Raw genomic sequence first — 230,686 nt, forward strand, 5'->3', positions numbered from 1 at the left:
TTGATATTTAATTTTAGCAAACAAAAAATCGGCTCCTTCATCAGAATTCCACTGACCAAAATCTAAGACCTCTACCTTATTACCTTTAGTATCCTTAAAATCAAAAGTTTTAAAGATTTTAAAATTCCAAAGATATTGCAGTAGTTGCTCAGTCATACAAAGAGTAAAGTTAGCTTTTAAAAGATTCTATTGTTTCACGATACATTTGCTCGTATTGTGGAAGAATATTTTTTAAATCAAAACGCAGGGCTACTTCTTTTGCTTTTTCTTTCATTTTTTGAAGCAAAGCATCGTCTTGCAAGAGATTGATGGTCTTTTTAGCCATAGTTTCCACATCGCCCACTTCCGTCAAAAAGCCTGTTTCTCCTTGTATATTTACCTCTGGTATCCCTCCTGCATTACTACTAATCACCGCATTCCCTGCCGCCATTGCTTCCAACGCTGCCAAACCAAAACTCTCCTGCTCAGAAGGAAGCAAAAACACATCAGTACATTTTAAAATTTGGTACAAATCATTAGTTTTACCTAAAATCCTTATTTTGTCTATAAGGTGTGGGTGAGCCATAAGAAAATCGTTAACCAGCTCCATATCAGGACCTTCACCAATAATAACCAGTTTACTTGGCACTTTTTCCTGCACTCTTTTAAATACCTCTAACACATCAGGAATTCTCTTAACTTTTCTTAAATTAGAAACATGAATCAGTAGTTTTTCGTCATCTTCTGCAAACTGTCTTCTACAACAGCCTACAAAACTGTTATATAAATCGTTATCAATAAAATTTGGAATAACTTGTATTTCTTTTTTAATAGTAAAGGCTTTTAAAGTATCTTTTTTAAGACTTTCCGAAACGGAAGTTACCGCATCTGAATGATTGATAGAAAACTGAACCGCTGCCTTATAACTAGGATGTTGCCCCACCAAAGTAATATCGGTGCCGTGTAGTGTGGTAACTACAGGAATCAAAACACCTTCATCTTTCAGCATCTGCTTTGCCACAAAGGCTGCATAAGCATACGGAATAGCATAATGAGCATGTATGAGGTCTAATTTATAAAGTTTAACTACCTGATAAATAGCCGAAGACAATGCAATATCATACGGCTGATATTTAAACAATGGATAGGTTTCAACATTTACTTTATGGAAAAAAATGTTAGGGTTGGTCATATCCAACCGTGCGGGAAGGTTAGAACTAATGAAGTGTACCTCATAACCTTTTTGAGCTAAACTCATTCCTAACTCGGTAGCCACAATACCGCTCCCCCCATAAGTAGGATAACATAAAATACCTATTTTCATTTGCTTTTTAATATTAGTTTTTAACTTTAATACTACACTCAATCCCGCTATTCACTGCTTCCACATCTATTCCCTCTCCTTCTTTTAAATCTTGATTTACCACCACAGGAAGCCGCCCATGTATTTTAGTTTTACCTAAAAGTCCTTTGGCAGTAGCTTTCATAGACAATTCATTATTTTCATAAGCCACAAGTACCGTTGGATAATTCTTTATATTTATATCTCTCAAAGCGTAAGGACTACCAAACACTACTAATATCAACTGATGCTTAGCTGCTACTCTATCCAAAATTGCCTTAGATTTAGCAGATATTTTATAAGGCTTATATGCTGTGCTGTTATCCTTATAAAGCCCTACAATAATTGAAGTATTTTGAGGTAAAGTATTTAGTTTATCTTCTGTAATAAGCTCCACTTCTCGTTCATTTTGAAGCTCTTTAATAAAGTCTTGATAAGGAGCTTCCTCCAAAGGTAAATAATAGTATTCTGATGATTTTAAAGGTAGAGCCTTTGCCTCATCTTTTATCAATGTTAAAGCGTTGGCGTATAACTTTTCCGTTAATTTTTGATGAGTATCATTATTTAAATCTCTTTCTATGTTATTGGCATCAATAGGTTTAAAATCTTGTAAACCTAGTAGATACTTTGCTTCTAGAATTTTCATTACCGATTCTTTTAGTCTATCTTGAGAAATCTCACCAGACTGCAAAGCTTTCTTAATTAACCTTTTACCAGAAGGTACATCTTGAGAGAACAGCATAATATCATTACCAGCTTTAAAAGCTCTTAAATCTAACTCTCCTGGATTGAACCTTTTTGCAACCGCATTCATATTAAGAGCATCGGTAATAATAAGCCCTTGATAACCGTACTTATTTTTCAACAAATTAGTTACAATATTATGCGAAATAGAAGCAGGAATTCCCTTTTGGTTTTCCAAAGACGGAACATAGAGATGAGCCACCATAACACCGCCTATTTTTTTATCCATAAGTGCTTTAAATGGGGCTAACTCCACTTTATTAAGTCTGTGTAATGAATGATTAACCACAGGTAAATCTAAATGAGAATCGGTATCGGTATCCCCATGACCTGGGAAATGTTTAATACTTGCCAAAACTCCATTATCCTGCAAACCATAACTGTAAGCCAACCCTTTCTCTATCACTTTTTTCACATTAGACCCAAAAGAACGATTACCTATAATGGGATTGATAGGATTGGTATTAACATCTACCACAGGAGCAAAATCCCAATAAATCCCCATTCTTTTACAATCTTCAGCTATTTTAGCCGCCATTTCATAAATAAGCGTATTATCCTGAACCGCCCCAAGCGTCATTGCCCAAGGGAACTTATGTGCGATTGGAAGTCTTTGGTAAAGTCCCCACTCTGCATCCATACCTATCATCAAAGGTATTTTAGATTTACCTTGAAGTTCGTTTACTAGACTTATATGCCTACGTGTATCATCTTGCATCAGTATAAGCCCCCCTATATTTTCCTTATCTACCAATGTCTTGACTTGATTGATGAAAGATTCCCCTTTATTAGTATATAATGCGACTATAAAAAGCTGCCCTATTTTCTCGTCTTCAGAAAGCTGTTGATAAGTTTTTTCAGCATAAACTTTGGCTTCTTTTTTTAGGATTTCAGCGTTATTTTTAGGTATATATTGTGCTTTATTATTTCCAAAAATAAAAAATAACATCGCACAAACTAAGACTGTTCTAACATTTATATTCATTATACTCAAAGAAATTAGTTGTAACCACAACAAATATACAATTTTATTATAAGCCTACTATTAAAAAAAACAAGAGCATCTTTTTAGTAAAAAAGAGCTCTTTAACCTTATATAATTGAACCCGTTGTGCATTATGAAATGAAAAAAACAAGAGTTGTTTATTAGACTGAAAATCAGTATATTGTTTTTGCTATAAAACGATATAAATGAACAACATAGAGCAAATATATGAAAGAATTTTGGAAGTTTTAGGACTTTTTTCAGAAAATCAACTGATTAGTTATCAGAGAAGAACACCTAAAATGAGCGATTTAGAAGTCATAAGTCTTAATATTACTGCTGAATACTTGAGTATTGATAGCGAATTACAGTTATTTAGAAAATTGCCAAACTCTCTGATAAACAAAATTGAAAGAAGTGTTTACAATAAGCGAAAACGAAGACTATCCCTACAAACAGAGCAAATTAGACAGCGTATTTCGATGGAGTTCAATGAGTTTGAAGATATTTTTATCGTTGATAGCATGCCAATGAAAGTTTGTGAAAACGCTCGTTCTACTCGTTCAAAAATTTGTAAAGAGCAATCCTATTCTTCACCAACATATGGTTATTGTGCTTCACAGAAATTATATTTCTATGGCTATAAACTACACGCAGTATGTTCTTTAAATGGTGTGATTAAGAATTTTGATATAAGCCCTGCATCCGTTCACGACATCCACTATTTAAAAGATAGTGGTGAGCAAATGCGAAACTGTACTTTAATTGGAGATAGAGGCTATTTATCAGCAAAAGTTCAAATAGATTTATTTAACTATGCTAATATTAAATTAGATACACCAATGAGAAGTAATCAGAAAGATTATATTCCTCAATTTTCATTGTACAAGAAAAAGCGAAAACGAATTGAGACATTTTTCTCTCAACTTTGCGACCAATTTATGATTAAAAGAAACTATGCTAAAACTTTTGAAGGCTTTAAAACAAGGATAATCAGTAAAATAACCGCCGCAACGGTTATTCAATATATCAATAAATTTATCTTCCAAAGAAAATTAAATCATCTAAAAATCAGTATTATTTAAAATGCACAACGAGTTAAATACATATAAATTCTCTTTTAGAATTTTGTCGTCATTAGTATCAGTCAGGGTTGTTACTTGTCTTTTGGTTTCAATAAAACCTGCCTCTTTTGCTTTCTTTTTATAGTTGTTTGCAGTGCTATTACTCACTTTTAGACTTTTAGCTAAACGTTTCAATGGTATTGGCTGAAACCCTTTAGATGACTTTGAACGGCTCGTACTGGTATATGCCATTTTCGATACCGACCGCTTCCTGTTCATCCAGCGTATTAGTCTGAAAATTTTTGTAACTGCAACTCCACAACAAAATTTACTAAATCCTGAAAAATCATCAGGCTCGTAGATAATTGCAGATTTCCCTTTTAATCTAAGTTTTCTTTTTAACTGTCCATAACTTATTATTCTTAGTGTATTTCTCTTATTATTTACTGTAATCCATTTCTTCTTAATTAACCATTTTATACAACTTCTAATTGTCTTTTCACTTACACCCAAATCAGTAGCCCAATACTTGTATAATGAAGTATCAAAGCGAACGTGTCCGCTTGAAATATGCTTCAAATACACAAACAGCAATAAATGATTAATCTTTCGACTAACCAAAGCATATTCGCATAAATCTACTGGAATTGTGGTGTAAATTGGCTTCATACACTTGTCCTTTGTAGTTGATTATTAATCGGAATAGGGTACAATCCTGCATCCTCTAATACAGGCTTTAAGTCGTAGAATTTCTTGAAATCAAGGTAGATTTGGTTCGTAAGTACTCCTGCTTGTGCTACTAAAAACACTCCTTTTTCGAGGAGTGTTTTTTTATTATCCTATATTCAAACTCTATATATATTCAAAGCCTAATTTTTCTTATTTTTGTGCCGTGCATATTACTAAAGACAGTTTACAAGAATTAGAGTTTCCGCAACTATTAGCGGAAATTGCTCCATACGCCTATTCCTCAAAAATAGCTCAAAAAATTTCGGATTTAAAACCGCTAAAAAAAGAGGAGGCTTTAGTTTCATTAAAAAAAACTTCTGAATTTTTAAGCAGCTTTGAAAGTGAAAATATTATTCCTTTCAATGAATATGAAGATGTGGAAACAGAGCTAAAACTAATGCTTATTGAAAATTTCCGATTGGAAAATAGGGCTTTTATAAAGATTAAAAATATCACTTCGCAAATCGGAAAACTCCAAAAGTTCTTTCCACAATATTCGGAGATTTTTCCTGAATTATTGAAAGGTATAGAAACTCTTGATTTCAAAAAAGAAATTATTGAGAAAATAGATCACGTCTTTAACCGATTTGAAGAGGTTAAAAGTGATGCCTCTCCTATTTTAAAAGAACTCCGAGATGAAATACAAAAAGCTAAAAAAGCCATAGATGAAAATTTCAATAGGGCTTTAGGAGTCTATTCTCAAAGTGATTTTTTAGACGAAATCCGAGAAACCATTATAGAGGATCAAAGGGTGTTAGCTGTAAAATCGGGCTTCAAAAAAAGGGTGCAAGGTAGAGTTTTAGGCGTTTCAAAGACAGGTTCCATAACCTACATTCAACCAGAAACTGTAGTAAAACATTATTTTAAACTAAAAGAAAGTTTAGAAGAAGAAAAAAAAGAAATAGACCGTATTTTAAGAAAGCTAACCGCTGAAATAGCTGTATTTCAACCTGAAATAGCGTCTTATCAAAACTATATTTTTGACCTAGACCTTACAAGAGCTAAGACTAAGTTTGCAGAAAAAGTAAATGCGATGCTTCCTAAAATTAATGACCACCAAACACTAAAACTAAGAGATGCCTATCATCCTCTATTATGGTTACAAAACAAGGCGGAGAACAAAGAAATTTTCCCACAAACCCTTGCTCTTACCGAACATAATAGAATCATTTGTATTTCTGGTCCAAATGCTGGTGGTAAATCAATTACATTAAAAACAGTAGGGTTGTTACAGCTTATGCTCCAATCGGGGATTTTAGTTCCTGTACATCCGAAATCCGAAATGTTTTTCTTTGATAAAGTAATGACGGACATTGGTGATAATCAATCTATTGAAAACCATCTTTCTACCTATTCGTCTAGACTTAAGAAAATGTCGCACATTATCAGAAAAGCGGATAAAAATACATTACTACTCATAGACGAATTTGGAACTGGCTCCGACCCCGAACTTGGTGGTGCGTTGGCGGAAAGTTTTTTGGAGTTTTTCTACGAAAAAAAATCCTTTGCTATTATTACTACTCACTATACCAACATTAAGCTGGTAGTGGAGCAACTCCCTAACGCTCAAAATGCAGCAATGCTTTTTGATGAAAACAGTCTAGAGCCTCTTTATAAATTAGAGATAGGACAGGCAGGAAGTTCGTTTACTTTTGAAGTGGCAGAAAAAAATAAAATTCCACCTTTCATCATTCGCTCGGCAAAAAGAAAAGTAGAGAAAGATGTCGTTAATTTAGATAAAACCATCGTAAAACTTCAGCAAGAAAAATTTGAGGTTGAAAAACTAAAAACAGATTTATCTCAGAAAAAAGAATCGGTAGAAGATAAACGAGACAATCTGCAAAAGCTTAACGAGCAACTACAGCAGAAACTTTTTAACTTCCAAAAACTTTATGAAGAAGAACATAGAAAATTACAATTTGGGAACAAAGTAGAAAACTTTATTAAAGACTACATCAATGGGCGTTCTAGAAAGGAACTTGTCAAAGATTTTGTAAAAATATTAGAACAGGAGAAATACCGAAAGTTAGGCTCTGATAAAGATGAGTCTAAGAAATTACAAGTGATAAAACGCAAAATCACTCAACAGCTCAAAAGGAAAGAAGTCAAAGAGAAAATAGAAGAAACCAATCAAAAATTGGAAGAAAAAAAACAAAAAGAAAGAGCTGTTTGGTTAAAAGTGGGACAACGAGTGAGAATTATAGGAAGTACCAGCGTAGGCACTATTGAGAGTATTTCTAAAAATAAAGTAACCGTAAATTATGGGTTATTTAAAACTCAAATTAATCCTGACGAACTAGAACGCGTATAAAGTTCTATCTTTATTTCAACCAAATAATTGATTCGGTTGAACATCAATTCAAAAAACATAAAAAAATAATGACTCTAGTACAATATATACAGTCTCTATCACAACTGCAACCCAAATCTATAGAAACCACACTAACTCTTCTTGCCGAAGGTGGTACTATTCCCTTTATTTCTCGCTACCGAAAAGATGCAACAGGTAATTTAGACGAAGTTGCCATAGAACAAATTCAGAAACTTCAAAAACAATACGAGGAAATCGTCAAGAGAAAAGAAAGTATTTTAAAATCAATAGAAGAACAGAATAGCCTTACGCCCGAACTTCAACAGAAGATTGAACAATCATTTAGTCTACAAGAATTAGAAGATTTATATCTACCTTACAAAAAGCGAAGAAAAACTAAAGCGGATACCGCTAGAGAAAACGGATTAGAGCCTTTGGCTAAAATCATTATGGCTCAAAATGCTAATCACTTAGAGCACTCTGCACAGAAGTATACTTCTGATAAAATATCTACTGTCCAAGAAGCCTTAGATGGAGCTTGTGATATTATCGCAGAATGGATTAACGAAAATCTATTCATAAGAAAACGCCTAAGACAACTGTTTCAACGACAGGCTAAAGTCACCAGTAAAATCACAAAAAAAGCCAAAGAAAACGAAGAGGAAGCTCAGAAATATCAACAATATTTTGATTGGAGCGAAGTTTTACTCAAAGCTCCTTCCCATAGATTGTTAGCTCTATTAAGAGCAGAAAACGAAGGCTTCATCAAACTTAAAATTGAAATAGATAATGATGAGGCAATTAACTTCATAGAAAAAAGCATCATTAAAAATAATAACGAAACTGCTCACTACATCAGCATCGCTATAAAAGATGCCTATAAACGCCTTTTAGAACCTTCTATCTCTAACGAAATTTTACAAGAAGCTAAAAGCAAAGCAGATGATAAGGCCATTAGTATATTTTCGGAAAACCTTAAACAACTGCTACTTGCCGCTCCACTCGGTGAAAAAAGAATTCTAGCCATAGACCCTGGTTATCGTACAGGTTGTAAAGTGGTGTGTTTAGATGAAAAGGGTGACTTGCTTTACAACGAAACTATTTACCCTCACACTCCTCAAAATGAGACAGGAGTTGCAATGAAAAAAATCCGTAGTATGGTTAATGCTTACCAAGTAGAAGCCATCGCCATAGGAAATGGAACTGCGAGTAGAGAAACAGAAGCATTCATCAAAAAAATAGCCTTTGATAAAGATTTACAGGTGTTTGTAGTATCAGAAGCAGGTGCTTCAGTCTATTCGGCAAGCAAAATTGCTAGAGAAGAGTTTCCTAACTATGATATTACCGTTCGTGGGGCTGTATCCATCGGAAGACGACTTTCTGACCCATTAGCAGAACTTGTAAAAATAGACCCCAAAAGTATCGGAGTTGGGCAGTATCAGCACGATGTGGATAGCACCAAACTTAAAGAAGAGCTAGACAACACGGTAATCCACTGTGTAAATGCCGTAGGCGTTAACCTGAACACCGCTAGCCAATCTCTACTGAGCTGTGTGTCTGGCATTGGAGAAAAAATAGCAGAGAATATCGTAAAATATCGCTCGGAAAACGGGGCTTTTAGAACAAGAGCAGAACTGAAAAAAGTCCCTCGTTTGGGAGAAAAAGCATTCCAACAAGCGGCAGCTTTTGTACGCATTAAAGACTCAGAAAACCCGTTAGACAATTCGGCTGTACACCCAGAATCTTACGTTACTGTAGAAAAAATGGCTAAAGATTTAGGACTAAAAACCAAGGAGCTCATTGCCAACAAAGAGCAAATCCAAAAAATAATCCCAGAGAAATATACGACTCCAGAAGTGGGAATTTTAGGAATTAAAGATATTTTAAAAGAATTAGAAAAACCAGGGTTAGACCCTCGCCAACAAGCTAAAGTATTTGAATTTAATCCTAATATTAAAACAATTGCCGATATAAAAGTAGGTCTGTCTCTACCTGGAATTGTAAACAATATTACGGCGTTTGGTTGCTTTGTTGATATTGGTATTAAGGAAAGTGGACTTATACATATCTCCCAACTTACCGATGGTTTTGTATCTGATGTTAATGAGGTAGTAAAACTTCACCAAACTGTAGAAGTACAAGTTTTAGAAATAGACGAAGTACGAAAAAGGATTGGGCTAAAACTTATTAAGTAGATAATGTTTACAAAAATTTCCTTATCAAATAAAAATAACTATTTTTGCATATCAATACTTAAAGACAATGAAAGAATATACATTTAGAGAAGTCATCGCACAAGCTATGAGCGAGGAGATGCGTAAAGATGAATCTATCTACCTTATAGGAGAAGAAGTAGCAGAATACAACGGAGCTTATAAAGCATCTAAAGGAATGCTAGATGAGTTTGGTCCTAAAAGAGTAATAGATGCACCTATTGCAGAAGGTGGTTTTGCGGGGATTTCTGTGGGTGCAGCGATGAATGGTAACCGCCCTATTGTAGAATTTATGACTTTCAATTTCTCTTTAGTAGCTATAGACCAAATCATTAGTAACGCTGCTAAAATGTATCAAATGAGTGGTGGACAATGGAATATACCAATCGTGTTTAGAGGTCCTACAGGTTCTGCGGGACAGCTAGGAGCTACACACTCACAAGCATTTGAAAGCTGGTATGCTAACTGCCCTGGTCTAAAGGTGGTAGTACCATCTAACCCTTATGATGCTAAAGGATTACTTAAAACCGCTATACAAGATAACGACCCTGTAATTTTTATGGAGTCTGAACAAATGTATGGTGATAAAATGGAGATTCCAGAGGAAGAATACTATATTCCAATAGGTAAAGCTGACATTAAAAAAGAAGGTAAAGATGTTACTTTAGTTTCTTTCGGTAAAATTATGAAATTGGCTTTACAAGCAGCTGAAGAACTAGAAAAAGAAGGTATTTCTGTAGAAGTGATAGACTTAAGAACGGTTCGTCCTTTAGATTATGATACTGTTTTAGCATCCGTTAAAAAGACCAATCGTTTGGTAGTACTAGAAGAGGCTTGGCCATTTGGTTCAGTAGCTTCAGAAATCACTTATATGGTTCAGCAAAAAGCGTTTGACTACCTGGATGCTCCTATCAAGAGAATTACAACTCCTGATGCTCCTGCACCATATTCGGCAGCGTTATTCGCGGAGTGGTTCCCTAAATTAGAAAAAGTAAAAGAGGAAATTAAAAAGGCTCTTTACATTAAGAACTAAAATATATAATTTAGATACAAAAAAGAGAGGTAGTTTTAAAAATCACCTCTCTTTTTTTATTATTAAAAAGTAAAACTTAAGCCTTTCTTACAAACTCTGACTTTAAGCCCATAGCTCCAAATCCGTCTATTTTACAACTGATGTTATGATCGCTATCATAATTTAGTCTAATATTCTTCACCTTAGTCCCCGCCTTTACTGGTTTTGGTGCTCCTTTTACTGGTAAGTCTTTTATTACTACCACAGTATCACCATCTTGCAACTCATTACCATTAGAATCTAATATTTTCTCTCCATCAGAAGCAGAAACCTCCGCTGGATTCCACTCGTGAAAACATTGTGAACACACCATTAAATCATCTTGTGGATAAGTAAACTCTGAACCACATTTAGGACATAAAACTACTTCACTCATAACTCTTTATTTATTTTACTGCAAAGATAATCATTTTTATCTGTTAGAAAATTTAATTCCATTTACAAAAAAACAAAGAGAGACTCAATTAAAGTCTCTCTTATTAAATAATTTACTGTCAATAAGTTCTTCTATATTGGCTTAAATGAAAACCCTTTCTCTTCCAAAAGTTGTTTTTCCTGCTCCTTATAGTAACCTTTTACCAGCTTATCGTGTATAGCTTCAAACGCTGCAATAGTTTCGTTAATTTCAGCATCTGTATGAGAAGCCGTAGGGATAAGTCTTAGTAAAATCATACCTTTAGGAATCACAGGATAAACTACTACGGAAGTAAAGATGCCATAGTTCTCTCTTAAATCTTTTACCAACAAGGTAGCTTCCACAGGGCTTCCCTCTATAAATACAGGTGTTACGCAAGTATTGGTATCTCCTAGATTGAAGCCTCTTTCTTTAAGACCGTTTTGTAATTTGTTTACATTTTCCCAAAGTTTAGCTTTAATTTCTGGACGACTTCTGAGTAGCTCTAATCTCTTCAAACCTCCTATAACCATAGGCATAGTAAGAGATTTTGCAAAAATTTGAGAACGCATATTGTACTTTAAATAGCGGATAATATCCTTATCTCCCGCTACAAACGCTCCAAAACCTGCCATAGATTTAGCAAAAGTAGAGAAATAAACATCTATCTCATCTTGGCACCCTTGCTCCTCTCCTGCTCCTGCTCCTGTTTTACCTAATGTACCGAAACCGTGAGCATCGTCCACCAACATTCTAAATTTGTATTTCTTTTTAAGAGCAGCTATTTCTTTCAGTTTACCCTGTTGCCCTCTCATACCGAAAACACCTTCCGTAATCAACAAAATACCACCCCTTGTTTCTTCTGCTACTTTTGTGGCTCTTTGTAGATTTTTCTCTACACTTTCTATATCATTATGACGATAAGTAAATCTCTTACCCATATGAAGACGAACTCCGTCTATAATACAAGCGTGAGAATCTACATCGTAAACAATAACATCATTTTTTGATACCAAAGCATCTATAATGGATACCATACCTTGATAGCCAAAGTTTAGCAAATAAGAAGCTTCTTTACCTACAAACTCTGCTAACTCTTGCTCTAACTGCTGATGATAAGGCGTTTCGCCAGACATAGCTCTAGCTCCCATAGGATAAAACATACCATATTCCTCTGCTGCTTTAGCATCAGCTTCTTTCACTTCTGGGTGATTACAAAGCCCTAAATAGTCGTTTGCACTCCAGAAAATAACTTCTTTACCCTGAAATTTCATTCTAGGACCTATGGGACCTTCTAATTTAGGGAACACAAAATAACCTTCTCCGTAATCAGCAAACTGACCAAGTGGACCAGGATTTTGTTTTATTCTATCAAAAATATCCATTGATTTGTTTTTATTAAAAAATTAAGGTACAAATTTAGCTAAAAAATAAAAAACCTCCATAATACAGAAGGTTTTTATTAGTATTTTAACACTTAAATACTCCATTATCTTGTAATCGAAAAAAACTAGATTTTTTTAATTCGTTTTTCATATAAACTAATTTTTCATATAAAGTAGAGTATAAAAGCTATACAAACTCGTTGTGCATTTTAAATAATACTGATTTTTAGATGATTTAATTTTCTTTGGAAGATAAATTTATTGATATATTGAATAACCGTTGCGGCGGTTATTTTACTGATTATCCTTGTTTTAAAGCCTTCAAAAGTTTTAGCATAGTTTCTTTAATCATAAATTGGTCGCAAAGTTGAGAGAAAAATGTCTCAATTCGTTTTCGCTTTTTCTTGTACAATGAAAATTGAGGAATATAATCTTTCTGATTACTTCTCATTGGTGTATCTAATTTAATATTAGCATAGTTAAATAAATCTATTTGAACTTTTGCTGATAAATAGCCTCTATCTCCAATTAAAGTACAGTTTCGCATTTGCTCACCAATATCTTTTAAATAGTGGATGTCGTGAACGGATGCAGGGCTTATATCAAAATTCTTAATCACACCATTTAAAGAACATACTGCGTGTAGTTTATAGCCATAGAAATATAATTTCTGTGAAGCACAATAACCATATGTTGGTGAAGAATAGGATTGCTCTTTACAAATTTTTGAACGAGTAGAACGAGCATTTTCACAAACTTTCATTGGCATGCTATCAACGATAAAAATATCTTCAAACTCATTGAACTCCATCGAAATACGCTGTCTAATTTGCTCTGTTTGTAGGGATAGTCTTCGTTTTCGCTTATTGTAAACACTTCTTTCAATTTTGTTTATCAGAGAGTTTGGCAATTTTCTAAATAACTGTAATTCGCTATCAATACTCAAGTATTCAGCAGTAATATTAAGACTTATGACTTCTAAATCGCTCATTTTAGGTGTTCTTCTCTGATAACTAATCAGTTGATTTTCTGAAAAAAGTCCTAAAACTTCCAAAATTCTTTCATATATTTGCTCTATGTTGTTCATTTATATCGTTTTATAGCAAAAACAATATACTGATTTTCAGTCTAATAAACAACTCTTGTTTTTTTCATTTCATAATGCACAACGGGTTATACAAATAAATTCAAGGATATTACAAATAGAAGTTTGTCCCATAGGGTACTATGAGTAAGAATTTTCTAATTCTTTTATCAATTCATAATTATACTTAAATTTCCGTTTCTTTTCAGAATTAAGTAATTGATATTTATACTTATCAACCAAATAGTCTTCAATTTCTAATCGACCGAAGTTAACTTCCATAAACGATACATATAAGTCATTATCAAAATAGTTATCTAATAAAGCTTCTACATTATCATCAAATTTCCCGCTTAATATAGTACCACTAAATCTTTTTTCACCTAGTTGTTTTCTAAATGTATGATTAAAAGTCCTAGTAATATCACTCATCCTCTTAATCAGATTTCCTGTCTCTCCAATGTAAATTAAATCATCCTTTTCAAATAAAGCATAAATTCCAGCAGAATCTATTAAATAATTTTTTCGCCAAGCAATGTCTCTTTCAAATTTAATTTTAGGTAAAGAAAAAAGTGTTTGCTCAGCATCAATTAAAATTCTATAAAGTTCTACTTCAGACAAATTAAACTTCATATTTACACTCCTAAATATATTCCGCTTTAAATTATTTTATTAAAACATTCTTCAATAGCTAAAAATACCTTTCATTTGCCTTCCAACACGCATAGATGTATAAACTGCTTTTTATATTAAAACTTCCGTTCTATAACATAGTCTAGCATCAGATTAAGCGAAGTCTTGGCTTCAGAATCTGGAAAATCCTCTAGTATATCTTTCGCCTTTTGCTGAAAATCTTTCATAACACCTATGGCATAATCTAACCCTCCCGAATGTTTCACAAAATCAATCAGTTCTTTAACCCTCTTTGGATTATGATTGTAGCGTTTTATGGTATCAAAGTAGTATTTACGGTCTTTTTCGTTGGCATTTTTCAAAGTATAGATAAGAGGGAGTGTCATTTTCTGTTCCTTTATATCTATCCCTACAGGTTTTCCTATGATATTTTTAGACAAATAATCAAACAAATCATCTTTAATCTGAAACGCCATTCCTGTATAAGTTCCAAAGTCTCGCATCTTTTTAGCCATAGTTTCATCTACACCATTGGACAAAACTCCTATCTCGCAACAAGCCGCTATCAGAGTAGCCGTTTTTTGTCTGATGATTTCATAGTAAACATCCTCCGTAATATCTAACTTTCTAGCTTTTTCTAGCTGAAGTAACTCCCCTTCGGACATTTCTCTAATGGTGGTGGATATTACGGATAGTAAATCAAAGTCTTTATTGTCAGTAGATAACAACACCGATTTAGACAAAAGGTAATCTCCCACCAAAACGGCTATTTTATTCTTCCATAAAGCATTGATTGAAAAGAAGTTTCGTCTTTTAAAGCTTTCGTCTACCACATCATCATGCACCAGCGTTGCGGTATGGATAAGCTCTATCATAGAAGCTCCTCGATAAGTTTTCTCATTAACATCACCCACGAGTTTAGCACACAGAAACACAAACATCGGACGCATCTGCTTCCCTTTAGTAGTTACAATAAAACGAGTTACCTTATCTAACAAAGGTACTTTACTCTGCATAGACTCGTAAAACTTTTGTTCAAAAAGTTTCATTTCCGCACCAATCGGTCGCTTTATTTCCTCTACTATATTTGCCACGGGTAATTAATTTATGCTACAAATATAAGCTATTTCAGTTTATTGTAAGGCACAAAATATAGAGGTTGTTTTACATCTTTTATTTTAGTTTTAAAACGCTCTCCAGAAATATAAAGTCCTTCTTCTGTGGCAGTAATACCCTCTATTTGACCAATACTAAAACTCATACCTAAATAATATTTCTGTGGCTTAGCCTCAAAAAATCTGTTGGGAGCTGTTTCTTGAAATACCGTAAGATAGACCTCCGCCTTTTTGGTATAGCCTACGATATAGAGTTTACCGTTTTTATAGGTAGCATCAGTTGCCAAATAACCTAATGGATACTCCTCTAAAAGAACCGCAGGTTGTCTTTCTTCCGTATCGGTTTTTATTTCGTAATGTCTTGTATTATAACTAGCCCACTCTTTAGAGAAGATTTGAATGTTTCCTTGATGATAAATCATGGACTCGGCATCAAAATCAGTTTTTCTATTAAGCGGTACAAATTCTTCTTGGTTAGGATAATAGAATTTCAATATTTTCTCATATTTAAGAGGTTGTTCTGCTTCTTGAAACGGAACTTTATATACAGTTAGATTATTTCTAGTCCCTAAATTATTTCCAAAATCGCCAATGTAAAGGTTTTTACCATCGGTGCTAATAGCTTCCCAATCAAAATTGGTGGCATTAGTGGCTATTTTTTTTACATCACCACTCTCTCTGTCAATTTCGTAAATATCCGCAGAGTTCCCGCTATCATTAAAAGATAATAACTTTCCTCCTATTTCTGTAAGCCCCGAAGTTTCGTTAAGTTGTTTGTCTAGAGTAGCTACTTTATATTTTTTAAGTTTTAGAAATTTAAGGTCTTGTGCATTGGCATTGTAAAAACCTAAAAATACTAGAATGATAAGAATGATTTGTTTTTTGAACATCTATGAAATAATTTAACTTTGTGATACAAAATTAAGAAAAAAGCTCCCTAATGAAAATAAACAAAATAAATATTCGAGTTTATGGTATCTATCTGAATGACAAATCCGAAATTTTAGCTTTAGAAGAAAAATATGCTGGAGAAGACCTTACCAAACTCCCTGGCGGCGGACTAGAATACGGAGAAGGACTGCTAGATTGCCTCCGAAGAGAATTTTGGGAAGAACTAAATTTAACAGTAGAATCAGCCCAACATTTCTACACACAGGAAGATTTTTTAGTTTCTAAATTTAGAGATAACGAACAATTACTTACAGTCTATTATTTAGTAGAAATAGAAGGTTTAACATCGCTAAAAATAAAAGAGCCTAGTATAGAAAACATCAAATGGGTAGCTCTAAAAGACCAATGCCCTTTTAAGCTACCCATTGATAAAAGAGTTTTTGAAAAACTAAAAGTTATTTATTCTTAAACATTTTACTCTTTCATTGCTTTATTTAGTTTTTTAAGTATTGATAGTCCCAACAATGTTGCTAGTAAAAGCAATACAAAATTTACCAAAAAGAAGTTGGCTTTGTTATCATAGCTATACCACATACTAGATAGTACTCCTGAAAGTTTGTTACCTATGGCTGTGGATAAGAAAAACCCGCCCATCATTAGAGCTGTAATTCTAGGAGGTGATAGCTTGGATACTAAAGATAACCCCATAGGAGATAAACATAATTCACCAATCGTAATTACACCGTAAGCTGCTACGAGCCACATAGCAGAAACTTTTACTAAACCATTATCTCCTGCATATACTGCACCTACCATAACTAAACAACTAAGAGCAGAGATGAATAATCCTAAAACTATTTTAGCTGGAGTTGTAGGTTCTTTTCCTTTCTTTCTAAGCATTACAAAAAAGCCTACTACTACTGGGGTAAGCAAAATTACCCAAAATGGATTGATAGACTGAAATAGCTCTGTATTATAAAGGTAAACCTTATCATTAGGGTTAGCCTCTAATTTTTGTTTTTGTACCTCATCTATATTTCTAAAATAGATATCCTTCCCTTGTTCTTTAATAGGGTTACCATCTGCATCTTTTACTGCCTGATATTGCTCGTCATACACAGGTACTTCTTGAGTTTTATAGTCTTTAGTATCTACTAAATAGATGTCAGCTAAAGGTTTTTCTACAACAGAAGGCACACTTCTATCAGTGTAGTATTTTGCCCATCTCGTAAGTGCAGTTCCGTTTTGTTTAAACACAGCCCAAAACATTAGACTTACCGCAAATATCGCTAACAGCGCACCAATAGGAGCTTTATCCTCCTTATTAGCTTTCACATAAAGAGAAACATAGAATATAATTACAGGAATACACGCAAAAATAAATGCATCTGTACTATCTGCTCCAAAGATATTACCTGGAATAAACCAACCTAACACTCCTACTAAAATCGCAGGTAAAAATACTTTTGTGAGTATGGCACTAATCTTAGTATCACCTTCCTGAACAGGTTTAAGAATATTAGCATTTAAAATATGCTTTCTACCCAGACTAAAGATAATAAGTCCCAAAAACATTCCTACTCCTGCGGTAATAAAGGCCTCTCCCCAACCAAATTTATTCCTCATAAACGCCGCAATAATATTACAGACAAAAGCACCAATGTTTATTCCCATATAGAAAATATTGTATCCCGCATCTTTATTAGCTTTATAAGGTTCTTCCGAGTACAAATTACCAAGTAATGTAGAAATACTAGGTTTAAAAAAACCATTCCCAACAATAATAAGCCCCAATGAGGTATAAAACATGGGCATATCTTTAAAAACTCCTAAACCTATATAACCTAACCCCATAAATAATCCTCCTATATAAACCGCCTTAATGTAACCTAGCAATCTATCCGCTAAAAAACCTCCAAGAAATGGTGTGAGATAGGTAAGAGCGATAAAAGTTCCAAATATATCATCAGCATTTTTATCATCAAAAGCGAGACCTCCTGTCTCCGTAGGGTCAATCATATAAAGCACGAAAATACCCAAAATAAGATAATAACCAAACCTTTCCCACATTTCGGTGAAGAATAAAAAAGGTAGCCCTTTAGGATGTTTTGTTTTCATAAAATTATCGTTTTGTTTAATGGGTAACAAATATAGTTATTTTCTATAATAAAGTTCAACCTAATAGAAACGATAAAATAAATGCGATGTAGAAGAATCTACACCGCACATACTTACTTTAAAATTAAACTCTAACTTTTACTCTCCTAACGGAATGTTATAAGAGAATCCTGCTCCTATACTTCCTGTATCGAAAGCTTGATTACCAATCTTACCGTTATCTCCTGTAAATACCTTAGTATATTGGATAAAGAAGTTCCAATCTCTATTATGGTAACCAATTTCTGGTCTTAAGTAGAAACCACCATCAGGCATTGCTGTTGTATAGTTAGAAGCTACTTTATCATTACCTACGATAAATCCATAACCTAAATCAGCACCTCCATAAAAACCAGTTTTTTGTGGATACACTCTAAATAGTGCTGCAACAGGAACTACACCAAAATCATTATTTTTGATATCTCCGTTGTCTTTAGCAAAAAAGTGGTTGTACCCTGTAGCTAAACCTAATCCAAACCCTGGAGTTACCAAGTGCTGATAAGAAAGGTTACCACCCAAGTTAGCAGAAGTGTTATCTCCTGTAGCTACACCTGCGTTAATACCTACTTTAATCATGTTCTTCATACTTTTAGTCTGAGCACCTGCCACTCCCGCTGCTAAAATACCAGCTAAAAGAAGTGTTTGTTTAATCATTTTCATTGTAAAAAATTTATTTTTGATTTCATGGGTCTGTATGTCAAAAGTGTGCCAAACTTTTTTCACCAAATACACCTAAAATTAACATTTCAACAATAAAACAAAGCAAAAATATATTATTTATCACCCGTTGTGCATTATGAAATGAAAAAAACAAGAGTTGTTTATTAGACTGAAAATCAGTATATTGTTTTTGCTATAAAACGATATAAATGAACAACTTAGAGCAAATATATGAAAGAATTTTGGAAGTTTTAGGACTTTTTTCAGAAAATCAACTGATTAGTTATCAGAGAAGAACACCTAAAATGAGCGATTTAGAAGTCATAAGTCTTAATATTACTGCTGAATACTTGAGTATTGATAGCGAATTACAGTTATTTAGAAAATTGCCAAACTCTCTGATAAACAAAATTGAAAGAAGTGTTTACAATAAGCGAAAACGAAGACTATCCCTACAAACAGAGCAAATTAGACAGCGTATTTCGATGGAGTTCAATGAGTTTGAAGATATTTTTATCGTTGATAGCATGCCAATGAAAGTTTGTGAAAACGCTCGTTCTACTCGTTCAAAAATTTGTAAAGAGCAATCCTATTCTTCACCAACATATGGTTATTGTGCTTCACAGAAATTATATTTCTATGGCTATAAACTACACGCAGTATGTTCTTTAAATGGTGTGATTAAGAATTTTGATATAAGCCCTGCATCCGTTCACGACATCCACTATTTAAAAGATATTGGTGAGCAAATGCGAAACTGTACTTTAATTGGAGATAGAGGCTATTTATCAGCAAAAGTTCAAATAGATTTATTTAACTATGCTAATATTAAATTAGATACACCAATGAGAAGTAATCAGAAAGATTATATTCCTCAATTTTCATTGTACAAGAAAAAGCGAAAACGAATTGAGATATTTTTCTCTCAACTTTGCGACCAATTTATGATTAAAAGAAACTATGCTAAAACTTTTGAAGGCTTTAAAACAAGGATAATCAGTAAAATAACCGCCGCAACGGTTATTCAATATATCAATAAATTTATCTTCCAAAGAAAATTAAATCATCTAAAAATCAGTATTATTTAAAATGCACAACGAGTTATTTATCATTTTTAATAACCTTTTTTTGAAATAACAAAATCAAACAATCGTTTAATAACCTAAAATAATTAATTTTATTTTTTTCAACTATTCGTCCAAATGCACCAAAATAACAGGTTGCTTTTTTATTGAGTTTTTGTTCTTTATATTTGTACGATATTTTCAGTACTGTGGAAGACAAGTTTTTATTAGACCTCATCGAAAAAGCAAAGAATAAGGATCAAAAATCCCAAACAAAACTTATCAATAAGTTTTGGGTAAGTGTTTTTTCTTTTGTGATGAAAAAGGTAAAAAATGAGACAGAAGCAGACGAAATCACAGTAAATGTATTCTCTAAAGTACTATCAAAAATAGACCTTTACGACCCTAATTTCCAATTTAAAACTTGGGTGCTTACCATAGCCCAAAATACTATAATAGACTATTGGAGAAAAAAAAACAGGGATAGTGAAACATCAATAGAATACATGGAGGAGTTTAGAAACACTTTAGTAAAATCTCCTGAAGAGTTACTAATTTCCGAAGAAGAGGACAAAGAAATCATCAAAGTTATAGAATCTTTAGAGGCTAATTATCAAGAAATTATCAATCTAAGATTTTTTGAAGAAAAAAGTATTAAAGAAATTTCGGATATATTGAATATTTCGGTTTCTAATGCTAAAGTAAGAATAATGAGAGCTAAAAAAGTATTAAAAGAACTACTCAAAAACAACATCAATGGAAAATAATATACAAGAAAACAATACCGTAATACAAAAACCAAAATGGATAAGAGTAAAGCTTCCCACAGGTAAAAACTACCGCGAGTTAAGAACCCTTGTGGACAAATACAAACTCAATACTATCTGCCAAAGTGGTTCTTGCCCTAATATGGGCGAATGTTGGGGAGAAGGTACTGCCACTTTTATGATTTTAGGCAATATTTGTACTAGAAGCTGTGGTTTTTGTGGAGTAAAAACAGGAAAACCACTAGATGTTAATTGGGACGAGCCAGAGAAAGTGGCTCGTTCTATCAAACTAATGAAAATAAAACACGCCGTGCTTACTTCAGTCGACAGAGATGATTTGAAAGACATAGGTTCTATTTTATGGGCTGAGACGGTAAATGCCGTTCGTAGGATTTCGCCAACTACTACAATGGAAACTCTTATCCCAGATTTCCAAGGGATTACGAAGCATATCGACCGTATAGTAGAGGTAGCTCCAGAAGTAGTTTCACACAATATGGAAACGGTAAAAAGACTTACCAGAGAAGTAAGGATACAGGCAAAATATGAAAGAAGCCTAGAAGTTTTAAGATATCTGAAAGAAGCAGGACAACGCCGTACCAAAACAGGGATAATGCTAGGTTTAGGGGAAGAGAAAGATGAAGTTTTCCAAACTATTGAGGATATTAGAAATGCCAATGTAGATGTTATCACACTTGGACAGTATTTACAACCCACAAAAAAACATTTACCTGTAAAAAGATTTATCACTCCAGAAGAATTTGAAGAGTATGGGGCATTTGCAAAAAGCCTAGGATTTCGCCATGTTGAAAGTTCTCCGCTTGTAAGAAGCTCTTACCATGCAGAAAAGCATATCCATTAAGATTAAAAAAGGCTGACATTTTAATAATGTCAGCCCTTTTATTTTATCTCTTTTTATCCTTTAATTCTTATAAAGAAGCAGAGTGTACTAATAAGTCTGTTAATTTATTAGAATAACCTGTTTCGTTATCGTACCAAGATACTAATTTAACAAAGTTAGGAGAAAGCATAATACCTGCATCTTTATCAAAGATAGAAGTTCTCTTATCTCCAATAAAGTCTTGAGACACTACTAAGTCTTCTGTATAACCAAGGATACCTTTAAGCTCTCCTTCTGAAGCTGCTTTAATAGCTGCACAAATTTCATCATAAGAAGCACCTTTCTCTAGTCTCACTGTTAAATCCACTACAGAAACATCAGCCGTTGGTACACGGAAAGACATACCTGTAAGTTTACCATTAAGCGAAGGAATTACCTTACCTACCGCTTTAGCAGCACCTGTAGAAGACGGGATAATGTTAAGAAGTGCTGAACGACCACCTCTCCAATCTTTCATAGAAGGACCATCTACCGTTCTTTGCGTTGCAGTAGTAGCGTGTACCGTAGTCATTAACCCTTCTACGATACCAAAGTTATCGTGAACTACCTTTGCTAAAGGAGCAAGACAGTTAGTAGTACAAGAAGCGTTAGAGAATATTTGCTGGTCAGCAGTTAAATCTTTATGGTTAACTCCCATTACAAACATTGGAGTGTCATCTTTAGAAGGAGCAGATAGAACTACTTTTTTAGCACCTGCATTGATGTGAGCCTGAGCTGTTTCTTTAGTTAAGAACAATCCTGTAGATTCCACGATATAGTCCGCACCTACTTCATTCCATTTTAGATTGTTTGGGTCTTTTTCTGCAGTTACTCTTATTCTTTTACCATTTACCACTAAACCATTCCCTTCTACAGAAACTTCTCCATCAAATTTCCCGTGAACAGAGTCGTATTTCAACATATACGCCATATATTCCGCATTGATAAGGTCATTGATACCCACCACTTCGATGTTATCTCTCTCCATCATTGCGTTGAACACTAAACTTCCGATTCTTCCGAAACCGTTAATTCCTACTTTGATTGTTGACATTGTTTTTTATTTTTTAAAATTAAATTTTCGTATTTACTTCTTTAATAAATTTTTTGGGCATAAAGGTACATTTTTTTAGCCGTATCCCAAAAACTACACCGCCAAAATTTCTGATATCTTCAGTAAATCTTGATTGATTTCATTATGTTTTCTAATAGCATCTTCTATTGGAGTAAAAACGAGCTGATTGGCTCTTATCCCCGCCATCACATTAGTAAGACCTTTTCTAAGTCCTTCTACTGCACCATAACCCAATCTACTTGCCAATACCCTATCAGCACAACTAGGCATCCCTCCTCTTTGGATATGCCCCAAAATAGTTACTCTAATATCGTAGTCAGGGAACTCTTTTTGAGTTTTCTCGGCTAATTCATAGGTAGAAGCCAACTGCTCCCCTTCTGCCACCACTACAATAGACGATGTTTTACCTCGTTTTTGAGCATTATGGAAATTCTCAAACATTTCCTCTAGACTATCCTTTCTCTCTGGTATCAAAATATCTATAGCTCCTGAAGCAATACCGCTATTAAGTGCTATAAAACCTGCATCTCTCCCCATCACTTCCACAAAAAACACTCTGTTATGAGAGGTTGCCGTATCTCTTATTTTGTCTATAGCTTCCACCGCGGTGTTAAGAGCTGTGTCATATCCTATCGTAAAATCAGTACCGAAGATATCATTATCAATAGTTCCAGGTACACCCACCACCTTGATACCATACTCTTCGCTGAAAACTTTTGCTCCTGTAAAAGTACCATCTCCACCAATACAAACCAAAGCTCCTATTTCATTCTTTTGGCATTGTTCAAAAGCCTTTAATCTCCCCTCTACTGTTCTAAACTCTTTAGACCTTGCTGATTTTAGAATTGTACCACCTTGGTTAATAATATTCTTAACAGATCTAGGTCCCATTTTAATCATGTTCCCTTCTATAAGCCCATTGTACCCTTCTCTAATCCCCATACATTCTATACCATAATAATGAGCTGTTCTTACCACTGCCCTTATCGCCGCATTCATACCTGGAGAATCCCCTCCAGAAGTAAGAACCCCTATCCTTTTCAACTTTGATTCTGACATAATTAAATACTTTTTAGCCTAGCAAATATAAGAAATTTTAACTACATTATTTTAAGATTTATATCATATTATTACTTCTACATCTATTCATTACAGTTGATTTATACCCTAACTAAATAAAAGTTTTTTTTACCTTTGCAAAATGTTTTCAGGGAAGCCTTTTTTTAGAAAAGTTACAAGTGTAAGCCTTGCATGGGTTTACGCATTGGCTTTACTGATGGCTAGTGTATTCCACTCGCATCAAGAAACTTTTAATAGTAATTATAATTCTTCCCAAAAACAGCATCATAAAATAATCAATTTAAAGGGAGATGATTGTTCTATCTGTCATTTTTTTATTTCAGGACATTCTCTACTTCCCGAAAAGGTAAACTTTGAAGTTTTAGTATCAGTAGCTACTACACTTATAACAAGCTACAAGACACTGGGCATCCTTCAGAATCAAATTGTTTATTTCTTACTTAGAGGACCGCCTTCCATTTAATAGAAATAATATCATTTTCACTAGGTGTTCTACCATTTGGTTAGGACACGGTTTTAACCTTTTAATTTTCATATCTTTAAATGAAATCAATTTGGATTGGAATGATGTTGTTTTTCAGCACCGTTCTAAATGCACAGCTTTACTTCATAGAAGGACAGATAAGAGATTTGCACGACAATACGCCTTTGGCTAACGCTAAAATAAGCATTAACGGAAAACTCATTATTACTTCTGATACTCAAGGAAATTTTAATTTTTCTTACAAAAAAGGCACTCATCATCTTTTGATAACCCACTTAGATTGTGAACCTTTTACTAAGAAGATAACGCTTGATAGAAACATTAAAATCAATATTTTCCTTGAACATCATACTAATGAAATAGAAACTGTAGTAGTACACGGCATTCATAAAAAGTCGGGAACGGCGGTTATCAAAACATTAGAACAGTCTTTTTTAGAACAAAAAACTACCGAAAATTTAGGCAACATATTGTCTGAAATTTCTGGAGTAAATAATATTAAAACAGGGAATAACATTTCTAAACCTGTTATACAAGGGCTTTACGGTAGTAGAGTATTAGTGATGAACAACGGCATCAAAATGGCAGAACAAGAATGGGGCATAGAACACGCTCCTAGCGTGGACCCCAACGCTTTTGACCATATAGATGTTGTAAAGGGAGCGTCTGCACTAAAGTATGGTGGAGATGCCATAGGTGGCGTTATACTATTAGAAAGCCCTAAATATTCTAAAAAAGACACCCTTATGGGTAAAGTAGCTTTATCAGGTATCAGCAATGGTAAAGGCTTGGCTCTGAATACGGATATTACAAAGACTTGGCAAAACGGTTGGGCTTTGCGTACGCAAGGTTCTGCCAAAAAGCTAGGAGATTTGGAAACGCCCAATTATAGTTTACAAAATACAGGTGCAGATGAAAACGCCTTCCACTTTTCCCTACAAAAAAGAGAATACGAATACGGAATCACAGCTAAATATTCTTTCATCAACCAAAATTTTGGAATTTATAAAGGGGCTCATATCAGTAATGCAAGAAACTTTGCCGATGCCATCAACAACGGACAATCCTACTTTACAGGTAATTTTGGTTATAAAATAGAGAATCCTAAACAAGAAGTTAGCCATCACATTGCTAAATTGGAGGCTTACAAAAGGTTAGGAAAGCTAGGGAAATTTACTTTAGAGTATGCCTTTCAGCAAAATCATAGATTTGAATACGATATTCGTAGAGGAGCGTACAATGATAAACCTGCTACCGATCTACTACTAACTACCCAAAGTTTGGCTCTTTATCATCTATTAGAAAGACCCAACTGGCAGTGGGAAACAGGTCTATCAGGAAATTATCAGGTTAATTTTCCCGACCCAAAAACGGAGCGTTCTCGTTTAATACCAGATTACCACAGGTATGATACTGGTGCTTTTTCTATTTTCAAATATCAAAAAAATCTTTGGAAATGGGAAGCAGCTTTAAGGTATGATATGAATTTCTACGACGTGTATAAATATTACCTTAATAAAGATTGGGTAGCTTACAACCAAGCATTTCAGCAGTTTGTAATTGAAAGCAAAGGCGTGAAAACATTGGTACGTCCAAAACTTTATTATCATAATATATCAGCATCGTTGGGTATGGAATATCAGCCCACTCGCTTTCTTACTACCAAATTTAATTTGATAAGAAACAGCCGAAGTCCTAATATCGCAGAATTATTCGCTGATGGACTACACCACGCTGCCGCCATCATTGAAAAGGGAAGTATGAGCATCAAAAACGAGGAAACCTACCAAGCCCACCTAAGCATTGGTATAAAAACCTCCGTTCTTAATGGCTTTAAACTTAATGTTAATCCGTATTATTTCATTTCCGATAGTTTTATTAACCAAACACCTAACGGAGTGGAAAGTACCATTCGTGGGAACTTTCCTGTATGGCAATATCAACAGATTAAAGCCAAAATGTATGGGATAGACATAGATTCGGAGCTTAACATTACCCCAAAATTACAATGGAATGGAGCAATGAGCTATGTATACGGACAAGATTTAACCCATAATGAACCTCTGATACTTATGCCTCCAATGCAGATTAAAAACGCACTAAGGTATGATAACAAAGGTAAAAAACCGTGGCATATACAAATAGAAAACCTAGTGGTATTTAAGCAGAAAAGGTTTCCTATGAGACTTTTATCCTACGATGTATATGAGAACAATACAATAGCCAAAGAGTGGCTAGACATTAGTACACCACCCGCAGGTTATCAAATTTGGAACCTCAATGCTGGAGCAAAGCTCACTAGAAACATTCAGCTTAATTTAAGTGTTAATAATATATTCAACACAACTTATAGAGAATATCTTAACCGTTTAAGATTTTTCTCTGATGCTTTGGGACGAAATATTATTTTTACTTGTCAATTTAATTTTTAACTATTAACATTTTTAATTTAAACAATTTTAAAACATTATGAAACATTCATTTTTAAAAACCGTAGTATTATCCGCAGTAAGTATTTTAGCCCTCAACTCTTGTAGAGACAATGATGAAGCACCTGCCGATGTACACAACCACGACGAAGTACAATACCTTACCGTTACACTTACCAATACTGCTGATAACAGCACCCAAACCGCTACATTCAGTGCTGAAGGAGCGGATAAAGAGTTAGTTTTAAAAGAAAACAACACTTATGATGTTCAGCTATCATTAGTAGCACCTCATGACGACCATACCCACGATGTTACTGATGAAATCATAGAACTAAAAGAGGAACATTTTTTCACTTACAATTTCTCTAATGTAGCTGTTAAAGTTACTAGAAAAGATGAGGCTGAAAGCACCAGAAAAGATGGTTCTAAAATAGGTCTAAAAACACAATGGCAAGTAACATCTGCTCCAAAAACAGGAGCTAAAGCCAACATTAGACTTTACCACCTCCCAACCTCTGTGAAAATGAGCGGTGCTAATGGAGATGAAGCAGGAACTGTAGTAGGAGGAGAAGAGGATATTGATGCTACTTTTAATATTAAAAAATGAAATATATTTATATATTTGCATTAATATTAAGATGTAATGTTTAACTCAAAAAAATCAAACAAAATGAAAAAAGTATTTTTACTAGGAGCATTAGCTCTGTACAGCGTTACAAATGCACAACTTAAATTTGGTGGAAAAGCAGGATACGCCTTATCCGAAGTCGGAGATACAGGAGCTGTACGCTCTCTAAGTATAGGTGGCACTAGCATTTCTTCTTCTAGCTCATCTACATTTTATGCAGGTTTTCTTGCAGAATACAAATTTACTAACAAATGGGCAGTTCAAGGAGAAATACTATACTCTCCCTTAAAAGGAGTAGAAGAATTCAACAGTAAAACAGGTAGTATCTATACCGATAAAAAACTAACTTACACCTTGAATAATTTGCTGGTTCCTGTATCTGCTAAATACTATGTAATAAAGAATTTAGCTTTATCTGGAGGCTTTAATCTTGGAGTTATTTTATCGGCGAAGGTTAAAGAAAATTCTGAAACCAATATATCTGGTACTGTAGAAAAAACAAACAACACAACTAACATTAAAAAAAACATCAACTCGTTTGATTTTTCACCGTTTATAGGAGCTGAATATAATTTCAGTAATGGGTTGTTCTTAGATACAAGGTACAACATTGGAGTTACCGATTTAGCTAAATCTAAAGATGATAATATCAAAAGTAGACTTTGGCAAATAGGGTTTGGCTACAAGTTTTAGCATTATCTTCCGCAAAAAGAGGCTATTTCAAAAAAAATGAAATAGCCTCTTTATTTATTCATAGCAACCCGTTGTGCATTATGAAATGAAAAAAACAAGAGTTGTTTATTAGACTGAAAATCAGTATATTGTTTTTGCTATAAAACGATATAAATGAACAACATAGAGCAAATATATGAAAGAATTTTGGAAGTTTTAGGACTTTTTTCAGAAAATCAACTGATTAGTTATCAGAGAAGAACACCTAAAATGAGCGATTTAGAAGTCATAAGTCTTAATATTACTGCTGAATACTTGAGTATTGATAGCGAATTACAGTTCTTTAGAAAATTGCCAAACTCTCTGATAAACAAAATTGAAAGAAGTGTTTACAATAAGCGAAAACGAAGACTATCCCTACAAACAGAGCAAATTAGACAGCGTATTTCGATGGAGTTCAATGAGTTTGAAGATATTTTTATCGTTGATAGCATGCCAATGAAAGTTTGTGAAAACGCTCGTTCTACTCGTTCAAAAATTTGTAAAGAGCAATCCTATTCTTCACCAACATATGGTTATTGTGCTTCACAGAAATTATATTTCTATGGCTATAAACTACACGCAGTATGTTCTTTAAATGGTGTGATTAAGAATTTTGATATAAGCCCTGCATCCGTTCACGACATCCACTATTTAAAAGATATTGGTGAGCAAATGCGAAACTGTACTTTAATTGGAGATAGAGGCTATTTATCAGCAAAAGTTCAAATAGATTTATTTAACTATGCTAATATTAAATTAGATACACCAATGAGAAGTAATCAGAAAGATTATATTCCTCAATTTTCATTGTACAAGAAAAAGCGAAAACGAATTGAGACATTTTTCTCTCAACTTTGCGACCAATTTATGATTAAAAGAAACTATGCTAAAACTTTTGAAGGCTTTAAAACAAGGATAATCAGTAAAATAACCGCCGCAACGGTTATTCAATATATCAATAAATTTATCTTCCAAAGAAAATTAAATCATCTAAAAATCAGTATTATTTAAAATGCACAACGAGTTCATAGCATTACTTTCACAATCATTCTAGAGCGAAATATTTTACACCTATTTTTTCATAATATTGCCCAAAAGCCAGTTATTTTTATTATTTTTGCCACTATAAAAATTTCAATTAATGAAGGTTACGAGTAAAAATCACGATGAAGTAAGCGCTTTGCTTACAGTAACTTTGGGTAAAAAAGATTACAAAGACAAAGTTGAAAAACAGTTAATTAACTACGCTAAAAACGCTACTATTCCTGGTTTTAGAAAAGGTAAAGCTCCACTAGGAATGATTAAAAGACAGTACGAAGCTGGATTAACTTACGAAGAAATCAACAAGCAAGTTTCAGAAGGTCTTAATAACTATATCAACGAAAATAAATTAAGACTATTAGGACAACCTGTACCAGTTCCAGTAGAAGAGCTAGACACTAATCAAGAGCAGTTAGAACTTTCTTTTGAAGTAGGTTTTGAGCCAGATTTCAACATTGATTTAGCAAAATATGAAGCTCCTCACTACAAGATAGAGGCTTCTGATAAAGAAGTAGGACAAAGCATAGAGAATATGCAAAAGAGATTTGCAGAGAGAGAAGCTCAAGAAAAAATAACTAAAGATTCTTATATTTCTCTAGAAGTTTCCCAAGTAGTGGAAGAAGATGCAGGAGGAGAACACAACCACGCTCCTAAGCATGTTATCATCAATGCTGAAAACAAAGTAGCTTTTGAATTAGTTAAAAAACTTAAAAAAGACGAATCTGTAAAAGTTTCTAAAGAAGACCTCACTAAAGACGAGGATTTAGCTAAGTTTTTAGGATTTGCTAAAGAAGAAGCAGAACAACTACATCACAATAAAGTTGAAGTAACTGTGAAAGATATTTACAAACTGAACTTAGCTGAACTAAGCCAAGAGTTATTTGATTCTGTTTACGGTAAAGACACTGTAAAGTCTGAAGAAGAGCTTAAAGCTAAAGTAAAATCTGAATTAGACGAATATTTCCAACAGAATGCAGATGTACACTTTGTAAATAAGGTATTAGAGCAAATTACCGAGAAAGAAGAAGTAAAACTTCCAGAGGCTTTCTTAATTAAGTGGTTGATGTTCTCTAATCCAAATATTGCAACAGAGGAACAAGCTAAAGAAATATTTGAAGCAGAAAAGAACCAAATTAAATATCAAGTTATTGAAGGTAAGCTAATGTCTGACAATGATGTTAAGATAGATTATGCTGATGTTTTAGCACAAGCTGAACAATTAGTGAGAAATCAATTAGCTATTTATGGTATCCACCATCTTTCTGATGAGGAAATCCAAAAATATGCCGTAGAAATGCTTAAAAATCAAGAGCAAGTAAGACAAATATCTTCAGAAGTAGCTATGGCTAAACTAAAAGATGTTATCTTAGAAAAAGCTTCTAAAAAGGAAAGCAAAATCTCTCACGATGATTTCTTAAAAGAAATCCAGGGTTAGTATTACCCTTGAATTTGATATAATTTTCAAAACCTCACTTTATATAAAGTAAGGTTTTTTTATTTCTCATAATCAACTACTTAAACAAATACAATATAAATTCTATTCGATGCATTATTAAAATAATTAACATTGAATACTCTTTTTTAACATTTTTTAACAATCTTTCAAAATTGCTTTAAATAAAGGTTTTTGAAAATAATTTAACATTTTATTAATATATAGTTAACTATTATTAACATATAAATATGGTGAGTAGGGAGACTAAGTATAAATTTGCCCCCGTAAAACAAATAAAAATTCAAAATGATGAAAAGAACAATTCTCGTAATCATAATGATTATTTCTTTTGTAGGAGTTTATTCGTTTAAAAGTAATAATGATGAAACAGGCAGTAGCTACGCTTCTTATTACCACGATAAATTTAATGGAAGAAAAACAGCAAGTGGTGAAATTTTTAACAATAATGAACTCACTGCCGCTCATAAGAGATTACCATTCGGAACATTGGTAGAAATAACTAACCTTAGAACTGGTAAAAGTGTAGTAGTTAGGGTAAATGATAGAGGGCCTTATGTTAAAGGACGCTCTTTTGACCTCAGCAAAGCCGCTTATAACGCCATAGGAGATCACAGAAGAGGTACAATGCCTATTACTTATAAAGTTCTAAGTGAAGACGAAATTTAATCAAAACAACTAAAAGAAAAAGCTCATCTTACTAAACATAAGATGAGTTTTTTTGTTTTAATAAAATCCTTGCCGTTTTTCTATAGAGAAAAGGCAAGGATTGACTAATTTTAGAATACAGTAGCTGCTAACTGTACCCTAGCATGCTTTAATGAAGGATTCCACATACTAGTTACAGATACTGGGATACTGTAGCTTTCTGACAGATTGAAAGTCTTTTTAGTAGTGAAACCTACATTTACTAAATCAAACTTATTTTTCCCATAAATATGAGTTTCCCCATTAAGAGAAAATCCTACCCCTACAAATGGAGACACCGTAACCTCTCTACCTGCATCTATATCATAAGCCGCTTGCACATAAGTTGAGTAACGCTGTTTGGTATTATCATTTTCTCTATCTACCATACCAAACAAGAAAACATCTGCTTCCAAAGTTAGTGGTAATTCTTTACCTAAATAATAGGAAGTTCTCAAATCTAATATATGCCCAGACTGCCTTGCATTATAGTTCCAAATTCCTTTGCCATAACGGTCATTAACATCATTAAATAAATCCCACAAAGCAACCGTTAGCCCATTCTTAGAATACTGTACAAAATAATCTATCTCCTTATACTGGGTCTGTCCGCCTTCTCTATTTGTCATTGCCATTCCGCCCCAAGTACCTACTTTAAACACACCTTCTTTATCCAAATTAATTGCTGTATAAACTGCTGTAATTGGCTTATCAGAAATTACCAACCCTCTCCACAAATGGTTAGTTTGAAGGTTAGCTGTAAAATCAACTCTTGGTTTTTCTTTCTCTTGTGCTGACATACCTAAAGAAAGAAAAGAGGTAAGTATTAATACTATCTTTTTCATCTTAATTTAAAATTTAAGTATTTTTACGATAATGCTGTATAACACAATGCTGCCAATGCACAACCAATAATAGGTCCTAACACTGGTATCCACGCATAGCCCCAATCACTACTTCCCTTAATAGGTAATATTGCGTGCATGATACGAGGTCCTAAATCACGAGCTGGATTTATTGCATATCCTGTAGTTCCTCCTAAAGAAAGACCTATCACCCAAACAATAATAGAAACCGGCAATGCACCTATTGAGCCTAGACCAATAGTAGCACTTCCCATAGTATCAGAATTAAAAGTAGGGTTTGCTAAGTAAAATATTAAAAATATCAATAAGAAAGTTCCTATAATTTCAGATAATAGATTACTTAAAGGCTTTCTAATCGCTGGTCCTGTGCTAAAGCAAGCCAACTTACCACCCTCATCTTCTGTAATATCAAAATGATCTTTGTAGAATACCCAAACCAAAAATGCTCCCAACATAGCACCTAACATTTCTCCAGCTATATAAGTAGGTACCTCTTGCCAAGCGAATTTACCCGCAATAGCCAACCCTAATGTTACCGCTGGATTAAGGTGAGCTCCACTTATGGGACCTGCAATAGTTACTCCTGCAAACACAGCAAATGCCCATGCCGTAGTAATAACTATCCAACCTGAATTATTACCTTTAGTTCCGTTAAGAACTACATTTGCTACTACGCCGTTTCCTAATAAAATTAGAACGGCTGTTCCTATAACTTCAGCTATAAATGGTGTCATAATTTTAAAGTTTTAAAGATTAATCTTCTTCCCAGTTTTGAACTCTTTTTACTGCTTTATGCCAATAGTGAAGCATTTTATCAGCTTTTTCTCTTTCCATTTTTGGTTCAAATTCTCTATCTACAATCCATTGAGATTTAATATCATCTATACTATCCCAATAACCTACCGCTAATCCAGCCAAATAAGCCGCTCCCAGAGCCGTAGTTTCTAAAGTTTTAGGACGAATGATTTTAAACCCAAATAGGTCAGCCTGTATTTGCATCAACAAATTACTCGCTGTAGCACCACCATCTACTCTTAATTCTTTTGATTTTTCACCTGCATCTGCTTCCATTGCCTTTACAATATCATATACTTGGTAAGCAATACCTTCAAGTGTTGCTCTAGCAATATGCCCATCAGTAGTACCTCTAGTAATTCCTAAGATACCTCCTCTAGCATACTGATCCCAGTACGGTGCACCTAAACCTGTAAGTGCTGGTACGAAGTAAACACCACCATTATCCTCCACTGTTTCTGCTAAACTATTGATAGCAGGAGCTGTACGCACCAGCATCAATCCATCACGAATCCACTGTATTGCAGCACCACCTACAAACACACTACCCTCTAAGGCATAAGTTGTTTGCCCGTTAATCTTCCAAGCAACCGTAGTAAGTAAGTTGTTTTTAGACATTACGGCTTTATCTCCTGTATTCATTAACAAGAAACACCCTGTACCATAAGTATTTTTTACCATACCAGGTTCTGTACACATCTGCCCAAATAGAGCCGCCTGTTGATCTCCTGCAATACCTGCAATAGGTATTTTAGTAGAGAATAGCGTAGTAGATGTTTCGCCGTATACCTCACTACTTTGTTTTACTTCTGGAAGGATTTCTTTAGGAATATCAAATAATGCCAATAATTCATCATCCCATTTCATATCTCGGATATTGAACAGAAGCGTTCTACTAGCATTAGATACATCGGTAATGAACATTTTGCCTCTAGTCAGTTTAAACACTAACCATGTATCTACTGTACCAAAACAAAGTTTACCTTGCTTTGCTTTTTCTCTCGCACCTTCTACATTATCTAATATCCATTTCAGCTTTGTTCCAGAGAAATAAGCATCTAGCACCAGCCCTGTTTTTTCTTTTATCATTTCTGCATGACCTTGCTCTTTAAGTTGGTCGCAGTATTTAGAAGTTCTTCTATCTTGCCAAACAATAGCATTGTAGATAGGCTCTCCTGTTTCTCTATCCCAAACGATGGTAGTTTCTCTTTGGTTTGTAATTCCTATAGCAGCTACTTCTCACCCAGTAATACCTGCTTGAGCAATAACTTCTGCTGCTACAGAAATCTGCGAAGACCATATCTCGTTAGCGTTGTGCTCTACCCAACCTGGTTTTGGGAAAATCTGTTCAAATGGTTTCTGAGAAATCTTTACAATTTCTCCATTGTGATTGAATAAAATCGCTCTCGAAGAGGTTGTCCCTTGGTCAAGAGCTAAAATTAACTTGTCTTTCATAATTCACTTAATATTTGGATTACACTTTTTATTAAATTCTTTATTAAGAAGGTATTTTATTTTTGAGCCGTATACGGAACTAATAGATATCCCTCCGCTAAAGTTACAAAATTTTTCACTTGGTCATCTATCCATTGTTGATTTTTTCCTAACTCTTGTGCCATAAACTGTGCTACTTTCTCAGCTACATCTATCGCTGCACGAGCGTCTAAGAATAGTAATCTTACTCTTCTTGCAAGTACATCTTCTACCGTTTGTGCCATTTCTTGATGCACAGCCCAATAGACCTCAGCTAAAGTATAAGGGTAGTCTTTGTGTAATTTTTCAGAAAGTCTTCCATCTTCATTCATTAGCTTTTGAATATGAGGAATATCCGAACCATAAACATAAAGGTGATTAGACATATCTACCTTTTCTGCAGGAATATTACCATGTATAGAAAGATGTTCTGTATTACAAGGTTTCTTTTCTATATTGCTATGTACCTTAAGAGCTTCGTCTATGGTATCTTCTGCCATTTTTCTATAAGTAGTCCATTTACCTCCCGTAATGGTAACAAGCCCTGTTTCTGATACTATTACTTTATGACTTCTAGAGACTTCTTTTGTGCTTCCGCCTTCTTTGTCTGGAGCAGCAAGAGGACGAAGCCCTGCAAATACAGATTTTACATCTTCACGAGTAGGTTTTTTCACTAAGAATCTTCTGGCTGTTTCTAGCACAAATTCTATTTCTTTCTCCAAAGCCTTTGGTTCAAAACTAGGTTCTTCTATAAGTGTGTCTGTAGTACCTACCACTACCTTATCATGCCAAGGTACAGCAAATAACACTCTACCATCTGAAGTTTTAGGTATCATTAACGCATCATTTGAAGGTAAGAAAGATTTATCTAAAACCAAATGAATACCCTGACTAGGCACTACAAATTTTTTGTGTTTAGGGTTATTCATATTAAGAATGTCATTGGTAAATACCCCTGTTGCGTTTACCACAACTTTAGCCGAAAGTTCATACTCTTCTCCTGAGAGTTCATCTCGCATTTTTACACCAGAGATTTTACCTTTCTCATCTTTAAGCAAGTCTATCACTCTAGCATAGTTTAATACAGCTCCTCCTTTTTCAACGATTGTCTGTGCTATATTAAGGGCTAACCTCGCATCATCAAACTGTCCATCTTGATAAACTACCCCACTAGATAAACTTTTAGGCTCTACCGTAGGCAACTTTTTAATGGTTTCGTTTTTATTGATATACCTTGTTTTACCTAAACTTAAACTTCCTGCTAGAAAATCATAGACAGAAAGTCCTATCTTGTAGTAAGGTCCTCCCCACCAAGTATAATTAGGAATAACAAAAGACTGATTTTTAAATAAATGAGCCGCATTTTTCGCTAAAAGCCCTCTTTCTCTAAGAGCCTCTTTTACTAGACCCACATCTCCCTGCGCTAAATATCTAACACCACCATGCACTAGCTTTGTACTCCTACTAGAAGTCCCTTTAGAAAAATCGTGAGATTCTAGCAATAGCGTTTTATACCCTCTACTAGTGGCATCAAGTGCTGCACCTAGACCACTTGCTCCTCCACCAATCACAATAAAGTCCCACTGAGAAACTTTGTTTAACTCTAAGATAAAACTATTTCGATTCATTTTGAAAGTATTTTTGTTTAACTTCACTTTAATTCACTAACAAATATAAAAGAAAAAAAATCGAAACTAAAAGAAATAAATTTTAAAAACTGTTAAATATCATCATCTTAAAAAAAGAAATACATACTTACACAAAGTAAACAAACTATACTTTTAAAAACTCAATAAAACATTCAAACCACAAAAAAGCCGAAAGGCAAATGCACTTTCGGCTTTCAATTAACCATTAAAATCTTATTATGAAAACTTTGTTACAATAATCTAGAGCTGTACCATTTCGGTAACTTCTACATCATAACCTGAAATCACAGGTTTCTGATCTGGATTTTGAGTAATTACTCTAAATTTAGTTATCCCTAAATGTTTTAAAATTTGTGTACCTACCCCATACTCCATATAGTTAGCAGAAAGTGTAGGACGCTGTACTTGACCATCTTGATAATCTAAAAACTGCTGGAGTTTTCTCATCGTATTTTCTGCATTAGAGACATTATTGATAAATATAATAGCTCCCTTACCTTCCTCATTTATCATTTTGGTAACCTTTTCCAAAAGATTTTGCTCTCCAGAAATAAACCTGCTCAATACATCAAAATAGGAACTAGAGCTCTGTACTCTTACTAAAATTGGTTCATCTTCCGTCCACTCTCCTTTTGTGAATGCAAAATGGATTTGCTCAGTATGTTTTTCTTGAAACGCATGGAATTTAAACTCTCCGTAAAGTGTCTTTACCGTTCTTTCTTCTATTTTATTTACTAAATCTCCTTTTCTAAGACGGTATTCTATCAAATCCTCTATAGAAACTATTTTAAGGTCGTGTTTTTTTGCCAACTCTACCAATTGTGGCAATCTTGCCATCGTCCCATCATCATTCATAATTTCGCAGATAACGCCACCTTCTTTCAGTCCTGCTAGTTTGGTAAGGTCTATTGCAGCTTCGGTGTGCCCTGCTCTTTTTAGAACCCCTCCTTTTTTAGCTCTAAGCGGAAATATATGTCCTGGACGCATAAAGTCGGTTGGTTTAGTAGAGCTATCCATAAGTGCTAGAATAGTCTTTGCTCTATCACTCGCCGAAATACCTGTAGAGACACCCTCCCCTAACAAATCTATAGATACGGTAAAAGCCGTTTCTTTAGGGTCGCTGGTGCGGGATACCATAATATCTAGCCCTAGCTCATCACACCTTTCCTCTGGAAGTGGTGTACATATAAGCCCACGACCATAGATAGTCATAAAATTGATGATTTCTGGTGTTGTAAGCTCCGCTGCAGAAAGAAAATCACCCTCGTTTTCTCTGTTTTCGTCATCTACAACAATGATGATTTTTCCGTTTCTAAGATCCTCCAATGCTTCTGGAATGGTATTGAGTTTTATATCTGACATCTCGTAATTTTATATTGGAAACAAAGATAATAGGATTAAAGGGTTCTGGCAAATTTTTGGAACAGATACTGAATGTATGTAATAACTACTATATTTCCAAGGCATTGCGTGAGGACGAAGGGCATTGTTGGAGCTCATAATAAAACCCCAAGAAGCTTTTCTCTTGGGGTTTTATTATAGCGACTGCCCGAAGACCGACCCTAGCAGAGGGACTAAGCCTAGGCAAGGGGCACGCCCACATAAAAACTATAATTGGTCTATTTTTTCAGAATTGTGTAATTCTACTGGTTTACCTTTTTTACGAAGTTTCATATTGATGAATTCTACCGCTAATGAGAAGAAAATAGCAAAATACAAATACCCTTTAGGAATTACACCCACCTCTTGGTCAAACAAGGAGAAATGCCCTAAGTGAGAAGCCTCGGCAAGTAACATCACCCCTATCAAAATAAGGAATGAAAGCCCCAAAATCTGAATAGTAGGATGCTGATTAACAAAATTACTTACAGGTCCTGCAAATACCATCATAATCACTACGGAAATCACTACCGCCAAAATCATTATCGTTAATGCTCCAGCCTCCCCATACTGATTGAAACTTACCAAACCTACCGCTGTAAGGATACTATCAAAAGAAAACACCAAGTTAAGTGCAGCTATCTGTGCGATAGCAGAACCTAAAGAGGTTTTACCTGTGCCTGAAACTTTAAGTTCTTCCTCCCCTTCTAGTTTATGGTGAATTTCTGATACGGATTTGTAAAGCAAAAACAATCCTCCTATAAATATAATTAAACTCTGCCCCGTAACGCTACCGTGAAACCAAGACAAATGCACTCCAAATAACTCATTATTAAGACTTACTACCCACTTAATCCCAAATAACAATACTACCCTAAATACCATAGCCAAAAGCAACCCTATATTTCTTGCTTTTTTCTGGTCTTTGGGCTCTATTTTATTGGATACTATAGAGATAAAAACAATGTTATCTATCCCCAATACTATTTCTAAAAAAGTCAGCGTTAAGAGTGCTATCCAAGCATCGGCTGATGAAAATACTTCTAAAAATTCCATTATTTATTTCATTTGAATTAAGGGCGTAAAATTAGAAAAGTTTTTGAGACCAAAGAAAAAAATTTCATTATAGGAAAATTATTGTTTAAATTGCGATTCATACAAGAAATACAATATACAAGTATATGCATCCATATAACGCTATAAGCGCTTCGGCAGGTTCGGGAAAAACCTATACCCTAGTTATCAGAATACTGTCTCTGTGCCTTAGAACACCAGACGAAAAAGCCATACGCTACATTCTCGCTCTTACCTTTACCAACAAAGCTGCCAACGAAATGAAAGAGCGTATCTTGCAATGGCTAGAAGCATTTACTAGAGAAGATTATCTGCAAAATAACGAGCTAAAAGCCATACAATCTTACCTGGAGACACAAGGGATAAAACTCACTATAGAAGACCTTCACTACCGTTCTAAAAAGGTTTTGGATTATATTCTGCATCACTATTCTATTTTAAACATTGGGACAATAGATAAATTTAATGCAAAACTGGTAAGGAGTTTTTCCTACGAATTGGGATTGGCACAGAATTTCAACCTAGAAATCAATAACGAGCCCTACCTCATAGAAGCAGTTGACCAACTATTAGATAAAATAGGAGAAGACCCAAAAGTTTCGGAAGCGTTTATGGATTTCGTTAATTACAACCTAGAAAATGAGGAACGAATCAATGTAAATAAAACACTGTACGACCGAGCCAAAACCTTCGTAAACGATGTACACTACGAAGAATTGCAAAAAAATGAAGCCTTTGATTGGGAGGCTTATGATAACCTTAAACTAAAACTTAGAACGCAGCTTACACAACACCACAACGAGGCCTTGCAATATGCCAAAAAGGCTTTAGCACTCATTAGCGAAAATAATTTAGAAATTAAAGATTTCCAAGGTGGAGCGAGTTCTGGGCTAGGAAAGTTTTTTGAAGAAGCTCTAAAGTTTTATACTGGGCAGAGAGATAAATTCCCCTTTCCGTCTGATGAAGAAAAAGCTTTAGAACGCTTCCGAAAAGGTACAGCATCTAAGGACAACACCATTATAAATGCTATATTTTCCATTTTAGATACCCTTATAGAATGGAGAGCAATCATCATCACAAACTATGTAACTTCGGAAAAGAAAGCCAAAATTCTTAAAGAATTGCTACCACTCAAAATCAATAAAGAAATCCGTGAGCAATTGGAAATCATAGAAAACGAAGACGATTTAGTACTTCTTTCCAAATTTAATATTCTAATCAAAGAAAATTTACGAGAGGAGCCTTCGGCTTTTATTTATGAGAAAATAGGCACTAGATATCAGCATTATTTTTTTGATGAATTCCAAGACACTTCCAAACTACAATGGGAAAATATTATCCCACTTAGAGACCACACCATCAGCTCCGAAGACCACAGCTTTACCCTCGTAGGCGACCCTAAACAAAGTATCTACAGATTTAGAGGTGGTGATGCAGAGCAGATGCTAGATATCATCAACGGTAAAGAAGCGACAGGTGTAAACATCAACCTTGAAAATCTTGAAAATAACTGGAGAAGCGCCCAAAATATTGTTCGTTTTAATAATGAACTTTATGCCTTTATGGCAAAAGATTTGGAACAGGAAGAACACAGACATCTTTTTGCAGAACAGGGGCAACAAATAGCTAAAAGAGAAGGTCTACTAGGGCGAGTAAGAGTAAATCTAGTAGAATACGACCGAAAAGATGAAGTTTTCTTCGACGAGGTAGCCAACCAAATGTTTGAAGATATTAAAATTTGCCTAAACAACGGCTTCCAATTTTCGGACATCTGCATTATGTGCCGAACAAAAGGAGAAATAAAACAGCTATCTCAAAGACTAGGATTACTAAAAGTCAATTATAAAAATACCGAAACCTACATTAAAACCATTTCTGAAAAAGGCTTAAGTTTAGATTTATCCAAAACCCTTTTGGCAACCATAGAATACCTTAAATGGGAAAACGATACTGCTAACTACGACAGCCTTATGAGAGCTTTGTATCACCTCAATAGTTTAGGAAGAATTAACATAAATTTGTTCTCCGAAGAAATGACAAACCTTCTTGAACTCAAAACTTCCGATGCGATTTTGGAAGAATTAAATAAACGATACGGCATTGAACTTAATCATCAGCATTACCTACATCTCAATCTTTATAATAGGATAGAGTATTTGGTAAAACAATTTGCTATACCTCAACAAGAGACCGATTTCATACTAAACTTCTTAGAGGAAGTCTATGCCTTTACCCAAAATCCAGGAAAAACTTTAAAAGATTTTATTAAATATTGGGACGAAGAAGCCTCGGAAAAATCCATACAATCCTCCGAAAATATAGATGCCATCAAAATGATGACCATACACGCTACCAAAGGTTTAGAGTATCCTGTGGTATTTCTCCCAATGAAAAACAGCCATAAAGATAGTTCTTTTAATGATTGGCTATCGGTAGATTTAGAAACTTTAAAATCGGTTAATCTTAGTCAATTTAAAAAAGAACTTTTGGTGTATGACGATACTTTGAAATCATTTTCAGACGAAAACACCTATAAAAATAAAATAGACCGCTATTGCGTGCAATATGTTGCCACGACCCGACCTGTGGAGCAACTTTTCCTATATCTCCAAAAGCCTAGTCAGTCAGGAGAAAACAAACTAGAAATATTGGACTTTGTACAGCAATTTAACGCTACCGAGCATCAGTTCGACCTTTATCCAGAGGAAAACAATTCTTATCAAAAACAAACCCACAAGAAAAAATCAACCGAAATAAACAAACAAAGTGTAGAAATTACACCTAACACTTGTATTTCTAGCAATATCCAAATCGCAACGCCTTCTAAAAACTATCAAGAGCGAAACGAAAAAGTGCGTACAGGGATTTTCACTCACGAAATTCTATCCAAAATCAAGACTAAAAATGACATTACACCCGTCCTATCCAGCTATCTGATAGACGGCATTATAACCGAACAAGAAAAAGCGGAGATAGAAAAAACCATTCTTTCGGTAGTGGAGCATCACTCCTATTCCTTTTATTTTGAAGATATTGAAGAAGTTTACAACGAAAGAGATTTTATGCTAAACGGAGAGATTTTTCGCCCAGATAGAGTGGTAAAGAAAAACGGTGGCTATTACATTTTAGATTTTAAAACAGGAGCTCCTAACGATAAACATCAAAATCAAATATTGGCATATAAAACAGCTTTGGAGCAATTAGACTTTAATGTACTAGGGACAGAGATTGTTTACATCTAACCTCTAAACCTAAATATAAGCATAATTCAACCACGAAAATAACCTTGTTTTTTAGCCGTTGTTGATGAGAAAATATTATCTTTGCCCAAAAGTTTTAATTATAGAATTATGTTTAAATCACTTTTCCATTGGAAAGTAGGTCTTAATGCTGTTGCAGCAATAGGCGTGTTGGTAGGATTAGTATGGCTTACCTTCCGTTGGCTAGAACTACACACCAATCACGGTAAAGAAATCCCTGTACCCAATGTCGTAAATATGAGTATGCACGAAGCCATAAAAGCACTAGATGATGCAGGACTTGAATACGAAATAGACAGCGGAAAATACGACCCAAAATACAAATCTTTTCAAGTATTACAAATCTACCCATCTCCAGGTTCTAGAGTGAAAGAAAGTAGAGCCATTCGTCTAAGAGTAAACCCTAGAACTTGGGCTAAAGTAACTGTACCTGATGTTCTTAACCGATACAAAAACACCGTATTCACTCAATTAGAAAGAATCGGACTAAAAGTTGGAGATACCATCTACGAACCTAGCATTCAGCCAGATGCTGTTATAGGAATGAGATACAACGGTACTACCCTAGCTCCAGGTACTTTATTACCTAGATTTTCTACGATTGATTTAATCATTGGTAGTGGTCCTAGAAGAAACATTGCTGTACCTAATGTCGTGGGAATGACGGTAAAACAAGCTAAAATGATTATAGAGCAAAGTTATTTTACTCTAGGATTAGCAGAATATGAAGACGGAAGAAGCGACGACAGCGATATTGTTTATTACCAAGACCCTGCACCAGGAAGCCTTAGAGATCAAGGTATGCAAATAGATATTTGGGCAAGTAAGAAAACTTTAGCTGAAATGCAAGGTAAAATCAATGCTTTAGACCAAGTGTATAGAGTAAGAGTAGACCCTGTAACTACACCTGATTTTGGGGAAGACATAACCTACGAGCCTGAACCTGTAAGACCAGAGTCCGCTCCTCAGCCCAAACCAAAACCCGAGGTAAAAACAGAAGTAAAACCTACTCCTAAACCTGAGGCGGCTAAACCAAAACCAACAGAGCAAAAAAAGCCAGAGCCTAAACCTACTCCAAAACCAGTAGAGGAAAAACCAAAGGTTAAAAAAGTAGTAATAGAATAACTTTACAATAAAAACACAAAAGGCTTTGGCAATATGCTAAAGCCTTTGTTTATAATATGATAATGGAAGACTATACAGATTTTGAAGAAGAACATCTACAAAAGCCTCAACAAGATATAGATGAAACTGAAGAACTCTATGAGCATCTCAATTTAGTAGTAGATAAAAATCAAGAGCCTTTAAGAATTGATAAATATTTACTCATATTTAGACAAAATTCATCAAGAAACAAAATCTCTCAAACTTGTAGAGCAGGGAATGTAGTTGTAAACGGTACTCCTGTAAAGCAAAATTATAGAGTAAAGCCTGGCGATAAAGTTTCGGTACTCCTCACCCACCCTCCTAGAGAGAATGTAATTGTACCTCAAGATATTCCTATCAACATCGTTTATGAAGATGATGACTTATTAGTTGTGGATAAAGAAGCAGGAATGGTAGTACACCCTGGTTTCGGAAATTGGGACGGCACATTGGTAAATGCTTTAGCCTATCACTTTGAGAAAAACGAACTCAAAACCGATTTAGACCGTGTAGGTTTAGTTCATCGTATTGATAAAGACACTTCTGGGCTTTTAGTAATTGCTAAAAATGAGTATGCGATGAGTTTTCTCGCCAAACAATTCTTTGAGAGGACTACCAAAAGGCTTTACTGGGCGTTTGTATGGGGCAATTTAGCGGAAGACGCTGGCACTATTAAGGGACACATCGGTCGTGATTTAAAAAACAGAATGCAAATGGCTGTTTATGAAGACGGTAGTCTAGGAAAACACGCCGTTACCCACTACAAAGTTTTAGAGCGCTTTAGATATATGACTTGGGTAGAATGCAAACTAGAAACAGGCAGAACCCACCAAATAAGGGCTCATTTCAGGCATATTGGGCATACTTTATTTAATGATGAACGCTACGAGGGACATCAAATTTTGAGAGGGATTAACCTGCCAAAATACAAACAGTTTGTAAAAAATGTATTTGAAGTTTTGCCTAGACACGCCTTACACGCTCATACCCTAGGTTTTACCCACCCTACCACAAAAGAAGAAATGTATTTTGAAAGTCCAATGCCACAAGATATGCAACAGGCGGTAGAAAAATGGAGAAATTATTTGAGTGCTAATTAAGTGATATAAATAATTTATCAAAAGAATGGAAAATGTTATAACTACTTTGATTTTTCAAAAAAAGATAGCTTAGGTGAAAAATCATTTTTGTTTTTTTCCAAAAATCCAGCAGATTCTTATAGAATTATCAAGAAGATTTCAACTCCAAATCTTGAACCTCCACCTATTTACGTTGATAATAGAGGGAGACAATTTGAATACTTTGATGATAGTATCGTTTTTAAAAAAGTGGGAGAATTAAATCTTATGTATATTAAAGATAACAATTTGGGGAAAGTAAAAGGAGAAAAATATTATTATGACGATGAATTTAGGATTAAAAGGATTGTTGAAAATTGGCTTGAAACAAAGATAGTTTACGAATAAAATTGCTCATAACATAATTAAAACTCAGTATTTTAAACGGAGAACCCATAAGAGTAGGGGGGGGGGGGTAATCTACCAATAAAATACAAGCTAATTAATTTTAATAAAAACAGGTCATCTTTTTCGGACGACCTGTTTTATTTTTGATTTTTATTCTGATATTACAATTCTGGGTTTTTCAGCCTTGCTTCCTTAGGGAAAGGAACGGTATATCTCGCATCGCCTTGCTCTAATTTAAAGGTTTCGCTACCAAAAATGTGTGTAATTTCAGGTTGATTGGTTCGTCTTAAATCTTGCCAACGCAAACCTTCAAACGAAAGCTCTCTCGCTCTTTCATTAAGTAATTCCGTGTAATAATCGGTATCAGACAAACCGTTTATTTTGTTTTTAAAATTAGCCAACCCCACAGCGTTGTACCTTTTTTCGGCTAATGAAGTAAGCGTTGCTTTAGACTCGGATACTTTACCTAGCATCGCCTGTGCTTCTGCCTTTATCAAAAGAACTTCTGCCACACGGAATGTACATTTATACGCACTAGAACCTGCATTATATTTTAAAGTTTGCCAATTGCTTCCGTTTTGTTTAAAATACTTAGAAAAACGAAGGTCATTAGTTTTATCAAATAAAGCAATATGCTCATCACTCGCTCTAGAGAAAGAGTAGGTACTCGGCACTACTGGCAAATCAAGGTTCATAATAGATTCCGTAGAAGTATAACCGCTAGGTAAAACGCTAAAATTATTAAAATCCTCCAAGTTAGAATTCAAAGCCAGTGCTTGGTTTGCTTCCTTTAAAGCATTAGCCCAATCTTTTCTGTACTGATACACTCTAGCTTTAAATGCGTGTAAAGCCGTAGTTGTGAATCTGTAATTAAGCCCAGCAGAAAACTTATCTTGATTTAGTAACTGTTCCGAAGTGGCTATATCCGAAAATATTTGATTATAAACCGCATCTAAAGTAGCTTTAGGAAAACTGCCTTCCAAATTAACTTCCGTTACCAAAGGAACGGCTAATGTAGAACCATTGCTTCCGTTATAAGCTGGAGCATAAATCCCAATGAGTTCAAAGTAAACATAAGCTCTTAAAGCATAAGCCTCTCCTAATATTTGGTTGGTATTTTCATTTTTACCAACATATTTATAAGCATTTTCTATAATATAATTGGTGTAGAAAATAGTTTCGTATAAAGATGCGTAAGGCACTTCGGTAGAACCTGGCGTCGCATTCGCTTCTCCCCATGTGAATATCGCTTTTAGATACTCGGAAGAGTTGGCTGCCTTTACCTCATCAGATTTAAGATTGAGTAATGCCTTGTGTTGAGGGTAAATTTGATACGCTCTTGTAAGCAAAGCTCTAAAATCTTCCTCCGTCTGTGGTACTACTTTCCCCGTAGGTACTATATCTAAATATCTTTCGCAAGAAACTACACCCAAAGATAGTGAGGTTGCGATGAATAAAGTTTTTATTGTTGATTTCATTTTTTGTTAAATTATTAAGTTAAATTAAAACCCTACATTAAGACCAAACACGAGGGCTTTCTGTATAGGTTGTGCATAGATGTTACCGTAGGTTTCTGGGTCAAAGAAGTTTTTGTGTCCATTACTGAAGACCAATAAATTTCTTCCTTCCAAAGATAATCTCATAGATTTTATCCCTGCACTTTTCAATAAGTCCGCTGGAAGGTTGTACCCTAATCTTATATTATTGATTCTGATGAAGCTCATCTCTTTAGCCCATAAATCAAAATAGTTGTAAGAATTTGTTGGGTCCCAATTAGCAAACCAACCATAAACCACCTCTTGCCCAGGTACAGTATCCACCCCTATAATTCTTGGCAAAGTAGATGAAGTGTTGTTAGGCGTCCAAGCATTTAGGATATCCGCAGAAGCATTAAGCCCTCTGTCTATAGCCGTAAAGTTATACGGAGCTCTACCTAATACCGTTTGTTTGATGTTGAAAGATACCGCAATATTCAAATCCCAATTGCCTATATTGAAAGTATTGGTAATCCCTCCAAAGTATTTAGGGTCTCTATCTCCTAGATAACTAAACCAATTTTTCATTTGGTCTTGAGAATATTCGCTCGTCACATAGCCTATTCCCCAAGGGTCTGATATTTTGTAAAAGTCCACAGCAGACACTACATTTCCGCTCTTATCGTAGAACAATGGAAGTCCGTTAGCATCAAGACCTGCTGTTTTAATGCCAAAAACTGCATTCACAGGATAGCCTTTTCCTGAAGGTAAGAAAGTATATCTACCATCATTTACCTCATCAATATTACTTCTATTCGCAGAAATATTGAAGGTGGTCGTCCATCTAAATTTATCGGTATTGATGTTATTAGTTATGAGTGAAAATTCAAAACCTCTATTCGTTAGACTTGCCCAATTGACATTAGACAAAGAGAAACCTGTTTCTAACGGAAGTTCTTTAACTCCCATAATATCAGTCCCTTTTCTCTCGTATAAATCTAAAGTGAAATTAACTCGGTTGTTCCATAATCCAAAGTCTAATCCCACATCTTTAGTGGCTGTTCTTTCCCATCTCAAAAGTGGGTTCGGAGCTCCATCGTGTACTATGGTAGTTTCCGCAGTATTTAAAATTCTAGTGTTACCATAAGTACCTCTGAAATAAGGCGAAGTACCTCTATCAATATTTCCTTGAAGACCATACGACCCTCTTAGCTTAAACATACTAATCGTAGCGTTGTCTTTTAGGAAATTTTCATTCTTAACATTCCACGCCACCGAAGCTGCCCAGATAGGGTTCCATCTCTTGTTGGTTTCTGCACCAAAGAAGTTAGTTCCGTCATATCTCACACTACCAAAGAAGGTATATTTTTTAGCATAAGTGTATGATAAAGTCCCAAAGAAAGAGGCGAAAGAGTTTTCTACTTCGGTATCTCTATTAGGAATATAGATTGGCGAAGTAGCTTGGCTATCTGGTAAATTTACAGGAACCGATGTTTTAGTCCTTGGATTGTAGCCATACATTTGGCTCATCATATCATAATATCTAGTTCTTCTGATTTCAGACCCTGCCAATACATTCAAATCGTGATTGCCAAATCTAGGGCTGTATTCTAATATGTTTCTGAAGTTATATTCAAAATCATTAGAGTTGGTTCTTTGGAAATAATCTCCATTCGGTAAAAACGAAGTATTGGTAGACGACTGGATACTTTCTGCTATTCGTCTTCTCATAAGGTAAGTTTCTGCAGAAGCATAGCGTTCAGTTTCGCCTGCCCCTATCAATAATCCAAATTGAGAGCGGTATTCTAAACCTTTAATGATTTTATAATTAACATCTAAAATGGTTCTTAACGATTTATTCGCTAATGAATATCTGGTATTTTCTCTTTCCTCTATATAGTTGTACGGAATTCTAGTATCGTTACCCAAAAAGCTTTCCACATAGTTTATATCTCGGTCGTAGATATAATTTCCGTTAGCATCTCTAGGTGCTAAGTAAGGATTAGCCGTTCTAGAGTAATAAGTCGGCGTAGTGTAGCTTCCCGAGTCCGACAAAAATGAAGTCTGTTTAGTGGAAGTTCCGAATATAGATAAGCCTAAATTAAGTTTATCGCTTACCTTATAATTATTTTTTAGGGTAAGGTTAAATCTGTTAAATCCTGAACCTATCACGGTAGATTTTTCGTCGTAATATCCAAAAGAAGCATAGTAGCTGTAATTATCTAAACCACCTGTGATACTCACGGCTTGTTGCTGATTAACCACATTTCTGTAAAGCAAGTTGCCCCAATTGGTATTGGTATTTCTAAGCTCATTGATTTGCTTTTGCGAAAGAGGACTAAGTGCCGAAAAACCTCCATTTCTAAAAGAATCCCAATCATTATTAGCCGTTAAAATTCTAGACACCGCCCCATTATCTTTTCTATAATTGTCTAGGTCGGCTCTTTCTGCCATCATCAATTCCATATCTACTTTTTGGGAAGCATTCATCAGATTAAGTCTAGAGAAATCTGGTCTTAAGCTCACAAAAGTATTTGATGAAAAATTGATGCTCATTCTTCCTTTTTTACCACTTTTAGTAGTTACCAGAATAACCCCATTGGCTGCCCTAGCACCATAAATAGCGGTTGCTGACGCATCTTTAAGCACCGTAATATCTTCTATATCTTCTGGGTTGAACCCTGCGATAGAATAGTTTTTAAGCTCATTGATATCTTGTCCTACATTGTAGGCAGGAGCTTGGTTTCCTTCTAGGGGCATTCCGTCCACCACCCAAAGTGGGTCTGTAGAACCCGAAAGCGATGCCGTACCTCTCACACGCACAGGAGCTATCTGCCCAGGTGTTCCAGAGGCCGGTGTAATCATTACCCCTGCTACTTTACCTTGTAGCATCTGATCTACAGAGGCGGTGGCTTTTTGTTCAATAGACTTCATTTTTACCACACCTACAGAAGAAGTCAGTTTACTTTTTTCAATCTTCTGAAAACCCGTTAAAACCACTTCTTCTATCTTTCTCTCTTTGTTTTGAACCGTATCGGTTATGGTATTCTGTGCAAAGAATACCCCTGGCAAAAGAGTTAATAGTAATTTCGTTTTCATATCTCTTATTTTTTATCAATTTCAGTTATTACCCAATGCTTTATTTAATCTTACCATCATATCTTGATAATGACTTTGCGTATCGTTATCGGCTTTGTTCATTGCTTTTGAGATGATTGTTCGTACCTTTATCAACTCCGCTCTCTTGGCAGAACCCACTTCCGACAATCGTTTCATTCCATCAAAATAAAATTCTAGATGTTGTTCGCCTACTTTATCCAAATGAGTGTGGCTACAAGCATAGTCGCACATCATTGGCATTGGGCTAAAGATGCCCTTTTCCGTTTTCTCGTACATTCTCTGCGTGTCTATAATGAGGGCATCTATGTAGTTTTTTTGCGTCATTCTTTCAGCGATGTTCAAAGGCTGTTTTTTAATTGATTTACTAAAAATAAATCCTCTTAAATCGTTGAACAGTTCGGCTACTGTCATTACTTTTTGATGATTAAGAAACTCAAATTCTAATATTCTTAGGAGTTTATTATCATTCATAAGCCCGTACAAAATAGCGGCTTGTTTCTCTCTAAATACATTGTACGGCGACTGCTCCACCAACCCTTTAGGTGTGTTTTTAGCTGGACGGATTTTTTGGTTCAATGGAGATAAAAATAACCACTCTGGCAAAGTTAGTATGTGCTTTTTTATAAACGCCAAAGCCTCTTTTTGTGTTTCGTATGGTACAGGTATATAAGAACTCTGCTGGTCGCCCTTAACGGTAGGATTAAGGTAAATCCCCCCAATGTTAGCCAACACGTGATTATTATAAACATACCATTGGTTAATCACTTGGTTGTAAAAAGACTTCGCTTCGTTGTAGTTTTCTCCATTTTTGGTACTCCATTCTATGAGGTTTGGTAGCGTTTTCTTTAGATTGATGATGCCATACTCCCCTGCTTTCATCGCATTATCGCCCAAATCTTCTGCTTGCGAGCGAGGATCTACCGTCTCCTCTTGTTGTGCTCCGTAGAAATAGAGTGGGTCTCCTTGATGTTTCTCTATCCATTTTTGCGTGATTGGTAATTCTTCTTGAGGCGTCTTTTTACCCGTCCAACGGTAACCCCAGTTAATGGCAAACTCATCATAAACTCCTATTTTTGGAGTGATTTGTTTCACACCATCACCTTCTTGTGCTACATAGTTAAATCTAGCATAGTCCATAATAGAAGGAGCTGTACCACCCATTTTCTCTGTAAATTCAGGCGAACGCAAAGACTCTACTGGGAACGCAAACGAAGACCCCATATTATGTTTAAGCCCGAAGGTATGCCCTACCTCGTGGGAGGACACAAACCGAATGGCATTCGCCATTTTATCGTCTGGGAATTTATTTCCTCTTACCTGTGGGTCTATAATTCCTGTTTGAACTCTCATCCAAGACTGGAGCAAAGTCATCACATTGTGCCACCATATAATATCAGACTCCAAGATTTCTCCCGTTCTAGGGTCCACTACCGATGGTCCCATAGCATTCGCCATAGAAGAGGCTGCATAAGTGATTACAGAGTAGCGAACATCATCTACATCAAACTCTGTATCGTTAGGGTCTGGCAATTTCGCTGAAATTACATTTTTGAACCCTGCCTTTTCAAATGCTTTATTCCAATCGTGCACTCCGTCTATAATGGCTTGTTGCCATTGTTTCGGTGTAGCCGGGTCTATATAGTAAACAATCGGCTTTTTAGGTTCTACCAACTCGCCTCTAAGGTATCTTACTTCGTCTTCCGCTTTAGGTTCTAATCGCCACCTTGTGATGAGTTCTCTCTGCTCTACCTTTTGCTGACTATCCGTAAAGTACATCTTAGGCATCGTAAAATACCCTACTCTATCGTCCGAAAAACGCCCTACCATAGGCTCTGGCAATAGCACGATATTAGTAGTAGTTCCCACCGTTAAATCGGCTTTTTCGGCAGAAGTTTTCCCCTCTGAAATTTGGGTACTGAAATAAGACTTTACCACCACATTATTAGGGAAAGCCTTTACCTCGTCTATGTAAGAATCTTTGGTTCTTACGCTTCCCCCCATACCGATATTATCAAACAGATTGTTAAAACTTTTAGCGTTTCCGTCAAAGACATTATTTACCTGAATTACCGCTGTGGAGTCTTTCCCTAGAGTTTTAATTTCAAAACCTTCCACTATAGACTCTCCGTAATTATCCTTTACCGAAGCCGAGATATTATCTTTCGAATTAACGGTAATTTGTGGGTCAAAAGTTTTTACCCACACCTTTTTATTGGTAGTGTCTTTATAAAATCTGATAATTTTATTCTCATAGTTCATCCCCTTGTTAATCCCAGCATTATTGATAGGAGCAGGCACAGACGATATTTTATTTACGATGAGTAGGTCTTTCCTCAGTACTTCGTTAGGAATTTCAAAATAAATCTTATCCTTTACTCTATGTATTTTGAGTAACCCTTGTTTGGTTTCCGCTCCTTTCAATAACTTTTCGTAAGGCTCAAAGTCCTCATTTTTTTTAGAATCTTCTTTCTCTGTTTTCACAGAATCTTTTGGAGAGACTTTGCTTTGAGCAAAAGCTATATTTGGATACAAAAACAACCACGCAGAACAACCTAAAATCTTTAAATTCATAAACCAATATTCTATTTTCATTAAAAAAGGGGGACAAAGTTAGCTTTTTATATTCTTTTTAGAATGGTTTTCCCACAAACAGATGCCAAAAACAGACAAAAATCATATACTGCTAATACAGATAAAAAGAACTCAAAAAAATATTGATAAAATAAAAAAGCAACTGGTTATGTATAACCAGTTGCTCTCTATAAATCCGTAGACCCACAGGGACTCGAACCCCGAATAACAGAACCAAAATCTGCTGTGTTGCCAATTACACCATGGGTCTATAGGTGTTTTGTTTTTTTTAGTGGTGCAAATTTACAACTTTTTTCATTTCATGCAAAAAAAATATACAAAAATTCATTGATACACATTTAAAACATTGGTTTTCAGATTTATTTTTTATTATTATTTTCTTCTTTGGTGTTTATAATATCAAGTTGTATCTTTGATACCTCAAAATTAAGAGCTATGAATCATCAGCCAGTAGAAGGATTTTCTAAATTAAATAAACAAAATAAAATAGAATGGATTGTTAATGAGTATTTGGGAGGTAATGAAGAATACATCAAAATACTTCAACAATATTGGAACGACAATCAAGACCTACAAAAACTCCATGATGAGTTTTCAGAGAACACTATTTCCAACTTTTATATGCCTTATGGTATTGCTCCGAATTTTTTAATAGATGGAAAGTTATTAGCACTTCCCATGGCGGTAGAAGAGAGTTCGGTGGTAGCCGCGGCTTCAAAAGCGGCTAAGTTTTGGCTTAATAAAGGAGGCTTCAAAACCACTATTATTGACACTAAAAAACTAGGGCATACTCATTTTATACTAAAAGCAGAATCTCATAAGATTAGACATTTTTTCAACTTTAATCTTAGACAAAAATTATTTGAAGCAACACAAGATATCACCAAAAATATGAGAAATAGAGGTGGTGGTATTTTAGACATAGAGTTAGTGGATAAGACTTCTGAAATGAATGATTATTACCAACTCAAAGCTAGTTTTGATACTAAAGACTCTATGGGAGCTAACTTTATCAACTCTTGTTTAGAGCAATTTGGTAAAACGCTTAAAGAGGAAATTAACCTTTCTGCTGATTTCACAGAGGAAGAAAAACAATCTCTTCAAGTGGTAATGAATATCTTATCCAACTTTACGCCTGACTGTATTGTTAGAGCGGAGGTTTCTTGTAAGATAGAGGATTTGAAAGATGATAGCGGTATTTCTCCTGAAGAATTTGCATGGAAGTTTAAACAAGCCGTTGCTATTGCTGAAATAGAGCCGTACAGAGCGACCACTCACAATAAAGGGATTATGAATGGTGTAGATGCCGTAGTTATAGCTACAGGAAACGATTTTAGAGCTACGGAAGCTTGTGCTCATGCTTACGCTGCCCGTAACGGAAAATATAGTTCACTCACGCACTGTACTACCAATAACGGAATATTCAGGTTTTGGATAGATTTGCCTATTTCAGTAGGCGTTGTGGGAGGACTTACAAATCTGCACCCATTGGTTAAATTCTCGTTAGCGTTATTAGGTAAACCTTCTGCTCAAGAACTCATGAGTATTTTGGCTGTATCTGGGCTAGCTCAGAACTTCGCCGCTCTTCGCTCGTTGGTAACAACAGGAATACAAAAAGGACATATGAAGATGCATTTGTTTAATATCCTTAATCAGTTTGGGGCAACCGAAGAAGAAAAATCTTATTTTGTAAACTATTTTAAAGATAAGACGGTAAGCCACCACGAAGTAATCACAGAGCTCAATAAGCTAAGAGGAAAATAAGAAAAGTATGAAAACATTTACACTCATTGTAGGAGGAATTTATGGACTAATGTCTGTGATTTTAGGAGCTTTTGGAGCTCATGCGTTTAAAAAGATTTTAAGCGTAGAAAAATTGGCAAGTTTTGAAACAGGAGTAAAGTATCAAATGTACTCTGCTCTATTTCTTTTAGTAATTGGTTTTTTTCTAAAATTCGATAATGGATTAGAAAAGTGGACATCATTGCTAATGATAATAGGGACTTTTTTATTCTCTGTGAGTATTTATTTCTTGGCTTTTCAAGAAGTTTGGGGCGTTAGTTTAAGATTTTTGGGACCTATTACCCCATTAGGAGGGCTGTGTATGATTATCAGTTGGGCAATGCTCATTACGCTAGTAGCAAGGGCTAAAGTAGGGTAAACAAAAAAGATTTCTATCTTCCAAAGATTTTCTTTAAATTTGTAACTGTTTATAAAATCGTAAAATTTAATACAAAAATATATTTATGAATCTTCACGAGTATCAATCAAAAGAGATTTTAGCGAAATACGGCGTTAGAGTACAAAGAGGTATAGTAGCTAGCACCGTAGAGGAAGCAAAAAAAGCGGCAGAACAGCTTTCTGCAGAAACAGGAACTAAAGCGTGGGTAGTAAAAGCTCAAGTACACGCAGGTGGTAGAGGTAAAGGTGGAGGTGTTAAGTTTTCTCCTAACATGGAAAAGTTAGAAGAAAACGCAAGAAACATCATCGGAATGCAGTTAGTAACGCCTCAAACTTCTGCTGAAGGTAAAAAAGTACACTCTGTACTTGTTGCAGAAGATATGTATTACCCTGGGGATTCTGAACCAAAAGAATACTATGTTTCTGTACTTTTAGATAGAGCTAAAGGGAAGAATATGATTGTATATTCTACAGAAGGTGGTATGGATATAGAGCAAGTGGCAGAAGAAACTCCGCACCTTATCCATAACGAAGAGGTAGATCCTGCTTTAGGACTACAACCTTTCCAAGCTAGAAAGATTGCATTTAATCTAGGTTTAGAAGGAGAAGCGTTTAAGGATTTTGTAAAATTCATTACAGCTCTTTACAATGCTTATGTGGGTATTGATGCTTCTTTATTTGAAATCAACCCTGTTCTTAAAACTTCAGATAATAAAATTGCTGCAGTAGATGCTAAAGTAACTTTAGATAATAATGCACTTTTCCGTCATAAAGATTTAGCTGAATTAAGAGATAAAAGAGAGGAAGACCCTACAGAAGTTGAAGCTGGTGAAGCTGGATTAAACTTCGTTAAACTAGACGGTAATGTAGGTTGTATGGTAAACGGTGCTGGTTTGGCAATGGCTACTATGGATATTATTAAGCTTTCTGGAGGTAACCCTGCTAACTTCCTAGATGTAGGTGGTACTGCAGATGCTGAAAGAGTGGAAAAGGCATTTGGTATTATCCTTAAAGACCCTAATGTAAAAGCAATTCTTATCAACATCTTTGGTGGTATTGTAAGATGTGATAGAGTAGCACAAGGTGTAGTAGATGCTTACAAGAGCTTCGGAGAACTTCCTGTACCTCTTATCGTAAGATTACAGGGAACTAATGCTGAAGAAGCTAAGAGATTAATTGATGAGTCTGGATTACCAGTACATTCTGCAATTACTCTAGAAGAAGCGGCAAATAAAGTAAAAGAGGTATTAGCTTAATTAAAAAAGTAATACTTTTAAAATATAAAAGACCAGTTCGTTAGAGCTGGTCTTTTTGGTTTATTATTATATTAAATCACTATTTATTGTAATGAATCGCTTGAAGATGAAGGAAGAGCATTCGGTACATTTGGCATCATCTCCTTTTTTAGAGTTTCTGTTTCCAACGGAAAATCATCAAACAAACCAGATAAAGCAACCGCCGAATAGACTCTTCTAGAAAATTTATTACCTATCGCAATAATACTTACCTTAGAATCTAAAAGATGTACAAATACGGAATTAGAGCCGTGCCACCAACCATTGTGATAAGTCAGTTTTTTATTATTATCAAAAATTTTCATTCTAAACCCTAAGCCGTAATTGTTAATCCCTTTTTTCTCATTACTATAAGGTGTGAATATCTTTTCTTTCAAATCCGAAGGTAAAAACTCTTTAGAGAACATCGCTTGTGAAAACTTTAGTAAATCTCTAGGAGTGGTATAAATATTTTTATCCCCATAGATGAGGTCTAAATTATTAAGAGGATACAGCTTGTTATTTTTATAATAGAACGATTGTGCCGCCGTGGCAATATCCTTTTGCTGAAATACAAAAGTGTGTTTCATTTCAAGAGGTGCAAACAGCATTTCCTTCATTGCAGTAGGATAATCTTTTTGGGTAACCTTCTCTATAATTAGGGCTAGTAAAGCGTAGTTGGTATTACAGTACATAAACCCTGTGCTAGTAGGTCTAGCTAGCTCTGGCTTATATCTAATAAGTAGATTTAGAACATCTTGATTGGTTAAAAAAGACTGTGATAACTCTTTAGGTTTAGGTTCTAGAGTTTCAATAAAATGTTCATACTTTGGAAGTCCACTTCTATGGCTAAGTAAATCTATAACTCTGATATTAGCATACGGAAACTTTGGAAAAAAAGTGGTAATATCTTGGTCTAGTTTTATTTTTTTTGCTTCTATCAGCTTCATAATTGCCATTGCCGTCATCGTCTTAGAAATAGAAGCAATGTGTAAAGGCGTATTTTGATTGATGGGCATCTGTTGGTTCTCTCTGCCATAGCCCCTGTATTTTTCAAAAATAATATTATCGCCTTTAGCGATTAAGATTCCTCCACTTAAATCACCTCCTACCCAAGTGTTTTGGTAATATTCTTTCAAAAGGTGTTTTAGAGAATCCTCATTAGCTACCGAATTATCCTCTTTTGTAAAAATATCCTCCGCATCTACCTTAGAAAAATGAGGCAAATTGGTTTTAACCTCCTCACTACTTTCTTGTTTTTTAGAACAAGAGAATGTTAGCAATCCACACGCAATAATCCACCACCATTTCATATTTTAATCTATTATTTTTTAAACTTTGCTAAAATCTTATCTACAATCACTTGGGCTAATTTTATCTTACTTTCGTGCGTCCAACCTGCAATATGAGGCGTAACAATCACTTTATCCGAGTTTAAAAGAAAAGCTAAATCTTCATTCTGAATTTCTAAGTTTTCAAAAGAGCTTTTTTCATATTCTAAAACATCTAGACAAGCCCCTTTTATCTTACCGCTTTTAAGTGCCGAAACCACATCTGAAGTTACCACATTCTTCCCTCTAGCTGTATTGATGAGATAAAAATTCTTCTTCATTTTTTGAATAGAATCAGCATTAAGCCAGCCTATGGTATCCTCTGCTAGAGGTAAATGAAGACTTAGAATATCCGCTTTTTCTTGTAACACTTCTAACGGAACTTGTTGGGCGTATTGGTCTGACAAGTTAGGTTTAATATCGTGAAATATCACCTCGCACCCAAAACCTGATAGCCTTTGAGCTAAGGCTTTTCCCATATTACCATATCCTATAATACCTACCGTCTTATCTTTAATTTCTTCCCCTCGGTTTTCCTCTCGCTTCCAAATACCTTTTTTGATCTCTTCCGATGAAATGAACAAACGATTCATCAGTACCAAAAGACAGCCTAAACTGTGTTCTGCCACCGCATCTCGGTTGCCTTCTGGAGAATTAAAAAGACAAATCCCAAGTTCTTCTGCCTTTTCGGTATCTATATTTTCCATTCCTGCCCCTACTCTCGCAATCCATTTTAGATTTTTGGCTTGAGTTAAAAAACGAGCGTCTAGCGGAATTCTACTCCTAATAATAATACCCTCGTAAGGTTCTATTTTGTCTAAAATTTCTTCGTAAGAAGAAGTAATATCCTCATCTATTGTAAACCCATTAGCTGTGAGCTGCTCCGTAATAAGAGGGTGATTTTTATCTAGTTGTAAAACCTTCATAAATGATTAAATGAATAGTTTTTTTAGCTCCACAGAATCTTGTGCCTTCATTCTTCCAGACAGAATAAGGGAAAGTTCTTTTCTTCTAAGAGCTGCCATATAACGCTCTTTTTCTATATCCGTTTCTGGTTCTAACTCTGGGATAGGCACAGGCTTATTAAACGAATCCACCGCTACAAAGGTGTATATTCCTTCGTTGGTATGTACTTTTTTCTGTGTAATAGGGTCGTCCATCCATACATCTACATAAACCTCCATAGAGGTAGAAAATGCACGCGTTACTTTAGACTCCAAAACCACCACACCTCCCTCTGGAATAGGATGATTAAAGGAAACATGATTTACCGAAGCCGTTACCACCCTTCTTCCGCAATGTCTAGAGGCTGATATAGAAGCACATCTGTCCATTTTAGAGAGGAGCTCTCCTCCAAACAAATTTCCCAAATGATTGGTTTCGTTTGGGAGTACAATATTAGTCATTACCGTAAGGCTATCTTTAGGCGTTTTTTTCGTCATATTATTTTAAATTGTTAGCTGGTAAAGAATCTTGCTTTAAACTATCTATTACCAAAGTATCATTAGTCTTAGTTGCTTTTACAGGTTGAAGTGTAGTGGTCTTTGGGGCTTTATCCTTTTCAAAACTTTTCACACCGAATAAAATTTCAGGGTGATAGAAATTCAAATATCCCAATATCCCCGCTGGAATAATAAAAATAAGTAGCCAAAGTACCACTTTCCAAGCATTAGATTTCTTAGGTTGAGAAGGTTGAGTTTCTTTTTGGGAACTCATTTCAGAAAGATTGATTGCCTCTAGCCCATAGACATCAGGCGAATCTAAGTAAATCCGTTGCCCTACAAAAGAAAAACCTTGAGTGTCTGAATTAAATGCCCCTAGAGCTTCTACCTCAAAAGATTCTCCTGCTTCTATTTTTTTCTTCCAATAGTCTGTTTGTGTTTTTATTTCAAAGTCAGCTGTTTGGGAACTGATGCCTTTAATTTGAGCTACAAAATTGACAAAACTACTCTCTTTTAAAAGATAGTTCTTTTCTAGTACAATCTGCTTAGCAGGAGGCAGTATATGACCTTCCTCGTTACTGATAATTGCACCAGAGTACTTTAAAGAAAAAACACCAAAGTGAGGCACAGCTACACTGCCATGAGTTTTAAGAGCCTCTAAAATACAACTTGCTATATTCATTATGGAGGCAAAGTTATACTTTTTTTGGCAAAAAATGGGCGTAATCCCTTAGGAATTAACCAAAACTATTGCCCTATAAATAGGTTTAAGCATTAAGATATGAGCCATTTTCAATAGAGCGTCTGTCCTTACCGTAACAGGCTATCTGTTAGCCTAAGGACAGACACCCTGTTACGGTAAGTACGGATACTCTGTTCCGTAGCATTCGGCAAAAGGCAACAAAATAGGCTACTCTTTAAATGAGTAGCCTTTGTTTTAAAATTAAAATACTTTATTAAGCAATAACCACAGGATTGGGCAGCCGCTCCGTTCTTGGTTCTTTTAGTAAGACGGAACCCGTGCTGCTTTGCGTGGTAATGCTTAGCTCATAATTACCTGCTTCTAAATCCGAAGGCACAAGAATGAGTAACCTTGATGGCTCATTAAGCACAATATGCTCTGCTGAGAGTTTTACCTCATTTTGGTTGTCTAGATTTTTAAAGACGATACCATTTTTAGGATTATCGCCGTCTATTTTAATGTAAGTGCCTTTGATTTCGGCATTTTTGCCTTTGGTAAGCGTACCGTCTGTTTTGCCTGTAGCTTTGTCGGTAATGCTGAACACACTCATTGGGCTAGACTGCTCGCCTAGGATTTCTACTTTGGTATCATTAGCAGCTTTTCTTAGGTCGGTGCCTTGATTGACATTGACATATACGGAATGTTTCTCCTTATCCCAAGTTTTGTCGTAAAACACGCCCTTAATGGCAGGACGCATATACACCAGCCCTGTATTTACGCTATAACCATTAAGTACCAACTCTGAGGCTTTGCGATTAAAACGAGTGATAATATCTACCGCAGTTTCAGTCTGTATCTCCATACCCTCTTTTTTAAGGGCTTCTATGATTTCTGTAATGCCAAGGCTACCACCTAGAAGTGGCACGGCTACAAAATCGTTAGGGTCATCTTTCGTGAGTAGGTTGGGACGCAACCACGCTTTTAGTGTATTCATAATGTATAAATTTTTAAGGTTAAGCTTTTGTATACTTTGTTCTGATTTGAAATATAAAAATCCCCATTGTGATACTATCGCAATGGGGAAAGGTTAAACTATTTTACTAATAAGGCTTCTAGCTTCTGTAAACGAGCTTCTAATTCTGCTATTTTAGCATCTTTAGCTTTTAGAACCTTGTCTTGCTCTATGCTGTGTAGATAAAGTTCCTCTATCTTTTCCACATTGGTCAGTTGAGTAGCCATAAGGTCTATATAACCTTGTTTTTTGATAGCTTCCGCATATTGGTAACCTGGTAAATGCCCATTAGTTTTTACAAAATCTTCTACTTGGCTAAGGGTTTTAAAGCTATAATCTGATTTAATGCTAGAAGTACCTGTATAATACTTTTGGAACACATAGTCTGGGAAGATAGCGGCATTAGTACCTATAAAACCCGTGGCTTTTACATTACCCGCAACCTCTAATTTTTCTGCTGGAGATTCAACGCCAATACCTACCGCACCATCAGCAGATATTCTCATTTTTTCTGTAGGTAAAGTTAAGTTAGGATTAGTACCAAGCGTAGGACTTTGTGTTCTAAATATCAAGTTAGAGCCACCATCTCCTCGTCCATTCATTTGATCTACAATCTGAGTGGTTGCATTTACTTTCTTAGTTCCATCAACAGATGTTCCATTTATAAATTGAAATATAGTCTCTTGATTTGAAGTCCAATTATGATTTCTTATTGTTACTTTATCTCCAAATGAATTCTCTCCAGCATTAGTATAGATAGCATAGTTTTTATTAACCCCTCTATCTACATTTGCGACTACCAAACCATACATTTCATCAATACTATTTATAGTAGTTGGAATATTAAAGTAAGTGCTATTACCTACTAATCTACCTATCTTACCAGTCCAAGTATCGGTTATAATTGCTTGATTATAGTTAAGAGCCACTGCATTTAATGTCCCTTTTGAATATTTATTTAGATGAATTCTATTTTCAGTACCAAATAACTGATTAACTTCTCCCGTTCCTCTCGGTGTCAAATAGTTAAAAGCAGCTGTCATATAAGGAGTCTGATTAGCCGTATAAGAAGAGGCTTGACTATAAGCACCTACTACCCTATCAGCACTACCATCATATAGTGTAGCAATAGAATAATCTCCTATCATTAGATTTATCTTCCCTTTACCATAATGTTCAGAGGCGTTAACATTAGCGTATAAAGCACTATAATTACTCGCTGTAGTAGCTGTAGTAGCAATGGTATTTCTTTGCCCAAAAATTCGGTTATATACACCTGCATCATTTTTTTCATCTACCAATAAATAATTGTGTATTAACTGTTTTTCCTTATAAAGAGGATCTACATAAGATACAGGAATTTTATCTGCATAGCCTAAATTTATATTTAATGAATTACCTAAGTTCATTGATGACAAATCTATACTTCCTGTTTCTATTTGCTGAGTTGAAGGATTGTGTTTACTATAATTTCTCAAAACCTTCGGCACATTCTTAAAAGCCCCTACAGATGAATAAGAAATATTACTTTCAATATTACCATCTATCAATTTAATATCATTATTGCTCTGTTTTTGCCAAATATCATCATTATTTCCTGCTCTTCTTACCCATTCTGTACCATTATAGTAGTAATAGCCTTTCTCTGTGATTTTAGCTACTTTGATATCATTACCTATATAGTCACTTATAGCACCTTTAGTTTTACTAGTATCATCTATTACATAGACCAAAGTTCCCTCCACAGGTGTTGCAATGCTTGCCACACGAGTTTTACTTAACTTAGGTGCTAAAATACCTTCATTAGTGGTTGCTGTAACATCTCCATTCTTTGCTGTAGGCTGAATATCCAAAGTAGCTTGAGGTGATGATGTATTAACCCCCACTTTCCCACTTTGTCCGTAAACTACTAAGCCTAAGCCTAAAAAGGCGAATACACTTAATTTTGTAGTCTTTGTTTTCATAACATTTAATTTAAAATTGTTCATATTTGATTATTTAAGGTTATAGATATTGGATTGTAGAAGTTGGGTGTTGGACTTAAGGGTTGATGAGACTATACTGAGCTCTAATATCTCATCTCTAAGTTCTAACCTAAAAAAACGCCTTCCCCCTCTAAACACACACAAAATGAGAGGAAAGGCTAAAACAGAAAGAGCAGAACACTCCTCCTGAACACTAGAAGCACTAAACAAGAACGACCATGTTGTTTTAAAAAACAAAAATGCTTCTAGTAGATGGTTATGTAAATAATATAAACATGAAAAACCTCCAATAAATATTAGTGGAGTTGTATTTTTTCTAAATGATAAAAGTTGAAATAATTTTCTAGATAATACGACGCATACGCAGGTAATTATCTGTGTGTGTGTGTGTGTGTGTGTGTGTGTGTGTGTGTGTGTTTACACAATTATTTGGAACTACCAAATTTTTGTGTAAGTTTTTTTCACTTTTTTGTATGTTGCTGATAGTGTATCGCATAAATATAGAGCAAACTTATAACCTTTTAAGCAAGTATGCAAGTTTTTAGAATCAATTCTCTTATTTTTTCTCAAAATAAGAGAAACAAAAATCACCCTCTCGTACTGGAGAAGGTGATTGTATTTTTTAGTTTGAGAAACTTGCTAACTCTTGTTTTTGGCTATTGTAAACCCTATATTCTAAATATTTGAAAGAGTCTCTCGGGATAATAGTTACCCACTTTTTGTACTTTAAGTACCATTTGGTCTGTATACTCATAAGACCTTTGGTAAGGTAAGCCTCCACAAACGGATGGGTGTGTAGATAAAGCCTTCCTTTTTCTTTTTGCATAAGTCCTTTTAGGACTTCTGTCATTTTCTCTACAATGACCACCGGTGCTAAAATTTCACCGTCTTTATTTGGGTTTTCTTCCTTAGTTTCTATCACCGTTTCAGAACGAACCCTTTGCCTTGTAATTTGTATCAGTCCAAATTTACTAGGTGGCAAAATCTTATGTTTTGCCTTATCTCGTTTCATTTCATTTTTAAGATGCTCGTAAAGTTCTCTACGATGCTCGGCATCTCTCATATCTATGAAATCTACTACTATAATGCCTCCCATATCTCTAAGCCTTAGCTGTCTTGCAATCTCTGTAGCTGCCATTCTGTTTACGTTAAAGGCATGCTCTTTATTAGCTTGGCTTCCTGCGGTTATATTGTTTCCAGAATTTACATCTATCACATGCAGTGCTTCTGTATGCTCTATAACCAAATAAGCACCTTTGGAGCTGGGGATATTAACATGCTTACCAAAGCTTTGCTTAAGCTGTTTTTCTACATTATAGTATTCTAATAGTGGGATATGATGGTCATAAAATTCCACTATATTTTTTCTCTCTGGTGCAATTACCTCTAGGTAATTTTTCATTTCTTGCACCATATCTTCATCATCACAGATGATGCTTACAAAATCTGCATTAAAATTATCCCTTAGGATAGCAGACGCTTTTTCTTCCTCACTTAGGATTTTAGAAGGCACTTTGCCTCGTTGTATGTTCTTAAAACAAGTCTCCCACTTCTGAACCAACTGGTTCATATCATTATGAAGCTCAGCTACTTTTTTACCTTCTGCTACGGTTCTTATAATTACCCCAAAACCTTCTGGTTTGATGCTTTCTATAAGCGCTCTCAGGCGTTCTCTCTCCGCCGAGTCTTTAATTTTCTTTGATACCGAAACTTTTTGGTCAAATGGTATCAATACTAAAAAACGCCCCGTAAGAGAAACTTGGGTAGAAATTCTAGCTCCTTTAGTAGAGATAGGCTCTTTGGTAACTTGTAGCAAAACTACATCGTCCTTAGCCAAAACGCTATCTACCATACCGTTTTTATCCAACGCTTTTTCTATGGGAAAATTCTTTAGACCTGAGTCGTTTTTCCGTTTAGATAAAGTCTCGTTGAGAAATTTACGATAGGTAAGATACTGAGGCCCTAAATCCTGATAATGCAAAAAGGCATCTTTATCATAGCCTATATTTACAAAAGCAGCATTAAGGTTAGGTGCTAGCTTTTTAATCTTTCCGAGGAAAATATCTCCTACAACAAAATCACTCTCTTGTTCTTGTTCGTGTAGCTCAAATAAGCGTCCGTCTTCTATCAATGCAATCTTAGAAGCACCGCCTTCATTAGATATTAGCAGTTCTTTTTTCATTCTAAAATTATCTTAGATAGTTAAACAAAAATATAGTTGATGTATTTTACCTTGATAAAACATCAACTATATTATATTTAATAAGAGATTATGACTTATTTCTTCTTCTTGTGTCTGTTTTGTCTTCTTCTCTTCTTTCTCTTGTGAGTTGCTACCTTGTGTCTTTTTCTTTTCTTTCCGCTAGGCATAGTTTATATTTTTTATGTTAATAAATAAATTGAATTAATCCTTTACTGGAACTTTAGTTTTTACTCTTTCTGCAAAAGATTTAGATGGTTTAAACGCTGGAATGTTATGTGCAGGAATTTCTATAGCTGTATTTTTAGAGATATTTCTTCCTGTTTTAGCAGCACGAGTCTTAATAATGAAAGATCCAAAACCTCTTAAGTAAACATTATTACCTTCATAAAGAGAACCTCTTATCTCCTGCATAAAAGCCTCTATTACTTTCTGCGTATCATTCTTCTCAATACCCAACTTGTTCGATATGGTATTTACCAATTCTGCTTTTGTCATTTCCTTTTTTGTTTTTATTTTTGGTGTGCAAATATATAACTTATTTTTGAAAATAAACAAACAAAACCCTGATTTTCTAAACATTGGCTTTAGAATACTCCAATGGTACAAACAAAACGCTAGAGACCTACCTTGGAGAGCTACTACAAACCCTTATAATATATGGATTTGTGAGATTATTTTACAACAAACCCAAGTACAGCAAGGTCTTCAGCATTACCTTAATTTTGTAGCTAGATTTCCTGATGTAAAATCTTTAGCAGAAGCCGATACAGACGAGGTACTCCTCTACTGGAAAGGCTTAGGTTATTACTCTAGAGCCATCAATCTACAATATGCTGCTAGGCAAATCATGCAAGATTTTGGAGGAACATTCCCTACCAATCACAAAGACATTCTAAAACTAAAAGGTATAGGAAAATACACCGCCGCTGCCATTTGCAGTATATCATACCAGTTGCCCTACCCTGCCATAGATGGTAATTTTTACCGTGTGTTCTCTAGATTTTTTGCTGATGATTTTGACATTTCAAAATCTAATGCGTTTGATTATTTTTCAGAACTCACCAAAGACCTCGTCCCTAAAGATAACCCTGGCGATTTCAACCAAGCAATTATGGATTTAGGTTCTGGCATTTGCAAACCTAAACAGCCTTCGTGTGAGCTGTGTCCTTTAAGTAAAGATTGTGTCGCTTTTAATACAGGGACAATAGATAAATTTCCTGTCAAAATAAAAAAGGTAAAAACCGAAGACATAAAACTAAAATACTACTTTATCCATCACAATGATTCTTTTGTAGTAAAGAAACGCGACCGCTCTTCTATTTGGAAAAATCTTTATGATTTCCCAGAGTTTTTACCTGAACATTTAGAAGAGTACATCTCCAACCACAGTACTATTAAACACAAACTCACACACAAAAACTTAGAAATAGAGTTTGTTACTGTTACCTTACCTAGTGCTAAGCTATTAGAACAATTTGCTCACGACCATAACTTCAATTTTATAGATTATGAAAGTTCGCAACAAAAATCGTTTCCGAAGCCTTTAGAAAACTACATTGATAAAACTTTCAACAAATAGCATTTTTACCACCTTAATTGGTAAGTATTTTTTATTTTTGCACAATGTTTAAAGTTATCACACTTTCCATTATCCTAGTCTTTACTCTCATCGGATGTAAAGGCGAAACCTTACCCAAACCTAAAGGAGAGCTCCGCTTAGAGTATCCCAAAGTACATTACCAGCCCTTTAACAATACTTGTAATTATACTTTTGAGTTCTCAGATTTTGCTAAGGTAACACCAGCTAAACAGAGAGAATGTTGGTTTAACCTCAGCTATCCTAAAATGAAAGCTAATGTGTTTTTAACCTACTTCCCTATAAAAAACGACTTTCAACTACACGTAAAGGAAGCTGAAAAAATGGTTTACGAACACACCATAAAAGCCAGTGCCATAGAAACCAAATCTTTTAGCTATCCCGAGAAAAGAGTATTTGGTAACTTTTACGAACTAAAGGGCGAGTCTGCATCTAACATTCAGTTTTTTATCACAGACAGCACTCATCATTTTATAACGGGAAATTTATATTTTAACTCTCGTCCCAAACCAGACTCTCTTGCCCCTGCGGTAGAATACATAAAAACAGATATACTCCACTTGATAGAAACCTTCCAGTGGAAGAAATAATTATAAAAATTCAAACAGAAAAACAATGAAACTTTTAGCTGTAGGAACTGTTGCTTTTGATGCCATAGAAACCCCTTTTGGAAAAACCGACAAAACACTAGGTGGTGCTGCTACTTATATAGGGTTAGCCGCTTCTGTAATGGAAGCTAGTGTAGGGCTTGTTTCTGTGGTAGGAGGAGATTTCCCTCAAGAAGAATTAGATATGATGCTGCGTAAAAACATCAATATTGATGGGGTAGAAATTATCCCTAACGGAAAAACTTTCTTTTGGTCAGGGAAATACCATAGCGACTTAAATGTTAGAGATACCGTATCTACAGAACTGAATGTTCTTGAAAACTTTGACCCAAAAATCCCAGAAAAAGCTCAAGAGGCAGAGGTATTACTATTAGGAAACTTGCACCCTGCGGTACAAATGTCGGTTCTTAACAAAATGAAAAACCGCCCCAAGCTCGTTATCCTAGACACTATGAATTTTTGGATGAAGCATACTTGGGATTTATTATTAGACATTATTTCTAAAATAGACATCATTTGCATTAACGACGAAGAGGCTAGACAACTTTCTGGAGAATATTCATTAGTAAAAGCCGCTCAAAAAATCCGAAAGATGGGACCTCAATTTATCATCATTAAAAAAGGAGAACACGGAGCTTTACTCTTTGATAAAAACCAAATCTTTGCAATTCCTGCTTTACCTTTAGAAGATGTGTTTGACCCTACAGGTGCGGGAGACTCTTTTGCTGGAGGTTTTGCAGCCCACCTTGCTAAAACCCAAGATTACAGCTTTGAAAATATGAAAACTGCTCTAATGATGGGGTCTGCTATTGCTTCTTTTACGGTAGAAAAATTCGGTACAGAAAGACTTGCCAATATATCAGAAACTATGCTTAAAGAAAGAATACAAGAATTTAAAAAGTTAACTGCCTTTGAAGTAAAACTTTAAACAGCTACAAATTTTAAGAAATAATTATAATAAAATATTAAGAGTTATTGTTTAATAATTCTATTTTTGCAACTTAGGTTTTAAATTTAATTAAATATGAACTATAAACATAAAATTACCTTCCTACTGAGTTTTTTTATCACATTACTTTCGTTTAACGCTCATGCACAGCTTAAACCTGGGGACTTAGTGGACGGAATAGCCGCAGTAGTAGGCAACGAAATAGTTTTAGAATCAGATATAGAACAGCAAGAGAATTACGCTCGTCAGCAAGGGGCACAAACGGCTAATAGATGTGAGTTCTTGGAAAAAGTATTAAGCAATAAGTTACTCATCTACGAAGCAAAGAAAGACACCTTAATAGAAAATCATTCTGAAGCTATTAAGCAACAGGCAGAAGCCAAGTATAACGAACTTTTAGCACAATTCCCATCAGAAAAGGAGCTTCTAGCCGCTTACAAATTCAGAAATTCATTTGAGATGAAATCTGCAATAGAGCAAATCGATACTGACCAATATTACGGACAAGCTAAATATCAAAGAATTACTAGCGGTGTTAACATTACACCAAACGAAGTTACCGACTTCTACAATACCTATAAGGGACAACTTCCTATGGTGAAAGACGAAATTTCGTTAGCAAAGATTACCCTTTATCCTAAATTAACAAAGGAGCATCAGCAAAAATTAATTGATAAACTTAACCAAATCAAGAAAGACATAGAAGGCGGTGAAAGTTTTGAAAAAATGGCAAGGATATATTCCGAAGACCCAGGGTCTGCTGCTACTGGAGGACTATACAAAAACATCGCAAAGGGAGCTATGGTAAAAGCTTTTGAAGCTGCTGCCCTCAATTTACAGGAAGGCGAACTTTCTAAACCTATAGAATCTGAGTTTGGATATCATCTTATACAGCTTATTAAGAAAAGTGGTAAATTCTACGATGCTAGACATATACTACTAAAAGCAGAACCTAACACGGAAGAAATAGCTGCAGCTAAGAAAGAACTAAATGAAATAAGAAAGCAAATAGAAGACGGTAAAATTACCTTTAAAGAAGCGGCTTACAAATACTCTGATGACAAAGCTACCAAATTTAACGCTGGAGTTATTTCTACACCTGGAGGTTCTGACAGACTAGAAAAACTGCACCTTCCTGCAAATTACAGCTACCAGATTGTGGGATTAAAGGTAGGAGACATTACAGAGGCGTTTGAAGATGTAGCAGATAGAGATAAAAAAGTGGTAAGCATCGTTAAAGTTTTAGAGGAAATTCCTGCACACTCACTTGACTTAACTTCTGACTATGAGAGAATCAAGAACTACGCTCTAGAACAAAAAAAGGGTAAAGTTATGGAGAAATGGATTGTTGAAAAACTACCAGATACTTTTATATCTATTGATGGGCGTTACAAATCTTGTCAGTTTGATGTAGATTGGAACAAACAAGCTCTTATCAAATAAGATAAAACACAAAAAACAGCTAATTAGTTTTAGCTGTTTTTTTAGACCTATAATTAAAAAAGGATTGTTCTCTAAGAACAATCCTTTTAGTTTTTTATAAACTTTGAGCTTTTTCGTAAGCCTTTGGTAAACCTTCTAGATTTTTACCACCTGCTGTAGCAAATCCTGGGTTACCACCACCACCGCCTTGTATTTCTTTAGCCAACTCTTTCACTATAGCTCCAGCATTATAGCTATCGCCTAAATCGTCAGAAACACCTACGCTTATCATAGGCTTATCGTTAGCATCGGAAAGGATAACTATTACCGAAGTCGGCACCTCTTTTTTAAGCTGAAACACAATATCTTTAACCGATGCTGCATCTAGAGAAGTCATTTTCACTAATAGATTCTTACCTTCCTTGGAAACAAACTGATTTTTCCAATCTGCCGTTTCATTTTTGGCTAACTCTTTTTTGATAGTTTCTAATTCTGATTTCAACTTCTGATTTTCCTCCAACAACTTCTCTACTGATTTCTGAACATCTTTAGTTTTTAATACAAGAGACAGTTGAACCATTTGTTCCTCCAACTCTTTAAAATAAGCATTCGCTTTTTCGGAAGAGATGGCCTCTATCCTACGAATACCTGCCGCAGTAGAACTTTCGGAAACAATTTTGAACAAACCTATCTCACTTGTAGATTTAGCGTGAGTACCACCACACAATTCTTTAGAACTTCCGAACTGAATCATTCTAACATTATCCCCATACTTTTCTCCAAAAAGAGCCATTGCTCCTTTATCTAGAGCTTCCTGTATTGGGATATTTCTGTACTCTTGTAAGCTAATATTCTCTTTAATTTTAGCGTTTACTTTTTCTTCCACTAAAGCAATCTCCTCATCAGACATTTTACTAAAGTGAGAGAAGTCAAATCTTAAATAATCTGCTCCCACGAAAGAACCTTTCTGCTCCACATGAGTTCCTAGAACTTCTCTTAGAGCCTCGTGTAAAAGGTGTGTTGCAGAGTGGTTAGCTTGTGTATTTCTACGCAACCTGCTATCCACAACCGCTGTAAACTCTTTCTCTGGAGCCTGTGGCAAATCTTTAATAAGAGAAATATTAAGGTTATTCTCCTTTTTGGTGTCTAGTACTTCAAACTGACCTTCCTCGCTTTCTATATAACCTTTATCTCCTACTTGTCCCCCACCTTCTGCATAGAAAGGGGTTTGGTTAAACACTACTTGGTAGAATACACCGTCTTTATTTTCTAATTTTCGGTATTTCGTGATGAACACCTTATGTTCTAACTGGTCATAACCTACAAAAGACTCCGTTTCGTCTTTTAAAGTAACCCAATCATAGACTTTCTGAGCCGAAGACTTTTTAGAACGCTGTTTTTGTTTCTCCATCTCCTCATCAAAACCCTTTTCGTCCACGGTAAGCCCTTTTTCCTCTGCTATAATCCTAGACAAATCTGCAGGAAAACCATAAGTATCATACAACTCAAAAACTTCTGCTCCAGGTAAAGTCTTTTCACCTTTTTTAAGCGTTTCTTGAATAATATTTTCTAACCTTACTAAGCCGTGCTCTATGGTTTTAAGGAATGAGTTTTCCTCCTCCTTAATCACCTCTGTAACCAATTTCTCTTGCTTTTCTATCTCTGGGAAAAATGCCCCCATCTGATTTTTAAGCACCGCTACAAGTTCGTACAAGAACGCCTCTTTCATATCTAAGAAACGGTACGAGTAAGAAATGGCACGGCGTAAAATTCTTCTGATAACATAACCTGCCCCCGTGTTAGATGGTAACTGACCGTCAGCAATGGCAAAAGACACCGCACGGATATGGTCTACCACTACTCTTATTGCAATATCTTTCTCATTATCTAATAAGCCTTCGTACTTTTTATGCGAAAGTTGCTCTACCTTAGCAATCAAAGGCGTGAAGACATCTGTATCATAATTAGAAGTTTTACCTTGTAGTGCCATACATAACCTTTCGAAGCCCATACCTGTATCCACATGTTGAGCAGGAAGTTTCTCTAAGCTACCATCAGCTTTGCGGTTAAACTCCATAAATACAAGATTCCATACTTCTATAACCTGCGGGTGGTCTTGGTTTACCAAATCTTTACCTGAAACTTTGGACTTTTCCTCCTCGCTTCTTAAATCAATATGAATTTCCGAGCAAGGTCCACAAGGTCCAGATTCGCCCATTTCCCAGAAGTTATCCTTTTTATTTCCGTTAAGAATTCTATCTTCAGCAATGTAAGACTTCCAGCAGTTGTATGCCTCTTGGTCTCTCTCTAGATTTTCGGTAGCATCACCTTCAAAAATGGTAACATATAAATTCTCCTTTGGGATTTTATAAACCTCTGTAAGTAATTCCCACGCAAAAGCAATTGCCTCCCTTTTAAAGTAGTTTCCAAAAGACCAGTTGCCTAGCATCTCAAACATTGTATGGTGGTAGGTATCTCTCCCCACATCGTCTAAGTCGTTATGTTTCCCAGACACACGCAAACATTTCTGTGTATCTGCAATTCTAGGAGCTTTAGGTGTTTTGTAGCCTAAAAAGTAATCCTTAAACTGTGTCATTCCCGAGTTAGAAAACATCAGTGTAGGGTCGTCTTTCAATACTATTGGTGCGGAAGGCACTATAAGGTGTTCTTTACTTTTAAAAAAATCTAAAAAAGCCTGTCTTATCTGCTGTGAAGTCATTATATATACTATCTAAATTACAATTGGTGGCAAATTTACACAAAAATCATATAAAACAGCACTATTACCCCAACTTACAATACTGAAAATTAGCTCTCTTACTTTTATTTTCATAAAACAAAATATTCTGTTATATTTGAAACCTCACTTAAAAATATTTGATATGCCTTTTCAAAATAAATTTCCACTCCATTTACCTGGAGAAAAATCAACTGAAAACCAAAACATAAGCCTCGTTGCTGCTGATGTAAAACAGAAGGATACTACCCTAGGTTACTATGTTTCTGAGAACGGAAAATTAGAATTAAAAGCAAAAAAAGAATACAATACCCAAGATTTTGGGCTTTTCAGTGATATTCTCAACCTTTTCTTAGAAGAGCATAGCTTAAGTAAACCCTCTAGAATTTCTATAGCAGTACCAGGACCTGTTTTAAATGGCAAATGCACTACCGAAAACCTTCCTTTTGATTTAGATATAGAACTCATTAGAAGCAGAACCGAGGTAGAACACATTACCCTTATCAACGACTTAGAAGCAATGGCTTATGGGCTTAAAGGCACGGAAGATAAAGACTTCTGCACTCTGCACAAAAACAGCAGCACTACTAAAGGCAATGTAGCTATTTTAGCTCCAGGGAGAGGTTTAGGTGAAGCAGGAATGTTTTGGGACGGAGAATGCTTACGCCCTTTTGCAACCGAAGGTGGACACTCCGAATTTTCTCCTAGAGCAGAAGACGAGCTAGAGCTTTACCGTTTTTTAAAAGCAATACACGGCATTGTAAGTTGGGAGTCAGTGTTATCTCATGAGGGGTTATTTAATGTGTACCGTTTTGTAAGAGATATGAGACGCCAAGAAGAACCAGAATGGCTTACACAAAAACTAGAAAAAGGAGACTCCCACGAGGTCATCATAGATGCGGCACTCAACGGCGAAAACAGAGCTTGTGCTTTAACCGTAGAGGCGTATGTTGATTTCATTGCAAGAGAAGCGAGTAACCTAGTCCTAAAACTAAAAGCAACGGGAGGGCTTATTTTAGCGGGAAGCCTTGCAGTAAAGATAGAGGCACTACTCAAAATGCCAAGTTTCTACCAAACTTTTGTGATTAGCGACAAAATGGAAAACATCTTAAAGAGTACCCCTATCTATCTTCTAAAGAATGAGAATGCCATTCTTACAGGAGCGGCTTACTACGGTGCTTTTGGGAGACACTAGAACAGATAATAACATCAAGCAATATAAAACACAGAACTTTCGTTTTGTGCTTTTTTGTTTTAGCGATGAGCCATATTAACCACAATAGAAGTTTTGAAAAAAAATAATTAACTTTAGGCAACTAAATAAATAACTATGGAAAAACCTTTACCACCGAATGTTTACACACTGAAACACAAGTTCTTTTGGGGAGCCTTCCTTAACATTGCAAGGCATAATGCTTTTATCACCATTTGCCATATCAACGAACAGTTGGGGCTTAAGATCCCTTCAAATGATGACAAAATCGCAGATGTTGTCTGTGGGACATGGAATAACATACTCAACAACGACCACGATTTACTCAAAAAGAGCCAACTAACGGAGCTTATCCTAAAACATTTCCCGTTCCTTGCGGCAATGTGCTACCACCCTCCTAAAAAAGAGGGAAAAAAGAAAGGTAGCCAAAAAGAGCAGCAGAAAGAGAAAGAAAATGAAGCCCAATCCCAAGCGGAGGCTCTTAATCCAAGCGAATTGATTAAGGCATTAGAAACCCTTGTAAATCAACTCCACAATCTTAGGAACTACTATAGCCACTACAAACACAAAAAACCCGATGCAGAAAAAGATATTTTTAAACATCTTTACAAAGCCTTTGACGCTTCTTTACGAATGGTAAAAGAGGATTACAAAGCCCACTTTACCGTCAACCTCACTCGGGACTTTGCCCATCTAAACAGAAAAGGTAAGAACAAGCAAGACAACCCTAAATTCGATCGTTACCGCTTCGAAAAAGACGGCTTTTTTACAGAATCAGGGCTATTGTTTTTCACTAATCTGTTCTTGGATAAACGCGATGCCTACTGGATGCTGAAAAAAGTCAGTGGTTTTAAAGCCAGTCATAAACAAAGCGAAAAAATGACTACCGAAGTGTTTTGCAGAAGCCGTATACTCCTTCCTAAACTAAGGTTAGAGAGCCGATACGACCATAACCAAATGCTCTTGGATATGCTTTCTGAACTGAGCCGTTGCCCTAAACTGCTCTATGAAAAACTCTCCGAAGAGAATAAAAAACATTTTCAGGTAGAAGCTGATGGCTTTTTGGACGAAATTGAGGAGGAGCAAAACCCTTTTAAAGATGCCTTAATCAGACATCAAGACCGTTTCCCTTATTTTGCTCTACGCTATCTAGACCTCAATGAGTCTTTTAAGTCTATAAACTCGTTGTGCATTTTAAATAATACTGATTTTTAGATGATTTAATTTTCTTTGGAAGATAAATTTATTGATATATTGAATAACCGTTGCGGCGGTTATTTTACTGATTATCCTTGTTTTAAAGCCTTCAAAAGTTTTAGCATTGTTTCTTTTAATCATAAATTGGTCGCAAAGTTGAGAGAAAAATGTCTCAATTCGTTTTCGCTTTTTCTTGTACAATGAAAATTGAGGAATATAATCTTTCTGATTACTTCTCATTGGTGTATCTAATTTAATATTAGCATAGTTAAATAAACCCGTTGTGCATTATGAAATGAAAAAAACAAGAGTTGTTTATTAGACTGAAAATCAGTATATTGTTTTTGCTATAAAACGATATAAATGAACAACTTAGAGCAAATATATGAAAGAATTTTGGAAGTTTTAGGACTTTTTTCAGAAAATCAACTGATTAGTTATCAGAGAAGAACACCTAAAATGAGCGATTTAGAAGTCATAAGTCTTAATATTACTGCTGAATACTTGAGTATTGATAGCGAATTACAGTTATTTAGAAAATTGCCAAACTCTCTGATAAACAAAATTGAAAGAAGTGTTTACAATAAGCGAAAACGAAGACTATCCCTACAAACAGAGCAAATTAGACAGCGTATTTCGATGGAGTTCAATGAGTTTGAAGATATTTTTATCGTTGATAGCATGCCAATGAAAGTTTGTGAAAACGCTCGTTCTACTCGTTCAAAAATTTGTAAAGAGCAATCCTATTCTTCACCAACATATGGTTATTGTGCTTCACAGAAATTATATTTCTATGGCTATAAACTACACGCAGTATGTTCTTTAAATGGTGTGATTAAGAATTTTGATATAAGCCCTGCATCCGTTCACGACATCCACTATTTAAAAGATATTGGTGAGCAAATGCGAAACTGTACTTTAATTGGAGATAGAGGCTATTTATCAGCAAAAGTTCAAATAGATTTATTTAACTATGCTAATATTAAATTAGATACACCAATGAGAAGTAATCAGAAAGATTATATTCCTCAATTTTCATTGTACAAGAAAAAGCGAAAACGAATTGAGACATTTTTCTCTCAACTTTGCGACCAATTTATGATTAAAAGAAACTATGCTAAAACTTTTGAAGGCTTTAAAACAAGGATAATCAGTAAAATAACCGCCGCAACGGTTATTCAATATATCAATAAATTTATCTTCCAAAGAAAATTAAATCATCTAAAAATCAGTATTATTTAAAATGCACAACGAGTTTAAATAAATCTATTTGAACTTTTGCTGATAAATAGCCTCTATCTCCAATTAAAGTACAGTTTCGCATTTGCTCACCAATATCTTTTAAATAGTGGATGTCGTGAACGGATGCAGGGCTTATATCAAAATTCTTAATCACACCATTTAAAGAACATACTGCGTGTAGTTTATAGCCATAGAAATATAATTTCTGTGAAGCACAATAACCATATGTTGGTGAAGAATAGGATTGCTCTTTACAAATTTTTGAACGAGTAGAACGAGCATTTTCACAAACTTTCATTGGCATGCTATCAACGATAAAAATATCTTCAAACTCATTGAACTCCATCGAAATACGCTGTCTAATTTGCTCTGTTTGTAGGGATAGTCTTCGTTTTCGCTTATTGTAAACACTTCTTTCAATTTTGTTTATCAGAGAGTTTGGCAATTTTCTAAATAACTGTAATTCGCTATCAATACTCAAGTATTCAGCAGTAATATTAAGACTTATGACTTCTAAATCGCTCATTTTAGGTGTTCTTCTCTGATAACTAATCAGTTGATTTTCTGAAAAAAGTCCTAAAACTTCCAAAATTCTTTCATATATTTGCTCTATGTTGTTCATTTATATCGTTTTATAGCAAAAACAATATACTGATTTTCAGTCTAATAAACAACTCTTGTTTTTTTCATTTCATAATGCACAACGGGTTCTATAAGGTTTCAAGTGGATTTGGGCACTTACCATTACTGTATTTACGATAAGAAAATAGGCGATGAACAAGAGAAACGCCACCTGACCCGAACCCTATTGAGCTTCGGTAGGCTACAAGATTTCACAGAGATAAACCGTCCCCAAGAATGGAAGGCTCTTACCAAAGACCTCGACTATAAAGAAACTTCCAAACAGCCATTTATTAGTAAAACCACTCCGCACTACCACATTACCGATAACAAAATAGGCTTCCGCTTAGGAACTTCTAAAGAGTTGTATCCTTCGTTGGAGGTAAAAGACGGTGCCAACCGTATAGCCAAATATCCCTATAATTCCGATTTTGTGGCTCATGCTTTTATCAGTGTCCACGAATTGTTACCTCTGATGTTCTACCAGCATTTAACTGGTAAATCGGAAGACTTGTTGAAGGAAACCGTTAGACATATCCAAAGGATTTACAAAGACTTTGAAGAAGAACGCATCAACACGATTGAAGATTTAGAAAAAGCCAACCAAGGTCGCCTTCCTTTAGGCGCCTTTCCAAAACAAATGTTGGGCTTACTGCAAAATAAACAACCCGACCTTTCGGAAAAAGCCAAAATCAAAATAGAAAAACTAATAGCCGAAACCAAGCTGCTCTCCCACCGCCTCAACACCAAACTAAAAAGCTCTCCAAAGCTCGGAAAGAGACGAGAAAAGCTCATCAAGACAGGCGTATTGGCTGATTGGCTGGTGAAAGACTTTATGCGATTTCAACCTGTGGCTTACGATGTTCAAAATCAACCTATAGAGAGCAGTAAAGCCAACAGCACAGAATTTCAGCTTATCCAAAGAGCATTAGCCTTGTACGGAGGCGAAAAGAACCGACTGGAAGGCTACTTTAAACAAACCAACCTCATCGGAAATACCAACCCGCACCCGTTCCTGAATAAATTTAATTGGAAAGCGTGCAGGAATCTGGTCGACTTTTACCAACAGTATCTGGAACAAAGAGAAAAATTCTTAGAAGCTATCAAAAACCAACCTTGGGAACCATACCAGTACTGCCTACTTCTTAAAATACCGAAAGAGAATAGAAAAAATCTGGTTAAAGGTTGGGAACAAGGAGGCATTAGCCTGCCAAGAGGGCTGTTTACCGAAGCGATTAGAGAGACCCTTTCGGAAGACCTCACGCTATCCAAACCTATTAGAAAGGAGATTAAAAAACACGGTAGAGTGGGCTTTATCTCCAGAGCCATTACACTGTACTTTAGGGAAAGATACCAAGACGACCACCAGAGTTTTTACAACCTTCCGTACGAGCTAGAAGCCAAGGCTTCTACGCCCAAACCACCACTACCGAAGAAAAGAGAATATGTCCTCAGAGCAGAACACTACGAATATTGGCAACAGAACAAACCCCAAAGCCCTACGGAATTGCAGAGGCTGGAGTTGCATACCTCTGACCGATGGAAAGACTACCTCCTCTACAAACGCTGGCAACATTTGGAGAAGAAACTTAGGCTCTACAGAAACCAAGATGTTATGCTTTGGCTGATGACCTTAGAGCTGACAAAAAATCACTTTAAAGAACTGAAACTGAACTACCACCAGCTCAAATTAGAGAACTTGGCGGTCAATGTTCAGGAAGCAGACGCCAAGCTCAATCCGCTGAACCAAACCTTGCCTATGGTGTTACCTGTAAAAGTCTATCCTGCCACTGCATTTGGGGAAGTACAATACCAAGAAACACCGATAAGAACCGTCTATATCCGAGAAGAGCAGACCAAAGCCCTTAAAATGGGGAACTTTAAAGCCTTGGTAAAAGACCGCCGTCTTAACGGTTTGTTTAGTTTTATCAAAGAGGAGAACGACACCCAAAAGCACCCGATTAGTCAGCTCAGATTAAGGCGGGAGTTGGAGATTTACCAGTCGCTAAGGGTAGATGCCTTTAAAGAAACCTTGAGCTTGGAAGAGAAACTACTGAATAAACACGCCAGCCTCTCCAGTTTAGAGAATGAGTTTCGTACATTGTTGGAAGAATGGAAAAAGAAGTATGCTGCTTCCTCCATGGTTACGGACGAGCATATCGCCTTTATCGCCTCGGTACGCAATGCCTTCTGCCATAACCAATACCCTTTTTACAAGGAAACCCTCCACGCTCCTATTCTGCTCTTTACGGTTGCCCAGCCAACCACCGAAGAAAAAGACGGCTTAGGTATTGCCGAAGCGTTGCTAAGAGTCTTGCGTGAATATTGCGAAATTGTTAAATCTCAAATTTAGAATAGTATGTATTGGATATCAGAAGTTTTAAAAATAGTAACCCCCACCATTGCCGTCATTGTGTCTGCCATTGTATCTACCATTGTGTTGTCCCGTAAGATTAGGCAAGAGCTTAAGGGCAACATTGAACGCCAAAAGTACGAGGCCATACTCCATGCCCATAAGCAGATGTACCGTCTGCTGGCGTATATGACCGACCAAGACAACCCCAAAAACCTCTTAAAATGGGAAGTTCCCAAAGGGCAAAAGGATAAAATTCATTATATTAACCGAGCCAATGCCCAAGCCTTTCTAAGGGAACTCCCAGAACTATTTTATGGGGAGGGCTGTGGGCTCTTCTTATCTGAGGAAGTCACCAAAAAGTTTTTTGAGTACCGTAGTATCGTTCATAAGCTCCTACTTGCAGAACAAAACAGCACCGAGGCGGAGTTCCGACTAAAAAACGAAGAGGCGGCTACCAGAATGAAGCAGCTGCATCAGATGTTGAGCCAAAGCATTAGGCAATGCCTAAAAATAGAACAACGCGATTTAAAAGCGATGTAAAGAAAAGCGTTCTTTGAAACACCGAGATAAAACAAGCACCCAAAAAAGACAATACCCTATCATAACGATAATGCACAGCATTTGAAGGGTATTCACAACGAACAAAGTTAAGATTACCACTTTCATCTAGTTGGGATTGCTCTCTTTTTGAAGGGTATTCACAACATCTGCAATATCAATATATGGCTTCATTGCGTTGGGACTGCTCTCAGTTTAGCTCACAAGCTTTGTTGTTGTTTCAACGGAGTTCGTGAATGCTTAAGCATTTGAAGGGGATTCACAACATCTTTTTGTCCCTTTTGCTGGTGTAAACTGTTGGGACTGCTCTCAGTTTAGCTCACGGCTTCGTTGTAGTTTTCAGCAGAGTTCGTGAATGCACAGCATTTGAAGGGTATTCACAACCCACCAATGAAGATTTATAATCTTTGTACCGTTGGGACTGCTCTCATTTTGAAGGGTATTCACAACCACTCGTATTCAATTGTATCAAAAGTAAGTGTTGGGACTACTCTCATTTTGAAGGGTATTCACAACATTGAAGCAGAAGAAAATTATAAAGGGAACGTTGGGACTACTCTCATTTTGAAGGGTATTCACAACCTAATTCTTGCGAGTTTAATTCTCTACTGCGTTGGGACTGCTCTCATTTTAGCTCACAGCTTTGTTGTGTTTTCAGCGGAGTTCGTGAATGCGTAACATTTGAAGGGTATTCACAACACCGCTCTTAGCAAACCGAAAATTCTATCAGTTGGGACTGCTCTCAGTTTAGCTCACGCTTCGTTATATTTTCAGCGGAGTTCGTGAATGCATAGCATTTGAAGGGTATTCACAACTCGCTTTCCTTTTTCCTGAAATACAGCGATGTTGGGACTGCTCTCATTCTGAAGGGTATTCACAACACCTGAGGGCAAAAAAAATCCCTGCTCTGTACGGTACAGAGCAGGGATTTTTGCTTTCTATTGATTCTATTACAGAAAATACCTCACTTCCTTAGTACAGACGAAGTCGGTTCCCTCGTACGAGGGAAGGCTCTTCTCCTTACCGAGAGAAGAGCCTTCGCCTTAGGCAGTGAAGTAGCTTCCTCTTATAAAGCGACCGCCCTTCCTTAGTACTAAGGAAGGGCGGTCTTTATTTAGAAGTACCAAAAACACACTACACAATAGTAATAGGTGTGCTTAGTGTTTCGGTGCGGGGTTCTTTCAATAAGGTAGTGCCTTTACTGCTTTGCGTGGTGATGCTGAGTTCATAGTTCCCTGCTTCTAAATCTGTAGGAACGAGAATGAGTAACCTTGACGGCTCATTAAGCACAATATGCTCTGCTGAGAGCTTTACCTCATTTTGATTGTCTAAGTTTTTAAAGACGATACCATTTTTAGGGTTGTCGCCATCTATTTTAATGTAAGTGCCTTTGATTTCAGCGTTCTTACCTTTAGTAAGGGTGCCGTCTGCTTTACCTGTGGCTTTGTCGGTAATGCTGAACACACTCATTGGGCTGGACTGCTCGCCTAGGATTTCTACCTTGGTATCATTAGCAGCTTTTCTTAGGTCGGTGCCTTGATTGACATTGACATACACCGAATGTTTCTCCTTATCCCAAGTTTTATCGTAAAACACGCCCTTAATGGCAGGACGCATATACACCAGCCCTGTATTTACGCTATAGCCGTTGAGTACCAACTCCGAGGCTTTACGGTTAAAACGAGTGATAATATCTACCGCTGTTTCGGTTTTTATCTCCATACCCTCTTTTTTAAGGGCATCTATGATTTCTGTAATGCCGAGGCTACCGCCCAAAAGTGGCACAGCTACAAAATCGTTAGGGTCGTCTTTGGTGAGTAGGTTGGGACGCAACCACGCTTTTAGTGTATTCATAGTTTTAAAATTTAAGTGTTAGATAATTTTTTATTGTTGCTATTTGTAAAGTAAAAGGATATACATATTATAAGAATAAAAGTCCACTAACTCCTATACTGCAGTTAGTGGACGAGTGTACTAATCTTTAATGCAACGAATGTTAAGAGCTTCTGAGCGATTATTACCATTTGCTGCATAACTATTAACACTATTGAACCATAAACTCCATGCATAGTCTTCGTTTCTATCACTACTCCAAAAATAGCCACTGAAACTTGGATCAGTAAAACTATTGTAATAACGATTGCCACTTGCGGTTAGGTGTAGCGATGTTTCTTGCCATATTTTATTAGAGCCTGATGGGTTTTCACCCAAATTAATTCCTACAATTGCATCATGTAAATCCATCTGTTCTTGGTGTGTAGGTACATGATAACCCAAAGGACATGGATTATTAGATTTACCTGATTGCCATAAATCGTAAGGTCCATTACCTGAATCAATAACCCAGCTATAAGATGATGTATCAGTGTAAGGAATAAATAGATTGGTATTAGGATTAGTCCAAGAATGAGAAATAGAACTTGTACCTGCATGTTTAGGAGCAGCAGAAGTAGAGCTTGACCAATTAATCAACTCATGACCATCAGGATTTCTTTGCCATTGGAAAAGAGAGCCATAAGCCTTCCAATCATTTTTACCGGTAGCCTGTTGTGCCGGATTAAAATGTGTAGAGTTCACATTGGCATACTCTGCTCCAAGGTTATTATTGAGCCAAATTTTTCCGTCGGGTCCTTGAATAGGAAGGTAGATAAACTCATGTTCTTTTTCATCTGCTCCATATCCTACACATTGTTTGGTGGTTTTACCGAAGCAACGGTCAAGAATACCACTAATCCCCACTATCTTTAGAGTATAAGTTAAAGTTCCTAAATTGAATTGTATGTTTGCCACCTCTAATTTTTTAGATTCAAAGTCTGTTGTAGAAGTAGGTAAGTTTTGTTTTTTGACATTCAAAACACCATCACCTAGTACTTCTATAGTTCCCGAAATACTACCTCCATCGGACGAGAAAGTACCAGAGTTAATAGTCAGTTTAAGTTCATTCACGTCATCATCCTCTCCTGCGTTAGTATTAGAGGTAACTGTGGCAACTACGCTATTATAATCCTGATTATTACCACTGGTATAGGGAATAGTAAAATTAATTTTATTAGTGTCATTGTTAACCACTCCTTGCTGGTCTATATTTCCATCTTTAATGGACGTAATGTAGATAGTTTGAGAAGTATCCATAACGGCGTAGCCACTGCCATTTGGATACGATGAACCTGAGCCTCCAGAAGAATCACCGCCTGAGCCATCTCCATTTCCTGAACCGCCAGAAGAATCTCCACCTGAGTCAGAACCGTCTCCTGTGGTTATAAAGCTACTTAAGGGAACACGGTGAACTACACCATACTGATCTATAGTGAGTACACAAGGGCAATCGGTAAATCTATTAACAGAAGAAGAAGGTAATGACATTGATTTAACATCTTGCAAACGGGCATCTCCATTAACATCCAAAGTCGCTCTTGGTTCTTGTGTATTGATGCCTACGGCTCCTTGCTGACGTACAGATGGCTCGGTTTGAGCTTTTAAAGTAAAGGCACTCAGTACGGCGACTGATAATAAAACTTTTTTCATTGGTTCTAATTTGATTAATTAACTCGTTGTGCATTTTAAATAATACTGATTTTTAGATGATTTAATTTTCTTTGGAAGATAAATTTATTGATATATTGAATAACCGTTGCGGCGGTTATTTTACTGATTATCCTTGTTTTAAAGCCTTCAAAAGTTTTAGCATTGTTTCTTTTAATCATAAATTGGTCGCAAAGTTGAGAGAAAAATGTCTCAATTCGTTTTCGCTTTTTCTTGTACAATGAAAATTGAGGAATATAATCTTTCTGATTACTTCTCATTGGTGTATCTAATTTAATATTAGCATAGTTAAATAAATCTATTTGAACTTTTGCTGATAAATAGCCTCTATCTCCAATTAAAGTACAGTTTCGCATTTGCTCACCAATATCTTTTAAATAGTGGATGTCGTGAACGGATGCAGGGCTTATATCAAAATTCTTAATCACACCATTTAAAGAACATACTGCGTGTAGTTTATAGCCATAGAAATATAATTTCTGTGAAGCACAATAACCATATGTTGGTGAAGAATAGGATTGCTCTTTACAAATTTTTGAACGAGTAGAACGAGCGTTTTCACAAACTTTCATTGGCATGCTATCAACGATAAAAATATCTTCAAACTCATTGAACTCCATCGAAATACGCTGTCTAATTTGCTCTGTTTGTAGGGATAGTCTTCGTTTTCGCTTATTGTAAACACTTCTTTCAATTTTGTTTATCAGAGAGTTTGGCAATTTTCTAAAGAACTGTAATTCGCTATCAATACTCAAGTATTCAGCAGTAATATTAAGACTTATGACTTCTAAATCGCTCATTTTAGGTGTTCTTCTCTGATAACTAATCAGTTGATTTTCTGAAAAAAGTCCTAAAACTTCCAAAATTCTTTCATATATTTGCTCTATGTTGTTCATTTATATCGTTTTATAGCAAAAACAATATACTGATTTTCAGTCTAATAAACAACTCTTGTTTTTTTCATTTCATAATGCACAACGGGTTTTATAATAAAGAAGATAAGTTGTTATATTCTTTTTGGTATATCCGTTGGAATATGTATTGGAGGAGTATTCTACTTACAGCTTTAATGAAAGAATATCCTGAATACAGAAGATTACAACTGGCATTAAGGAGGTTTTATTACTTATACTGGATCGCAGGAAAAACTTTAACCCAGATAAAACAAACTTCTTTTAATCTAATAAAATGGGTAAAAGATGGTTCTCCCATTGAAGAGATTGAGGATAATCTTAATAAAAAATTGGAAGAAGACAGAATTGTACAACAAGCATTGAGTAATTTAAAAGAAGATATTTACCAAGAATACTGGTGTAAACCACTATTGATATTAATGGAATATAATAACTCAGACAATAGTAATCCTTCCTTTATAGAACTTAATCAATATTTACACGTGGAGCATATTTTACCAAAAGAATACTCAAAATTGCCGAATGGCAACATATTGAACCAAATATTGCAAAGCAATGGATGAACACAGGAGGGAATATCACGTTGTTAAGTGGAGCTAAAAATATTGAAGCAAGCAATAATCCTTTTGATGTAAAAATGTCTGTTTATAAAGGAAAAGGAAAATATGATGATAAGGATACGAAAATAACGGCTTTTAAGATTACTCAAAATGTGGTTTCAGATTATGAGAAAGGGACTTATGATAGAATGTGGAATGAAAAAGCCATAAAAGACCGATGGAATTGGTTTTGCAAGGAAGTAGCTCAAATTTTGGATGTTGATACAAGAGAAATCCTTATTTAAAGTAATTTTACCTCAAATTACATAAATGATATTTAAAAATTAATTTTATTACATTGATGTAATATTTTATCTTTGCAACAAGATATTAATATTACTTTCTATGGGACTGAATTTTGAAAAATTAAAAAAAGAGAGACAGAGAATACACGAGGAATTAAAACAAGACCGTTTTAGCGAGTTACCTGTCGAGGTTATACATTTACTCAACAACGAGGTAATTAACCACGTTTTGCATCATATAAAAGTCTCCAAGAGCGAGGATATTCCTGCGCGTGTCCTCAATAATTGGATAGAGAAAGAGGCTATCGTAATTGATGAACAGGACAAAGGCAAAGTAAAACGGTTTAATAAAATTCATTGCATTTGGCTCAATATCATAGCAGAGGCAAGAAAATTAGGGCTACACTTGGAAGATTTGGAAGCCGCCCATCAAAAAGAAATGATCAGTGAAATTCCTAATTTCAGTTACGTAAAATTAGGAATAATAAATACAATTCTTAACAAACCTCACATTATAGAACTTTCACAAGGTGGAATATTCGAGATAATGTACCAAGAAGAGTATAGAACTTTTTTCAATAAAGGAAATATGTACTACCCTCATTCTATACTGCCTTTAACTTCACTTGTGCAACAAGAGTTTCCGAAATCAAATTTTGAACTTCCTTTGGAGATTGAGAATGTAACCTCCGATGAAGAAAAAATGCTACTGCTTTTTCTTTTGAAGAGTGGAGCATACGGCTATATGAAAGTGTATTTATCCGAAACCGACATCAGATTGATAGAGGGTTCGGATGCCGTTATTGCAAACGAAGAAATAAAAAAAGCCATATCTACGTGGAAATTCCACAAAATAGAGATAATGCTTGAAGATGAAACAATGACTATAATTGAGGGCAATCTGTAAAATCTTGGGCTATGTTTACGGTAGAAGAATGTAAAAAGGTATTGTGTAGCAAAGGTGCGAAGTACACAGACGAGGAAGTAGAGAAAATCCGAGAAGCTTTGCATAGCCACGTAAAAATGGCAAATGAGGCTTACACGGCTCAAAATTCACAAAATGATCCAACTCAAAAAAAGAAAAGAAAATGAAAAAGTATAGACACGCTGTTGGATATTTACGGATAAGTTCAGACAGCCAAAAAGACAATACCTCCATTGAAAACCAAAAGGACAGTATAAAATACTTCTGTATGCAAAGAGGAATTTACATAGAGAAATTCTTCGTAGAAACTTATACAGGGACGAAACTCAACCGACCTCAATTTGACAAGGCTATCAAATATCTGAAAGAAAATAAAGGGAATATAGATTTATTCCTGACCAAGAAAGCCGACCGATTTACAAGAGGACAGCGAGTAGGACTAACGGCATTTGATGAGATTAAAAACTTAGGTGTCGAAGTTAATTTTGTAGATGAATGGATTGAAGACATTAATTCCCCACAGGGACAAATGCTGATGCAATTAAAATTCTCTTTTGCAGAGTATGAAAGGGCTGTTATTTATGAACGAACAAGAGCAGAAGAAATAAAGGCACTACTAAGCGGAAGATACACAAAAACGCCACCTTTGGGTTACAGCAGAGGAGTATTACCAATAGGCAATATACACGCAGGAAAAAAAGGAATTTTTCCCAATGATAAAGCTCCGTTAGTAAAAGAACTTTTTGAAGATTACGCAACCAACCTCTACACGCAGGAAGCATTGGTAAAAAAGTATAAATTAAAAGGTTTAAAACTTTCCAAGAGTTCAGTAAGTGTAATTTTAGACAATATTTTATATACAGGCATCATTGACCTTAAAAAACACAAAATTGCTCCCTACAACCAAATAGAGGGATGCCACGAGCCAATCATATCCGCTGAACTTTTTAACAAAGTACAGATGTTGAAGAATGGGAGAAACAGAGCCATTAAAGAAATCCGCACCCAAAACCCTGACTTTCCACTAAACCGATTTTTATATTGCAGTTGTTGTGGCAGTCCGATGAGAGGAAGTACAGGGAATAATGGCTCAAAGAAAAAAGTTACTCGGTATTATTCCTATTACAGATGTGCCAATAATTGTGGAGAAAAATACAAGCCCGAAGAGATACACCCAATATTTCTAAATGCTTTGCAAATGGCAAAGCCATCGGAGGAAGTTGTGGAACTGTTCAGAATGATGCTCATAGATGACTATGAGAAAAATATGTCCGAACATACAACCCTTTTATCAGCAATAGAGAGCAAAATTAAGACCCTAAAAGACGAACAGCAAAACGCATCAAGATTAGTTGTGAGAGGAACACTCACAGAGAGTGCTTACCTTGATTTGGTGGAGGTACACAATCGGGAATTAATGGAATTGGAGTCGGAAAAAGACAAGTATGGAGAGTTTCAGAAAGACTTGGACAAATACGTTTCGTTTGGTCTTACACTACTTACAAACATTGATGTATTCTACAAAAACGCACCGATTGGGGTAAAAACGAAACTCATCGGTTCGTACTTCAATGATAAACTTTATTTTGAGAAAAATAAATTCCGAACCCTGCCATTTAATGATACGATTGCTCTACTTTGTAGATATAATAAAGGTTTCAAAGGATTGGAAAATAAAAAAGGAGGCGATTTTAAAAACACCTCCTGTTTAGTAGCGAAGACGGGAATTGAACCCGTGACCTCAGGGTTATGAATCCTGCGCTCTAACCATCTGAGCTACCTCGCCATTAGAGTGGTGCAAATATAGAAATAATTACAATAACTACAAAATTATTTTAAATTATTTTCATGTAAAAATGCACCAAAACTGTTCGGTTTACTCAATATTTTATTATTGCTATCTAATAGGAAATAAGACGGTGTCGCATTGATATTGTAAGTATCTGTATAGCTAGAGTTCCAACCTTTTAGTTCAGAATCGTTAATCCATGGGAGATTTTTTACAGTCTCCTGATAAGACTCTGCGTTGGTATCCAATGATAGACCTATGACTTCTATATTATTGCTTTTCAATTTGTTGTAATTTTCTAAAATTAGAGGCAATTCTGCAACGCAGTGAGGACACTCTGAAGACCAAAACAAGATGAGTTTTTTGTTTGATTTAATATCGCTTAGTTTCTTTGATTTAGTATTTATTACACTTTTGGAGAAGATATAATCTTTAAAGCTACTCCCTACCATAGTGCTTTTCATTGCCTCTAGTCTGCCCTCTAAATTTTTGTTTATAGAACATTTTAAATTAGAGGCTTGTTGGTAATACTTATCCTTTTCAGCGTCTAGACCATAGGCATCAAATATATTTAATAGCTCAGATAAAATAGTTTGCCCTCTAGGGGATTCTATATTTACTTTATCTAACAGAGCATCTGTTTGAGAAATAACTTGATTTCTAGGGACGGAAGAAATAAAGTTAATTAATGTAGATTTTAGTAAAGAGGAGGTTTCTAACAACTCTCCCGTATTAGCTAAGAAGTTGATATAATCATCAGTAGTTTTAGGGATTTCTCGATTGGTGTACTTTACATTATCCCAATAGTAGCTTATAAAAGGGTGATTAGAGTAGTCCTTAAGATTACTTTGTTCTAGCTTTTTTATTTCTAACTTTAGAGCTTCATTAAATGGTGAGTTATCATTGTAAATATCTCTAATTTGTACCAATACAGGTAATACTTTCTCTTTTTTTTGCTTTTCTTTAATGAGATTCTGCATGGTACTATTGGCTTCATCTAAGAAATTGATTTTGTTGATAGTACTATTATCGGTATCCAGTTTTACATTTACATCTTTGTTTTCAGAGATGAAACTGAATGATTTACCATTCTCAGGAAAATAGGCACGCATCATACCTATATAACTATTAGGAATAGTATAACTCCATTTACCATTAGATTTCTTAGTCTTTCCTGCTATGTAATCTTTTGAACCGTTGAGGGTGTACAAAATAACCTCTTGATTACTGAAAGTATCAGATGCTTCTATATTTACTTTAAATTGAGCAGAGGTTATTCCATACAGAAATATACCTCCTAATAAAATTGTTTTTTTCATAGGAACAAAAATAAAAAAACTCATAGAATTTTCTATGAGTTTTTTACTATAATTATCAGTACTATATCCCTTGAGTTCTAATTCTTCTTGTGTAGAAATGATAGCCAAATATCATTAAAACAGCTATCACAGAAAGTATTAAAACATATATATCTATCGGTGTAGCAGGAGCACCTGTTCCTACAGCACCCACACCTCCTCCTGGAGGAGCTGTTGGAGGAGTGGGTTGAGCGTTAACCCAAACACCAGCTAAGAAAAGCATGAGATAAGTAAGCTTACCTATATAATTTTGAAGATTTAACTTTATTTTCATTTTTTTATTTTTTACTTGATTATTTTTTGTGAAAATTTAACACCTTTTTCAGATACAGCAGTTACCAAATAAGTAGCCTGTCCTGCAGGTAATTTGATTTCAAAAGCAGTAGATGCATCTACATCCTTTTGAGAAGCGATAGTTCTTCCACTCATATCATAAACAACAACATCTGCTTTAGCCCATGTTTGATCAAATAAAACTCTGTGTGTGTTAGAACTAGAGTCAAATACAACTACTGTAGATGATGGTTTTTGTACTTCTACAGAACTTAGTACTTCATTTGCTGGCTTACCATAGTATAATCCGAAATAAGCTGATTGAGATGAAGGTGTTACTGGTAGAGTAGCCCCTTGTCTAAGTTCTGTAAACTTATCCCCCACTTTAATATAGAAAGACTCGTTAGATGTTAATTTGCTAGCTCCTTCCTCTATAGGTTTTGCATTTTCTTTAATATCTACTTTGAAAGAGTGAATTTTATCACTAAAAGTGTACATTGGTATTTCTTTACCCTTGTAAGTTACTTCATTGGCTTCGTTTATATATAACCAATAAGTGGATGATAAGCTCTCATCAATTCCTCCAGTAGGAATTTCTTCAAATGTACCCATAAGGTTTCCCGACGCAGCTACTTGGGTGCTAGCACTAGAAGGTTGTCCCGTCTGTGCATCACCATAAACTACATAATAAGTTCTGTCTAACTCTACCCCGTTAGCATCCAAAGCTATTAGTCCTAATTGTTTTACAGTTGAAGAAGATGAAACAGTAAAATTGTTAGCAGTCCTATTTGAAGAAAGTGTGGTCAACTCTCCTCCTAAGTTTCCTTTCTTAGCCTGAGCAGTTACAGAATAGTTTGTTCCCAAAGCTCTCTGTGTGTAAGCAAACCTTCTAAGATTATCAAAATTTAAAGTTTGTGAAGTGTTATCTTTTAGCTTGATAACAAAAGTTTGCATAGGCTTAATGATAGCTGGAGTATCTCCTACAGCAATTCCCCCTGCAAATGTTACAAACTTATACCCTGTAGAATATGTAGCTCCTTGTCCCGATGAAACAACACCAGAAGGCTCTATTCTAACACCTCTAATGTTAGGAATAGAGGATACTAACTGCCCTAAATCTAAGTTCGTCAAGAATGGATTTCCATACTGATATATATTCTTACCAAAATCACCAGTCCAGGCGGTTATACCATCTGTTATGGCAAAAGCATCCTGCCAATAAGAGTTGTATCTTTCTCTGTATTTGTTAGTGGCAGAACCATTTGCTCCGAAGTTAACTCCAGCTGCAGCACCTGTTAATGTTTCTGTAATATCCTTAGCATAAGGAACCCCTTTTACAGTATATACTTGATTAGCCATTGTAGATAGAGAAGGATCAAAGCCCTTTGCTCCAACCATAAAATAGCCTGTGTTCTTTGGCGTTTTTTCTGTAATAGCAATAAAATCAGATACAACAGTTGCATTGTTGAAAACTAAGATTTCGTTTTGAGACCATCTAGTTTGTCCAAAAGTTTTACCTAACTCAGAATTCAAGCTAGAAAGTTGCTTCTGATAAAAAGGAAGAGCCATTTGCTGGTATGTACCATGTTTTGCATCAAGATATTGTTTATCCACAATACCGGTTATGTTACCTTGACTAAGCCCATTAATGTACAGTTGTCCATATCTTAATGAGCCTACAGTTTTGTTTGTCATACGAAGGATAAAGTTGCCTCCGTCTAACTTGTTGCTTCCATCGGTTGCCACAGTTGCAAACTTAGAGCTTGCATCTCCAACCACCATTATATTACCTGAATTATCTATAACTCCAGTGCCTACCACTTTCACTCCGCCTCCACTATAAACTAGGGCGTTCTCTTTAACATAAACACCAGCTTTATCACCAACATAGGTTATAAACTGTGCTTTTAGGGAAGATACCAATGATAGAGCTCCCAGTAAGAATAAATTTCTTTTCATTATTTTTTATGTTTTTCTTTTCAATATTATGTGGATATAATCGCCGCAAATTTACAAAAAAAACTTAATGCATATGTTTGCTAGTGTTAATTTATTGTAATTTTATTTTTGGATATTATATCTATATCAAACATGTAATCTTCTAAAACCTTTTCTGTAGTGCCTCTAAGTCCTCTTGCACCTAATCCTTTTTCAAAAGTTTCATCTACAATTTTCTCTAAGGCTTCGTCTGTGAACTCTAAATCTATACCGTCTATTTTGAAAAGAGCTTTGAATTGATTAACAATAGAGTTTTTTGGCTCTTTCATTATTCTTACCATGGTCTCTTTGGTTAGTTGGTCTAAATAAGTAATTACAGGGAATCTACCTAAAAGTTCTGGAATTAATCCGAACTTTCTCAAATCCGTTGAGTTTACTTGTGGCAATATCTGTGCCAAATCTTTTTCGGAATCTAGTTTTTCTTTACTAAAGCCTATGGCTTGTTTGTTTAGTCTCCTTTCTATAATTTCTTTTATACCATCAAAAGCCCCTCCAGCAATGAATAGGATATTTTGTGTGTTTACTTGTATGTATTTTTGGTCAGGGTGTTTTCTTCCTCCTTGAGGCGGTACATTTACAATGCTTCCTTCCAATAACTTTAATAATCCTTGTTGTACACCTTCTCCTGATACATCTCTTGTGATGCTTGGATTATCTGATTTTCTCGCTATTTTATCTATTTCATCTATGAATACAATGCCTTTTTCGGCTTTCTCTACATCGTAATCAGCGACCATAAGAAGTCTAGATAAAATACTCTCTACATCTTCGCCTACATAACCAGCTTCGGTAAGTATAGTAGCGTCTACAATACAAAAAGGGACATTAAGTTCTCTTGCAATGGTTTTCGCTAAAAGGGTTTTTCCTGTGCCTGTTTCACCTATCATAATGATGTTAGATTTTTCTATTTCAACATCATTGTCTTTTTTTGTTGAAGAGTGAAGAAGTCTTTTATAATGGTTATAGACTGCGATGGAAAGTTGTTTTTTAGCTTGGTCTTGTCCGATGACATATTCGTCTAGAGTTTTTTTAATTTCTCTAGGTTTCTTTAGTTCGGAGAGGGTACTTATAGGAGAGAATTCTTCTTTCTGAATATTGTCTTTAACAAATGCGTGAGCTTGTTCTATACAATGTTCGCAGATAAGTCCGTTTTGTCCCGAAACTAACATTTGAACTTCTTTACGATGTCTTCCGCAAAAAGAACACTGGTTATTATTCATATTTTAGTGTTGAATGAGTAGGTGAATGAGTGATAATTTATTTTAAAATTTTTTGCTGTATTTCTTTGAAATCTTCTGCTGAAGATTTCACTCTCTCTTTCTTAAAATTAAGGTCTTCTATCTTGTTGATAGGTACTAAGTGAATATGAGCGTGAGGTACTTCTAGTCCGATAACTGCTATACTTACTCTTTCACAAGGAATGTTTTTCTCAATTTTTTTAGCTACTTGTTGTGCAAATGCCCAAAGATTTTTAAATTCTTCCGTGTCTAAATCAAAAATAAGGTCAACTTCCTTTTTAGGAATTACCAAGGTATGTCCTTCTGCTAAAGGCATCACGTCTAGAAAGGCTAAATGGTTTTCGTCCTCTGCTATTTTATATGCAGGGATTTCTCCGTTGATGATTTTGGTGAAAATAGAAGCCATAACTATTAAATTTTAAAATTATAGAGAAATATCTAACACTTCAAATGTTAGTTGGTTGCCATTAGGTAATGTGATTTCTGCTGTTTCGCCTACTTTTTTACCTAATAAACCTTTAGCGATAGGCGTGTTTACAGAGATTTTACCTGATTTTAAATCACTCTCGTTATCTGGAACTAGTGTGAATACTTGCTCTTTTTTCGTTACTTTATTAAATAGCTTTACAGTAGTCAATATAGAAACTTTAGAAATGTCTAGTTGACTTTCATCTATAACTTTAGAAGTAGCTATTAAATCTTTTAGTTTAGAAATTTTCATTTCTAAAAGCCCTTGAGCCTCCTTCGCAGCATCGTATTCAGCATTTTCAGAAAGGTCGCCTTTATCTCTAGCTTCGGCTATTTGTTGAGTTATTTTTGGTCTTTCCACGCTTTCTAGTTGCTCTAGCTCGGCTTTCATTTTCTCTAAGCCTTCTTTCGTTACATATGCCATAATTTCGTTAATTTAGCGTTAGTATAAAAAAATAATCCGACATTTGCCGGACAATGTTTTGTGTTTAATAATTTGATGCAAATATATAAATTTTATTTTAAATGAAAAGAACTTTTTGGGGGTTATTAGTTTTAAAAATATTAGTAATCAGTAGTTTAGTTTTTACTAATTCGTGTAAAAATAGAGAAGAGACGGTATCTTGTTTTCCTAATACAATGATTAATGTTACTCTTAACCTAAATTTACCTTTGTATCAAAAGTTGATGAATGTTGGCGGTTGGATTTATGTAAATGAGCAAAACTCGGGTACTAGAGGATTGATTGTGGTAAGAACAGGAACTGCTACATTTAAGGCGTATGATAGAAATGCTCCACATATTTGCCCAGCATCTGATACTACATTAGAAGTTAAAGATGATATTAAAATAGTTTGCCCTAAAGATGGAGCAGAATGGTATCTTTTAGCTTCCTTATCTGGACAACCTACTAAAGTTTCGCAAGTTCCGCCTAAGACTTATTTCACTTATTATGATACTGTATCTAATGTTTTAACTATAACTCGTTGTGCATTTTAAATAATACTGATTTTTAGATGATTTAATTTTCTTTGGAAGATAAATTTATTGATATATTGAATAACCGTTGCGGCGGTTATTTTACTGATTATCCTTGTTTTAAAGCCTTCAAAAGTTTTAGCATTGTTTCTTTTAATCATAAATTGGTCGCAAAGTTGAGAGAAAAATGTCTCAATTCGTTTTCGCTTTTTCTTGTACAATGAAAATTGAGGAATATAATCTTTCTGATTACTTCTCATTGGTGTATCTAATTTAATATTAGCATAGTTAAATAAATCTATTTGAACTTTTGCTGATAAATAGCCTCTATCTCCAATTAAAGTACAGTTTCGCATTTGCTCACCAATATCTTTTAAATAGTGGATGTCGTGAACGGATGCAGGGCTTATATCAAAATTCTTAATCACACCATTTAAAGAACATACTGCGTGTAGTTTATAGCCATAGAAATATAATTTCTGTGAAGCACAATAACCATATGTTGGTGAAGAATAGGATTGCTCTTTACAAATTTTTGAACGAGTAGAACGAGCGTTTTCACAAACTTTCATTGGCATGCTATCAACGATAAAAATATCTTCAAACTCATTGAACTCCATCGAAATACGCTGTCTAATTTGCTCTGTTTGTAGGGATAGTCTTCGTTTTCGCTTATTGTAAACACTTCTTTCAATTTTGTTTATCAGAGAGTTTGGCAATTTTCTAAATAACTGTAATTCGCTATCAATACTCAAGTATTCAGCAGTAATATTAAGACTTATGACTTCTAAATCGCTCATTTTAGGTGTTCTTCTCTGATAACTAATCAGTTGATTTTCTGAAAAAAGTCCTAAAACTTCCAAAATTCTTTCATATATTTGCTCTATGTTGTTCATTTATATCGTTTTATAGCAAAAACAATATACTGATTTTCAGTCTAATAAACAACTCTTGTTTTTTTCATTTCATAATGCACAACGGGTGTAAAATGAATTTGTCTATAAAAGAAGTTGATGGAGAAGTGCTTTGTGTGAGTCAGTTTACACTTATGGCGGACTATAAAAAAGGGAATAGACCTTCTTTTATAACTGCAGCTAGACCAGATTTGGCGGTTCCTATGTTTGAATATTTTAAATCCGAAATGGCTAAATATGGTATTAGGTATTTTTGGGGCGGATATGAAAGTGAGCTTAACTAATGATGGTCCAGTAACTATAATTATGGACTCTAAAATAAGATAGTGGTTTCTAGAAATAATGAAAAACGAGCGGATACATTTATGTATTTCGCTCGTTTTTGTTATATATTGATGTTATTAGTTTTTTAGAAAGTTATTTTTACTGGGGACTGCATCATTACTTTAGAATTATTTTTCTTGAAGTTGTTGATGGTTTCATAAATATAGTATTGCTCGCTTTCCATTTTTTGTTTCATAAAATAAGTAGAGATGCTTTCTTCGTCCATACCTTTAAAAAACTCTTCTAAAGGATTTATTTCCGAAGGATAAGAAATGATATTATAATTTTTCACCTTTGATTGTTTAGCAGCAAAGTTAATGGCATCATTGAGGCTTCCTAGTTCATCTACTAGTCCTAGTTCTTTCGCTTTTTTACCAGACCAAACTCTACCACCTGCGATTTCGTCTACTTGCTCAAAAGTTTTATTTCTGTTTTTAGTTACGAAATAGACGAATCTCTTGTAAGTTTGTTCCACACTATTTTGAAGCATGTTTTTGGTGCCATCGGTAATACCGCTTATAGGAGACATCATTTGTGAGTTGGCGTTTGTGGAAACCACATCAGAGCGAATTCCGTTTTTGTTAGCCAAATTTTTAAAGTCAGGTATCACACCAAATACACCAATAGAACCCGTAATAGTGTTAGGTTCTGAATAGATTTTATCTCCAGCCATTGCAATATAATAACCTCCAGAGGCAGCATAATCTCCAAAGGAAACAATTAACGGTTTTTTAAGTTTAAGCTGTTGTAGTTCAAATAATATTTGGTCAGAAGCATTGGCACTTCCTCCAGGAGAGTTGATTCTTAAAACTACTGCCTTGACGTCATCATCATCTTTTAAATCTCTGATGTATTCTATGTATTTTTCGTCAGAAATATTGGTAACTTCATCACCATTGATGATGTTTCCTGAAGCATATAAAACTGCGATTTTTTCACTAGACTTGCTTTCGTCTTTGATGGATTTAATGTATTTTCTTATGGATACCTTATTAAGTTTTTTATCTGTATCTATACCTATTTTTTGTTTTAATAATAGCTCATATTCTCCTTTTTGCATCAGTTTATCTACTAAACCATATTTCAAACTAAAATCAGGTATCATTCCATAAAGTCTATCTGTAATAGATTGGAAGTTTTCTATGCTAATTTTTCTAGATGAAGCAATTTTGTTAGAAACTCTACCCCATAAATCGGAAAGTAGAGTGCTTAGTTGTTCTTTATTTTCAGGAGAAATGTCATTTCTTAAAAAAGGTTCTACGGCAGCTTTATACTTGCCGTGTCTTATAACATTGATGCCAATACCGTATTGGTCAGCAAAATCTTTTAAAAATACCACTTCTGATGCCATACCCTTAAGTTCTATTCCTCCTGCAGGGTTGAGGTAGAACTTATCCGCAACAGAACCTAAAAAATAGGATGGCTGAGAAACTGAATTACCGTAAGAATACACGAATTTTCCGCTTTTTTTGAAATCTTCTATAGCGTTTCTTATGCTTTCAATTTGAGTGATGCCTGCGTTGATGTTGTCATTTTCTATGCTAATACCTTTAATATTGTCGTCCGTTTTAGCTTTCTCTATAGCTCTGATAACATCGTATAGAGCAACATCTCGTACTTGGTTTTTAAAATCAAAAACATTTAGATCCTTTTCAGTTTCGCTTTCGATAACTCTGAATTTAGAATCTAGTGTTAATATTGAATTTCTTTTAATTTTTACACTATCTTTGTCTCCAATAGCATTGCCAATCATAGCAATAATAATAAAACCAAAGAAAATAAAAAAAACGATGGTTATAGCCGTGATATTGGCTAATACACTTTTAATAAAACTACGCATACTGTAAATAATTTTGTTAATATGTCGCAAAGAAAGGTTATTTTGTTACTAGGAAGCAATATAAAAAATCCTAAAAAAAATATAGAAGAGGCTATTTCGTTGATAGAGAAAAGACTAGGGAAGGTAATAAAAAAGAGTCAAATGTTAGAAACAGAACCTGTAGAGTTTGCTAGTTCTAATATATTTTGTAATATTGCAGTCTTATTAGAAGCACAAATTTCACCTATTCGAATTTTAGATGAAGTAAAAAGTATAGAAAAGGCTATGGGGAGGATTAGTGATTCTAAAGAGCTAGGAGGATATGAAGATAGAGTAATAGATATTGATGTGGTGAGTATTGGTAATATTACCTACAAGTCAAGAAGACTGGATATACCTCATTATAAACATGTTCACGAACGTGACTTTTCTCAAGTGCTGTTGAGAGAAATAGGAATCACAAAGTGAAACAAAAAGAGAAAATATATATATATGAAAATTAACTTATTAACGCTATTGGCTCTTCCTGCGATAGTATATTCACAAGATGCAGAGAAGTACCCAAATACTTTTTCATCGGGATCAACCTATGTGAAAAAGTTTGATAATAGATCTCGTTTGTTTAACGATTGGTCTATCTCTGTTGGAGGTGGAGGAGCGTTTATGCAATCTGCGGATTTAACTTCCTTTTATGGGAAAGGAGTTAATGCTGGTTGGAATGCCTATGTGAGTTTGGATAAACAAATTTCCCACGCTTTTGGATTAAGTTTACAATATCAGCAAGGGCAAACTAATCAGCAGGGAATGGTTAATCCTGCTTATGGTGTAGCTAATGCTAATACTAAGTACAAGCAAGTTTCTTTAATTGGAGATATTAACTTCTCCAATATTCTGAGAAGGGTAGATAATAACTCTTCATACAGATGGACGTTGCATGGTTATGCAGGGCTTGGGTTGCAAGGCTATAAGACTTATTTGCAGGACAAATCTACTTTATGGAATGGCAAAAATGTTTTAGAGGTAAATCAAGATTTAGATATTGCATCGTTTTTCTATCAAGCGGGTGCTGGTGTTAAATATAAAATTTCTAAGTTGCTAGACATAGAAGCTAGGCTAATGTATATTATGTCGGGTGATGATGAGTTTGATGGTGGTGGCTGGGATAATACATCAGACCAATATCCGTACAATAGAATTAAAAATACTAATTCTGACAATATGTTCACAGCTAATGTAGGTCTTACATTTAAGTTGGGTAAACATCTTTCTCATTTAGCATGGCATGATCCGTTAGAGGCTTTAGAAAGTAGAGTGAGTAAATTAGGGAAGCCTATTGATTTTGTTGTTTGCGAAAAAGGAGATAAAGACAATGATGGCGTATGTGATGATTGGGATAGACAGCTAGATACTCCAGAAGGTGCAAGAGTAGATGGAGCTGGAGTAGCTCTTGATGTGGATTTAGATGGAGTGATTGACTTGTACGACAAATGTGTAACCGTTCCTGGTCCAACTTCAAATAATGGATGCCCAGAAGTACTCAAGATAAATATAAATAAGATAGATGTAAAGCAATCGGTTATAGAAATCAACAAAAACTTTGAGGGAATAGAATTTGATTTGAATAGTGATGTGATTAGACCAACATCTTTTGATAGATTAGATAAAGCGGCGACAATTATAAAAAGTTTAGATTCTAAAACACAATATTTGGTTATAGGTGCTACGGATACTAGAGGTTCAGCAGCTTATAATAAGAAATTATCTCAAAGGAGGGCAGATGCTGTGGTTAAGTATTTAGTTGATAAGGGAGTAGACTCTTATATGCTATTGGCAGAGGGCAGAGGTAAAGATGATTTGAAATATCCGGAGTGTAATCCTTATACTAAGTGTCCTGAGTGGAAAAATGAAGCTAACAGAAGAGTGTATTTCTCAGAAAAGTAAGAATAAAAAATAAAAGAATATTATGAAATTAAATTTAGCAAGTATAGCATTGGTATTATCGTTTCCTGCTGTTTTAGATGCTCAAGTGGCGGTTGATACAATAGGAAATAAGTATCCAAATACTTTTTCTTCGTGGTCATCAAATGTTGTTCCTTTTACGAGAAATGTTAAAAGGTTTAATGATTGGTCTGTATCGGCAGGTATAGGGATTCCTTTTATTCAATCGGCTGATGTTACCTCAATTAAGAATGGTAATGGTAAGAATTTGTATGGTTACTCAATGTATCTTAGTGTAGATAGGGCTTTAACTCACGCTTTTGGATTAAATCTTCAGTACGATAGAGGAGAAACAAGGCAGGGGGCATACAGAACAGGAACAGGAGGAAAAGGATACGCTGCTAGAACTCAGTATGATGCTATATCCTTGTTAGGAGATATTAATTTTTCTAACTTGTTTAGAAGAATAGATAACCACTCTAATTATAGATGGGCTATACATGGTTATGCAGGAGTTGGTACATTGGCTTATAGAGCTTATGCTGAGGTTAATGGTGGAGAGCAAACTTTGAAGACTGAGATTAAGCCGTTTAAAATTACATCTTTATTCGGGCAAGCTGGAGCAGGAGTTAAGTTTAAGGTTTCTAGGAGAGTGGATCTTGAAAGTAGGCTAATGTATGTAGTAACGGGAGATGATGAATTTGATGGAGGAGGAGCGCAGTATAGCGAAAGAAATAGAAGAGAGGATCAAGTGTCTGATAATTTCTTCAATGCAACATTAGGAGTTTCTTATAAGATTGGAAAACACATTTCTCATGTAATGTGGCACGATCCTTATCAAGAGCTTTACGATAAAATAGAGTTAGCATCAGTACCTCCAGTTGTTGAAGTATGTAAGAGTGGAGATGCTGATAATGATGGCGTTTGTGATGATTGGGATAGACAATTAGATACTCCAGCTGGGGCTAGAGTAGATGGTGCAGGTGTTGCTTTGGATACAGATTTAGATGGTGTGATAGACTTACATGATAAGTGTGTAACCGTTCCAGGTCCAGTTTCTAATAATGGTTGTCCGGAAGAAAAGCAAATTGTCCAGCAAAAATTAGAGCAAGAAGATGAGCAAATTGTAGCAATTAACAAAAACTTTGAGGGGATAGAATTTGACCTTAATAGTGATGTAATTAGAACTATATCTTTTGATAAGCTAGATAACGCTGTGGCTATAATGAAGACTTTAAGAACTGATAGACAGTACTTAGTAATTGGTGCTACAGATACTAGAGGATCTGATGCTTATAACCAAAAACTATCTCAAAGAAGAGCTGAGTCTGTTGTGAGATATCTTGTTGGAAAAGGAGTTCCTAGCTATATGTTAACTGCTGAGGGTAGAGGTAAAAAGGATTTAAAATATCCAGAATGTAATCCTTATACTAAGTGTCCAGAATGGAAAAATGAAGCTAACAGAAGAGTTTACTTTAAAGCAAAATAATAGCTGAATTTGCTAATATTAGAAAGCTGTTTCACGATTGTGGAGCAGTTTTTCTTTTTTAATTGTAACTTTGTAAGAATAGAATTAATTATATAAAAATGAATCCACTTTTAAAAGAATTTAATACAAACTACAAATCGATACCTTTTGATTTAATAAAAGAAGCTGACTTTCTACCAGCATTTATTGAGTTGATAAAATCTACTGAAGAAGAAATAAAAAATATCGCTGACAATAGTGAAGCTCCTAGCTTTGAAAATACTATAGAAGCTATGTCTTATTCTGGAAAACAGTTAGATGTGGTATCTAATTTATTTTTCAATCTTAATTCAGCTGAGACTAATGATGAGCTACAAAAAATAGCACAAGAGATCTCTCCACTTCTTACAGAATTTGCCTCTAAGATTTATCAGAATGACACTCTTTTCCTAAGAGTGAAATCTGTATATGATTCTAGACAAAATTTGGATTTGAAAGAGGAACAAACTATGTTGCTAGAACAAACCTATAAGGGGTTTGTTCGTAATGGAGCATTGTTAAATGAGGAGAATAAAAAGAAGTTAGAAGCCATCAATAAAGATTTGGCTATAAAATCTTTGAAGTTTGGACAAAATGTACTAGCGGCTACTAATACTTATTTTAAACATATTACAGATGTAAATAAGCTGAAAGGAATTCCTAATGATGTTTTAAATCAATATAAAGAAGAGGCTAAAAGTAGAGGGTTAGAAGGCTATGTAATTACACTGCAATACCCTAGTTATTTACTGTTGATGACCTATGCAGAAGATAGAGCGTTAAGAAAAGAATTGGCACTAGCTAACGGTAAAAAATCTTTTGATGGAGGAGAATTTGATAATCAAAAACTGATTGAAAAAATTGTCCTTCTAAGACAGAAAAAAGCAGAGCTGTTAGGCTATGAAAACTATGCGACCTATATTTTAGAAGAGAGAATGGCTAAGTCTCCAGCAGAGGTTTTTTCTTTTTTAAATGAGCTTTTAGAAAAGGCAAAACCTTATGCTTTAAAAGAAATAGAAGAATTAAAAGCTTTAGCCGAAAAAGATAACATCACTGATATTCAAAGCTATGACCACGCTTTCTATGCTGAAAAATTAAGGAAGCAAAAATTTGATTTGAGCGATGAGGAACTCAAGCCTTACTTTCAGCTAGATAAAGTGGAACAAGCAGTGTTTGATTTATCAAAAAAAATATTTGGATTAGAGTTTGAAGAAATTACCGATATTTCAAAGTATCACCCTGAAGTAAAGACTTACAAAGTTACAGAACAAGGCGAATACAAAGCACTCCTTTATGTGGATTATCACCCAAGAAAAGGCAAGCGAGCGGGAGCGTGGATGACGAGTTATAGAAATCAGTATAAAGAGGGAGGTGTTAATCATCGTCCGCATATTTCGGTGGTGTGTAACTTTACTAAACCTACGGTTGATACGCCTAGTTTGCTTACTTTTCAAGAGGTTACTACTTTATTCCATGAGTTTGGACACGCTTTGCACGGCATTTTAGCTAATACACAATATCCTAATTTGTCTGGAACTTCCGTGAAATGGGATTTTGTAGAGCTACCTTCTCAGTTTTTAGAAAATTATTGTTACGAGGCAGAGTTTCTTAAGACTTTTGCTAGGCATTATAAAACAGGAGAGGTTTTATCTAACGAAAAGATTGAAAAAATAGCTCAATCTAAAAACTTTATGGAAGGTTATCAGACGCTTAGGCAGTTAGGTTTTGGATTGTTGGATATGCATTATCATACAACTCATTTTTCGGACGAGGAAAAGTTGAAAATAAAAGACTTTGAAGATAAAGTAATGGCGGTTACTCAGCTTTATCCAATTCATTCCGAAACAGTAGTAAGCCCTAGCTTCTCTCATATTTTTCAAGGAGGTTATGCAGCGGGTTATTATTCTTACAAATGGGCAGAAGTTTTAGATGCAGATGCGTTTCAGTATTTTAAAGAGAATGGGATTTTTAATCAAGAGATAGCTGAAAAATACAAACAACTTTTATCCAGTGGAGGTACTATAGACCCTATGGTTCTATATAAAAACTTTAGAGGAAGGGAACCTAAAGTTGAAAGTTTACTAACACGGGCTTTTGGATAAAAATAAGATAAAAAGAGGCTGCCAAAATTTTAGGGCAGCCTCTCTTACTATGAAAAAACTATTTTTTTAATTAAAAATCTAGTGTGATAGAGAATCTAGCTAAAGCACCTACAATAGATCTTGCAAAGATAATATCACCATCTTTTTTATTACCGAAAGTACCATCACCTTCTGTAAGTCCTATATTGTTAGTTATATTAGTAGCGTCTAGAGCAAATCTAATATTCTTAATTTGATAGGAAGCACCAGCATCAAGAACTCCGAATCCTTTCAATACAAATGTATTTCCTTCGTCGTTATATTTTGTTCCGTAGCGAGAATATCTAGCGTAAACATTAAGCCCTTTAGTAATATCATAAGAAGGTCTTATAGAGAAGAATGTTTTAGGGATTCTTCTAGCCTGATTTCCTACATAAGACGCATTAGATGCGAATTTAGTATATTCTGGTTTTTGAAATGTAGCATTGGCAGAAACCGAAAAATTATGATATCTGTATTGAGCTTCTAGTTCTAGCCCTAAGTTTCTAACATCAGCAAGTAACGCTTCAGATTTACCCCCAGCTACAATGTCTCCGTAGAAAATGTTTTTCAAATTCATTAGGAATGCACTACCATATAGGGCAAAGTTATGGCTAATTTGTCCAGTGTATCCTAGTTCACTTTGGTTAACGGTAGTAGGCTTTATTAGAGAAAGGTTTTTATTAGCGTTATCATAGAAAGCCTCTTCAATAGGAGCTCTAAACCCATGGCTTTGTCTAAAATATACAGCCATCTTATTATTGATTTTGTAATTCAAGGCGGCAGTGTAGCCTACTTTATTTAAATTATATGACCAATAAGTAAACGGAGCTCCTTGTATAGTAGTTACTTTATCATCAGCTGTGCTATTTGGTAATACACCTAAGTTTTCTGATGAAAATCTAGCGTTGTCTCTATAGCCCTTGTACTTATTGATGTCATATCTAACACCTACATTGACATTGAACTTATCGGTATTGTTAAATTATTATATTCAATTCATTATTTAGTTTCAAGAACAAAAGTTTTAAAGAATTTTCCAACATTGTTTTTGACTTAGAGTAACACTTTGTTTTTCTTTTAAATCTCGCCAAATAATGCCTTATTCTACTGTTATATCCCTCCACTGTAAAGGTTTCTGCTTTGGAGGTTACGTGTCTTTCACTGGGTATCAGCTCTGAATAACTTTTCCAATAATCACTACAAAAAACATTTATATTTCTGTTTTTCAATTGCTCCCAAAGTTTTAAGAAGGTTTTTGTGTCCCGTTTGTCACTAATAAAACTGATGAACCTTTTTCTAAGTCTATCAACAGCAATCCAGCTCCAACAGTAGTTTTTTTATGCTGTACATAGCTGTGAATCTCATCTAATTCCACTATTTCAATAGGAACTTCATTTTTTGGAAGCTCTACAGATTCTCCCCATTTCTTAACCCATTGATAAACTGTTCCATAGCTAATATTTAATAGCCTCCCAATGGCTCGAAAGCCTAACCCTTCTAGATACATTTCTAAAGCAAGACGCTTTTGTTCTAGTGTTTTTACATCTGATTTTTTCTCAACACTGAAAAAATAGCCACAATCTTTACATTTATATCGCTGTCGCTCTCTGGCAAAGCCTGCTTTAATCTTATTGGATGATTGACATTTGGTACATTTCATTAGGCTAAATTATAAAAAATATATCAGATTAACAATGCCAACTTATCGTTTATCTCTATATCAGCATTAGCAAAAAAAGCATTTACGTTTCCTGTAAGTCCAGCTTGTCTTTCTAACCAAGTGATTTGGGAAACACCGTTGTAAGTATAGTTGGTGCCTGTGGAAGTGTCTTGTAAGTTAACTAGCCTTGGCTTATCTGAAGCTGTAACAAGGAAGCTATTCCAATTCCAGTAGTGGTCAGATGACCAGTTGGAGTAATAATGTCCTACATTTAATTTTACCTTATCTAAATCTATATTGAAATTAAGATTATTGGCTAAATTTTGCATGTTTTTTCTTATAAACCAAAGGTCAGCTCTTTTAAGCTTTTCGTTAGGATCTAGAACACCTCCACCATTTACATAAGTAAAGAAAGCGTTTGCTCTGTCAATATTTAAGTTATCAGAGTATTCATTTTGAGAAACAATAGAGCCCATCCAAGAAGGTGCAAAAATAGCATTGTAATCCTGATTAATTGATGTGAACTTCATGTTATTATGAACAGTAACAACATCGGATAATTTATATTTGAGCTCTGTACCTATAGCGTGAGAGACAGGGTGTACTCCATTTCTTAAATCAGTTTCAAAAAAGCCTCCACCATACTGGGGTACTCTAATTTGTGCCATTTCCATAGAAGCGAAAGTACCGTAGTTAGGATCGAAGCCAGGGTAAGCTTTTACACTGTTTCCATTTTTAATAAAGGGAGTTACTTGGTAGAACATTGCTCTGTCATTAAGATATTTGTAATATACTCTAGCGTAACCTTTATCAAATTTGTAAGTAAGGTTTAGTTTAATTTGTCCACCTCTGTTGGCTTTAAATCTAGGAGACCTCATCCCGTTATCCTCCCTATAAAAACCTCCAGCGTTAAAGAATAATTTATCTTGAACTAAAGCACCACCAATATTAAAATCAGTTCTGAATAATCCAAATGTACTTGTAGATAATTTTAAGGTTCCTTTAGTATCATTTTGTCCTGTTTTGGAAATGAAGTTAACAATACCACCAGGAGCACCTGATGCGAATACAGACGCTGTACCACCTCTAACAGCTTCTACACCTTGTAGGGTAAGGTCTAACCTTTGAAAGTTATCAATATTGGCAAATTGTAATGCCCCGTCTTCAAATATAGGAAGCCCGTCTTCTTGAATTTGAACATATTCATAAGCTCCTGCGGAAGGGATACCTCTTGCGAAAAGGTTGTTTCCAACCTCACCCCCTGAGTTTTCGGCTAAAAACCCTGGCACATATTGTAATATGTCTGCTGTAGATTGAGGAGCTTTCTGTTGAATGTCTTTTGCTTTCATTGTTGTGATAGCAATACTAGACTCAATTCTTTTCTTAGGGTTGGCACTCCCTGTAATAATTACTTCTTCAACATTATTTACTTTAACAGAATCTTTCTGTGTAGTTTGAGCAAAGGTATTGTTGAAGTAAAAAGTAGCAACACCTGCTAGTAGTAAAAAGGATTTTCTTTTCATATCAAAAAAATTATAGGTTAAATATTTTTTTCATTTTAATATAAATGGCATTAGTCCAACCAAAACCATCTTGATTTGGATACTCTCCGCCTGTAGCTATATTTTCGGTATTTATAGCATCGTATTTTTCCATTAGTTTTCCAGTTTTTTTATAAGTACTCTCTACATTAGAGCACCACTTTTGGGCTATTTCTTTAGCTGTTTGGTGATAACCGTAGTTCATTAAGCCTTTGCAAGCTATCCATTGTAGAGGAGCCCAAGCGTTTGGGGAATCCCATTGTTGACCGCTATTGTTGGTAGTGGTAACTAGCCCTCCTTTGTATAAAAATTTATTTTCTATAACTCGTTGTGCATTTTAAATAATACTGATTTTTAGATGATTTAATTTTCTTTGGAAGATAAATTTATTGATATATTGAATAACCGTTGCGGCGGTTATTTTACTGATTATCCTTGTTTTAAAGCCTTCAAAAGTTTTAGCATAGTTTCTTTTAATCATAAATTGGTCGCAAAGTTGAGAGAAAAATGTCTCAATTCGTTTTCGCTTTTTCTTGTACAATGAAAATTGAGGAATATAATCTTTCTGATTACTTCTCATTGGTGTATCTAATTTAATATTAGCATAGTTAAATAAATCTATTTGAACTTTTGCTGATAAATAGCCTCTATCTCCAATTAAAGTACAGTTTCGCATTTGCTCACCAATATCTTTTAAATAGTGGATGTCGTGAACGGATGCAGGGCTTATATCAAAATTCTTAATCACACCATTTAAAGAACATACTGCGTGTAGTTTATAGCCATAGAAATATAATTTCTGTGAAGCACAATAACCATATGTTGGTGAAGAATAGGATTGCTCTTTACAAATTTTTGAACGAGTAGAACGAGCATTTTCACAAACTTTCATTGGCATGCTATCAACGATAAAAATATCTTCAAACTCATTGAACTCCATCGAAATACGCTGTCTAATTTGCTCTGTTTGTAGGGATAGTCTTCGTTTTCGCTTATTGTAAACACTTCTTTCAATTTTGTTTATCAGAGAGTTTGGCAATTTTCTAAATAACTGTAATTCGCTATCAATACTCAAGTATTCAGCAGTAATATTAAGACTTATGACTTCTAAATCGCTCATTTTAGGTGTTCTTCTCTGATAACTAATCAGTTGATTTTCTGAAAAAAGTCCTAAAACTTCCAAAATTCTTTCATATATTTGCTCTAAGTTGTTCATTTATATCGTTTTATAGCAAAAACAATATACTGATTTTCAGTCTAATAAACAACTCTTGTTTTTTTCATTTCATAATGCACAACGGGTTTATAAATTTCATTTTTGTAAATATTTATAAATTTTTTGAAGTCAGCTATAATTTCATTTGCATCTCCATCTTTAAATTTTTCTTGCAATTCATCCACCAAAGATAGTTTTGGATTGGAAGCCAAAAGCATATATTCATAAATAATAAACATATCGTTAAGACTTGTTCCTTCCAAATCTTTTATGGTTTGCTCGCAATAACGCCAATCTGCCATAAATTGCTTTTCTTTTTCGTCTCTTAATTCCTTATCTGCATCTTCTTCTCCAGCGTATTTTTTTAGAATTTTTTCTAATAAATAACTCTTGATGAGGTCGGCAGAAGTTAAATCCATTCCTCTATCATTGAGAATTTGGAACAATTTAATTGCAAATTCTCTTGTAGAGCAATCAATGCGAATAAGTATCACTTGATTGAAAATATAGTTTAGAAAATCTCCTGCTTCCTGTTCAGAAATATTTTTAATTTTTTCCTTAAAAATCAAATATGTGTTGATGAACTTAAATTTTGGCTCTTCATCATTTTTTATATCCTTTTTAAAGGGTTTTTTCTTTGCATCTATGTTTTCCTTATTGTGAATGATTAGGCTCTCAAAATCACTTCTATGCTGTTCGTGAGTGAATAATTTCAAGCGTTCAGATTTCCTGTTGTAAAAAATAGAATTTTCTAAAACGGTTATATCTACATTGTTTAAATCTTCATCAGAACCATTTCCATTTATCTTAGGATATGTATTTCTAAATGCACAAAATAAAATCATCAAGGTTGTAAGCCTTTGTTGTCCATCTACCACATCATGATACGATGATTTTTCTCTTGGCAATGCGGTAATAATAGAGCCTAAAAAATAATTTTTTTCTCCATTTTCAAAGGCTTCCCACATATCTTGCCAAAGTTTCTCTACTTGCTCATCCTCCCACTTGTAAGGACGTTGATAGGTTGGGATTTTATAGAGTGATTTTACGTCTCCAAATAATTCTTTTATTGATAGGCTAAGAGGTTTAAATGTTTCCATATTTTTTTATTTAATTTCCCAGTCAATATTTAATGGCGTTTCTTTCGAGATTTCTTTAAAATCATTTAAAATTTCTTTCCATTCTTTTACTCGATTCTCATCTTCTCTCATGCCATCATAAGTTATTGCTACATTTATAAAATGCGCAATAGCCCTTTTGACATTGTTGTATTCGTTAGGATAGTTTTCTATGCCATCATTTTCTACAAATGATTTTAAGTGTTTTTAAATAATTGATAAAATAATCAACTATATTTTTGTTCAAGCCGGATTCATTATATTTTTTAATTGAATGAATACCTATTCTACAAAAATCAGGAAAAGTTCCAAAGTCATAATTACTATGTAATTTTTTGTTTTTTAAAGCTTCAAATAAATAGTTCCCTAAATTTTTCAGAATAACTCTTATGTCTTCTTCTTTCAAAGATTCTTTTTCAATAATTCTTTCAATCAAATGCTTATGAACTTTATAACAATCAAGAGTATCTTTATACAACCCTTTTTCTAAGGCAATAGACGAATAATAACTCGTTGTGCATTTTAAATAATACTGATTTTTAGATGATTTAATTTTCTTTGGAAGATAAATTTATTGATATATTGAATAACCGTTGCGGCGGTTATTTTACTGATTATCCTTGTTTTAAAGCCTTCAAAAGTTTTAGCATTGTTTCTTTTAATCATAAATTGGTCGCAAAGTTGAGAGAAAAATGTCTCAATTCGTTTTCGCTTTTTCTTGTACAATGAAAATTGAGGAATATAATCTTTCTGATTACTTCTCATTGGTGTATCTAATTTAATATTAGCATAGTTAAATAAATCTATTTGAACTTTTGCTGATAAATAGCCTCTATCTCCAATTAAAGTACAGTTTCGCATTTGCTCACCAATATCTTTTAAATAGTGGATGTCGTGAACGGATGCAGGGCTTATATCAAAATTCTTAATCACACCATTTAAAGAACATACTGCGTGTAGTTTATAGCCATAGAAATATAATTTCTGTGAAGCACAATAACCATATGTTGGTGAAGAATAGGATTGCTCTTTACAAATTTTTGAACGAGTAGAACGAGCGTTTTCACAAACTTTCATTGGCATGCTATCAACGATAAAAATATCTTCAAACTCATTGAACTCCATCGAAATACGCTGTCTAATTTGCTCTGTTTGTAGGGATAGTCTTCGTTTTCGCTTATTGTAAACACTTCTTTCAATTTTGTTTATCAGAGAGTTTGGCAATTTTCTAAAGAACTGTAATTCGCTATCAATACTCAAGTATTCAGCAGTAATATTAAGACTTATGACTTCTAAATCGCTCATTTTAGGTGTTCTTCTCTGATAACTAATCAGTTGATTTTCTGAAAAAAGTCCTAAAACTTCCAAAATTCTTTCATATATTTGCTCTATGTTGTTCATTTATATCGTTTTATAGCAAAAACAATATACTGATTTTCAGTCTAATAAACAACTCTTGTTTTTTTCATTTCATAATGCACAACGGGTTATTAGAATATTATTCTACTCAAAATGGTTTGTCTTTGACAGATAATCAATTGTTTAATAATGATAATCACGCTACTATTAAGGGAAGCGGTTCTATACGTGGATATATAGGAAACAGAAATTATACAACTATAAATGATACAGATATTACAATACATTCTTTGTCTTTAAATACAAATCAGTTAATGACAAATTTTTTTAGTGGCCAAATAAATAACATATATGGCTCAATATCATATATGAATAAAAGTAGTAATAGTACAGGAAGCATAGTAAATGCCTATGCATTTTATGCATCAGACATTACTTTAGCGAATAATAATTATGCAATTTATACCAACAAGGGGATAAATCGTTTTGGAGATGATATAAAATTAAGTATTTATGCTAATGATGATTATTATGCAACGATAGGTAGGGGATTTACTAATGGAGCAGGATTAAGCTTTAAGGCACATTCTCAGAAGTCGGTGGCAGATTTGCCTACAAATTATATTGATTTTGATTTTAAAAATGAAGTAGATCCAACCCAAAATGGTATTGTTAGGTTTTTTCGCGGAACAAATCTTCAAGGGAGAAAATATATTGATTTTTACAAGGGAGATGGTACGGTATCAACTGTTGCAAGGATATCATCAGGGGAGCACTTATATATTTCTGTAGAATCAGGAGTTAATTTTGGTGTAGGTACGATATCTCCAACCGAAAAACTAGAAGTTGCAGGTAGTGTTAAGGCAACAGGCTTTATCGGTGCTAATGCCGCTATCTTCCCAGACTATGTGTTCCAAAAATATTATACAGGTACTTCTAGCATTAAATCAGATTATAGCTTTAAAACCCTTAGCCAAGTGGAAGACTTTGTAAAAGCTAATGGGCATTTACCAGGGTATCAGTCTGCAGAAGCTATCAAAAAACAAGGTTATATAGACCTTATGGCAACTCAACTCACCAATGTGGAGAAGATAGAGGAACTCTATCTTCATAGCATAGAGCAAGACAAGGCTCTAAAAGCTAAAGATACTATTATTAAAGAACTGAAATCAGAAGTTTCTAACTTAGAAGCTCGTTTACAGAAGCTAGAAGCTTTATTAGTAAAATAGTTTAACCTTTCCCCCATTGTGATGAGGTGTCGCAATGGGGCTTTTTTATAGTTCACAAAGTATTATAAACATCTAACACTAACATCAAAAATTTATACATTATGAACACTTTAAAAGCGTGGTTGCGTCCCAACCTATTGACTAAAGATGACCCTAACGATTTTGTAGCGGTGCCACTTCTAGGCGGTAGCCTTGGCATTACAGAAATCATAGAAGCCCTCAAAAAAGAGGGTATGGAGATACAAACCGAAACCGCAATAGATATTATCACTCGCTTTAACCGCAAAGCCTCAGAATTGGTACTCAACGGGTATAGTGTGAATACTGGACTGGTGTATATGCGTCCTGCGATTAAGGGCGTATTTTACGATAAGACTTGGGATAAAGAGAAACACTCCGTTTATGTCAATGTGAACCAAGGCACCGACCTAAGAAAAGCCGCTAATGATACTAAAGTGGAAATCCTAGGCGAACAGTCCAGCCCTATGAGCGTGTTCAGCATCACCGACAAGGTTACAGGCAAAGCAGACGGCACCCTTACCAAAGGCAAGAATGCGGAAATCAAAGGTACTTACATTAAAATAGATGGCGACAACCCTAAAAATGGTATCGTCTTTAAAAACTTAGACAATCAAAATGAGGTAAAGTTGGCTAAAGATAGTATTGTGCTTAACGAGCCGTCAAGGTTACTCATTCTTGTGCCTTCGGATTTAGAGGCGGGTAACTATGAGCTAAGCATCACTACACAAAGCAGCACGGGTTCCGTCTTACTAAAAGAACCAAGAACGGAGCGACTCCCCAATCCTGTGGTTATTGTCTAATTAAGGTATTTTAATTTTAAAACTAAGGCTACTCATTTAACGAGTAGCCTATTTTATTACCTTTTACCGAATGCTACGGAACAGAGTATCCGTCCTTACCGTAACGGGGTGTCTGTCCTTAGGCTAACGGAGGGTCTGTTACGGTAAGGACAGCCTTTCTGTTGAGAAACACGCCCTATTTTAACTCTACTAAAACGGGACAATGGTCCGAGTGATAAGCCTCACTAAGAATAAGCCCTCTAGACAAACGGCTTTCTAGAGAGTCTGACACAAAATGATAGTCTAACCTCCAACCCTTATTATTAGCTCGTGCATTTTGTCTATAACTCCACCACGAGTATTGGTTGGGTTCGGTATTAAAATAACGGAAGCTATCTATTAACCCACATTCTTTTATAAACTCTGTCATCCATTCTCGTTCTATAGGAAGAAAGCCAGATACATTTTTTAATCTTACAGGATCGTGGATATCTATTGCTTGATGACAGATATTAAAATCTCCCGAAATAATTAAATTAGGAATGGTTTTTCTTAGCTCTTTTATATAAGCTAAAAAATCATAGCAAAACTGCATTTTAAAATCCAACCTATCTATATTGGTAGCGGAAGGCACATATACAGATATTACCGAAAAATCTTCAAAATCAGCTCTTATTACTCGTCCTTCTTTATCGTATAGCTCCATATCACAACCATATTCTACGTGCTTAGGCTGAATTTTAGTAGCGATACCTACCCCGCTATACCCTTTCTTTTCCGCAGAAAACCAATAGGTATGGTAGCCCTCTTTCTCGAAACTTGCTATATCTATTTGGTCTTTTTGAGCCTTGCTTTCCTGAAAACAAATAACATCGGGAGCAGCATGTCCTAACCAACCGATTAAATCCTTATTAAAAGCTGCCCGAATACCATTGACATTATAAGATATTATCTTCATTATTTTGTTTTAGCTTTAATTATTTGCCTCTATGATTTGACTGATGAGGCTATCCATCTCTTCCAAAGTAAGTATTTCTAAAAACCTTTTTCTATACTCCTTAAAATGTGGTACCCCACGGAAATAATTACTGTAATGTTGCCTCATTTCTATCAATCCAAGGCGTTCACCTTTCCATTCAGCACTCCATTCGGCGTGTTGCCTTACTGCGGTTAAACGGTCTTGCAAAGTAGGTTCTGGAAGTAACTCTCCTGTTTGGAAAAAATGTTTTACTTCATTAAAAATCCAAGGATAACCAATGGCAGCTCTACCAATCATAACTCCATCACAAGCATATTTGTTTCTATAATCTAAGGCTTTTTGAGGAGAATCTATATCTCCGTTCCCAAAAATAGGAATCTCAATATTAGGGTTTTGTTTAATGCGAGAAATATGCTCCCAGTCGGCTTCCCCTTTATACATTTGGGCCCTCGTTCTTGCGTGTATGGTAAGAGCTTTAATACCTGCCTCTTGCAGTCGCTCCGCTACTTCATCTATATTGATACTGCTAGTATCCCAGCCCAACCTTGTCTTAACTGTTACAGGTAAATGGGTAGAATTTACTACGGCTTTGGTAAGCCTTACCATTAGGTCTATATCTTTCAAAACCCCTGCTCCTGCCCCTTTGCAAACTACTTTCTTCACAGGACACCCAAAGTTAATATCTACCAAATCGGGTTGTACCGTTTCTACTATTTTGGCAGACATCGCCATAGCTTCCTCATCTCCCCCAAAAATTTGGATACCAATAGGTCTTTCGTAATCAAAAATATCTAACTTCTTTTTAGACTTTATAGCATCTCTGATAAGCCCTTCCGAAGAGATAAACTCCGAATACATTAAATCTGCACCGTGCATTTTACAAAGCCTACGAAACGGAGGGTCGCTCACATCTTCCATAGGAGCCAGCAATAAAGGAAAATCTGGCAATTCTATATTCCCTATTTTTACCATTCTGCAAAAGTAAGTGTTTTTTTATTATTTCGTATTAACCGACCTCTCCCTAGAAAGGTTTTTGAATACACTAGGGAAAACTTATAATTAACCATATAAGATTTAACTTAAACTTAATATCCCTTTCTAGATTTAATTAAAAGTATAGTTCTACTTTCGTGTCCTAATAACTTTTATTCACATATAAAACCATATATTATGCAAAAAATCATTATATCATTCATCTTTGTATTGTGTTTCGCTAATCTATTTTCACAAGACACCTGCCAAATTAGAACCTCTCCTCATTACCAAAATCTAAAAATAATAAATGCTGAAAAAGTGAAATGTATAGCTCAAAACCGCCCAAGACCATCACTATTTTTTACCTTCGGTATTTGGTGTTACCCTTGTAGATTACACGCAAAAGGAGCTTATGACTTTGCTAAAGGACACAATCTTAACTTTTATGTAGTACTTATTGAAAATGACAAAGAAAAAAATTACAGAATACTAAAAGCAATTGACTTTTGGGAAAATATAGACAAAAACATCAATATACTATTAGTCAGCAATGAGTACAGTTCTAGACCTAGAGCCAAGAACAAAAAATTCCTTACCGAAATTACACCTCCAGAATTTGAAAATATAGACGATATGTCAAAATATATCCTAGTTAATAATTTAGGAAAAGTAGAAATGGTAACTAGCTACAAAGACTTTGGAAAAGATGATTGGAGAGATGACTCTGGTATTCTTGCCAGAAAGATTTTACCACTAATTAAATAACAAAAAATCGGAGGGAAGGCTCTCCGATTTTTTTATGATACTGTGCTAAAACACTACTTAGTAACAGTTTTGTACTCTATCTTAGAGGTTTTGTATTTCTTATCATCTACGCTATTCTCAAACTCTGTAGGAAAGTTTTTGTCATTATAAGTATACCTATAGGCTTCTGTATGCGTATAAGTCCTCGTATTGTCTACCCCTTCCTTTCTATTTTTAGTCAATACATTATTGAAACTACCAAACGGAGCGTTTAATATAAATTGAGAATACCCCAACTTATCAAAACCACCGACATTCTTAAAAATTGAATTTTTATCGTCATAAGTGTAATTTTCTTCCTTAGTCGTATCATAAGTATAAGAGTAGCCAGAGTCATAATAATCGGTTGAAGTCTTCTTTCCTACACCCCTTATTACCTGCTTATTAGGCGTAAGTGTGTAGGTATACGCTCCCACAGCTTCTGACCGCAATTTTTCCCCTGCTACATTTTTCTTGCTATAAGTTACGCTCACACTGTTGCCATTAAGTGTATAAGTATAGACATGGGTAATAGTAGCACTATTGTAACTTTCCACCAAAGTTTCTTTACTTAAGTTACCTTTGCTATCATATTCAAAAATTCTTTCTTCTTCATTACTCTTTATTTTAGTAATAAGGTCATCTTGATAAGTAAAGGCAGTGTTCCCCTCTCCATCACGACTAACCAATTTAGTAAGTTTAGTCCCATCATAAGTAAAATCATAAACTGATGTTCTCTTTGGGTTACCATTTTTATCATAGTAAATTTCCTCTGCCTTAGAAGGCAATAGCAATTCCTCCTTAGGCGTAGGCGTAGACTCATCATCATTTCGGTTACAAGACACCGCTAAAAAAGCAGGCAAAATTGCCATAGACAATAAATAAAATACCTTTTTCATAGAAATAAATTTTAAATTGTACGAAATTTTGATACTGCAAAGATAACTATTTTTTAATAAAATTTTGAAGAAAAACTACTATATTTACTCCATAGGAATACAAAAATAGATGTGAGGAACATAAGAACCTCCGTGAGGAATACAAAAACAGCTTTGAGGAACAGAAAAACAATCGTGAGGAATAGAAGAACAGCAATGAGGAACCCAATATTTTGATGGGGAACTAAAGAATAACATTGAGGAATAGAAGAATGAACAGTTTTTATCCATAAAATTGAAAATAAACTAACCCAATTAAAATATATTACGATGAACAAGCTAAGAACAACCGAACTTCAGTGCCTAGAAAACTACCGACTACTATTCGCCAACCTAGACGAAGTTCAAGACCTCAAAACCGAACTTGAAGCCTATGGCTACAACGATACTAAAATCCAACAAGGTAAAGCTCTCTTTAGCAAAACACAGCAACTCTACGACCAAAACAAGCAAGAAACTGCCGAAGAAAAAGAAGCCTATGCCCATTTTGCCAACGCCTACAACGAGCTCAAGAAAAACTACAACAAGCACCGCAAAATAGCAAAAGTAGCCCTAATGAAAAAGCCCGAACTCTGGAAAACCCTCGCCATAGATGGTAGTGCCTCTGCCGCTTACCTCAAAAATATGGAAGAGATGAAAACCTTCTACACCCAAGCCCAGAGCCACAGCGAAGCAAAGCCACTCTTAGAGCAGTTTAAACTCACCAAAACCCTCGTAGATGAACAAAAGGCTGCACTACAACAAGTAGAACACCTAAGAGCTAATTACGAAAAAGAAAAAGGCGAAAGCCAAGACGCCACCAAACAAAAAAACAAAGCCTTTACCGAACTTTCTGACTGGGTACAAGACTTTTATGCCGTTGCTCGTATTGCCTTAGAAGACCGCCTGCAACTGTTAGAAAGCATTGGCAAATTTGTACGCAGTTAGGAAAGAATTTCACCCACAATCAAAAACAGTTCTTCCAAAAAGAGGAACTGTTTTTTGTCCCCACCCTCTTATTTACCCTTTAAAAATCAAATTTTTAATAAATTTATCTCACTATAAATTCACAAAATACTCTAAAACCCTGCCCTCACTTGTACACTTCCTATGTGTATGGTTCTGTCCCCAGAATTTCGTCCCTCATAGTTGAGGTTAAGTTTTATAAATGAATTTATAGACTGCTGCAAAAACACCGTCCATACCTGATTTTTGCCCACTTTAAGTCCTTCTAGCATTTGGTTGCCTACCAAACTAAAACTATTACCTTTAAAATCATTATTGATGAACGAAAAACTTCCCCTAACCGAAGTCTTAGAACACTCCCATTGTAAACTTCCTGTAAGTTCAAAAGTTTTTAAATACTCTTCTCCGTCTAGCCTTTGTTTTTGCTTTAGAGCAGAAGATAGCTCTGCTTGTATAGCCTCTGTAAGTTTATAGGTTAATTTTGGGCGTGTTTCTAGATGAATTAAATGATAATCTCTAGATTTAAACATCTCCGAAGCATTAGTTAAACTCTGATACTGATTTTCCCAATCCGCTCTAAGATTTTTATTGAACCAATAGCCAATATTCACAAAGTGAGAAGACTGCTTTTTAGACTCTAAACTGAAATTAGCATTTATTATGTTATCATTTAATATCAATCGGTAAGTGCCATTCCACCCCGAAACTTCATTAGGTAAAAATTGTGCCGTTGCCAAGAAGCTTTGATTTTTTAGAATTTGATTTTGTTGTTTTTCAAACGGATTCCAAACCAAAACACGGTCTTTTTTATAAAAAGAATTTTGAGATAAAAGCGAAAGATTAAAATTCCACCTTTTCACAAAACGACTTTGAGAGTTAAATATCTGTGCTGGACTGATGAATAACGACAGCTGAAGTTTGTTTTTATTAGAAGGTAAATATTTTATTGTATTGGTATAAACCCTGATGTATCGAGCTAAATCAGCATATTCCGCTACTTCAAACTCGTCTAACTGCTGTACCCCATCGCCGTTGTAGTCTGTCCATTTGTAAATCCCTTGTCCATCGGTTACTTTTAAATACTGAAATTCCCTTTGTGCCTCTTGCCCATTACCCAACTCATAAAAGGCTTGGAGCCTCGCTCCATTATTAAACAACTGCTGATGATATAAAATATTCCCCACTACAAAATCCTGATTTTGATTCTGAACCAACGATTCCGAAGTATGATAAAACTTACGATAATGAGCCAATGCCGTAAGAGTTGTTTTTTCATTTTTAATAATTTGGCTCTCCACCATTGCCCCCAAAATCTGATTAACCTTTTCTAAACCTGCATTTCTCACAGAATCGTTCTCTCTTAGATAGAGTTTTGTTAGAAGTAAAGTTCTGTTTTCATTACCTATTTTTTTCTGTACAAATAGTTCTCGCCACGCAAAACTCGTAGCATCTGTTTTTTGGATATTGTTGAAGTTTTTAAGATTATGTTCCATTTGCCCACCCAATGTCCAACTTCCTTTTTCGCCTAAATATGAAGTGGAAGCAAGACCTCTTATAAAACGAGTATCTTGAAAATCCGAATTGGTATTAAGGTAGGATACATTACCTTCTGTAAGCCATTTATTTTTTATCCATTTAAAATTCAAATCATTTTTAATCCCTTGATAAGTACTAGCTTCATTGAGGAAATTAAGCGTATAGTTGAGTGCAGAGCCTTGCTTCCATTCATTTAAAAAACCAAATGTAAGTCTGTTTTGTGTTCTGTGATTAAACTCTTGAGAAAGATTAAAATCCCTAGCAAACTCCACATTATTGAGACGGTCTAAGATATGAAAATGCTTATTGATATGCTGAAACTCAAAACTTGACGTCCCCTTCCATTGACCTTTAGTAAAGGTTTTTGCTCCTACTATTCGTGCAGCGTAGCCTTTATTTTCATCATTATTTTTGGAAGAAAATAAATTAACATCATAATGACTTAACGAAACATCAGCTCCCACATAGCCTTGATTAAGCAAATAAGAAACATTAGCCGAAAGCACCTGTGTTTTTTGAGGTGCTGGTAACTTTCGCAACGCAGAATAGTCGCCTCTACCCTGCCCTACATATTCAAAAACCCGACCATTATTCGTGGTTTGTTTCAGTATATAATCGCCTACATTTTGCCCTGTGTAAGAAAAGGAAACTTGATAAAGTTTTTCATTAGCATCGGTAGAAAACTCATAGTAATCTCCATTAGCATCGCTTACTTTTCGATAAAGAATTTTATTAACATCGTAAGCCGTTTCAACTCCAGATGGAGCCACCATTAAAGCAGAATTGCTCCCTGCCTGTGCCAATATTTTTTGGTCTTCTTCACTTAAATTAAGTGATAGAGGTGCATTTTTGTTATCACTTTCAAGAAACCAATTAAGCTCAAGTTTCAATTTCTCTCGCTGATGTTCCACTCCTCCAGTAACTAAAAAACGTGTGTAGTTTCGGTTGGTATAGTTGTATGAAATGGTGATGAAGTTTTGATTGTAAATAGGTCTAAAGCTCGTAAAGGTAACCTCTCCCGTATTGTAGTTAATGATATAATCTAAGTTCTCTCCTCTCTTCATTAAAACGCCATCAATAAACACCTGTTCGGAACCAGATATAATGGTGATAAAGGTTTCTCCATTCTTGCCTGACAACCTATAAGGACCTTGGTTACCTTCCACTCCTTGAAACCTAATTCTATGAAATTCGCTACGAGCCACCCCAGCCGATAAATGTATAGAAGTTGGATTTTCTTTTCCCATTTTGGTTTGAAACTCTAGCCCTAGACTTCGTCTTTGATATCTCCCGAAGTAAGTCGTTTCATCATTCAAATCCAAATGTCCCGCTCGAAGGATTGATTTTTTTTTGATGTTGAGCTGTACAAAAATTTTATCAAACTCGTCTAATGTTTGCGTATAACCATCTGCCTGTATCGGAAGATTATGGTCCGAGATACTGGCTAAAATAGATACCTCTTGGCTTAATTGACCCGAAATCTGTAAATCCATAGAACTTTGCACCGATGAGCCTTGGGCATTACCAAAAGAAATACCTCTGATAATAGCCCCTTGAGTATTAAGGTTACCTAAATCTAGTTGAGATTTACTGGCAGACGGAAGCTCTAACTTCTCTACAATACTTCTCTGTGGTAACTTTATAAAATCCAAAGTATCTCTTGTAAAAACCTCCTTGTTGATATTAGCTATAATAAGGCTATCCTTCTTTGTAGAGTCTTTAAGATAAGGGTTATGCCAAGAAAATACCTGCCCATATACCATATATGAGTTAAACCAAACTATGAGCAAAGCGACTATATACTTCAAGATATGACTAACAAGAAATTGCAAATTTACATAACGGAATATTAACAAAACTTAATATAAATCATATTGGCTTTTTCTTCTTTTCTGTAATAAAGTTTTTAACTTTGGGGCAGATAATAACTTTAAAAAAAATAATATATGAGAAAATTTTATTCTTTAATGGCTGCAGTAGCTTTGGTAACAACAGTTTCTGCACAGAATTTGGTGCAAAATCCAGGTCTAGAAAATTGGAACGATACTGGTAAAGCTGTAGATTGGTTTCACGATTCAAATAGCTCAAAAGCTGATACTAAAAAGCATAGTGGTTCTTTTTCTGGACAAATAAAATCACCAAGTAAAGGAAGTAACAGTATGGGAATGAAAGACATTGCTGTTACTCCTGGAAAAACTTATGTCTATTCTGGCTGGTATCTTCAAGAAACAGCTTCAACTAGAGTTAGACATTGGGGACAGTGGAGAACCGCCACAGGACTACTTAGCGATACGAGTTTACAATCAGAATTTATTGATACTACTTCTTCTGAATGGAAACAATTTAAAATAGAAGCCGTTGCTCCAGAAGGTGCAGAAGTTGCTAGATTGTCTTTCAGAGTGTATAAAGGGAACGATGCTGCTGAAGGTGTGGTCTATATAGACGATTTTTTCTTTGCGGACAAAGAAACTCTTTCTGTAACGGATATTAAAGATTTCAATAATAGCGTAAAATTCAACACTTTAGCAGATGATGTATTAACATTTAGTTTACCAAATAAAGCTACTGTAAATATCTATTCTCTAGATGGTAAACTACTTTCTTCTAGTAGAGTATCTTCTGGAAAATCAATCAATATATCTCATCTAGCTAAAGGGAATTATATTGTAACCGTACAGGATAATTACAACAAAATCAGCAGAAAAATCATTAAAAAATAAAAATTATATTAAAAATGAAAAAATTATTCTCTCTAATTACTAGTATAATAGTTTCAGCTTGCATCAATGCTCAAGTTTTCCAAGAAAACTTTAATGACATTAATGGTACAGGTGGTAATGATGGTGTTTTTAGTGGTAATGTAGCCTCTGCACCTCTCAATTCTTATGGAGACTGGACTCTAACAGAACTTACGAAGCTAATGCGTGTATTAAAATAGGAACAGGAAGTGGTTTAGGAAGTGTAACCACCCCAACTATCGCATTAACAGGAAACGGAAAACTTTCCTTTAAAGCAGCCGCTTGGGATACTAAAACAGAACAAACCTCTCTTAAAATTTCAGCAACTGGAGGAACTCTAAGTGTTTCAGAAGTTACATTAGATAAAGGAGCTTTTAAGATCTATACAGTAGATATCACTAACGCAACGGGAGATTTAAAGATTACCTTTGAAGGTTTTCAGGCTGCTAGATCAAGATTTTTTTTGGACGATATAGTAGTTACAGAAACCACTATGTCTGTATCTAACATCAATGCTAAAAAAATCAACTTGGTTAAAAATACTGTAGTGGATACACAATTACTATTTGGAGCAGACGCTGACATTAAAATTTACAATGTTAATGGGCAGTTAGTAAAATCTGCTAAAGTAAATAACGGTGAGGCTCTTAACCTGTCTTCTCTACCTAAAGGAGTTTACATTGTTTCTGGAGAAGTAAACGGTGAGAAAGTTTCTCAAAAAATTATCAAGAAATAAGTCAAATTTATTTTTAATTTAACCCGTTGTGCATTATGAAATGAAAAAAACAAGAGTTGTTTATTAGACTGAAAATCAGTATATTGTTTTTGCTATAAAACGATATAAATGAACAACTTAGAGCAAATATATGAAAGAATTTTGGAAGTTTTAGGACTTTTTTCAGAAAATCAACTGATTAGTTATCAGAGAAGAACACCTAAAATGAGCGATTTAGAAGTCATAAGTCTTAATATTACTGCTGAATACTTGAGTATTGATAGCGAATTACAGTTCTTTAGAAAATTGCCAAACTCTCTGATAAACAAAATTGAAAGAAGTGTTTACAATAAGCGAAAACGAAGACTATCCCTACAAACAGAGCAAATTAGACAGCGTATTTCGATGGAGTTCAATGAGTTTGAAGATATTTTTATCGTTGATAGCATGCCAATGAAAGTTTGTGAAAATGCTCGTTCTACTCGTTCAAAAATTTGTAAAGAGCAATCCTATTCTTCACCAACATATGGTTATTGTGCTTCACAGAAATTATATTTCTATGGCTATAAACTACACGCAGTATGTTCTTTAAATGGTGTGATTAAGAATTTTGATATAAGCCCTGCATCCGTTCACGACATCCACTATTTAAAAGATATTGGTGAGCAAATGCGAAACTGTACTTTAATTGGAGATAGAGGCTATTTATCAGCAAAAGTTCAAATAGATTTATTTAACTATGCTAATATTAAATTAGATACACCAATGAGAAGTAATCAGAAAGATTATATTCCTCAATTTTCATTGTACAAGAAAAAGCGAAAACGAATTGAGACATTTTTCTCTCAACTTTGCGACCAATTTATGATTAAAAGAAACTATGCTAAAACTTTTGAAGGCTTTAAAACAAGGATAATCAGTAAAATAACCGCCGCAACGGTTATTCAATATATCAATAAATTTATCTTCCAAAGAAAATTAAATCATCTAAAAATCAGTATTATTTAAAATGCACAACGAGTTTTAATTTATCATTAAAGTCTCGGATAATCCGAGACTTTTTTGTTACATAGTTTTCATACTTCCCAAAAAACATTAAATTTGGGATTTAAAAGATTATAATGCAAAACTATCTAGACTTACTTCAACATATACTAGACCACGGGACAGACAAAACCGACAGAACAGGCACAGGTACAAGGAGTGTCTTTGGCTATCAACTTAGATACGACCTTTCTAAGGGCTTCCCACTAGTTACTACAAAAAAGGTACACCTCAAATCTATTATTTACGAACTCCTTTGGTTTCTAAAAGGAGATACTAATATTAAATATCTTAACGATAATGGCGTAAGCATTTGGGACGAATGGGCAGACGATAATGGCAATTTAGGTCCCGTCTATGGTGCCCAATGGCGAAGCTGGAAGGGTGCTAATGGTAAAGTTATAGACCAAATTTCGGAGGTTATACACCAAATTAAAACTAATCCTGATAGCAGAAGACTCATTGTATCTGCGTGGAATGCTGCCGAAATCCCTAATATGGCACTAGCACCTTGCCACGCTTTGTTTCAGTTTTATGTTGCTGATGGTAGGTTATCACTACAACTTTATCAAAGGAGTGCCGATGTTTTTCTAGGTGTTCCTTTCAATATTGCTAGCTATGCATTGCTGACTATGATGGTAGCCCAAGTATGTGGCTTACAAGTAGGTGAGTACATTCACTCGTTTGGAGATGTGCATATTTATAACAATCATTTTGAGCAAGTACAAAAACAACTCTCCAGAGAGCCTAGACCGCTTCCTACTATGAAACTAAACCCTAGCGTAAAAGACCTTTTTGACTTTAAATTTGAGGATTTTACACTAGAAAATTATCACCCACATTCGGGCATTAAAGCACCTGTTGCCGTATAACCAACAATCAATTAGTAAAACCCGTTGTGCATTATGAAATGAAAAAAACAAGAGTTGTTTATTAGACTGAAAATCAGTATATTGTTTTTGCTATAAAACGATATAAATGAACAACTTAGAGCAAATATATGAAAGAATTTTGGAAGTTTTAGGACTTTTTTCAGAAAATCAACTGATTAGTTATCAGAGAAGAACACCTAAAATGAGCGATTTAGAAGTCATAAGTCTTAATATTACTGCTGAATACTTGAGTATTGATAGCGAATTACAGTTATTTAGAAAATTGCCAAACTCTCTGATAAACAAAATTGAAAGAAGTGTTTACAATAAGCGAAAACGAAGACTATCCCTACAAACAGAGCAAATTAGACAGCGTATTTCGATGGAGTTCAATGAGTTTGAAGATATTTTTATCGTTGATAGCATGCCAATGAAAGTTTGTGAAAATGCTCGCTCTACTCGTTCAAAAATTTGTAAAGAGCAATCCTATTCTTCACCAACATATGGTTATTGTGCTTCACAGAAATTATATTTCTATGGCTATAAACTACACGCAGTATGTTCTTTAAATGGTGTGATTAAGAATTTTGATATAAGCCCTGCATCCGTTCACGACATCCACTATTTAAAAGATATTGGTGAGCAAATGCGAAACTGTACTTTAATTGGAGATAGAGGCTATTTATCAGCAAAAGTTCAAATAGATTTATTTAACTATGCTAATATTAAATTAGATACACCAATGAGAAGTAATCAGAAAGATTATATTCCTCAATTTTCATTGTACAAGAAAAAGCGAAAACGAATTGAGACATTTTTCTCTCAACTTTGCGACCAATTTATGATTAAAAGAAACTATGCTAAAACTTTTGAAGGCTTTAAAACAAGGATAATCAGTAAAATAACCGCCGCAACGGTTATTCAATATATCAATAAATTTATCTTCCAAAGAAAATTAAATCATCTAAAAATCAGTATTATTTAAAATGCACAACGAGTTTAGTAAAATGTTTAAAATCTAAATTAAGTATATATGAAAAAAATTATCATCACCGCTTTAGCTTTAGGCTGTATTATTTCTACCCAATACAGTTTCGCTCAAACCGAAACTTCTGGGAGAGAAACCATCTATCGTGCCACTCATACTAAAACTACCGAACTTAAACATACCAAACTAAAAGTAAGTTTTGACTTTGAAAAAGAGCAGCTTCACGGAGAAGAATGGCTTACTGCTTCGCCTTATTTCTATCCATCGGACTCTTTAGTTCTTAATGCTAAAGCAATGCTCATACACGAAGTGGCTTTAGATAAAAATGGAAGCAAAGCTCCTCTAAAATACAGTTACAAAGACGATATTCTGCACATTTCTTTAGATAAAACTTATCAGAAAAATCAAGATTATACAGTTTATATTAAATATACCTCCAGACCTAACGAGGTAAAACAAAAAGGAAGTAAAGCTATAAATGATGCTAAGGGTCTTTACTTCATCAATGCTCAAGGCAAAGACCCTGACAAACCTACTCAAGTGTGGACTCAAGGAGAAACCGAATCTAATTCGGCTTGGTTCCCTACTATTGATAAGCCTAATCAAAAAACTACTCAGGAAATTTATATGACCGTTCCTGATAAATTTGTTACTCTTTCTAATGGGCTTCTAAAATCTTCCACCAAAGAGGCTAATAATCTAAGAACTGACCATTGGGTTATGGACAAAAAACACGCTCCGTACCTCTTCTTTATGGGCGTTGGAGAATATGCCGTAATTAAGGATAAATGGAGAAATATTCCTGTGGATTACTATGTAGAGAAAGAATATGCAGATTACGCCAAACAAATCTTTGGAAATACACCTGAAATGATGGAATTTTTCTCCAAAAAGCTAGGCTACGATTATCCTTGGGCAAAATACGCCCAACTAGTGGGGAGAGATTTTGTAAGTGGCGCAATGGAGAACACTACCGCCGTTATCCACGCCGAAAACGCTCAGCAAAAACCAGGAGATTTGATAGACGACAACCGTTGGGAAAGCACTATCGCACACGAGCTGTTCCACCATTGGTTTGGAGATTTGGTAACCACAGAAAGCTGGAGTAATCTTACTGTAAATGAAAGTTTTGCTAACTATTCTGAATACCTTTGGGAAGAATATAAGTACGGAAAAGATGCCGCAGATTATCACCTCAATAATAATAGTAGCAGATATATACACAACCCTTCCGACTTCAACAAAGACCTTGTAAGGTTTGATTACGAAAGCAGAGAAGATATGTTTGATTTAGTATCCTACAACAAAGGAGGAGCTATCCTACATATGTTAAGAAATTATTTAGGAGACGATGCCTTCTTTGCAGGTGTAACAGATTATCTCAAAACTCATGAGTACGGCACTGGGGAAGCTCACCAGTTAAGACTTTCGTTTGAAAAAATTTCTGGTAAAGACTTAAATTGGTTCTTCAACCAATGGTACTTTAATAGTGGAAATCCAAAATTAAATATACAATACAGCTACGAACCTGTAAAAAAAGAAGTTACTGTATCTATTTTACAAAGTCAAGAAAAGCCGTTTCAATTCCCACTTACTATAGATTTACACGAAGGAAACTCTGTAAAACGCCAAGATGTATGGGTAAATGCCAAAGCTAAAAATGATTTTACTTTTAGTGTGAATAAAAATCCTGATTTAATAAATGTAGATCCTGCTGGAGTTCTTTTAGCTGAAATAAACAATAGTAAAACTCCCGAACAGCTCTACTTACAATATACTAAGTCTAAAGAGTATAAAAGCAGATATTTAGCACTAAAAAACGCTTCCGAATCTACAACTTACCCTGAATCAGTAAAAACAATAGTAGCTGCACTAAAAGATGATTTTTTTAGATTGAGAATTCAAGCACTTAATGCCTTAGACTTATCTAATCCTGCACACGCAAAGGTAGCATTGGCTGAAGTTGAAAAAATCGCTAACAACGATCCTAAAACTTTAGTAAGAGCAGCAGCAATATTAGCTTTATCTAAAACAAAAAACAAAAAATATCTATCTCTATATGAGAAGAATATTGATGTAGTATCTAATGCCATTAAAGGAAGTGCATTGGCAGCCATTGCACAAACTGAACCTGAACGCATTAAAAGTCTAGCAGACAAAATAGATCTTTCTGGTGATTCAGAAGAATTAATTACCACATTACTACCTACCATAGTTAAAAACAAGATAGAATCTCAGATGCCACACATAGGTGGATTGGTCGCTTTTTATCCTTTCTTAAAATTTCAAAATCCTGAGTTAGGTAATGTAGCAGAAGAAGGTTTTAACTGGATTATGACTTCTGATAATTTAAAAGCCACAGAATCTATCACCAAAATTTTAGGTCAAGCTAAATCTGAAATCCCAAACAATCCTCAGGTTAAAATAATGATTATACAAATGCTTCAAAACGGAGTTTCCAAAAAAATGGAACTGCTAAAAACTCAACCTAGTAGTGATTGTCTTCATAAACAAATAGACAAAATAAATAAAATCATTGAGCTTTATAAAAACTAAGGCAACAAAAAAGAGAGATGAATTTCATCTCTCTTTTTTATTATAAACTATTTTTGGATTATTCAAAAATATAATTAAGTGTTACACTTAGTACTTGTTCCGATTTTTTCTTCTCTGTATTTAGGTCTCCTGTGTATGATTCCACCATATTACGATAAGTATTAGACAGCCCCAAATCATACTTTACCGCTACTTCTAATTGTCTTTTATAACTAAATCCTAAACCCACTCCTAAACCAAAATTAAAGCTACTTGCCTTTCCATTAAGATGAGGATATCTAGGATCGTTTCCCTCTATTGTATAAACCTGTCTAGATGGGCTTTCTACAGTTTGATTAATTAGAAAATTAAATCTAGGACCAAACATTCCAAAGAATTCAGACTCTGCTTCTGAAAAATAACCTTTTACATAAATAGGTACACTAATATAATCGTTGTAATATTTGGTATTCTTGTCACCTCCTCCTTTTTTAGTATAACCAGTTTCTCCCGCTTGGTAATATTGTATTTCTGGCTGTAAATATAATTGATCATCGTTATCAGCAGGGATTAACGCTAAAGCACCCACTTGAAAACCAAGTCTTTTACCCGATGGGTTATGTGCATTTTTAACTCCAGAATAGTTAACACCACCACTTACCCCAAAACGAGTATTTTCAAACTGAATATTGATTTGTGCAGAAGACAACCCAAAGACTAAACCTAATCCTACTAAAACTATTTTTTTCATAATCATATTTTTAAGAATAAAACTCCAATGATAGCAATCTATCATCAGAGTTTTTACCATTGTAATTAAAATTTTAATATTTATTTTTCAAAAAATACTACCCTAAAACCTTTGCAATAGTAACTCCTATATCAGCTGGAGAATCTACCACATTAATTCCGTTTTCTCTCATGATAGCCATTTTTGCTTGAGCAGTATCTTCAGCACCACCTACAATAGCACCAGCGTGTCCCATAGTTCTTCCTTTAGGTGCTGTTTGCCCCGCAATAAAACCAACTACTGGCTTCTTAGAACCACTAGCTTTATACCATTTAGCAGCTTCCGCTTCAAGGTTACCACCAATCTCACCAATCATTACCACAGCTTCAGTTTCTGGGTCGTTAATAAACATTTCTAAAGCCTCTTTAGTAGTAGTTCCAATGATAGGGTCTCCACCAATACCTATTGCCGTAGAAATACCATAACCTGCTCTTACCACTTGGTCTGCTGCTTCATAAGTAAGTGTTCCTGATTTAGATACAATACCTACTTTACCTTTCTTGAATACAAATCCCGGCATAATACCAATCTTAGCTTCATCAGAAGTGATGATACCTGGACAGTTAGGTCCAATTAGACGGCAATCTTTATCTGCAATATAATTTTTCACTTTAGTCATATCAGCTACTGGGATTCCTTCCGTGATACAAACAATCACTTTAATCCCTGCATCTGCAGCTTCCATAATAGCATCTGCAGCAAATGCTGGTGGTACAAAAATGATACTTACATTAGCATCTGCTTTTTCCACAGCGTCTGCTACGGTATTAAATACAGGCTTACCTAAATGCTCTGTACCTCCTTTTCCTGGAGTTACACCTCCCACTACATTTGTTCCGTAGTCTATCATTTGACCTGCATGGAAAGTTCCTTCGTCTCCTGTAAACCCTTGTACTATTACTCTAGAATCTTTGTTAACTAATACTGACATATTATATTTATTTATTTTTCTTTTTGATTATAATTACCCTTCTCTAAAAAGGTTTTTTATTTTTCGGTAAATTTAAGAATTTTTAAATTGATGAAAAAATTATTTTATTTCAAATTTTTCAACCTAACTTCCTTCCTTAAATAATCACGGAATTCTTCTGCTATAGTGCCAAAATAAGTTCCTTTCTTTAAATCTCTATTTATACCACATTTAGCGAGTAGTACCGTGCCTTTTTCTACTCTAACTCCAGAAGCCATACCTACTTGTCCCCAAATGGTAACCTCATCTTCAATCACGCAACACCCCGCAATACCTGTTTGGGAAGCAATAAGACACTTTTTACCAATAATGGTATCATGCCCTATCTGGATTTGATTATCCAACACAGAACCTTCGCCTATCACTGTAGAAGCAGTAACTCCTCTATCTATAGTACACCCATTGCCTATTTCTACATTATTCTCTATCACTACATTACCCACCGAAATCAATCTATCAAAATTCCCATTGAGTTTTCTATAATAAAATGCATCTCCTCCTAAAACGGTATTAGACTGAATGATAACATTGTCTCCTATTTCTGTTCTATCACCAATAACCACATTAGGAAAGATATGACAATTTTTTCCAATTTTAACTTGATTTCCTAGTACTACAGAAGGGTGAATAAAAGTCCCCTCTCCTATCTGAGCATCATTTAAATCTTTTTTAAAATTATAAATCTGTGTAAAGTAAGTATTTATTTTATTAAAATCCCTGAAAGGATCGTCAGAAATAAGTAAAGCCTTTCCCTCTGGACAAGCCACTTCTTTATCTATTAAAATAATAGTAGCAGCAGAGTTTAATGCTTTATCGTAGTATTTTGGGTGGTTTACAAATACAATATCACCTGGACGCACCATGTGAATCTCGTTAGTTCCTAAAACAGGAAAACTCTCATCTCCAACAAATTGAGTTCCTATAATATCAGCGATCGCCTTAAGCGTTTGTGGCTCTGAAAATGTCATAATTGAATAGAATTAAAAAATGAAATTCGGAGAGAACAACTCCCTCCGAATTTATTAGACTAATTATTTAACTCTCTCTAAATAAGAGCCGTCTTCTGTATTTACTTTTATTTTATCCCCTGGTTCTATAAATAGAGGCACCATTATCCTAGCTCCTGTCTCCACGATAGCGTTTTTAAGAGCATTAGTTGCAGTGTTACCCTTTACACCTGGGTCAGCCTCCACCACTTCTAGATAAACTGTAGGTGGAATTTCTGCTGAAAGAGGCGTTTCATCTTCCTCCTTCATAATGATAGTAACTTCTTCTCCTGCTTTCATAAACTGAGCATTCTCAATCATTTCTTTACCAATATAGATTTGAGAAAAATCATCATTATTCATAAAATGGAACCCATTATCATCATCATAAAGATACTGAAATTTACGAGTAATTACCTTTACTTCGTCTATCTTATGCCCTGCAGAGAAAGTGTTATCAATCACTTTACCATTAGTTACAGACTTAAGTTTAGTTCTCACGAAAGCAGGTCCTTTACCTGGTTTTACATGTAAAAACTCGATTACCTTGTAAATGTCGTTGCTGTAATTGATGCAAAGACCTTTTTTAATATCAGCTGTTGTTGCCATCTATATAATATGTTATTTATTTTTATTTAATCTTTACCTGTACCGTAACCTTTTACAATACCTCTAGGTGAGTTTTGTATAAATTGTAGGATTTCATCTCGTTCTGCCGTAGGAAGCATTTCTTTTTCTATATAAGAAACGGCTTGAGAAACATTCATTTTCATTTGGAAGATGATACGATAGATTTTTTGTATCTCAAATATTTTTTCATTAGAAAAACCTCTTCTTCTCAACCCTACAGAATTGATACCAGCATAGCTCATAGGCTCTCTAGCCACTTTAACATAAGGCGGAATATCCTTTCTTACCAGTGTACCTCCAGATACCATTACATGTTTACCTATTTTACCAAACTGATGAACTGCAGAAAGCCCACCCATAACGGTAAAATCTCCTATTTCTACATGCCCTGCAATGCCACATCCATTCACAATAATTACATGGTCTCCTAAAACACAATCGTGAGCAATGTGCGAGGTTGCCATTATCAGGCAGTTACTACCTATCTTGGTATATCCTAGTGCTTTAGTACCTCTATTGATGGTAACCGATTCTCTGATTGTAGTATTATCACCTATAATCACTTGAGTATCTTCTCCTTCAAATTTTAAATCTTGTGGTATCGCCGAAATTACTGTACCTGGGAAAATTCTACAATTTTTACCAATCCTAGCTCCGTTCATAATCGTTACATTAGGACCTATCCAAGTACCTTCTCCAATTTCCACATCTGCAGCTATGGTGGTAAATGGCTCTACCACCACATTTTTATCTATCTTAGCCCGTCTATCTACGGCTGCTAGCTGATGAATCACCTTTAATTTAGATTTTAGTTTTTGCTACTTGAGCCATAAGCTCTGCCTCTACCACTACGCTATCTCCTACATAGCCATACCCTTGCATATGTACGATACCTCTTCTAATAGGTTCTATAAGGTCTATTTTGAAGATAAGTGTATCTCCAGGAACTACCTTTTTCTTAAACTTAACCTTGTCTATTTTAACAAAGTAAGTAGAATAGTTTTCTGGGTCAGGCACATTAGCCAATACCAAAATACCTCCTGTTTGTGCCATTGCTTCTATCTGCAGAACCCCAGGCATTACAGGTTCTTTTGGGAAATGTCCCGTAAAGAAAGGCTCATTCATTGACACATTTTTAAGCCCTACCACATGAGTATCAGACAATTCCAAAATTTTATCTACTAATAAAAATGGTGGACGATGCGGAAGCAATCCCATAATCCCATTGATATCATAAACAGGCTCTTTAGTTAAATCAAAATCAGGCACATTTTTTTTCTTTTGTAATTTCCATTGGCGATTCAGTTTTTTAGCAAACTGAGTATTAACAAAGTGCCCAGGTTTATTAGCGATAACTTTACCTTTTATTTTAACTCCTACCAATGCCAAATCTCCAATGACATCTAGTAACTTGTGTCTAGCCGCTTCATTAGGATAGTTTAATGTCAAATTATCCAAAACTCCATTAGGACGAATAGATATTTCTTCTCTACCAAATGCTTTCTTTAGTTTTTCTGTGGTTTCTGGTGTAAGTTCTTTATCCACATAAACAATGGCATTGCTAATATCTCCACCCTTGATAAGTCCGTGGTCTAAAAGCATTTCTAACTCGTGTAAGAAACTAAAAGTTCTAGCACTAGCAAATTCCTCTTTAAACTCAGAAATATGCTTCATAGTTGCATTTTGAGTACCTAATACCTTAGTGCCAAAATCCACCATAGTTGTAATTTCATAAGTATCGGAAGGAATAATCGTAATATCAGACCCCGAATTTGGGTCAGTATAGCTCATTACTTCCTTTATCACTAGGTATTCTCTCGCTTTCTCTTGCTCTACGATGCCTGCTTTCTCTATTGCTTCTACAAAAAACTTAGAAGACCCATCTAAAATTGGAGGTTCTGCACTATCTAACTCTAATATTGCATTATCTAAATCCATACCTACTAGAGCCGCCAAAAGGTGCTCGCAGGTATGTATTTTAACCCCTAATTTTTCTAATGTAGTTCCCCTTTCGGTAGTGGTAACATAGTTTACATCTGCTTCCACTTGAGGATTTCCTTCCAAATCTGTTCTTACAAATACAAAACCTGTGTTTTCTTTAGCTGGTTTTATCGTAAGATTAACTTGTTTACCTGTATGAAGACCTATCCCTGAAAGAGAAACTTCTTCTTTTAAAGTTTTTTGCTTATCACTCATTAGTATTATCTTTTGAGTTTTTTTCTAGTTGATTTAACTTTTGAACAATCTTATTAAAGTTTCGGAAGTGAACATAATTTCTTCTGAAATCACTTGCCGAAATTGCTGGAGAACCATATAGAATTTCCCCATCAGACACACTATTATTTACGCCACTTTGGGCTTGTATTTTAACTTGATTACCAATATTAATATGCCCTACGATGCCTACTTGTCCACCCACTTGGTTCCAATCGCCTATGGTGGTAGAACCTGCAATACCTGCTTGAGCCGCAATTACATTATGTTTGCCTATCTTAACATTATGAGCAATCTGGATTAGGTTATCTATCTTGGTTCCTTCCCCTATAATGGTAGAGCCTATCGTTGCTCTATCTATACTACAGTTAGAACCAATCTCTACATTGTTCTCTATAATTACATTTCCTAATTGCGGAATTTTTTTAAAACCTTCTGCTGTTGGCTGGAAACCAAAACCATCGCCTCCTATCACTGTGTTAGAGTGTATAATGCAATTATCTCCTATCACACAACCATCATAAATCCTAGCACCACTATCTATTTTACAATTCTTACCAATCTTGACTCTCTTACCTATGTATACCTGAGACGCAATCTGAGAGCCTTCTCCCACCTTAGCTTTCTCCGAAATATAGGTAAACGCTCCTACGAAAACATTCTCTCCCAAAACAGCCGTCTGATGAATAAATGCTCCTTCTTCTACGCCTGATTTTCTATCCTGAACCATCTCGTTGTAAAGGTTCATTAGCACTTGAAAAGATAGGTAAGCATCTTCTACGGCTATAATGGTAGCCTTATATTCTTTTTTATCTAAGAGTTTTTTGGATACTATAAGAACCGAGCATTTAGTTTCCTCTATAAAATGAGAAAATTTCTCCTGAGCGACAAAAGACAAATGCCCTTCTTCACCACTTTCTATAGGAGAAACCCCTGTAATTAAAGTATTTTCGTTACCGATGATTTCCCCTTCAATAAAACCTGCAATCTGAGAAGCTGTAAATTCCATAATGTGCAAAGATAGTAATTTATAATATTTCTCTTGCAATTTATACTACAAAACATCATCAAACCTAGTCATCATGGCCATATTTACCTAGGAAATGCTAAAATATATTTCTGTGTAGGACGCTTAAGACTCGTGGATAAAATAGACAATTCCGACTCGTCTAAAGGTACTTTACCACCATTTTTTTCCAACAAATAGATAGGCTGTTTTTCGCTATCATAAGGTAACAAATATCGGGAAATTTCATCAACAAAATCTACTCCGAAATCTATATTCATTCGCTTATTAACAGCCTCTACTTTACCGTCTATAAAATCTTGAGAAAACCCTTCTGAAGACCAAATAGTTTGAGGAAACTTTCGCGTTATGATTGCCTTACAATAATAAGAAAGAACCAAATCTCCCTCATTTTGCCAAAGCTTTATTGCCTGTAATACATCAGTATCATCTAGATTTATAAATCTACTTAAATCTTCCTCCGACATAGAACTAAAATCTTTCTTATAAAGGAAATATTTTAGGTTTTCTGATGCCTCTAGATTAACTCTTTGAGAAATTAAAAATTTAGCTCTTTTCAAAATTTTAACCAACATAAATTCCGCCAAAGATGCTGTTTTATGGTAATATACTTGCCAATACATTAGCATTCTTGCCGTGAGATAGTTTTCTACGGAATAAATCCCTTTAGCATCTATTACCAGTTCATCATCTGCCACATTCATCATCGAAATCAGTCGTTGAGCATTGATATTACCTTCTGAAACTCCTGTAAAAAAGCTATCCCTTTTCAAGTAATCTAACCTATCTACATCTAATTGAGATGAAACCAACTGATTAAAAAACTTGCAATGATAATTCCCCTGAAACATCTCTATCGCTACCGATAAAGCTCCTGAAAACTCATCATTCAATCGGCTCATAATCAGCAATGACAGTTTTTCATGATGCCAATCCTCCATAAGAACCGATTCTAACGCGTGAGAGAACGGCCCATGCCCAACATCGTGTAATAAAATAGCCAACATTGTCGACTGTTCCTCTTCCTTACTTATCTTAATACCTTTAAGTTTAAGCGTTTCTAAGGCTAAAAACATCAAGTGCATTGCTCCCAATGCGTGATGAAACCTCGTATGTGTAGCCCCTGGAAAAACAAGATTAAGAAGTCCCGTTTGCGAAATTCTCCTCAAACGCTGAAAATAAGGGTGCTCTATAACATCAAATAGTATTTCGTAAGGAATTTTAATAAACCCATGTACTGGGTCGTTTATGATTTTGAGTTTATTAGTTTTACTCATTCTCTTTTTAAAATTTCAGCAAATTTAGAGCTAATTTCTTAATTGACAATAAACTAAAACTTAGCAAACCCTAACCTATCTCCATTAAGAATAATAGGGGTTTCTAGATTATTGGTAAATAGACCTCCTGTCCCTAAACCTTGAGGCATCTTACTTTGTTTAGTATAAGTGTATTGGGCAATAGCATTAAGACCGATATTACTTTCTAAAGCAGAAGTTATCCACCAGCCTACACCTAAAGTTTCCGCTAAATTTATCCATTCATCAGTCCCAGAAAAACCGCCTACCAGAGAAGGTTTCAAAATAATGTATTGAGGTTTTATTTTTTCTAGTAATTTTTGCTTCTCTTCTATTTGCACCACGCCTATCAGTTCTTCATCCAAAGCTATAGGCGTAGGCGTATTCTGACACAGCTTTGCCATTTCTTCTAACTGCCCTGCCTTTATGGGTTGTTCAATAGAATGAATTTCTAAATCAGAAAGTTGTTGTAATACCGTTTTCGCTTCTTCCACTGTAAAAGCTCCATTGGCATCTACTCTTATTTCTAGTTGATTTTTAGGATAAATATGCCTTAACTCGGAAATAATTTGCCTCTCGGAAGCCCAATCAACTCCTATTTTTAATTTAATACAATCAAAACCTTGAGAAAGTTTATCTTCTATCTGTTTTTGCATAAATTCTACCGACCCCATCCATATCAACCCATTGATTTTGATAAAATCTTTACCTTCTGTAAAACCCGATGGAAAGTAAATATCCTTATCCTGAACCAAGTTCATCATTGCCTGCTCATAACCTATCCATATAGACGGATAATGACGGAGATCCTCTCTCAAAACATCAGGAGCTAGATGTATATTTTCACACAACCAATTCAGCTTTTCTTCATAATCAGGAACATCATCATAACTCAACCCTCTAAACAAACCACACTCTCCTAATCCCTTGTTTATGCCGTCTGTAACCTCTAGAAAATAAGTCTCCTTAGTAGTCAAAACACCCCGCGAAGTACCGCTGGGTGTTTTGAAATTGAGTATATATTTATTATAACTAGCCGTCATTAAGCATCTTTAGCTTGAGACATAAACTCTTCCGCTTTTTTTACCATTTCTTCGCTTCCACAGAAAAACGGCACTCTTTGATGCAGTTCTGTAGGCTCTATCTCCAAAATTCTTTGAAAACCATTAGACGCTCTACCTCCTGCTTGTTCTGCTAAAAATGCCATCGGATTACATTCATACAAAAGCCTTAATTTCCCGTTAGGAGCTTGTGAGTAAGACGGATAAATATAAATTCCACCTTTAATCATATTTCTATGAAAATCCGAAACCAAAGAACCTATATAACGAGAAGTGTAAGGACGGTCCCCTTCTTCCATTTGGCAGTATTTTAAATAATCTTTAACCCCTTGCGGAAATTTAATATAATTACCCTCATTTATAGAGTATATTTTTCCTTTTTTAGGAAACTGCATATTAGGGTGAGAAAGATAATAAGTACCTAAACTTGGGTCTAATGTAAAGCCATTAACTCCGTTCCCTGTGGTATAAACAATCATTGTAGAAGAACCATACACTACATAACCTGCTGCCACTTGATTAACACCTTTTTGTAAAAAATCTTCTAGCTGTACAGGAGTACCTGGCTCTGTAACTCTTCTATAAATAGAGAAAATCGTCCCTACCGATACATTAACATCTATGTTAGACGATCCATCTAAAGGGTCTATCAACACTACATATTTACTCAAATGCCCATTCTCACCTGATTTTATTTCTATAAAATCATCACTTTCTTCCGAAGCGATACCACACACCACTTCTCTCTGAGAAAGTGCATTGATGAAAATATCATTAGCCAAGACATCTAGTTTCTGCTGGTCTTCCCCTTGTATATTGGTATTTCCTGCCTTACCAATGATATCTGCAATCCCAGCTTTATTCACTTCTCTGTTCACTACTTTAGAGGCTAACCTTATAGCACTTAAAAGCCTAGAAAGCTCTCCCGTAGAATACTGAAAATCATCTTGTTTATCAATTATAAACTCTCCTAATGTTTGTAATGGTTGTTGTGACATCTTTAGATTTATTAGTTAGAGCTACAAATTTCGGAATTTTACTTGAAATTTCTATAACTAAGAAAACTTTTTTACCCAAATTAAATTTTTGTATTTCTTTTTTCAACTGATTTTAATACTTTTGAAAATTGTTTTGGTCTGTCGGAAGACCTTAACTCTAAAAATTATTTAGCTTTTAATAACACATTGTATGAAAATATTTAAGTTTGGGGGAGCCTCAGTAAAAGACTCCGAGAGTGTTAAAAATGTAGCTTTTGTACTAGAGAGCCAAGGCTTTAAAGAGTGCCTACTCGTAGTTTCTGCTATGGGTAAAACCACTAATGCTTTGGAGAAAGTTGTAGAAGTTTACTTCCAAAAAGGAAATTATAACGAAGAAATTCAGAAAATAAAAACATCACATATAGAAATAGCCTCTGGACTTTTTGATAAAAATCACCCTGTTTTTGATGAAATCTCACTATTTTTTGATGATGTACAAGCTTTTTTAAGAAGAAACAAATCACCTAACTACAATTTTGTGTATGACCAAGTAGTGAGTTGCGGGGAAATGATTTCTTCTAAAATCCTTAGCGAATACCTCAATTCTAGAAACTTTAGTAATGAATGGATTGACGCTAGAGATTTCATTAAAACCAACGATACTTACCGTGAGGGTGTAGTAGATTGGACAGAAACCGAAGCCAACATCTCTCAACTTAATAAAGAGAAATGCTATGTAACACAAGGATTCATTGGTTCTGACGCCAACAATTTCACTGTAACGCTAGGGCGTGAAGGCTCCGACTATTCCGCTGCGATTTTTGCATACTGCCTTGATGCTAATGCAATGACCATTTGGAAAGATGTACCTGGCGTTATGACGGGAGACCCTAGAAAGTTCAAAGATGTTAAATTGCTTTCTAACATTTCCTATGAAGAAGCCATAGAAATGGCATACTATGGAGCCTCTGTAATCCACCCAAAAACTTTGCAACCTTTAAAGCAAAAGAATATTCCGTTCTTTGTAAAATCTTTTGTAGAACCACAAAAAGCAGGTACTAAAGTAGGCATTTCAGACGAAAACCAAAGAGAAGAAAGTTTTATCCTTAAGGAAAATCAAAACTTAATTAAAATATCTACACGAGATTTTTCTTTCATCGCAGAAGACCATATTAGCTTTATTTTCAATCTTTTATCTCAACTAAAGATAAAAGTATCGTTGATGCAAAACTCTGCTATATCATTAGCTCTTTGTTTAGAGGATAAATTTGGGAAACTAGACGAACTTAACGAAGCTCTACAAGCTAATTTTAAAACAGAAGTTTCTAAAAATGTATCCTTATTTACTATAAGAAATGCCAACATGGATAAACTTGATAGACTGTACGAAGGGAAAAATATTCTATTAGAACAAATTGCTAAAAATACGGTTCAAATTGTAATTCTCTAGAATTCAGAAAAAAAAACAATAACTAATGAGTCTCATTTCTAAAAAGGATTTAATAAAAGCTACTGGTTTAGATAAAGTAGGATTTTTAAAATCTCCTATCGCTTCTATAATTATGCGTTTGACGAGGATTAATCAAGTTAATGCTCTCTATGACAAAATAAAACATACTGAGGGCAAAGACTTCTTTAAAGCTTTTGTTAAGGAAAGAAATTTAAAGTATATCGTCTTCGAGGAAGATTTACAAAAAATACCTAAAACAGGACCTTTCATATTAGTTGCTAATCACCCTCTAGGGGCGATAGACGGCATACTAATGTGTAAAATTTTAACCGAAATTCGTCCTGATTTTAAAATTATGGGCAATTTTCTCTTAGAGAAAATTGAACCTATGAAGCCTTTTGTAATTCCTGTAAATCCTTTTGAAAGCAGAAAAGAAATCCGTAGTAGTTTGCAAGGAATGAAAGCCACCTTAAAACATCTAGAAGAAGGCGGTTGCGTAGGTATATTCCCTGCGGGAGAGGTATCTAACAAAAATAACTCTTTTGCTCAAATCATGGATAAAGAATGGGAAAAACCAGCCCTTAAACTTATGAAAAAGGCTAAAGTCCCCATAGTCCCAATGTATTTTCATGCTAAAAATAGTAAACTTTTTTACGCAATGTCTAAAATACACCCTGATTTACAAACTCTAATGCTTCCATCTGAAATGATGAACAAAAGAGAAAAGCCTATTAGAGTAAGAATTGGGAAACCTGTTTCTGTAAAAACCATAGAAGACTGCGACTCTGTGGAGGAAATGGAGCATCTGCTACAAAAGAAAATTTGCCTTATGAAAACTTATTATGACAAAAGGCAATCGTTGGCAGATTTAATGAAACTCCCAAACCTCAATTTGAAAATTCCAAACAAGTCGGAAAATGTCGTTCAAAACATCATAGACGAAACACCTCAGGAAGACCTAATTAAGGAGATAGAAACCCTAAAAAGTGAAGGAAAAATGCTCTTTGATAGCGGAAACTATGAAGTCTTTTTCAGTTCTTATCAAGAGATATCTTCTATTATGAGAGAAATAGGTAGACAAAGAGAACTTACCTTTCGTGCAGTAGGAGAAGGCAGCAACCTTCCTTTCGATTTAGATGAATACGATAAGCATTATCATCATCTTTTCTTATGGGATAAAGAAGCCCAAAAACTCGCAGGTGCTTACAGAATGGCTCTAGGTAAAGAGGTAATGAAAAAACACGGTATTAAAGGTTTTTACACCAGCTCTCTTTTCGAGTTTGACCAAGAGCTACAACCATTCTTCCGAAAAGTAATAGAAATGGGGAGAGCTTATATCTCTATGGAGTATCAGCAAAAACCTTTCCCTCTATTTCTTCTTTGGAAAGGCATCGTGCATGTTTGTTTAAGAAACCCTGATCACAAATTCCTAATGGGTGGCGTAAGTATCAGCAACAAATTTTCGGAGTTTTCTAAATCACTTATGATAGACTTTATGCGTTCTCATTACTATGATTCCGCTGTTGCCCAATACATACACCCAAGAAATGAGTTTAAAATTAAACTAAAAGAAAGAGACAAAAATCTATTTTTTGATGGTATAGACTCAGATTTAGGAAAACTAGACAAACTCATTGACGATTTAGAACCAGAAATGAGGTTACCTGTATTGATAAAGAAGTACATTAAGCAAAATGCTAAAGTTATCTCCTTTAATGTAGACCCAAACTTTAATGATGCTATTGATGGATTGATGTATATTCGCATCAGCGACCTCCCTGAAAGCACTATTAAACCTGTATTGGAAGAAATGAGCGAACAACTAAGTTCCGAAGAGCAAAAAAAATAAAACTGATTATCAAAATATTAACCATAAAACTTATAAAAACTTTAAAATAGACTTGTTTTGTATTGATAATATATATATCTTTGCACCACTAAAAAACAACTGATAAAAGCAGTTATGGTGCCTTAGCTCAGTTGGTAGAGCAAAGGACTGAAAATCCTTGTGTCCCTGGTTCGATTCCTGGAGGCACCACCATTTAGAAAAAACGGATAGTAAATAAGCCACTAAGTGCTAATAATAAGAACTTAGATTAACGGTAAATTTACTATCCGTTTTAATTTTTGTCCTAAATTTTGTCCCAATACCTGTACTCTGGGTCAGTTTCTTATTAAAATCTAATATTTATGAATAAGAAAAATGACCTATTTCTTTTGGAAATCAATTCTAAAAGACTGTGCAACAACATGAAAACTAGATTTTATCTTCACGACTATCTTAATAGTAATGGTGAAAAACAAATCATATTCTCCGTAAGCATCTCAGGAAAAAGAAAACGAATATACACTGGCTATTTCTGTAAGCCAGAAGAATGGAATAAAAAAACGCAACGCCTAAAACATGAGTCTAACCAGCACGGTCCAATAAATCTAATCCTAGATAACATTATTTCCAAAGCTATTGATATTAGAACATTTTTTGCTCTATCAAAAAAAGAATTAACCCTAGAAAAATTTGAAAGGGAATATTTCAATGCTACCCCTTCCCATGATTTTAATAGTTTTATGATCTCTAGAATAAATGAAACTATAGATAACCCTAATACCAAGAAAAAACATAAATCCATACATAAAAAACTTAAGGAGTATAAAGAGACCATTCCATTTAATGTAATTAGCTTAGATTTTATTTACGAATACAGAAGACACCTGTCTAGGCTAGGAAATTGTCCAACCACCATTAACTCAAACATCAAAATTATAAAGCAATATCTTATAGATGCCCAAAGGAAAGGGGTTATATTTCCTTTTAATATTGATGAAATAAAACCTGGTTCCACCACAGGTAATAGGGTTTCTCTTACCAAAGAACAGGTAAATAAATTGAAAGCTTTTTATTTTTCTGAATTTATACGAGATAACTGGAAGCTAAGTCTCGGGTATTTTTTAATTGCCTGTTATACGGGGCTTAGAGTTTCTGATGTTCTTCAGCTAAAAAGAGTTAATCTATATTCTGAAACAATCCCCATAAAAACAGTAAAAAATAAAAAACTATTAAACATAAAGCTTAATAATACTGCTAGAAGTATTATTGAACACTCCCCAAATTTATTTAATCAATTCTACACCGAACAAACTATAAATAAACATTTAAAAGAAATAGCTCAAAATATCGGCATCAAACGAAAAATGACAATGCATATTGGGAGACACACCTTTGCTACCGCTTATATAAAAGCAGGGGGTGATGTTATGTATCTTCAAAAACTTTTAGGACACAGTAAACTAGACACCACCCTCATATACACTCATATTACCGAAGATGACGCAAACGAGACTGTATTTCTGCTAGATGACTAAGAGCAAAGGTTACCTGTTAAGGTAAGGGACACCTGATGCCTGTTAATTATCCTCCTAGAACAAATAAATCTAGGAGTAGTATCATTTTGTGGTATAGTTAATCTTACTTGATTACCATTTTTATCTATATAATCCACATAACCATCTTCCCTAAAACCATAAGACCAAGTAACTTTGTATTCTAAACTATATACACTACCTTCTACACACGGCGTGTTAGTATTTATAACTTCGCAATTAACCGTTGATATAATTGTTTTGCCGCAGAAAGTCGTAGCTTGATTTCCAGATAATGTTTTTTCCGTACCTTCACAATCTAAGTAGGTAATATTAAATCTAAATGATCTCCCTGTTAGTTTTGCTATGAAAACTGCACAATTTTCATTTTTAAACACAACTCTCCTAAATACCAACTCATTAGAATAGTATCTCTGCCCATTTTTCAGCCAAACTTCCAAACGAATTTTATTATCTCCTTTTGGAATAGATACCTCATACTCATCTTTATTTTTACTTACAATAGTATATCCTTCTCCACTATCTAGTGAAAACGCATAAAAATCCACCATTCCATCATTCGGCATCTTTAATTCTCTCACCTTAACCAATACAGTACTACTAACCTCTATTTTTACATCTTCAGTATCATCTCCCCAACAAATACGAGCCGAAACCAAATTATCAAGTCCTACATTATGCGGAGAATTGCGGACGGTTTCTGTTGTTATGGTAACCTCATAGGTATTATCTGCAATCTTATCTTTAACTATAGATTTAATAAGATGAATATTATTGTAAGCATAAATATAATCATCTACACCATAACTAGAAAAACTCTCTATATCTGTGTAAAACTTCCACTCGTACTCTGTACTTGAAATTCTCTGTATTATCCATTTATACCAGTTTTTCAAAAGAGAAGGAAATACAAAGCTATCTAAAGCAATAGCGTGATTCTTCCCTTGGTTAAGCCCATCATATCCTACTAATGAAAGTACAGTATTAGAATCCTTCATTACATAAGCTGTTTCGGGAGAATTTGTTTTTGCTTTTTTTACTGGCAATGGATAGCCTTTAACCTCTATTACTTCTGTATCTTTTCTTTCCTTACCATTTAACAAATTCCCCTGCTCATCAAAAAACATAGATGGCAGCTTATTATCATTATCTAAGTCTTCAAATTTTATGAGGTAGGATTTTTTGGATAGCAATGTTCTTTTAGGTCTTGCAATTTCAAACTCTCTAAAATCCTTTATTTCTGGTAATTTATCCCCAATTACCCTATTCATTACGACGGTCTTATTTTTAATTTTCAAAGAGTAATTAAACCAGTTTCTGATAATATTTACATAATCTCCAAAAGTCATATCTGGAACCGCTCTCCTCAAATCTATAACATTCTCATTATTCACTATTTTAAGTTCTTCTACATCATTTGAATCACTATTCTCATAACCTTTAGTAGATCTTATTTTTAGGTTTAAAATATCGTTACTCCCTAACATCGGAAGTCCAGAACGCCGCTCTTCATTAAATGAAAAACCTATTTCTACAGGTGTATTAGCCAGAGTGGTTGTTACAAAATATGAAATGAAAAATTTACCTCTTTGCCTAGAAGTAGGAACATTAAGCACATTATCCCCAACCTTTATATAGAGTGATTGTATCTCGTTAAGCTCATTAGCTGTAAATTCAAAATCAAACCTATATTTATCAATAAATTCTATATTGATATTCATTTTATATTCATAAAAACAATAAGTTGGATTTCCACCACAGTTTCTTGTAATATATTTATTATCTCTAAGGCTGTGTTCTTGTACTAGAATATATTTGTTTCTAAAATATTCACCACCAGAAAAAACCCATGATTTTAGTAAACCCTCATCTTCTAATATATCTCCCGATAAATCTAATCCCACATCTTTAAACCCCAGCTTAAGTAAATATAATATATGTGGACATGGGTGTATAATATTCACATTATCTATGTTCCAGTCATTATCTTCTGATGGAGACACATTCCTTGTCATTACCAAAGTATCATTACTACCTATTGTATCGTTGTAATATCCATTAAATGCGTCCCACATTTTTTGTGTTTGGTCATACTTTTTAGTGTAAATTTTAGGAAAATTAAACACTGTGTCTGGATATTTCTTTTTACATACTTCTGCTGCATAAGTATGTATATCATCTACCTCTATCACTTCAAAAGGCAAGTCGGATAGTTTTTTATCAAAATTAGGTACATCTTCAAAGCCAAAATCTATTTGTCCCTCCAACAAATTACCTTCTATGCTCATTATTTCTAATCTAGCATCGTGTATTTTATCCTCAAATAAAAGTTTTCCTTTTATTTCTTTGGCCAAGTTTAAAGATTCATAACTTAAATAGTCGCCAAATGATATTAAAAAATCTTCATCTACATAAATTTCAAAAGGAAAGAAAAACTTAGTCAGCATTTTATCACTTACTACTGGATTGTTTTCTTGTATAGATACCTTTTGATTAGATAAATCTAACACGGCATTTTCTGTGAAAAATTTTATTTCCATACTTCTTCTATTATCAACATTTCTAAATCAAAACTAATGAGTTGTAAAGTAGAATCTTCCTCCTTTATTTTATCACTGATTGGAATACATTTTAAATACCTATCATTCAACTCCAAAAAGCAAAATGGGGAGGCTATGAGTTCTGAAATCATTGTTCTCTCAGCTTTCAAAATAAAACCTGTATTGATTTTTATGGTTTTTTCTTCCGTTGTTTCAAACTTTTTTTTGTGCTTAGCATAGACCCCTCTAGCAACAACAGACTGAAAAGCACCATCAATTTCATACTCACCTGTAAAAGCAGTAAACTCTGGAACTAAATTCTGATTTAGCCACTGTACATTTATTTTATGTTTTGGAGTTGGGAATTTGTAGTAATTAACTGTTTCTAGCTTTTTTTTGCCAGGGAATATCATTTCAGATGGCGTTAATCTCATACAAGCAACCATATTATCTGAAAAAGGATTCTCAAACGGCTTCATCAGCCCCCAATCGGCAGGATTGGTTTTACCTGTGATGTAACTCAACAGCACCTTATCATCGCCGAATATTCTCCTATTAAGATGGTTAGTCAATAAAGGATAACCTTTAGGTTTTCTCCCAGGAAAAAATTTAAAACCGCCTAACTGCTCACTAGACAATTCGGTATAATATTCATCTAGTTCTAGTGCCTCTATATGTACATAAGCACTATGCATTATTAGATCTATTACATTATTTACATTTAATAAATTAACAGAATACTTTTTAAAATATCGGTTAATCTTCTCGCCAATATCTATACTACACTTATCATTAAAATATGGGAACAGATATTCTGACTTAAAGCTTAAAGGCGTTCTTTCAACTAACATATTTACATTTAGTTTCAGCTTCAAAACACTAGCCTTCTCTGCATTTTTATTAAAAAAAAGTTTGCGACCATCTAAACAAAAATTATAATCTTCTAACTCAGACGAAAAAAAATGAGTTACCCTCAAATTTACGGTTATAGATGCTTTCTTGCCGCCTTGGTCTATTTGCACCACATCTGAATAAGAGCCTACCTCCAATTCAGAAGATGGTGATGTTTTTAAAACAATTCCCTCAGCTACTTTAGTATAAGTTAAGAATGGTGGAACAATTACAGAATAGTCTTCATTTGATGGCAGAGTTATATAAATTGTTTTTTGATCGGTTTCAGCCGAAGTTTTACTGATATTAAAAAACACTACCTCAGGATTAAGTTTTATTTCAGTTGAAACGACTGATAAGGTTATAGTAAAGTAATCCCACTCTATCCCAAACAGTTTTTTCACTCTTACAGAACATCTTATAACCCCTCCTGAATATAAAAACTCGCCTGTACTCTCTGGATTTGATATGCTATTTAGATCTAGTATCCCAGAAAATAATACCGATGGTAATCTATTCTCCGAAAAAAGGATACAATTACTAGAGGTATTCACTCTTATTGTAGTATCTCCCGTAAATTTTTTTGTATCTAAATTATAGGTTACATTATAATTAGATTTATCTACTATAAAACTCATATTAGTGCTTATTTTTTTCTACTATTCTTCTATAATCTTTTTGCATATCTTCCAGCTCTTTCCCCATTCTAGCTGATTTTTCAAATACACCACGAACGCCCTCTCTCTCTATTTTTTCTAAAATTTGAGTGTTCCTTTTTAATAAGGACAATATTTCCTCTGTATAATCTGGGGTATTATGAGGTAACTGAGGGTATTTACCATTCTCAAAGCCTTCCACTCTATAAACCTCCCGCATAAAATCGTTCTTTAATTTTGGGTCTATACGCTTCATTGCTCTGCCACTTACCACTAATTCTGGAAAATTTTTCCCTTGTTCCCCTACTAGCATTGTAGGTTCATCATAAATACCGCTCTTACTCTCTGTTTTTTTCGCACGAAACAGTTTCCCGTCTTGAACTCGTTTAACTGGATAATAACCACTCTCCGCTCCGACTATAGACGGTGGAGCTGGTAAAGGTTGCTTAGCTACCGTAGCATATTGAACACCGCCCAATGCCGTAACTGCTGCCGTTAAAATACCTGCCAAAATAGGATTAGCAGAATGTTTTTCCCATATACTCATAATCCCCATTGCTGTTTTAGTAACAATCTCTCCTTTTTTCATATCCTTCTCTCGCTTAGCTTCATCTACTTCTAATTGCCACTTTTTTATAGCCAATTCATTCTCAATAGCGATTGTTTTATGTTTATACTCTTGTTGGGAAATTATACCTGCATCTAGCTCTGCTTGTAGTTTTTTCTTCTTGCGTTCAGAAGCTACTTCATACCTCCGTAATTCGGCTTCTTGGTTAGCTTTGGTATAAGCATGGTAGGTAGCCATAATGTTTTTGGCAACCTCCAAAGCAGCTCCTATTTTTTGAATTTTTACTTCCAGCTTATCTGTATTTTCAAACATAGCCTCCCACTGCTCTGGTGTTAGTCCAAAAATATCAGCTTGTCCTCCAAAATTAGATAGAGAAGAAAATTTAGCGTCCTCTTTGCCATTCTTAATGCCATTAAGCTCTACTCCTATTTCCGCTAACCTTGCCTTCATCGCCTCTAAAGCTTTGGTTTGAGCTTCAGTTAAATTTGCAGGTGGTAAAGAATCTAATTCTTTTATCAGTCTTTTAAGATAGTTTGCTTGTAGGTCTAAACTCTTCTCCTGGTAATATCTCTGAATAGCTACTTTACCATCTTCCCAATTTCGTATTTTTGAAAGCTCTTGAGTAGATATTTTATCTTTTAGGAAAGCCCTTTGCTGTTCTAGCGTTTCTAGTTCTGCTATCTTTTCATTCTCTTGAGTTCTTAAAAGGAATATTTCTCTTTGGAAATTCTCTTCCTGCTTTTTAAGATTTTTCTCTTTATATTCTTCTTCTAGTTTTTGCTTTTTGAGTTCGGTAATCTCCATTTCTTGGAGTTGCAAATTCATTAGCCTTTGATTTTGAACCTTCCATTCCTCTTTTATAGCTTCAAACTTTTGTTTTTCTTCTTTAGTAGATTTAGAAATAATTTCATCTAGCTTTTTAAAATCTTCTTGGCTGTACTTTTGCTTTTCTAACTCTGCCAATTTTTTCCGTTCCGATTCTTCTATAATAGCTAACTCCTTTTCATAGCCCTCTTTCATAAGTTCTATCTTGGCGGTTTGCTCTAGCTCTTCTAATTTCAATCTTTCATCTGCAAACTTTTCGGCCAACTCTAACAGCTTTCTCTTTTCTTCTTCAAATTTACGAGCTTCTCTTTCTGCCCGTTTCTCTGCTTCTGTTTTCTTTACCCTCCCTTTTCCTTTAGTAGAGGTACCGCCTTCTCCGTTAGGTATATTATAGTTTGAAGTAGGATCCTCTCCAATTACGGAACTAGCATTACTTTTTTCAAAAGCTATTGCCTTCTGGTTTAAATTTTTCTGTGCATTAAAGTTTTTAGTTATTGCCGCTCTACGATTCCAATAAGCTTCTCTCGCTAAAGGAATATACTGTTCCAATACTTTATCAATCTTTCTTTTATCAACAAGTGTATCTAAATAATTCATTACATCAACAGGAACAGTCTCTTTAAGCTTACCCAAATTACCCCACATTTCAATCTTACTTCCTACACCTCCCAAATCAGCCCAGCCCATAAAATCTTTCGTCCCTTTTGATTTTAATTCATTTTCTTCTTTTTTAAGCTCCACTCTTTTTTCATGCAGAGCCTCTGCCATTGCTTTTTTATCTAACTGATTGATATAATCTTTTATAGCAGCTGTAGCTTCCTGCGTTTTTATTTTTTCTAAGGTAAGTCCTCGTAATCGCTCTGGGAGAATAGCATTAAGTTTATTTAAAGCCCTCTGCTGTACATCTCTAGCTTGATTTTCGTCTTTTATTATTCTAAGTAAACTCTCTATTTTAGCTTTTTCATCAGCCACTTTATTAGCGGCATTGGTCTTTACTTCATTAAGTAGCTTTTGCTTCTCTGTAGTTTCGTCTACTTTATCCGCAAATAGAGTATATGCTGTAATAGCAGCCATTACAACTGTAATTAAAATACCAAATGGATTAAGCTTTGTTACCAAATTCAACCTCTGTTGTGCCATGGTTTGCATATTGGTTGAATTAGTTAACTTCCCCAAATACAGAAGAGATTTACCTACAGCTAAATTCCATAAATCCATTAAAAATGTAGCTACCTTTGTATAAATATTATGAGCATTCTGAGCTAAACTATAGCCTACTAACTTTGCCCTAGCTTCAGTAAAAACTTTAGATGATAAGTAAATAGCCGTATTATAAGACAAAGTAGCTACTGTACCTATTACAATCATCTTAATTAAGAATACTAATACATTCCTAAATGCAGTTATCTTACCCTCCGTATCCTCAACAGCTCCTATTAACTTCCCAAAAGTTTCTATTAACCATGTAAGTGTATTAACAACAGCTTCACTGGTAAACATACTTATGAACTTTTTCCGTACTTTCTCGTAGATTGCAGCTGCATTATTATTAACCTTATTAAATTCTTCTTGGAGCGAAGTGCCTTCCTGTAGGGCTTGATTGGATAATTCTATGATATTTCTAAACTTGTCTGTATTATCTCCTGCTGCTCCTACTATAGAAGTTAAATACTGGTCATTGAGTTTTAATTTATCTAATATAGCCGCTACTTGGGTTGCATCTAAGCCCCTCATACCCTCAGAAAATTTTAAGAAAAATTCTGTAGGATTAGTATTTATTAGCTCCCTAACTTTTGCAATAGGTAAATTCATTACTTCAGCAAACCCTTGAGTATCCTGTGCTGCTCTCCTTATAAAGCTAGAGTACGCTGTAGCAGAACGCTCGGCATCTATACCACTTTCTTCAAAAGCAGCACCTAAAGCCATTGCTTCTGCAACAGTAGGTTTTAACTTTTCAGGTAATGCTCCTACCCTAGTAGCAAACTCTGCAATATTAGCTTCTGATGCCGCTCCATTTGCACCTAATTCATTAAGAGAAGAACCTATCTGATTGATAGCAGTTGCCATATCAAGGTCTTTGGTCTCTTTAAATAACCCCTTTATCTTACCTATCTTATTAGCGACCTGCTCCACTCCACCAGAAAATGAATCGCCCAATGCTACATAAGCTTTATCTACCTCTTTAGTAAAATCTTTTATCTGCTCTTTAGGAACGCCCAAACGCCCTCCTACTTCTGCTATCTTTAATAAATCTAGCTTAGAGGTCCTAGTATCAAATTCATTAAATGATTTGGTGAGTTCTTTTACAGCTTCATCTGTCATACCCGTTGTTTTAGCTACTGCTGTTTGGGCATCAGACAGCTTATTATTAAGGTCTATTGTAGATTGTATGGATATGGCTATACCTGCAAAAGTGGCTAATACCGCTGTTGCCATACCAGAATATCGGTTAAATTTATCTGCCAAACTGCTTATAGAAAACCCTGCCGATTGAGCTCCTTGCCTAAGCTCCCCTATCCTAGAGTTAATCTTTTCTAGCTCTAGCTGAGTAGATTTATAACCACTATGGTTAGGGTTCATTTGGCTAAGAGTATGTTGTAAATCTCTCGCCCTACCACGCAACTGCTGCATAGTAAGACTCATAATATCCATTGCCTTTACTTCTGCCTCTATTGCTTTTAAGTTTTCCCCATATTTTTTTGTTAAGTTTTCTAGTTCTTTTTCGGCTTTGCTGTACTCTTCAGAGTTTTTCTTTTTACTTGCCCTAAGATCTTTCATTATCTTTTTCTGCTCCTCCATACTATCACTCAGCTTATTATTAGCTCTCTCTAAAGCTAATATTCTACTTTGGGCTTCATCTCCGTTTACTACTACTTTTAGTGAAAGAATTTCGTCTGATATTTTTTTAGCCATTGCCTTTATTTTCTGCGAAATTCTGCAATACTCCGACTCCGCTGTGCCAAACTAATAAGGTAGCCTATGGAATAGGCAGTTGCTTACTGGTGGGAAATCCTGCCATATTTCCACAAATGCCTGTGTAAGGCAACCGCATTTAAGTATCTCGGCGGCGTCGGAGTCTAAAAAACACAAACCTCATTCATAAATTTATGAATGAGGTTTGTGGTCTAATTTTCAATAACTTATGAATTTACATTAAATTCATAAAGTGCTATAAGTGTTGTTTTTTCATTCTGAAAAAACTATTTTTAATCAATATAAATAACTGATTTTCAACAAAAAAAAGCGTTTAAAACAGTTGCTTTAATCATATTTTTTTCGTATTTTTACATAAGTAAAACAAACATTATGAACAAGTTACAAGAAAACGGCAAGGTTGTGAACAAAGTAGCAACTGCCACAGAAGAAAAGCAAAAAGTTAAAGTTTCTGAAGCAAATAATCTAACAAAACGGGAGCTTAACTCAAAAAAAGAAGAATTATCTAAAATTCTATCTGTACAATCTGCTGAGCAGAGAATTAAAAACTTGGATATTATCCAAAAAATGGCAGAAAAACACAAGTTCTTAAAACTTAAACGAGATTCTTTAAATGCGTTTATGGTGTCCCGTGATGGACTTAAGGAAAAACTTTTTATTATGAATGATAACGGAGAAAGTTTTGAGATAAGCAACGGCACTATAATATCCGAGCTTTTAGATGTCTGTTCTAAAAAATTGGACGATATGCTCCAAGAAAGCGAAATGCAAATACTAAATTTTCAAATATAACTAAAAAAATACCCTCTCACTGTGACGAGTGGGAGGGTTTATTTAAACTCACAGCATAGATAGTAAAACAAACACTATGAATTCAACAGCGACAAAAGTACAAAAAATTTCTGATATTGTTTTTAAAAAACTAAAACAGCAAGGATTTTCTAAATATTTTAATTGGATTGATTACCAATATTTCAAGAATATAGCAAGGAAAGAATATCACACCACACAAGAAATAGCGGATAAGATAGTAGAATTATTTATTAACTATCATAATGAATTTTCTGATTTTGCTGATTATGAATTTTAGAAAATTAAAAATATCCTATCTTTTTCAAAACAATAAAAAACGCCCTAAAATTTTACTTTCTGGAAAGTGGCTTAATACCGCAGGTTTTGAAATTGGGGAAAGCGTAAAGGTAGAAGTTTTTAAAAACAAAATTATTATCAGAAATGAAAATTAAAACATACACGGGAACTACTAGCAAAACGAAACACAAAAAAGTTTTTTACATTCAATCTCACGGATTACACGCAGGAAGACCATTAAAACAACCCATTTCAAACTGTTGGGAAGTTAGTACAGATTTACATTTCTGTTTTGAAATATTAACTATAATTTTTGAAAGTAGAATTTTGGAGACTTTTCTCATCGGCTCTGTTATACCTTTTTTAAGGCTAGAGGATTATAAGAACATTATCACTCCCATTGTAAAAAATGCCCTGCAAAACGAAAAAATTAATCATAAATACCTACAACTTGAAAAGATAGAAAAACAATTAAAAATAAGCGAAGAAAGCCAGCGTATTCTGAAAAAATTAAAACGGAGCCTATGTTTACAAGCAATAAATGAAATAAAAGAAAAAACGCCAATATAAGGCGTTTTTTTAGTTCAAAAAATTTCGCCGCTCCGCTAGGGTTCATTGAAAACCCTAGCGGAGCGGTTTACAGCGGAATATTATTTTTTTATATTTTAGTAAAGTCTTCTTTCTCTGCTAAAGCTCGGAACTGCTGCTTAACTTCTTCTGTAAAACCAAAAGATAAAGACTTTACTAAAAACTTTTTGTGTACCATTGTAGGCTTATTGTGTACTGGGTAATTCTTTTTCTTCTTCTTACCTCCTGGTATTTTCCTAGTTCCCCTAGTATAGCCTCTGCTTTTTCTAGTCTTCATATCTACAAACCTCATTGGGGCAAGAATGCGATAATCTACCGCGTTATCAGATACGCTTATACTCCCTGTATCCCATTTGGAAGAACTAAACCTATTTATCCTTCTGTGTTTTTTACTAGATTTCAGCACATCTTCTCCATACTGCTGGAGCTTAGCTTTAATAAATCGCCCTTCTATAACCCCTACATCTGTTTTTCTCTCGTCTAGTAATGCCATATCTAAAATTGTATATCTAGGCTCCAGCCATTACATTGGGATTTCTTCCACACGGGGTCAAAATCTAAGCCGTTTAAATCTAGTCTTGCCGTAGGCATATAACAAGGGTCTGAGATTTTAACTATCAACAAATCCCTTACTTTTTTCATTAAATGATAAGTTCTTTCAAAAACAGCTATAAACTCATCTTCTGTAAGTTCGGAATAGTCTGTTTTTTCTAACACCAAAATTTGAGACACCATAGTATCCTTTATAGCATCTACATTGATGGCTTCTGTACCATAGCTAGGAAGTACGCCAACTAGATAGGCATTGTCTTCTTTTTCTCTACTTTCCAAAGTATTGCCCAACTGGCTATCATCTACTACTAACCACGCTTTGTTTATACCAGGTACTTCTGCTTTAATTTCTTGAAGAAGCTCGTAAAATAGTTTAGGACTCATTCCTTTTTTGTGTTTTTAAATCGTCTAAATTCTTTTTTTTCAGCTCATAAAGACGGAGTAATATTTGCCACATATTAGTTTCTCTAACGCCATTGTATGAACCAAACACTCCGCTTTCTGCTATGTCGTGAAGCACAGAGTGCATTCCTATACCTGGAATATCAGATTTTTTTTCTTCACCTGTTTCTTGATAAATGATACTTAAATCTATGCTTTTCCCCATAACCATAAGCTCTCCCCCTAAAATATATTCTTGCATAGAGGTAAAATATAGATAAAACCCATATAAATACCGAATATCTATATGCCTAAATATCCCATTAGCTTTCTTTTTAGCATTTTTAAGCTGGTAGTTTTCGTTTCTACCTAAATAGAAAATAGAAAACAAAGTACGCAGAGCTTCCACATCTCCCGTTTGAGAAAAATAAATATATTCCTCCAGCCCATCTACATACTGACCAAACATCACATCTTCAAAGCCATCTTTAGGACCGAAGTAGGTATTAAACATTTTTATGTGCGGTAGTGGATTCTTAAAATAACCGAGCTTTGTCTCTATCTTAACTCCTTCTGGCGTTTCTGTTTTATTGAAAAAACTATCTATCTTTTCGGATAGAAGAAAAACTTGCTGCCATTTTATATCATTTTTATCTATTGTTTTGGGTATAGACTTAGGTTTTTCTAAATTCAACAGAGCGTATAACGCCAAAATTCTAAACTCAAAATAATTGATTTCTTTTGAGTTCAAACAATAGATAAGTTTGGATATATCTGCATATTGCCTTCTATCACACTCGGATAGATTCTCAGGCAAAAACAATGTTTTCTTTATATCTGGAAAATCTAATATTACCATAAATTATAAATCTACAAAACCGTCATCAGCTCCAAACCCTAAAGGCAAATCTAGTTCTTCTTTAGTTTCGTTTGTTACTTTTTTATTACTAGCTATCTTTTCTTCTATCTTGAGTAAATATTTATCTGCATCTTTTTCAAACACCGTTGCCGTCTCTAAATATTCTAATTTAGTCCCTTGCTTTTTATTAGCACTCCCTGTTTTGGAATATTGTAATACTCCCTTAGGAAATAATTTAATATTAAGCCTACGAATACCCCACGCCATCGCATAATTTACTCCTGCTATTTCTATTAAATGCCTTAAATCTTCCGAAATAGAATCTCTTTCGTTAAAAATTTCTTTTCCTATTCTTGGAAGAACCTCTAGCTTATCAAACTCTCTCAGTGCTGGAATCAATTTGAAAAATAAAAGATGAGAACCATCTATATTAAATATATTTTCAAATTTTTCTATGCTATTTACAAACAAGTTGCTTGAATTATATTTTTTAGTATTTATAGAAATACCATTCTTAATCATATACTTGAGTAACCTGTCTAGATGACGATAAAACAAGTTTTCTAACCCTTCATCGTTAGATTCTATCTGCCATTCAAAAGCAGATACCATATGCTCATCTCTCCTCATAAGTCGCCCATTATTAGTAACAGATAAATCTGCTGTAGGAGCATAAATAATGTATCCCTTAAGAGCTACGGCATATTTAACCAATTCTAGCAAATCTTTATTTGCATTAGGCAAACATAACTCTTTATAAGTTTGTTCCCCTATAAGGTCTATTATTTCATCTGTAGCAGACTGCAGAGAAGACTTAAGCCTAGCAAAACGCATATCTGCATCTACAAAGCCTAATAAATCTTTGAACTCAGAGGAAAAACTTTCTTTAGCGAATAACAACTCCATAAAGTATTCTTAATAATGTATAAAACCCTAAGCCTGTACAGAACAAGGCAAAAACCACCAACATAATGGCTATATATTTGCACCCTTTAGGAGGCGTTGTATTATTCATTTCCATAATCTAGTATTTTATTTCTATCTTTCTTTGCTATCTCTTCTTGCCTTTTGGCTGTACCGTGATAAAAGCCCATCTTGAGCCTCTTATTCGGAAAGTTTATTTTTAGTGCTGCATTTATTACCTTCATCACTATCCTTTCTGGTAAATCTATACTTGAAAGCACATAGTTATTATAAGCGTAATACTGTTCGGAACCAGTATCTGACTTTCCTCCGTGGGATAAATTCCCTAGTGCCGAGTGTATGCCTATGCCAGTAGCTACAGAAGCGTCTGCTTTATTGGCAATATCTATATGGCTTTGAACCACATCTCTCATTTTCTGGTCTATAACATTTATCTCCCAGCCTAGCTCCGTAAAGTTAGCTCCATCTACATAAAGCACTCGTTCACTATGCCAAAACTTTCCTGCATTTTCAATCCCTGATAGCACCTCTTTTATTTCCGTTAATATCTTTTTCCTAAGGGCTTTAAGCATAGATTCTTTATAGTCCCTATTTTCTAGGGTACACTTTTCTTTTAGTTCGTCTCGCTTAGCGTCCCAAAACTCTTTAGGCGAAGTGATATGATATTTAATGTTAATGGCATTTTTACTTAATGCTGCTAAAAATTTAGGTACATTACTGGACTGAATAATCCAAGGTATTGAACCTAGTATATGCGGTATTGAAAAAAAGTCTGAACAAAATGTGTATAAATTAGAATATTTAATAGAAATCCCTGCTTTAAAAGGATTTTGCTCATCAAACATTGGATATACCTCGTACTCCGAAGGCTCATCTTGTTTATGAAGAATAATATGGGTAGGCGTAAATTTTTTGCCTACTACCAATGGTCTATAAGGCACGATGTGCTCAAGTTTTGCAACTTTTTGATTAGAGCCTATACGCCAGCCTTTTGTTAAAATAACCTTGGTATAACAGCCCTCTATGTGGCTATAGTCTGTATTGCATTTGGCTAAATAGCCTTCGTAATCCCAGGTATCTAGCCACTTTTGTACCTCCAAATCATCTTTGTACTCACGAACCAAAGTCCCATTTACAAACTTTTCTTCATACAATTTAGGACCTTGCCCCCAATTAAGCTGAGTTTTTTTATTTAATATTCCTGGAGCAATAGAGTTAGAATAGACTATATTTCTAATAAGTAAAGGCAACTGATTATTTTCTCCATACGGAAAAACATTCCAATCATCATACCTTGAGACAAATGGACGAGCCTCAAAAACATCTAACGGAGACCACGGCTTATGTTCCTCTCTCCTTTTATCTATTGTCTCATAAGTAAACGCACATTGCTCGTCTATATTTATGGCATTGTAATCATCTATAAACTCTATCATTTGAAATCTTTAGACCGTTAAACTTCATTAGTAATGGAAGCCAAAAATGTTTTTTTTCTCCTGTATCTGCGTCCTCATAAGCAATAAGATTTTTGGCGTAACGACTTTTGCTTTTGGGAAGACCCGCAGATAACATTGCTCTATCTATAACCTTGTAGCCTCCACTTTCGCCTCTACTCCTATCACAAGAGATAAAACCTATGCTAAATGGGATATTTTGAGACGATAATTTTCTCATCGCTCTAAGAGCATCATAGATATTTATTTCCTTGTTTTCCAAGCCTTCCATAATGCAAAAAACGGCAACTTCTTAAAGTTGCCGTGCCAAACTAATTTACAATTTATTTAACATTTCCATAGCTTTATTATAAGCTGTATCATATTCTTTTTTAGAAATTTCTTTTGTGATATATCGGCAAACTCCTACATCGTGCCAATGTTCTGCGATTATACTTTTTAGTTTTGTTTCATTTCCATTAAATACAATACAAATCCCCTTATAAAATAATTTATTTTCTGAGGTTACTTTCATATAGCATTTTTCAATAGCTAAACTTATTTCTAGATATTTTAAAGCCATTTTAAAGGATTTTTAAACTTTCTGCATATATATAAGGCACTTCTTGTATAATAGATTTTAGCTCCTTCTCAGATAGTACCGACTTAAATGCATAGATATACTCTACCTCATTATAAGACATAGACCACGAGCCTAAGCCTTGCACCGATTGTAGTTTTTCCTTTAGTATTAAAATGGAGTTAAAAAATTCCGTTCTAACTTCATACTGAGTGATGATGTTAGGATTTTCTTCCTTCTCAAACCGATTTTCTCTGTAATAGACCACAGCCGACAAGTCGTCATCTACCAAAACCATTATGTTATTTTCTCTCCTAAAAAGGCTTCCTGCTTCTATTATTTCTTTGTTAGCTAGTTCTATATCTATTGTGTTTCTATAATACATTTTCTTCTGTTTTTGAGGTTAATAAATCTTTTAAAATGTTTCTTAGGAGAGAGTGGAGCATCGCTCTTTTCTCTTTTTCTTCTTCTGCTAGGCAGTCTTCGTACAGATAGGCATCTTGGAAGACGGAAAACAAGCAGTCTTCTAGTTCGTCCTGCGAGTAGAGACCTCTAAGTATCTCTAGCTCTCTTTGGGCTTTGTCTGAAAGCCCACAAAATAAATTTTTGGTCATAAAAATAGTTTTAATAATGACCGTAAAAATTACGAACTAACTTGATGTAGCATAGATTGAAATTTCTTTGTACAGCAAAATGCTCTTTACCCTCTTGCGTGAGAACCGCAAGGCGAAATTTACCTTTACCTAGATTTTTGTAAGTGAACCTGCGGAATTTGTTCTTCTTGTAGAACTCGCAAGGGGTTTCTAATTTTGGAAGTTTAGAACTAAACCCTTTAGCAGCCTGTGCGTTGGCAAAACGGAAGATATCCAGACTACCTGGAGTACCTTCTAAATTGATAGGTTGATTGTTTAGCATAATATATAATTTAAAAAACTTGTATTTCCCAGATACAAAATACCCCCACGAGGAGGTGCTAAACAATCATTTGGGAATGACCTGTGCAGCCTCTCGACTACACCCTCCTTTGGGGGATTATATTTATTTTTTAATTTTAAAATGGGATTATCCCATATGATTGTTTAGCGTTGCAAATATATGAAATAATATTTTACTTATAAAACATAAATATGTAAAATATGTAAATATAAAAAATAGGCTGTCTCTTTTGTGGAAACAGCCTATTTATGATTATTCTAGGTTATATGTTTTGAAGTCTTTTCTACCATTATTAAAAATGGCTTTTTTAAATCCTAATTCCCTCATTTTATCAAAGTAATTTAATCTTTCATATTGCTCTAAAGTAAAATCTGTATTAAACCCAGAAATGAGTTTTATAGTTGTCTTTTCTTTACCTATTAACTCAATCGTCGTACTTCCTGTTTTAGGTTTGAAATTCTTCCCAAACTGCTCTCTATCTTCTACAGTAGGAGTTCTACCTCCTAGGTCTATCGTTGAACCATCATCTTTTTTACTATTCCTATAGTTCTCTCTAGCAGTTTGCATTTTCTCATCATACTCTAGTTCTCTATCTGTTTTGTAATTAGGATTATCTACAAGATATCCATTTTCATCCTCAATTAAAGGAGCATTACCGTTCTTGTCTTCAAAACAAGAAATAAAGAACAATGTTACCAAAAATAATAGTGTTTTTCTCATATTTTTTTTAATTTTTAAACGATTCCCATAAAAAGCCTTATCATTATCTGATATTTCATCAAATGTTTATTCTTTATTTTGAGCATCTGATATATTAACTAAAGTATCAAAATCATCAAGGTATTTTTCATCTAGCATCATTTTACTATTAAACTTAATATTTTTAGAAGTACCGTCCATATACTGTATATTGATGGAAGTTATTGTTAAATATTCTACTATATCTGTTAACCAAACAGAATCAAACGACCAAGTGGCAATATCGTAAGATTCTACGGGACCTATCCCTTTTCTATAAGTAGAAAAACTTCCTTTTCTGTATAAAACCTTATCCTCTACTGCATTTTCTCCATAAAAATTAAATGTTATATACTTAATTGTTTTTTTTGAGGTATTTAGTATTCTAAATTTAGCTCCTGTTGTATAGTCTTCAGCAGTTGCGTGTGCTTCTAATATTCCTATACCGTATTTTTCGTAACTTTTAAGTTTTTCTAGTATTCTATCTTTCATTATGTCAATATAGATAATAGAATTTTCTTTACTATTATTTACAAACTCTATATATTCCTTTGGAGACATTGAGCTAAGTATTTCTTGTGCTTTTTCTATATCAATAAATTCTCCTTTATGCATGATATTACGCTTATAATAAACCCAATTATATTCTGTTCCCATATAAAAACCAGTTATATAATACAATCCTCCACAAAACTTAATATCAGTTATATAAAAAATATTAGCATTTTCATCGCTTATATATTTAGGAGTTTCTTTTATTTCTAACTCACATTCATTTGTAATCCCTCTGTATAAGTTATCATCTTTGCTTATTGATGTGATGATGTTAGATATAGAATCCTGCTTTGCTACACTTCCAAATAATGAAGAAACTACCAAAAGACTAAATAATAGTAAAAATTTTTTCATTCTTATTTTTTTATTGTTTTTACAAAAATAACAAACTCGTTTTAAATCGTTGCAAGTTCTAAAAAACAAAAAGCCCCAAACTCGGCTCAAAGTAGGGGCGGGTGTAATAATAAATGATAATCGCAAACTATTAGATAGCTATACGAACAGAGCCTATTTTTTTACTTAAATCTTGTAGTGCATAGTTAAGGGTTTCTATCTCTTTTTCTGTAAATTTAGCAGGTTTCCCATTAACTGTATTTTCATTGATACGCTGGTAAAGCCACGATTTTGTTTTTCCAAAATATTTTTCAGCTAAATAGGACAATGAAATAAAATCACTCACTTCATCTAAAGCATTTCTTACATTTAATTTTTTCAGTTCTGATAGTTGTTCATTACCTAAGTTTAAAAAAGCTTCTCCGTATTTTTCTGGATCAGATTCTACGAGTCTTTTCATTTCTGCTAATTTTTCAGAAGCGATATCTTTACTTGACGCTTCTAAGTATTCTTTTTTTAAAGTTTCAAATGTATTCATTGTTTTATTTTTAGATAGAATATTAGAGACTTATGTCATCTCTAATATTCTTTTATTTAGTTTTTTTAATTCATCTATATACTCCTTAATCATTTCATCATATAACTTTTGAAGTTTTGGGGGCAACTTGTGATGAATTTCAATAGCACTCAATAATAACTCCTCGTACTTTTGTTTTTCTTCAATTAATTTTTCCTTTGTGGTCATTTTTATCATTTATTATTACACTACAAATATAATAATCTTTTGGTTATTACGCAAGTTTTTTAGTAACTTTTTTTATTTTTTTACTCAATAGCTTCTGGAGCATTAAACTCTACCTTCTGTTTTTTGAGTAATTGTATCCAAGGACGGCGACATATCAAATATTTGAGTGCGTCTGACATATTGGTGGAATACATTGGGCGTTTACTTAACTCTAGTTTCTCCGAAGTTTTATCCTTGAATAGCTGGTTTGTACCTCTTTTGTTTGGTTTTACGATTTGCTTCGCTACATTCATAGAAGATACAAGCTCCCTACATTGGTAACGGTCTATTAGAATACCTGGAAGCTCAGGATAAGTTCTATTCATCATCGCTTTAGCCATCATAAATTCTGTTTGTTGCTCTATATTGCCTTGGTTTCGGCTCATTAGATTTACTACCCAACCTGTACGAATACCATTCGCATCATACTCCAAAAACTTTTTAATCTCTGTCGCCCAATCTCGCCCCAGTTGTTGATACTGATTTCCAGAACGGTCATAGTACAAATCAATCTCTTTTCTTTTATGATATTTGAAAAAGTCTAAAAACTTAGAACATAACGCCTCTGAGGATTGTGGTGCTAGTGTCCAGAAATTTTTAAGCACTCTAATATATTCTTTATTAGACTGTGCCACTACCATAGAACACTGGTCTCCGAAGTCTATTCCAAGTTCAAGTTTGGTGTTGTGATTAACATAATTCAACCCTAACGAGGTTAGCTCCGCATCATCTCCTGTATTGAATTGCTGATAATACTTAAAGTTAATACCATCATCATAAATATGTTTATCCTCAAAAGCCACATAAAACTTTTGTCCTTCTTCTACCTCTGGAGGCAAGGTTAGTACGGCAGTATTAAACTCTACCATTCCTAAAGCAGCTAGAGCTGTTTTAAAGTAATCTAACCTTAAAATATCTACATTGACAAAACTAGATGCCATATAGAAAAATGTAGAATTTTTTCTAAGTCGCTCCCAAAGCTCCGAAATTTTGGCAATTTTTCGCTGCGTTTTTTGGAGTAGCCTTTTATTACGCTTTCTAGCATAATGTATAGCATCTGCTTTAGCTTCATTTAACTCTAAGGATATTTGCAGAAGATATTTCATCTGCTTTCTATTCATTTCCTTTTCTCTATCCAAAATCCAATCATACTCTCCTGGCATAATGATATTAGGATAGTCTGTAGTAAATGTAAGCCCCAAATAATAAGCTGAATGCCCAAATATAGTGGAGTCTCCACGCAAAGCAGGAAATAAACGGTCTATTCTCCTTTTTTCTAGATATTTAGTCTCATCTCCCACCAAATGTTGGTAGGAGTTACCCGCCCCAGAACTAGGCGTATCCATAGATATGTAATTAAAAAAATTACCTAGAAATGTGGAAATAGTATGTTTATAGGTTTGCGGAGCTTTGTAAGGTTTTTTAAAGTGCTGTGGAGGCGGTTTATCTACGACATAATGAATACCCTCTACCCAACCTTTACGATTCCACCCCTCAATGATGGACGGCACAACATTTTTAAGAAGATTGGTATAAGTATCTCCCACGATACCTATATAACACCCTGGCATATCGTAACAAATATCCATCAATCTCTCTGCTTGATAGTCCGTTGTCTTCCCTGTGCCTCGCCCTAAAACTAAAAACAAATTTTGTGGTTGCATTAAATCTACTAATGTTTTCAACCACGATGCATAGCGAACTTCTACATCATTAAAATCAGTTTTTACGAGGATTTTCTTCTTCATCTTCAAACACTTTAACTGGTAATATCAATACCTCTTGCTTTATTCTATCCCTTGCCTTCTCGGTAAGTTCTTTTGTATTTGCATCTATCCAAAGCTCTATCTCCTTACGGTCTTCATTTGGTAGCTCAAAATGCTTACCCATATCCATAGTATAGACTTTGAACGGCTTTCTTAAAGCATCTTCTGGAGTTTCTATAGGGTCTTCTTTGTCTAAACCTCTAAATTTAAAAGCTCGTTCCTTTATTTTAGACGCTTTTTCTATATCTGTTACAGATTCTGCTAGTGCCATAGCTAAGTTGTATGCATTATCTAAATCATCAGCGTATAAATTTCGCCAAGCTGCTTTAGATATTTCGTTATCTGAATAGAAATACTCTATGGTTTCATTGTAGAACTGAACGGCTTTTAGCCTATTTCCTTTTAAATCTGGCTCAAAAGCAATTAAATGTTTTATGATAGCCTCTTTAGTTCCAAAAACATCGTGCCTAAGTCTCATTGCCCTAATTTTATCCAATAAATTAACATACTGGAAAAATTCCTCAGGCATATCATCTATACGACCATTCTCTATCCATTCATATAAATCATCAAGATTGTAGTCCGTTAATTTCTTCTTCGCCATAGATGTATTTTTTTTTCAGTTCTGCTAAAAGCTGTCCTCTTCTTACTTTTTCTAGCTGCTGATGTGCTGTTATATTTCCACTCATAGCATTTTCCGCTAACTTCATTCCTGCATTAGCATCTACCTTCAATATCCCTCTTTCATAATGATAACGCACCTTAGAATTAGGTTTGTTCCATTCTTTCATAAAATCCCTATACGGAACATCTAAGTACATAGCTATTTTATTGGTACCATAACCCGCCCCTGCCAAATCCTCTATTTGGGTATATTCTTCATCTGATAGTAGTATCATTTCCTTTTCTTTTCAAAATAATTCATAGAGATATAGTGCATCAAAACACTACCTACCACAGAACCTATAAGATAGGTAAGCATAAGCACAGGACTATCAAAATTTTGAACGACATTCTTAATCACTAATAACCATATCCCATTACTCAGCACACTCGCTATGGTATGAAAAGCTATACTATCGCTATTTCTTGCCCTACTTACAAGCGTGAAACTAGCATTTTGTAAAACCACTAGTCCAAACATTTTAGTATATCTATCATTCAAATATTGTTTTTCTAAATTCAAATACTTCTTTTGAGTTAGCCAATACATATTGCTCTAGCTGGGCGTTTTCGCTCCAATTTCCAGACCCTTCTAATACCAAATGAAAACCATCTATTTTAAGCAAACATATTTTAGAGTGATTCCAGAAGTATTTAACATTAAAATTGCCATTATGTTTACATACCCCTTCTAACACATCTATTGTTAACGGATTTCTTTTTGGCATAGAGTCGGAAATAAGGAGCGTTACTTTTCCAACTCTACCGTTTTGCTGAAGCTCTTGCAAGGCTTCTACTACCCTTCTGCTGATACTATATGTACTGGCATACAATTCTTCTATAAAGTGTAGCTTAGCTATCCAAGGAATAAAAGTGAACGCATTAAACGCCTTTTCTGTTTGTAAAAAAAATACTTCTCCTTCTTGAGGTATTCTAACGAGTTGATTTAAGTTTTCAACTCGTTCTAAGTGTTTGTTAAGATATACTGATTTTACCTCTGGATATACTTTGCTTTTATCCTCACATAACGAGGATATAGAAAAGTATTTATTTTTCTTTGAGTCTTTCATCTACTAACTTTTGCTTTTTCTCTAACATTGCTAGGTCTTGATAAAGTTTAGATTTTCTTTCTTCATCATCTGTTTCTTTAAGGGCTTTTTTCTTTTTAGAAATATTAGCCTTTAAATTATTTTTAGCTTTAGCTAGTTCTTCAGCAGTCATCTCTTTTATTTCTTTTTCTATCCTATAGTCCTCAAAAATAGGGTGTTCTGCTAGGAAATCTTTATGCTCTTTGTAATACTCTAATTCTGCGTGAATTTCTCTATTTAACTCAAAATTTTCTAGCAATTCATTAGCAATTTTGAAAATTTGTTCCTCTGTAAGCTCAGGCTCTGCTACATTTGCTACTTTATCAAATAACTCTTGATGTAGCTCCTTAAAAGTGTGAAATGATGTAATGGCATCATTTGCTAGTATTTTCAGCTCGTTAGGACAATCTTTATCTCTTAAGAAAGGATACTCCGATGAAAACCTTAGCCCCGTTTTCTCTTCTTCGTTCATTTCCTTAAGGATATTCATAAAAATAGTCCTTGATTCTGGATTAGATTTAACCTGCTCTTCTATGGTTGAATCTACCAATAAAGTCTGCTGTACCTGTTCTTGAGTATCTTCCTTGAAATTTGCCAAATCAGCATCTGTTATTGCTAAATGCTGTTTAACATCATACTCTAGCGTTTCTAGTAATGTAGGATTAAATCCTCTAGCATTATAGGACCTTATGAGGTTAGGATTTCCGTTTGAATTTATAAAAACGCCTAATAAGGCATTGAATCTTTTAACTTGGTCTTTTTCTGTTTTTAAAATTTTTATCGCTATATTTTTCATCGTATAATATTTATTACAAAAAACGGCAACTTAAATAAGTTGCCGTGCTAATCTAATTTATAAGGCTATCTCCTAGCGACTTCCACCAAATAGGTCTTATCAGCAACCGTAACCCTAAAGTCTATAACGGCTCCCTCTAACGCTATCCAGTCTGCCCCATCTTTAGTTAAGACGGCTACCGCTCCAGATGCATTATTTTTTATCTTATACGGATCAGCTCCACCACCTCCTATGAAACTAACCGTTTGCCCATGTTCAAAATCTGAACTTGAAAAACTAATATTAGCTGTTGTAGAAGCAGAAGCTAACTTCACCACATTACCATTAGCACTAGATAAGGCAAAGCTAGAACCTGTAGCTTGAAATGGATTTGCAAAAGAAATAGGACCGTTATAGAACATCACTCTATCATCGTTCAGCATTTCCTGCTCAAAAGTAAGAGTAGTTACATTACCATCTTTATCATCTTTAGTTGCAGGAGATAATTTCATTGGGTGACACTGGCTACCCATTACCTTATACTCAGAAGTGCCACAGCCTCCATAGAATATTATAAACCCTTCATTAGCATATCTTTTAAGAAAAGACATAATTTCCTTTTCTGTACCAGGGTGCTCTCCTACAAATTTGTTTTTACTTCCCATTCCATCTGGATTTCCTCCAGCTTCAGAAGTTGCAGCTTGTGTAGATGGCGTCATGTACAACTTTATGAAAGTGGCTCCTGGTTTAAAGATATAGTTACCTTCTAATGTTACCAAATCCGCACCTACTACTGGGTGTTTTATAATTTCTTTATTTAAAGCTAATATTGCTTCGCCTCTTTTTGGAGTTGGTAACCCCGCATTGCTTGATGCTTTTAAAACTTGTCTCATTTTTTTTAATATTATTAAATCTAGGCAGCAACCAAAGCTACTGCCTAGTATTGGTTAATTATCCTTTATTGATTTCCACCCAAACATTGTTTACAAAGACTAAGTCTAAGAATTTGCTAGGTGCATCTAGTACCACCTGACTATCTACCTTGATGTTTCCATCTACGGTATCAATCGTTAAGGTCTTACCTTCTGCAGCTTGGATTCTCAAACGGTTGCCTTCTTCACCACCTGTAATGGCTTCTAGAGTTCCATTTTCTCCTTTATACACATATTCGTCTGCTTTATAATCTAAAGACAATGTGTCAAAAGATTTATAAGTAGGTTCTAGGGCTGGAGAAGTGGTTCTACTTACTTCTTTATATGTTCCATCTGCTTTTTTAATCAGAGTTAAATCACCTCCTGTTTTAAGGTTAAAGTCCTTCGTTAAATCTAATTTTGCTCCTCTTTTAACCTTAACTTCTGAAGCAAAAGAAATATCCCCTCTAATTACCAAAATATCTCCTACATTACCTGTAATCTCAACAATATCCGTTGTAAAGTCAATATCTGGTTTTACACGGTTGTGTCTTACTTCTAAGATACCTGTCTTATTATCATAACAAGTAGCGAAGAAATCAGAGTTAAACAATGGCGTATTATTCGTCCAAATCATCTGCTTAGCCAAAGCGAGTTTATCGCCTGGTACGGTAGCTAAACCGATATGGTTAATACCAATACCAATTCTGTAATCTGCAAATGCATAAATATCTCTTAAGAATTTCTCTATTGTAAATAGCGACTTTTCCTCTGGCTTGTATTCAAATACCTTAATGTTATCCATTGTGGTAACAATAATAACATCTGAACCTTCTAACCATTGTAAAGGAACAAACTTAATATTTGTATAATCTTTAGGCGTTTCTGGATAACCTTTGTAATCGGTATTACCACCATAGATTTGCTCTGCTCTACGCTTATAGTCTAAAATTTTAGACGGCGACATTAACATTTGTAACTGCTCTGTACTTCGTACATTCTCTGGTAACTGTTTAATAAAGCTATCTACATAATCTAAAGCATTGGCAAAGGTCCATCTACCTAAGTTAAAAGGTCTGTACTTGTTGGCTAGTCTAGCATCAAAAATGAGTTTTAGCAAACCATCATTCCTATGTAAATAATGCCCAGGTTTGTCTTTTTCTCTTTCTTCTGGTGTTGGCACCCAAACCCCTCTAATCAACACATCTGCATCTTCTTGTCTAGCTTTCTTTAAGAATTCACCCAACAAGAAAACGATAAACGGCATTTTATAGGCTTGGTTACCTACTTTGTTAAAGCCATTTAACCAGTTCGTCTCTATCTTCTGCATCTCCCAATAATTAAACTGTAAGTCAATCTGAGTAGGACGCACAAACATTTCTTCTGCTTTAAAAACAATATCGCCTTTTGGAGCCCATCTGGCTTTTCTAGGCTGGGTAACATTAGCCACAGAAATAGTTGCAGACATTAGTCTATCCATTACACCCGTAACTCTTGGCCAATGTTCTGGCAAATTAAAATAAGAGTTGAATAAAGACTCTATTTTCTCTGGATAGGTTCTTACATAATCTAAGAACTCATCGTTCATTCTTTGAATAACTACAGAACTTTTAAAGTCTGTTGTAGAACCTTTAGCTCCTGCTAATGCTTTCGCATTCCATGGCGAAGAAGCCTCCCAAAATTTACCTTGCAACCCAAATAATTGCCCTCCTTGTTCAAATACTTTTTCTGCCACGCCTATTTCTTTTACTTGCTTTACCACTTCTTTCACCACATCTTCTGGCTCTCCAGATAGCTTCTCTACTTTGGCTTTTAAATCCTTGTTTTCTTCTAGCAGTTGGTCCACTTTGGTGGTCAATGCTCCTAACTTGTCCTCTTTGGCTTTAATGTCTTCACTAGATTGTTCCAGTTTAGATTTTACCTCAGAAAGTTCTTCCTTAACAGATTTCACTTCCGCTAGTTCTGCATTAGCTTGTTCAATTAGAAGCTGTGCTTGTTCATCTCCTAAGAGTTCTGTTAATTTGGTAGATTGCTCGTTGCTGAGTTCTACTTTGTTTTCTTTTTGGGCGACTTCTTTAATGCTTAGAAGTGCCGCTAACATCTTTAAAAACTTCATCTATTTATTTATTTTGGTTAATTCTGATTTAGCAAGAATAAGATTGTAAGCTTCGGTTATCCCACCAAAGCTATCTGCTAAGCCCACATCTATAGCGGATTGAGCTGTATATGTTTTACCAAAGATGGCTTCTTCTTTTATCTTAGGTCTAGCCTCTTTAACTTCTTTCTGAAATCTTTGGGCTAATACAGATAACCTTTCTTCTAGTGCAGAAAAATTACCCTCTAATGCCTCTACGATAGCTTGATTTTTATCCTTACTTTCTTTAGGTCTAATAATTTTAATTTCATTGTTTGGCTTTTCAAATACTATCATAGCTCCTATACTTCCAACTTCTGCTGTAAAATCATTATTCAGCATGATATGGTCTGATAGCATAGAAGCTATCCAATAATGTAACGAACAAGCTGTATCAACTACAGAAACTATAGGCTTAGTAATTTTACCTTTAAGAGCTTGAAACAAAGTAATTGCATTAGCATTTCCTCCAGGACCATCCATGAAGAGAATAATCCCTTTAATTTCTTCGTTATTTTGAGCTTTCATTATTTCAGAAGCAAAATACTCTGCCCCATAATCGCACCCAGTATTATACTTGGTCATAGGACCAATCATAGAAATAACAGCCACTTTGTCCTTTTCAATAATATCTCCACTAGCTAAAGATTCTCTTTTTGAAAGAACCGTATAAACCAATGGCTTTTCCGCATCTGTTATTTTACCTGATAAGATATTATCTACTATTGGTCTATAATAGTTGGGAGTTGGTGTTTCCATCAACCAAACATCTCGTAGTATTTCTGATAGTATATTCATACTGCGAAATTGAAAAATACCACCTTTACATTATGCCAAACTATTTTTACATAAAGTGTATCCATTAAAAAAACCACCGTTATGGTGGTTTTTGTTTTTACTTGCATTTGACGATATTAGAAACTAACATATTCTGTCTTTTGCCTATTATATAACCCTTGCAAATCTGCAATAGACTTACCAAAAGTTTTTTGAAAGTGTGGAGGGTCAGTAAATCTCCAATCGCCGCCCCAAGTCCAACCATAGCGTTTAAATATAGCTACAATTTCTTGCCAATCTGCTACTTTATCATTGTCAAAGTCGGCTTTTGTGTCCCACACAGCTGTTTCGTAAGTTCCGTTATTGTCTTTATCTACTAATAGGCAGATATCAATAGCCAGTCCATAATTATGGTAAGATTGTCCACCTTTTGCATTGGTTACTCTTCTTCCTTTTTTTGTTCTACCTATTGTGTAGAGTTCATCTTGTTCCTTGAAAGTTCGGAGTGTGTGAGTAAATCTACAAATAGCTTTTCCTGTAAGAGCCTCGCAAATTTCCTTATAAATAGCTTTAGCTTCTTCCCTTAATTTTGGGTGCAAAAGTTCAATTCTTTGTAGTGTGATTTTATCCATTTTTTAAATTTTTAATCTTGATTTAATAGCGTATTTTGAAAATTCCCAAATAAGGATTATTGAAATTCCAATAATTACATAAACCCATAGAGGTATATTTTTTCGGTCTGTTTTTGAAGACTCTTGTAGCTCAGTTATAAATTCTCCTTGCTTTTTTGAAAACTTATATAACTTATCATATTCCTTTAGAACTTCACTTGACTTTGTATTTAATTTATCTATGGTCTTGCGTTGTTTTTCAATGGTGGATTTAAGGCTATTTATTTCGCTGACTTTTTCCGACAATTCCTTTTGCAACTTTGCTGTAGTTGTTCTTAATATCTTAGTGCCGTTATCCGCTCCAATCTCATAAATATTACCATTCTTATCGGTTAGCTTCACAACTCCTTTGGCATTTTCTATTAACAAATCTTCGGAGCTTTCGGAGAGACTTTTTTCTTGAATCACTTTTATTTTAGATTGATAATTCTCAATCTCATTTCTGAATGAGGTATTTTCTGCTTTGAGGCTTTTATTTTCATTTAATGCCTCAGATAACTTACTGCTGACTGAATTAAATAAGCTATCATTCTCTGTTTTAAATTGTGTCATTTCTTGCGTCTGCTTATTTTTTCTAACTGAACCACAAGAAGCTAAAAATAAAATACTAAGAATTAGTTGTAGAATTGTTTTCATTATTTTTTTGGTTTTTTAAATGGTCAAATATTTGACTTACTACATCTTCTCGTTTTTGTAATATTTCTAGTAATTCTGCAAAGCTTTTATCCGCTTTTCGCCTTACTTTATCCTCGGCTTTTTCTCTAACCGACTTAGCTTCTGTGAATATTAAGGCTACAGCACAAAACACAGAAAATAAAGGGGTCAGCGATAGAGGAAAAGGTAATATCGTTGGGGTTATTACATCTAAAAAATCAAAAGTTAGTGCGAAGAACATCATCGAATAATAATAGACGAATTTGTTTATCGTTCTTCGGTATCCTTCGGAAGTCGTTGCCTCTCCCATTTCTTGGGCTTTTTTAAGTCCAAAGTAGAAGTCTACAATTATAGCAAGTAATACGGCTATCCAAATAAAGCACACTTGTATAAGCTGTGTATATAGACCCTCATAGTTTTGTTTTAAAATTTCTGCTATCATTTATTTTGGTATTTTTAATTGTTGTGAATAGAAGAAACCGCCTAATAATCTTATAACCTTGTGGCTTATCCAGTTGAAAACTCGCCTTTTTGGAGCGAGGGCTTTTCTCCAAAGCAGTCTTTCGTCATCAGCAAACTTCCGAGCTTTGTAGATGTTGTATCCAAAATACTCAAACTGCTTTTGCTTTTCCGTCCATAACTTGTCGTGTATAAGGTCAGCTAAAGCCCCTTCATCTATCGGAGGAAATAGCCAGTGCAGCCAACTTGGTACACTCGCACCGTCCCAAATAAAGCCCTTATCTATCTTTAGGATATATCCATCAGACAACTGAATTTCTAAATCTATCAGAGTAATATAATGTCTTGGAAACTCACTAGACTTTGGAAGTTTCTCAAACCATTTAACCCCTTTTATTTTTTGTAGGAAAAGTATTTTCATAACTTTTAATTTTAGTCTTTAACAATTTCCCAATCTTGTGCTTCAGAGAAATACATACCTTGACCTTCTTGACACTCTTTTTGAGTGATAATGAGTAGTCCTTTCCTAAACAACTCATTTATATAATCTGTATAAGACTCAAAATCTTCCAGATTTAACCTAAGTAACTTTGATAATTGTTCTAGTTCCTCATAAGTATAGGTTTTAATTCTTGTTACAGGAGTACCTAATCTTTTAATTACCATTATTTTTTTAGTAATAGTTTCTTGAGTTGTTGGTTCTACCTCATTTACCTCTTCTTCTACCTCTTTAGTACAAGTATCTATAATTCTTAGTTCATACTTATTTTCAGTAGGTTTGTTTTGAATTAAGTCTATTTCCATTGTTACAATGCCTTTGTGTATTGGTGGAAACATTAAATCTCTATTAGACTGTATTGCTATTTTTTGCATTTTTTTAAATTTTAAGGGTTATTACTTTCTAATTGTTCTATTCTTTGTTCTAAGTCATATATGGTTCTTTCCATTCTGTTGATAGCATCAAATAATCCAGATACCATTTGTTGAACAGAACCTGCAACAATTCTACTTACATCTTCCGATAATATCCTTGCAAAATCATTTACACTTCTTATTCCAACTGTACCATCACCTTTCATCATTACTATTTTATTAAATAATGTATCTCCATCTGCACTGGCTGTTCTATTAAGGTCTAGTTTGAGTTGTCCATTTATTTTTAGCCATCTTTCATCAAACTTTCCTGTTATTAAACCATCATCTATTTTTGTGAAATTATGCTTATCATTGTGTATGGATAATATATTGTCTCTAAATCCAGAACCTACTCCAAAATCCAAATTATTTCCTATAACAACAGAGTTAAGATATTGCACTCTACCATAAGTAGAATAATTACCAGAACCTATGAAAAGGTTATTATAACATCTGTACAATAAATTCCAATAAGGAGATTGTCCTATGATGGTAGACATTACAGCCTTATCTGGTCCATTAGTACTTGTAAGAATATTTCCCACAAATGTGTTCATTCCAGAGTGCAATGTATAATTATCATTGGGATCATTGGGGTCTATACCAAAATATTGCTTACCTGTATTATTTTTTGCCATAAATGCAGATTTAGCTACTACAGGTGATAAAGACTTGATATCATCTATATCAATAGTTTCTGATTTAAGACTAAAGGCTGTTGCTTGCCCTATGAATGTATTAGAATAAGATTTAGGTAAATTATAGGCTGTTGCTTGCCCTATAAAGGTATTTCTACCTCCTTTTTTTAGACTAAATCCAGAGCTACTCCCAATAGCTAGATTGTAACTATTATCATTAGCATCAGTAGATTCATCATTTAATTTTTGTAGTGATGAAGTACCTATTGCTGTATTATGTTTTCCTACTGTATTACTATACAATGTATAGCCTCCTATTGCTGTATTTGTTTCCCCTGTAGTATTATTCTCTAACGCACCAATACCATAGCTTACATTGTAATTTCCTGTGCTTAACTTATTAAAAGTACCAAAATAGAGTGAAGCTGTGGGAATATCTGTTCCAAATCTAATTTCTTTTCTATCATTAGATTCTTTTCTAAATAGTATATCTCTAGGAGTATAATTGTCTCTATTTACAACAGATTGTAAAGTATCTTGTGAAAATTCGGCAGAATATACATCGCCTCTACTATTCACAACTAATTGTTTAACATCAGAAATATTCTCTGGAACTAAATCAGTTACACCAATCAAATGTATTTTACCATTTTCTATACCTATTGAAGCGTATATATCATCATCACTATCGTGATTAGCACTATAAGATAATTCTATACCTTTTTTTTGTACAGTTAATTCAGTCCTTCCATTTCCTGTCCCTTGGGTAACATTGAAATATCCGCTACTTAATCTAAATGAGGTATCTTTTACACCTAATCCTAAACCCTCACCTGTATACATTGAGAAACCAACATCCTGTGATACATTCCATCTGTAATCATACATCTGATTAACACCACCTTCCTCTGTGGTATCTAAAGTGGAGTTGGCGATGTTTTTTACAAGTTTATCTGCTTGTGTTTTAGTGTAAACTGTACCTTCTTTATCCCCTTCGTCTATAGTTGCTGCATTAGTAGGCATTTCCCCTATATCTAAAGCTTTCTTCAGCAGATTTTTATTGTTAGGAGTAATATTGGAAGCATCTAGTTTAACAAAAATACTAGAAGCTGCCTCAAGACCACTAGGGTTTAGAGCGTCTTCATCTACTAAAATGTTCCCATTATAGAATAGAACAGGATCATTGTCTGCAAATTCTTGCTCAAAAGTAAGCTCATAGCCCTTTTTCTCACTATCATCTACATATGCTCCCGTAAAATATAATGGGTTGCATTTGCTTCCATAAATTCTTTTATACTCCGAATTGCAGGTTTTACTTACAATTACAAACCCTTGATTTGTATTGTTTTTTACAAACTCGTTTATTTCTATTTCGTCTCCTGGATAATGCCCCGTAATTTTCTTCTTCCATCCTCTGCTATCTACATCACCTTCAGTATCTCTATTATGAGTCTGTGTAGATGGTGTTAAATATAAAACATGAAATCTACGACCGTCTGCTATTACAATATTACCCTCCGTGATAACCCCTTTAGGATTAGCCGTTGGCATAGATATTATATCTTCTACATAAAGAAGATAGAGTTCTGATTTAGGAGTGGGTAGTCCTGCGTTTTTATTTGGTTTGGTAGCATTAAGTCTAAAATTAGCCATTTGCAAAATTTTGGACCAAAAGTAAACCTGTATTTATTTTTTCCGTGCCAAACTATTTTATCTGAAAAAAAGCTCCCCTATTCTCTCATTATTGAAGTGCTTATGTAAAGCTCCTTTTTTTTTAAATGAATAGTAATAGTGTCGTAATATTTTTTCATCATAACCGTATTCGGAAAGTTCATAATCTTCTATAAATTTCCAAATAGCAGCTTTTATTTTAGCTGGAGATGATGATCCTGCACAATAACCCTTTACAAAAAAATAAAAACAGGATTTAAAACTAGAGTCTAAAAATTTGTAGAACGAGTCCAACTCATCAAAAGATAAGTCTACTCTATATTCAGCAGAGGAATGAAACTCCATCAGCTCTGCCGAAAAGGCTTTTTTTGAGCCTAACTTTTTGGTATATATTGTCAAACAATAATTTTTCACCTTATAGCTTGGCAATATCCCATTTCTTATAAACCTCCCCAATGACGAGTTGGGATTTATAATTATCCTACTAAAGCTCTCCGTATAAGACAATACTTCCGCATCTCCTAATTCTTTGATAATAAAAGGGATTAAATAGCCTGGTACTTCTATAGGATAAAGTTGTATCATGGTATTTTTAAGGTTTGTATTGATGTTTTTATGATTGTTTTTTTTAAATCTCCTTCTATATTAAATACTAAAGGCGTATTCATAAACACATCATTGTTGTGTAAAACAATGTTCCTTCCCGAATGAGTAGTGGCACAAATAGCTCCATAACTACTGAACTTATCCATTTCTTCTATGCTAGGCGTTCCAGGAATAGAATAGGTTATTTGTGTTTCATAATAAATTCCAGATGCAGCTTGTTTTCTTTCTATAGCCATGTGTGCCGTACCTGGTGTAAAATAAGTATCAGATATAGAATTACTTAATAACAAAATCTCATTTACTGAGTTTTCTATTTTTAACATACTTATTGGTATGAGCTTTAGCTGACATAAGTATTCAAATTGCCCTTTCATTTTTCAACAAAAATACAAAAAAATTTTACTCGGTTTAAAAATTTTAAACCGAGTAAATAAAAAAATAGTTGATATTATACATCTTCATACAAAGGCTTTCCAGAAAAAGGACAATATTTGGCGTAAAGCATAATTTCTGAATACGATTTAGTAAATACTTCTTGCCCTTTCTTTCCTTTTTTCTTTCGGTATAGGCACGGAATCATTAGATGTCTTTCTCCAAACCAAAAGGTAGAGGCGTTAAATCCTGCTTCAGGGTCTCCTGTTTTTTCTCTTGCTAGTTCTTCTGCTCTTTCTATTTCAGACCAGTTTTCATGTATTTTATTCATAGCTGTTGTTTTAATTTTTGTATTTGGTTATCGTTGTCTATGATTTTTTTGTAGTTTCATAATTATTTATTGTTTGTAAATTAAATTTTGTACTTGTTGTTTTGGGCTTAAATCTAAATCTATCCTTAGGTAGTTTCATTTTTAGTGAATTTGTATAGAAATTTTATTACCTCATTGGGTTGGTCTTTGAGGTAAGGTTTCGTGATGTCTATTACTTGATAATAAAATTTGCCTGGTTTTTCTATCACTAAAAAACTATGATGGTCTAAATAACATAAACATACTTCTTTAAGAAGACTTAACCAAGCTAAAACATCGGTCAGCATTGGTTCTTTGTCTACCAGTCTTGGAAATTTATATCTGATATTATCCGTTATAACTTGCAATTTTTCTTGTTTTGTCATCTTATTTTTCATTCTTCTTATTATTTAATTTTTTCTATAACTCTTTCATAAATCCAAGCATACTGTGAAATATGATATTTATGGTACCAAATATCTGTGTGCTTCAATCTGTATTCTTTCATTTCGTCATACTTCTTAGGTAGATAGCAATCAGCTATATCGGCTAACTCCTTTGTTGTATATTTATCTCCAAAATAACAGTGTCCTACCAAACGCCCAGCAGCATAGATGCCAAATAGATATTCTTTAGTCTTTTCACTATAAATCTGCATAACATCTAAACCTTCAAAAAACTCACAGAAAAACATTGGAGCAAACTCAATGAATTTAGGAGCTTTGCCTAGTAAGTTTTTTACGGCTATTTTATTATCGTGTTCTATATTGTGCTTTGGAAACATTTTTTTATTTAGGTGGGTCATTTTAGAATTTATTTCTCCAACATTCCAACATTACTGTATTTCAGACAATTACATTAAAATATACCTCTATTTCTGTTGGAAACTGTTGGAAACCTAAAAGCACTTCCAACAACTTCCAACAACTTCCAACAACTTTCCAACATTACTTTTATACTTAAATTACTCTTTTATAATAAATTAAAGGCTGTTGGAAATGTTGGAAAATATTTTTGCCGTTTGGGGCATTCGCCTTTAAAAAAGGGTAAAAAAATATCAAAACTCGGGCTTCTCAGAACTTTCTTCTATAGACCCTTGGGAATTGGGGGTTGCAGGGGGGACAAATAAATTATCCATTCCTGTTGATTTTTTATACTGTTCTTCTTGTTGTATGTTTAAAGCAAATAGGATAGAGTCCTTATTCTCTAGTTTATTCAAATCTACTGTATAGGCAGAAGTATTGATATTATTTCCAAATCTGTAGGATTTAACCTCTCCTGCAAAACTACTAGACTCTCGTAGCTTCTCTCTCAATGTTCCCTTAGCAGGACACGACTCTGAAAAACGAGGGAACCACTCCGTTTGGATACGATTATAGACCTCAGTAAATCTAAGATAGAGTTTGTTATCTGCAACCTCAAGATGAACCCCACGCTGAAGCCTACTCAGTTCTGTACCATACAAACAAGCTACAAACACATCCCAGAACTTAGCCATTACATTCGCATTATCAAGTTTTGTTTTAAGATTACTTGCCCAGGTATCAAATATTTCTAACATATCTTGAGTTGTGAAAGGAAATACAAAATCATTTGTATCTTTCAATAACTCGTGTGTAGCTCCTAATATGGAGTAATTGGTAATGATACGGTCTATCATGCCCTTAAACGCAGGTCTTGCGGATATTATTTTTTTGTACATATAAAACTTATCTGCAAACTTTTGCTCAAATAAAGGGCGGTACCAAATGCACTTTTCCATATAAGCCGTTATGTTATCCGTAGTCATATTCTCTAATTTTTCAAATTCTTTTTTTTCCTCTAATGAGAATTGGTTTTTTATCATTTCTCCATATAACAATCTAGTAAGCACGGCATCATCTGTTGGGGATTGGTTCCCTGTAACAATAGCTGCACAAAGTATAGGAGAAGAATCGGTACTTACCATAGAGTCTAAGGTGGCTCTTTTATAAGAACCTCTATCCCATAGCCCTTTAAGCATTCCATCTATATCACCATCACCATTGGTATATTCAGATAGATGTACAAGCATATTAGAAAACTCTCCAAAAGCACGAAGTTTAGCTTTACCTGTACTTTGTTTATTTTCTAAGTTTATGAAGTCAGTTTTGGCTATACCGAACATTTTTTTCAGACAACCGTAAAGTTCGTCTTTACCTGTAGAAGGTGGTCCGTATAAAAACATTATAGGAAAGCCTTTTGCAACACTCACAATAATGTCTTGATGGGCAGATGCAAAGGCAAACAGCATACCTATGACCCCATAGTCTCTGTGTACCTTAACCATTTGTGCCAAATAATCTACCATAGGTACAGACCACGACTTAAGCTGCACCCGCTTTTGTTGCATGAATTTATAGGGATTAGCTCTATAAATTTCGTTTGCTGAAGGTACATAGTAAGAATGACCATCAAAATGGAAAATACCATTTTTATCAATCGGTATGCTTGACTGCCCTGGTATGGTAACCGAGTTGTTCCAAGCATAAAAGCCTTCAGCATTCCAGCCTAAAACATCTACACGCCTACCCACGCCCATATTATCATAGAGATAAGCGGTTAATTTATCCAACTCTTTTTGATTTCCATTCCATTGGAAATTGCCTTGATTGGCACATTGTTTTTTAAAATCCAAAGGCGTGGTAAGAGCATCTGCCCTTACATCAAAAATCCTTTCGTCTCCGTGTATATTAGAAACTCTGAGAAGTTTTGCCGCAAACTTCTCATCGTTCATGTGTTGTAATATTTCAATAGAAAAGTTACTGATACTTTTAAATCTTACTGGATAGTCAAATGTATCTTGTATATATATCTGATTATTAGCAATGAACAACTGATATTTTTCTATAATTGGAACCAACTCTTTATGGTCTTTAACTCCCTTTGGAAAGTCATATAGCTCTTGTAAATCATTACTTATCTGGATAACTTCTGCCTCCTTTTCTTTCATCAAATTACGAATAAAAGCAGGTTTTTGCTTTGATTCTTTTATGAGCTGGTCCGTATATATGTTTTTAAGAGTAGTATCTGGGATTTTTGATATTGTTTCCGCTAAAAATTTAATCCCATTAGCTCTATCTAACTCATCACCCTCTAGCTTCTCCAAACATAACACTTTGAACCCTGTAATTAAATACTCTTGGAGCGAGTGTAGTAAGCCTATATCTTCTATTTGTACAGCATATTTTCTGCTATAATCATCTGGATCTATATCCTCTGGTAATTGGCATACTTCTACTGAAAAGCCTTCTATAATTAGCTGAGGAATATATTTGAGCATAGATTTTTTGCCTCCAGCATCTGGGTCTAGACAAAGCGTTATTTTGTTTGTGAGTTTTTTCAGCGTTTTAATATGTACATGCGTTAATGCAGTACCACAAATACCTACTGAGTTTTCTAGCCCTAATCTATGCCAAGCGATGACATCATTATAACCTTCTAACAGCCAAACTCTCCCTGTTTTCACTATGGCATTTTTAGCAGCATTCAGACCATAAAGAACTTTCTCTTTTCTATATAGCTCTGTTTCTGGAGGATTCATCCACTTAGCAGATTTTTTATCTCCAGTGAGGTCCCTATGAGCAAAACCTATGATATTATCTTGACTATCAAAGATAGGGTAAGTTAAACGATTCCAGATTTTATCATTATTCTTGTCGTTTACTAAACCTAGCTGTTTAGCAGCTTCTACATTACCTGCTTTTTTAAATAACTCGTAGATAAAATTATCTCCAGGAGCATAACCTATTTGCCACTCCTTTATTACTTCATCTGTATATTCTCTCTTTTGTATTTCTTGCCAAGCTGGGTGGTCTTTTGGAAGCTGATATAAGTTTTCTTGAAATTTCTTGTTTAAGGAAATTAAATATTTCCTCAAATCTTTTTCTTTAGCCCTTTTAGCTCTATACTGGTCTGTGTCGGCTTGGCTTTCGTATTCCATTTGTAAGCCTTGCATTTTAGCCAGTTCTTCTATTGCCTCTGGGTAAGTCATTCTTTTTACCTCCATTAAGAGGCTTACAGCATCTCCAGAGATACCTGAAGAATAGTCTATATATCTTTGGGTATTTGCCTTAATTTGACAACTGGGCGTTTTCTCCTCCTTGAAAGGAGATAGACACCAGTAGTGTGCTCCTTTTTTCTCTACTCTTATCCCTAACTGTTGAAAAACACTTAGTATATCGGTATTAAAGAGGACTTTGTCTATAAATTCTTTTTTGATGTAAGGCATATGTTCTTATTAAAACGAGTTAATAAATCCCCACACTACACTAAATGCATAGTGCAGGGAACCATTTAAAGTTGAGTGATTTTTTTAAGTTTAAGCAGCTATTGTAGGCAGCTCTACGCCCCCACGCTTCATATCTTCTATAAGATTGCTGAGTGCCTTCGAGAATGTGGAAGAACGCCCAAAGTAAGCCTTTTTCTTGTCTAGCCCAAGTATGATGTTGTAGCCATCTTTTCGTGTTGAAATACGAAAGAAACGAGCCTTGAGCTTTTCTGAAATGAAGATTAAGTTTTCTAGAGTGTACTGCCCTGTCGCTGGGCTGTGCGTTAGCAATAAGGTACTGTTGTTCCCTTGTGCTAAAACTTTTACTGGGTTTGGCATTAGTAAAAATTTTATTTTTCGTTAAAAATAAAGAAAGCGTAGCCTCCTCTGAGTCGCCAAACCCACTTATAGCAGTGCCATAAGAATAGAGAAAAACTACGCCTAGGTTGTTATTTCTAATGCAAATTCTATGATTTACACTGCTAAAAAATGAGTTTGGCAGTACAAATATAGATAATTTTTTATTATTAAAAAATATTTTTAATAGTTTCATTTTACCAGTGTTTTTTGAGTATTGTTTTATTAGTTAGCTTTAGGGCTAACTTTAAGATTAGATTTTTCATTTCTGAAAGTATTGAAGTTGAACACTTTAATTTTTTGCTTTTTTCTTGTTTTAGCATATGCCTCCACAAAAGCCTTTAGTTCCTTATTCATAGCAGTAATTGAGTTTGGATTACAAAATGAAACTCTTTTAGAAGTATCTTGGCGGCTTTGTTTTCTTCTACACAGCTATCACCATAGATTGTTTTTAGATGTGTCTTTATTTTAACGCCCTTTCTTCTAAGCCTGTAACACGCATTATATTTGCGTTTTGCTTTTTTATCTACCGTATTTCTCATTATATATAGCGTCTAAAGATTTATGTAATAGTGTTTTTACATTTTTAATATCCTTAATCATGGATAGTTTATCCATTTTAGATATGATTTTAGATAGTCTAAATAAATCAGGCTCTGTTTTTTGTAAACTTATAATATGCTCTAAGTCTGCAGAAGATAGCTTATAGATTTTACCCAATTCTATAAGACCTGAAACAGATATAATTTGGTTTTCTTTGTAATTGAATAAGTTACTTAGCCTTTTTAAAGCTAACTCTATGGGCATTTTCTTTAAGTTAGAACATTCCCATTTATAATTTATGAGGTAAGGTATTGTTTCCATTATTTTTATTTTTAAAATGAAGCCTCCTAAGAGGCTTCGGGATAGTAAATAAGCTCCCGTTCCTAGATAAGCCCTAGGAATACTGCTACTCTGGTCGCTTCTTGTTTAGTTCTTATGTTGAGTTTTTCGTATAAGTTGGTACGAAAAACATTAAATGTTCCTAGTGGCATTCCTAGCAGCTCTGCTATGGCTGTGTTCTTCTCTATAGAAGATATTAGTCTTAATGCCTCTAGTTCTAGATTAGATAAAGATTCTCCCTTATAGGATATTTCTTTACATAAAATACCCTCGCCTTTGCAGTGCCCTTTCAGCGGACAATCTACTACATCAAAATTGGGAGATTTTTTTTTAGAACAATAGTCTGGTTCAAAATTAAGTCCCCCAAAACGGCATTTGGCTAGTTTTTGTATTTGCTTCTCTGTGTCATCTGGAAACCACTTTTGCAAAAGCTCTTGAGTTTCAACCTCAGAGTCCATAATATTATAGATAAAACCTATGGCTTCCGTAGGAAGTTTTGTAAAACATTTAATTTGGCTATTATGTATTGCCATTAGTCTATTTTCCTCTTTATGGAAGAAAATTTCCAAGCTGTCGTCACACATACCTGGGTAAATCATCTGTGTTGTTGAATTCATAGTTTTATTTTTATTCATTTATGAGTTTATAAGTGTCTTTTGCTACATCATATAAGGCTCTGATGATTTCTAAATCACCAGACTTTCTCTTGCGTACACCTCTCACAGTAGATGCACTTAAGTTTTCTCGACCCAATTTTTTTATAACCTTACTTGCATAATTTCTAGGTAAATAGTCATCTATGAATTTGAATTTACTTTCAATATTCAAATCAATATTTTTTTTAGTTGATATTTTGTTACCTTTGCGTTGCATTTTGTTTGTTATTGTTTCAGTGCAAATTTAAAAATTTTAAACTTGGTTCAAAATTTTTGTACTGAAAAAATGACTTATAATATATAAGTTAATGAATATCAGAGGAAAAATTTTAAACTATTGTCATTACAAGCGAATAGACTTAAAGGACTTTGGAGAAAAGTTGGGGCTTAAGAAGTCTAATTTTTCTTCCAAGATGAATGGAAAAAGTAGATTTAATGAGGAAGATTTTGCCCTTATGAGAAAACATTTCCCAGATATAGACTTAAATAATTTATTTGAGGAAGCTGTTGCGGACTCTGTTGAGGATTCATCTACTGAAAATATTACTCATGACAACCATGAACTTATTAACATATTAAAAAAGATAAATAACCTCACAAAGGACTTTAAATAGACCCAAATGAGACCAAATTATGACATAGTATCATTGATTCCCAACGGTAATGAGAGTACTGGAGGCACCACCATAAAAACCACTCCGTTTGAGAGTGGTTTTTGTTTTATTATTTTATATTTGCATTATGAAAAATATAGCCATTATACTTTTTTTAGGTTTGACAACTCTAACACCAGCACAGTCTACCCAAGAAGAGACAAACACAACAAAGCCTAAATCTTTATACATTAAAGGAAATGTTCTCACTCTACCGCTATCCATCATAAATGGAGGACTAGAGTATCAATTAGCACCCAAGTACACCATACAAGGAGACATCCTTATTTCACCTTGGAAATCTGCATTTGGCAATCATATGCAAATTTACATGGGACATTTGGAGGGTAGATATTATTTTAAGGAAGCATTCAATGGTTGGTATGTTGGAGCAAATGTTGGAGGCGGAGTTTTTGATATGACCAAATGGAATTACCTTGACACAAAAAAATTTCAAAGAGGGTTTAATTATATGATAGGAGCTGTAGTTGGATATCAGTACCAATGGAAAGATAAATGGAATATTGACTTTTTCTTAGGTGGAGGAACTTCACAAGGTTTTTATCACGGCTACGAACCAACAGAAGAACCACCACATTTCTTGAAAAGATATGAAAGCCATCCAGACTATTGGAATAAAAGTGGAGAATGGATTCCTTACAGAGGCGGTATTATGATTTCATACAAATTAAGATAAAAATATGGATTTTAAAAACCCTAAATTTTACCTCATCGTTATCATTACATTTGTTGTTGTATTTTTAATGAACTATCTTGGTAACTCTAATGCTCCAGACCAACTAGAGAGAGCTTTAATGAACGGAGCCGCTGGAGCAATAGGCATTACCATAGGTCTTTGGATTTGGAATCGAAATAAAAACGACGACACTCACCACAATTTTGATTAGAATTTGATATAAAAAATAAGGAAGCTAATGCTTCCTTATTACTATTTTAACTCTAATCTTCTAGTTAAGAAATATCTGATACTTATTATACTGCTGAATTTTATACAAAAGTTCTGCACTTATGTTGATTTTCTTCTGTATTGATGGTAGTTCCAGCTCCGTTTCATCGTTAGGATTTTTAAGATAAAAACTTAACTTATGCTCTCCCTGATGAGAGAGTAAATCGTTTTGGAAGAATTCAATATCCGCTCTTCTAATATCAGTAATATCCGCCACAATGGATAGTGATTTTGCATATTTTTCAAAAGCATCTTTAAGGTCTATCACTTCATTTATATTCACAAAAACCCTACCGTCTTTGGAAATTACCATTTTTATCTTAATAATTACAAACCTTTGTAAAGCCAATTTTTCCCTAAGGCGCATATAATCTCTATCGCCTAAACGAAAACCATACGACCCACTATAATCTTCCAAGGTCAAAAATGCAATTTTTTCGCCACTATTTTTACCATCTCTTATGGTATATTCGGTAATTAGCCCTGCTACTGTATATTCTTTAGCCGCATCATTAATTTTCCTTAACTCTTTCCACGCCTCTTTCTCTGAAAATAAACTAGGATTGATGCTACTTGCAATACTATCTTTAAAGGCTTCTACTTCATCTAAGTTTAAAAAATTAAAACTGCCTTTAGGTTCTACATTTTTAACTTCCTCCTCCATTATTTCACCATCTTCACCTTCTACTAAATCTAAGTCTACCGCTAAATCTGGTTCATCTTCTGTATCTTCTATTAAAACCGATTCTTTCGGGATAGATTGCAACTCTTCTAAGATTTCATCTTTTTGAGACAAAACTTCCTTTTTACTCAACTCACCTTGCATAAAGCGAAACTGATATTTATACTCATCTAAAGGGTGAGCTGATAAGTAGAACCCAATAATTTCTTTCTCCTTATTGAGTTTATGCATATTCTGCCACTCCATAGCGGGTGCTATTTTAGGCTGTTCTATTTGTATTTCTTCTGCAAAATCCGCAAAAAGAGAGTTTTCCACCTCATTTTTACTTTCTTGGAAACTTTGCCCATATCTAATGAGCTTTTCTATATTAGTCTTGCCAGAGTTATCAATATCAAAATATTGTGCTCTATGGTAGGTATCTACCTCATCAAACGCTCCCGCCATCACCAAACTTTCCACCACTCTTTTATTCACTTGTGATGGCGTTACTCTTTCAAAGAAGTCATAGATATTTTTAAATTTCCCTTTCGCTCTTTCTTGGCTAATCGCTTCACTAGGACCTTCGCCAATCCCTTTTATCGCTCCTAAACCAAACCTTATCTGTCCTTTATCATTCACCGAAAATTTATACTGACTTTCATTAACATCTGGCCCTAAAACATCTACACCCATAGCTCTACAATCCTCCATAAACATTGTGATTTGTGCCGTGTTGTTAATGTTATTACTCATTACACTCGCCATATACTCGGCTGGATAATTTGCTTTTAAAAATGCCGTCTGATAAGCAATAAGTGCATAACAAGTAGAGTGAGATTTGTTAAATGCATATTCCGCAAACGCCTTCCAGTCGTTCCAAATTTTATTGAGTTTTTCTTCGTCTAGATTATTCTTTTTACCACCTTCTATAAATTTAGGATACATCTTATTAAGAACATCTATCTGCTTTTTCCCCATAGCCTTCCTCAAAGTATCCGCTTCACCTTTGGTAAAGTTTGCTAATTTTTGAGATAAAAGCATTACCTGCTCCTGATAAACGGTAATCCCATAAGTTTCTTTAAGGTATTCTTCGGTCTCTGGAAGGTCGTAAATAATTTCTTCAACACCGTGTTTACGATTGATAAAGTTAGGAATATACTTAATTGGTCCTGGACGATACAAAGCATTCATCGCAATTAAATCCGCAAAAACGGTAGGCTTTAATTCCCTCATATATTTTTGCATACCAGGACTTTCGTATTGGAAAATCCCTATGGTTCTTCCCTCTTTAAAAAGTTGATAAGTCTTAGCATCATCTAAAGAAATTTCATCAGGGTTAATATCTATACCGTGCCTTTCTTTTACGAGTTTAAGCGCATCTTTAATGATAGTTAAAGTCCTCAGCCCTAAAAAGTCCATTTTTAAAAGCCCCGCACTTTCTGCCACCGAGTTATCAAACTGAGAGACCAAAATATCGGCATCTTTAGCCGCTATCGAGATAGGCACCAAATTAGAAATATCTTCAGGTGTAATAATCACTCCACAAGCATGGATTCCCGTATTTCTAATGCAACCTTCCATTTTTTTCGCCGAATCTAACACAGGGAAACGCTGGTCGTTAGGATTGTCTAAAACCGCCTTCATTTCATCAACTAAAACTTTATCTTCATCTTTAAGTTTGTCGTATTTAGATAAAGCCTTAGCAATGTTCATTCCTGGTACAGAAGGCACAAGTTTCGCAATATTATTAGTTTCTGGAATAGGCACATCTAGCACCCTACCCGCATCTTTAATCGCCGATTTACCTCCCAAAACGGAGTAAGTAATAATCTGTGCTACATTAGATTTACCATATTTATCAATAACCCATTTAATAATTCTATCTCTTCCCTCATCATCAAAATCAATATCAATATCGGGCATTGAAATTCTTTCAGGATTTAAAAAACGCTCAAAAAGGAGGTCGTATTTTATAGGATCTACATTGGTAATCCCAATACAATAAGCCACCGCCGAACCTGCCGCCGAACCCCTACCAGGACCTACCCATACCCCCATCTTTCTAGCTTCGTTACAAAAATCTTGAACAATCAAGAAATATCCTGGGTAACCTGTATTAGCAATAATTTCCAGCTCAAAATCTAGCCTTTCTCTTATATCATCAGTAATTTCATCATAACGCTTCTTAGCTCCTTCATAGGTGAGGTGTCGCAGATAGGCATTTTCTCCCCTTTTGCCACCATCTTTCAAATCTTCCTCAGATTGAAACTCTTCTGGAATATCAAATTTAGGCAATAAGACATCTCTCTTTAGAGTATAAGGTTCAAATTTTGACAACAGCTCTGTATAAGCCTCAAAAGCGTCTGGATACTGCCTAAAGCACTGCTTGAGTTCCTCCGCATCTTTGATATAAAACTCTTGAGACCTCAATCCTTTTCTCTTACCAAAGCCTTTTCCTACTGGTGTGGACAGCTTTTCGCCATCTTTGATACAACTTACAATATCTTGAATATTAGCATCAGATTTATCGGTATAAAAGGTTTCATTTTGGGCTAAAATTTTAACATCGTATTTATCTGCAAAATCTAACAAAACCTCATTCAAATGCTCCTCTTCTTGCAAACCGTGATTTTGAAGCTGAACATAGAAATCCCCACCGAAAGTTTCCTTCCACCACTTAAATCGTTCTTCTCCTTTTTGCTCACCAAAATTCAAAATAGCATCTGGAATATCTCCATAAATACCCGATGTTACCGCAATAACATCTTCTTTGTACTGTGCCACCATCTCCCTAGACACCCTAGGTACACCAAAATAAAAACCATTAACATACCCTAAACTGGACAACTTCGCTAAATTTTTATAACCATTAAAGTTTTTAGCGAGAAGCACAACATTAGTTCTTCTGTCAGGGTCGTCTTTGGTAAATTGTTTTTGTTCTGGACGGTCAGAAATATAGAATTCACAGCCCAATACAGCCATAAGCTCTTTAGAATCTGGAGCATTTTCATTGAAATCTGCACCCTCTTCTTCCGCTTTTTGTTTATTAGCTAAATATTCTTGATGAGCCTTTTTAACGCCAGAATTGTATTTTTCTACATCGGAAACGAATTTGAAAGCCCCCATCATATTACCCAAATCCACCATACCAACGGCAGGAAACTGATTATTTTTAGCCTTAGCAATCAAATCTCCTATGGAAGTGGTAGATTGCAAAGATGAAAAAATACTGTGATTATGGAAATTGAAATAATCACCGAGTTCAATCTCACTAATATCGCCAAAATCGGTTCTTTTTTTCTTTTTATTAAAGTCCTCTACTTGCCTCCTGATAACAATCGCAAACGGACGAATAGGACTCGGGTGGTTTTCTTGATAAACCTTAAGCTGCTCTTCCGAAATTTTAAGCGTTTCCGCAGGAATAATCCCAACACGCATCATTTCAAAAAAGACTTGTGCCGTGGCATTTACATCGGCAGCAGCATTGTGAGCTTCATCAAATTTTTCACCATAGAGTTTTTCGTAAAGCTCCTCCAATTTGGGCGGTTTATACTTTCCATTTCTACCTCCTCCAAGCTGACAGTAGTCTGTCCCAAGTGCCATAGTATCAGCAGATGGAATTTTTTCTAACACATTTTCTATAGACTTTCTATAAAATTCCGCCCCTACAATATTATAATCAAACTCAATATTGTGTCCAGCGACTATCTTTGTTTTTTTTAGGACTTCTCTAAACTCTTCTAAAACTTCCACCAAATCTCGCCCTTGCTCGTGAGCCATTTTAGTAGAAATCCCGTGTATCCTAGTAGCATTGAACGGAATATCATAACCCTCTGGCTTGATGATATAGTCTTGATTTTCCACTAAATTACCCTCTTCATCGTGTAGCTGCCAAGCAATCTGCACCATTCTCGGCCAGTTATCCGAATCTGATAATGGAGCATTAAAATTCTTTGGTAATCCCGTAGTTTCCGTGTCAAAAATAAGATACATATACCTTTGTTTTTAGAGCGTAAAAATAGAGAAAATAAAATAAAAATAGAGTATAGAATTTAGGGCTGAAAAGGGATTTTATAAATCAAAAGGACACTACCACAAATACTTGTTGTGGGATACAAAAAAAAATACTAAATTTGCGACCTCATACATAATAATCATTAAATAATATTGGAATGTATTTAACTAAAGAAAAAAAGGCAGAAATCTTCGCAAAGCACGGAAAATCTGCACAGGACACAGGTAGTGCAGAAGGGCAAATCGCTCTTTTCACTTACAGAATTAACCACCTATCTCAGCACTTAAAGTCTAATCACAAAGACTTCGCTACTGAGAAATCACTTGTTAAAATGGTAGGTAAAAGAAAAAGATTATTAGATTATCTTAAAAACAAAGATATCGAAAGGTATAGAGCAATTATTGCTGAACTAGGATTAAGAAAATAATCAGTCCAAAAAGACATCAGAAGCAACTCTTATTTGAGTTGCTTTTGTTTTTAGTATAACTAAAGTTCTAAGAACTTGTAATATTAGTCTGTAAAAAAAGTATTAATTTTGCAAACAAGACATTTAAAAGAATATTAACCATATCTGCCTAAAGAAGTAACGCAGATAAACATTGGAGATAACGCTCCAATACATTAACATTTTAATTTTTATGAATGCACCACAAGCAATCACCGAAACCATTCTGCTGAAAGACGGCAGAGAAATCACTATTGAAACAGGTAAATTAGCTAAACAAGCTGATGGAGCCGTAGTTGTAAAAATGGGAGGCACTATGCTACTAGCAACGGTAGTAGCCGCTAAGGAAGCTAATCCTGGCGTAGATTTCTTGCCTCTTACCGTAGATTACAGAGAAAAATTTGGAGCAGCAGGAAGAATCCCAGGTAACTTTTTCAGAAGAGAAGCAAAACCTTCTGATGATGAAGTGCTTACAATGCGTCTAGTAGATAGAGTTATCAGACCATTATTCCCTAGCGATTTCCACGCAGAAGTTCAAGTAATGATTTCTCTTATCTCTTACGACGAAAAAGTAATGCCAGACTCATTAGCTGGTCTTGCTGCATCAGCCGCTATTGCGATTACAGATATTCCTTTCAACGGACCATTTTCGGAAGTTAGAGTTATCAAAAAAGACGGCGTTCTTAGCATCAATCCTAGCTGGGAAACTCTACAAAGTGGCGTGGAACTAGATATTATGGTAGGAGCTACTAAAGACTCTATCGTAATGGTAGAAGGTGAGATGGACGAAATTACCGAGCAGGAAATGCTGGAAGCTATTACTTTTGCTCATAAAGAAATTAAAACACAAGTAGAAGCTCAAGAAAGATTGGCTCAAAAAGTGGGTAAAGCCTTCCCAAAAAGAGAATATTGCCACGAAACCCACGATGAAGAATTAAAAAAACAAATCTGGGATTATGCTTACCAAAAGTATTACGACATCGCTAAAAACCCTAGTGCAAAAGAAGAAAGAGGAGAGAAATTCTCGGCAGTAGTAGAGGAATTTTTAGCACAATATACAGAAGAAGAATTAGAAGAAAAAGCAGATTTAGCTAAAGTTTACTTCCACGATGTACAAAAAGAAGCTGTACGCCAACTCATCTTAAACGAAAACATCCGTTTAGATGGAAGAAACAACCAACAAATTCGTCCTATTTGGAGTGAAGTAGATTATCTTCCTGCCGCACACGGTTCTTCTGTATTTACTAGAGGCGAAACTCAATCGCTTACTACAGTTACTTTGGGTTCTCTTATGGACGCTAACAGAATTGACAGCGTTATCACTCAACACGACGAAAGATTTTATCTACACTATAACTTCCCTCCATTCTCAACAGGTGAAGCTAGACCACTTAGAGGTACTTCTAGAAGAGAGGTTGGACACGGTAACTTAGCTCAAAGAGCTTTAAAAGTGATGATTCCAGAGGAAACGCCATATACTATTCGTATTGTTTCGGACATTTTAGAATCTAATGGTTCGTCTTCTATGGCTACGGTATGTGCTGGTACACTAGCTCTTATGGACGCAGGTATCCCAATGAGAAAACCAGTTTCTGGTATCGCTATGGGGCTTATTACCGATAAAGAATCTGGAAAATGGACGGTACTATCTGACATCTTGGGCGACGAAGACCACCTAGGAGATATGGACTTTAAAGTAACTGGTACAGAAAACGGTATCACAGCTTGTCAAATGGACATTAAAATCCAAGGGCTTACAATGGATATTATGGAACAGGCTCTAATGCAGGCTAAAAACGGAAGACTTCATATCCTTGGGGAAATGCTTAAAACAATTTCTGAACCTAGAGCAGATGTTAAGCCTCACGCACCTAAGATGGTAATGATGGAAATCCCTAAAGACTTCATTGGTGCTGTAATAGGACCTGGTGGTAAGGTAATCCAGCAGATGCAAAAAGAAACAGGCACTGTAATTACCATAGAGGAAAAGGGTGAAATAGGCTACATAGAAATATCTGGAACTGATAGAGAAAAGATAAATGCAGCTATCGCTCAAATCAACGAAATCACTTTCATTCCAATAGTTGGAGAAGTTTACCTGGGTAAAGTAGTAAAAGTGATGGACTTTGGTGCTTTCGTTCAGCTAGCCAAAGGGACAGAGGGACTTTTACACATTTCGGAAATTGATTGGAAGAGAACCGACAAAGTACCTTACAAAGAAGGAGATGTGGTAGAAGTGAAATTTATGGGATACGATGACCGTAAGAAAATGAAACTTTCTAGAAAAGTACTCCTCCCAAAACCTCCAAGAGAAGAGAAATCTAAATAATAATAATACATCTATACTGAACGGCTGCTCTAGAGTAGCCGTTTTTTCGTTAGAAAAAAGTTACCTCAAGAGTATTTTTAGAATAAATCATCTTGTTTTAGCTTTCTCACAAGTAGTATTTAGTTCTCGCAAGGTTGTTTTAACTTTCCCGCTATTGTGGTTTAGGACAATCTGTCTTGTTTTAGCTTTCTCACAAGTGGTATTTAGTTCTCACAAGGTTGTTTTAACTTTCCCGCTATTGTGGTTTAGGACAATTTGTCTTGTTTTAACTTTCTCACAAGTGGTATTTAGTTCTCGCAAGGTTGTTTTAACTTTCCCGCTATTGTGGTTTAGGACAATCTGTCTTGTTTTAGCTTTCTCACCAAGAGATTTTAATATAAATAAAGCCGATTTTAATTGATACAAGCTTATTTAGCGGTACAAAAGAGCATTGGGTTTTACCAAAACCATCTTAAAATAAGTCATTAGTAGGGAAATATTATACCTATATCTCAATCTCATTAAAGTTAAACTATTTTAAAATAAGCAATGGGCTGAGAAACTCTAATTCTATAAGTGTATATTTGCATTAAAAATTAGAGCGAATGTTTTCAAAAATTATTGTTCATAAAGTAGGAAATAAAATCAATCAGGAAAATCTGTTTTTATCTTCGCAGTGTTTGGAGCTAGAAGATGATATGAAAGAACAATTAGAAGAGTTTTTTTTAAAGGCTTTTAAATCCGAAGAGCAATTTCAGTTTTATAGTGATACTTATCTTTCTAACAACCCTGTATACAGTTCTATTTCGGAAATTTTTGAAGACCCTGCAAAATTTCAGTGGGAATCCGAAAATATAGCAAAACACCTCTACGAAATTACTGAAAACCCTCGTGTACAAAGTGGCGAACTCTTTATTGTTTATTTTGAAGGCGAAGAAACCGATGCAGGAAAAATAGACTCCATAGGGATTTTTAAAACAGAACGAAAAGAGCCTTTCCTTAAAATAAATGCCAACGAAGACGATGACTACCTTATTGAAAAAGACTACGGTATCGGACTTTCTAAACTAGACAAAGGAGCCATTATCTACAACAATAATAAAGAATTAGGCTATGTAGTTTCTGTTGTGGATAACAACAAAAATGGAGATTTGTACTATTGGTTTGAAGATTTTTTAAAGGTAAGACAAAGAGAAGACGACTATTTTCATACTCAAGAAACACTTTCCGTCTACAAAGATTACATTACCAAACAACTACCTCAAGAGTTTGAAGTAACTAAAGCAGACCAAGCCGACTTCCTTAACAAATCCATCAATTTCTTTAAAGAAAAAGAGCAATTTGATTTTGAAGAATTCAGTCAAGAAGTATTGCAAGACGAAAACATTGTGGAGAGTTTCATCAACTTTAAAACCGACTATGAGCAAGACACCCAAATGTCTATTTCCGAAGCCTTCCCTATCAATCCTACCGCTGTAAAAAAACAGCAAAGACACTTTAAAAGTGTGATAAAACTGGATAAAAACTTCCATATCTATGTACACGGCGACCGTAAAATGATAGAAACGGGGCAAGATGAAAAAGGAAAATTCTACCGCCTTTACTTTGAGGAAGAACAATAAGCCTCTTTATTTTTTGGCTATAAAAACTAATAGTTGTAAATTTGGGAACTATCAAAAAGAACAAATTATAAATCAAAAATAAAAATATTATGAAAGTTACCGTAGTAGGAGCAGGAGCTGTAGGAGCTAGCTGTGCTGAGTATATCGCAATGAAAAACTTCTGTTCAGAAGTTGTATTAGTAGACATCAAAGAAGGTTTTGCAGAGGGTAAAGCAATGGATTTGATGCAGACCGCATCACTTAATGGTTTTGATACTAAAATCACAGGCTCTACTTCTGATTATTCTAAAACAGCAGGGTCTCAAGTCGCTGTAATCACTTCTGGTATTCCTAGAAAGCCAGGTATGACGAGAGAAGAGCTTATCGGCATCAATGCAGGTATCGTTAAAGAAGTTACAGAAAACTTAATTAAGCACTCTCCTAATGTAATTATTATCGTAGTATCTAACCCTATGGATACTATGGCTTACCTTGTTCACAAAACTTCTGGTCTTCCTAAAGAGAGAATCATCGGTATGGGTGGTGCTTTGGATAGTGCTAGATTCAAATACAGATTGGCAGAAGCCCTAGAATGCCCTATCTCTGATGTAGACGGTATGGTTATCGCAGCTCACTCTGACACAGGTATGCTTCCTCTAATAAGTAAAGCGACAAGAAACGGAGTATCTGTTTCTGAATTTTTAAACGAAGAAAAACAAAACTATGTAGTAGAAGAAACTAAAGTAGGTGGGGCTACCCTTACTAAATTATTAGGAACTTCTGCTTGGTATGCACCAGGAGCGGCAGTATCTACCATTGTTCAAGCTATTGCTTGCGACCAGAAAAAAATGATTCCGTGTTCTGTAATGCTTAACGGAGAATACGGACAAAACGACATCTGCCTAGGTGTACCTGTAATTATTGGTAAAAATGGGGTTGAAAAAATCGTAGAAATATCTTTAACAGACGCTGAAAAAGAAAAATTCGCTACTGCGGCTAATGCAGTAAGAGAAATCAATGGTGATTTAAAATTCTAAATTCCATAATATAAATTTTCTTGATATAAGGATTGAAGTTCTAGTAATTTCAATCCTTATATTTTTTGTATGAGTAGGTATTTTAGCGTAATTTTGAGGCAGAATAGATTACACAATGCCTCTCCTACCCGAACATATCACTAAACTACTCTATGATACACTTGCCCATTTTTGGGGCTATCAAGAGTTTAGAGAACCACAGGAAGAAATTATCAGCTCTATCATTATGGGGCAGGATACTTTTGCTCTCTTGCCTACAGGAGGCGGAAAATCTTTGTGTTATCAGCTCCCGGCATTAGTTTTAGAAGGTACTTGCATTGTGGTTTCTCCACTTTTGGCTCTAATGAAAGACCAAGTATATCAACTAAAAAGCAAAGGGATAGAAGCAGAGTATCTAAGTTCAGAATTAGACGAAGCCCAAGCAGAACAAATCTATTCACTTTGTATTGAGGGAACTACCAAAATACTATTTGTATCTCCCGAAAGGCTTACCAACAGCCTTTTTCTTCAAAAAATAGAAGAAATCAAAGTTTCTTTTTTAGCGGTGGACGAAGCCCATTGTATCTCCGAGTGGGGACAAGACTTTCGCCCAAGCTACCAAAACATTCATAAGTTTAGAAAAGACCGACTGAAAGATTTGCCCGTTTTAGCTCTTACGGCTACGGCCACTCCGAAGGTATTGGAGGATATTAAGTCTAAACTCAATCTAAAAACACCACAAATCTTCCAAAAGAGTTTTGAACGGACAAATATTAAAATACACACAGAAGAGTGTTCCGACAAATATTCTAGAATTTTAAATTTGGTAAAAAACCACCCTTATTCGGGAATTATATACACTTCTACGAGAAAGGAAACTCAACAACTCACAGAATTCCTGCAACATAATGGAATTCCTAATGTTGATTTTTACCACGCTGGACTGCCACTTAAAGAAAAACACCAAAAACAGAATCAGTGGCTACATTCTAACAATGGAGTTCTAGTGGCTACCAACGCTTTTGGAATGGGCATAGACAAAGATGATGTACGATATGTGATACACCTTTCTCCGCCTAATTCGGTAGAAAACTATTACCAAGAAATTGGGAGAGGAGGTAGAGATGGTGAACCTGCCCTTGCCTATCTGCTATGGAACAAATATGAGCTCTCCAATTCTGACGAAACTCTTAAACAACAAATTCCTAACAAAGAGAGTTTTAAAAAGGCTGTGTCTTATCTCTATTCTTTATTTCAGATAGCTGATTTTGAACTTCCTGAACAGACTTTTCAGTTTAATATTAGACAATGGCAACGGGTTACCAAAATACCTTTAGCCTCGCTTAAAAATATTTTGAGTTTTCTGCATAATCAGGAAATCATCTATTGTAACAACCTCAAATCCAAATCTAGCATAGAGCTAAACATAGAAGTAGAAGGCTTTGAAAGCCTAGCTCCACAAGATGCCTATTTTATAGAAGTACTGTTAAGACATCTATCTGGATTTTCGCATCATAAAGTTAGTTTTAGAGAAGAACATTTAGCTCATAAAATCAACACCAACCCTACCGAACTAAAAAAACGCCTCCTAGAACTTGCCAACAAAGGCTATATTAACTATATAGATGGGGCTTTAGCTAGTATTAAATTTCTTATTCCTAGAGATAATGCAAGTTTTGGTGGTAAATGGTGGCATCTTTTTCTAGAAATACAAAAAAACAAAGTTCAGAAATGGGAAGAAATGAAGTTTTTTATTCAATCCGAAAAGTATTGCAAAATGAAAATGATATTATCTTATTTCGGAGAGAAAAAGGCTCAAAATTGCGGACAATGCTCGGTTTGTTTGTCTCGTAAAACTTCGCTGTCTTCCGCCCATAACCCTATACTTAAAGTTTTAGCAGTAGAACCTTGTACTTTAGAAGACCTCTCAGCACAGATACCACATCTATCGAGAGAAAAGCTATTAGAACAAGTGATTCTTCTGCTAGATACCGATAAAATTAAAATGCTTAACTATAAAACTTATACAATAAACTCATGACAAAACCTTTAAAAGTAGTATTTTTCGGAACACCAGATTTTGCGAAACATAGCTTAGAAGCCATACATCACTCCCAACATCAAGTAGTGGGCGTGGTTACAGTAGCCGATAAAGCCAGCGGAAGAGGTCAAAAAATAACAGCTTCACCTGTTAAAGAATATGCACTAGAGCAAGGTCTGCCCATCTATCAGCCAGAAAAACTTAGAAATCCTGACTTTCTAGAAGCAATGAAACAACTAGAAGCCGATGTTTTCGTAGTGGTGGCGTTCCGTATGATGCCGAAAGTTTTGTTTGAAATTCCTCGTTTGGGTACTTTTAACCTACACGCTTCATTATTGCCTGATTACAGAGGTGCAGCTCCTATCAATTTCGCTATTATCAATGGAGAAACCACCACAGGTGTTACTACTTTTTTCATCAACGAAAAAATAGATGAAGGTAACATTCTCCTACAAAAAGAGCTAAGCATTGCTCCTGATGAAGACGCAGGAAGCCTACACGACAGACTTATGACCATAGGTGGCGAACTCATTGTAGAAACCCTAGACGGCTTATCTACTAATAGTATCACGGAGCAACCTCAACCCATTGTAGCCGAACCTAAAAATGCTTTCAAAATCTTTAAAGAAGACACCAAAATCAATTGGAATGACACAGGAGTGAATATACATAACTTTGTAAGAGGCATGTCACCTTACCCTGCTGCTTTTACCAATATCAAAATTGGAGAAGAAGAAAAATCACTTAAAATTTACAAAGGTTACTTTCAGCCATCTGAACACTCTCACCAAGCTGGAGAGATTGAAATAACTAAAAATAGTTTTAAAATCTATACTAAAGACGGTATTTATTTCCCTGAAGAACTACAATTGCAAGGTAAAAAAAGAATGCCTGTGAAAGATTTTCTCAACGGTTTTAGAGATTTTGATAATATAAAGCTCTCCTTATAATTTTCAATAAACGATATTCAACCCTAAAAATCCTTATTTTTGTAATCTAAAGATATTAGCATTGAAACATACAAATCATTTAATGTTGGTAGATAACCTCTCTCCTAAGCAACCTATAGGCGTGTTTGATTCTGGAGTGGGAGGACTTACCGTAGCCAAAGAAATCAAAAGGCAAATGCCCCACGAAAACATCATCTATTTTGGGGATACCAAACATTTACCTTACGGAGATAAATCTAAAGAAGCCATCGTTAGGTTTTCAGAAAAAATAGCCGAGTTTTTACTAGAGCAAAACTGTAAAGCCATCGTAATCGCTTGTAACTCTGCCACGGCTAATGCACTGAAAGAAGTTAAAGAATTGGTAGGAAATAGAGCGATTGTTTTTGATGTGGTTAATCCTGTTGCGGAGAAAATAGCTTATGAAATCCACACCAATGTAGGCGTTATTGCAACTAAAGCTACCGTAAATGCTGGGATTTATAAGAAAAGCATCAGACGCTTTAACAAATTTATAAAGGTAGATGAGCTAGCCACACCACTTTTAGTTCCAGCGATAGAAGAGGGTTTTAAAAACCACCCTATTACTCATTCTATTTTATATCATTATTTGAGTAATAGTAAGCTAAAGAACATTGAAACACTGATTTTAGGGTGCACACATTATCCGCTATTATTAGAGGAAATTAAGCAATATTATGGCAGTAGAGTAAGAGTGATTGATTCGCCTAGTATTGTAGCAAATTACATTAAAATTTCTTTAGAAAAACACCACTTACTTAATTCTGAACAGAGAACAACGGAGATGAAGTTTTATCTTTCGGATTTAACCAAAAATTTTGAAAAAATATCTAAAAAGTTTTTTGGGAAGAGTATAGATTTAGAACTTAAAATACTTTAAAAAAATAGCGACCTCAATCTGAAAGGTCGCTATTTTGTTTTATTTTTGTAGAAGCATTGCGGCTTCTTTTGCTGCATAGGTGAAAATCATATCAGCCCCAGCTCTCTTAAAGCAAGTAAGACTTTCTATTAAGACTTTATCATTGTCTAGCCAACCATTCTGCGAAGCAGCTTTTAGCATGGCATATTCTCCACTTACTTGATACACCGCAATAGGAATATCTATTAGCTCTCTAACTTTAGAAACAATGTCTAAATAAGGCATACCTGGCTTTATCATAATAATATCAGCTCCTTCCTCTACATCTCTAATCACTTCATTTATAGCTTCTCTAGTATTATGAAAATCCATTTGATAAGTTTTTTTATCCTTCGGAATGTTTGCGGTTTCCTTCGGAGCACTATCCAACGCACTTCTGAAAGGTCCATAGAAAGAACTTGCATATTTCGCCGCATAAGACAAAATACCTACATTATGAAACCCATTTTCCTCTAATCCTTCTCTTATAGCCATTACTCTGCCGTCCATCATATCACTTGGTGCTACAATATCCGCTCCAGCTTCAGCTTGAGAAATAGACATCTTAACCAAAGCTTCCACTGTAGCATCATTATCCACTTCACCATTAGTTACAATACCATCGTGTCCGTAGATAGAATAAGGGTCTAAAGCTACATCAGGCATCACTACCATTCCTGGAACCGCTTCCTTAATAGCTCGTATAGTGTTTTGCATCAATCCATTAGGATTCCACGCTTCCGTTCCTGCATTATCTTTGAGATGGTCTGAAACCTTCATATAGATATTAACTGCTTTCACACCCAAAGCGAATAGCTCTTTACATTCTTCCACCGTTAAATCTATACTTCTACGATAGATGCCTGGCATAGACGAAATAGCTTCTTGCCTTTTTTCTCCTTCCATCACAAACATAGGCATTACAAAATCAGATGCTGAAAGATGGCTTTCTCTTACAAGGCTTCTAAGACTGTCATTTCGTCTTAATCTTCTATTTCTTGAATATATAATCATTTTTGGAATTGTATTTGTTGTGCAAATTTAACAAGACTTTAGCAGAATTAAATCTTGTAAGCGGATTTTATTTTAGATATATTTGTAAATATTTTTAAATCAATACTATGAAACAACTTTTATTTTCTATATTTTTCTTAATTACATTTTTGGGACTATCTTCCTCAACGCTGAAGGCTCAGAATGTAAGAGATTATATTGGTAATCAACAAAAATCTGATGATGCTCTTGTGGTTGCTTACCCTAACCCAGCTAAGGATTTCATTGTATTAAAAACTAAAAATCCATTAACTAGGGTTAAAAGTGTTACTTTTTACTCTATAGTTGGAGCCCAAGTAATGGAGGTTTTTCCTAATTCAAATTATGTTGAAATTAGATTAGACAAGCTTATATACGGTAAGTATCTTATAAAATATACTTTAAGTGATAATACTCAACAGGTTACACAAATTATAAAACAGTAAATTTTGTGTTGGCTAATTCAAAAAAAAATATTACTTTTGCCAACTAATTATTAACAGGGACGAGATCCCATAAAATCAATATTTTATGTCAGTAAAAATTAGATTACAAAGACACGGTAAAAAAGGAAAACCGTTTTACCACATCGTGGTTGCAGATTCTAGAGCAAAGAGAGATGGTAGATTCATCCAAAAACTAGGAACTTACAACCCAATTACTAACCCAGCTACTATTGATTTAGATGTAAATGCAGCGGTAGATTGGTTAAACAAAGGGGCTCAGCCTACGGATACCGCTAGAGCTATCCTATCTTACAAAGGGGCTCTTTACAAGAAACACTTACTTGGAGGAGTTGCTAAAGGTGCTTTTGATGAAGCTGAAGCAGAGAAGAGATTCAACGCTTGGCTAGAAGAAAAAGAAGCAAAAGTACAAGGTAAAAAAGAAAACTTAGCTAAATCCAAAGAAGAAGCTAAGAAAGCGGCACTAGAGGCTGAACAAAAAGTAAGCGAAGCTAGACTAAATGCTAGAAAAGAAGCTGAAGCTGCTGAAGAACCAGTAGGAGAAGTTGCTGAAGAAAGTGCGGAAGCTCCTGCAGCTGAGGAAAACGAAGCTGAAGCTTAAGAACTAAAATTAAATCATGCGAAAGGAGGATTGCTATTTTCTTGGAAAAATCACTCGTAAGCATGGTCTTTCGGGAAATGTTATCTTAAAATTAGATACAGACCAACCCGAGTTTTACAACAAATTGGAATCAATATTCGTTGAAATCAATGGATTATTGGTTCCTTTTTTTATAGAAAAACAGCAGTGGCAAAAATCAGATTCTAAAATTATTACTTTTAAAAATGTGTCTGATGCTATGATAGGACAAGCATTGGGCAAAAGTGTTTTTTTACCACTTTCTACTTTACCTCCGTTAGAGGGTAACCGATTTTATTATCACGAAGTAATAGGTTTTGATGTTTTTGATGAGGCTGAAAACTTTTGTGGTTCAATCAAAGAGATTAACGACCAAGCCGCACAACATTATTTTATCCTCAATAACAAAGGTAAAGAGGTTATCATTCCTATTATCAAAGATTGGATTCTGAAAGTTAATAGAGATGAAAAGATAATTTCTATGCAATTACCAGAAGGACTTCTAGAGGTATTTGAGGTGTAAGTCTTCTATTTATACGATATTATTGCGTTTTTCCTTAATATTTCCTAGTGGCTTAAGTTAAAATCACTACTTTTGTAGCGGATTTGTGTTTATAATCTTCTATGGAAGTTTTTATAATTTACACATTCAAAAGAATAGGTTTTTAATGATGACTAATACTGAAAAAGAATTACTAAAGTTAGGGAAACTACTCCCTGTAATGGAGCATTTCTATACGATACAAGGTGAAGGTGCATATACTGGCAAAGCGGCATATTTTATTCGTTTAGGAGGTTGCGATGTTGGTTGTCATTGGTGCGATGTTAAAGAAAGTTGGGATCCTAACTTGCATCCTTTAATGGACGCAGAAGAAGTAGCCCAAATAGCAGCAAACCATTCTAAAACCATTGTTTTGACAGGTGGAGAGCCACTTATGTGGAATTTAGAAATACTTACAAAAAAATTAAAAGACTTAGGTTGCACTATACACATAGAGACTTCTGGTGCTTATGAAATATCTGGGCATATAGATTGGGTGTGCCTTTCTCCTAAGAAAACAGGTCTGCCTAAAGAAAGTATATATGCAAAGGCAAATGAGTTAAAAGTAATTATTTTCAACAATCACGATTTTAAGTTTGCCGAAGAACAAGCTTCTAAAGTATCTCAAAATTGTAAATTTTATCTCCAAAGCGAATGGAGTAAAAGAGATGAAATGTATCCTAAAATAACCGATTATATTTTAGAAAATCCTAAATGGCAGGCTTCGGTACAAACACACAAATATCTTAATATCCCATAGTATACGAATGCAGAATATCCGCTATTCTAGATATTTGAAATTTTTATTTATAGGAGCAGATATTTTTGCTATACTTACTTGTTTTTATATACTTTTCCCTAACAAAGAGGGAGAGTGGTTGTGGAAAACTGAAAACCTTATATTCTTATTTATTGTTTGTGTATTTTGGGGATTATTAAGTGGTTACACTCGTTTGTATCATGTTCCTCGTACACTTACTTATACGCTTCATTTAGAAAGAATTTTAAAGCATGCTCTGTTTTTCTTTTTAGGGATATGGATGTTGGAGTTACTGTCCACAAAAGTAAATTTCAGTCAAAATGAATTAACTTTTTGGGGGTATTTCTTGATTTTGATATTATCATTTAAGTCGTTTACTTTCTTTCTTCTTAAATATTACAGAAGTTTGGGTAAAAATCACAGAAATGTGATGTTTTTTTCAGATGATAATCTTTCTACTATTTTAAAACAAACTCTTCTAGAGCGTAAGGATTATGGCTATAAAGTATATAGTTTTAATGGAAATGTCACTGAACAAGAGCTTACTCTTTTTTGGAAAACCAATGGTATAGATACATTATTTTTATCTTCAGAAAATGAAGCAAGTCAAATAAAAGAAATTCTAAAATTGGCGGAAATACATAAGGTTAATGTAAATCTTGTACCCAACACCTTTAACCAAAGTTTTTTTAACTACCATCTACAATATTTTGGAGTATCGCCTGTGCTTATTCCAGAAAGATATCCGCTAAGTTTTGTTAGTAATCAAATAATTAAAAGGTTATTTGATATCTTGTTTTCATCTTTAGTATTGGTGTTTGTGGGTATTTGGCTTTTCCCTATTATCTCATTTTTTATTTGGTTAGAAAGCGGCAGCCCTATCTCATTTATACAAAAAAGATATGGTTACCGGGAGAAAGTCTTCCAATGTTTTAAATTCAGAACAATGGTTGATGACCATCAATCCTGTGAGAAAAGAGTTACAAAAGTGGGGAGGTTTCTTAGAAAAACCAGCCTTGATGAGATGCCTCAATTTGTAAATGTTCTGTTTGGAGAAATGTCTGTGGTGGGTCCACGCCCTCATATGCTTTCTGTAGATGATTTTTATAAATATCAAATAGAACAATATAGTACACGAAGTTTGGTAAAACCTGGGATAACAGGGTTAGCTCAAGTAAATGGTTTGAGAGGCGATGGCGGAGAAAATCTAGATGAAAAGATGAAAAAAAGACTACTAGCCGATGTTTTTTATATTAAAAATTGGAGCATAAGTTTAGATATCGTAATTATATTAAAAACCATTTTTTTGATTATCAGAGGCGACGAAAATGCTCAGTAGTTACTGAAAATATCAATTAAAAATATTAACTTCGCAGAATGTTAAAGTTGTCAAAAAGAATGCTTACCTCTGTGGGAGAGTATGTTTTGTTACTAGGAAAAGTAATAAAACGCCCACAGAAGCATAATATTTTTTTTAAACTCTTGATGAGAGAGATTAACGATTTAGGCGTTAACTCCTTTGGTTTGGTCTTATTTACTTCCATATTTGTGGGAGCTGTAGTCGCAATACAAATGTATAATAACTTTAAGGCTTCTACCATTCCCATTCCACTGTACTTCATAGGTTATGCTACTAAGGTGGTGCTTATTTTAGAGTTTTCGCCTACTATCATTAGTCTTATTTTGGCAGGTAAAGTAGGGTCTTACATCGCGTCTAGTATAGGAACGATGAGAGTGACGGAGCAGATAGACGCTTTAGATATTATGGGTGTTAATTCCCCCAACTTTTTGATTCTTCCAAAAATAGTAGCTAATGTTATTTTTAATCCGTTACTCATAGCCATTAGTATTGTTTTCGGTATTTATGGAGGTTATTTAGCAGGAGTTGCCACGGGCAATTGGACAGAAGCCGACTATATTACAGGGATACAAAGATATATTCCAGACTACTTTATATGGTATGCTTTTTTTAAAACGGTGGTGTTTGCGTTCCTTATTGCTACAATTCCAGCTTATTTTGGTTATAATGTAAAGGGAGGGTCTCTAGAAGTAGGTAGAGCTAGCACCCAAGCAGTAGTTTGGACTATGGTGGCAATTATTATTGCCGAACTTATATCAACCCAATTATTTTTAAGCTAATGATTGAAGTTAAAGATTTAAGAAAAAGTTTTAATGATGTAGAGGTTCTCAAAGGAATTACTACTACTTTTGAAACAGGAAAAATAAACCTTGTCATTGGTCAATCGGGTTCTGGTAAAACAGTGTTTTTGAAGTGTTTACTCAATGTTTTTGACCTTTCTTCAGGAGATATTTTATTTGATGGAAGAAATCTAAGCATTATGGAGCGAACTGAAAAACAGCAAATTCGTTCCGAAATAGGGACGGTGTTTCAAGGAAGTGCTTTATTTGACTCTATGACGGTAGAAGAAAATATATCTTTTCCTTTGGATATGTTTACCAATCTCACTTATACCGAAAAAAGAAAAAGAGTAAAAGAAGTAATTGGAAGAGTTCATTTAGAAAATGCTAACACCAAGTTTCCTTCTGAAATATCAGGCGGAATGCAAAAAAGAGTGGCAATAGCTCGTGCAATTGTGAACAATCCAAAATATCTCTTTTGTGACGAACCAAATTCTGGTTTAGACCCTAACACCGCTATTGTGATAGATGAGCTTATAAAAGAAATTACAGAGGAGTATAATACTACGACGATTATCAACACCCACGATATGAACTCTGTACTTACTATAGGTGAGAAAATAGTTTATTTAAGAAAAGGTGTTAAAGAGTGGGAAGGTAACAAAGACCTTATTATCAAAGCAGAAAATGAGCATTTAATAGATTTTGTTTATTCTTCGGCTTTGTTTAAGCAAGTAAGGGAAACAATGTTAAGAAATAATCAAACTAATTTATAAAAAATAAAACATTATGAAAAAAGTATTCGTAGGTTTAGCTATTGCAGCTTCATCTTTGATGATGGGGCAAGTGAGTTTTGGGGTAAGAGCTAACGCATTACTTAACGCTAGTTCTCCAAGCTGGTTAGATTTAAAGGATAACATTTCTGAATCACTAAATACTAAAGGTAATAACATTACAGGTTTTAATATTGGTTTATCTGCTAAAATTAATTTACCTATTACCTCTTTATTTTTAATGCCAGAGGTTTACTATACACAATTTGGTAGTAAAACATCTTTAGGAGATTTAGAATTAAAAGCTAAAAGTGATAGACTAGATGTTCCTGTTCTAGTAGGTTATAATATTTGGGGCGAAAAACTAAGCTTATTTACAGGACCTGTAGCTTCTTATAACTTGACTTCAGAGCAAACTTTTAAAGATTTTAAAGAGAATATTTCTAAAACATTTACAGTAGGCTATCAGATAGGTGCTAATGTAAGAGTATCAGATTTTGTTTTCAATGCTCGTTACGAAGGAGCTTTCTCTAAAGATCAAAGAGATTTTATAAGAACAATATCTAGTAGTACAGACGAAGTGGTAAGATATGATAACCGTCCTAGTTTCTTTATAGTAGGTTTAGGTTATCAGTTTTAATACACACCTTTTTATTTTTTTAATAAGAAACAAAAAATACTCAGAGATTAACTCTGAGTATTTTTGTTATAAGTATTTTGTTGTGCTGCTAATTCTGCAGCTTGTCTTTCTATTTCAATTTTCTCTTTTTGTAGTCGCTCAAACTCTTTTCTTTTAGCAGCTTCTCTCACTGCACTACCTTTGCTAATATAGCCTATAACCCCACCAATAATAAGACCGATACCTACACCACCCATAATTCCCATAAAATGAGAGAGTGTTATTTTTTCTACACTAAAATCGGTAGTAAGATAAAACAAAAGAGCTGCAACAGCTAAAAGTAGAATCCCTACAGTTGTTAAACTTTTCATAATCAATCAGATTTATATATTTATCTCCCAAAGATAAGAAAATTAACCTGAATATTATATTTTACCTCCTGCTGCTTTATAATATTCTAAAGCTTTTGGTAGATGTTTTTGTATATCAGCTCTTCTATGTTCAGGATTTGGGTGAGTAGATAAGAATTCTGGTTGTCTAGATGCACTTCCTCCAGATGCAGACTCCATTCTTTGCCAAAAAGGCTGTGCTTCTCTTGGGTCATACCCTGCCATAGCCATAATGTATAATCCCATTTCATCAGCCTCCAGCTCTTGTTTTCTTCCATAAGCAAGTTGTGCTGCTTGAGAGCCTAGAGGATAAGCTATAGAGAATATTTGTTTTAAGGTTTGGTCTTTCATACTAGCTCCAGCAACCACACCTAGTCCTTGGGCAACCATTGCTGATGATATTCTTTCATTTCCGTGTCCTGCTAATGCATGAGCTACTTCGTGTCCCATAACTACAGCTACTCCAGTTTCGTTTTTACATACAGGCATTATTCCGGTATAGAATGCTACTTTTCCCCCAGGCATACACCAAGCATTAAGTTGTGTATCATCTATTAAATTAAATTCCCACTGATATGATGATAAATCTCCTTCTCTTCCGATTGAGCGGTAATAATTCTCCGCAGCATTTTTAATTCTTAATCCTACATTTTTCACTTGTCTAGCCTCTGTAGTTCCTGATACCACCTTGGCTTTTGATAATGTAGATTGGTATTGTTCTAAAGACATACTAGCCAATTGGCTATTATTCATAAACTGCAAAGATTTTCTTCCTGTAAGAGGATTTGTGGTACACGCAACTAATCCCAAAGTTAAGATACTTATTCCTAGTATTTTTTTTATTTTCATAGACATTGTTTTAGTATAATTATGTAGTGTAAATTAAACAATTATTATTCCAAACTAAGGAATAAAATAGCACTTTGTTAAATTCAAGTTTTTATAAAATACTCTAATTAAATTTAATTCATTGAATGTTAATTGTTTAAAATCAAAAACGGTAAAGCGTTATTTTTATAACTTTTGTTAGTTCTTACATCAATAAATCGAAACTTAAAAGGACTATTTTTGAAAAAAAATCACTACCTTTAGGCACTGATTTGAACACACAACTTTAAAATTATTTTAAATGAATTTAGCTGCATTTGTAAGTGTTAATGCCGAGAAATACCTCTCCAAACCTGCCATAGGTTTTAAGAAATATGATGAATGGAAATCGCCTAGTTGGACTATGTTTAAAAGAACTATTTTTAAAACAGCCAACGCACTTAAAGACATTGGAGTAAAAGAGGGTGATAAGGTAGCCATATATTCGGATAATTCTGCAGAATGGATTATCTTTGATTTGGCAGTTTTGTCCTTAGGCGCTATAAGTGTGCCTATCTACAGCACCAATGGAAAGCAACAGACGCAATATTGTATACAAGATTCTAGCGCATCAATCGTTTTTGTGGGGAATCAAGAACAATATGATATTTGTTCTGAAATAATGGAAGAAACCTCTTCGCTTAAATTCATTATTGCGGCAAAAAAAACTACTGTATTAAGGCATAGTAATAGTATTCACTTAGAAAATTTAACTCAGAAAGGAAGCGAAGATTTTGAAGTGTGTCCTAGAGATAAAAGTGATCTTTCTACAATTCTTTACACTTCAGGGACCTCGGGGACCCCTAAAGGAGTAATGCTTACTCACGGAAACTTGATAGATTGTTTTCAAGCTCATACTGATTTTTTCAAATTTAAAAATTTTGAAAATGAAACTTCTTTAGCCTTTTTACCACTAAGCCACATTTTTGAAAGAAGTTGGACTTTATATTGTTTAAGCAGAGGAGCTAAAGTTTCTTTTTTAGAAAATACAAAACTAATAGCTCACGCTCTAGAAGAAGTAAAACCAACAATGATGTGTGCTGTACCTAGATTTTATCAGAAAATTTATGGGGCCCTCAGAGAGATGGTGGAGAAAGGCTCTTCTACCAAAAAGAAAATTTTTGACTGGGCACTCAATATAGGCACGCAATGTAGTGAGTACAGACGACAAGGGAAGTCTGTACCATTTGGATTGGGGCTTAAAAATAAAATAGCCAATAAATTGGTATTTAGTAAAATAAAACAAAAGTTAGGTGGTAATCTTTGGTTTATGCCTTGCGGTGGTGCTTCTATATCTCCCGAAATTCTTAAATTTTTTGATGCTATGGGGGTTCATATTACTGTAGGTTATGGTCTTACTGAAACTACAGCTACTTTAACTTGTTTCCCTGCATACAATTACGAATACGAAACTGCAGGTATCCCGATAGGCGACACACAAATAAAAATAGGCGAAAACAACGAAATTTTAGTTAAAGGTAGTGGCGTGATGAAAGGATACTATAACCTTCCCGAAGAGACAGCCAAAGCCTTTACCGAAGATGGTTGGTTCAGAACAGGAGACGCTGGAGTTATAGAGAATGGCACTTTGAAAATTACTGACCGTATCAAAGATTTAATGAAGACCTCTAATGGCAAATACATCACTCCACAAGTGATAGAGAATATATTAACCAACAGTAACTATATACAACAAGCTATGGTAGTAGCAGAAGGTAAACCTTTTGTAACAGCAGTTATAGTTCCTAACTTTGAAGCTCTAAAGGAAAAGGTAAAAGCCATGAAGCTGTCTATGACAGATTGGAATGAGATTGTATCGTCAGAAAAAATAACTCAGTTTTATCATGATATATTACATGATATTCAAAAAGAGTTATCTGCATTTGAGAGAGTTAAAAAATTTGTATTACTTCCTAGTGAGTTTGAAATTCATACAGGAGAGATTACTCCAACGCTTAAGGTTAAAAGAAATGTAGTAATGTCTAAATACAGTAACTTAATAGAGCAGTTGTATGCTTAATTTTTAAAGTATTTTAACTTTAATAATTAAATTTTATGTTAGAACAATTTTTAGGAACGCCAAATTTTGAGGTTAAAAACATACAAGTTTCGGAGACTTGTCCGTCCAATATTGCTTTGATAAAATATTGGGGAAAGTATGCACAACAAATACCTGCTAACCCTAGCATCAGTTTTACACTGAATAATGCTAAAACAACTACCAATATCGTTTTTAATGCTAATAAACCTTTTGGAGTAAAGACTTACTTGGCAGGAAAGGAAGAAACTCAATTTTCATCTAAAATAGAAAAATATTTTAAAACTATTGAATCTTATCTCCCTTGGATTCTTAGTGGAAGCTACGAAATTAGAACCGAAAACACTTTTCCTCACAGTTCAGGAATTGCCAGTTCTGCATCGGGGTTCGGAGCGATAGCCAAATGTCTAATGAAGATAGATGAGGCTTTTTCTAAAGAAGCTACAGCCCACGATTTCAGGTTGAAAAAAGCCAGTTTTTTAGCTAGATTAGGAAGCGGAAGTGCTTGTAGGAGTTTGTACAACGGCTTAGTGGTTTGGGGAGAAACACCAGAAGTAGAAGGTAGTTCTGATTTATTTGCTGTACCCTATCCTACGGAAGAAGTTGCTGAAGTATTTAGAAAGTTTAACGATTGGGTATTACTTATTCACGAAGGGCAAAAAAGTGTATCCTCTACCGTAGGACACGGGCTAATGAATACCAACCCTTATGCTGAAAGACGCTTTCAGGAGGCTAGAGAGAATTTTATTCCTCTAAAAGAAATTTTAAAGTCTGGAGATTTAGAAAAATTCATTACCCTAGTAGAGCACGAAGCCCTTACATTACACGCTATGATGATGATGAGTGAACCTGCATTTATCCTTATGAAAACAGGTACTTTAGAGGTCATCAATAAAATTTGGGAATTTAGAAAATCAACAGGGTTGCCGTTATTCTTTACCCTAGACGCTGGTGCTAATGTGCATTTACTTTTCCCTGAAAATCAAGAGACAGAAAAAATAACTGCTTTCATTGAAAAAGAATTGTTACCTCACACCCAAAACGGAAAAGTAGTAAAAGACAGTATAGATTTTTAAATTTTTAAAAATTAAATGAAACTTCATCACATTGCCATTATTTGCTCTGATTATTCGGTTTCAAAATCTTTTTATACCGAAGTTTTAGGGTTAAATATTTTGCAAGAAGTTTATCGGGAGGAAAGAGATTCCCACAAACTAGATTTAGGCATTGGTAGTGATTATGTTATTGAACTTTTTTCATTCCCTAATCCTCCTAAAAGACTTAGCAGACCAGAAGCGTGTGGACTAAGACATTTGGCTTTTTCTGTGGACTCTGTGGAGGAGCAAAGAGAGAAGTTACTAAAATTAAATATATGTTGTGAAGCTATTCGGGTAGATGAATGGACGAATAAAAAGTTCTTTTTCATACAAGACCCAGATGGGCTTCCAATAGAATTCTACGAAAAGTAAAATATCCAAATAAATCATAATAAAGTAATAAAATGAAAATAGGAATTTTGGGAGGCGGACAGCTAGGAAGAATGTTAATACAAGAAGCTCTGAAATATAATGACGATTTTTATACCCTAGACCCTAGCCTTGAATGTTCTTGTGCGTCTATATCAAATCTTACACAAGGTGATTTTAATGATTATGAAACCGTACTCGATTTTGGTAAAGATAAAGATATTGTTACCATAGAGATAGAACACATCAATACAGAGGCTCTAGAACAGTTGGAGCAACAAGGTGTTAAGGTAGTTCCTAGCTCTAGCATTATTAAAATTATACAACATAAAACGCTTCAAAAATTATTTTACCAAAAACATCAAATTCCAACCCCTGATTTTCAAATCATTCAGAATGCTTCGGAAGTGGATTTTCCGTTTCCTTTTGTTCAGAAATTGGACAAAGGAGGCTATGATGGTAAAGGGGTACAAGTCATTAAAAATGAGAATGATTTAACTAAGCTTTGGGACGCACCTTCTGTTTTAGAAAAATTGGTAGATATTGATAAAGAACTTTCCGTCATCGTTGCTAAAAATGAAAGTGGAGAAATAAAAACTTTCCCTGTAACGGAAATGGTGGCAGACCCTAAGCTCAACCTTTTAGATTTTAATATTTGTCCTGCATTTATATCAGAAGATACTCAATTACAAATAGATGCTATTGTTTCTAAGTTTGTATCTGCCGCTGATTCTGCTGGACTTTTTGCCATAGAATTATTCTTAGATAAAGAAGGAAAAGTATGGGTGAACGAAACAGCCCCTCGTTTGCATAATAGCGGACATCAAACTCAAGAAGGCAATTACAACTCACAGTTTGAACAATTTTATAGAGTGATAAAAAACTTACCACTCGCTGAAGTTACCACTAGAGGATTTTCGGGTATGCTGAATTTAGTAGGGGAAGAAAACGCTTCGGGAACAGTAGTTTATAAAGGTTTAGAGGAAGTGCTAAAACGCCCCAACACCTATGTTCATCTTTATGGAAAAAAAGAAACCAAGCCTGGTAGAAAAATGGGACACATCAATGTCTTATCTGATAATAGAGAACAGTTGATACAAGAATTAACTGAAATTAAAGCATTAGTAAAAGTAAGTGCTAAATAAATCTAATTTTATATAAAAAGAATAAAAAATGGTAGGAATTATTATGGGCAGCCAAAGTGATTTGCCAATAATGCAACAAGCAGCAGATTTTTTACAATCTATGGCGATACCGTATGAGCTTACGGTAGTATCCGCACACAGAACTCCAGAAAGAATGTTTGATTATGCTAAAACCGCTAAAGAAAGAGGTCTTAAAGTTATTATAGCAGGAGCTGGTGGGGCGGCTCACCTCCCAGGTATGGTGGCAAGTTGTACCACACTCCCTGTAATTGGAGTACCAATACTCAGTAGTAATTCTATTGATGGTTGGGATTCGGTGCTATCTATATTACAAATGCCTTCGGGAATACCTGTAGCAACGGTAGCTCTTAACGGAGCCACTAATGCTGGAATACTAGCTGCCAAAATTTTAGGTTCGGCGGACGAGAGTATTTCTAATTCATTAGAAAACTATCAAGAAGGTTTAAAAAATAAAGTGTTGGACAGTATAGAGTATATTAAAACTCAACACCCTAATCAATTTGATTAAAAAAAGCCAACTCATCTTTATCTATAAAAAAGCATATATGAAGACTGTATTTAAAATCATAATATTCTTTTTTGTTTTACAATCTTGTGATAATAAAACGGTCTTAAATAAAGAAAAGTATAAGACTCAAGAGACAAAAATAAATACAGATAAAGCTAATAAAAAGAGTGAGCTTTATACAGACACTTTTGAGTTTGAATATTATAATGACAATGGAGATTATACATGGTTATCTGCAAAAAAAGGTCATGCTAAATATGATTTCGTAAATGACAATAACACTCAAAGAAATCTATTGAGAGGAGATATGTGTGAAATTACATGGGAAAAAGACACTATATATATTGCTGGTGAAGGGGAAACACCAAAAATTGAGAATTGGTTAGTTTCTATTAAGAAAATTAAAGATGGGAATGTTTCTAAATTCAGAAAAGATTATAAAAAAGAATTGAAGTATTATTATTCTGATGAAGGTTATACACAAAGTACTTTGGACGATTTATATCTTTCTGCAGAATACTATATTGCAAATACAAAAAATGAACTGATAAAGCTGGCTATACAAAATAGAGAACAATTAGAATATTCTATTGAAAGCAGAACAGAAAATAATAGAGATTATCAGGTTTTAGGTATTGGATATACTTTCGAACATAAGTTTAACGTAATACAATGGCTATATATTGATATTGAAACACAAAAAATCTATGAATATGATGTAGCAAATGACAAGTTAGTTGAATTTAAGTAGAAACTACCTAAAATAAAAATGGGAACGCCTAAGGTGTTCCCATAAATTCCATTAAATCTATATAATTTTTTTGATTGATGCCGTGTCCACTCATATATTCTCTAAAAGTAAAATAAGCCCCCAAATCATAGAGTAAATCGGCTGCCCTTCGTCCCCATTCCAAAGGAATAATAACATCATCTGTACCGTGCGAAACAAAAAATCTAAGATGTTCTATTTCCTTTTTTGATTTTGGATAGTCTTCCAATAATTTTAGTTCAGGGTAACAACTCATACAAGCTACTTTACTAAATAATGAAGGAAATCTAAATGCCAAAGCATAGCTCAACATACCGCCCTGACTAAACCCACACAAATGCACTTTAGAATTAATGCCGTAATGTTGTTTTAAAGCCTGTATATTAGTATAAAGGTCTTCCGTTGCTACTTTTGCCTGTTCTACATCTATACGGTTATTTTCGTCCATAAGGTTTATATCAAACCAAGCATAGCCTTGATAAGGCGTAGATTTAGGAGCTCTAAAACTCACGATAAGCCAATCTTCTGGCAGATTAGGCACGAATGAAAATAGATCCTCCTCATTACTACCATATCCGTGCAGAAGAACAAGCATTGGAGTTTCAGAGGTGATATTCTGTGGCTCTCTAACTAAGTGGTACAAATCCATCATTTAAAAATTAAATGGCTTTTACTATGAAATAATTCTTTTTGCCCTTTTGTAAAAGAATAAACTTATCATCTATAAAATCCTTTTCAGATAAGCAAAACTCCTCATTTACTTTAGACTTGTTTACAGAAATAGCATTCCCTTTTAGTTCTCTTTTAGCCTCTCCTTTTGATTTTAAAAACCCTGAATCCGCTAATAAATCGGTAATGTTCATTCCAACAAGTTCCTTTCTAGACAATTCCTGCTGAGGTACACCATCAAAAATATCTAAAAAGGTTGCCTCATCTAGTGCCACCAAATCCTCCGCCGTAGAACGCCCAAAGAGAATTTCGGAAGCCTTAACCGCCTTTTGATACTCTGCTTCTCCGTGTACCCAAGTGGTTACTTCTTGTGCTAGTTTCTTTTGTAGTTTTCTTTCGTGAGGAGCTTCTCTATGCTCATTTATGATAGCTTCTATTTCCTCTTTATTAAGGAAAGTATAGAATTTAATAAAGCGTTCCGCATCTTCATCGGTTGCATTAAGCCAAAACTGATAAAAACGGTACGGAGAAGTTTTTTTCGCATCTAACCAAATATTTTCACCAGATTCACTCTTTCCGAATTTAGTACCATCAGCTTTCGTTATTAGTGGAACTGTAAGTGCATAAGCCTCTCCTTGTGCTTTTCTTCTAATGAGTTCAGTACCGGTAGTGATATTTCCCCATTGGTCTGAACCTCCCATCTGAAGTTTAACACCTTGATTTTGGTAAAGATGAAGAAAATCATACCCTTGTAGAAGCTGATAGGTAAACTCCGTAAAGCTCATACCTTCAACACCTGCATCGCCAGAAAACCTTTTCTTTACAGAATCTTTTGCCATCATATAATTTACTGTGATGTGCTTTCCGATATCTCTAGCAAACTCAAGGAAAGAGATAGATTTCATCCAATCGTAATTATTTACGAGTTCAGCTTTGTTAGGGCTATCACTTTCAAAATCTAATAAACAAGAAAGCTGACCTTTGATACAATCTACATAATGTTCTAGTGTTGCCTCATCTAAAAGATTTCTTTCGGCAGACTTTCCAGAAGGGTCTCCAATCATTCCTGTAGCACCACCTACTAGTGCGATAGGCTTGTGCCCATGTTTCTGAAAATGAGCCAATATTTTAATAGGAATTAAACTTCCGATATGCAGTGAGTCGGCTGTAGGGTCAAAACCGATATAAGCCTTTGTCATTTCTTTATTTAGCAAGTCTTCTGTGCCAGGCATCATATCGTGGACTAAACCACGCCATTTAAGTTCTTCTATAAAAGGGTTCATAGCTGTATTTTTCGCAAATATAATGATTTTTAGGTTTATGGTTTTAGGAGATAAAAGAGCAATTAACCTCTATTTACTATTAAATAATAGGCATTCAACAAATATCCCTTTATAATAATTTATAACCTATCTTACTAAAAATCAGCTTTAATTATTTGGTGATTACAGATTTTTTTTTAATTTCACATAACTTAAATATATCTAATATGAAAACAATTTTAAAATTTTCAGTTTTGTCAGTAGGTTTATTACTTACTACATGTAAAGACCGGACAACGGAGGAATCTCAAGACAAACTTCCTCCTATTACTCAAACCGGTGCCAATACCGCAGGGTGTTTAGTAAACGGAAAGGTACTAATCCCTAGAAATGGAGTTTCTGCAATCCCTACTGTTTACGGATTAACCATTAGCATGAGTAATTATACTCCTGGGTATTATATAGATTTGTATAATGTTGAAGAAAAAAGACGTGTATATATATATGTACAGAGTAAAAATAAAACAGGAAACTTTACTATAAACCAATCGAATGGTGATGGTACAGGGAGAGCTCAAACTCTCTCCCAAATGTTCTATGAAATAGATAATAAAAAATATCTTTCATCTGATAATTCGGGTTTAATTACCATAACTAAATATGATTATCCGATAGTTTCAGGTACCTTTTCAGCAACGCTTTACAATGAAGACAATCCCTCGGAAAAAATCCAAATTACCGATGGAAGATTTGATATCAATGCTAAAACCTTAAATCAATAGAAATATGAAAACAATTTTAAAATTTTCAGCACTTTTTCTTAGTATAATGCTGTATGCTCAAGAAAAAACTTACACACAAAAGATAGATAGTCTTATGATGTATGTAGACAAAAGCCAAATGACTACACCTATTCTCTATGACCGGGTATTTTCTTTTTCAAATCTAAATACATCGGTACCAAGTAGCATTTCTTATGATTATTTTCTCCAGTCGTGGAGTGATATGTACCGTGCCAGTTACCAACCTAATTTTATTTCTCCCGAACATCTACAAGAATACGCTAGACGCAGCCTGCAAGATAATCAAGTGCAGATAGGGGTAATTAATCTAAAATATAATTACATTGATTTTGGTACAGATGAGGATCCAAACTTGGTTTTTGAAGATGGTTATTTTAGGAATGTGCCAGGCAAAAATCCATTTAAGGAAGCTCAAATCAGTTTAGTAAGCCCTTTAGTTTCAGAAATTACAAGCACCCGGGTAAACTATGTATTCACAAGCAGTACCATAGCACAAGACCCTACACTATCTCCCATTGAAAGTATAGAACTAAACTTAGGCGATGGAGTGATACGAAATTTAAACCTCAACTCACAACTTACCGTAGCCCAATCACAAAATTTTATAGTAAATTATACCTCTGGAGGTAACAAAAATATTTCTTTCAAATTAAAATTTGCGGACGGAACCAGCAAAACATTTCGTAAAAGTATAGAGGTAAAACTTGAAGATAAGCTCATTACAACCAATACTAATAATGGGCTTTATGCTGATAAAGAAGATTTTACAGGGAGCAGAGGTATCACGCAAACCACACCATTTAGAGGTTATAATGAGTCTGTTGCTAAATCAGGAGCATTAGAGTACAGAACCTATTACAACAGAATATCTAACCCAGGATTTAATGGTGAAAAATTCTCTGTAAAACCCAAACTTAGAAAACCTATAATTATCTTAGATGGGTACGACCCTGGTGATGGTAGAAAATTAGATGCACTCTATAAGCAGATGAACTACTATATTAATGATATAAAGAATAAATCAAGTGAACGAAACCTCATTAACGAGCTTCAAAACAAAGGCTTTGATGTTACTTTGGTCAATTTTCCTAATGGAGCAGATTTTATAGAACGAAATGCAATGGCAGTGGTAGAACTACTTAAAAGAGAAAATGATAAACTAAAACAAAACGGAAGTTCAGAAAAAATTATACTAATAGGTCCCAGTATGGGAGGGCTTATTTCTAGATATGCTTTAGCCTATATGGAGAAAAATAATATCCCCCACAATACACGGCTATGGGTAAGTTTTGATAGTCCTCATCATGGAGCCAATATTCCACTTTCGGCACAAGCCAATTTACTCTTTTTTGGAGCTATCGGAGGTTCTGAACAAGCAGCTAATAAATTTAAAGAAAACTTCTTCTCTCCAGCTGCACGGCAGATGCTTATTGAGCAGCTTGATGGCTATCCTAATCCTACCTATCTTTCAAGTAGTTCAGGAAGAAACAATAATCACCCGTTTCGTAAACAATTTCTACAAAATCTAACTAACAATGGTGTGTCAGGTTCCAATGGATTTCCTATACAGACGAGAAATATAGCCATTGCCAACGGAGCCACCACGAGGCAAAAGACGAATTCGGAAGGGCAGACTCTATTAGAAATGGCAGGATTTGGTCCATTGAGATTGAAAGCAGTAGTTTTGGTTGATAATGCCCTACCTGCACCCAATAATACTGCACTTAACTTTGAAGGAAGATTCACAAAAACGGTGAAGTGCCGCATTCCATTGACAAGAATGACTTTTACCTGCGGTATCAATATAATTGATAAAAAAGTTTATACAAATAATCCTAACCCTAGAGGTTCTATGGATGTGGTGCAAGGAGGAACTTTTGGAACATTCGATATATTTCAACAAGAGTTCGAGCACCCCTTAAGAGAGAAAGGCGTAAAAGATGTACAATGGAGACAAAATAGACATAACCATGCGTTTATACCTACGGTAAGCTCTTTAGCCTTTAAAAATCCGAATTTTGATTGGAATGCAGATATCAATAGAAATTTACTATGCAATCGGGAAATCCCTTTTGATGCCTATTTTGTTGCAAAAACAAATGAGGAGCATGTATTCGTATCAAATGAATTAGTAGATTGGCTTATGAAAGAAATAGAAGGAAATTACCAAGCTCCTAATCTTGATTTATCTAAGATTGCATTATCTACTACACAAAAAATACTTTGTTTAGACGAGACAGCACAAATATCCATAAATACTACAGACCCGTGTAGACTTCCTAGTAGATTTACATGGAGTACATCTCCAAATTTGCAGATTGTTGGTAACAATACAGACAATGCAGTGCAAGTTAAAGGAGTCCAAAATGGATTGGGATATGTATATGTAAATTTCGCCAGTGGACAAAAAATATCTCAAAAAATCTGGGTAGGTAAACCTCAATTACGCATAAAACCAGAAGAAGGAAGCACAAACTATGTGGTTCAGAGTATAGAATCTTTAGACACAGGAGCTACCTTAGAAGACCAAGGCTTAACACCAGCAGATGTTACTTGGAGAAGAAAAGACACAGGAGCCATAAGAACAGGCTATACTTACTTTGCAAATGGGCGTGGGTACAACTGGCATTTAGATTTAGAAGTAAACGCTAAAAATAAATGTGGCAGCACTACCTATGCTACCACTATAACTCCACCCCCTCCTGGTATGTGCGAGTACACCTATACAGTGTCAAAAGTTCAAAATGACGACTATACCATTGCCAGAATAATGGAGCCAGTATGTCCGAAACAATCTCCCGAAGATAACAATCTAATCCAGAGTCAAAGCACTTCTAGCGAAACCTATCACATTACAGTAGTAAACAGCTTAGGGAATACCGTAATTCAAAAAACAGGTAAAGATTTCAGCCTTTCTAACCTCCCTACAGGAAGCTATTTTGTAAAAATCATAAAAGATGGGCAGATGCTTGTTGGGCAAACACTTATTAAAAAATAAATCTTAAAAGAGGCGGTCTCAAAAATATTGAGAACAGCCTCTTTTTTTATTACATTCGCTATATTATAACCCCAAAAAATCAACAGATAATGAAACCTGAAGACAACAATCCACAACCCTCAAACAAAAACTCTATAAGCGAAACAGGACACGCCAAAAATGTGGCAAATCTGCAAAAACTTACAGAACAGGTAAAAGTGTATACCCTCTACAATCCACCTGTAGACACTTTAAAAGTTGCAAATCTACAAACCCTCTATAGAGAGGTTTCCGCAAAACTAAACGAAGTAGAAGACAAACGAAACGCCAACAAAAATGCAATTACATTACGCCAATCTACCTTTGAAAACCTAAAACCTACTTGCACAAAAATCGTCAACCACTTAGCCATTTTAGGCTTACCGCAGGGAACAGTTAATCAAGCTAAATCCTTAAATCGTCTCATTCAAGGCGGACAAAAGAAAGTAGCTACACCAGTTGAAGAAGGCAAAGAAACACCAAAAACAGTCTCTACTTCTAGGCAATCCTACACCCAACAAGCCGAAAATTTCGGGATTTTATTACAGTTGTTAGGAACAATCCCTACTTACACCCCAAACGAAGACGATTTGAAGTTAGCCAACCTTAACACTTACAAAGAATCATTGATGAGTGCCACCCAATCCGTTGACAAAACCGAAGCAGAACTCAACAACAAAATCATAGAAAGAAACCAAATACTCTATGCAGACGGAACGGGGCTTTATACCATTGCACAAAATGTAAAAAAATATGTTAAGAGTGTTTACGGAGCCTCTTCCTCCGAATATGCTATGGTATCAGCCATCAAATTCACCTCTCCGTCTTAATATTGGAGCGGTCTGTTTTTCAATTAAAGCAACTTAATTTTACATTCCTATATCCTAACTAAATATTTGGTTAGGATATTTTTATATTCTTCAATTTTAAAAATAAATTAAAGCATATAAAAAGTATATTTTAACCCGTTGTGCATTATGAAATGAAAAAAACAAGAGTTGTTTATTAGACTGAAAATCAGTATATTGTTTTTGCTATAAAACGATATAAATGAACAACTTAGAGCAAATATATGAAAGAATTTTGGAAGTTTTAGGACTTTTTTCAGAAAATCAACTGATTAGTTATCAGAGAAGAACACCTAAAATGAGCGATTTAGAAGTCATAAGTCTTAATATTACTGCTGAATACTTGAGTATTGATAGCGAATTACAGTTATTTAGAAAATTGCCAAACTCTCTGATAAACAAAATTGAAAGAAGTGTTTACAATAAGCGAAAACGAAGACTATCCCTACAAACAGAGCAAATTAGACAGCGTATTTCGATGGAGTTCAATGAGTTTGAAGATATTTTTATCGTTGATAGCATGCCAATGAAAGTTTGTGAAAATGCTCGTTCTACTCGTTCAAAAATTTGTAAAGAGCAATCCTATTCTTCACCAACATATGGTTATTGTGCTTCACAGAAATTATATTTCTATGGCTATAAACTACACGCAGTATGTTCTTTAAATGGTGTGATTAAGAATTTTGATATAAGCCCTGCATCCGTTCACGACATCCACTATTTAAAAGATATTGGTGAGCAAATGCGAAACTGTACTTTAATTGGAGATAGAGGCTATTTATCAGCAAAAGTTCAAATAGATTTATTTAACTATGCTAATATTAAATTAGATACACCAATGAGAAGTAATCAGAAAGATTATATTCCTCAATTTTCATTGTACAAGAAAAAGCGAAAACGAATTGAGACATTTTTCTCTCAACTTTGCGACCAATTTATGATTAAAAGAAACTATGCTAAAACTTTTGAAGGCTTTAAAACAAGGATAATCAGTAAAATAACCGCCGCAACGGTTATTCAATATATCAATAAATTTATCTTCCAAAGAAAATTAAATCATCTAAAAATCAGTATTATTTAAAATGCACAACGAGTTATATTTTAATGATTGTAATTTACATTTTCTATTTCTAAAATAATATTGTATCATTTGTAATTTATACTCTTACGCTTATGAAACAAATTCTTGCTTATATAAATAATATTCTTCCACAAATACCACCTAAATTAAAAAAAGAATTACTATTGATACCTATATAAAAAATAAAACCAAGTCATCGGCATATTATTTGATACAGAGGAGCTAAAACAAAATTATGAAATATTTATTTTTAATCCTTATGCTATTCTTCGGACAGCTTATTTTTGGGCAGAAGAACTTTTTAGACCAACCTTATTTAGAAACTTCGGGCAAAGCAGATACATTGGTAATACCTGATAAAATAACCATTAACATCAATCTCAATGAAGCCGATACTAAAAACAAAATATTGGTAGAAGAACAAGAAAAAAGAATGGAAGGTGCCCTTAAAAAGCTAGGCATCAATACCGAAAAAGATTTATCTCTTAATGGTTTATCTAGTGGGTTTAAAACATACTTCTTAAAAGGTCAAAACATTATTAAACAAAAGAATTACTCTCTTATTGTTCGTAATGCGGTTACGGCAGGTAAAGTCTTGATGGCACTAGAAGAGCAAGGCATTTCTAATGTAAACATCTCTAAATTAGAATACACCAAAGAAGAAGAACTTTTGTTAGCCCTAAAGAGTAAAGCCGTTTTAAAATCCAGACTAACAGCGGAGCGAATGGTAAAAGCTTTAAATCAAAAATTGGGTAAAGCTATCTTTATTTCCGATGAAAATAATGCCTATCCTCAAGTAAGTCCTATGATGATGCGTTCCACAAAAGCAATGGAAAGCTATGATGCTACTTCAGAAGCTCCTATTGATATAGAGTTTAATAAAATCAAGTACGAAACTTTTGTTAATGTTAAGTTTCAATTAGATTAAATTATAAAGGATAAAATACTAAAACAATGAGTCAAGGGTTGCGTTTTCTTCGTAACCCTTGTCTATTTCTAGTTTAGAAGCATTTGCAGCGGCTACGGCTAGCTTATCGCATCGCTCATTGTCGGGGTGTCCGTTATGCCCTTTAATCCAATGGAAAGTTGGGTTGTGCATTCTCATCAAAGGGACTAACCTTTGCCACAAATCAGGATTTTTAACTTTATTAAATCCTTTTTTTATCCAACCATACAGCCACTTTTGGTTAATGGCATCGGCGACATACTTGCTATCGGTGTAGATATGAACTTCGTTTTCGTTGTTTTTAAGTTTTTCTAATGCCACAATAACCGCCAATAGTTCCATACGGTTATTGGTGGTTTTTCTAAACCCTTGCGAAAATGCTTTCTCATAATTCAGTCCAGAAACTCGCATAATAATTCCATAGCCACCTTTGCCCGGATTTCCGCTACAGGCTCCGTCTGTGTAGATATCAATCTTCATTTAGAATGGCATATCATCATAATCGTCAATCTCATTCATAGAAGACCCAGAAATATTATCTGGAATATCAAATGCAGCACTTGGTTGTATGGTGGTTTTGATGCTTTCAAATCCGCTAAGATTATTATCCATTTGTCCAAAATTAGAACTTTCGTAACCACCATATAAATCTAAATCCGCAAACTTGGCAATTTCTTTAAAGAAAGAAAGCCTTACTTCGCCCGTGGCACCATTACGGTGTTTTGCCAAAATAATTTCGGCTTGATTGATGGTGCTGGTTTGTGCACCTTCCTCATCATTATCCCAAAAATCTATCTTATAATATTCTGGACGGAAGATAAAGGATACAATATCTGCATCTTGCTCTATCGCACCAGATTCCCTTAAATCAGAAAGTTGAGGGCGTTTATTAGGACGAGTTTCCACCGTTCTAGAAAGCTGTGATAAAGCTATAATAGGCACATTAAGTTCCTTTGCTATGGCTTTTAGTGAACGGGATATGGTAGAAATTTCTTGCTCCCTTGTGCCACCCTTTCCAGAGTTTGCAGTCATCAGCTGTAAATAATCCACCATAATGATTCTCACGCCGTGTTGCATTACAAGTCTTCGGCACTTTGCTCTAAAGTCAAAAATGGAGAGAGCTGGTGTTTCATCTATATAAAGTGGAGCGTTTTCTAAAGCAGCGACATTGTTAAAGAGGCGTTGCCACTCTTCATCGCTCATTTGCCCTTTTCTTAATTTTTCAGAGGAAATCCCTGTCTCAGAAGAAATCATTCTGGTAATAAGCTGCACTGATGCCATCTCTAACGAAAATACAGCGATAGGAATTTGATGTTCCACCGCTATATTTCTAGCCATAGAAAGGATAAACGCCGTTTTACCCATACCAGGACGAGCTGCTATGATAATCAAATCCGAGTTTTGCCAACCTCCTGTTTCCTTATCAAGTTGGGTAAATCCCGAAGGAATACCCGAAAGCCCTTCTTTATCTTTAAGAGATTTAATTTTTTCAATGGCTTCACTTACTAAAGAACTAGCAGTATCAAAGCCTTTTTTTATCGTTCCGTTGGTAATTTCAAAAAAAGATTGTTCGGCACGGTCTAAAAGTTCAAATACATCTGTAGATTCTTTGTAAGAATTGTCTATCACATTCGCCGATACATTGATGAGCGACCTCAAAATGTATTTTTCTAGGATAACTCTCGCGTGGTATTCTATATGGGCAGAAGAACTGATGCCTGTGGTTAAATCTATGATGTAAGCGTCCCCACCAGCCAAATTAAGTTTTTCCTGCTTCTTTAATTCTTGGACTACCGTTAGAATGTCTATTGGCGTATTGTCGCCAAACAGTTTAATGATGATGCGGTAAATCTCCTGATGTCTAGGGTCGTAAAATACCTCAGGCGTGAGTAAATCGTAAGTATTATCAAGTGCTTTTTTATCAATAAGAAAAGCTCCTATAACCAGTCTTTCTAAATCTACTGCATTGGGTGGCATTTTGCCTTGAGAAATAGAGAGTTCCTTCGCAAAATTACCGTTGACTAAAGATGATAATGTTTCCTTTTGTGCCATAGGGCAAAGATAGTGGTTTTATGTTTTATGAAGCTACAATGTTAAAAACTTGTTATTATCTTTTTAGCAATAAAAAAGAGACTGCAACAAGTACAGTCTCTTAGCTAATTATTTATATTTCTCTTAGTAGTTCTTAACTAAACCTTTTACAATTTTGATAACATTAGGCATCGCTTTGTTAGCAGCTTCTAAAACTTCCTCGTGAGAAACATTGAACGCAATTTCTGGTCCGCCTAAGTCAGTAATGATAGAAATACCAAATACATCCATACCTTGATGTTTTGCTACAATAACTTCAGGCACGGTACTCATACCCACAGCATCACCACCAATAGCACGGATTAACCCGTATTCAGCAGGTGTTTCAAAGGTAGGTCCTTGCAGAGCTACATAAACCCCTTGGTGTACCGTGATGTTATTCTCTTTTGCTACTTCTTCAGCGATGCTCAACATTTTTTTGTTATAAGGCTCGCTCATATCTACGAAACGAGGTCCTAATTCATCTATATTTTTACCTCTTAATGGGTGTTCTGGCATCATATTGATGTGGTCGTTAATCAGCATCACATCAGCCACTTTAAAGTTAGGGTTTACACCACCTGAAGCATTAGAAACGATTAGATTTTTAATTCCTAATAAATGGAACACACGGAAAGGGAAAGTTACCGTCTCAACAGAATGTCCCTCGTAGTAGTGGAATCTTCCGCTCATCATAAGCACCTTCTTGCCTTCTAGCATACCGTAGATTAAGCTGCCTCCGTGCCCAACTACCGTAGTTTGAGGGAAGTTAGGAATATCAGCATAGTCCAAAGTATGGATTGCCTCTACTTCGTCTTTTAACTTACCCAATCCAGAACCTAGCACGATAGCAAAGTCTGGTGTATCTCCAATAATGTTCTTAATAAACGCTGCGGTTTCTTTAAATTTTTCTAACATAATTCAGTATTATTTTGTTAAACTCCTCTAGCTTATCCATTTCTACATTGATAGGCCAGTAATATAATTTATCACTTAGATATTCAAAAGTTTTTAGCCTTACAAAATCTTTTTCTGTGGTGAGTATCATCTTATAATCTCCCATTTTTTTATACTCGGAGATTATCTTTTGTACATCAGCATCTGTAAAGCTGTGGTGGTCTTTAAATTTAAGATGCTTTACCTTCTTGGCAAATCTATTCAGGTGTTCTAGGAAAGGCGTTGGGTTGGCAATTCCTGTAATGACTAATATATCGTAATAAGCCAAATTATTATCAGGCAAAGATTGCGTTTTGGAGAACACCGTTTCATCATAATTGATGGTGGAGAAAAACACTTTTTGATAATGCTTAGGGCTTATTCTAGAAATGTAGTATTGTTTTTTCTCCTCCGTAATATTAGCAGGACACTTAGAAACTACGATGATATGAGCCCTTTTCATTCCGTTTCGGCTTTCCCTTAAATTCCCAGCGGGAAGAATAAAGTCTTTAAAATAAGGGTCGTTATAGTCGGTCATTAAGATGTTAAGCCCTGCATTGATTCTGCGGTGCTGAAATGCATCATCTAGCACTAGCACATCTAAATCCATATCAGAAATAAGTTTCTTAGCACCGAAAACTCTATCCTCACTTACCCCAATTACAAAACGATTCTTAAAGCGTTCAAAAAGTTGCATAGCTTCATCGCCTACCGTTTTATAATTACTATTGTAATTCACAACTCCATAGCCTTTGGTAGTACGTCCATAGCCTCTAGAAAGCACTCCCGTACGATGACTTTTTGAAAGGAGTTCTGCAATATGCATTACCATTGGAGATTTCCCGCTACCACCTACGGAGAGGTTACCTACATTGATAATAGATGTATTAAATTTCGTAGAAGGCAACAATCCCCAATCATACATTTTGTTTCTTACAGAAGTCCCTAGATGATAGATTAAGGAAAAAGGATAGAGATACCATCTTTTCATATAGTCCACTTACAAATTTCCGTAGGCAAAAGTACGCTTTTTTTACGAGGAAAGAAAGCTAAAATGGAAAATCACTTTATATCTCACTAAAATAACTTACATTTTTATTTTTACACGAAATAGTATACTCATTAATAAACAAAAAATTGTATCTTGGCTCATTGAAATTAAAAATTTAAAAAGCAAAAATATGTCGGAACTAACATTTGCTGAAAAAATAGCGAAAGCACAAAATTTCTTACCCATCAATGGGACAGATTACATAGAACTTTATGTAGGTAACGCCAAACAAGCGGCTCACTTCTACAAAACAGCGTTTGGGTTTCAGTCCGTAGCTTATGCTGGACCAGAAACGGGCGTAAGAGATAGGGCTTCTTATGTCTTACAACAAGGGAAAATCAGATTGGTTTTAACTTCTGGGTTAAATTCTAACTCGCCTATCTGTGAACATCAAAAAAAGCACGGAGATGGGGTTAAAGTACTAGCTCTTTGGGTAGATGACGCTTACGCTGCATTTGAAGAAACTACCAAAAGAGGCGGTAAACCATATCTAGAACCTATTACACTTACCGATGAGTTCGGAGAAGTAAGAATGTCGGGCATCTATACTTATGGGGAAACGGTGCATATGTTCGTGGAAAGGAAAAATTATACAGGTCCATTTATGCCAGGATACGAAAAATGGGAAAGCGATTATAACCCTTCAGATGTAGGCTTACTTTATGTGGACCACTGTGTGGGAAATGTAGATTGGAACAGAATGCTTCCAGTAGTTAAGTGGTACGAAGAGGTATTAGGCTTTGTTAATATTCTTAGTTTTGATGACAAACAAATCAATACAGAATATTCAGCGTTGATGTCTAAAGTAATGGCAAATGGTAATGGCTATGCTAAATTCCCAATTAACGAACCTGCCGAGGGTAAAAAGAAGTCTCAAGTAGAGGAATATCTAGACTTCTACGAAGGCGAAGGTGTGCAACATATTGCGGTAGCTACCAAAGATATTATAAAAACCGTTTCTGAACTTAAGGCTAGAGGAGTAGAGTTTCTATCAGCACCACCAAATGCCTATTACGAAATGGTGCCAGAGCGTGTAGGACATATAGACGAAGACCTTAAAAAACTACAAGAACTAGGCATTTTAATAGACCACGATGAGGAAGGCTACCTTCTCCAAATATTTACTAAACCTGTGGAAGACCGTCCAACACTCTTCTTTGAAATTATTGAAAGACACGGAGCGCAGAGCTTTGGAGCAGGTAATTTCAAAGCCCTTTTTGAAGCCTTAGAGAAAGAACAGGCGAGAAGAGGTAATCTCTAAAATAGACATCAATACAGTACACGCACTAATCTGTGTACTGTGTTTTTTAAATGATATAAATGATGAAAAAAATAATTGCATTAGGCTTTATTGTAGCCTCATTGGGTATTAAAGCACAGAACTTCGGTACACTTAACGCTATTTTAGACCGTTTAGAAGAAAGGAGAGGCTTTAACCAAGATTTAAGTGGAGTAAGTTTGGACGGAAAAAAGTTTGTTTCTATAAAAGATTTTGAAGACAGAACAGAGCGAGAATTTATTGTGTTTACCAATGATAAAGTGAATTACATAGAACTATTAGATGCTAAGCCTGATAATAAAACCTCCTCCAAAGTGTATGATGGTGATTTTATTAGAAAGAAAAACATTGTTTCTATAAGAGCTGATAAATTAGAAGGGCAAAAGATACCTATTGCGGTTACCAAAACCCTGATGCTAAATAGAGAGAAAGAAATTCTTTACCTAATAGACATCAACACAAAACAACGCTGGATAGATGAACAGTCTATCACAAAACAACCTGTAAAAAAATAAACTATGAAATCATTTGTAAATTATAACGAACAGTCCGATTTTTCCATTTATAACATTCCGTTTGGGGTGGCGGTTTTCAATCACGAGTATATTGCTTGTGCCACTAGAATAGGCGATTTAGTAATAGACCTAGCCTCACTTTACGATTATGGCTACTTTGACGATATAGAAGGCTTAACCGAAAATGTTTTTGAAGGTTATACTCTAAACGATTTTATAGAGCTAGGCAAACCTGTAACCACTGTTGTTAGAGAAAGAATACAAGAATTGCTTTTAGAAGACTCTAAACTTTCTAAAGACGAAAAAGTGATAGAAGAGTGCTTTTATGATTTAGACGAGGTGGAAATGCTAATGCCAGTGCATATCCCTAACTATACTGATTTTTACAGCAGTATAGAACACGCTACTAATGTTGGAAAAATGTTCCGTGACCCAGAAAATGCCCTTTTGCCAAATTGGAAACACATTCCTGTGGGGTATCACGGTAGAGCTTCGTCTATCGTAACTTCGGAAGTGAATTTTCATAGACCAAAAGGTCAAATGAAACCTGCAGACGCCAACCAACCGATATTTGGAGTGTCTAAACAATTAGATTTTGAGTTAGAAATGGCTTTTATAGTTAATAAGAATACAGAAATGGGCGAAAGTATTTCTACCAAAGATGCGGAGGACTCCATTTTCGGAATGGTACTGTTTAATGACTGGTCGGCTAGGGATATTCAGAGTTGGGAGTATGTGCCGCTAGGTCCATTTTTAGGGAAAAACTTCTGTTCGTCCATATCGCCTTGGGTGGTTACTTTAGAGGCTTTAGAGCCGTTTAGAACCACCTCTCCTAAGCAAGAACCAGAGGTGTTACCTTACCTAAAATTTGAAGGTGATAAAAATTTTGATATCGCTTTAGAGGTTTATTTAACACCTGAAAATGGAGCGGAGAACCTTATTTGCCAGTCCAATTTCAAGTATATGTATTGGAATATGGCTCAGCAGTTGGCACATCATACCGTTAATGGTTGTAATGTAGAGGTAGGAGATATGTATGCTTCGGGAACTATTTCGGGTAAAGAGCCGAGTAGCTTTGGTTCTATGCTAGAGCTTACTTGGAGAGGACAAAATCCTTTAACGCTTTCAGACAGCAGCGAAAGGAAATTTATAGAAGACGGCGATACCATCACGATGAGAGGGTTCGCCCAAAAGGAACATATTAGAGTAGGTTTCGGTGAAGTGAAAACCAAAGTATTACCTGCTAAATTATAGAACTAATTTTATTTTGCCCTAAAAAAATATTTAGGGCAAAATATTTACATCAGAAGATGATAAATACAGTATTTTATAAAAACGCTTCAATCTCTAAAAAATTAAAATCTTCCAAAAAATTTGCACACCTCCCCAAAAGGTTATAAGTTTGTCACAGTTTTATGGTACACCACATTAAAAATAGCGAAAAAATGCAAAATCATTTGGTTATTTCAAATAATTTTACACACACACACACACACACACACACACACACACACACACACACACACACACACACACACACACACACACACACACACACACACACACACACACACACACACACACACACACACACACAAATGTTATCGTGCGTGCGTAGCATTATATAAAATTTATTCTAAATTTCTACCTATAAGACCTCTTTTTTGTTTACTCAAGAAAGGGGAATTTTTGTATTCTTTAATTATATCATTTAGAATAAAGTTAACAGCTCATTACAATAACTATCCTATGATAAATATCATAGAACCAATAAAACGGCATGACCAATGGGCAAACTTTATTAAACAGCCACAAAAAATACAATAATAAAAATTATGATAAAAAAAACATTATTCCCAATTTTGATTTCTAGCATGTGTCTAGGACAAGTAGGGATAGGAACTGAAAACGTACATTTATCCGAAGCTCTAAAAGTAGAAGCTTCAAACAAGGGAGTATTACTTCCAAAAATCTCTATCCCAGATTTACAACAGGCTCCTCCTGTCGCTAATCCTGCTACCTCTCTAATGGTTTACAACACCAATGTTGATTCAGGAAAAGGTCATTACTATTGGTTTAATAACCAATGGAATCCACTACTTAATTCCGAAAATATTTATAAGTTACTGGGGATAGCTAAACTTACAATAAAAAAAAGTTCAAGTACTATGGTTGCAAATACTGAAACAGGCACTATATCTTACACAGAAAATGAAACTCCTAGTTCTAGATGGACTTTAATACCGGGATTGAGTCATACAGTTAATGTAACATCTACTAAAAATAATATTGTTGTTAATATTGATGGTATAGCTCAAAGAAACAATTTAAGCAGTTCTAATACGGGAGATTTTATGTCTTATGCAATAGGTCTATTTATCAATGATCAACTAAAAGCCGTTAGAAATTTTGTTGTTACTGGAAATAATGCTTGCTTATATGGAAATTTTGGTTTGAGCTTTAACCAACAAAATTTAGGATTAGGGAGTTACAAAATCGAAGTAAGACAAACGCTAAGAGCTAAGGCTGTTTCCTCTGCATTCTATGATAAAGCTTTCTACAATTTAACTTTTGGAGGAAAGAGTACAAGCTGTACTAACCTTGCAGATGATATGGCAAGAACAGAACTTGCAATACAATTAACAGAAAATAAATAACTATGAAAAAATTTATATCAAACCCGTTGTGCATTATGAAATGAAAAAAACAAGAGTTGTTTATTAGACTGAAAATCAGTATATTGTTTTTGCTATAAAACGATATAAATGAACAACATAGAGCAAATATATGAAAGAATTTTGGAAGTTTTAGGACTTTTTTCAGAAAATCAACTGATTAGTTATCAGAGAAGAACACCTAAAATGAGCGATTTAGAAGTCATAAGTCTTAATATTACTGCTGAATACTTGAGTATTGATAGCGAATTACAGTTATTTAGAAAATTGCCAAACTCTCTGATAAACAAAATTGAAAGAAGTGTTTACAATAAGCGAAAACGAAGACTATCCCTACAAACAGAGCAAATTAGACAGCGTATTTCGATGGAGTTCAATGAGTTTGAAGATATTTTTATCGTTGATAGCATGCCAATGAAAGTTTGTGAAAATGCTCGTTCTACTCGTTCAAAAATTTGTAAAGAGCAATCCTATTCTTCACCAACATATGGTTATTGTGCTTCACAGAAATTATATTTCTATGGCTATAAACTACACGCAGTATGTTCTTTAAATGGTGTGATTAAGAATTTTGATATAAGCCCTGCATCCGTTCACGACATCCACTATTTAAAAGATATTGGTGAGCAAATGCGAAACTGTACTTTAATTGGAGATAGAGGCTATTTATCAGCAAAAGTTCAAATAGATTTATTTAACTATGCTAATATTAAATTAGATACACCAATGAGAAGTAATCAGAAAGATTATATTCCTCAATTTTCATTGTACAAGAAAAAGCGAAAACGAATTGAGACATTTTTCTCTCAACTTTGCGACCAATTTATGATTAAAAGAAACTATGCTAAAACTTTTGAAGGCTTTAAAACAAGGATAATCAGTAAAATAACCGCCGCAACGGTTATTCAATATATCAATAAATTTATCTTCCAAAGAAAATTAAATCATCTAAAAATCAGTATTATTTAAAATGCACAACGAGTTAATTGATATTATGATTATTTATTATCTTCTAGCAGGTGTCCAAAGTAAGTTTTTTTTACTTTTAAATAATCCGCATTAACTTCATTAGATGGTATCTGTAAAGGAATCCTCTCATTAAGCTTTATTGTACTATCCTCTACAAATTTCAATTTATCTGGATTATTAGTAAGCAAATTAATTTCTTTTATACCCAAACTGGTTAATATGTCAATCGCTACGCCAAAATCTCTCCCATCGGCAGGTAATCCCAAATGTAGATTTGCCTGTACAGTATCCATTCCTTGCTCTTGTAAAGCATAAGCCTTAAGCTTATTGATAATCCCTATATTTCTACCTTCTTGCCTTAAATAAAGAATAATACCACCATTCTTCTGCATATACTGCATCGCAGCATCTAGCTGCTGCCCACACTCACATTTTTTAGAATGAAATATTTCTCCAGTAATACACTCAGAATGAAACCTCACATTGACCACTTTAGAAAAATCTGTATTTTCTGCAATCAACGCAATATGTGGTGTCCAATCCATTTCATTATCAGAAAATGCAATCATTTTAAAAACACCAAAATCGGTAGGGATATTAGCCTCAGCCTGTATTTTCAACATAAAATAAGCGTACCTTTACTTAAAAGTTATCAGAAGATGTTTTAATAGATTCTAATAGTGTGATATTGGTTTTGATTTTAACCAAATAAAAATTAAGAGCTTCATCTTCTTCCAAAGAAAGATTTTTCCTCAGTCCTTGAAGTTTTTTGTAACTCTTTTGCAAACCGTCTAGCGTTCTTACCTTTCTATTTTCGTTGTGTTCCCTAAGTGCATAAAGATACTCAGAAACATTAAACTTTATTAAATCTATATGTTTATTTATTGCCGCGTCTGAAAACCTCGGAAGTTTATCTGCCGCTGTTGATAGTTCAGATGCATACTTTACTTGGCTAACATTCACACTTGCACTCATAACAATGGTATCAGGTGAAGTTTTTGCCTCCCCTTTAGAAACAATCCCTTGTGAAAGAGGAGACAAGTTAACTTGCTCTACAGAACAAGAAACCAGTAAAAATATAGTGAATACTAAGGGTAAGGGATTTTTAAACATTTTTCTTTTGATATAAAACTGGGTTTAGACTATCATCATTATACATTTTCATTTGCTTATAAGTCTTTATTTTGTTGTTACCGCTCTCTATATCAAATAATAATCTATCTATAGCTGTGCTCAAGTCCACCTTTTGCTCCTCAAGAACAGCCAATTTATTAGAACACTTCAATTTATGTTTCTCATCTGCTGTATCTCTTAAGGTTTCTATCTTCATATGATAAATCTTAAGAGCTAATATAGACAATCTGTCGATAGCCCATGCTGGACTTTCTGTATTGATTTTAGCATTTTCCTTAGGCTTCACAGATTTATATTTTTCTAGAAAATAATCATCTATATACTCTACCAAATCTGTTCTATCTTGGTTAGATGAATCTATTCTCCTTTTAATCTTTAAAGCTTTCTCAGGAGATATGTTTTCATCACGAATAATATCCTCTAAATGCCACTGAACGGTATCAATCCAATTCTTTGAATACAAAAGTCGTTCCAAAGTATTTTCAGAGAACGGATTAGACTCAACTGCATCTACATCATCTGTTTTATGATAGTCTATAATGGCTTGATTAAAAATATTCCAAGCTTTTTCAGAAAAACTCATTTAATTTAAAATCTTACTTTTTAATTATGATTTTTTATTTTCTTCCTCTGTTGAAGATGAGCTTTTATCATCTTCCTTTACCGCGTCTTTAAACTCTTTAATACCTGAGCCCAAGCCTTTCATAAGTTCTGGAATCTTCTTCCCTCCAAACAAAAGTAATAATACAACCACGATGGCAACAATCTGCCAAGGTCCTACTGCCCCAAGAATAGCTACTAACATATATTTATCTTTATAGTATTAAAACAAAATTTTGGTAAAGATAGCAAAATTTATACATATAAACTAATACGCTATCCTTACCAAAATTAGACCCTCTAATCGATTTGCTCTACTTTTTCTCTTCTTCTGTTGAAGGTTTTTCTTCCTCCTTTACTGCATCTTTAAATTCCTTAATACCTGAACCTAAGCCCTTCATCAGCTCCGGAATCTTTTTCCCTCCAAACAATAAGAGTAGTATAACCAACACTATAAGTATATGTTGTACCGATAGTGCTAAAATAGTCGTTAACATAATTTATTTATATTTTTATTCGTTTATAGTTAGTTTGAAACCCATCCCATAGGATCAACAGGAGTACTTCCATTCCAAATTTGGAAATCCAGAGAGTAAGCCCCCTCAAAATCTTGTGCTATAGTCCCAATTGTAGTTCCTGATGAAACCTTCTGATTAGGAGAGACCGAAACGTCGGACAAATTACTATATATGGTGAAGTAGCTACCATGTTTTACAATAACCGTCTTAGTCCCCCCGACAAAAGAAATCCTTGACACTTCACCAGGGAAAACACATCTTGCCTTAGTACCGGGAGAAACTGCAATTCTAATCCCATTATTCTCCTCAACTATATTCTTAAATACAGGGTGCGGTTGTCTACCAAAACGGTGCGTCACTTGTCCTCTTTCCACTGGGAAGCCTATTCGTCCTCTATTTTCAGCAAAATTAGACCCTGTTGCTGCTCCTACACCAAACGCTGTCTTCGTTTTTTCCTCCGCTTTTTTCTTTTCCTCTTCTTTTCTCTTGGCTAGTTCTGCCTCAGCGTCTCTTGCTGCCTTAGCTTTTTCTTCTGCAGCCTTAGCTCTAGCAGCCGCTTCTCTAGCATCTTTTTCTGCAGCTATTCGGCGTGCTTCATTCCTTGCATTTTCTTCTGCTTTTGCAAGTTCAGCTTGTTTTCTAGCATCATCTTGCTTCTTTCTTTCAATTTCTGCCAATCTAGCAGCTTCCGCTTCCGCTTTTTTTCTTTCTCTTTCTAGTGCTTCTGCCCTAGCTTTATTCTCTGCATCTATTCTAGCTTTTTCTCTAGCTGCAGCCTCTCTCGCAAGTCTTTCTCGCTCTAGTCTAGCTTTTCGCTCCGCTTCTTCTTTTGCTTTAGCAGCTGCTATTTCTTCGTTTATTATCTTTCGGATTTCGCCTTCAATTTTCTTAGCTTGCGCTTGCTTCTGTTTAAGTTCAGCCGTAAGGGCTGCCTCATTTTTCTTGAAGTCTTCTAATAATAATTCCCTTTGTTTTCTATCATTTTGGATTACTAAAAGATCTTTCTGTTGCTGAGTAAGAATATTTTCTTTCTCTTTTACTGATTTTTGTTTCAGCTTTAAAGCTTGCTGAATTTCTGCTGCTTTACCGCTAATCTCTTTAGCTTTTTTATCTTGATAATCAGAGTATTGTTTAAGATACTGTACTCTTCTTAGAGCTTCTCCTAAATTTTTAGCCGATAGAATAAATGTAACTTTATTCTGAATACCTTTATTCTTATAAGCTTTTACTAATATCTCAGCATAGTTTTTTCTTAGTACAGCCAGCTCTTTTTTATACTTATTAATCTCTTTTTGACGAAGATAAATATCATCTTCAATCAGCCTTTTCTCCTTTTGTGTATTATTATAAACCTTCTCTCTTAACTGAATTTTTTTATTAACTTCATTAAGGTGTGCTATCGAAAGCCTTGCCTCCTTCTGAGTTTTAGCAAGATTAGAGTTGATAAGTGCAATTTGTTTTTTCAGTTCAGCACTTTCTCTCTGAAGCTGCTCTTTCTTCTGAGAAAAAAACAACCCAAAGCACAATACACTCAATAAAAAACTTAACTTCCTAAATATCATTTAATTTCCTTCTTTGTATAGTTACTTGGCACCGTGTATGGTGTATCCATAGCAGAGGAGTCAAATTTCGTGTTTTCTATGAAAATCTGGTCTGTTTTTTTTGCTTTTATAATAATTTTAACATTTTTAGGTAGATAATTCCCTTCAAAACTATCCCAATTAGTATAAAAAACTTCTAAATAATCAGGTGTTTTGGCGTCAGATAATTTTACCCTGCTAAGATTAAACATGGTATCATAATCTAATTCCATTTTATACTCATTCACCTTACCATCTACTATTATTTTTTGATTTTTAGCCGATGTTAAATGATAACCTTGTGCATTTTTAGTCAAATCAAAATCACCGTCTTTAATAGGAACAAAAGTCCTCCCTACCAATAAATTCTGAAGAGCTGAATAATCGATAAAGTTAACATTCAGAAGCCGATTAAGATAAGAAAAATCCGAATCTATATAAGTTTTATTATATTTTTCATAACCTTTAACGCCTTCTGGCGTGGCAATACCTCTTGCTACATTAAAGAACAACGCAGAAAGATTTACCCAAACTTTCTT

At 34.7% G+C, this 230,686-nt stretch carries 218 protein-coding genes, 3 tRNA genes and 5 pseudogenes (2 of these 226 only partly in view); 95 read left to right on the plus strand and 131 right to left on the minus strand.

Going from position 1 to position 230,686, the window contains the following annotated elements:
- The 3 genes in view from VIX88_RS04040 to VIX88_RS04050 are tightly spaced (at most 13 nt apart) and all read right to left on the minus strand, a layout consistent with a single transcriptional unit that may run on beyond the window.
- Positions 1-156, minus strand: partial view of a DUF2851 family protein gene (locus VIX88_RS04040; protein WP_109475437.1) — the 5' portion only. 1,107 nt of this gene lie to the left of the window's left edge; the window shows 156 of its 1,263 coding nt (coding positions 1-156); it begins with the start codon at positions 154-156; its stop codon lies beyond the left edge, outside the window.
- Between the two features lie 13 nt (positions 157-169).
- Positions 170-1,303: an N-acetyl-alpha-D-glucosaminyl L-malate synthase BshA gene (gene bshA, locus VIX88_RS04045; protein WP_064971273.1), complete on the minus strand. Its 1,134-nt coding sequence runs from the start codon at positions 1,301-1,303 to the stop codon at positions 170-172.
- Positions 1,304-1,316: 13 nt separating this feature from the next.
- Positions 1,317-3,014 carry a glycoside hydrolase family 3 protein gene (locus VIX88_RS04050; RefSeq protein ID WP_064971274.1) on the minus strand — a complete coding sequence of 566 codons (1,698 nt, stop codon included), beginning with the start codon at positions 3,012-3,014 and terminating at the stop codon, positions 1,317-1,319.
- 242 nt (positions 3,015-3,256) lie between these two features.
- On the opposite strand from VIX88_RS04050, the gene VIX88_RS04055 reads away from it, so the two are divergent.
- Entirely contained in the window at positions 3,257-4,135 is an 879-nt protein-coding gene (locus VIX88_RS04055) for an IS982-like element ISRa1 family transposase (RefSeq protein WP_127919811.1), read from the plus strand.
- Here the strand turns inward: VIX88_RS04055 and VIX88_RS04060 are convergent.
- Both VIX88_RS04060 and VIX88_RS04065 read right to left on the minus strand, forming a co-directional pair.
- Positions 4,115-4,783 carry a hypothetical protein gene (locus tag VIX88_RS04060; RefSeq protein ID WP_127919830.1) on the minus strand — a complete coding sequence of 223 codons (669 nt, stop codon included), beginning with the start codon at positions 4,781-4,783 and terminating at the stop codon, positions 4,115-4,117. The two genes, VIX88_RS04055 and VIX88_RS04060, sit on opposite strands and share 21 nt — an antisense overlap.
- Positions 4,780-4,923, minus strand: coding sequence for a hypothetical protein (locus VIX88_RS04065; RefSeq protein WP_153926660.1), 144 nt, complete (start codon positions 4,921-4,923; stop codon positions 4,780-4,782). The genes VIX88_RS04060 and VIX88_RS04065 overlap by 4 nt, the downstream gene beginning before the upstream one ends.
- Before the next feature lie 83 nt (positions 4,924-5,006).
- Between VIX88_RS04065 and VIX88_RS04070 the strand changes: the two genes are divergently transcribed.
- The 3 genes from VIX88_RS04070 to VIX88_RS04080 all read left to right on the plus strand — a co-directional run bounded on the left by VIX88_RS04070 (position 5,007) and on the right by VIX88_RS04080 (position 10,400).
- Positions 5,007-7,154 (plus strand): endonuclease MutS2, encoded by a 2,148-nt coding sequence (locus tag VIX88_RS04070; protein WP_214194056.1) that lies wholly within the window; start codon positions 5,007-5,009, stop codon positions 7,152-7,154.
- Between the two features lie 68 nt (positions 7,155-7,222).
- The gene (locus VIX88_RS04075) at positions 7,223-9,349 is read left to right on the plus strand and encodes a Tex family protein (RefSeq protein ID WP_064971208.1); all 2,127 of its coding nucleotides are present in this window, start codon (positions 7,223-7,225) and stop codon (positions 9,347-9,349) included.
- A gap of 67 nt (positions 9,350-9,416) precedes the next feature.
- Complete coding sequence (locus VIX88_RS04080) at positions 9,417-10,400, plus strand: pyruvate dehydrogenase complex E1 component subunit beta (RefSeq protein ID WP_013446847.1); 984 nt, start codon at positions 9,417-9,419, stop codon at positions 10,398-10,400.
- A 76-nt stretch (positions 10,401-10,476) separates the two neighbouring features.
- Here VIX88_RS04080 and VIX88_RS04085 read toward each other — a convergent pair whose 3' ends face one another.
- The 6 genes and pseudogenes from VIX88_RS04085 to VIX88_RS04110 form a co-directional block, all read right to left on the minus strand.
- Positions 10,477-10,815 carry a zinc ribbon domain-containing protein YjdM gene (locus VIX88_RS04085; RefSeq protein ID WP_064971209.1) on the minus strand — a complete coding sequence of 113 codons (339 nt, stop codon included), beginning with the start codon at positions 10,813-10,815 and terminating at the stop codon, positions 10,477-10,479.
- Between the two features lie 131 nt (positions 10,816-10,946).
- The gene (locus VIX88_RS04090; protein ID WP_064971210.1) at positions 10,947-12,218 is read right to left on the minus strand and encodes an aminotransferase class I/II-fold pyridoxal phosphate-dependent enzyme; all 1,272 of its coding nucleotides are present in this window, start codon (positions 12,216-12,218) and stop codon (positions 10,947-10,949) included.
- Between the two features lie 209 nt (positions 12,219-12,427).
- A pseudogene (locus VIX88_RS04095) lies at positions 12,428-13,305 on the minus strand (IS982-like element ISRa1 family transposase).
- Positions 13,306-13,443: 138 nt separating this feature from the next.
- The gene (locus tag VIX88_RS04100; protein ID WP_127919831.1) at positions 13,444-13,923 is read right to left on the minus strand and encodes a hypothetical protein; all 480 of its coding nucleotides are present in this window, start codon (positions 13,921-13,923) and stop codon (positions 13,444-13,446) included.
- 128 nt (positions 13,924-14,051) lie between these two features.
- Positions 14,052-15,029, minus strand: a complete 978-nt coding sequence (locus VIX88_RS04105; protein WP_064971250.1) for a polyprenyl synthetase family protein — start codon at positions 15,027-15,029, stop codon at positions 14,052-14,054.
- A 29-nt stretch (positions 15,030-15,058) separates the two neighbouring features.
- Positions 15,059-15,940 carry a hypothetical protein gene (locus VIX88_RS04110; RefSeq protein WP_064971249.1) on the minus strand — a complete coding sequence of 294 codons (882 nt, stop codon included), beginning with the start codon at positions 15,938-15,940 and terminating at the stop codon, positions 15,059-15,061.
- 50 nt (positions 15,941-15,990) lie between these two features.
- Here VIX88_RS04110 and VIX88_RS04115 point away from each other — a divergent pair, with 50 nt between their 5' ends.
- Positions 15,991-16,410 (plus strand): NUDIX hydrolase, encoded by a 420-nt coding sequence (locus VIX88_RS04115; protein ID WP_064971248.1) that lies wholly within the window; start codon positions 15,991-15,993, stop codon positions 16,408-16,410.
- Positions 16,411-16,415: 5 nt separating this feature from the next.
- On the opposite strand, the gene VIX88_RS04120 is transcribed toward VIX88_RS04115, so the two are convergent.
- Entirely contained in the window at positions 16,416-18,059 is a 1,644-nt protein-coding gene (locus VIX88_RS04120) for a peptide MFS transporter (protein WP_064971247.1), read from the minus strand.
- 138 nt (positions 18,060-18,197) lie between these two features.
- Positions 18,198-18,758: a hypothetical protein gene (locus VIX88_RS04125; protein WP_064971252.1), complete on the minus strand. Its 561-nt coding sequence runs from the start codon at positions 18,756-18,758 to the stop codon at positions 18,198-18,200.
- Between the two features lie 209 nt (positions 18,759-18,967).
- Between VIX88_RS04125 and VIX88_RS04130 the strand changes: the two genes are divergently transcribed.
- The 3 genes from VIX88_RS04130 to lipA all read left to right on the plus strand — a co-directional run bounded on the left by VIX88_RS04130 (position 18,968) and on the right by lipA (position 21,451).
- Positions 18,968-19,846: an IS982-like element ISRa1 family transposase gene (locus VIX88_RS04130; protein ID WP_127919829.1), complete on the plus strand. Its 879-nt coding sequence runs from the start codon at positions 18,968-18,970 to the stop codon at positions 19,844-19,846.
- A 185-nt stretch (positions 19,847-20,031) separates the two neighbouring features.
- Positions 20,032-20,589 carry an RNA polymerase sigma factor gene (locus VIX88_RS04135; RefSeq protein ID WP_064971152.1) on the plus strand — a complete coding sequence of 186 codons (558 nt, stop codon included), beginning with the start codon at positions 20,032-20,034 and terminating at the stop codon, positions 20,587-20,589.
- Positions 20,579-21,451, plus strand: coding sequence for a lipoyl synthase (lipA, locus tag VIX88_RS04140; protein ID WP_214194057.1), 873 nt, complete (start codon positions 20,579-20,581; stop codon positions 21,449-21,451). Before VIX88_RS04135 ends, lipA begins: the two co-directional genes overlap by 11 nt.
- Positions 21,452-21,518: 67 nt before the next feature.
- On the opposite strand, the gene gap is transcribed toward lipA, so the two are convergent.
- Positions 21,519-22,523: a type I glyceraldehyde-3-phosphate dehydrogenase gene (gene gap, locus VIX88_RS04145; RefSeq protein ID WP_214194058.1), complete on the minus strand. Its 1,005-nt coding sequence runs from the start codon at positions 22,521-22,523 to the stop codon at positions 21,519-21,521.
- 93 nt (positions 22,524-22,616) lie between these two features.
- The gene (gene pfkA / locus VIX88_RS04150; protein WP_064971154.1) at positions 22,617-23,603 is read right to left on the minus strand and encodes a 6-phosphofructokinase; all 987 of its coding nucleotides are present in this window, start codon (positions 23,601-23,603) and stop codon (positions 22,617-22,619) included.
- Positions 23,604-23,745: 142 nt separating this feature from the next.
- On the opposite strand from pfkA, the gene VIX88_RS04155 reads away from it, so the two are divergent.
- From VIX88_RS04155 to VIX88_RS04185, 7 genes are all read left to right on the plus strand, one after another.
- Positions 23,746-24,087: a hypothetical protein gene (locus VIX88_RS04155; RefSeq protein ID WP_064969944.1), complete on the plus strand. Its 342-nt coding sequence runs from the start codon at positions 23,746-23,748 to the stop codon at positions 24,085-24,087.
- Between the two features lie 101 nt (positions 24,088-24,188).
- Positions 24,189-26,540 carry a TonB-dependent receptor gene (locus VIX88_RS04160; RefSeq protein WP_064969984.1) on the plus strand — a complete coding sequence of 784 codons (2,352 nt, stop codon included), beginning with the start codon at positions 24,189-24,191 and terminating at the stop codon, positions 26,538-26,540.
- 37 nt (positions 26,541-26,577) lie between these two features.
- Positions 26,578-27,147 carry a hypothetical protein gene (locus VIX88_RS04165; protein WP_064969946.1) on the plus strand — a complete coding sequence of 190 codons (570 nt, stop codon included), beginning with the start codon at positions 26,578-26,580 and terminating at the stop codon, positions 27,145-27,147.
- 63 nt (positions 27,148-27,210) lie between these two features.
- The gene (locus VIX88_RS04170) at positions 27,211-27,861 is read left to right on the plus strand and encodes a porin family protein (protein WP_064971156.1); all 651 of its coding nucleotides are present in this window, start codon (positions 27,211-27,213) and stop codon (positions 27,859-27,861) included.
- A 153-nt stretch (positions 27,862-28,014) separates the two neighbouring features.
- Complete coding sequence (locus VIX88_RS04175; protein ID WP_014937818.1) at positions 28,015-28,893, plus strand: IS982-like element ISRa1 family transposase; 879 nt, start codon at positions 28,015-28,017, stop codon at positions 28,891-28,893.
- Positions 28,894-29,023: 130 nt separating this feature from the next.
- Positions 29,024-30,358 carry a trigger factor gene (locus VIX88_RS04180; protein WP_064970311.1) on the plus strand — a complete coding sequence of 445 codons (1,335 nt, stop codon included), beginning with the start codon at positions 29,024-29,026 and terminating at the stop codon, positions 30,356-30,358.
- A 306-nt stretch (positions 30,359-30,664) separates the two neighbouring features.
- Complete coding sequence (locus tag VIX88_RS04185; RefSeq protein WP_154138060.1) at positions 30,665-31,045, plus strand: septal ring lytic transglycosylase RlpA family protein; 381 nt, start codon at positions 30,665-30,667, stop codon at positions 31,043-31,045.
- A gap of 110 nt (positions 31,046-31,155) precedes the next feature.
- Here VIX88_RS04185 and VIX88_RS04190 read toward each other — a convergent pair whose 3' ends face one another.
- From VIX88_RS04190 to VIX88_RS04215, 6 genes and pseudogenes are all read right to left on the minus strand, one after another.
- A complete protein-coding gene (locus VIX88_RS04190; RefSeq protein WP_214194060.1) occupies positions 31,156-31,908 on the minus strand; it encodes a hypothetical protein in 753 nt (250 codons plus the stop codon).
- A gap of 23 nt (positions 31,909-31,931) precedes the next feature.
- Positions 31,932-32,663: an MIP/aquaporin family protein gene (locus tag VIX88_RS04195; RefSeq protein WP_214194061.1), complete on the minus strand. Its 732-nt coding sequence runs from the start codon at positions 32,661-32,663 to the stop codon at positions 31,932-31,934.
- Between the two features lie 19 nt (positions 32,664-32,682).
- Positions 32,683-34,179, minus strand: a pseudogene (gene glpK, locus VIX88_RS04200) (glycerol kinase GlpK).
- Between the two features lie 56 nt (positions 34,180-34,235).
- Entirely contained in the window at positions 34,236-35,825 is a 1,590-nt protein-coding gene (locus VIX88_RS04205) for a glycerol-3-phosphate dehydrogenase/oxidase (RefSeq protein ID WP_064970312.1), read from the minus strand.
- Between the two features lie 261 nt (positions 35,826-36,086).
- Positions 36,087-37,208, minus strand: a complete 1,122-nt coding sequence (ribB, locus tag VIX88_RS04210; protein WP_064970309.1) for a 3,4-dihydroxy-2-butanone-4-phosphate synthase — start codon at positions 37,206-37,208, stop codon at positions 36,087-36,089.
- A 246-nt stretch (positions 37,209-37,454) separates the two neighbouring features.
- The gene (locus VIX88_RS04215) at positions 37,455-38,282 is read right to left on the minus strand and encodes a TerC family protein (RefSeq protein ID WP_064970308.1); all 828 of its coding nucleotides are present in this window, start codon (positions 38,280-38,282) and stop codon (positions 37,455-37,457) included.
- A 125-nt stretch (positions 38,283-38,407) separates the two neighbouring features.
- On the opposite strand from VIX88_RS04215, the gene VIX88_RS04220 reads away from it, so the two are divergent.
- The 4 genes from VIX88_RS04220 to VIX88_RS04235 all read left to right on the plus strand — a co-directional run bounded on the left by VIX88_RS04220 (position 38,408) and on the right by VIX88_RS04235 (position 44,172).
- Positions 38,408-41,542 carry a UvrD-helicase domain-containing protein gene (locus VIX88_RS04220; RefSeq protein ID WP_064970307.1) on the plus strand — a complete coding sequence of 1,045 codons (3,135 nt, stop codon included), beginning with the start codon at positions 38,408-38,410 and terminating at the stop codon, positions 41,540-41,542.
- A 108-nt stretch (positions 41,543-41,650) separates the two neighbouring features.
- A complete protein-coding gene (locus tag VIX88_RS04225; protein WP_064970306.1) occupies positions 41,651-42,685 on the plus strand; it encodes a PASTA domain-containing protein in 1,035 nt (344 codons plus the stop codon).
- Positions 42,686-42,747: 62 nt separating this feature from the next.
- Positions 42,748-43,806, plus strand: coding sequence for an RluA family pseudouridine synthase (locus tag VIX88_RS04230; RefSeq protein WP_064970305.1), 1,059 nt, complete (start codon positions 42,748-42,750; stop codon positions 43,804-43,806).
- Between the two features lie 87 nt (positions 43,807-43,893).
- A complete protein-coding gene (locus VIX88_RS04235; protein WP_064970304.1) occupies positions 43,894-44,172 on the plus strand; it encodes a hypothetical protein in 279 nt (92 codons plus the stop codon).
- Between the two features lie 161 nt (positions 44,173-44,333).
- Here the strand turns inward: VIX88_RS04235 and VIX88_RS04240 are convergent, their stop codons facing one another.
- The 4 genes from VIX88_RS04240 to VIX88_RS04255 all read right to left on the minus strand — a co-directional run bounded on the left by VIX88_RS04240 (position 44,334) and on the right by VIX88_RS04255 (position 51,609).
- The gene (locus VIX88_RS04240) at positions 44,334-45,650 is read right to left on the minus strand and encodes a RagB/SusD family nutrient uptake outer membrane protein (protein WP_214194062.1); all 1,317 of its coding nucleotides are present in this window, start codon (positions 45,648-45,650) and stop codon (positions 44,334-44,336) included.
- A gap of 24 nt (positions 45,651-45,674) precedes the next feature.
- A complete protein-coding gene (locus VIX88_RS04245) occupies positions 45,675-48,746 on the minus strand; it encodes a SusC/RagA family TonB-linked outer membrane protein (RefSeq protein WP_214194063.1) in 3,072 nt (1,023 codons plus the stop codon).
- A gap of 21 nt (positions 48,747-48,767) precedes the next feature.
- Complete coding sequence (locus VIX88_RS04250) at positions 48,768-51,359, minus strand: zinc-dependent metalloprotease (RefSeq protein WP_214194064.1); 2,592 nt, start codon at positions 51,357-51,359, stop codon at positions 48,768-48,770.
- A 178-nt stretch (positions 51,360-51,537) separates the two neighbouring features.
- Positions 51,538-51,609 (minus strand) — tRNA-Gln (locus VIX88_RS04255).
- A 185-nt stretch (positions 51,610-51,794) separates the two neighbouring features.
- On the opposite strand from VIX88_RS04255, the gene VIX88_RS04260 reads away from it, so the two are divergent.
- The 3 genes from VIX88_RS04260 (at position 51,795) to sucC (ending at position 54,796) form a co-directional block, all read left to right on the plus strand.
- Positions 51,795-53,123 carry a hydroxymethylglutaryl-CoA reductase, degradative gene (locus VIX88_RS04260; RefSeq protein WP_064970300.1) on the plus strand — a complete coding sequence of 443 codons (1,329 nt, stop codon included), beginning with the start codon at positions 51,795-51,797 and terminating at the stop codon, positions 53,121-53,123.
- A 7-nt stretch (positions 53,124-53,130) separates the two neighbouring features.
- The gene (locus VIX88_RS04265) at positions 53,131-53,520 is read left to right on the plus strand and encodes a DUF423 domain-containing protein (protein WP_109475500.1); all 390 of its coding nucleotides are present in this window, start codon (positions 53,131-53,133) and stop codon (positions 53,518-53,520) included.
- An 85-nt stretch (positions 53,521-53,605) separates the two neighbouring features.
- Entirely contained in the window at positions 53,606-54,796 is a 1,191-nt protein-coding gene (sucC, locus tag VIX88_RS04270) for an ADP-forming succinate--CoA ligase subunit beta (protein ID WP_109475499.1), read from the plus strand.
- 83 nt (positions 54,797-54,879) lie between these two features.
- On the opposite strand, the gene VIX88_RS04275 is transcribed toward sucC, so the two are convergent.
- The 8 genes from VIX88_RS04275 to VIX88_RS04310 form a co-directional block, all read right to left on the minus strand.
- Complete coding sequence (locus VIX88_RS04275) at positions 54,880-56,127, minus strand: serine hydrolase domain-containing protein (protein WP_109475498.1); 1,248 nt, start codon at positions 56,125-56,127, stop codon at positions 54,880-54,882.
- Positions 56,128-56,138: 11 nt separating this feature from the next.
- Positions 56,139-57,071, minus strand: coding sequence for a 2-hydroxyacid dehydrogenase (locus VIX88_RS04280; RefSeq protein ID WP_109475497.1), 933 nt, complete (start codon positions 57,069-57,071; stop codon positions 56,139-56,141).
- A 6-nt stretch (positions 57,072-57,077) separates the two neighbouring features.
- Positions 57,078-57,587: an acyl-CoA thioesterase gene (locus VIX88_RS04285; RefSeq protein ID WP_109475496.1), complete on the minus strand. Its 510-nt coding sequence runs from the start codon at positions 57,585-57,587 to the stop codon at positions 57,078-57,080.
- Position 57,588: 1 nt separating this feature from the next.
- Positions 57,589-58,269: a hypothetical protein gene (locus VIX88_RS04290; protein ID WP_064970296.1), complete on the minus strand. Its 681-nt coding sequence runs from the start codon at positions 58,267-58,269 to the stop codon at positions 57,589-57,591.
- Between the two features lie 274 nt (positions 58,270-58,543).
- Positions 58,544-59,263: a DNA-binding domain-containing protein gene (locus VIX88_RS04295; protein ID WP_109475495.1), complete on the minus strand. Its 720-nt coding sequence runs from the start codon at positions 59,261-59,263 to the stop codon at positions 58,544-58,546.
- A 98-nt stretch (positions 59,264-59,361) separates the two neighbouring features.
- Positions 59,362-61,245 (minus strand): hypothetical protein, encoded by a 1,884-nt coding sequence (locus VIX88_RS04300; protein WP_214193887.1) that lies wholly within the window; start codon positions 61,243-61,245, stop codon positions 59,362-59,364.
- Positions 61,246-61,888: 643 nt separating this feature from the next.
- Positions 61,889-63,448, minus strand: a complete 1,560-nt coding sequence (locus VIX88_RS04305) for a ribonuclease E/G (RefSeq protein WP_064971037.1) — start codon at positions 63,446-63,448, stop codon at positions 61,889-61,891.
- A gap of 222 nt (positions 63,449-63,670) precedes the next feature.
- On the minus strand, positions 63,671-63,964 hold the full coding sequence (locus tag VIX88_RS04310) for an HU family DNA-binding protein (protein WP_004919742.1): 294 nt from the start codon (positions 63,962-63,964) through the stop codon (positions 63,671-63,673).
- Between the two features lie 46 nt (positions 63,965-64,010).
- On the opposite strand from VIX88_RS04310, the gene mutY reads away from it, so the two are divergent.
- The 4 genes from mutY (at position 64,011) to VIX88_RS04330 (ending at position 68,066) form a co-directional block, all read left to right on the plus strand.
- Entirely contained in the window at positions 64,011-65,048 is a 1,038-nt protein-coding gene (mutY, locus tag VIX88_RS04315; RefSeq protein ID WP_064971036.1) for an A/G-specific adenine glycosylase, read from the plus strand.
- Between the two features lie 44 nt (positions 65,049-65,092).
- Positions 65,093-65,656 carry a gliding motility lipoprotein GldD gene (gldD, locus tag VIX88_RS04320; RefSeq protein ID WP_064971035.1) on the plus strand — a complete coding sequence of 188 codons (564 nt, stop codon included), beginning with the start codon at positions 65,093-65,095 and terminating at the stop codon, positions 65,654-65,656.
- 25 nt (positions 65,657-65,681) lie between these two features.
- The gene (locus tag VIX88_RS04325) at positions 65,682-66,602 is read left to right on the plus strand and encodes a PfkB family carbohydrate kinase (RefSeq protein WP_064971034.1); all 921 of its coding nucleotides are present in this window, start codon (positions 65,682-65,684) and stop codon (positions 66,600-66,602) included.
- Between the two features lie 96 nt (positions 66,603-66,698).
- Positions 66,699-68,066 carry a peptidylprolyl isomerase gene (locus tag VIX88_RS04330; RefSeq protein WP_064971033.1) on the plus strand — a complete coding sequence of 456 codons (1,368 nt, stop codon included), beginning with the start codon at positions 66,699-66,701 and terminating at the stop codon, positions 68,064-68,066.
- A gap of 94 nt (positions 68,067-68,160) precedes the next feature.
- Here the strand turns inward: VIX88_RS04330 and alaS are convergent, their stop codons facing one another.
- On the minus strand, positions 68,161-70,764 hold the full coding sequence (gene alaS, locus VIX88_RS04335; RefSeq protein WP_064971032.1) for an alanine--tRNA ligase: 2,604 nt from the start codon (positions 70,762-70,764) through the stop codon (positions 68,161-68,163).
- Positions 70,765-70,927: 163 nt separating this feature from the next.
- Here alaS and VIX88_RS04340 point away from each other — a divergent pair, with 163 nt between their 5' ends.
- A complete protein-coding gene (locus VIX88_RS04340; RefSeq protein WP_064971031.1) occupies positions 70,928-71,977 on the plus strand; it encodes a glucokinase in 1,050 nt (349 codons plus the stop codon).
- A 135-nt stretch (positions 71,978-72,112) separates the two neighbouring features.
- Positions 72,113-73,210 carry a type VI-B CRISPR-associated RNA-guided ribonuclease Cas13b gene (gene cas13b, locus VIX88_RS04345; protein ID WP_064971030.1) on the plus strand — a complete coding sequence of 366 codons (1,098 nt, stop codon included), beginning with the start codon at positions 72,113-72,115 and terminating at the stop codon, positions 73,208-73,210.
- Here the strand turns inward: cas13b (VIX88_RS04345) and VIX88_RS04350 are convergent.
- Positions 73,190-73,468: pseudogene (locus tag VIX88_RS04350) on the minus strand (transposase); the annotation flags it as partial. The gene cas13b (VIX88_RS04345) and the pseudogene VIX88_RS04350 overlap by 21 nt on opposite strands.
- 87 nt (positions 73,469-73,555) lie before the next feature.
- On the opposite strand from VIX88_RS04350, the gene VIX88_RS04355 reads away from it, so the two are divergent.
- Positions 73,556-74,434, plus strand: a complete 879-nt coding sequence (locus VIX88_RS04355) for an IS982-like element ISRa1 family transposase (protein WP_004918508.1) — start codon at positions 73,556-73,558, stop codon at positions 74,432-74,434.
- Between the two features lie 16 nt (positions 74,435-74,450).
- Here VIX88_RS04355 and VIX88_RS04360 read toward each other — a convergent pair.
- Positions 74,451-75,056: pseudogene (locus VIX88_RS04360) on the minus strand (IS982-like element ISRa1 family transposase); the annotation flags it as partial.
- Positions 75,057-75,158: 102 nt separating this feature from the next.
- Here VIX88_RS04360 and cas13b (VIX88_RS04365) point away from each other — a divergent pair.
- A complete protein-coding gene (gene cas13b / locus VIX88_RS04365; RefSeq protein ID WP_237190409.1) occupies positions 75,159-77,408 on the plus strand; it encodes a type VI-B CRISPR-associated RNA-guided ribonuclease Cas13b in 2,250 nt (749 codons plus the stop codon).
- Positions 77,409-77,414: 6 nt separating this feature from the next.
- Positions 77,415-77,951: a CRISPR-associated protein Csx28 gene (gene csx28 / locus VIX88_RS04370; RefSeq protein ID WP_064971204.1), complete on the plus strand. Its 537-nt coding sequence runs from the start codon at positions 77,415-77,417 to the stop codon at positions 77,949-77,951.
- A gap of 1,152 nt (positions 77,952-79,103) precedes the next feature.
- On the opposite strand, the gene VIX88_RS04375 is transcribed toward csx28, so the two are convergent.
- The 3 genes from VIX88_RS04375 to VIX88_RS04385 form a co-directional block, all read right to left on the minus strand.
- Positions 79,104-79,823, minus strand: coding sequence for a DNA-binding domain-containing protein (locus tag VIX88_RS04375; RefSeq protein ID WP_064971205.1), 720 nt, complete (start codon positions 79,821-79,823; stop codon positions 79,104-79,106).
- Positions 79,824-79,943: 120 nt separating this feature from the next.
- Positions 79,944-81,494: an FISUMP domain-containing protein gene (locus VIX88_RS04380; RefSeq protein ID WP_064971206.1), complete on the minus strand. Its 1,551-nt coding sequence runs from the start codon at positions 81,492-81,494 to the stop codon at positions 79,944-79,946.
- A 35-nt stretch (positions 81,495-81,529) separates the two neighbouring features.
- The gene (locus tag VIX88_RS04385) at positions 81,530-82,408 is read right to left on the minus strand and encodes an IS982-like element ISRa1 family transposase (protein ID WP_127919818.1); all 879 of its coding nucleotides are present in this window, start codon (positions 82,406-82,408) and stop codon (positions 81,530-81,532) included.
- A gap of 74 nt (positions 82,409-82,482) precedes the next feature.
- Here VIX88_RS04385 and VIX88_RS04390 point away from each other — a divergent pair, with 74 nt between their 5' ends.
- The 5 genes from VIX88_RS04390 (at position 82,483) to VIX88_RS12830 (ending at position 85,948) form a co-directional block, all read left to right on the plus strand.
- Positions 82,483-82,989 carry a hypothetical protein gene (locus VIX88_RS04390; protein WP_214194164.1) on the plus strand — a complete coding sequence of 169 codons (507 nt, stop codon included), beginning with the start codon at positions 82,483-82,485 and terminating at the stop codon, positions 82,987-82,989.
- Entirely contained in the window at positions 82,986-83,270 is a 285-nt protein-coding gene (locus tag VIX88_RS04395) for a GmrSD restriction endonuclease domain-containing protein (RefSeq protein ID WP_064971052.1), read from the plus strand. The genes VIX88_RS04390 and VIX88_RS04395 overlap by 4 nt, the downstream gene beginning before the upstream one ends.
- Before the next feature lie 100 nt (positions 83,271-83,370).
- A complete protein-coding gene (locus VIX88_RS04400) occupies positions 83,371-84,177 on the plus strand; it encodes a hypothetical protein (RefSeq protein ID WP_064971053.1) in 807 nt (268 codons plus the stop codon).
- Positions 84,178-84,188: 11 nt separating this feature from the next.
- On the plus strand, positions 84,189-84,362 hold the full coding sequence (locus VIX88_RS04405; protein WP_153926567.1) for a hypothetical protein: 174 nt from the start codon (positions 84,189-84,191) through the stop codon (positions 84,360-84,362).
- Entirely contained in the window at positions 84,359-85,948 is a 1,590-nt protein-coding gene (locus tag VIX88_RS12830; RefSeq protein WP_354595873.1) for a recombinase family protein, read from the plus strand. Before VIX88_RS04405 ends, VIX88_RS12830 begins: the two co-directional genes overlap by 4 nt.
- Here VIX88_RS12830 and VIX88_RS04410 read toward each other — a convergent pair.
- The 7 genes from VIX88_RS04410 to greA all read right to left on the minus strand — a co-directional run bounded on the left by VIX88_RS04410 (position 85,908) and on the right by greA (position 91,743).
- Positions 85,908-85,981, minus strand: a tRNA-Met gene (locus VIX88_RS04410). The genes VIX88_RS12830 and VIX88_RS04410 overlap by 41 nt on opposite strands.
- Before the next feature lie 44 nt (positions 85,982-86,025).
- Positions 86,026-87,303, minus strand: a complete 1,278-nt coding sequence (locus tag VIX88_RS04415; RefSeq protein ID WP_237190410.1) for a peroxiredoxin family protein — start codon at positions 87,301-87,303, stop codon at positions 86,026-86,028.
- Positions 87,304-87,364: 61 nt separating this feature from the next.
- Complete coding sequence (locus VIX88_RS04420; protein ID WP_064971055.1) at positions 87,365-87,616, minus strand: hypothetical protein; 252 nt, start codon at positions 87,614-87,616, stop codon at positions 87,365-87,367.
- 11 nt (positions 87,617-87,627) lie between these two features.
- Positions 87,628-89,574 carry a T9SS type A sorting domain-containing protein gene (locus VIX88_RS04425; protein ID WP_310503733.1) on the minus strand — a complete coding sequence of 649 codons (1,947 nt, stop codon included), beginning with the start codon at positions 89,572-89,574 and terminating at the stop codon, positions 87,628-87,630.
- A gap of 86 nt (positions 89,575-89,660) precedes the next feature.
- Positions 89,661-90,833 (minus strand): ATP-dependent Clp protease ATP-binding subunit ClpX, encoded by a 1,173-nt coding sequence (gene clpX / locus VIX88_RS04430; RefSeq protein WP_038693966.1) that lies wholly within the window; start codon positions 90,831-90,833, stop codon positions 89,661-89,663.
- 37 nt (positions 90,834-90,870) lie between these two features.
- A complete protein-coding gene (locus tag VIX88_RS04435; protein ID WP_064971057.1) occupies positions 90,871-91,257 on the minus strand; it encodes an HIT family protein in 387 nt (128 codons plus the stop codon).
- Positions 91,258-91,275: 18 nt separating this feature from the next.
- A complete protein-coding gene (gene greA, locus VIX88_RS04440; RefSeq protein ID WP_064971058.1) occupies positions 91,276-91,743 on the minus strand; it encodes a transcription elongation factor GreA in 468 nt (155 codons plus the stop codon).
- 101 nt (positions 91,744-91,844) lie between these two features.
- On the opposite strand from greA, the gene VIX88_RS04445 reads away from it, so the two are divergent.
- Positions 91,845-92,318 (plus strand): hypothetical protein, encoded by a 474-nt coding sequence (locus tag VIX88_RS04445; protein ID WP_064971059.1) that lies wholly within the window; start codon positions 91,845-91,847, stop codon positions 92,316-92,318.
- On the opposite strand, the gene VIX88_RS04450 is transcribed toward VIX88_RS04445, so the two are convergent.
- A complete protein-coding gene (locus tag VIX88_RS04450; RefSeq protein ID WP_127919812.1) occupies positions 92,315-93,193 on the minus strand; it encodes an IS982-like element ISRa1 family transposase in 879 nt (292 codons plus the stop codon). The genes VIX88_RS04445 and VIX88_RS04450 overlap by 4 nt on opposite strands.
- 89 nt (positions 93,194-93,282) lie before the next feature.
- On the opposite strand from VIX88_RS04450, the pseudogene dtd reads away from it, so the two are divergent.
- A pseudogene (gene dtd, locus VIX88_RS04455) lies at positions 93,283-93,538 on the plus strand (D-aminoacyl-tRNA deacylase); the annotation flags it as partial.
- Positions 93,539-93,620: 82 nt separating this feature from the next.
- Here dtd and sppA read toward each other — a convergent pair.
- On the minus strand, positions 93,621-95,375 hold the full coding sequence (gene sppA / locus VIX88_RS04460; RefSeq protein ID WP_064971164.1) for a signal peptide peptidase SppA: 1,755 nt from the start codon (positions 95,373-95,375) through the stop codon (positions 93,621-93,623).
- Between the two features lie 21 nt (positions 95,376-95,396).
- On the opposite strand from sppA, the gene folK reads away from it, so the two are divergent.
- The 4 genes from folK (at position 95,397) to VIX88_RS04480 (ending at position 100,901) form a co-directional block, all read left to right on the plus strand.
- Positions 95,397-95,822 carry a 2-amino-4-hydroxy-6-hydroxymethyldihydropteridine diphosphokinase gene (gene folK, locus VIX88_RS04465; RefSeq protein WP_064971165.1) on the plus strand — a complete coding sequence of 142 codons (426 nt, stop codon included), beginning with the start codon at positions 95,397-95,399 and terminating at the stop codon, positions 95,820-95,822.
- 24 nt (positions 95,823-95,846) lie between these two features.
- The gene (locus VIX88_RS04470) at positions 95,847-97,295 is read left to right on the plus strand and encodes an OmpA family protein (protein ID WP_064971166.1); all 1,449 of its coding nucleotides are present in this window, start codon (positions 95,847-95,849) and stop codon (positions 97,293-97,295) included.
- A gap of 22 nt (positions 97,296-97,317) precedes the next feature.
- Positions 97,318-98,781 carry an OmpA family protein gene (locus tag VIX88_RS04475; RefSeq protein WP_064971167.1) on the plus strand — a complete coding sequence of 488 codons (1,464 nt, stop codon included), beginning with the start codon at positions 97,318-97,320 and terminating at the stop codon, positions 98,779-98,781.
- Positions 98,782-98,879: 98 nt separating this feature from the next.
- On the plus strand, positions 98,880-100,901 hold the full coding sequence (locus tag VIX88_RS04480; RefSeq protein WP_064971168.1) for a M3 family metallopeptidase: 2,022 nt from the start codon (positions 98,880-98,882) through the stop codon (positions 100,899-100,901).
- Between the two features lie 70 nt (positions 100,902-100,971).
- Here VIX88_RS04480 and VIX88_RS04485 read toward each other — a convergent pair whose 3' ends face one another.
- The 8 genes from VIX88_RS04485 to VIX88_RS04520 form a co-directional block, all read right to left on the minus strand.
- Positions 100,972-101,856, minus strand: a complete 885-nt coding sequence (locus VIX88_RS04485) for a TonB-dependent receptor domain-containing protein (protein ID WP_127919842.1) — start codon at positions 101,854-101,856, stop codon at positions 100,972-100,974.
- 43 nt (positions 101,857-101,899) lie between these two features.
- Positions 101,900-102,582 (minus strand): IS1 family transposase gene (locus tag VIX88_RS04490; protein ID WP_222535059.1). Its coding sequence is split into 2 segments (ribosomal slippage): positions 101,900-102,255 and positions 102,255-102,582, totalling 684 coding nucleotides; the frame shifts between segments, so codons are not numbered across the junction.
- A 23-nt stretch (positions 102,583-102,605) separates the two neighbouring features.
- On the minus strand, positions 102,606-104,105 hold the full coding sequence (locus VIX88_RS04495; RefSeq protein WP_064971311.1) for a TonB-dependent receptor plug domain-containing protein: 1,500 nt from the start codon (positions 104,103-104,105) through the stop codon (positions 102,606-102,608).
- Positions 104,106-104,115: 10 nt separating this feature from the next.
- On the minus strand, positions 104,116-104,445 hold the full coding sequence (locus VIX88_RS04500) for a trehalase family glycosidase (protein ID WP_081276951.1): 330 nt from the start codon (positions 104,443-104,445) through the stop codon (positions 104,116-104,118).
- Between the two features lie 15 nt (positions 104,446-104,460).
- Positions 104,461-105,339 (minus strand): IS982-like element ISRa1 family transposase, encoded by an 879-nt coding sequence (locus VIX88_RS04505; protein WP_004918508.1) that lies wholly within the window; start codon positions 105,337-105,339, stop codon positions 104,461-104,463.
- Positions 105,340-105,380: 41 nt separating this feature from the next.
- A complete protein-coding gene (locus VIX88_RS04510) occupies positions 105,381-106,439 on the minus strand; it encodes a DUF262 domain-containing protein (protein WP_214194065.1) in 1,059 nt (352 codons plus the stop codon).
- A 196-nt stretch (positions 106,440-106,635) separates the two neighbouring features.
- Positions 106,636-106,863 (minus strand): hypothetical protein, encoded by a 228-nt coding sequence (locus tag VIX88_RS04515; RefSeq protein ID WP_127919843.1) that lies wholly within the window; start codon positions 106,861-106,863, stop codon positions 106,636-106,638.
- 116 nt (positions 106,864-106,979) lie between these two features.
- Positions 106,980-107,858 carry an IS982-like element ISRa1 family transposase gene (locus tag VIX88_RS04520; protein WP_127919818.1) on the minus strand — a complete coding sequence of 293 codons (879 nt, stop codon included), beginning with the start codon at positions 107,856-107,858 and terminating at the stop codon, positions 106,980-106,982.
- 326 nt (positions 107,859-108,184) lie between these two features.
- Here VIX88_RS04520 and VIX88_RS04525 point away from each other — a divergent pair, with 326 nt between their 5' ends.
- Positions 108,185-109,045 carry a hypothetical protein gene (locus VIX88_RS04525; RefSeq protein WP_127919844.1) on the plus strand — a complete coding sequence of 287 codons (861 nt, stop codon included), beginning with the start codon at positions 108,185-108,187 and terminating at the stop codon, positions 109,043-109,045.
- Positions 109,046-109,146: 101 nt separating this feature from the next.
- Positions 109,147-109,866 carry a DNA-binding domain-containing protein gene (locus VIX88_RS04530; protein ID WP_064971014.1) on the plus strand — a complete coding sequence of 240 codons (720 nt, stop codon included), beginning with the start codon at positions 109,147-109,149 and terminating at the stop codon, positions 109,864-109,866.
- A gap of 175 nt (positions 109,867-110,041) precedes the next feature.
- On the opposite strand, the gene VIX88_RS04535 is transcribed toward VIX88_RS04530, so the two are convergent.
- Together VIX88_RS04535 and dusB are read right to left on the minus strand one after the other, a co-directional pair.
- Entirely contained in the window at positions 110,042-110,803 is a 762-nt protein-coding gene (locus VIX88_RS04535) for an exodeoxyribonuclease III (RefSeq protein WP_064971015.1), read from the minus strand.
- A gap of 15 nt (positions 110,804-110,818) precedes the next feature.
- Entirely contained in the window at positions 110,819-111,796 is a 978-nt protein-coding gene (dusB, locus tag VIX88_RS04540) for a tRNA dihydrouridine synthase DusB (protein ID WP_222535146.1), read from the minus strand.
- Between the two features lie 198 nt (positions 111,797-111,994).
- Here dusB and VIX88_RS04545 point away from each other — a divergent pair, with 198 nt between their 5' ends.
- Positions 111,995-112,564, plus strand: coding sequence for a hypothetical protein (locus VIX88_RS04545; RefSeq protein ID WP_154468828.1), 570 nt, complete (start codon positions 111,995-111,997; stop codon positions 112,562-112,564).
- A gap of 53 nt (positions 112,565-112,617) precedes the next feature.
- Here the strand turns inward: VIX88_RS04545 and VIX88_RS04550 are convergent, their stop codons facing one another.
- Positions 112,618-113,481 (minus strand): hypothetical protein, encoded by an 864-nt coding sequence (locus tag VIX88_RS04550; RefSeq protein ID WP_154468829.1) that lies wholly within the window; start codon positions 113,479-113,481, stop codon positions 112,618-112,620.
- A 309-nt stretch (positions 113,482-113,790) separates the two neighbouring features.
- Here VIX88_RS04550 and VIX88_RS04555 point away from each other — a divergent pair, with 309 nt between their 5' ends.
- Entirely contained in the window at positions 113,791-114,447 is a 657-nt protein-coding gene (locus VIX88_RS04555; protein ID WP_014938261.1) for a hypothetical protein, read from the plus strand.
- A 131-nt stretch (positions 114,448-114,578) separates the two neighbouring features.
- On the opposite strand, the gene VIX88_RS04560 is transcribed toward VIX88_RS04555, so the two are convergent.
- Positions 114,579-117,764, minus strand: coding sequence for a hypothetical protein (locus tag VIX88_RS04560; protein ID WP_222535147.1), 3,186 nt, complete (start codon positions 117,762-117,764; stop codon positions 114,579-114,581).
- A 183-nt stretch (positions 117,765-117,947) separates the two neighbouring features.
- Between VIX88_RS04560 and VIX88_RS04565 the strand changes: the two genes are divergently transcribed.
- From VIX88_RS04565 to VIX88_RS04595, 7 genes are all read left to right on the plus strand, one after another.
- Entirely contained in the window at positions 117,948-118,721 is a 774-nt protein-coding gene (locus VIX88_RS04565) for a T9SS type A sorting domain-containing protein (RefSeq protein WP_154212758.1), read from the plus strand.
- A gap of 14 nt (positions 118,722-118,735) precedes the next feature.
- Entirely contained in the window at positions 118,736-118,939 is a 204-nt protein-coding gene (locus tag VIX88_RS04570) for a hypothetical protein (RefSeq protein ID WP_237190414.1), read from the plus strand.
- A gap of 263 nt (positions 118,940-119,202) precedes the next feature.
- Positions 119,203-119,475 (plus strand): T9SS type A sorting domain-containing protein, encoded by a 273-nt coding sequence (locus VIX88_RS04575; protein ID WP_237190416.1) that lies wholly within the window; start codon positions 119,203-119,205, stop codon positions 119,473-119,475.
- Positions 119,476-119,583: 108 nt separating this feature from the next.
- Positions 119,584-120,462, plus strand: coding sequence for an IS982-like element ISRa1 family transposase (locus VIX88_RS04580; protein ID WP_127919832.1), 879 nt, complete (start codon positions 119,584-119,586; stop codon positions 120,460-120,462).
- A gap of 113 nt (positions 120,463-120,575) precedes the next feature.
- On the plus strand, positions 120,576-121,370 hold the full coding sequence (locus tag VIX88_RS04585) for a thymidylate synthase (RefSeq protein ID WP_013446852.1): 795 nt from the start codon (positions 120,576-120,578) through the stop codon (positions 121,368-121,370).
- Positions 121,371-121,476: 106 nt separating this feature from the next.
- A complete protein-coding gene (locus VIX88_RS04590; RefSeq protein ID WP_004918508.1) occupies positions 121,477-122,355 on the plus strand; it encodes an IS982-like element ISRa1 family transposase in 879 nt (292 codons plus the stop codon).
- Between the two features lie 48 nt (positions 122,356-122,403).
- Positions 122,404-124,914 carry a M1 family metallopeptidase gene (locus VIX88_RS04595; protein ID WP_222535148.1) on the plus strand — a complete coding sequence of 837 codons (2,511 nt, stop codon included), beginning with the start codon at positions 122,404-122,406 and terminating at the stop codon, positions 124,912-124,914.
- Between the two features lie 58 nt (positions 124,915-124,972).
- Here VIX88_RS04595 and VIX88_RS04600 read toward each other — a convergent pair whose 3' ends face one another.
- From VIX88_RS04600 to fbp, 10 genes are all read right to left on the minus strand, one after another.
- The gene (locus VIX88_RS04600) at positions 124,973-125,644 is read right to left on the minus strand and encodes a porin family protein (RefSeq protein ID WP_064969504.1); all 672 of its coding nucleotides are present in this window, start codon (positions 125,642-125,644) and stop codon (positions 124,973-124,975) included.
- A 97-nt stretch (positions 125,645-125,741) separates the two neighbouring features.
- On the minus strand, positions 125,742-126,614 hold the full coding sequence (gene sucD / locus VIX88_RS04605; protein WP_310503697.1) for a succinate--CoA ligase subunit alpha: 873 nt from the start codon (positions 126,612-126,614) through the stop codon (positions 125,742-125,744).
- Positions 126,615-126,718: 104 nt separating this feature from the next.
- A complete protein-coding gene (locus VIX88_RS04610; RefSeq protein WP_064969501.1) occupies positions 126,719-127,621 on the minus strand; it encodes an LpxD N-terminal domain-containing protein in 903 nt (300 codons plus the stop codon).
- A gap of 63 nt (positions 127,622-127,684) precedes the next feature.
- The gene (efp, locus tag VIX88_RS04615) at positions 127,685-128,248 is read right to left on the minus strand and encodes an elongation factor P (RefSeq protein WP_064969500.1); all 564 of its coding nucleotides are present in this window, start codon (positions 128,246-128,248) and stop codon (positions 127,685-127,687) included.
- A 26-nt stretch (positions 128,249-128,274) separates the two neighbouring features.
- A complete protein-coding gene (gene lpxA, locus VIX88_RS04620) occupies positions 128,275-129,063 on the minus strand; it encodes an acyl-ACP--UDP-N-acetylglucosamine O-acyltransferase (RefSeq protein WP_004918668.1) in 789 nt (262 codons plus the stop codon).
- Between the two features lie 7 nt (positions 129,064-129,070).
- The gene (locus VIX88_RS04625; protein WP_064969499.1) at positions 129,071-130,465 is read right to left on the minus strand and encodes a bifunctional UDP-3-O-[3-hydroxymyristoyl] N-acetylglucosamine deacetylase/3-hydroxyacyl-ACP dehydratase; all 1,395 of its coding nucleotides are present in this window, start codon (positions 130,463-130,465) and stop codon (positions 129,071-129,073) included.
- Positions 130,458-131,492 (minus strand): UDP-3-O-(3-hydroxymyristoyl)glucosamine N-acyltransferase, encoded by a 1,035-nt coding sequence (gene lpxD / locus VIX88_RS04630; protein WP_214194069.1) that lies wholly within the window; start codon positions 131,490-131,492, stop codon positions 130,458-130,460. Before lpxD ends, VIX88_RS04625 begins: the two co-directional genes overlap by 8 nt.
- 83 nt (positions 131,493-131,575) lie before the next feature.
- On the minus strand, positions 131,576-132,787 hold the full coding sequence (locus VIX88_RS04635; protein ID WP_214194070.1) for an HD domain-containing protein: 1,212 nt from the start codon (positions 132,785-132,787) through the stop codon (positions 131,576-131,578).
- Positions 132,788-132,840: 53 nt separating this feature from the next.
- Positions 132,841-133,848 (minus strand): o-succinylbenzoate synthase, encoded by a 1,008-nt coding sequence (locus VIX88_RS04640; protein ID WP_214194071.1) that lies wholly within the window; start codon positions 133,846-133,848, stop codon positions 132,841-132,843.
- Positions 133,848-134,864, minus strand: a complete 1,017-nt coding sequence (gene fbp, locus VIX88_RS04645; RefSeq protein ID WP_064969495.1) for a class 1 fructose-bisphosphatase — start codon at positions 134,862-134,864, stop codon at positions 133,848-133,850. The genes VIX88_RS04640 and fbp overlap by 1 nt, the downstream gene beginning before the upstream one ends.
- Positions 134,865-135,054: 190 nt before the next feature.
- Here fbp and VIX88_RS04650 point away from each other — a divergent pair, with 190 nt between their 5' ends.
- The 4 genes from VIX88_RS04650 to VIX88_RS04665 all read left to right on the plus strand — a co-directional run bounded on the left by VIX88_RS04650 (position 135,055) and on the right by VIX88_RS04665 (position 139,656).
- Positions 135,055-136,293: an aspartate kinase gene (locus VIX88_RS04650; protein WP_064969494.1), complete on the plus strand. Its 1,239-nt coding sequence runs from the start codon at positions 135,055-135,057 to the stop codon at positions 136,291-136,293.
- A 25-nt stretch (positions 136,294-136,318) separates the two neighbouring features.
- Positions 136,319-138,142 (plus strand): lysophospholipid acyltransferase family protein, encoded by a 1,824-nt coding sequence (locus VIX88_RS04655; protein WP_064969493.1) that lies wholly within the window; start codon positions 136,319-136,321, stop codon positions 138,140-138,142.
- A gap of 116 nt (positions 138,143-138,258) precedes the next feature.
- Positions 138,259-138,334, plus strand: a tRNA-Phe gene (locus VIX88_RS04660).
- Between the two features lie 149 nt (positions 138,335-138,483).
- On the plus strand, positions 138,484-139,656 hold the full coding sequence (locus tag VIX88_RS04665; protein ID WP_079206679.1) for a site-specific integrase: 1,173 nt from the start codon (positions 138,484-138,486) through the stop codon (positions 139,654-139,656).
- On the opposite strand, the gene VIX88_RS04670 is transcribed toward VIX88_RS04665, so the two are convergent.
- From VIX88_RS04670 to VIX88_RS04680, 3 genes are read right to left on the minus strand one after another with little or no spacing between them, the layout of a single operon-like run.
- Positions 139,653-142,214: a hypothetical protein gene (locus VIX88_RS04670; protein WP_079206681.1), complete on the minus strand. Its 2,562-nt coding sequence runs from the start codon at positions 142,212-142,214 to the stop codon at positions 139,653-139,655. The genes VIX88_RS04665 and VIX88_RS04670 overlap by 4 nt on opposite strands.
- Positions 142,205-143,743 carry a hypothetical protein gene (locus VIX88_RS04675; RefSeq protein ID WP_079206683.1) on the minus strand — a complete coding sequence of 513 codons (1,539 nt, stop codon included), beginning with the start codon at positions 143,741-143,743 and terminating at the stop codon, positions 142,205-142,207. Before VIX88_RS04675 ends, VIX88_RS04670 begins: the two co-directional genes overlap by 10 nt.
- A gap of 1 nt (position 143,744) precedes the next feature.
- Entirely contained in the window at positions 143,745-148,067 is a 4,323-nt protein-coding gene (locus VIX88_RS04680) for a phage tail tape measure protein (protein WP_222535149.1), read from the minus strand.
- A gap of 393 nt (positions 148,068-148,460) precedes the next feature.
- On the opposite strand from VIX88_RS04680, the gene VIX88_RS04685 reads away from it, so the two are divergent.
- The 4 genes from VIX88_RS04685 (at position 148,461) to VIX88_RS04700 (ending at position 149,747) form a co-directional block, all read left to right on the plus strand.
- Entirely contained in the window at positions 148,461-148,880 is a 420-nt protein-coding gene (locus VIX88_RS04685) for a hypothetical protein (RefSeq protein ID WP_161398815.1), read from the plus strand.
- Positions 148,881-148,956: 76 nt separating this feature from the next.
- A complete protein-coding gene (locus tag VIX88_RS04690; RefSeq protein ID WP_014938241.1) occupies positions 148,957-149,178 on the plus strand; it encodes a hypothetical protein in 222 nt (73 codons plus the stop codon).
- Complete coding sequence (locus VIX88_RS04695) at positions 149,168-149,332, plus strand: SymE family type I addiction module toxin (RefSeq protein ID WP_014938240.1); 165 nt, start codon at positions 149,168-149,170, stop codon at positions 149,330-149,332. The genes VIX88_RS04690 and VIX88_RS04695 overlap by 11 nt, the downstream gene beginning before the upstream one ends.
- Positions 149,322-149,747 carry a DUF6943 family protein gene (locus VIX88_RS04700; protein ID WP_014938239.1) on the plus strand — a complete coding sequence of 142 codons (426 nt, stop codon included), beginning with the start codon at positions 149,322-149,324 and terminating at the stop codon, positions 149,745-149,747. Before VIX88_RS04695 ends, VIX88_RS04700 begins: the two co-directional genes overlap by 11 nt.
- Positions 149,748-149,835: 88 nt before the next feature.
- Here the strand turns inward: VIX88_RS04700 and VIX88_RS04705 are convergent, their stop codons facing one another.
- The 41 genes from VIX88_RS04705 to VIX88_RS04905 form a co-directional block, all read right to left on the minus strand.
- Complete coding sequence (locus VIX88_RS04705; RefSeq protein WP_161398820.1) at positions 149,836-150,258, minus strand: hypothetical protein; 423 nt, start codon at positions 150,256-150,258, stop codon at positions 149,836-149,838.
- 2 nt (positions 150,259-150,260) lie between these two features.
- On the minus strand, positions 150,261-150,701 hold the full coding sequence (locus VIX88_RS04710) for a hypothetical protein (protein ID WP_214194073.1): 441 nt from the start codon (positions 150,699-150,701) through the stop codon (positions 150,261-150,263).
- Positions 150,691-151,557 carry a hypothetical protein gene (locus VIX88_RS04715; protein WP_214194074.1) on the minus strand — a complete coding sequence of 289 codons (867 nt, stop codon included), beginning with the start codon at positions 151,555-151,557 and terminating at the stop codon, positions 150,691-150,693. The genes VIX88_RS04710 and VIX88_RS04715 overlap by 11 nt, the downstream gene beginning before the upstream one ends.
- Positions 151,558-151,560: 3 nt before the next feature.
- Positions 151,561-152,463 carry a DUF6712 family protein gene (locus VIX88_RS04720; RefSeq protein ID WP_214194075.1) on the minus strand — a complete coding sequence of 301 codons (903 nt, stop codon included), beginning with the start codon at positions 152,461-152,463 and terminating at the stop codon, positions 151,561-151,563.
- A 101-nt stretch (positions 152,464-152,564) separates the two neighbouring features.
- On the minus strand, positions 152,565-153,917 hold the full coding sequence (locus VIX88_RS04725) for a hypothetical protein (protein WP_214194076.1): 1,353 nt from the start codon (positions 153,915-153,917) through the stop codon (positions 152,565-152,567).
- Positions 153,898-154,206, minus strand: a complete 309-nt coding sequence (locus tag VIX88_RS04730; RefSeq protein WP_214194077.1) for a hypothetical protein — start codon at positions 154,204-154,206, stop codon at positions 153,898-153,900. The genes VIX88_RS04725 and VIX88_RS04730 overlap by 20 nt, the downstream gene beginning before the upstream one ends.
- Before the next feature lie 45 nt (positions 154,207-154,251).
- Complete coding sequence (locus VIX88_RS04735) at positions 154,252-154,497, minus strand: hypothetical protein (protein WP_214194078.1); 246 nt, start codon at positions 154,495-154,497, stop codon at positions 154,252-154,254.
- A gap of 1 nt (position 154,498) precedes the next feature.
- Positions 154,499-154,879 carry a hypothetical protein gene (locus VIX88_RS04740; protein WP_214194079.1) on the minus strand — a complete coding sequence of 127 codons (381 nt, stop codon included), beginning with the start codon at positions 154,877-154,879 and terminating at the stop codon, positions 154,499-154,501.
- A complete protein-coding gene (locus VIX88_RS04745) occupies positions 154,869-155,108 on the minus strand; it encodes a hypothetical protein (protein ID WP_214194080.1) in 240 nt (79 codons plus the stop codon). The genes VIX88_RS04740 and VIX88_RS04745 overlap by 11 nt, the downstream gene beginning before the upstream one ends.
- Positions 155,109-155,118: 10 nt before the next feature.
- A complete protein-coding gene (locus VIX88_RS04750; protein ID WP_214194081.1) occupies positions 155,119-155,409 on the minus strand; it encodes a hypothetical protein in 291 nt (96 codons plus the stop codon).
- Between the two features lie 273 nt (positions 155,410-155,682).
- Positions 155,683-156,150 (minus strand): hypothetical protein, encoded by a 468-nt coding sequence (locus VIX88_RS04755; RefSeq protein ID WP_214194082.1) that lies wholly within the window; start codon positions 156,148-156,150, stop codon positions 155,683-155,685.
- Between the two features lie 66 nt (positions 156,151-156,216).
- A complete protein-coding gene (locus VIX88_RS04760; RefSeq protein WP_214194083.1) occupies positions 156,217-157,077 on the minus strand; it encodes a hypothetical protein in 861 nt (286 codons plus the stop codon).
- Between the two features lie 130 nt (positions 157,078-157,207).
- The gene (locus VIX88_RS04765; RefSeq protein WP_079206708.1) at positions 157,208-157,594 is read right to left on the minus strand and encodes a DUF5053 domain-containing protein; all 387 of its coding nucleotides are present in this window, start codon (positions 157,592-157,594) and stop codon (positions 157,208-157,210) included.
- Positions 157,595-157,624: 30 nt separating this feature from the next.
- Positions 157,625-157,801 (minus strand): hypothetical protein, encoded by a 177-nt coding sequence (locus tag VIX88_RS04770; RefSeq protein ID WP_154021920.1) that lies wholly within the window; start codon positions 157,799-157,801, stop codon positions 157,625-157,627.
- A gap of 80 nt (positions 157,802-157,881) precedes the next feature.
- Complete coding sequence (locus tag VIX88_RS04775; protein WP_214194084.1) at positions 157,882-159,588, minus strand: hypothetical protein; 1,707 nt, start codon at positions 159,586-159,588, stop codon at positions 157,882-157,884.
- Entirely contained in the window at positions 159,560-160,210 is a 651-nt protein-coding gene (locus VIX88_RS04780; RefSeq protein ID WP_222535150.1) for a hypothetical protein, read from the minus strand. The genes VIX88_RS04775 and VIX88_RS04780 overlap by 29 nt, the downstream gene beginning before the upstream one ends.
- A complete protein-coding gene (locus tag VIX88_RS04785) occupies positions 160,176-160,505 on the minus strand; it encodes a hypothetical protein (protein ID WP_014938221.1) in 330 nt (109 codons plus the stop codon). The genes VIX88_RS04780 and VIX88_RS04785 overlap by 35 nt, the downstream gene beginning before the upstream one ends.
- The gene (locus VIX88_RS04790) at positions 160,502-160,792 is read right to left on the minus strand and encodes a DUF1145 domain-containing protein (RefSeq protein WP_237190420.1); all 291 of its coding nucleotides are present in this window, start codon (positions 160,790-160,792) and stop codon (positions 160,502-160,504) included. The genes VIX88_RS04785 and VIX88_RS04790 overlap by 4 nt, the downstream gene beginning before the upstream one ends.
- The gene (locus VIX88_RS04795) at positions 160,764-161,339 is read right to left on the minus strand and encodes a hypothetical protein (protein ID WP_161398841.1); all 576 of its coding nucleotides are present in this window, start codon (positions 161,337-161,339) and stop codon (positions 160,764-160,766) included. The genes VIX88_RS04790 and VIX88_RS04795 overlap by 29 nt, the downstream gene beginning before the upstream one ends.
- A complete protein-coding gene (locus VIX88_RS04800; protein WP_214194086.1) occupies positions 161,317-162,153 on the minus strand; it encodes a hypothetical protein in 837 nt (278 codons plus the stop codon). Before VIX88_RS04800 ends, VIX88_RS04795 begins: the two co-directional genes overlap by 23 nt.
- A 65-nt stretch (positions 162,154-162,218) precedes the next feature.
- Entirely contained in the window at positions 162,219-163,025 is an 807-nt protein-coding gene (locus tag VIX88_RS04805; RefSeq protein WP_214194087.1) for a hypothetical protein, read from the minus strand.
- 58 nt (positions 163,026-163,083) lie between these two features.
- On the minus strand, positions 163,084-165,159 hold the full coding sequence (locus tag VIX88_RS04810) for a hypothetical protein (protein ID WP_214194088.1): 2,076 nt from the start codon (positions 165,157-165,159) through the stop codon (positions 163,084-163,086).
- The gene (locus VIX88_RS04815) at positions 165,160-165,975 is read right to left on the minus strand and encodes a S49 family peptidase (RefSeq protein WP_214194089.1); all 816 of its coding nucleotides are present in this window, start codon (positions 165,973-165,975) and stop codon (positions 165,160-165,162) included.
- 116 nt (positions 165,976-166,091) lie between these two features.
- A complete protein-coding gene (locus VIX88_RS04820) occupies positions 166,092-166,586 on the minus strand; it encodes a M15 family metallopeptidase (RefSeq protein ID WP_214194090.1) in 495 nt (164 codons plus the stop codon).
- Between the two features lie 3 nt (positions 166,587-166,589).
- Positions 166,590-167,261, minus strand: coding sequence for a hypothetical protein (locus VIX88_RS04825; RefSeq protein WP_214194091.1), 672 nt, complete (start codon positions 167,259-167,261; stop codon positions 166,590-166,592).
- Positions 167,233-167,721 carry a phage holin family protein gene (locus VIX88_RS04830; RefSeq protein WP_064971290.1) on the minus strand — a complete coding sequence of 163 codons (489 nt, stop codon included), beginning with the start codon at positions 167,719-167,721 and terminating at the stop codon, positions 167,233-167,235. The genes VIX88_RS04825 and VIX88_RS04830 overlap by 29 nt, the downstream gene beginning before the upstream one ends.
- Positions 167,722-168,159 (minus strand): DUF1353 domain-containing protein, encoded by a 438-nt coding sequence (locus VIX88_RS04835; protein WP_079207832.1) that lies wholly within the window; start codon positions 168,157-168,159, stop codon positions 167,722-167,724. It abuts the gene before it with no gap.
- Between the two features lie 11 nt (positions 168,160-168,170).
- The gene (locus VIX88_RS04840; RefSeq protein WP_079207830.1) at positions 168,171-168,611 is read right to left on the minus strand and encodes a hypothetical protein; all 441 of its coding nucleotides are present in this window, start codon (positions 168,609-168,611) and stop codon (positions 168,171-168,173) included.
- An 11-nt stretch (positions 168,612-168,622) separates the two neighbouring features.
- The gene (locus VIX88_RS04845) at positions 168,623-170,944 is read right to left on the minus strand and encodes a hypothetical protein (protein ID WP_222535153.1); all 2,322 of its coding nucleotides are present in this window, start codon (positions 170,942-170,944) and stop codon (positions 168,623-168,625) included.
- A 57-nt stretch (positions 170,945-171,001) separates the two neighbouring features.
- A complete protein-coding gene (locus VIX88_RS04850) occupies positions 171,002-171,547 on the minus strand; it encodes a hypothetical protein (protein WP_014938208.1) in 546 nt (181 codons plus the stop codon).
- Positions 171,544-171,891, minus strand: coding sequence for a hypothetical protein (locus VIX88_RS04855; protein ID WP_214194093.1), 348 nt, complete (start codon positions 171,889-171,891; stop codon positions 171,544-171,546). Before VIX88_RS04855 ends, VIX88_RS04850 begins: the two co-directional genes overlap by 4 nt.
- Positions 171,892-172,016: 125 nt before the next feature.
- Positions 172,017-172,271, minus strand: a complete 255-nt coding sequence (locus VIX88_RS04860; RefSeq protein ID WP_214194094.1) for a hypothetical protein — start codon at positions 172,269-172,271, stop codon at positions 172,017-172,019.
- A 125-nt stretch (positions 172,272-172,396) separates the two neighbouring features.
- Positions 172,397-172,687, minus strand: a complete 291-nt coding sequence (locus VIX88_RS04865) for a hypothetical protein (protein WP_214194095.1) — start codon at positions 172,685-172,687, stop codon at positions 172,397-172,399.
- Positions 172,688-172,695: 8 nt separating this feature from the next.
- The gene (locus VIX88_RS04870) at positions 172,696-173,073 is read right to left on the minus strand and encodes a hypothetical protein (protein WP_214194096.1); all 378 of its coding nucleotides are present in this window, start codon (positions 173,071-173,073) and stop codon (positions 172,696-172,698) included.
- Between the two features lie 273 nt (positions 173,074-173,346).
- Entirely contained in the window at positions 173,347-176,538 is a 3,192-nt protein-coding gene (gene dnaG, locus VIX88_RS04875) for a DNA primase (protein WP_214194097.1), read from the minus strand.
- A 90-nt stretch (positions 176,539-176,628) separates the two neighbouring features.
- A complete protein-coding gene (locus tag VIX88_RS04880) occupies positions 176,629-176,916 on the minus strand; it encodes a hypothetical protein (RefSeq protein ID WP_214194098.1) in 288 nt (95 codons plus the stop codon).
- A 243-nt stretch (positions 176,917-177,159) separates the two neighbouring features.
- Complete coding sequence (locus VIX88_RS04885; RefSeq protein WP_261390765.1) at positions 177,160-177,291, minus strand: hypothetical protein; 132 nt, start codon at positions 177,289-177,291, stop codon at positions 177,160-177,162.
- Positions 177,288-177,476, minus strand: coding sequence for a hypothetical protein (locus tag VIX88_RS04890; RefSeq protein WP_214194099.1), 189 nt, complete (start codon positions 177,474-177,476; stop codon positions 177,288-177,290). The genes VIX88_RS04885 and VIX88_RS04890 overlap by 4 nt, the downstream gene beginning before the upstream one ends.
- Positions 177,457-177,798 (minus strand): hypothetical protein, encoded by a 342-nt coding sequence (locus tag VIX88_RS04895; RefSeq protein WP_214194100.1) that lies wholly within the window; start codon positions 177,796-177,798, stop codon positions 177,457-177,459. The genes VIX88_RS04890 and VIX88_RS04895 overlap by 20 nt, the downstream gene beginning before the upstream one ends.
- Before the next feature lie 62 nt (positions 177,799-177,860).
- Positions 177,861-178,433 (minus strand): response regulator transcription factor, encoded by a 573-nt coding sequence (locus VIX88_RS04900; protein WP_233032239.1) that lies wholly within the window; start codon positions 178,431-178,433, stop codon positions 177,861-177,863.
- A 10-nt stretch (positions 178,434-178,443) separates the two neighbouring features.
- Entirely contained in the window at positions 178,444-178,644 is a 201-nt protein-coding gene (locus VIX88_RS04905) for a hypothetical protein (protein ID WP_155756534.1), read from the minus strand.
- A 136-nt stretch (positions 178,645-178,780) separates the two neighbouring features.
- On the opposite strand from VIX88_RS04905, the gene VIX88_RS04910 reads away from it, so the two are divergent.
- From VIX88_RS04910 to VIX88_RS04920, 3 genes are all read left to right on the plus strand, one after another.
- A complete protein-coding gene (locus VIX88_RS04910) occupies positions 178,781-179,086 on the plus strand; it encodes a hypothetical protein (RefSeq protein ID WP_214194102.1) in 306 nt (101 codons plus the stop codon).
- Positions 179,087-179,213: 127 nt separating this feature from the next.
- Entirely contained in the window at positions 179,214-179,822 is a 609-nt protein-coding gene (locus VIX88_RS04915) for a DUF3575 domain-containing protein (RefSeq protein WP_064969606.1), read from the plus strand.
- Positions 179,823-179,826: 4 nt separating this feature from the next.
- Positions 179,827-180,033, plus strand: a complete 207-nt coding sequence (locus VIX88_RS04920) for a hypothetical protein (RefSeq protein WP_064969604.1) — start codon at positions 179,827-179,829, stop codon at positions 180,031-180,033.
- Between the two features lie 60 nt (positions 180,034-180,093).
- Here the strand turns inward: VIX88_RS04920 and dnaE are convergent, their stop codons facing one another.
- Positions 180,094-184,746 (minus strand): DNA polymerase III subunit alpha, encoded by a 4,653-nt coding sequence (gene dnaE, locus VIX88_RS04925; protein ID WP_064969602.1) that lies wholly within the window; start codon positions 184,744-184,746, stop codon positions 180,094-180,096.
- Positions 184,747-184,925: 179 nt separating this feature from the next.
- Here dnaE and rpsO point away from each other — a divergent pair, with 179 nt between their 5' ends.
- From rpsO to murI, 7 genes are all read left to right on the plus strand, one after another.
- Positions 184,926-185,195, plus strand: a complete 270-nt coding sequence (rpsO, locus tag VIX88_RS04930; protein WP_004918697.1) for a 30S ribosomal protein S15 — start codon at positions 184,926-184,928, stop codon at positions 185,193-185,195.
- A gap of 211 nt (positions 185,196-185,406) precedes the next feature.
- Positions 185,407-187,542, plus strand: coding sequence for a polyribonucleotide nucleotidyltransferase (locus VIX88_RS04935; RefSeq protein ID WP_064969600.1), 2,136 nt, complete (start codon positions 185,407-185,409; stop codon positions 187,540-187,542).
- Positions 187,543-188,126: 584 nt separating this feature from the next.
- Positions 188,127-189,143: a nucleoid-associated protein gene (locus VIX88_RS04940; protein WP_004918701.1), complete on the plus strand. Its 1,017-nt coding sequence runs from the start codon at positions 188,127-188,129 to the stop codon at positions 189,141-189,143.
- A gap of 89 nt (positions 189,144-189,232) precedes the next feature.
- Positions 189,233-190,159, plus strand: a complete 927-nt coding sequence (locus tag VIX88_RS04945; protein WP_064969596.1) for a malate dehydrogenase — start codon at positions 189,233-189,235, stop codon at positions 190,157-190,159.
- Positions 190,160-190,274: 115 nt separating this feature from the next.
- Positions 190,275-192,179 (plus strand): RecQ family ATP-dependent DNA helicase, encoded by a 1,905-nt coding sequence (locus tag VIX88_RS04950; RefSeq protein WP_064969594.1) that lies wholly within the window; start codon positions 190,275-190,277, stop codon positions 192,177-192,179.
- Complete coding sequence (fmt, locus tag VIX88_RS04955) at positions 192,176-193,129, plus strand: methionyl-tRNA formyltransferase (protein WP_064969592.1); 954 nt, start codon at positions 192,176-192,178, stop codon at positions 193,127-193,129. Before VIX88_RS04950 ends, fmt begins: the two co-directional genes overlap by 4 nt.
- A gap of 82 nt (positions 193,130-193,211) precedes the next feature.
- Positions 193,212-194,027, plus strand: coding sequence for a glutamate racemase (gene murI, locus VIX88_RS04960; protein WP_064969590.1), 816 nt, complete (start codon positions 193,212-193,214; stop codon positions 194,025-194,027).
- Between the two features lie 39 nt (positions 194,028-194,066).
- Here murI and hemB read toward each other — a convergent pair whose 3' ends face one another.
- Positions 194,067-195,059, minus strand: a complete 993-nt coding sequence (gene hemB / locus VIX88_RS04965) for a porphobilinogen synthase (RefSeq protein ID WP_064969588.1) — start codon at positions 195,057-195,059, stop codon at positions 194,067-194,069.
- A 107-nt stretch (positions 195,060-195,166) separates the two neighbouring features.
- On the opposite strand from hemB, the gene VIX88_RS04970 reads away from it, so the two are divergent.
- The 8 genes from VIX88_RS04970 to VIX88_RS05005 all read left to right on the plus strand — a co-directional run bounded on the left by VIX88_RS04970 (position 195,167) and on the right by VIX88_RS05005 (position 201,013).
- Positions 195,167-195,523, plus strand: coding sequence for a T9SS type A sorting domain-containing protein (locus tag VIX88_RS04970; protein WP_004918713.1), 357 nt, complete (start codon positions 195,167-195,169; stop codon positions 195,521-195,523).
- A gap of 85 nt (positions 195,524-195,608) precedes the next feature.
- Complete coding sequence (locus VIX88_RS04975) at positions 195,609-196,142, plus strand: 30S ribosomal protein S16 (RefSeq protein ID WP_064969586.1); 534 nt, start codon at positions 195,609-195,611, stop codon at positions 196,140-196,142.
- A gap of 16 nt (positions 196,143-196,158) precedes the next feature.
- Positions 196,159-196,683 (plus strand): ribosome maturation factor RimM, encoded by a 525-nt coding sequence (rimM, locus tag VIX88_RS04980; protein WP_064969584.1) that lies wholly within the window; start codon positions 196,159-196,161, stop codon positions 196,681-196,683.
- Positions 196,684-196,828: 145 nt separating this feature from the next.
- A complete protein-coding gene (locus VIX88_RS04985; protein ID WP_014411252.1) occupies positions 196,829-197,461 on the plus strand; it encodes a 7-carboxy-7-deazaguanine synthase QueE in 633 nt (210 codons plus the stop codon).
- A gap of 7 nt (positions 197,462-197,468) precedes the next feature.
- On the plus strand, positions 197,469-198,800 hold the full coding sequence (locus VIX88_RS04990) for an exopolysaccharide biosynthesis polyprenyl glycosylphosphotransferase (RefSeq protein ID WP_064969582.1): 1,332 nt from the start codon (positions 197,469-197,471) through the stop codon (positions 198,798-198,800).
- 38 nt (positions 198,801-198,838) lie between these two features.
- Positions 198,839-199,600 (plus strand): multidrug efflux ABC transporter permease subunit RanB, encoded by a 762-nt coding sequence (locus tag VIX88_RS04995; RefSeq protein WP_004918723.1) that lies wholly within the window; start codon positions 198,839-198,841, stop codon positions 199,598-199,600.
- Positions 199,600-200,376, plus strand: a complete 777-nt coding sequence (locus VIX88_RS05000; protein WP_064969581.1) for an ABC transporter ATP-binding protein — start codon at positions 199,600-199,602, stop codon at positions 200,374-200,376. The genes VIX88_RS04995 and VIX88_RS05000 overlap by 1 nt, the downstream gene beginning before the upstream one ends.
- 13 nt (positions 200,377-200,389) lie before the next feature.
- Entirely contained in the window at positions 200,390-201,013 is a 624-nt protein-coding gene (locus VIX88_RS05005) for an outer membrane beta-barrel protein (protein WP_214194103.1), read from the plus strand.
- A 47-nt stretch (positions 201,014-201,060) separates the two neighbouring features.
- Here the strand turns inward: VIX88_RS05005 and VIX88_RS05010 are convergent, their stop codons facing one another.
- Together VIX88_RS05010 and VIX88_RS05015 are read right to left on the minus strand one after the other, a co-directional pair.
- Entirely contained in the window at positions 201,061-201,363 is a 303-nt protein-coding gene (locus VIX88_RS05010; protein WP_004918731.1) for a hypothetical protein, read from the minus strand.
- Positions 201,364-201,417: 54 nt separating this feature from the next.
- On the minus strand, positions 201,418-202,230 hold the full coding sequence (locus VIX88_RS05015) for a M48 family metallopeptidase (RefSeq protein WP_064969627.1): 813 nt from the start codon (positions 202,228-202,230) through the stop codon (positions 201,418-201,420).
- A gap of 280 nt (positions 202,231-202,510) precedes the next feature.
- On the opposite strand from VIX88_RS05015, the gene VIX88_RS05020 reads away from it, so the two are divergent.
- Genes VIX88_RS05020 through VIX88_RS05045 form a run of 6 tightly spaced genes read left to right on the plus strand, consistent with a single transcriptional unit; the run spans position 202,511 to position 208,177 of the window.
- The gene (locus VIX88_RS05020) at positions 202,511-204,268 is read left to right on the plus strand and encodes an AMP-dependent synthetase/ligase (protein ID WP_214194104.1); all 1,758 of its coding nucleotides are present in this window, start codon (positions 202,511-202,513) and stop codon (positions 204,266-204,268) included.
- A gap of 35 nt (positions 204,269-204,303) precedes the next feature.
- The gene (locus tag VIX88_RS05025) at positions 204,304-205,362 is read left to right on the plus strand and encodes a diphosphomevalonate/mevalonate 3,5-bisphosphate decarboxylase family protein (RefSeq protein WP_214194105.1); all 1,059 of its coding nucleotides are present in this window, start codon (positions 204,304-204,306) and stop codon (positions 205,360-205,362) included.
- 15 nt (positions 205,363-205,377) lie between these two features.
- Positions 205,378-205,755 (plus strand): VOC family protein, encoded by a 378-nt coding sequence (locus VIX88_RS05030; RefSeq protein WP_109475141.1) that lies wholly within the window; start codon positions 205,378-205,380, stop codon positions 205,753-205,755.
- Between the two features lie 32 nt (positions 205,756-205,787).
- Entirely contained in the window at positions 205,788-206,897 is a 1,110-nt protein-coding gene (locus VIX88_RS05035; RefSeq protein ID WP_154212496.1) for a 5-(carboxyamino)imidazole ribonucleotide synthase, read from the plus strand.
- Positions 206,898-206,925: 28 nt separating this feature from the next.
- Positions 206,926-207,426, plus strand: coding sequence for a 5-(carboxyamino)imidazole ribonucleotide mutase (purE, locus tag VIX88_RS05040; RefSeq protein WP_064969575.1), 501 nt, complete (start codon positions 206,926-206,928; stop codon positions 207,424-207,426).
- A gap of 37 nt (positions 207,427-207,463) precedes the next feature.
- Positions 207,464-208,177: a hypothetical protein gene (locus VIX88_RS05045; protein ID WP_064969574.1), complete on the plus strand. Its 714-nt coding sequence runs from the start codon at positions 207,464-207,466 to the stop codon at positions 208,175-208,177.
- Between the two features lie 28 nt (positions 208,178-208,205).
- Here the strand turns inward: VIX88_RS05045 and VIX88_RS05050 are convergent, their stop codons facing one another.
- Both VIX88_RS05050 and tyrS read right to left on the minus strand, forming a co-directional pair.
- Positions 208,206-208,847: an alpha/beta hydrolase gene (locus VIX88_RS05050; protein WP_064969573.1), complete on the minus strand. Its 642-nt coding sequence runs from the start codon at positions 208,845-208,847 to the stop codon at positions 208,206-208,208.
- Between the two features lie 7 nt (positions 208,848-208,854).
- The gene (gene tyrS, locus VIX88_RS05055) at positions 208,855-210,147 is read right to left on the minus strand and encodes a tyrosine--tRNA ligase (protein ID WP_064969572.1); all 1,293 of its coding nucleotides are present in this window, start codon (positions 210,145-210,147) and stop codon (positions 208,855-208,857) included.
- A gap of 233 nt (positions 210,148-210,380) precedes the next feature.
- On the opposite strand from tyrS, the gene VIX88_RS05060 reads away from it, so the two are divergent.
- The 5 genes from VIX88_RS05060 (at position 210,381) to VIX88_RS05080 (ending at position 216,802) form a co-directional block, all read left to right on the plus strand.
- On the plus strand, positions 210,381-210,908 hold the full coding sequence (locus tag VIX88_RS05060; RefSeq protein ID WP_127919849.1) for a DUF5025 domain-containing protein: 528 nt from the start codon (positions 210,381-210,383) through the stop codon (positions 210,906-210,908).
- 4 nt (positions 210,909-210,912) lie between these two features.
- Complete coding sequence (locus VIX88_RS05065; RefSeq protein ID WP_237190422.1) at positions 210,913-213,927, plus strand: T9SS type A sorting domain-containing protein; 3,015 nt, start codon at positions 210,913-210,915, stop codon at positions 213,925-213,927.
- Positions 213,928-214,016: 89 nt separating this feature from the next.
- Positions 214,017-214,775: a hypothetical protein gene (locus tag VIX88_RS05070; protein WP_214194106.1), complete on the plus strand. Its 759-nt coding sequence runs from the start codon at positions 214,017-214,019 to the stop codon at positions 214,773-214,775.
- A 220-nt stretch (positions 214,776-214,995) separates the two neighbouring features.
- Positions 214,996-215,874 carry an IS982-like element ISRa1 family transposase gene (locus VIX88_RS05075; RefSeq protein ID WP_004918508.1) on the plus strand — a complete coding sequence of 293 codons (879 nt, stop codon included), beginning with the start codon at positions 214,996-214,998 and terminating at the stop codon, positions 215,872-215,874.
- A gap of 235 nt (positions 215,875-216,109) precedes the next feature.
- A complete protein-coding gene (locus VIX88_RS05080) occupies positions 216,110-216,802 on the plus strand; it encodes an SIMPL domain-containing protein (protein ID WP_064964811.1) in 693 nt (230 codons plus the stop codon).
- Between the two features lie 18 nt (positions 216,803-216,820).
- On the opposite strand, the gene rnhA is transcribed toward VIX88_RS05080, so the two are convergent.
- From rnhA to lpxK, 4 genes are all read right to left on the minus strand, one after another.
- Positions 216,821-217,300, minus strand: a complete 480-nt coding sequence (gene rnhA / locus VIX88_RS05085) for a ribonuclease HI (RefSeq protein ID WP_004918471.1) — start codon at positions 217,298-217,300, stop codon at positions 216,821-216,823.
- Positions 217,301-218,872 carry a replicative DNA helicase gene (gene dnaB, locus VIX88_RS05090; protein WP_214194107.1) on the minus strand — a complete coding sequence of 524 codons (1,572 nt, stop codon included), beginning with the start codon at positions 218,870-218,872 and terminating at the stop codon, positions 217,301-217,303.
- Positions 218,873-218,995: 123 nt separating this feature from the next.
- On the minus strand, positions 218,996-219,808 hold the full coding sequence (locus VIX88_RS05095) for a purine-nucleoside phosphorylase (protein ID WP_214194108.1): 813 nt from the start codon (positions 219,806-219,808) through the stop codon (positions 218,996-218,998).
- Positions 219,792-220,817, minus strand: coding sequence for a tetraacyldisaccharide 4'-kinase (lpxK, locus tag VIX88_RS05100; protein WP_064971263.1), 1,026 nt, complete (start codon positions 220,815-220,817; stop codon positions 219,792-219,794). The genes VIX88_RS05095 and lpxK overlap by 17 nt, the downstream gene beginning before the upstream one ends.
- A 190-nt stretch (positions 220,818-221,007) precedes the next feature.
- Between lpxK and hppD the strand changes: the two genes are divergently transcribed.
- The 5 genes from hppD to VIX88_RS05125 all read left to right on the plus strand — a co-directional run bounded on the left by hppD (position 221,008) and on the right by VIX88_RS05125 (position 226,315).
- A complete protein-coding gene (hppD, locus tag VIX88_RS05105; protein ID WP_064971269.1) occupies positions 221,008-222,138 on the plus strand; it encodes a 4-hydroxyphenylpyruvate dioxygenase in 1,131 nt (376 codons plus the stop codon).
- A 62-nt stretch (positions 222,139-222,200) separates the two neighbouring features.
- Complete coding sequence (locus tag VIX88_RS05110) at positions 222,201-222,671, plus strand: hypothetical protein (RefSeq protein WP_064968519.1); 471 nt, start codon at positions 222,201-222,203, stop codon at positions 222,669-222,671.
- Positions 222,672-222,674: 3 nt separating this feature from the next.
- Positions 222,675-223,925, plus strand: a complete 1,251-nt coding sequence (gene fahA / locus VIX88_RS05115) for a fumarylacetoacetase (RefSeq protein WP_064971268.1) — start codon at positions 222,675-222,677, stop codon at positions 223,923-223,925.
- 581 nt (positions 223,926-224,506) lie between these two features.
- Positions 224,507-225,328 (plus strand): hypothetical protein, encoded by an 822-nt coding sequence (locus VIX88_RS05120; RefSeq protein WP_064971267.1) that lies wholly within the window; start codon positions 224,507-224,509, stop codon positions 225,326-225,328.
- A 108-nt stretch (positions 225,329-225,436) separates the two neighbouring features.
- On the plus strand, positions 225,437-226,315 hold the full coding sequence (locus VIX88_RS05125) for an IS982-like element ISRa1 family transposase (RefSeq protein ID WP_127919822.1): 879 nt from the start codon (positions 225,437-225,439) through the stop codon (positions 226,313-226,315).
- A 29-nt stretch (positions 226,316-226,344) separates the two neighbouring features.
- On the opposite strand, the gene ribA is transcribed toward VIX88_RS05125, so the two are convergent.
- From ribA to VIX88_RS05160, 7 genes are all read right to left on the minus strand, one after another.
- A complete protein-coding gene (gene ribA / locus VIX88_RS05130) occupies positions 226,345-226,938 on the minus strand; it encodes a GTP cyclohydrolase II (protein ID WP_064970406.1) in 594 nt (197 codons plus the stop codon).
- A 19-nt stretch (positions 226,939-226,957) separates the two neighbouring features.
- Entirely contained in the window at positions 226,958-227,428 is a 471-nt protein-coding gene (locus VIX88_RS05135) for a hypothetical protein (protein ID WP_064970405.1), read from the minus strand.
- Positions 227,421-228,032 carry a DUF4254 domain-containing protein gene (locus VIX88_RS05140; RefSeq protein ID WP_064970404.1) on the minus strand — a complete coding sequence of 204 codons (612 nt, stop codon included), beginning with the start codon at positions 228,030-228,032 and terminating at the stop codon, positions 227,421-227,423. The genes VIX88_RS05135 and VIX88_RS05140 overlap by 8 nt, the downstream gene beginning before the upstream one ends.
- Before the next feature lie 24 nt (positions 228,033-228,056).
- Positions 228,057-228,254 (minus strand): twin-arginine translocase TatA/TatE family subunit, encoded by a 198-nt coding sequence (gene tatA, locus VIX88_RS05145; RefSeq protein WP_004916622.1) that lies wholly within the window; start codon positions 228,252-228,254, stop codon positions 228,057-228,059.
- Positions 228,255-228,363: 109 nt separating this feature from the next.
- The gene (locus tag VIX88_RS05150; RefSeq protein WP_004916619.1) at positions 228,364-228,546 is read right to left on the minus strand and encodes a Sec-independent protein translocase subunit TatA/TatB; all 183 of its coding nucleotides are present in this window, start codon (positions 228,544-228,546) and stop codon (positions 228,364-228,366) included.
- A 29-nt stretch (positions 228,547-228,575) separates the two neighbouring features.
- Complete coding sequence (locus VIX88_RS05155; RefSeq protein ID WP_038693518.1) at positions 228,576-230,129, minus strand: M23 family metallopeptidase; 1,554 nt, start codon at positions 230,127-230,129, stop codon at positions 228,576-228,578.
- A protein-coding gene (locus VIX88_RS05160) for a DUF4292 domain-containing protein (RefSeq protein ID WP_014937476.1) crosses the window boundary here: on the minus strand, positions 230,126-230,686 show its 3' portion. Its footprint extends 240 nt past the window's final position; only the last 561 of its 801 coding nucleotides appear in the window; its start codon lies off the right edge, out of view — the gene reads right to left on this strand; the stop codon is at positions 230,126-230,128. The genes VIX88_RS05155 and VIX88_RS05160 overlap by 4 nt, the downstream gene beginning before the upstream one ends.

Origin of the sequence: Riemerella anatipestifer, from assembly GCF_035666175.1 — a bacterium.
GTDB classification, from domain to species: Bacteria; Bacteroidota; Bacteroidia; order Flavobacteriales; family Weeksellaceae; genus Riemerella; species Riemerella anatipestifer_D.

Excerpts from the sequence above, each read along its gene's own strand:
- VIX88_RS04445 (WP_064971059.1), top strand. The coding sequence starts at position 91,845 with ATGAAAAGAACTTTTTGGGGGTTATTAGTTTTAAAAATATTAGTAATC.
- sucC (WP_109475499.1), top strand. The coding sequence starts at position 53,606 with ATGAATCTTCACGAGTATCAATCAAAAGAGATTTTAGCGAAATACGGC.
- VIX88_RS04745 (WP_214194080.1), bottom strand. The coding sequence starts at position 155,108 with ATGACCAAAAATTTATTTTGTGGGCTTTCAGACAAAGCCCAAAGAGAG.
- VIX88_RS04055 (WP_127919811.1), top strand. The coding sequence starts at position 3,257 with ATGAACAACATAGAGCAAATATATGAAAGAATTTTGGAAGTTTTAGGA.
- VIX88_RS04385 (WP_127919818.1), bottom strand. The coding sequence starts at position 82,408 with ATGAACAACATAGAGCAAATATATGAAAGAATTTTGGAAGTTTTAGGA.
- VIX88_RS05065 (WP_237190422.1), top strand. The coding sequence starts at position 210,913 with ATGAAAACAATTTTAAAATTTTCAGCACTTTTTCTTAGTATAATGCTG.
- VIX88_RS04995 (WP_004918723.1), top strand. The coding sequence starts at position 198,839 with ATGTTAAAGTTGTCAAAAAGAATGCTTACCTCTGTGGGAGAGTATGTT.
- ribB (WP_064970309.1), bottom strand. The coding sequence starts at position 37,208 with ATGTCAGATATAAAACTCAATACCATTCCAGAAGCATTGGAGGATCTT.
- VIX88_RS04450 (WP_127919812.1), bottom strand. The coding sequence starts at position 93,193 with ATGAACAACATAGAGCAAATATATGAAAGAATTTTGGAAGTTTTAGGA.
- VIX88_RS04510 (WP_214194065.1), bottom strand. The coding sequence starts at position 106,439 with ATGGAAACATTTAAACCTCTTAGCCTATCAATAAAAGAATTATTTGGA.
- VIX88_RS04770 (WP_154021920.1), bottom strand. The coding sequence starts at position 157,801 with ATGACCACAAAGGAAAAATTAATTGAAGAAAAACAAAAGTACGAGGAG.
- VIX88_RS04560 (WP_222535147.1), bottom strand. The coding sequence starts at position 117,764 with ATGGTATATGGGCAGGTATTTTCTTGGCATAACCCTTATCTTAAAGAC.
- VIX88_RS04435 (WP_064971057.1), bottom strand. The coding sequence starts at position 91,257 with ATGGCTTCTATTTTCACCAAAATCATCAACGGAGAAATCCCTGCATAT.
- VIX88_RS04650 (WP_064969494.1), top strand. The coding sequence starts at position 135,055 with ATGAAAATATTTAAGTTTGGGGGAGCCTCAGTAAAAGACTCCGAGAGT.
- tyrS (WP_064969572.1), bottom strand. The coding sequence starts at position 210,147 with ATGAACCCTTTTATAGAAGAACTTAAATGGCGTGGTTTAGTCCACGAT.
- VIX88_RS04530 (WP_064971014.1), top strand. The coding sequence starts at position 109,147 with ATGAACACTTTAAAAGCGTGGTTGCGTCCCAACCTATTGACTAAAGAT.
- VIX88_RS05150 (WP_004916619.1), bottom strand. The coding sequence starts at position 228,546 with ATGTTAACGACTATTTTAGCACTATCGGTACAACATATACTTATAGTG.
- VIX88_RS05020 (WP_214194104.1), top strand. The coding sequence starts at position 202,511 with ATGAATTTAGCTGCATTTGTAAGTGTTAATGCCGAGAAATACCTCTCC.
- VIX88_RS04480 (WP_064971168.1), top strand. The coding sequence starts at position 98,880 with ATGAATCCACTTTTAAAAGAATTTAATACAAACTACAAATCGATACCT.
- VIX88_RS04205 (WP_064970312.1), bottom strand. The coding sequence starts at position 35,825 with ATGAATCGAAATAGTTTTATCTTAGAGTTAAACAAAGTTTCTCAGTGG.
- VIX88_RS04885 (WP_261390765.1), bottom strand. The coding sequence starts at position 177,291 with ATGAATAAGGAACTAAAGGCTTTTGTGGAGGCATATGCTAAAACAAGA.
- VIX88_RS04130 (WP_127919829.1), top strand. The coding sequence starts at position 18,968 with ATGAACAACTTAGAGCAAATATATGAAAGAATTTTGGAAGTTTTAGGA.
- VIX88_RS04815 (WP_214194089.1), bottom strand. The coding sequence starts at position 165,975 with ATGAATATACTATCAGAAATACTACGAGATGTTTGGTTGATGGAAACA.
- VIX88_RS05035 (WP_154212496.1), top strand. The coding sequence starts at position 205,788 with ATGAAAATAGGAATTTTGGGAGGCGGACAGCTAGGAAGAATGTTAATA.
- VIX88_RS04250 (WP_214194064.1), bottom strand. The coding sequence starts at position 51,359 with ATGAAAATAGAATATTGGTTTATGAATTTAAAGATTTTAGGTTGTTCT.
- VIX88_RS04940 (WP_004918701.1), top strand. The coding sequence starts at position 188,127 with ATGTTTTCAAAAATTATTGTTCATAAAGTAGGAAATAAAATCAATCAG.
- VIX88_RS05045 (WP_064969574.1), top strand. The coding sequence starts at position 207,464 with ATGAAGACTGTATTTAAAATCATAATATTCTTTTTTGTTTTACAATCT.
- VIX88_RS04800 (WP_214194086.1), bottom strand. The coding sequence starts at position 162,153 with ATGAAAAATATAGCGATAAAAATTTTAAAAACAGAAAAAGACCAAGTT.
- VIX88_RS04220 (WP_064970307.1), top strand. The coding sequence starts at position 38,408 with ATGCATCCATATAACGCTATAAGCGCTTCGGCAGGTTCGGGAAAAACC.
- VIX88_RS04195 (WP_214194061.1), bottom strand. The coding sequence starts at position 32,663 with ATGACACCATTTATAGCTGAAGTTATAGGAACAGCCGTTCTAATTTTA.
- VIX88_RS04900 (WP_233032239.1), bottom strand. The coding sequence starts at position 178,433 with ATGAATTCAACAACACAGATGATTTACCCAGGTATGTGTGACGACAGC.
- clpX (WP_038693966.1), bottom strand. The coding sequence starts at position 90,833 with ATGAATAATAACCAGTGTTCTTTTTGCGGAAGACATCGTAAAGAAGTT.
- hemB (WP_064969588.1), bottom strand. The coding sequence starts at position 195,059 with ATGATTATATATTCAAGAAATAGAAGATTAAGACGAAATGACAGTCTT.
- VIX88_RS04215 (WP_064970308.1), bottom strand. The coding sequence starts at position 38,282 with ATGGAATTTTTAGAAGTATTTTCATCAGCCGATGCTTGGATAGCACTC.
- VIX88_RS05140 (WP_064970404.1), bottom strand. The coding sequence starts at position 228,032 with ATGAGTTTTTCTGAAAAAGCTTGGAATATTTTTAATCAAGCCATTATA.
- VIX88_RS04280 (WP_109475497.1), bottom strand. The coding sequence starts at position 57,071 with ATGAAGGTTTTACAACTAGATAAAAATCACCCTCTTATTACGGAGCAG.
- gap (WP_214194058.1), bottom strand. The coding sequence starts at position 22,523 with ATGTCAACAATCAAAGTAGGAATTAACGGTTTCGGAAGAATCGGAAGT.
- tatA (WP_004916622.1), bottom strand. The coding sequence starts at position 228,254 with ATGTTAGTAGCTATTCTTGGGGCAGTAGGACCTTGGCAGATTGTTGCC.
- VIX88_RS04395 (WP_064971052.1), top strand. The coding sequence starts at position 82,986 with ATGAACACAGGAGGGAATATCACGTTGTTAAGTGGAGCTAAAAATATT.
- VIX88_RS05015 (WP_064969627.1), bottom strand. The coding sequence starts at position 202,230 with ATGAAAATAAAAAAAATACTAGGAATAAGTATCTTAACTTTGGGATTA.
- VIX88_RS04260 (WP_064970300.1), top strand. The coding sequence starts at position 51,795 with ATGAATCATCAGCCAGTAGAAGGATTTTCTAAATTAAATAAACAAAAT.
- VIX88_RS04640 (WP_214194071.1), bottom strand. The coding sequence starts at position 133,848 with ATGACGGCTAGTTATAATAAATATATACTCAATTTCAAAACACCCAGC.
- VIX88_RS04425 (WP_310503733.1), bottom strand. The coding sequence starts at position 89,574 with ATGAAAAGAAATTTATTCTTACTGGGAGCTCTATCATTGGTATCTTCC.
- VIX88_RS04950 (WP_064969594.1), top strand. The coding sequence starts at position 190,275 with ATGCCTCTCCTACCCGAACATATCACTAAACTACTCTATGATACACTT.
- VIX88_RS04340 (WP_064971031.1), top strand. The coding sequence starts at position 70,928 with ATGCCTTTTCAAAATAAATTTCCACTCCATTTACCTGGAGAAAAATCA.
- dnaB (WP_214194107.1), bottom strand. The coding sequence starts at position 218,872 with ATGGCACAAAAGGAAACATTATCATCTTTAGTCAACGGTAATTTTGCG.
- VIX88_RS04090 (WP_064971210.1), bottom strand. The coding sequence starts at position 12,218 with ATGGATATTTTTGATAGAATAAAACAAAATCCTGGTCCACTTGGTCAG.
- VIX88_RS04060 (WP_127919830.1), bottom strand. The coding sequence starts at position 4,783 with ATGAAGCCAATTTACACCACAATTCCAGTAGATTTATGCGAATATGCT.
- VIX88_RS04990 (WP_064969582.1), top strand. The coding sequence starts at position 197,469 with ATGCAGAATATCCGCTATTCTAGATATTTGAAATTTTTATTTATAGGA.
- VIX88_RS04890 (WP_214194099.1), bottom strand. The coding sequence starts at position 177,476 with ATGAGAAATACGGTAGATAAAAAAGCAAAACGCAAATATAATGCGTGT.
- VIX88_RS04050 (WP_064971274.1), bottom strand. The coding sequence starts at position 3,014 with ATGTTATTTTTTATTTTTGGAAATAATAAAGCACAATATATACCTAAA.
- VIX88_RS05155 (WP_038693518.1), bottom strand. The coding sequence starts at position 230,129 with ATGATATTTAGGAAGTTAAGTTTTTTATTGAGTGTATTGTGCTTTGGG.
- VIX88_RS04190 (WP_214194060.1), bottom strand. The coding sequence starts at position 31,908 with ATGAAAAAGATAGTATTAATACTTACCTCTTTTCTTTCTTTAGGTATG.
- VIX88_RS04080 (WP_013446847.1), top strand. The coding sequence starts at position 9,417 with ATGAAAGAATATACATTTAGAGAAGTCATCGCACAAGCTATGAGCGAG.
- VIX88_RS04185 (WP_154138060.1), top strand. The coding sequence starts at position 30,665 with ATGATGAAAAGAACAATTCTCGTAATCATAATGATTATTTCTTTTGTA.
- VIX88_RS04780 (WP_222535150.1), bottom strand. The coding sequence starts at position 160,210 with ATGGCGAAGAAGAAATTAACGGACTACAATCTTGATGATTTATATGAA.
- VIX88_RS04610 (WP_064969501.1), bottom strand. The coding sequence starts at position 127,621 with ATGACATTTTCAGAGCCACAAACGCTTAAGGCGATCGCTGATATTATA.
- VIX88_RS04805 (WP_214194087.1), bottom strand. The coding sequence starts at position 163,025 with ATGAGACAAGTTTTAAAAGCATCAAGCAATGCGGGGTTACCAACTCCA.
- VIX88_RS04935 (WP_064969600.1), top strand. The coding sequence starts at position 185,407 with ATGAATGCACCACAAGCAATCACCGAAACCATTCTGCTGAAAGACGGC.
- VIX88_RS05125 (WP_127919822.1), top strand. The coding sequence starts at position 225,437 with ATGAACAACATAGAGCAAATATATGAAAGAATTTTGGAAGTTTTAGGA.
- VIX88_RS04535 (WP_064971015.1), bottom strand. The coding sequence starts at position 110,803 with ATGAAGATAATATCTTATAATGTCAATGGTATTCGGGCAGCTTTTAAT.
- VIX88_RS05095 (WP_214194108.1), bottom strand. The coding sequence starts at position 219,808 with ATGTTAGAAAAATTTAAAGAAACCGCAGCGTTTATTAAGAACATTATT.
- VIX88_RS04390 (WP_214194164.1), top strand. The coding sequence starts at position 82,483 with ATGCACAACGGGTTTTATAATAAAGAAGATAAGTTGTTATATTCTTTT.
- VIX88_RS04945 (WP_064969596.1), top strand. The coding sequence starts at position 189,233 with ATGAAAGTTACCGTAGTAGGAGCAGGAGCTGTAGGAGCTAGCTGTGCT.
- VIX88_RS05110 (WP_064968519.1), top strand. The coding sequence starts at position 222,201 with ATGAAAAAAATAATTGCATTAGGCTTTATTGTAGCCTCATTGGGTATT.
- VIX88_RS04120 (WP_064971247.1), bottom strand. The coding sequence starts at position 18,059 with ATGAAAACAAAACATCCTAAAGGGCTACCTTTTTTATTCTTCACCGAA.
- VIX88_RS04325 (WP_064971034.1), top strand. The coding sequence starts at position 65,682 with ATGAAACTTTTAGCTGTAGGAACTGTTGCTTTTGATGCCATAGAAACC.
- csx28 (WP_064971204.1), top strand. The coding sequence starts at position 77,415 with ATGTATTGGATATCAGAAGTTTTAAAAATAGTAACCCCCACCATTGCC.
- fahA (WP_064971268.1), top strand. The coding sequence starts at position 222,675 with ATGAAATCATTTGTAAATTATAACGAACAGTCCGATTTTTCCATTTAT.
- VIX88_RS05000 (WP_064969581.1), top strand. The coding sequence starts at position 199,600 with ATGATTGAAGTTAAAGATTTAAGAAAAAGTTTTAATGATGTAGAGGTT.
- VIX88_RS12830 (WP_354595873.1), top strand. The coding sequence starts at position 84,359 with ATGAAAAAGTATAGACACGCTGTTGGATATTTACGGATAAGTTCAGAC.
- VIX88_RS04775 (WP_214194084.1), bottom strand. The coding sequence starts at position 159,588 with ATGAAGAAGAAAATCCTCGTAAAAACTGATTTTAATGATGTAGAAGTT.
- VIX88_RS04595 (WP_222535148.1), top strand. The coding sequence starts at position 122,404 with ATGAAAAAAATTATCATCACCGCTTTAGCTTTAGGCTGTATTATTTCT.
- VIX88_RS04110 (WP_064971249.1), bottom strand. The coding sequence starts at position 15,940 with ATGTTCAAAAAACAAATCATTCTTATCATTCTAGTATTTTTAGGTTTT.
- VIX88_RS04330 (WP_064971033.1), top strand. The coding sequence starts at position 66,699 with ATGAACTATAAACATAAAATTACCTTCCTACTGAGTTTTTTTATCACA.
- VIX88_RS04505 (WP_004918508.1), bottom strand. The coding sequence starts at position 105,339 with ATGAACAACTTAGAGCAAATATATGAAAGAATTTTGGAAGTTTTAGGA.
- VIX88_RS04850 (WP_014938208.1), bottom strand. The coding sequence starts at position 171,547 with ATGATACAACTTTATCCTATAGAAGTACCAGGCTATTTAATCCCTTTT.
- VIX88_RS04585 (WP_013446852.1), top strand. The coding sequence starts at position 120,576 with ATGCAAAACTATCTAGACTTACTTCAACATATACTAGACCACGGGACA.
- VIX88_RS04865 (WP_214194095.1), bottom strand. The coding sequence starts at position 172,687 with ATGAAAAATAAGATGACAAAACAAGAAAAATTGCAAGTTATAACGGAT.
- VIX88_RS05075 (WP_004918508.1), top strand. The coding sequence starts at position 214,996 with ATGAACAACTTAGAGCAAATATATGAAAGAATTTTGGAAGTTTTAGGA.
- lpxK (WP_064971263.1), bottom strand. The coding sequence starts at position 220,817 with ATGAAAAGATGGTATCTCTATCCTTTTTCCTTAATCTATCATCTAGGG.
- VIX88_RS04820 (WP_214194090.1), bottom strand. The coding sequence starts at position 166,586 with ATGGATAAAATCACACTACAAAGAATTGAACTTTTGCACCCAAAATTA.
- VIX88_RS04180 (WP_064970311.1), top strand. The coding sequence starts at position 29,024 with ATGAAGGTTACGAGTAAAAATCACGATGAAGTAAGCGCTTTGCTTACA.
- VIX88_RS04380 (WP_064971206.1), bottom strand. The coding sequence starts at position 81,494 with ATGAAAAAAGTTTTATTATCAGTCGCCGTACTGAGTGCCTTTACTTTA.
- VIX88_RS04690 (WP_014938241.1), top strand. The coding sequence starts at position 148,957 with ATGAATTCAACAGCGACAAAAGTACAAAAAATTTCTGATATTGTTTTT.
- VIX88_RS04740 (WP_214194079.1), bottom strand. The coding sequence starts at position 154,879 with ATGTATTATAGAAACACAATAGATATAGAACTAGCTAACAAAGAAATA.
- hppD (WP_064971269.1), top strand. The coding sequence starts at position 221,008 with ATGTCGGAACTAACATTTGCTGAAAAAATAGCGAAAGCACAAAATTTC.
- VIX88_RS04700 (WP_014938239.1), top strand. The coding sequence starts at position 149,322 with ATGAAAATTAAAACATACACGGGAACTACTAGCAAAACGAAACACAAA.
- VIX88_RS04375 (WP_064971205.1), bottom strand. The coding sequence starts at position 79,823 with ATGAATACACTAAAAGCGTGGTTGCGTCCCAACCTACTCACCAAAGAC.
- VIX88_RS04635 (WP_214194070.1), bottom strand. The coding sequence starts at position 132,787 with ATGAGTAAAACTAATAAACTCAAAATCATAAACGACCCAGTACATGGG.
- dusB (WP_222535146.1), bottom strand. The coding sequence starts at position 111,796 with ATGGTAAAAATAGGGAATATAGAATTGCCAGATTTTCCTTTATTGCTG.
- VIX88_RS04275 (WP_109475498.1), bottom strand. The coding sequence starts at position 56,127 with ATGAAATGGTGGTGGATTATTGCGTGTGGATTGCTAACATTCTCTTGT.
- VIX88_RS04845 (WP_222535153.1), bottom strand. The coding sequence starts at position 170,944 with ATGGCTAATTTTAGACTTAATGCTACCAAACCAAATAAAAACGCAGGA.
- VIX88_RS04795 (WP_161398841.1), bottom strand. The coding sequence starts at position 161,339 with ATGAAAGACTCAAAGAAAAATAAATACTTTTCTATATCCTCGTTATGT.
- VIX88_RS04915 (WP_064969606.1), top strand. The coding sequence starts at position 179,214 with ATGAAAAATATAGCCATTATACTTTTTTTAGGTTTGACAACTCTAACA.
- VIX88_RS04685 (WP_161398815.1), top strand. The coding sequence starts at position 148,461 with ATGAACAAGTTACAAGAAAACGGCAAGGTTGTGAACAAAGTAGCAACT.
- VIX88_RS04165 (WP_064969946.1), top strand. The coding sequence starts at position 26,578 with ATGAAACATTCATTTTTAAAAACCGTAGTATTATCCGCAGTAAGTATT.
- pfkA (WP_064971154.1), bottom strand. The coding sequence starts at position 23,603 with ATGTCAGAATCAAAGTTGAAAAGGATAGGGGTTCTTACTTCTGGAGGG.
- VIX88_RS04175 (WP_014937818.1), top strand. The coding sequence starts at position 28,015 with ATGAACAACATAGAGCAAATATATGAAAGAATTTTGGAAGTTTTAGGA.
- lipA (WP_214194057.1), top strand. The coding sequence starts at position 20,579 with ATGGAAAATAATATACAAGAAAACAATACCGTAATACAAAAACCAAAA.
- VIX88_RS04760 (WP_214194083.1), bottom strand. The coding sequence starts at position 157,077 with ATGAAAAAATTTTTACTATTATTTAGTCTTTTGGTAGTTTCTTCATTA.
- VIX88_RS04895 (WP_214194100.1), bottom strand. The coding sequence starts at position 177,798 with ATGGAAACAATACCTTACCTCATAAATTATAAATGGGAATGTTCTAAC.
- VIX88_RS05025 (WP_214194105.1), top strand. The coding sequence starts at position 204,304 with ATGTTAGAACAATTTTTAGGAACGCCAAATTTTGAGGTTAAAAACATA.
- efp (WP_064969500.1), bottom strand. The coding sequence starts at position 128,248 with ATGGCAACAACAGCTGATATTAAAAAAGGTCTTTGCATCAATTACAGC.
- VIX88_RS04555 (WP_014938261.1), top strand. The coding sequence starts at position 113,791 with ATGAACAAGCTAAGAACAACCGAACTTCAGTGCCTAGAAAACTACCGA.
- VIX88_RS04355 (WP_004918508.1), top strand. The coding sequence starts at position 73,556 with ATGAACAACTTAGAGCAAATATATGAAAGAATTTTGGAAGTTTTAGGA.
- VIX88_RS04680 (WP_222535149.1), bottom strand. The coding sequence starts at position 148,067 with ATGGCTAAAAAAATATCAGACGAAATTCTTTCACTAAAAGTAGTAGTA.
- sucD (WP_310503697.1), bottom strand. The coding sequence starts at position 126,614 with ATGTCAGTATTAGTTAACAAAGATTCTAGAGTAATAGTACAAGGGTTT.
- VIX88_RS04290 (WP_064970296.1), bottom strand. The coding sequence starts at position 58,269 with ATGAATATAGCAAGTTGTATTTTAGAGGCTCTTAAAACTCATGGCAGT.
- VIX88_RS04285 (WP_109475496.1), bottom strand. The coding sequence starts at position 57,587 with ATGACGAAAAAAACGCCTAAAGATAGCCTTACGGTAATGACTAATATT.
- VIX88_RS04785 (WP_014938221.1), bottom strand. The coding sequence starts at position 160,505 with ATGATACTACTATCAGATGAAGAATATACCCAAATAGAGGATTTGGCA.
- VIX88_RS04830 (WP_064971290.1), bottom strand. The coding sequence starts at position 167,721 with ATGATAGCAGAAATTTTAAAACAAAACTATGAGGGTCTATATACACAG.
- VIX88_RS04170 (WP_064971156.1), top strand. The coding sequence starts at position 27,211 with ATGAAAAAAGTATTTTTACTAGGAGCATTAGCTCTGTACAGCGTTACA.
- VIX88_RS04240 (WP_214194062.1), bottom strand. The coding sequence starts at position 45,650 with ATGAAATCAACAATAAAAACTTTATTCATCGCAACCTCACTATCTTTG.
- VIX88_RS04160 (WP_064969984.1), top strand. The coding sequence starts at position 24,189 with ATGATGTTGTTTTTCAGCACCGTTCTAAATGCACAGCTTTACTTCATA.
- VIX88_RS04840 (WP_079207830.1), bottom strand. The coding sequence starts at position 168,611 with ATGCAAAAAATAGCAATACAGTCTAATAGAGATTTAATGTTTCCACCA.
- murI (WP_064969590.1), top strand. The coding sequence starts at position 193,212 with ATGTTGGTAGATAACCTCTCTCCTAAGCAACCTATAGGCGTGTTTGAT.
- VIX88_RS04765 (WP_079206708.1), bottom strand. The coding sequence starts at position 157,594 with ATGAATACATTTGAAACTTTAAAAAAAGAATACTTAGAAGCGTCAAGT.
- VIX88_RS04825 (WP_214194091.1), bottom strand. The coding sequence starts at position 167,261 with ATGAAAACAATTCTACAACTAATTCTTAGTATTTTATTTTTAGCTTCT.
- rimM (WP_064969584.1), top strand. The coding sequence starts at position 196,159 with ATGCGAAAGGAGGATTGCTATTTTCTTGGAAAAATCACTCGTAAGCAT.
- VIX88_RS04675 (WP_079206683.1), bottom strand. The coding sequence starts at position 143,743 with ATGAGTTTTATAGTAGATAAATCTAATTATAATGTAACCTATAATTTA.
- VIX88_RS04860 (WP_214194094.1), bottom strand. The coding sequence starts at position 172,271 with ATGAATAAAATACATGAAAACTGGTCTGAAATAGAAAGAGCAGAAGAA.
- VIX88_RS04835 (WP_079207832.1), bottom strand. The coding sequence starts at position 168,159 with ATGAAAATACTTTTCCTACAAAAAATAAAAGGGGTTAAATGGTTTGAG.
- VIX88_RS05080 (WP_064964811.1), top strand. The coding sequence starts at position 216,110 with ATGAAATATTTATTTTTAATCCTTATGCTATTCTTCGGACAGCTTATT.
- VIX88_RS04910 (WP_214194102.1), top strand. The coding sequence starts at position 178,781 with ATGAATATCAGAGGAAAAATTTTAAACTATTGTCATTACAAGCGAATA.
- VIX88_RS04475 (WP_064971167.1), top strand. The coding sequence starts at position 97,318 with ATGAAATTAAATTTAGCAAGTATAGCATTGGTATTATCGTTTCCTGCT.
- dnaE (WP_064969602.1), bottom strand. The coding sequence starts at position 184,746 with ATGTATCTTATTTTTGACACGGAAACTACGGGATTACCAAAGAATTTT.
- VIX88_RS05135 (WP_064970405.1), bottom strand. The coding sequence starts at position 227,428 with ATGTTTAAAAATCCCTTACCCTTAGTATTCACTATATTTTTACTGGTT.
- VIX88_RS04625 (WP_064969499.1), bottom strand. The coding sequence starts at position 130,465 with ATGAGTGATAAGCAAAAAACTTTAAAAGAAGAAGTTTCTCTTTCAGGG.
- VIX88_RS04665 (WP_079206679.1), top strand. The coding sequence starts at position 138,484 with ATGAATAAGAAAAATGACCTATTTCTTTTGGAAATCAATTCTAAAAGA.
- gldD (WP_064971035.1), top strand. The coding sequence starts at position 65,093 with ATGTTTAAAGTTATCACACTTTCCATTATCCTAGTCTTTACTCTCATC.
- VIX88_RS04920 (WP_064969604.1), top strand. The coding sequence starts at position 179,827 with ATGGATTTTAAAAACCCTAAATTTTACCTCATCGTTATCATTACATTT.
- VIX88_RS04265 (WP_109475500.1), top strand. The coding sequence starts at position 53,131 with ATGAAAACATTTACACTCATTGTAGGAGGAATTTATGGACTAATGTCT.
- rnhA (WP_004918471.1), bottom strand. The coding sequence starts at position 217,300 with ATGAAGATTGATATCTACACAGACGGAGCCTGTAGCGGAAATCCGGGC.
- VIX88_RS04300 (WP_214193887.1), bottom strand. The coding sequence starts at position 61,245 with ATGAAAACAAAGACTACAAAATTAAGTGTATTCGCCTTTTTAGGCTTA.
- VIX88_RS04310 (WP_004919742.1), bottom strand. The coding sequence starts at position 63,964 with ATGACAAAAGCAGAATTGGTAAATACCATATCGAACAAGTTGGGTATT.
- VIX88_RS04470 (WP_064971166.1), top strand. The coding sequence starts at position 95,847 with ATGAAAATTAACTTATTAACGCTATTGGCTCTTCCTGCGATAGTATAT.
- VIX88_RS04550 (WP_154468829.1), bottom strand. The coding sequence starts at position 113,481 with ATGAAAAAGGTATTTTATTTATTGTCTATGGCAATTTTGCCTGCTTTT.
- VIX88_RS04495 (WP_064971311.1), bottom strand. The coding sequence starts at position 104,105 with ATGAAAAGAAAATCCTTTTTACTACTAGCAGGTGTTGCTACTTTTTAC.
- dnaG (WP_214194097.1), bottom strand. The coding sequence starts at position 176,538 with ATGCCTTACATCAAAAAAGAATTTATAGACAAAGTCCTCTTTAATACC.
- ribA (WP_064970406.1), bottom strand. The coding sequence starts at position 226,938 with ATGTTGAAAATACAGGCTGAGGCTAATATCCCTACCGATTTTGGTGTT.
- VIX88_RS04810 (WP_214194088.1), bottom strand. The coding sequence starts at position 165,159 with ATGAAGTTTTTAAAGATGTTAGCGGCACTTCTAAGCATTAAAGAAGTC.
- VIX88_RS04735 (WP_214194078.1), bottom strand. The coding sequence starts at position 154,497 with ATGGCTTTAAAATATCTAGAAATAAGTTTAGCTATTGAAAAATGCTAT.
- VIX88_RS05010 (WP_004918731.1), bottom strand. The coding sequence starts at position 201,363 with ATGAAAAGTTTAACAACTGTAGGGATTCTACTTTTAGCTGTTGCAGCT.
- VIX88_RS04245 (WP_214194063.1), bottom strand. The coding sequence starts at position 48,746 with ATGAAAACGAAATTACTATTAACTCTTTTGCCAGGGGTATTCTTTGCA.
- VIX88_RS04755 (WP_214194082.1), bottom strand. The coding sequence starts at position 156,150 with ATGAGAAAAACACTATTATTTTTGGTAACATTGTTCTTTATTTCTTGT.
- VIX88_RS04545 (WP_154468828.1), top strand. The coding sequence starts at position 111,995 with ATGCAAAAAATCATTATATCATTCATCTTTGTATTGTGTTTCGCTAAT.
- VIX88_RS04880 (WP_214194098.1), bottom strand. The coding sequence starts at position 176,916 with ATGCCAAACCCAGTAAAAGTTTTAGCACAAGGGAACAACAGTACCTTA.
- VIX88_RS04730 (WP_214194077.1), bottom strand. The coding sequence starts at position 154,206 with ATGGAAGGCTTGGAAAACAAGGAAATAAATATCTATGATGCTCTTAGA.
- VIX88_RS04085 (WP_064971209.1), bottom strand. The coding sequence starts at position 10,815 with ATGAGTGAAGTAGTTTTATGTCCTAAATGTGGTTCAGAGTTTACTTAT.
- VIX88_RS04970 (WP_004918713.1), top strand. The coding sequence starts at position 195,167 with ATGAAACAACTTTTATTTTCTATATTTTTCTTAATTACATTTTTGGGA.
- VIX88_RS04420 (WP_064971055.1), bottom strand. The coding sequence starts at position 87,616 with ATGAAAATAAAGTTAAATCTTCAAAATTATATAGGTAAGCTTACTTAT.
- VIX88_RS04600 (WP_064969504.1), bottom strand. The coding sequence starts at position 125,644 with ATGAAAAAAATAGTTTTAGTAGGATTAGGTTTAGTCTTTGGGTTGTCT.
- sppA (WP_064971164.1), bottom strand. The coding sequence starts at position 95,375 with ATGCGTAGTTTTATTAAAAGTGTATTAGCCAATATCACGGCTATAACC.
- folK (WP_064971165.1), top strand. The coding sequence starts at position 95,397 with ATGTCGCAAAGAAAGGTTATTTTGTTACTAGGAAGCAATATAAAAAAT.
- VIX88_RS04155 (WP_064969944.1), top strand. The coding sequence starts at position 23,746 with ATGTTTTCAGGGAAGCCTTTTTTTAGAAAAGTTACAAGTGTAAGCCTT.
- VIX88_RS04295 (WP_109475495.1), bottom strand. The coding sequence starts at position 59,263 with ATGAATACACTAAAAGCGTGGTTGCGTCCCAACCTACTCACGAAAGAT.
- VIX88_RS04075 (WP_064971208.1), top strand. The coding sequence starts at position 7,223 with ATGACTCTAGTACAATATATACAGTCTCTATCACAACTGCAACCCAAA.
- VIX88_RS05050 (WP_064969573.1), bottom strand. The coding sequence starts at position 208,847 with ATGATGGATTTGTACCACTTAGTTAGAGAGCCACAGAATATCACCTCT.
- lpxD (WP_214194069.1), bottom strand. The coding sequence starts at position 131,492 with ATGGAATTTACAGCTTCTCAGATTGCAGGTTTTATTGAAGGGGAAATC.
- VIX88_RS04715 (WP_214194074.1), bottom strand. The coding sequence starts at position 151,557 with ATGGTAATATTAGATTTTCCAGATATAAAGAAAACATTGTTTTTGCCT.
- VIX88_RS04225 (WP_064970306.1), top strand. The coding sequence starts at position 41,651 with ATGTTTAAATCACTTTTCCATTGGAAAGTAGGTCTTAATGCTGTTGCA.
- VIX88_RS04975 (WP_064969586.1), top strand. The coding sequence starts at position 195,609 with ATGTCAGTAAAAATTAGATTACAAAGACACGGTAAAAAAGGAAAACCG.
- VIX88_RS04580 (WP_127919832.1), top strand. The coding sequence starts at position 119,584 with ATGAACAACTTAGAGCAAATATATGAAAGAATTTTGGAAGTTTTAGGA.
- VIX88_RS04870 (WP_214194096.1), bottom strand. The coding sequence starts at position 173,073 with ATGTTTCCAAAGCACAATATAGAACACGATAATAAAATAGCCGTAAAA.
- fmt (WP_064969592.1), top strand. The coding sequence starts at position 192,176 with ATGACAAAACCTTTAAAAGTAGTATTTTTCGGAACACCAGATTTTGCG.
- bshA (WP_064971273.1), bottom strand. The coding sequence starts at position 1,303 with ATGAAAATAGGTATTTTATGTTATCCTACTTATGGGGGGAGCGGTATT.
- VIX88_RS04725 (WP_214194076.1), bottom strand. The coding sequence starts at position 153,917 with ATGATAGAGTTTATAGATGATTACAATGCCATAAATATAGACGAGCAA.
- greA (WP_064971058.1), bottom strand. The coding sequence starts at position 91,743 with ATGGCATATGTAACGAAAGAAGGCTTAGAGAAAATGAAAGCCGAGCTA.
- VIX88_RS04125 (WP_064971252.1), bottom strand. The coding sequence starts at position 18,758 with ATGAAAATGATTAAACAAACACTTCTTTTAGCTGGTATTTTAGCAGCG.
- VIX88_RS04405 (WP_153926567.1), top strand. The coding sequence starts at position 84,189 with ATGTTTACGGTAGAAGAATGTAAAAAGGTATTGTGTAGCAAAGGTGCG.
- VIX88_RS04525 (WP_127919844.1), top strand. The coding sequence starts at position 108,185 with ATGAATAAAAGTAGTAATAGTACAGGAAGCATAGTAAATGCCTATGCA.
- VIX88_RS05070 (WP_214194106.1), top strand. The coding sequence starts at position 214,017 with ATGAAACCTGAAGACAACAATCCACAACCCTCAAACAAAAACTCTATA.
- VIX88_RS04305 (WP_064971037.1), bottom strand. The coding sequence starts at position 63,448 with ATGAAAAAAGAACTGCTAATATCTAATGAAGGCGGTGCTTCTAAGATT.
- VIX88_RS04985 (WP_014411252.1), top strand. The coding sequence starts at position 196,829 with ATGATGACTAATACTGAAAAAGAATTACTAAAGTTAGGGAAACTACTC.
- alaS (WP_064971032.1), bottom strand. The coding sequence starts at position 70,764 with ATGACTTCACAGCAGATAAGACAGGCTTTTTTAGATTTTTTTAAAAGT.
- VIX88_RS05005 (WP_214194103.1), top strand. The coding sequence starts at position 200,390 with ATGAAAAAAGTATTCGTAGGTTTAGCTATTGCAGCTTCATCTTTGATG.
- purE (WP_064969575.1), top strand. The coding sequence starts at position 206,926 with ATGGTAGGAATTATTATGGGCAGCCAAAGTGATTTGCCAATAATGCAA.
- VIX88_RS04565 (WP_154212758.1), top strand. The coding sequence starts at position 117,948 with ATGAGAAAATTTTATTCTTTAATGGCTGCAGTAGCTTTGGTAACAACA.
- VIX88_RS04400 (WP_064971053.1), top strand. The coding sequence starts at position 83,371 with ATGGGACTGAATTTTGAAAAATTAAAAAAAGAGAGACAGAGAATACAC.
- rpsO (WP_004918697.1), top strand. The coding sequence starts at position 184,926 with ATGTATTTAACTAAAGAAAAAAAGGCAGAAATCTTCGCAAAGCACGGA.
- VIX88_RS04720 (WP_214194075.1), bottom strand. The coding sequence starts at position 152,463 with ATGGAGTTGTTATTCGCTAAAGAAAGTTTTTCCTCTGAGTTCAAAGAT.
- VIX88_RS04115 (WP_064971248.1), top strand. The coding sequence starts at position 15,991 with ATGAAAATAAACAAAATAAATATTCGAGTTTATGGTATCTATCTGAAT.
- VIX88_RS04570 (WP_237190414.1), top strand. The coding sequence starts at position 118,736 with ATGAAAAAATTATTCTCTCTAATTACTAGTATAATAGTTTCAGCTTGC.
- VIX88_RS04710 (WP_214194073.1), bottom strand. The coding sequence starts at position 150,701 with ATGAGTCCTAAACTATTTTACGAGCTTCTTCAAGAAATTAAAGCAGAA.
- VIX88_RS04655 (WP_064969493.1), top strand. The coding sequence starts at position 136,319 with ATGAGTCTCATTTCTAAAAAGGATTTAATAAAAGCTACTGGTTTAGAT.
- fbp (WP_064969495.1), bottom strand. The coding sequence starts at position 134,864 with ATGTCACAACAACCATTACAAACATTAGGAGAGTTTATAATTGATAAA.
- VIX88_RS04520 (WP_127919818.1), bottom strand. The coding sequence starts at position 107,858 with ATGAACAACATAGAGCAAATATATGAAAGAATTTTGGAAGTTTTAGGA.
- VIX88_RS04855 (WP_214194093.1), bottom strand. The coding sequence starts at position 171,891 with ATGTTAAAAATAGAAAACTCAGTAAATGAGATTTTGTTATTAAGTAAT.
- VIX88_RS04415 (WP_237190410.1), bottom strand. The coding sequence starts at position 87,303 with ATGAAAAAAACAATTTTATTAGGAGGTATATTTCTGTATGGAATAACC.
- VIX88_RS04705 (WP_161398820.1), bottom strand. The coding sequence starts at position 150,258 with ATGGCATTACTAGACGAGAGAAAAACAGATGTAGGGGTTATAGAAGGG.
- VIX88_RS04695 (WP_014938240.1), top strand. The coding sequence starts at position 149,168 with ATGAATTTTAGAAAATTAAAAATATCCTATCTTTTTCAAAACAATAAA.
- cas13b (WP_064971030.1), top strand. The coding sequence starts at position 72,113 with ATGGAAAAACCTTTACCACCGAATGTTTACACACTGAAACACAAGTTC.
- VIX88_RS05030 (WP_109475141.1), top strand. The coding sequence starts at position 205,378 with ATGAAACTTCATCACATTGCCATTATTTGCTCTGATTATTCGGTTTCA.
- VIX88_RS04750 (WP_214194081.1), bottom strand. The coding sequence starts at position 155,409 with ATGCTAAACAATCAACCTATCAATTTAGAAGGTACTCCAGGTAGTCTG.
- VIX88_RS05120 (WP_064971267.1), top strand. The coding sequence starts at position 224,507 with ATGATAAAAAAAACATTATTCCCAATTTTGATTTCTAGCATGTGTCTA.
- VIX88_RS04230 (WP_064970305.1), top strand. The coding sequence starts at position 42,748 with ATGGAAGACTATACAGATTTTGAAGAAGAACATCTACAAAAGCCTCAA.
- VIX88_RS04670 (WP_079206681.1), bottom strand. The coding sequence starts at position 142,214 with ATGGAAATAAAATTTTTCACAGAAAATGCCGTGTTAGATTTATCTAAT.
- VIX88_RS04590 (WP_004918508.1), top strand. The coding sequence starts at position 121,477 with ATGAACAACTTAGAGCAAATATATGAAAGAATTTTGGAAGTTTTAGGA.